We start from the raw sequence: 204,665 nt of genomic DNA, 5'->3' as shown, positions 1-204,665 counted from the left end.
GCCGCAGGCTCGCGGCAGCAAGCCGCAGGCCAGCACCACTCCGGCGCCGACCTCCAACGCCGCCCCCACCAAGACCGCTCCGGCCGAACCGGCCGCCGACGAGTCGAAGGTGCTGCGCGGTCCGGCCGCGGCGATCGTCAAGAACATGTCGTCGTCGCTGACCATCCCGACCGCGACCAGCGTGCGCGCCATTCCGGCGAAGCTGATGATCGACAACCGTCTGGTCATCAACAACCATCTGGCCCGTACCCGCGGTGGCAAGATCTCGTTCACCCATCTGCTCGGCTACGCGATCGTCCAGGCGGTCAAGGCGTTCCCGAATATGAACCGCCACTTCGCCGAGGTCGACGGCAAGCCGAATTCGGTGACCCCCGCGCACACCAACCTCGGCCTGGCGATCGACCTGCCGGGCAAGGACGGTAGCCGCACCCTGGTCGTCGCGGCGATCAAGAACACCGAGACGATGTCGTTCGCGCAGTTCCACAGCGCCTACGAGGACATCGTGCGCCGGGCGCGCGACGGCAAGCTCACCACCGAGGACTTCACCGGCGTCACCATCTCGCTGACCAACCCGGGCACCATCGGCACCAACCACTCGGTGCCGCGGCTGATGCCCGGCCAGGGCGCGATCATCGGCGCGGGTGCCATGGAGTACCCGGCCGAATTCCAGGGTATGAGCGATCAGCAGCTCGCCGAGATCGGTATCGGCAAGCTGATGACGCTGACCTCCACCTACGACCACCGCATCATCCAGGGCGCGGAGTCGGGTGATTTCCTGCGCACCATCCACAACCTGCTGATCTCCGACGAATTCTTCGACGAGATCTTCCACGGCATGGGTGTGCCCTACGAGCCGGTCCGCTGGCGCAAGGACATCAAAGAGCGCGGTGTCGACAAGAGCGTGCGCGTCCAGGAGCTGATCGCCGCGTATCGCAGTCGCGGCCACCTGATGGCCGACACCGATCCGCTGCGGCTGGTGAAGGACAAGTTCCGCAGCCATCCCGACCTCGACGTCACCCAGCACGGACTGACCCTGTGGGACCTCGACCGCGAATTCAACGTCGCGGGCTTCCACGGCCAGGAGCGGATGAAGCTGCGCGACGTGCTCTCGGTGCTGCGCGACGCGTACTGCCGCCACGTCGGTGTGGAGTACACCCACATCCTGGAAACCGAACAGCTGCAATGGATTCAGGACCGGGTCGAGCAGAAGCACGAGAAGCCGACCGTCGCCCAGCAGAAGTACATTCTGTCGCGGCTGAACGCGGCCGAGGCGTTCGAGACCTTCCTGCAGACCAAGTACGTCGGCCAGAAGCGCTTCTCGCTGGAGGGCGCCGAGTCGACCATCCCGATGATGGACGCCGTCATCGACCAGTGCGCCGAGCACGGGCTCGACGAGGTCGTCATCGGCATGCCGCACCGCGGCCGCCTGAACGTGCTGGCCAATATCGTCGGCAAGCCGTACTCGCAGATCTTCACCGAGTTCGAGGGCAACATGAACCCGGCCGCCACCCACGGCTCGGGCGATGTGAAGTACCACCTCGGCGCGCACGGCACCTACATCCAGATGTTCGGCGACAACGACATCGAGGTGTCGCTGACGGCCAACCCGTCGCACCTCGAGGCCGTCGACCCGGTGCTGGAGGGCCTGGTCCGCGCGAAGCAGGATCTGCTCACCAAGGAAGACCTGGTCACCAAGGGCGAGGAGGCGCGCACCTTCTCGGTCGTGCCGCTGATGCTGCACGGTGACGCGGCCTTCGCCGGCCAGGGTGTGGTCGCCGAGACGCTGAACATGTCGGGCCTGCGTGGCTACCGCGTCGGCGGCACGGTGCACATCGTGGTGAACAACCAGATCGGCTTCACCACCGCACCGGAGAACAGCCGCTCCACCGAGTACTCGACCGATATCGCCAAGTCGATCGGCGCGCCGATCTTCCACGTCAACGGCGACGATCCCGAGGCCTGCACCTGGGTGGCGCGCCTGGCGACCGACTTCCGCGAGAAGTTCCACAAGGATGTGGTCATCGACCTCATCTGCTACCGCCGTCGCGGCCACAACGAGGGCGACGACCCGTCGATGACCCAGCCGTACATGTACGACGTCATCGACACCAAGCGCAGCGTCCGCAAGTCCTACACCGAGGCTCTGATCGGCCGCGGCGACATCTCGATGAAAGAGGCCGAGGACGCCCTGCGCGACTACCAGGGCCAGCTGGAGCGGGTGTTCAACGAGGTCCGCGAGCTGGAGAAGTATCCGCCGGAGCCGAGCGAATCGGTCGAGGAGGAGCAGACCGTGCCGGGCACCGTCGTCACCGCGGTCGACAAGTCGGTACTGCAGCGCATCGGCGACGCCTTCCTGGGTGTGCCGGACGGCTTCAGCGTGCATCCGCGCGTGAAACCGGTGCTGGAGCGCCGTCGCGAGATGGCCTACGAGGGCAAGATCGACTGGGCCTTCGCCGAGCTGCTGGCCTTCGGCACCCTGATCGACGAGGGCCGCGCGGTGCGCTTGACCGGTCAGGACTCCCGGCGCGGCACGTTCACCCAGCGGCATTCGGTGATCATCGACCGCAAGTCCGGTGCCGAGTACACCCCGCTGCACAACATCGGCAGCGAGAATCCGGGCTGGTTCGCGGTGCACGACTCGGCGCTGAGCGAGTTCGCGGCCGTCGGTTTCGAATACGGCTACTCGCTGGGCAACCCGGACGCGCTGGTCCTGTGGGAGGCGCAGTTCGGTGACTTCGTCAACGGCGCGCAGTCGATCATCGACGAGTTCATCTCCTCCGGTGAGGCCAAGTGGGGTCAGCTCTCGGAGGTCGTGCTGCTGCTGCCGCACGGTCACGAGGGTCAGGGTCCCGACCACACCTCCGGCCGTATCGAGCGGTTCCTGCAGCTGTGCGCCGAGGGTTCGATGACGGTGGCGGTGCCCTCCACTCCGTCGAACTACTTCCACCTGCTGCGCCGGCACGCACTCGACGGCATCCGCCGTCCGCTGATCGTTTTCACGCCGAAGTCGATGCTGCGCAACAAGGCCGTCGTCTCCAACGTCGAGGACTTCACCGACGCGAAGTTCCGCTCGGTGCTCGAGGAGCCGACCTACGAGAGTGGCGACGGCGACCGGTCGAAGGTCAAGCGGATCCTGCTGACCAGCGGCAAGCTCTACTACGAGCTGGTCGCCGAGAAGGCCAAGAAGAACCGTGACGACGTCGCGATCGTGCGCATCGAACAGCTGTACCCGATCCCGTCCTACCGGCTCAACGAGAAGCTCGCGACCTACCCCAACGCCACGGATCTGGCGTGGGTCCAGGAGGAGCCGGCCAACCAGGGCGCCTGGCCGTTCTTCGGGTTGAACCTGCCGGAGATCCTGCCGGACCGGTTCAACAAGCTGCGCCGCATCTCCCGCCGTGCCATGTCGGCCCCGTCCTCGGGTTCGTCCAAGGTGCACGCGGTGGAGCAGCAGGAGATCGTCGACGAGGCCTTCGCCCCCACCGAATAGGTCGCACCGAATAGGTCGTATCGCCCGGACGCCGGGCCGGATCGCTCTGCGGAGCGGTGCGGTCCGGCGTTCGCCGTTTCCGGCGCCCGGATTCGTGTCACATTCGGGCACGCTCGATCGTCGTCATGAGTGGAACCACCTTGTGCCGGCACACTTCCGCGTCGTATATTCGGCGTGGAATATTTGAGCCGGAGCATGTCGGGCCGTCCGCGTAGTGTGCGGCGGCAGTGACGAAGGGAGTCGAGACCGATGTCCAAGCAGCCGGGTGCCACGTTGACGCCATTGGCGATCTCGGTACTGGCGCTGCTGGAAGAAGACCGCATGCATCCGTACGAGATGTATCAACTGCTGCTCAAGCGCCGGAAGGACAATCTGCTCAAGATTCGCCCCGGCTCGCTCTATCACACGGTGACCCGGCTGGCCGAACAAGGCATGGTCCAGGCGGAGGGTACCGAGCGTTCGGGCAACCGGCCGGAACGCACCACCTACCGCATCACCGAAGCCGGTACCGCGGCGCTGCGCACCCGCATCGCCGATATCGTCCGTCAGCCGATTCGTGAGTATCCGATCTTCCCCATCGGCTTGGCGGAGGCCCACAACCTTCCGGTCGACGAGGTGATCGCCCTGATCACCGAGCGTATCGGCTGGCTGGACAACGACATCACCGAACTCGACGCCATCCGGGAATGGGCGCGCTCCCGCGAGGTACCCCGGCGGTACTGGATGGTCATCGACTATCTGGTGGGGCTCGCGCGGCACGAAGTCACGTGGCTGCGCGGTCTCATCGAGGAGTTGCGCGACGGTTCGCTGCCGTGGCTGGAATTCGACGAGGGCGGAACCCGTTGCCCCGAGAAGACCGGTGACCTCGGCCATGACTGGGGTGCGGCCCTGACCGACGACGTACTCGCCGAGCTGCGGAAAGGCGGTGCGACCACTGCCGAGCACTGATCGGGCGCAGGTACGTGGCGCGCCCCGAGACCTTCATACGAACCACCCATCGGTCGTCGTCGTCGATCGATGCCGGGAACAGGAACGAAATCTATGACATCGCAAAGAAATCCGTGGCTGGCGCTCACCGCGCTGGTCGTCGGGTTCTTCATGATCCTGCTGGATATGACCATCGTCGCGGTGGCCAATCCGGCGATCATGCAGGACCTGCATACCGACATCAACAAAGTCATCTGGGTGACCAGTGCCTATCTGCTCACCTACGCGGTCCCGCTGCTGGTCACCGGCCGCCTCGGTGACCGTTTCGGCCCGAAGAACATCTACCTGGCCGGTCTCGCGGTCTTCACCCTGGCCTCGCTGTGGTGCGCGGTATCGGCCAATGTGGAGATGCTGATCGCGGCTCGCGCGGTGCAGGGCCTGGGCGCGGCGTTGATGACGCCGCAGACCATGGCCGTCATCACCCGCACCTTCCCGCCGGACAAGCGCGGCGCGGCGATGGGGCTGTGGGGCGGCGTCGCCGGCCTCGCGACACTGGTCGGCCCGATCCTCGGCGGCGTGCTGGTCGACTGGCAGGGCTGGAACTGGATCTTCTACATCAACGTGCCGATCGGCGTGATCGCGTTCGCGCTGGCGATGTGGCTGGTGCCGAATCTGGAGACCCACCAGCACAAGTTCGACTTCGTGGGCGTGGTGCTCAGCGGTGTCGGCATGTTCCTGCTGGTCTTCGGCATTCAGGAGGGCAACACCCGGGACTGGGACGCCTGGATCTGGACGATGATCATCGCCGGACTGGTGGTGCTGGGTCTGTTCGTGGTGAACCAGGCGCGCAACAAGGACGAGCCGCTGGTTCCGCTGAGCCTGTTCCGCGACCGCAACTTCTCGATGTCGAGCGTCGCGATCGCCGCGATGGGCGCCGCGGTCACCTCGCTGATGGTGCCGGCGTACTTCTACCTGGAGGCCGTGCGCGAATACACCCCGACCCGCGCCGCGCTGGTCTTCGCGCCGATGGCCATCGTCACCGGTCTGACCGCGCCGTTCATCGGCAAGATCTCCGACCGGATGCCGCCGCGCATTCTGCCCACCCTCGGATTCGGGGTGTTCGCCCTGACCGTCTTCGGCTTCGCGGCACTGATGAAGCCGGACAGCTCGATCGTGCTGTTCCTGGTGGTCGCGGGCATCGCCGGTCTGTCGAACTCCTGCATCTGGGCGCCGCTGGCGTCGACCGCCACCCGCAACCTTCCGATCCACCAGGCCGGCGCCGGCGCGGGTGTCTACAACACCACCCGGCAGGTCGGTTCGGTACTCGGTAGCGCCGCGATCAGCGCGCTGGTCTCGGCCCGCATGTCCGCGCAGGGTCTGGGCAGCGGACAATTCGGCGAGGGCGGCGGCACCGGAATGGGCCATATTCCCGAGCAGATCCTCGACAAGTTCAGCACGGCCCTCGGGCAGGCGATGATCCTGCCCGGCGCGATCCTGCTGATCGGTGTGGTGGCTTCGGCCCTGTTCGTCGGCAGCTCGGCGAAAAAGCAGCAGGAGGCCGAGGCCGGTTCCGAACCGGAGAAGGCCGGCATCCCCGGCTGAGGCCTGAGGCCGGTCGGCGCGCCGAACAGGGTGCGCGCAGCGCGATACGAGGTCCGCGTGGCAGTACGCCACGCGGACCTCGCCGTCTTCGCCGCGGTGCGCGTCACCGATCGGCGCCGGGCCGCATATCCCCGCTCGGCCGCGTCGGCGGAGGTCGCGCGGCTACCCGACTCGGATCGTCCGCGAGGGGTAGCCGCTCGCTCCGTCCGGAATGACGTCGGCGACCTCCGCGGTCTGAACCGTGCCGGTGCCGTCGGTGGCGCGGGCGCGGACCGTATGGGTTCCCGCGGCGGCATCCCAGTCGTAACTCCATTGCCGCCACGTGTCGACGGACGGTTCGGCGGCCAGGCGGGCGGGTTGCCATGGGCCGTTGTCGATCTGGACCTCGACGGCGTCGATGCCGCGGTGTTGTGCCCAGGCCACACCGGCGATCGTCACCCTCCCGGCCCGGACGGCGCCGCGCGGGGTGTCGATGCGGGTGCCGGTTTTGATCGGCCCGCGTTCGGACCAGCCGCGCCGCGTCCAATAGGCCTGAGCGCGATCGAATCTCGTGATCTCGAGTTCGGTGACCCATTTGGTGGCCGAGACGTAACCGTAGAGACCGGGCACGACCAGCCGGGCCGGATATCCGTGCTCGACGGGCAGCGGCTCACCGTTCATGCCGACCGCCAGCAGCGCGTCGCGCCCGTCGGTGAGCGCGGCGAGCGGACTTCCGGCGGTGAAGCCGTCGGCACTGCGGGACAAGACCATATCGGCGTCGGGATGCGGGCCCGCCTCGGCGATCAATTCGTCGAGCCGATAGCCCAGCCAGCTCGCATTGCCGATCAGATCGCCGCCGACCGGATTCGATACGCAGGTCAGCGTCACCAAGCGTTCCACCGACGGCCTGCGCGCCAGATCCGCGTAGTCGAGCAGGATTTCGCGATCCACCATGCCGTGGATCCGCAGTGACCACGTGTCCTTGCTGACCTGCGGAACGGTCAGCGCGGTGTCGATCCGGTAGAAGTCGGAATCAGGGGTGAGATACGACGCCAGTCCCGGTACTCGCAGATCCGCGGCCGGATCCACCGGGGGCACCGGCACATTCGGCGGCGGCAGCCGCACCGCCGCCCGTTCCCCCGCCACACTGCGCGCGCTCGCCCCGAGTACGCGCCCGGCGATTCCGGCCGCCACCGCCAGTACTCCCACCCCGACGATCCCCCGCATCACGTGCCGTCGATCGACCTGCGCCACATCGGGTTTCACCACGCGTGGCCAGGCGGCTCCGCGCGCACTCAGGCGAGCGTCGTCTCCCTCGACGAGCGCCGGCATCGCATCGGGGCCCTCGCTACCGGCAGGGTCTTGCGCACCCGTTTCCGCACCGGCCCCAGCTCCCCTGCCCGCACCGGCACCGCCACCCGAGCCCGGCGCCGCGGGCCCGCCGTCGCCACCACCCCGCGCCATCGCCGGCGCACCGAACGCCTCGTATCGCCGAATCAGCCACCGCAGCGAGACGATTGCCAGCACCACCCCCACGACCGACGGCAGCGCCCAGGTCCAGTCGGCGGCCGGGCGTTCGAGCGCAGCCCACGCCGCCCCGATGCCGAAGACGCCGAGCACCACCGAGCCGATCGGCCGCGCGGTTCGCTCGACCACCCCGACGAGCGCCGCGACGATCAGCGCCACCACGCCCATCAGCAGATACAGCATCATTTTGTCGTTCGTGCCGAAGGTGTCGATCGCCCATTCCCGCACCCCGTCGGGCGTGTGGTCGACCACCGTCGCCCCGATCGCCGCCAATGGCGCGCTCCCCGCCCCCACCGGGACCGACACCAATTCCGCGGCGCCCAGCGCCAGCCCCGCGGAGACGATTCCGCAGGCCGCGCGCAGTCCCGATCCGGCCATAACGGCGAGCGTACTGCGGATTGCCCCGGGCGAACCCTCCCGAACGAGCGCAACGGCCGCAGCGTCACGGATTCGTCAGAACTCGAAGCCGGACGTGATCCAGCCCATGTCGGCGGTTCCACGGCAAGCACCCAGCCGCTTCTCAGGAATCGCGCGCTTAATTGATAGAGGATCCAGATGCGTCGGGGCCGGGTCCGAGCCGACACACAGGATGTGACCGAACAGGACGTGATGAGCGTGTATCCGAACGAGGGCAATCGGCCGCACCAGCCTGGACCGTACGAACAGCGGCCGGGGGCATACGGCCCGCACGGCTATCCGGGTCAGCCGCCGTACCAGGGGCAGTATCCGGGTCAGCCTCACCCGCAGTACTCCCCGCGCGGACGCACGCCTCGGCACGGCCTGACCTTCGGCGCGGTGGCGGCCCTGGTCGCGGTGGTGGCGCTCGCGATCGCCCTGGTCGGATCCCGCATCGATGCGCACGGCCCCAACCAGGCGGCCCCGTTCGGCCACGGCCAGGGTTCGGTGGTGCAGCCGGTCGATTCGCAACCGCAGTCCACGGCGCTGGAGCAGGCGGCCAACGCGGTGGTGCCGGGCATCGTCGTGATCAATACCGAACTCGGCATGCAGAACGGCGCGGGCGCCGGAACCGGCATCGTGCTGGGCTCCGACGGCACGATCCTCACCAACAACCATGTAGTGGAAGGCGCGACCGACATCTCGGTCACCGACCTCGGCAACGGCCGCAGTTACAGCGGCAGCGTCGCCGGATTCGACCGGCAGGACGATCTGGCCGTGGTGAAGTTGCAGGGCGCCTCCGGGTTGCGGACGGCGCCGCTCGGCGATTCGGACCAGGTGAAGGTCGGCGATGCCATCGTGGGTGTCGGCAACGCGGGCGGCACCGGCTCCCCGACCGCCGCCGCCGGACGCGTCACCGCACTGGACCGTTCCATCACCGCCAGTGACGAATCGGCCGGCGCCGCCGAGCAGTTGACCGGTCTCATCCAGGTTGCCGCGAATATCCAGCCGGGCGATTCGGGTGGCCCGTTGATCAACACCTCCGGCCAGGTGGTCGGCGTGAACACCGCCGCGTCCCAGGGTTTCCAGCTCGGCGCGAGCGGTGGTCAGGGCTTCGCGATTCCGATCGACAAGGCGAAGACGATCGCCGCGCAGATCCAGGCGGGCAAGAGTTCGGACCGCGTGCACATCGGCGATTCCGCGTTCCTCGGTATCACGATGAGCGATGCCAACGGTTCCGGCGCGCTGGTCCGCAATATCGTGAGTGGCGGTCCGGCACAGGCCGCGGGCTTGGCCCCGGGCGATGTGATCACCGGGCTGGACGGCCACGGCATCGATTCGGCGACCACCATGACGAACACGATGGATCAGCATCACCCGGGCGATACCGTCACGCTCACCTGGGTGGACCGCTCGGGACAGAGCGAGTCCGGTCAGGCGTCGCTCGCCCAGGGGCCCGTGGGCTGACCCGGCACCGACGAGTTCAGTCGAATCTCGAGCTCGTCGGCCTTCTTGTCCGGTCCCTGCTCAGGCGTGACGCGTACCCCCACCACCGCTCCGGATTCCCGGTCGACGAACGACAGCGGCGGCTTCCCGTCCTGCAGATATTTGTCGCCCCACTGCATCAGTGACAGGAATACCGGCAGCAGGTCCTCACCGGCCGCGGTCAGGCGGTATTCCGCGCGTTCGCGCCGGCCGGGTTCCCGATACGGCACCCGTTCCACGATGCCCGCCGACTCGAGCTGTTTGAGCGCTCGCGACACCGCCGGCGCCGAGGTGCCGATCCGTGTCGTGAAGTCCTCGAATCGTGTTGTGCCGTAGAAGCATTCGCGGACGACGAGGAAAACCGTCCGGGTGCTGAGCAACTCGAGCACCCGTCCGGCCGAACATCGGTCACCGATCGACCAGGCATCCCGGTCGCTCAGCCGCGGCTCGAACATCATCGACACGACCCCATGTTACCTAACGCTTGCGTTACCCAGCCGGGCTGTGCTGTCATCTAACTAACGAGATCGTTACCCAGAGGGTGAGCAGTCGCCCCGAACGATCCGAAAGGACGAGAGATGGCCGGAATCGAAGGAGCGGTCGCACTGGTGACGGGCGGGCAGCGGGGGCTCGGCAGAGCCTTCACCGACGAGCTGCTCAGGCGCCGCGCCGCCAAGGTCTACACCACCGCCCGCACCCCGAAGGCCGCCGACGACCCCCGCGTCGAGCCGCTCGCGCTGGACGTCACCGACGCCGATTCGGTCGCCGCCGCGGCATTGCGGGCCCGCGACGTCGAAATCGTGGTGAACAATGCCGGCGTTCTCCTCCCCGCACCGCTGCTGACCGCCGATATGGCCGATATCGTCACCACGTTCGACACCAACGTCTTCGGCCCGCTGCGGGTGGCCCAGGCATTCGCGCCGATTCTGGCGGACAACGGCGGCGGCGTCCTCATCGACATCCATTCGGTGCTGTCGTGGGCCGCGGGCGCGGCGGCCTACGGTGCGTCGAAGGCGGCGCTGTGGTCGCTGACCAATTCGCTGCGGCTGGAGCTGGCCGCACAGCGCACGCAGGTGGTCGGCGTCCATCTGGGATTCGCCGATACCGAGATGGTACGGCGCCTCCCGGGCGACAAGCTCGCACCGAACGTGGTGGCCGAGGCCGTCTTCGACGGCGTACTGCGCGGCGATACCGAAGTGCTGGTCGACGACGTCACGCGCGGCGTGAAGGCGGCACTGTCCGGCCCCGTCGAAGGCCTCGCACTGACCATCTCCCGCTGAACCCGTTACCGCACATCATCTTTCGAAGGGATCACCGATGCCACTGTGGCATGTCCACCACCCCGCCGGCACCTATTCCGACGCCGACAAACAGGATTTCGCCCGAGACATCACCGCGCTGTACGCCTCCTTCGGCTTGCCGGAGTTCTACGTCGTCGTGCTGTTCCGGGAGATCGAGGAGACGTCCTTCTTCGTCGGCGGGAAGCCGTCGAACAACACGGTGCGAATCGTCGTGGAACATCTCGCGCGCCATCTGGACGACCCGCAGATGCGCAAGCGGTCGACGCAGCGGCTCAACTCGATCATGGAGCCCTACACCGGCGCGCGTGGATTGCACTGGGAATTCCACACCTACGAATCCCCGCGCGATCTGTGGATGATCGACGGACTGTTCCCACCGGACGCCGGCAGCGAGGCCGAACAGGCGTGGGTGCGCGCCAACGAACCCATTCCCTACAGCTAGCTCCCACAACCGACGCCGCCCGGCGGGCCACGGCGTGCGGTCGAAATCTATTCGCCGCCGTACAGATTGATCATCCACGGCACCGAGAATTTGTCGGTGACCATGCCGAACTGCTTCGCCCACTCGGTTTTGCCCAGCGGCATGGTGACCTGTCCGCCCGCGGACAACCCGGTGAAGATCCGTCCGGCCTCAGCCTCGTCGTCCACATCCAGGCAAACGCTGAACGGCACGTTGTCGTGGTTGATCTGCTGATCGGGCGGACAGTCCGACCCCATCAGCAGCTGATCCTCCCGCCAGGTCAACGCGGCGTTGGCGATTCGCTTGCCCACCTCTTCGGGCAGGTTCCCGCCACCGCCGTCACCCATGTCTCGATAGCGGACCATCTGCAGTTCCCCGCCCAGGATCGACTGATAGAAGGTGAATGCCTCCTCGGCATCCCCGTCGAACATCAGATATGCGGTAGCCGACTTCACGATTGCCTCCTCCGGAAGGGATACGGGCCTGCGGCCGGCGGCCACTGCCCCACAGATGAGACGGCGCCAGCCGGGAAAAATCATCGGGGTCGATCGCGCATATCGTCGCACGGCACGAACGCGAACGGCCCGCCTTCCGGATGAAGACGGGCCGTTCGGGCGTACGAGCGGGCTCAGCCGTAGATCGCCTCGACCTCGGTCGCGTAGTTCTTCATCACCACATTGCGCTTGAGCGACATCTTCGGCGTCAGCTCACCGCTCTCCTCGGTCCAGTCGACCGGCAGGATGCGGGTCTTCTTGATCGCCTCGGCATGGGAGACCAGCTTGTTGGTGTCCTTCACCGCCTTGTCGATCTCGGCGGTCAGTTCCGGCAGCTCGATCAGCTTCTCGATCGGGGTGTCCTCGGGCACGTTGTTGCGGGTCTTCCAGCCCGGCAGCGCCTCCGGGTCGAGGGTGATCAGCGCGCCGACGAACGGCTTGCCGTCACCGACCACCATCACCTGGCTGATCAGCGGATGCGAGCGCAGGGAGTCCTCGAGCATCGCCGGGGAGACGTTCTTGCCGCCGGCGGTGACGATGATTTCCTTCTTGCGACCGGTGATCGTGATGAAGCCCTGCTCGTCGATGGCGCCGAGGTCGCCGGTCTTGAACCAGCCGTCGTCGAAGGCGTCCTCGGTGGCGGTCGGGTTGTTCCAGTAGCCGGCGAACACGACCGGGCCGCGCAGCAGCAGCTCGCCGTCCTCGGCCACCTTCGCGGCGTGACCGCCGAGCGGGCGGCCCACCGAGCCGACCTTCAGATGTTCGGGGGTGTTCACCGAAACAGCGGCGGTGCTCTCGGTCAGGCCGTAGCCCTCGTAGATCGTGACGCCGATACCGCGGAAGAAATGACCCAGCCGCGCGCCGAGGGGGCCGCCGCCGGAGACGGCGGACTTGCAGCGCCCACCCATGGCCTCGCGCAGCTTGCCGTAGACCAGCTTGTCGAACACCGTGTGCTTGACCTTGAGCACGAGACCCGGGCCGCCGTTGTCGAGCGCCTGGCTGTACTCCACGGCGGTGTCGGCGGCCAGATCGAAGATCTTGCCCTTGCCGCCGTCGTGCGCCTTCTGCTTCGCGCCGTTGAACACCTTCTCGAATACGCGCGGCACCGAGAGGATGAAGTCCGGCTTGTACTCGCCGAACTGCTCGACGAGCGTCGACCAGTCGGCCGTGTGCGCGACGGTGACCCCGGCGTCGAAGGCCGCCAGCGCGACCGCGCGGGCGAAGACGTGGGCCAGCGGCAGGAACAGCAGCGAGCGATGACCGGGCTTGAGGAACTGCGGCATCGCGGCACGGTCGGCGGCCGATTCGGCGTAGAGGTTGGCATGCGAGAGCATGACGCCCTTGGGCCGGCCGGTGGTGCCGGAGGTGTAGATCAGCGAGGCCGGCGAGGCCGCCTTGACCTGCTTGCGCCGCTCGTGCACGGCCTCGTCGCCGAGATCCTTGCCCCGGGCGAGCAGGGTGTCGATCGCACCGTCGTCGATCACCAGCGGCTCGCGCAGTTCGGGCAGGCCGTCCTCGATCTCGGCGATGGTGGCCCGGTGCCGGGCGTTCTCGACCACGATCAGCTTGGTGCCCGAATCCGACAGGATCCAGCGCGCCTGCTCGGCGGAGGAGCTGTCGAAGATCGCGACGGTGCAGCCGCCGGCCGCCCAGATCGCGAAGTCCAGCACGACCCACTCGTACCGGGTGGAGGCCAGGATGGCGACCCGGTCGCCGAGTTCGATGCCGGAGGCGATCAGTCCCTTGGCCACCGCGGTGACATGTTTCGCGAACTCCGCGGCGGTGACATCTGTCCAACCGCCCTTGCCGTCCGGCCTGTTGAACACCACCAGGCCGGGCGTACGCTCGGCGTGCCGGAAGGCGCCATCGGACATATTGGCGTCTTCGGGGATGGTGTAGGTAGCCGGGACTTCGAACTCTCGCATCGGTGCCCTTCCACGTGGTCTACTCGCCAGTAATTTACGCCAGCCGCAACGGCAGGCTCCGCCCGGCCGCCCGGTCGAGAATTTCGACACGGATGCGGCCGGACGGAACCTGTCCTACGGCTTCTATCCTATGGATCCGGTTTGCGCTGGTTGCAGCGATTGACCGAGGAATCCCGCCAGTTCCCGCGCGGCGAGCGCGGCCGGCGCCACCAGCGACGCCTGCAGCTGCGAGACGTGCCAGAGCCCGCGCGTCACCGAGAACTGCACCGGCACCTGGGCTGCCCGCAGTGCGGCCGCCAGGCGCACGCACTGCGAATGCAGCAACTCGCCCTCGTCGACCTGGACGTAGGTCGCGGGTAGCCCGCCCAGCGATCCGAGCAGCGGCGCGTAGCCCGGATCGAGCGGATCGCCGTCGCCCAGATAGGCGGCGGCGCACAACCGCGACCACGCCTTGTTGACCACCAGGTCGCGCTCGCGGGCCGGCAGTTCGTTCGGGTCGGCCCACGGGGCGATCAAACCCAGTGCGGCGGGCCGCATTCCGTGCCGGTCACGCAGGCGCAACGCCAGCGCGAGTGATAGTCCGCCGCCGGCGGAGTCGCCCGCGACCGCGATCTGCTGCGGCGCCAGGCCGGTGGACACCAGCTCCAGGAAGGCCGCCTCGGCGTCGTCGAGCGCGGCCGGATACGGATGTTCCGGCGCCAGCCGGTAGTCCGGAACGTAGACGGGACAACCGATGTCGCGCGACAGATGCGCCGCCAGCGACCGATGGGTGGCCGGGGACCCGATGGTGTATCCACCACCGTGCAGGTACAGCACCGCACCCGGGCCGTCGGCTACGCCGGCGGTCACCCGCTCGGCGGGACGGCCGCCGAGCCGCATCCGATGCACCCGTGTACCGGCGGGCAGCGTCTGCAGCACCGAACCCGCGTCGAGCAGGTGGCGCTGCGCCGCCCACGGCAGCCGGCTGTGCATGGCGAACCGGAACATCGGCCCGAGGACGGCCCGCGCGACGGGCAGCGGCAGGGCCACGGATTTCGAAAAACCAGGCATCACAGTGAATTCCCGCGGCGAATCAGGGCAGGAACCGGCTGTTGACGACGTTCGCGATGCGCTGGTAGTAGGACGCGGTGGTGCGCACGAACAGATCGAGCGCCTTGGCCTCCCAGCCGATCAGCACGCGGCCGTGACCCTTGCGCACGGCCTCGGTGATGGTCTGCGCGGCCATCTCCGGGGTGTGCAGGGCGAGCTGCTTGTCGAAGAACGAGGAGAACTTCTGAGCGTCGATCCCCTCGGCGTAGGTGGCGTTGCGCGCCACGGCGGTCTTGATACCGCCGGGATGGACGCAGGTGACCTTGACCGGATGCTTGCGCGCCAGCATCTCCTGGCGCAGCGATTCGGTGAAGCCGCGCACCGCGAATTTGGCGGCGTTGTAAGCACTCTGGCCCGGCACCGCGATCAGGCCGAACAGACTGGACACGTTGATCACGTGGCCGTCACCGGATTCGATGATGGCGGGCAGGAACGCCTTGGTGCCGTTGACGACTCCCCAGAAATCGACATCCATGATGCGCTCGATGTCCTTGAACTGGGAGTCGACCACCTCGCCGTGGAAGGCGATACCGGCGTTGTTGTAGATCTGGTGCACCACGCCGAAATGCTTCTTCACCTCGTCGGCGTAGAGCAGCACCGCTTCGCGCTCGGCCACGTTGAGCCGATCGGACTTCACCTGCGCACCCAGCGCCTCGACGCGGCGGACGGTTTCGGCCAGTCCTTCGGTATCGATGTCGGAGAGGGCGAGTTTCGCGCCCCGGCGGGCCAGGTTCTCGGCCAGCGCGCGGCCGATACCCGAGCCGGCGCCCGTGATCACACATACCTTGCCGGTGAAATAAGCGTCATTGCTCACTGTGCTGCTACCACTTTCAGATCGGGCCGCGCGGCCCCGTCGGTCGATCGGGTCGTGTCGTATGCCGCGACGTCGAACTTCTCCGTCAGCTTGCGGAAGCGGAAGGTGAAATCGGGCCACAGCGTGGTGTTGTTGCCGTGCTTGTCCAGATACCAGCTGGCACAACCACCGTTGAGCCAGACGCTGTTGGACATGCGGTCCTGCAGGTCGCGGTTGTAGGTGTCCTGCACGTCTTTTCGCACCTCGACCGTACGCAGGCCGCGCTGGTCGAAGGTGGCGATCGCGTCGGCGATGTAGTTGATCTGCGATTCGATCATGTACACCATCGAGGTGTGGCCGAGGCCGACGTTCGGGCCGAGCAGGAAGAACATGTTCGGGAAGTTGTTGATCGCCGCGCCCTTGTAGCCCTGCTGCCCGATCTCGTCGAACAGCTCGGTGAGCGTGCGCCCGTCGCGGCCGGCGATCGTCTCGTACACCGGCGAATCGGTGACGTGGAATCCGGTCGCCACGATGAGGGCGTCGATCTCGCGTTCGGTGCCGTCGGCGGTGACGATCGAATTCGCGCGGATCTCGCGGATGCCGTCGGTGACCACGTCGACATTGTCGCGCCTGAGCGCCGGGTAGTACTCGTTGGAGATCAGCATGCGCTTGCAGCCGATGCGGAAGTTCGGCGTGACCTTCTCGCGCAACTGCGCGTCCGGCACCTCGAGCCGCAGCTTCAGCCGGGCGAGGCCTTCCAGCGCGAGCATGGCCGGCGGGAACTTCGCCAGGCCGACGACCTGCGTTTCGCGGGCTGCGTAGATGGCGGCACGCGACAACTTCTGCACGCCGGGAACGTATTTGAAGGCCAGCCGCTCGGGCAGGGTGTACGGACGGTCGATCCGCGGCAGCAGCCACGGGGCGGTGCGCTGGTAGACGTCGAGATGGGCCACCTTCGGCGCGATCGAGGGCACGATCTGGATGGCCGAGGCGCCGGTGCCGATCACCGCGACCCGCTTGCCGGTCAGATCCGCGTCGTGATCCCAGCGCGCGGAGTGGAAGATGCGGCCCTGGAAACCGTTGATGCCCTTGATATCCGGAAGGTTCGGTTCGCACAGCGCGCCGACGGCGGAGACCAGGATGTCGGCGGTGAACGCGCCCTGGCTGGTCTGCACCTCCCAGCGGGCCTGCTCCTCGTTCCACCGGGCGCCGGTCATCTCGCAGTCGAAGATGTGCTTGTCTCGCACGCCGTGCCGATCGGCCACGCCCTGGATGTAGGACTGGATCTCCGGCTGCTTGGAGAACGAGCGCGACCAGTTCGGATTGAGCGCGAACGAGTAGGAGTACAGCTGCGACGGCACATCGCAGGCGGCGCCGGGGTAGGTGTTGTCGCGCCAGGTACCGCCGACATCGTTGCCGCGCTCGAGCACCAGGTAGTCGTCGCGACGCTGCTGGCTCAAACGGATGGCCAGGCCCAGGCCCGAGAATCCACTGCCGACGATCAACGTATGCACATGACGCGCCCCCGCTACACTGCGGCTCCGCTCATCACGGCCTTCGCGGCGCTCTCCGTGGTCACGCAAGCTACCGCCTCCGAGCGCGTCGCTACGGCCGTTGTCTGTAACCCTACGACTCATGTATCCAACCCTACGATCCTATTGAGCAGGAGTCAACAGTATTGACTACCGTTCAGTAGGATGGCAACCGTGAGTGACAACGGTCCCGGCACCAAACGGGTGCGGCTGAGCCCGGGCGAACGGCGCGAACAGCTGGTGTCGCTGGGCGTGAAAATGCTGCGCGACCGCACGCTGGAGGACATCTCCATCGGGGAGATCGCCCGGCAGGCGGGCATCTCCCGCGGCCTGCTCTTCCACTACTTCGCGTCGAAGCAGGATTTCCAGCGCGCCATCGTGCGCCGCGCCAACGAGGAACTACTCGCTCGCACCATGCCCGACCGCAGCCTCGATCTGTTCAGCATGCTGCGCGACGCGGTCGAACGCTACGTCGAGTACGTCAGCGAGAACCGGATCTCCTACCAGGGCCTGCTCCGCGGCCCCGCCAGCGGCAGCCCCGAACTGATGGCGCTGGCCGACGCCACCCGCGATGCCATGGTCGATCGCATCCTCGCCGAGACACCGCTGGCCGCCGACGATCCCGAACTCCCGCGACTTCGCCTGGTGTTCCGCGGCTGGATCGCGTTCGTCGAGGAGACGACCCTGATCTGGTTGCGCGAGGAGCAGATCGGCCGCACCGAGTTGATCGACACCCTGGTCGGCGCACTGCCCGCGCTCGCCATGCATCCCGTGCTCACCGAATGGCTGGCCGGTTCGGCCGGCGGCACCGCGCTGCCCGCGTGACCACGGCAGCGGAGCTGCCCGCGTGACCTCAGTCCTCGTGCACGTATCCGGCGCGATCGCCGCGCCGCGGTAACCAGAGCGCGGTGACCACGGCGGCGATCAGAATCATGATCGCCGACACCAGCAGCGCTACCTCGAGTCCACGATGGAAGGCCTCGTAGGTGGCGTGGATGACCCGGTTCACGATCGGCCCGTAGGCGGCCGAGGCCGCCGCGTCACCCCCGGCCGGGACATTGCCGGTCTCGATGGCGTCGATGACGATGGCCTGGAAATTCGCCGGCACGCCGATCTGCCGCAACCGATCCCGCAGGTCCGAATTCAGGAAGGAATTGACCAGCGAACCCAGTACGGCCACCCCCACCACCGCCCCGACCTGACGCATGGTGTTGGTGGCGGCGGCCGCCATACCGGAATGTTCGGCCGGAACGCCGGACAGCACGGCCGAGGTCAGCGGCACCACCGCGATACCGAAACCGAGGCCGGCCAGCATCAGGGCCAGCGCCAGCGGCGTGAATTCGACTGTGACGCCGAGGAACTGACGCGTGAGCAGAATGCCCGCCGCACCGAGCACACACCCGGCGATCATCGGCGTGCGGGAGCCGCGCAGCGCCACCCAGAATCCGGAGATCAGCGAGCCGGCGATGATCGCCACGGCCATCGGGCCGAATACCGCGGCGGTTCGCCACCCCGAATAGTCCAGCACCTCTTGCAGATACAGCGCGGTGAAGAAGAAGATCGAGAAGATGCCGAAGTAGACCGCGAACGCCACCACCAGCGCACTGCGCACCAGCGGGCGCTCCAGGTAGCGGAAGTCGAACATCGGATTGCGCGCGCGCGACTCGACCACCAGGAAGGCGACGAAGGCGATCCCGCCGATCACGAACAGCGTGATCACCGAGGCGGCCGAATAGCCCACCTGCTCACCGGAGATGGCCGCGTAGATCACGCAGCCGAGAAACGTTGCGCCCAGGACGAATCCGGCCCAATCGACCGGGCCCGGCTGCGGATCGGCGCTTTCCGGCACGAATTTCAGCGCCGCCGCCAGCACGATCACGCCGACGATCAGGTTGAACCAGAAGATCGAGCGCCAGCCGAACGCCCCGACCAGCAGCCCGCCGATCACCGGCCCCAGCGCCAGCGCCAATCCGGAGACCGCCGCCCACGCACCCAGTGCCTTCGCGCGGGCGCCGCGATCGGGGAAGATGTGCCGGATCACCGACAGGGTGCCCGGTTCGGAGGCCGCCGCACCCACGCCCATGACCGCCCGCCCGGCGATCAGGATCGACACACTTCCGGCCACCGCGGACAACACCGAGCCGACGGCGAACACCACCAGCCCGCCGACCATGACGCGTTTGCGACCCCACCGGTCGCCGAGGGTGCCGGCGGTGAGCATCAGACTCGCGAACACCAGCGTGTAGGCGTTCACCACCCACTGCAGCGACACCACACCGGCATGGACGTCGGACTGGATATCGCCGAGGACGACGCTGACGATCGTGGTGTCGAGGAAGGTGACGAACAGGACGGCGGTAACCACCGCGAGCGCCACATAAGGACGCTCGGCACCGGGCGACACAGGTTGCGCCGCAACGGAACCCATCGAAGCCGCACCGCCCGCCGCCCCGGTCTCGGCCCCCGCGTTCGGGGCGGAGCCGGTACCGGGCACAGCGGATTCGGAGCCCGCCCCGGCAGCCGAGGCGGCCGATGCGTCGCGGTGCAGCGGACGACCAGATCCGGCGCCGCGGCGGTCCGACGGATCCGACGACGTCATCGCGATCTCAACTGGTCGGCGCGGGAAGGACGGTGGGGTTCCCAGGTGTCGCGCCGGGGGCCGGCGTCGCACCCGGACTCGGCGTCCCCGAGGCCGCGCCGCAGACCGGCGGGGCCGCGCCTTCCAGGGTGAGCAGTGCGCAGAAGGTCGCGGCCGTGACCTTCCAGGTGCCCTCGATCTGCACCGCGCCGCCCTGCTGACCGGACAGCGCGGGTGTGCCGTTGAACAGCACGTCGAAGGTGACGTCGGCGTGGTCGGTGCTGGTGCTGGCGACATTGGTGACCTTGGCCGAGGCGGATTTCGCCATCGGCGAATCGGCCTGTGCCTTGATCGCGGCGGCGAACGCGGGCCCGTTCTCCAGCAGCGCGACCTTCTGGTCGGCGGAGGTGGATCCGTCGAAGAAGCGCTCGAAGTTCCGGGTCACCGCCTGGGTCACCGTCGGCGTGCCGGTACTGGACGATTCGGTGGATTTGCCGCCGGAGTCATCGCTGCCGCAGGCGGCAGCGGCGGTCACCAGCGCGGTAAGTGCGCATGCCGCAAGTATTTTCGCCACTGACCCGCGATCGAACATGAGGCGGCCTCCCTCGGTGACGGTAGGCTCGGTGATCAACTCGCTCGAAGACTACTCGCCGGAACCGGGCCACGGACGCTTATCGGACACGAACGTGGTGTCGGCGAGTTCGGCCAGGACATCGGGCAACTCGGCGGCGACCGCCGGCGCGTCGAGCAGCGCCGGATCCACCGAGAGCCCGATCCCCAACGCGCCGTTCCAGCTCAGCACCCCGGCGACCAGCGGAACTCCCGGGGCCGACGGCAGGATCGGAAACACCCGGGTGATCGGCATATTCGCGAAGGTCATCGCCAGTTCGGGACCGGCCATGTTGGAGACGATGGCGTGGAAGAACCGTCCGCCGTACACCGACCGCGCGAAGGCCCCGACGGCCGGTTCCGGAAACAGCCTGAGCACTCGATCCATCACGAAATGCGAGGCGAGCGCGCGGGTTCCGGAATGCAGCCGGTCGCTGCGGGTGCGGATCTCGGCAAGACGCTGCGCCGGGGTCGCCGCCGTCAGCGGAATGTCGATCATCACGGCGGCGGTCGAATTGCCCTCCGCCCCCGACGTCGGGTCGCGCACCATCAACGGCACCGCCACCCGGATCTGCCCGCCCAAGCGCTCCCCCAGATCGGGGCGAAGACGCTGCAGCGCCGTGACGGTGACGCTCAGCAGTACGTCGGTCACCCGGACGCGATGCGAACGAGCCACGGCCCGAACGGTTTCCAGGTCCAGCGAACAGACGGTGAATACGCGTCGCACACAGTCGTCGGGCAGCGTTCCCTTCGGCTGGGCATCGGCGGCCAACTGCGCCAGACCGGCCGCGGTACCGGCGACGGTGGTCCCCCAGCTCGGCGGCTTTCGCTCGGCCACCGGCAGATCGATGGTCGGGCGCAGCAGGCGCAGAGCCTGCACCACCGTGCCGATACCGTCGGCGACCACGTGATGCAGCAGCAGGACCACGCCGATCGCGCCCGCCTCCGGGTCGCGCACCAGGACGAGTCGCCACAACGGCCGATCCTTGGGCAGCACCTCGGCGGCGAGATCCGTGACCACCCGGCTGATTCCGTCCACCCGACGCGCCACCACGCCCGGTGCCATGGTCGCTTCGGCCGACACCGCACCACGTGATTCCACCGCGGACTCCCCGTTGCCGGCTGCCGGGCCGACGGCGACACTGGTGGTGAGGACTGTGCTGAAGGCCGCCCCGGACCCCGCCGCTCGGCCATCCGGTTCGCCGAGGGCGTCCGGATCGGTGCCGGGAATCGTGCGCTCGGTGACGTGCCAGTCCCAGTCGACCGGACTGTCCACCCAGCGTGCCCGGCGCCACCGTCCCGGCTGGTCCAGACGCTGCCGGAAGCGCGGCAGATGTGCCAGCTCGCCCTGGACCAGTTTCCGGACCGCGGCGAGATCGGTCCCGCCGTCGACCCGCGGCCGGAACACGACCATGCCGCCCACCTGCTGCGGAATGCCGGTCTTCTCGATGTGCAGGAAGAACGCGTCGGCGGGCGGCACCACCGGTGGTCGCGCGTACCAGCGGTCGACCAGCTGAATACTCACCGCGACGAAGGCCACCGCGATCACCGCGTCGAGGACGAAGTGGTTGGCGGTCGCGACGATCACATAGGTGGTCAGCCCGACGTGCAGCGCGCTGAGCACCTGCACGATCCACCCGCCGGAGACCCGGGCCAGCACCACACTCACCCACAGCGCCCAGCCGACGTGCAGCGAGGGGACCGCCGCGAGCTGATTCGCCCCCGACACCAGTGACGAACCCCAGGAGCCCCAGGTATGGCCGGCGACGACGGTGTCGGTGAAGCCCAGTTCGGGCAGTAGTCGCGGCGGGGTGACCGGGAAGAGCGCGAAGCACGCGATGGCCAGGATGTTCAGCAGCAGGAACGAGTCGCGGGCGCGGGCGTATTCGGCGCGGCGGCGAAAATACAGCCAGAACAGCAGCGCGAACGCGCTGACGATGTAGGTGAAGGCGTATTCGTAGTTGGCCAGTGTCGCGAGCAGCGCCTGTGACTCCAGCCAGCGGTTGAGCGGGCGCTCGAAGTCGATCGCGAGCCACTGTTCGAGATCGAAGATGCGGTGGGCGTTGCGGTCGGCCAGTTCGCGGCGGGCCGGGGTGTGCAGGGCATCGACCGCCAGGTACAGCCCGAATACCGCGAGCCCGGCCACACAGTCCCGCCACAGCACCTGACGCGACGGATTGCCCACACAACCGTCATAACACAGGCGTCGCAAGCTTTTACGACATCAAGCTGGGCGATTCGTCGGTTATCTCCTCGTTACCGGCATAGAAGGCGCGGGCCAGCGGCGAATGCGCGAGTCCGCCGATCCCGGCCGCGATCAGCGCCCCGGCGATCGCGACTCCGGCCAGTGCCCCGGGGGTGTGCGGCAGCTCGACCTTGAACGCCAGCACGCCGACCACGTAGCTGACGATCGGATTCGTCACGCTCATGGCCGCGATCGCCCAGGGCAGCGGCCCGGCGGCGAAGGCGGTCTGTTCCAGCACCAGCCCGCTGAGCGTGGAGACGGCGAGCAGATAGCCGGGCCAGTCGGTGGCGGTGGCGGGGATGCCGCGATAGACCAGATCCTCGGTGGTCAACTTCATGAAGACGGCGCTCATCGCGAAACAGACGCCGGCGGCCACCGCCACGAGGTTCGCGGCCACCCAGATCGGGCAGCGGATGCTGATCAGGGCCAGCAGTGCCACCAGACCCGCGGCGGAGAAGGTGGCCAGCAGCACCCGGCCGCGATCCGGATCTCCCGCCAGCGGCGCCACACCGCCGACGCCGAACAGCACGCCCAGGCCGGCGCAGACCAGCAGCGCGAACCAGATGTCGCGGCCACGCGGGCGACGCCGGCGTCCGAACGCCTCGAGCGGGACCGCGAACAGCAGCTGAGTCGACATCAGCGGCTGCACGGCGGCCACCGAGCCCAGATGCAGCGCGACCGCCTGGGTGAAGAAACCCGCGAGATTGGTGATCCAGCCGCGCAGCCAGGTGCCACTGCGCAGCAGGCGCTGCATGAGTGTGGTCATACCGAAGACCCGGGCCGCCCGGGGTTGTTCGGCGACCACGGTGCGCGCCGCGCGCTGTTGCAGATAACCGGCCGCGGCGAACAAGAATGCGGCCAGCACTCCCAACGCGATGACCAGGACCATGCGGACCCCCGCTCAGGTGATCTATTCGCACTGTACGCCCGAATCCGTACCGAACCTGATCATGGTCGATGGGCGGAAACGGCGGACGAACGGGGTGCTCAGAGGGCGTGTTCGTCGAGCCAGATCCGGGCGAGGCCGGCCGCCGAGGCGTGTTCGTCACGGACGCGACGGACCATGGTCGCGAGGTCGGCCGTGGTGAGTTCCCCGGCTACGTAGTTGAGTTTCTTGATCTGCCGCTGGTCCAACGCACCCTGACGCAGCAGCGGGACGATGTTCTGAGCGCGGAAGGCGTACGCCGGATCGGTGACGACGGCCGGATCGGTGCCGACGGCCGTGTCACCGGGGCCGCCCGGCAGTAGTGCGACGGCCGAGGTGAACACGCCCGCGTCGACGGCTCCGTCGCGCAATGCCTTTCGCAGTTCGGCGTCACCGGGAAATTCGACGTGGTGGGTGATATCGCAGCCGTAGACCGTGCGCAGGGGCGTCAGCACATCGCGCTGCGGGTCCGGCGGCGTCCGCAGCGGGTCGAGTTCGCGCCCGCCGGCGATGCCCACGGTCAGTTCACCGCAATGCTTGGCGAGGTCGGCCGCATTCGCCGGATAGCGCGCGGCCGCGGCGGCACCGAGTGCGAGTTGCGGCCGCAGATCGGTGGCGTCGGCGAGATCGGACACCGCCAGACCCTCCGGAACCGCCCGGCTCAGATCGTCGGCGACCGAGCCGATATAGCGCGCCTCGAACGGCATCGGCGTCCCCGCGGTCATGTCGATCGGCGGGCCGGGCTCGTGGTGCTCTGCGACGCTCGCCGCTGTCGCCCGATCCGGCGCGGTCGCCGACGACGAGGAGTCGAAGGCGGTCAGGAGATCACCACTGGTATCGCCGACCAGCGTGATCGTGCCCGCGTCCAGCGCCGCCAGATAGTCCGCACGCTGTCCGAGATGCTTTTTCACCGTCGTCCGCGTGCCGGTGCGCGCGAGCGCTTGGGCATAGATTTCGGCGACGACCTCCGACTGCGCCGAATCACCGGCGCCGACGACGATCGTCGACTCGCTGTCATCGTTGGCACATGCCACCGCCAGCGTGGCGGCGGTGACGGCGACCAGCACCCGGGCCGTCACTCGCACCGATCCGGCCAATCCCATCCGGCGACACCCACTCCCGATAGTCAGCGACAACCACTTCCGGCGGCCGAGGATCGCCCCGGCACAGGAATCGTAGGTGGATCGCATCCGGGCATCCGATCCACACCCGCCCTGCGACGACCATGGCCAACCGCAGCGGCGGTTATTCAGCGAGATCTCAGCCTGTGCGACGAATAATGTGCGAGTGCAGCCGGGACGCATTCTCCTGATCGAAGACGCCGACGCCATTCGCACGGCGGTCGCGGCGGCCGTGCACGCCGCCGGACACGAGGTCCTCGCCCGCGAGCACGGCGATCGGCTGGAGTCCGATCTGGAACGGTTTCGTCCCGATGTCGTCGTCCTCGACGTGATGCTGCCGGGTCGCGACGGTTTCGGCCTGCTCGAGGTGGTGCGCGCCCGCAGCGGCGCCGGTGTGGTGATGCTGACCGCGCGCGACGGTGTGGAGGACCGGGTGCGCGGACTGCGTTCCGGATCCGACGACTACGTGGTGAAACCGTTCGACCTGGCCGAACTGATGGCACGGATCGAGGCGCTGCTGCGACGGATGGGACGTATGCACAGCCGCATCACCATCGCCGATCTGGTGCTGGAAACCGATTCCGGCGTGGTGCTGCGCGGCAGCGAACCGATCAGCCTCACCGCCACCGAATTCAAACTCCTCGCCTACCTCGCCGCCCACCGCGACCGAGTCGTCACGAAAACCCAAATCCTCACCGCGGTCTGGGGTTACGAGGACTACGACCCGAATCTGGTCGAGGTCTACGTCAGCGCGGTACGCCGCAAACTGGAGGAACACGGCCCACGCCTGCTGCACACGGTGCGCGGCATGGGCTACGCGTTACGGGCGAATCCGCGATGAGCGGCGACACGGACCGGACCGCGCCGCCTGCACTGCCGACGATTTCGCTGCGGCGCCGGGTAACCCTCACCGCCGCGGTCATTTCCGGGCTCGCCCTGATCGTGGTGGCGCTGGCTGTGCACGGTCTGTTCGGGATCGTGGTGGCGCGCAGCGCGAATACGGTACTCACCGACCGGGTCCAGCTGGCCCGGCAACTCGCGCAGCAGAACACCCCGCCCGCGGAGTTGATCGCCCGCGTCGACAATCGCTCGGTACGAGCCCGGCTGGTCCTGGCAGACGGCAGTGTCTACGGCAGCCTCTCGCCCCGGCACGCCGGAGACGGCGGCCCCCGGACCAGAACCGTCACCCTCGGCGGTGGCGGCGCGGTGGACCGCGCCCGGCTCACGCTGCAGGTCGACACCCCACTGTTGACCGCGCTGCGGTCACGACTCGGCCTCGTCCTGATCGGGGTGACCGCCACCGCCATCGTCGCGATCACGGCCGCGCTGTGGGTGGGATTGCGCCACGCGCTGGCGCCCCTGGATTCGATGACCCGGCTGGCCCGCGAGATCGCGCGCGGTGGCCGCGGCCGCCGCCTCTCCCCCACCCGCACGGATACCGAATTGGGCCGCACGGCAAGCGCTTTCGACGAGATGCTGGACGCCCTGGAGGGCGCCGAAGCCCGCGCCCGGGCCTCCGAACAGCAGATGCGCGCCTTCGTCGGCGATGCCGCGCACGAACTGCGCACGCCCATCGCCGGAATCAAGGCCATGGCCGAAGCGGTCCTGCATCAACCCGCCGACACCGGACCCGAAGATCGCGAGCGCATGTATCTGCTGCTGGTCCGCGAAGCCCAGCGCGCCGGGCGCCTGGTCGAGGATCTGCTCGACATGGCCCGCATCGACGCCGGGCTCACCCTGTATCGGCAAACGGTCGACCTGTACGACCTCGCGCACGCCCAGGTCGATCGCATGCGAATCCTGCACCCCGACATCGACTTCCGGCTCACCGGCCACACCGCGCTCGTCGTCGCCGATCCCGAACGCGTGGGCCAGATCCTGGTGAACCTGCTCGCCAATGCCTGTCAGGCCACTCCTCCCGGCGGCGCGGTCTCCCTCACCGTGGGAGCGATCGGCGACACCGCCGGCTCGATGCCCACCGAGCCGATGCCGATCCCGGCGACACCCGCCGACCAGGCGGGTCCCGCCCCCGGCACGGGCACCACCTCATCGGACGTGGCCACCCCGAACGCCCTACCGGGCGCCGGAACCGGCGAAGTCCGGGCCGAGATCCGCGTCGCCGACACCGGTCCCGGTGTACCCGCCGCCCAGCGTGAACACATCTTCGGCCGCCTGGTCCGGCTGGATACGAGTCGGGACCGCCGCCGCGACGGGGCCGGGATGGGGCTGGCCATCGCCCGCGGTATCGCTCGCGCCCACGGCGGCGACCTGCGCTGCGTGGAGCCTCCACCGGGGACCTCGGGGGCGGTGTTCGTGTTGACGCTGCCCGCCCGGGACGCCGGTCCCTGGTCCCCGGAAAGCCCGTCCCCCGCCTGAAGATCGGCTGAAGATCACCTATGCCCACTCGGTGTTTTCAGGGTCCTTTCAGATTCGGCGCGCAGATTCGGATCCGACATCATCCCGTCACGAATGGAGTTACCGGTATGAAGCGCACTGTCGCCGCCCTGCTGGCCGGCACCGCCGGAATCGCCGCCCTGGCCGTCGCCGTGCCCGGCGTCGCCTCGGCCGACGCCCCGCAGTGCAGCCCGCAGGCTCGCGCCCAGGTTCAGGCCCAGACCGCTCCGCAGGTCGCCGCATTCCTGGCGAGCCACCCGGATCTGGCCGCCGAACTGGCCAAGGTGAAGGGGCTGCCGAAGGAGCAGCGCAAGGCCGAGATGCAGGCCTACCGCCAGGGCCACCAGCAGGAGCTGAAGGATTTCCGCGGGGTGCGGCAGCCGCTGATCGACTACCGCAAGTCCTGCCACAAGAAGTAGCGGCCGCGCATCGGCATCCGAATACGGCGAGGGCGCCCCGGGAGTTCCCGGGGCGCCCTCGCTGTGTGTTCGAATCCGGTGTTACGCAACACCTTCCGCGCGCGCGGCGGCGGCCACGGCCTCGGCGACCGCCGGCGCGACCCGAGGGTCGAGCGGGCTGGGGATGATCTTGTCGACCGAGAGCTCGTCGGCCACGACACCGAAGATGGCGTTGGCGGCCGCGACCTTCATACCCTCGGTGATCCGGCGCGCACCGGCATCCAGCGCACCCTTGAACACGCCCGGGAAGGCGAGCACGTTGTTGATCTGGTTCGGGAAGTCGCTGCGGCCGGTCGCCACGATGGCGGCGTAGCGGTGCGCGACCTCCGGGTGGATCTCCGGGTCCGGGTTCGACATGGCGAACACGATCGACTCCGGCGCCATCGAGGCGATCAATTCCTCGGCGATGGTCCCGGCCGACAGGCCCAGGAACACATCCGCACCGGCCAGCGCCTCGGCCGCACCGCCGGTGATGCCACGCGGGTTGGTGCGCGCGGCCAGGTCGGCCTTCACCTCGTTGAGGTCCGCGCGGTCCCGGCTGACGATGCCCTTCGAGTCGAGCACGACCACATCCGACACGCCCGCGGCCAGCAGGATGTTCGAGCAGGCCACACCCGCGGCGCCGGCGCCGGAGACGACCACCTTCAGGTCGGCGATATCGCGGCCGTGCACCTTGGCGGCACCGTTGAGCGCGGCCAGCACCACGATGGCGGTGCCGTGCTGGTCGTCGTGCATGACCGGGCAGTCCAGCGCCTCGACGACGCGCTTCTCGATCTCGAAGCAGCGCGGGGCGGAGATGTCCTCCAGGTTCACCGCACCGAAGCTCGGCCGCAGGCGCACCAGGGTCTCCACGATCTCGTCGACATCCTTGGTGTCGAGCACGATCGGAATCGAGTCCAGTCCGGCGAACTTCTTGAACAGCGCGGCCTTGCCTTCCATGACCGGCAGCGACGCCCGCGGGCCGATATCACCCAGGCCGAGCACCGCGGTGCCGTCGCTCACCACGACCACCAGCCGGTCGGTCCACGTGTAGCGCTTGGCCAGCGCCTCGTCCTTGTGGATGGCGCGACTCACCTGCGCGACGCCCGGCGTGTACGCGATGGACAGATCCCGCTGGGTCTCCAGCGGTGAGGACAATTCCACCGAAAGCTTGCCACCGAGATGGCCGGCGAAAATTTCCTCGTGCGTGATAGCGGACAGATCGGTCGTATCGGTTTCACGGCTCGCTGTAGTGGCATTCGGTGCGTCAGTCACAGATGACACGATTTCACTCCTGCTCGGTCCGGGCTGAACCGGCTCACGGTTACCGCCGGGTTTTCGTATAAAAGGTCTTCGGAATTCGAACGATGTGCGCCGACCGGGCGTTCACGCGGTCGCGCAAAACCGTTCGGTGATTACATCGCATCGCGTGTTTGCGATCTGGGCTTCTTTGCGATCTGGCCGCGCACGATCCGTCGAGCGAGAACCGGACGGGTAGTCCGGGCAAGGCTATGGGGTGATCCGCGGATCGGAGCCGTGCGTCACGAACCGAAGGTCACCAACCGTCCCGGACCGGGCGGTGGCGTCGGCCGGGAATCCGCAACATTCTGCCAGTAGGAACAGGGAGTTGCAAAATCGCTCCTCGACCGGGACGCGATCCGCTCGGATGCGGGGCCGGCCCGAGGCCGGGTGTCTACTGCCATCTTCCGAGGGTAGGGCCGCCGAATTACCTGCGCGTAAGGGGAAACTCGCCCGTGCTGGGAAGCAGCGGTGAACAGTCCCACCGAAACCCGGAACGCCGGTGTGAGCTCATGGCGCGCCCACCCGGCACGTCATGCCGGGCGCACCCAGATCTCGTTCACGCCGCCGGTGAGCAGGCGGCGCCGCCAGTCGCGGGCCGGGCCGGGATGATCGGTGCGCCGATGCAGGCCCCGGGTTTCGGTGCGGGCCAGGGCGCTGTATTTCGTCCAGCGGGCCACCGCCAGCAGCGCCGCGGCCTGCCGGGCCAGAACCTGGTCGGCGCCGGTGCCGCCGAGTCCGTATTCGGTGACCGGCCACATCGCGTCGAGTTCGGCGATGCTGTCGCGCAAGCTGCCCGCACTGCGCCAGTAGCTGCGCCGCAGCGGCAGCGTATGTTCCTGCACCAGCCCGATCACCGCACGAGGATCGATGTCGGTGCGCGCATCGGCCCCGAGGTGCAGATTCAGCCCGGCCCCCGGAACCGGCCGTGCGTCCCCGATCCGGCCGCGACGGCGCGCGAACCGCGCCGCGCCCGATCCGGCCCACATCCCGGACGAGATCGCCCACCCGCCTCCGTGCCCGTCGAAGCCGCCGACGGCGCCGGTGATCGGTTCCCGCGAGGCCACGTCGCCTGCGGCATACAGCCCGGGAACCGTTGTGGCGCAATCGAATCCGATCAGCCGCACCCCGCCCGAACCACGCACGGTACCTTGCAGGACCGGACGCAACCGCACCCGGCCGGACCGAGGATCGATCGACGTCCCGACGGAACCGGCACCGGTCGCGGACACCGCCGTGGTTCCCGCGGGCGCCGCCGACGCCGGGCCGTACCGGACCGCGGGCGCCGGCGGGATGTCGGCGTAGACCGCCTGTCCCTGAGCGAGCGCGGCGAGGGCCGCGGACCGGGCGGTGAAGTCGTCACCGTCGATGCGAGCCCCCGATTCGTCGTACAGGTTCGCGAACCGGGGCTCGCGCAGATCGCTCATCGTGGCGAGTCCGTACGCGCCGGAGAACTCCATCCCCGACAGTTCGGTGCCCGCCTCCACCGCCATCAGCAGACCCTCACCGGTGTCGACATCGGTTCCGGCGCCGCCGGCCAGGAATGCGCAGCCACCCGTCGCGAGCACCACCGCACCCGCGCGGATCGTCCAGCCGCGGTAGTGGTCGTCGCCGGCCGGCCCACCGGCCCCGCACACCACACCGTCGCCGTCGACCAGCAGATACAGCGCCGGATGGTGGTCGACGACCTGCACACCCAACCGGAACAGGGTGCGCCGCAGCGCCGCCAGATACCGCCGGCCATCGAGATGGACGCGCGTCGCGAGCCCGTCTCCGGTCTGCCGGTATCCCCAGCGCAGCAGATGGGCGATGCGGTGATGCGTTTCGCCGAGCACCCGGTCCATCCACTCGGGGTCACCGAGGTCGCCGCCGTGCGACAGACTGCGCACCAGTGCCCGCTCCCGATCCGGCCCCGGCGGGATATCCCACAGTGCGACAACACCTTTCGACGTCGGGCCGCATTCCCCGGAACGGCCCTTGTCGACGAGGATCACCCGCGCTCCGGCCGTCGCCGCCGTCAACGCCGCCCAGGCGCCCGCCGGACCGCCGCCCACCACCAGTACATCGGCGGACGCCTCCGCCGCGATCTCGGATTCCGCGCGAATAGTGGACCGGCTACGCACGCTCACAAAGGAAAATATTCGGCCACAATTCATCCGGCCGCAACTGTTACGCGAAGGCTAATTCCACCATTGCGTAACCAATAGGTAACCCGCCGCCACAAAGACGACCAGCGATCCGAAAAACGCCGGAATTCCCCGACGTCGGTCGGAAAAAATTTGCGCGCCGAGTGCCAGCACCGCCATTCCGATATGCCAGCCGACACTGCTCGCACCCGGGCCGGGAAATCCGCGCCGCACCCCGAGGACCGCCGCGCCGACGACGACCGCCGCCAGCACCACCAGTCCGGCGGCCACGGTTCCGCTGAGCGCCCGCACCACTCTCACGAGGCGATCACCGCGACGCCGCTCGCCTTCTCCGCCAGACGCTCGAATTGCTCTGCGTCCGTGGTGCATTCGCCCAGACCCACCGGCTTGTCGGCGCCGTGATAGTCCGAGGATCCGGTACCGATGAGGTCCAGCTCGCGCGCCAGCTCGCGCAGCACCGCCCGGTCGGCGGGATTGTGATCGGGGTGATCGATCTCGAGTCCGCCCAGCCCGTGCCCGGCCAGATCGCGGATGTCGTCGATCGCCAGTAGCCGCCCGCGGGTGCGGGCACGCGCGTGCGCGACCACGGTCACGCCACCGGCCGCCGCGACCATCTCCACCGCCTGCCGCAACGGGGTGTCGGCCTTCTCGACGTAGTAGCGGCCGCGCGGCGCGAGCAGATCGTCGAAGGCCGCGCCGACCGTCGGGACCACACCGGCCTCGACCAGCGCTCGCGCCAGATGGGGTCGTCCCGCCGCCGGGCCCGCGGCCGCGAGGACCGCGTCCGGATCGATCGGCAGGCCGTCGGCCACCATGAGATCGGCCATCGCGCGCACCCGCGACACCCGTTCGGTGCGCAACCGTTCGCGTTCGGCGGCGAAGGCGGCATCGGCCGGGTCGAACAGGTAGGCCAGCAGATGCACCGGCACCGGCCAGCCGTCCTCCCCCATGCCGACGCAGGACATCTCCATTCCGCGCACCAACCGCAGCCCCGCCGGCAGCGCGGCGACCGCCTCGTCCCATCCGGAGGTGGTGTCGTGATCGGTGATCGCCACCACGTCCAGCCCCGCGGCGGCGGCCGCACGCATCAGCTCGCCGGGAGTGTCGGTGCCGTCGGATGCGGTCGAATGGGTGTGGAGGTCGATGCGCACGCGTTCCATCTTGCCCAACTAGCATCCGGGACGTGCCCTCGATACCGCCGTTTCCCCCGTTCCGTGGCTCCGGGAGGTCGCGGCGCGGGCCGCAGCTGCCCCGGATCCCGGTTCCCACCGCCCGCGCGATCGTCGACTGCGGCGTCTACGTCGACGGCCACCGGCAGTCCGGGCATGTGACCCCGGCGGACGCGCTGGCGCAGGTACGTGAGCGCGGCGACGGCTTCGTCTGGGTGGGTATGCACGCTCCGGACGCGGATCAGATGGCCGAGGTCGCCGAGATTTTCGGCCTGCACGAACTCGCGGTCGAAGATGCCGTGCACGCGCATCAGCGCCCCAAACTGGAACGCTACGACGACACGCTGTTCCTGGTGCTGCGCACGGTGAAATATCTCGAGCACGACCCCAATTCGGTCAGCGAGATCGTTCAGACCGGCGAGATCATGATCTTCGTGGGCGCGAATTTCGTGGTCACCGTCCGTCACGGCGAACACACCGCGCTGAAGGTGGTCCGCGAGGAGATGGAGAAGCATCCCGAACGCCTGGCGCTGGGGCCCGGGGCGGTCCTGCACGCCGTCGCCGACCACGTGGTGGATACGTATCTGCTGGTGACCCAGTCGGTCGAAGACGATGTGGAGGGGATGGAAGAAGAGGTCTTCACCCCGCGCAGCCGGCTCACCATCGAGGCCATCTATCAGCTCAAGCGCGAGGTGGTGGAATTGCGCCGGGCGGTCAACCCGCTGGCGCTGCCGCTACAGGTGCTCAGCCGCAGTTCGGAGCTGCCGATGCCGAAGGAGATCCGCCGCTATCTGCGTGACGTCGCCGACCACCACACCGCGGTCGCCGAACGGATCAGCGATTTCGACGAGGCGCTCAGCGCGCTGATCAACGCGGCGCTGGCGAAGGTCAGCGTCCAGCAGAACACCGATATGCGCAAGATCTCGGCCTGGGCCGCGATGGCCGCGGTGCCCACCATGATCGCCGGGATCTACGGCATGAATTTCACCCATATGCCGGAGCTGTCGTGGACCTACGGCTACGGGATGGTGTGGGTGGTGATCCTGGTCATCTGCGGTGCGCTGTTCGTCGCGCTGCGGCGCAACAAGTGGCTGTGAGGACTACAGATTCGCCGCGGCCCGGTGCGGATCCCGGATGTCGATCCCCGCTTCGGTCCACGCGTCCCGCAGCGCCGCGGCCCCGCGCACTCGCACCCACGCCGCCTCGGTGGCGGTGATCGGCGCGACCGACAGGAATCGCACCGGATCGGCGGGCTCCGGCAGGGGGACCTCATCGATATCCGCCTCGCCCAGCAGCACCGCGGTGAAGGGAGCGTTGTGCCACAGCGGCTCTCCCAGGTCGAGCAGCGCATCCGGTTGCAGCACAACGCCTTCCACCGACGGAGCGGCGCTCAGCACACCGAGTCCGCGCGGCAGCCCCGCCTGGGCACCGGCGCCGCCGCGCAGCGTCAGCACCAATTCGGCGCGCGGGCCGCGCACGGGATCGGCCAGGGCCGCCGCGGAATCGGTCATCGGATGCCGGGAGCCACCGAGGGTGACGTAGTGCACGAACTCGCCGTCGGGGATACGCAGGATGTCGATCGGTTCCAGGCCGAGGAAGGTCACCGACGCGGAGTCGAAGCGCGTGTCGTCGAATCCCGGCCCCGTCCGGGGAATGCCGAAATGCGTCAGTACCGCGGACCGCACCTGATCGAGTTCCATAGCCCTAGAGCGTGCCAGAGCCCTACAGCGCCAGGCGCGCCAGCATATCCCGCGCCTGCTCGGCGACCTTCGGATCGCACAGCACGTCGTAGCGTCCGGCGACCAACTGCATGGTGGAGGCGAAGTCGCGGGTGCCGCGGGTGGCGGCGTACGGGATCACCGCCGAGATGAGCCCGAAGATGACGCCGCCGACCAGGCCGACCACCAGCGGCCCGATCACGCCACCGGTGGTGAACAGGCTCAGCAGCAACCCCAGGAACAGGCCCAGCCAGGCGCCCGAAACCATGCCGCCGCCAATGACTTTGCCCCAGGTGAGCCGGCCCAGCACGCGTTCGACCTGCATCAGATCGACACCCACGATGGTCATGTTCTCCACCGGGAACTGGTTGTCGGCCAGATAGTCGACCGCCCGCTGTGCCTCGGCGTAGGTCGGATAGGAGGCGACCGGCCACCCCGACGGCGGCGTCGGCAAGCCGGGCCGATTGCGATTCGGACTACCCAACGGATTGGTCATAACTCCACGATCCTAGGTCGATATCGCCGCTGTGGCTGGATGCGGCGACCCGGCGGCCGCCCCGCGTGTCCGATTTTACCGCCGAAGAGCAGCAAATCGGACATCACACTGCCAGGATCACAGCAGGTGGGCAGCACTCGTCGTCTCGACCGAGCCGAGCGACCCCGCGTCACGCCAAGCGGACCTCGGCGGTCGCCAGTCCGAATATCTTGCGGCCCGCCGACTTCGCGACGACCACCACGACGGCGGTGCGCGTGCGCGGATCGAGGGATTTGATCCGGCCGGTGAATTCGACGACGCCGGCGGACCGGGCATCCACGATCGTGTAGTTCGACAACCGCACCGCGTACCTGATCAGCGCTCCGGGGTCGCCGAGCCATCCGGTGACGAAGCCCGCACCGAGCCCCATGGTGAGCATGCCGTGCGCGATGACGTCGGGCAGGCCCGCGAGCGTGGCGACGCCGTCGTGCCAGTGGATGGGGTTGGCGTCACCCGAGACGCCCGCGTAGTTCACCAGATCGCCGCGTGTGATTCGCGCGGTGCGAGACGGGAGTTCGTCGCCGACGGCGACGTCGTCGAACCGGACAGCGGTGTGCGGCACTCGTGTTCGCGACACCTCCGAGAAGCGGTGGTCGCGGTGCGGGGCGACGGCGGCGTCCAGCAACTCCGCCTCGGACAGCCCCGGCGCGGCCGACGGCGCACCGACGCCGTGCATGATCACCCGTTCGATCGCGCCCGCGATACCCGAGTCGATGTCCTCCCCGGTGACACCGACCGCGGTCGTGTGCATCACATGGACGACCTCGTCGAACTGATCGGTGAAGGTGTTGGTGACGGTGATCAGATCCTTCCCGGCGATGGTGCGCACCGCGCTGACCTCGACATCGCTCACCAGGCGGTCGCCGGAGACCACCGGCCGATGGAACTCGAAGACCTGATCGGTCTGCACGTACACGTCGTAGCCGGTGATGACGCGTTCGAACAACCGGCGATTGGCCAGCATCGCGGGAATCGACAGGAAGGTGGGCGGCGCGACCACGGCGCCGTAGCCGTACTCCGCCGCGTCGGCCTCCCGCCAGTGCACCGCGCCGTAATCCTGCACGGCGCGGGCGTACTCGCGGATCTTCTCCCGCCCGACCTCGTAATAGTCCTCGGCACGGTAGGCATATCCCACCAGCGACCGCGTGTATGCCGACGCATCCGCGCTCGCCTCGCCTGTGGTCGCCTGGTCCACGGTTGCCTGGTCCACGGTTGCCTCGGACAAGCCACACTCCTCAACGCTCGGCTGCGCAGAGCCTAAGCGCGCCGGAGCCGGCGCTCACCGGATTCGCCCGCCGTTCAAGAGGTTTCACGAGTAACGCGGCGGTCGATTGTGAGTTGTCGTTACGCCTGCGGCGGTACGAAACTCGTGGTGCGCGTCATGGGGGCGGCCCGCCCCTTCTCCGCGACGACCTGGGCCATCTTCGCGCTGGCCTCGTCGATCATCTCGTCGCCGAGCATCACCGCGCCGCGGGCTCCGCCGGCGGTCGAGGTGTGGTAGGCGTAGGCGTCCAGGATCTCCTCGGCGCGGTCGTAGTCGGCCTGGCGAGGGCTGAAGATCTCGTTGCACGCCTCGACCTGCGTGGGGTGCAGCACCCATTTGCCGTCGAATCCGAGGGCCGCGGTGCGGGATGCGGCGCGGCGGAAGCCGTCGAGGTCGCGGATCTGCAGATAGGGACCGTCGATGGCCTGCAGGCCGTGCGCCCGGGCGGCGAGCAGGATGGTCATCAGAATGTGGTGGTAGGCGTCGCCGGGTTCGTAGCCCTCGGGCTGTTCCCCGACCACCAGGGTGCGCATATTGATACTGGCCATGAAGTCGGCGGGGCCGAAGACCAGGGTCTGCACGCGCGGACTGGCGGTGGCGATCTCGTCGATATTGCGCAGCCCCTGCGCGTTCTCGATCTGCGGTTCGATGCCGATGCGCCCGACCTCGAGGCCGTTGGCCTTCTCCAGCTGGGTCAGCAGCAGATCGAGCGCGCGCACCTGGGCGCCGTCGAGGACCTTCGGCAGCAGAATCGCGTCCAGATCCCGACCGGCGCCCTCGACCACCGAGATGACGTCGGCGTAGGTCCACTCCGTCGTCCAGTCGTTGACCCGCACGACCTTGATCTGCTTGCCCCAGCCGGGCGAGTTCAGCGCGGCGACGATATTGGCGCGTGCGGCGGCCTTGGCGGGCGGGGCGACCGCGTCCTCGAGGTCGAGAAAGATCTCGTCGGCGGGCAAACCCTTGGCCTTGTCGATCATCCGAAGATTACTGCCGGGTACGGCGAGCACCGAACGACGCGTTGACATGGGCGGCTCCTGAATCGTCTCGCGGGGCTGCACCACATAGCCTTGCACTTATGGCAGCAACGAAAGTTTTCGCCGCCAGGCTGGCGGGCCTGGTGGTACTGGGTCCGGACGGCGAGTCTATCGGCCGTCTGCGGGACGTGGTGATCTCCATCCGCTACGACCGCCAGCAACCCCGGGTGCTGGGACTATTGGTCGAATTACCCACGCGCAAACGTATTTTCGTCCCGATGCTCCGGGTCAACGCGATCGAGCCGAACTCGGTCAACCTCAACACCGGCACCGTGAGCCTGCGCCGCTTCGAACAGCGGCCCGGCGAAATGCTGGCGTTGGCGCAGGTACTCGACTCCAAGGTGCGCGTGGTCGATCCCGAACTCCCCGACCTCGAAGGGGTGGACGTCTTCGTCGTCGACCTGGGCATCGAACAGAGCCGCACCCGCGACTGGGTGCTCTCGCGGGTGGCGGTGCGCGGGCATCGGCGCCTGGGCCGGCGCCGCGAGGTGCACGTGGTCGAGTGGTCGGATGTGCGCGGGCTGACCCAGCACGAATTGAACCTGCCCGGTCAGGACGTCACCCAGTTGCTCGGCCAGTTCGAGGGCCTGCGCCCGGCCGATGTGGCGCATCTGCTGCGCGAACTGCCCGAGAAGCGCCGGATCGAATTGGCCCGGGCCCTCGATGACGAACGTCTCGCCGACGTGGTGCAGGAACTTCCGGAGAACGACCAGGTCGACGTGCTGCAGAATCTGGGCGTCGAACGCGCGGCCGATCTGCTCGAGGCGATGGACCCCGACGACGCCGCCGACCTGCTCGGCGAACTGCCGACGGGTGAGGCCGAGGCGCTGCTGGCACTGATGGATCCCGAGGAATCCGAGCCGGTGCGGCGCCTGCTCGAATATTCGCCCTACACCGCGGGCGGCATGATGACGCCCCGCCCGGTAGTGCTCACCCCCGCGGCGACCGTCGCGGAAGCGCTGGCCCGCATCCGCGATCCCGATCTGACACCGGCGCTGGCCTCGATGGTGTTCGTCGTGCGCCCGCCGACGGCCACGCCGACCGGGCGCTACCTGGGCTGCGTGCACACTCAGGCGCTGCTACGGGAGCCGCCCGCGACGCTGGTGGGCGGCCTGGTCGACAGCGATCTGACCCAGTTGCATCCCGATGCCGCGCTCACCGCGGTCACCCGCTATTTCGCGACCTACAACCTGGTCTGCGGGCCGGTGGTGGACGAGGAGAATCACCTACTCGGCGCGGTGAGCGTCGACGACGTGCTGGATCATCTGCTGCCCGAGGACTGGCGCGAACAGGATGAGGACGCCTCCGAGCCGGCGAGCACCATTCATTCGATCGCGGCGGCGGGCCGCGCGGCGGAGGCAGGGCAAGCGGCGGCCGGAAAGGCGAAAGCATGAGTGAGCGCAGCGAACGCGCTGCCCGTCCGGACAAGCCGATCGCGCGACAGCGCCTGGAGACCCCGGTCGAATCGCGGTTCCGGTTCGAGATCGACGCCGAAGCGGTGGCGCGGGGCAGTGAGACGGTGGCCCGGTTCCTGGGAACCGGCCGATATCTGCTGTTGCAGTCCGTCGTGGTCGTGGTCTGGATCGGGCTCAATGTCTTCGCGGTGAGCCTGCAGTGGGATCCGTATCCGTTCATCCTGCTGAACCTGGCTTTCTCCACGCAGGCCGCCTATGCCGCACCCCTGATCCTGCTGGCCCAGAACCGGCAGGACAACCGCGACAAGGTATCTCTCGAGGAGGATCGCCGCCGCGCGGCACAGACCAAGGCCGACACCGAATTCCTGGCCCGCGAGCTGGCGGCGCTGCGGATCGCGGTGGGCGAGGTCGCCACTCGCGACTATCTGCGCCGCGAACTCGAAGACATCAAAGACGCTCTGGCGCGGCTCCAACTACACGCGCCGCTGGACGACGAAGATGCTGTCGAGACCGCGAAGTCCAAGAAAAGTACCGATAGGAAGAGGGGTCGAGTACCGATTTCGCCTCAAATAGATGGCGGCTGACCGCAATTATCGATAGCAACGTGCTGACTGGCAGGTAACCTGGATCACGTTGTCCGTGGCGGCCCCGCGCGTACCAGGTCGCTCAACGACTACGAGGGGATTGGTTGTGCCGATGCGAATATCTGGACCGATTACCGTATCGGCGCTGGTGGTTGCGGGTTTGATGGCTACGGGTTCGGCGGCGCACACGACCGCGCGGACCAGTGCGCCGAAGACGACCGAGGCGCGCCTGGCGGCAGCGAGCTCCCCCACCGACGCCGGCAACTCCGACGCCGAGGCGGTGGGGCTGGTACCCGCCGCCCCCGAACCTCCTCGCAAACTCAGAGCTATGACGGCGCCCGCGGATGGGGCGCCGTTGTTCGGCGGTACCGTTCCGCTGCAGGACATCGCGTTGCCGGGCGGTAGCGGAGCCTTCGGTATTCCGGAGATCGTGCTCGCCGCATATCGCAATGCCGAACTGACACTGCAGTCCTCGGAGCCGAACTGCGGGCTGAGCTGGAGCCTGCTCGCCGGGATCGGGCGCATCGAGTCCAATCACGCCGGGCACGGCCGCACCGACGCCGCGGGCACGACCATCGGCACCATCTACGGACCGTCGCTGGACGGCACACTGCCGGGTAACGAGGTCATCAAGGCCGCAGACGGCAATTTCGTGCGGGCGGTCGGCCCGATGCAATTCCTGCCCGGCACCTGGTCGCTGTACGCGTCCGACGGTAACGGCGACGGTGTCGCGGACCCGAACAACGTCTTCGACGCGTCGCTGGCCGCCGGCAAGTACCTGTGCTCGGGTGGGCTGAATCTGCGTGACCCGCAGCAGGAACTGCGCGCGGTCCTGCGCTACAACAACTCGACGGCCTATGCGGCCAACGTGCTGAGCTGGGCCAACGCCTACAAGACCGGTGGCGCCCCGACCCAGGTGCAGATCTCGCCCGATCTGATTCCGCCGGGCACGATGCAGGCCCCGCCCGCGGGTCCGGACATCCTCGCCGCGAACGGCAGCATCCCGACCACCACCGAGCCGCCGTCGCAGGCCACCACCACTGTGCCCACGCCGCAGCAGCCGACGCAGGTGATGATCAATATCCCCGGCCTGCCGCCGATTCCGTGCGGCATCTTCTGCCCGCCGCCGAAGCCGAATCCGTGCGATCCGGCCGCGGTGCCGGCTCCGATGCCGCAACCCGGGCAACCCGCCCGACCGGCCGCACCCGCCCAGACCCAGCGCTGGGCGGCGGGTGACCCGGTGCGTCCGGTCGATCCGCAGGCCGCCGAGGGCAAGCCCGCCGATCCGAACGCGCCCGCGAATCCGAATGCGGCCCCGGCCGATCCGAACGCACCGAAGCCGGCCGCCCCGGCGTGCACGCAGCCGCAGGGACAGCCGGCGCCCGGCACCCAGCCCGGCGCACCCGCACAGCCGAACGGCGCACCGGCGCCGGCCGCACCCGAGCAGCAGTCGCAAACGCCGTCCAAGACACCGGAACCCGGCCCGGAGGCGGCCGCGCCCGCACCCGCCGCGCCGCCCAGCCCGACACAGCAGCCGGGGATCACGCTGCCGTTCGGAATCGTCGTCCCGCTGCCGGTCCTGCCGGGTCCGCCGGCGCCGCCGCAGTAGTCGCCCGACACCCTCGTTCGACCCGAAACCCCGCTGAGGCGGGGGTTTCGGCGTAAACGGGACAGGCGGTCACGAAGCAGTAACGAAAAGGTCTCGGATGCGGTAATCTGATCTCGTTGTGTCACGAAAAGCTCACAGCGAGCATTGGAGGGTCACCACATCGTGGGACGTCACCGTAAGCAGCCGGCCACCCCTGTCCGGCGCGGATCCGTTATCGCTCTGACCGGCCTCGTCCCCGCGGGACTCGTGGCTGTCGGCGCCTCCGCCGCCGAGGTCAACACCGGCGAATTCACCGCTGTGGCGCTGCCGCAACACACTCCGGATGCTCAGCAAGCCGTGGACCAGCAGGCCGCGCCGGACGAAATGATGCGCGCCGCAAAGCATCCCGGCCCGCCGATCGTGAAAACCGTTGCGCAGCCGGAAGGCCGGGTCGCCGCGGATCTGCCGCCGGGGCCCAACGGTCTGCCGGGCATCGCCTACGCGGCCTACCAGAACGCGGAACGCGTTCTGGCCCAGGAGCAGCCGGATTGCCATATGCCGTGGTCGGTGCTGGCCGGTATCGGACAGGTCGAATCGCATCACGCCTACGGCAAGGCCGATTCCAAGGGCGTCGCGCTCGATCCGATCTACGGCCCCGTCCTCGACGGCAGCCTGGCGGGCAACAACGTCGTGCACGCGACCGGTGACGATCTCGACGGCGGTATGCACGGTTTCACCCGCGCGGTCGGCCCGATGCAGTTCCTGCCCGAGACGTGGCGCAAATACGCCGGGGACGGCGACGGCGACGGCATCGCCGATCCGCAGAACCTGTTCGACGCCGCCCTGACCGCCGGCAACTACCTCTGCTCGGGCGGACTGGATATGTCGGATCTGTCGCAGCAGTCCAAGGCGATCATGCGCTACAACAACTCGATGGCCTACGTCGCCAACGTGATGGCGTGGGAGGTCGCGTACCGGACGGGTGTGGCGCCCAAGCCCAGCCAGCTGCCGCGAATCTGAGCCGGACGGTAGCCGGCCAGGCTGCCCCGAACGGCCCCGTCGCCACGGTCGCTAGACTCACCGCTATGCCAGTGGTTACGGAAACGGATGTGCGGGGCGCGCTCGCGAAGGTGGACGACCCGGAGATCCGCAAGCCGATCACCGAACTCGGCATGGTCAAGAGCGTCTCGGTCCGCGACGACAGCAGTGTCCACGTCGAGATCTACCTGACGACCGCGGCCTGCCCGCTGCGCACCAAGCTCACCGAGATGGTCACCAAGGCGGTGGCCGATGTGGCCGGCGTCGGTGCCGTGACCGTCGACCTCGATGTGATGAGCGACGAGCAGCGCACCGAACTGCGCAAGCAGCTGCGCGGCGACTCCGCCGACCCGGTGATACCGTTCGCCCAGCCGGGGTCGCTGACCCGCGTGTACGCGGTCGCCTCCGGTAAGGGCGGCGTCGGAAAGTCGAGCGTCACCGTCAATCTCGCGGCCGCGCTCGCCGCGCGCGGTCTGTCGGTCGGCGTGCTGGACGCCGACATCTACGGCCATTCCGTACCGCGAATGCTCGGCACCGACCAGCGGCCCACCCAGGTGGAGCGGATGATCATGCCGCCGGTGGCGCACGACGTGAAGGTCATCTCGATCGCCATGTTCACCCAGGGCAACACCCCGGTGGTGTGGCGCGGCCCGATGCTGCACCGCGCGCTGCAGCAGTTCCTGGCGGACGTGTTCTGGGGTGACCTGGACGTGCTGCTGCTGGACCTGCCGCCCGGCACCGGTGACGTCGCGATCTCCATCGCGCAGCTCATTCCGAACGCGGAGATCCTGGTCGTGACCACGCCGCAGCCGGCCGCCGCCGAGGTCGCCGAACGCGCCGGTGCCATCGCCCTGCAGACCCGGCAGCGCATCGCCGGTGTCGTGGAGAACATGTCGTGGCTGGATCTGCCCGACGGTTCCCGCATGGAGCTCTACGGTTCGGGCGGCGGCCAAGCCGTTGCCGACCGGCTCACCCGCGCGGTCGGCGCCGAGGTGCCGATGCTCGGCCAGATCCCGATCACCCAGGAACTGCGCGAGGCCGGCGACGAAGGCACCCCGATCGTCCTGAGCGACCCGGAAAACCCTGCGGCACAAGCGCTTCAGGGCATCGCCGACAAGTTGGCGGTGCGCCGCCGCGGGCTGGCGGGCATGTCGCTGGGCATCGACACCACCCGGCACCTGTAGGCGAGCCCCCACCGCGCTCGCTCAGCGGGTTCCGGACACCACCGATGCCGCGCCCCGCGCTGACCCAGCACGGGTGAGGACCGTCATCACCGCCATCGGCCGGGCGGTGTCCTCACCCAATGCACGTGCTCACCACCCCGGGCACCACGGTGACCGAATCGGCCCGCCGACTGCGTATGCGGCACAGCAATGTGAGCGCGGCGGTGCGAGATCTGGTGGCCCGCGGGCTCGTGATCCGCGAACCGAGTACCGAGTACCGAGGATCGGCGGGTGAGCCTGCTGATGCTGGCCGCGCTCGATCACGTGCTGCGCGACGAACAGCGATCCGGTCCTCGAAGTTGATCACACCGACTCGCCACAGCTGCCGGGCTCGCTGTCGGTGTCGCCACCTAAGCTCGACCTATGCTCACGCTGCTGTTGTACGTGCTCATCGTCGGCTTGGTGGCCGCGTTGCTGTTCCTGGTGGCCAGTGCGGTGTTCGGGCGCGGGGAGGAATTGGGTCCGCTGCCGGAGGGCACGACGGTGACGGTGCTGCCCACCGCGGGGATTCGCGGCTCGGATGTGCGTGCGTTGCGATTCCAGCAGGTCTTCCGGGGGTACAAGGCGGGCGAGGTCGACTGGGCGCTGAGCCGATTGGCCGCACGGATCGACGAGCTGGAACTCCAGCTCGAGCGCAACCGCGTCGCCACTCCGTCCGCCGCCGGAGAACCGGAAACCTCAGCGGCGCAACCGAATACGGGAAGCACGCTGCCGCCCACGGACACTCCCCCGGCCGCCACCAACGGCACGACCACCAACTTCAGCACCGGAACCTTCTTCGGCGGCGCCCCCTTTGCCGGTCCCGGCAGCGCGACTCCCAACGGCATAGTCGGGCCGACTTCGGCCGGTCCGGGCACCCCGGCTGTCGGCGCCCCCTTCGGCGGTCCCGGCGGCATGAGTCCCACCAGCCTCGGTGGGCCGGCTTGGGCTGGACCGAGCACCCCGACTGTCGGCGGCGCTCCCTTGGGCGGTCCCACCGGCGCGACTCTCAACGGCCTGGGCGGGCCGGCGTCGGCCGATCCGGGTAGCCCCGCGTTCGGCGCTCCGGCGGGTCCGGACAACACCGCTCTCGGCGGTCTGGCCGATCCAGGTAACCCGGCCCTCGGTGGACCGACCGGTCCGACGTCCATCGGTCCGGTCGATGGCTTCGGCACCGGTTTCGGTCCCGGGCCGGGCTTCGCTTCCGGGGCGAGCCTCACTCCCGAAGCGGGCCTCACCGCCGGGCCCGGCGTCGCCATCAGCGGAGGTTTCGGCAACCTCCCCATCGGGCCGGGGACGCCGACCGGCACCACCTTCCCGGTGGCCGGCTATTCGGCGAGCGGATACGCACCGGCCACCGGCACCACCCCGACCGTCCCGGGCCCCGGCACTGCCACGCCCACCGGGTCCACCGTCGGTGAGCCGGGCAGGATCGGTCAGGCCCACAACACTCTCGGCAGTGTCGTTTCACCGCCCGGTGGCGTCACTTCACCGACCGATGCCACCGCGCAGGCCGCGGTACCGGCTCCGGGATCGGTCCAGCACGGGACCACCCCGCAGACTGCTGCAGGGGGTGACGCCGTGGCGCCGACCGGTTCGGCGCCCGAACACCGGCCCGGCTCGGAGCCCACGACCGAACCGAAAGCGGCCGGAACCACCGGTTACATCGCCGCCCCGGGACCGGAACAGAACACCGGATTCGTCCCGGCGACGGAGGCATCCGCGACGGGGTGGGCGCCACCGCCGTTGCCGGGCGATCCCCCCACATCCGCCGGAGGACTTCGATGAGCGTCGCGGCGGTAGTGGACGACGGGAAGGTGCGGTGCGGCTGGTCGCAGTCGTCGCAGCTCTACCGGGATTATCACGACACCGAGTGGGGCCGGCCACTGCACGGGGACGACGCGCTGTTCGAGCGGATGTGCCTCGAGGCATTCCAGTCGGGGCTGTCGTGGATCACGATCCTGCGCAAGCGGCCGGCGTTCCGGGCGGCGTTCGCCGGATTCGCCATCGACCGGGTGGCCGAATTCGGGGACGACGACGTGGAACGGCTGCTGGCCGATCCAGGCATCGTGCGCAATCGCGCCAAAATCCTCGCGTGTGTCGCCAATGCCCGGGTTGCGCGGGACCTGAGCCCGGGGCTGGACGAGCTGCTCTGGTCGTTCGCGCCGCCGGTTCGCCCGCGTCCGCGCGCGCTGTCCGACGTGCCCGCCGTCACACCCGAATCCGTAGCTCTCGCAAGAGAACTCAAGAAGCGCGGGTTCCGGTTCGTGGGGCCGACCACGGCCTACGCATTGATGCAGGCGACCGGAATGGTCGATGACCATCTGGCCGATTGCTGGGTCGATCTGCGGCGTTGATCGCGCGCCACGCCGGTCGGTTTTCGAACTCAGGTACCCGGCCGGTTCGCTGATAAGGAAGAATAGGCGTGGTGCAGCCCACCGGACATGCCTGTCGTGTCCGGCGGCTGCCTGTTGGTGACAACACATTAGTTCCGAGAAGTGCGCAGCAGACCGCGCGGATCTGGAGGGAGCAGAGGATGGCGGCCATGAAGCCCCGCACCGGGGACGGTCCCCTCGAGGCAACCAAGGAAGGGCGTGGAATCGTCATGCGGGTTCCACTCGAGGGTGGCGGGCGTTTGGTCGTCGAGCTCACGCCGGAGGAAGCGGCAGCTCTCGGTAAAGAGCTCACCGCGGTGACCAGCTAGCCGCTCGACCCAACGAAATACACCGGTGATGAAATTGCCGGCGCGAACCCGCGCGCGCAGATCCGGCCGGGTCACCGGCCGGATCTGCGCCCGTCGCGGCGGCTACCCCGACCGGGCGGCCGTATCCGCCCGCTGGATCACATGAACGGTCCGGACCACGAGGCGCGCGAAGCGATCCCCGGCCGCACGCCGAGGACGCCCACAGTCCACGCCACGCCCCTGGCGGCGATCGCATCCGCGGTGGCCTGCCCCGAATGCCGGGCGGGCGTCGTGCTCCGGGATCGGCGCCTGGTGTGCGAGTCCGGCCACAGCTTCGATCTCGCCAAACAGGGCTACGTCAGCCTGCTGACCGGCGCCGCGACCAAAATGACCGGCGATACCGCGGACATGCTGGACGCCCGGGCCCGGTTCCAGAGCGCGGGCCATTTCGACCCGATCGCGCGCGCGACGGCCGAGGCCGTGGCGGACGGCGCGCCGACCGGCACGATTCTCGAAATCGGCGCCGGCACCGGTTTCTTCCTGGCGGCCGGGCTGACGGCCGCCCCCGCCGCGCACGGCATCGCACTCGACGTCTCGAAACCGGCGGCGCGCCGGGCCGCTCGCGCCCACCCGCGTGCGGCATCGATACTCGCCGACGTCTGGCGGGGGCTGCCGATCCGGGACCGTGCGCTCGACCGGGTGCTGTGCGTATTCGCGCCGCGCAATCCGGCCGAGGTCGCGCGGGTGCTGCGCCCCGGCGGCACTTTCGTCGTGGTCACCCCCACCTCACGCCACCTGGGTGAACTCATCGCCCCGCTCGGTATGGTGGGCGTGCAGACGGACAAGGACGCGCGCCTGACCGACGCCCTGTCCGCCGATTTCCGTCGCACCGGAAGCGTCACGGTGGAGTACGACATGCCCCTGGACCACGCGTCGATCGCGAATGTGGCCGGTATGGGCCCGTCCGCGCACCACGCCGCCGAATCCCGCAGCGACCTGATCGCCGCCCTCCCGGAGACGATGTCGGTCACCGCCTCGGTCACGGTCACGGTCTACCAGCGCTGATCGTTCTCGCCGACGAGATCCACCGGATGTCCGGCCAGTCGGCCGACAGCGTGATCGACCACCCGCTCGCGACGGTGGTCAGCGGCTGCCCGCCCGCTCGGCACGATAGGCCGCCGCCCGCTCGGCAGGATGGTCGGCGTCCGCCCACCCTGGCCGCGATGGTCAGCGCCCCGGTGTGAACGCGGGACGAGCTGAGTTCCGGACACAGCGGCCCATCGGCGACCCACATGCCCTCACCGGAAGAAAGCCGCCACCCGCTCCCGGTCGGCATAGACGTAGATCTCCGCGATACGACCGCCGGTCACCGTGAAGGCGATCAGCACCCCAGGCTTTCCGTCGAACCTGATCACCGCGCCGGCGGCGCCGTTCACCAGCACCGGCCGTACGTCCGAGGAGGGCCGCGCGAACAGCAGTGCACGACCGGCCGTCTCGTGCGGGCCGTGGATCTCCCAGCCGCCTCCCGCACCGGCGTCGGCGCGCAGCACGATCTCCGGGGCCAACTGCGCCACCAGAGCCTCGAAGTCGCCACCACGAGCGGCCGCGAAGAACGCGTCCACCACCGCGCGCTGGTCCCCGAGGCCCCCTTCGGGTATCGGCGCGGCGCGCAGCCGACGCCGCGCGCGGCTCGCCGATTGCCGTGCGGCGGCGGGGGTTCGGTCCAACAGGGCGGCGATGGGATCGAACGGCACCGCGAAGATGTCGTGCAGGACGAAGGCGACACGTTCGGCCGGGTCCAGCTGTGACAGCACCCTCTGCATCGCCAGGCTCACCGAATCCGTCAGCAGCGCTTGCTCTTCCGGTCCCGAGCGGTGATCGGCGACGAGCAGCGGATCCGGCAGCCGGGCACCGCTCGGATACTCCGGCCGAGACCGCCTGGCGCGCAACAGATCCAGGCAGGTGTGCGCCACGGCCGTGGTGAGCCAGGCATCGATATTGCCGACCGCGCGGGGCGGGCTGCGATGCACGCGCAGCCAGGTCTCCTGAACGGCGTCCTCCGCATCGACCGCCGAGCCGAGGATGTGGTGTGCGAGCGCCCGCAGTCGCGGCCGCTGGTCGTGCAGCCGTTGCAGGGCCTGTTCGCGCTCGCTCACGCCGGTCACATCCTCGCCACGCGCTACGCCATATCAAGTGCGGCCATATCAAGTGCGACAACTCACCATAATCAGCCAGGAGGCAGCCATGCGCAGTCTTTCCCGCTCTCAGCCGGTCCGTACGGCCACGTCGACCCGCCCCACGGGACGCTTCTTCCGCCGCGAACCGGCGCCCGTCGGCCGTTACCGCACCGTCGGCTATCGGGTCGCGACCGTCGCCATCGTCGCCGAGGCCGGGGTGGGTGGCGTCTGGGATCTCGCCCGCATCCCGTTCGTGACCGATGTGGTCACTCATCTCGGATATCCGCGCTATTTCCTGGTGTTGCTCGGCGCGTGGAAGCTCCCGGCCGCGATCGTGCTGGCCGCTCCCCGGCTCCCGCTGTGCAAGGAATGGGCTTATGCCGGAACGTTTTTCGTCTACACGGGTGCCATCGCGTCGCATCTGATCACCGGCTACGCCCGCGCGGAAGTCGCGGTGCTGAGCGCCATGACCCTGCTGACCGTCACGTCGTGGGCACTGCGGCCCGCCGACCGGTGCCTGCCCGGCCGTCAGCCCTTGCGGATGCGGTCGTAGAGATCGGTGGTGCGGGCGGCGACCTTCGCCCAGCTGAATTCGGCCGTCGCGCGCGCCCGCCCGGCCGCCCCGAATCGCGCCGCGGTCTCGGCGTCACCGGCGAGGTCGTTGACCAGGTCGGCGAGGTCTCGTTCGAAGTCGCGGGGCGCCTGCGGGTCGTAATGGGCCAGCCGCCCGGTCTGCCCGTCGGCGACCACCTCCGGAATTCCGCCGACATCCGAGGCGACCACCGCGGTGCCGCAGGCCATCGCCTCCAGATTCACGATCCCGAGCGGCTCGTACACGGAGGGGCAGATGAAAACGCTTGCGGCCGAAAGGATCTGGCGCACCTGTTCGGTCGGCAACATATCGCGGACCCAGAACACCCCGCCGCGCGTCGCGGCGAGTTCGCGCACCGCCCTGGCCGCCTCGGCCTCCAACTGCGGGGTATCCGGGGCGCCGGCGCAGAGCACCAGCTGAATCCCGGGATCGATGTCGCGGGCCGCGGCGAGCAGGTGAGCGACTCCCTTCTGCCGGGTGATGCGGCCGACGAACGCCGCGATCGGCGCATCGTCGCGCACTCCCAGTTCCGCGAGCACATCGCGGGCCTCGGGCACCGGACCGCCCGGAAACCAGGCCCGGGTGTCGATCCCGTTGTGCACGACGTGTACTCGCGCGGGGTCGACGGTCGGGTAGGCGTCGAGGACGTCGCGGCGCATACCCTCGCTGACCGCGATCACCGCATCGGCATTCTCCATCGCCGTCCGTTCCGACCACGACGACAACCGGTAGCCGCCGCCCAGCTGTTCGGCCTTCCACGGCCGGCGTGGCTCCAGCGAATGCGCGGTCAGCACATGTGGGATGCCGTACAGGCTCGCCGCCAGATGCCCGCCCAGCCCGGTGTACCAGGTGTGGGAGTGGACCACGTCGACGGCGCCGACGGCATCGGCCATCCGCAGCTGTGCCGACATCATCTGCAGGGCGGAATTGGCCGCATACAGCATCGGGTCGGGCTGGTGCACCACCGCGTCGGCGCGGTCGGCGCCCATACAGTGCACGGTCACCTCGCACAGCCGGCGCAACTGCGGGACCAGTTCGGTCACGTGCACGCCTGCCCCGCCGTACACCTCGGGGGGATATTCGCGGGTCAACATCGCGACCCGGAGCAGGTCGGGGCCGGCAATCGATATCGGCTCGCGGTCGCCATCCGCGAAACTCACCGGTCCAACCTAATCGGTGCGCCCTCGCCTCACCACACCTGCCCGGCCACGCCGGAGTGAACCGGCATCGGACACGCCGTGGCCTGGGACGGTAGGTTGAATTCCGTGAGGAGCCAGCCGCACGTACTCGGAGTAGTGCTAGCCGGTGGTGAGGGCAAACGACTCTTTCCCCTCACCAAGGACCGCGCCAAGCCGGCGGTCCCGTTCGGGGGCGCCTACCGCCTGATCGATTTCGTCCTCTCCAATCTCGTCAACGCCGGTTATCTGCGCATCTGTGTGCTGACCCAGTACAAATCGCATTCTCTGGACCGGCACATCTCCCAGACCTGGCGGTTGTCCGGGTTCGGCGGCGAATACATCACTCCGGTCCCGGCCCAGCAGCGGCTGGGACCGCGCTGGTACACCGGCAGTGCCGACGCGATCATGCAATCGCTGAATCTGATCTACGACGAGGACCCCGACTACATCGTGGTGTTCGGCGCCGACCACGTCTATCGGATGGATCCCGAACAGATGGTGGCCCACCACATCGATTCCGGTGCGGGGGTGACCGTGGCCGGAATCCGGGTGCCACGCAGTGAGGCGGGCGCTTTCGGCTGTATCGATTCCGACGAATCGGGCCGCATCACGCAATTTCTGGAGAAGCCGGTCCATCCGCCCGGCACCCCCGATGATCCGAATGTGACCTTCGCCTCGATGGGCAATTACGTCTTCACCACCAAGGTGCTGGTCGACGCGATTCGCGCCGATGCCGACGATGTCGATTCCGATCACGACATGGGTGGCGACATCATTCCGGCGCTGGTCTCCCAGGGGCAGGCCGGTGTCTACGACTTCGCGCGCAACGACGTTCCCGGCTCAACCGACCGCGACCGCGGCTACTGGCGCGACGTCGGCACCATCGACGCCTTCTACGCGGCGCATATGGACCTGGTCTCGGTGCACCCGATCTTCAATCTCTACAACAAGCACTGGCCCATCCGCGGCACGGCGGAGAATCTGGCGCCGGCGAAATTCGCGCAGGGCGGGCTGGCCCAGGAGTCGATCGTGGGGGCGGGCAGCATCCTGTCCGCGGCGACGGTGCGCAATTCGGTGCTGAGCTCGAACGTGTTCATCGAGGACGGGGCGACCGTGGAGGGCAGTGTGCTGATGCCCGGAGTCCGGATCGGCCGCGGCGCGGTCGTGCGGCGCGCGATCCTCGACAAGAACGTGATGGTCGGCGAGGGCGAGATCATCGGCGTCGATCTGGACCGCGACCGCGAGCGGTTCGCGGTGAGCAACGGCGGCGTGGTCACCGTCGGCAAGGGCGTCTGGGTCTGACCCGCGAACTTCGACGCTGCGGAGCCTCAGCGGCCCGGCATCGGATACTGCGGCGGCGGAGCCGGTTCGGTGACACCCGGACTCTCCGGCGTGTAGCAGAACGGCGCACAGGTGCCGTGCGGCACTCTGGGATATCTCGCCGGATCGTCGAATTTGTCGTCACTGACCAGCAACATCACCAGCAGGGCCACGAAGACCGCCGCGCCGAGGCTGACGAGAGCCAGGACCAGCCACCCGCGCGGCGCGACCTCGATCAGGATTCCGCGCTCGTACACTCCCCGCCTCCCGGTACCGCCGAATTACCCACTGTGCCAATGGTATCGGCTGGCGGGTGATCCCGGCCACGGGAAAGGCCGCCCGGCGCTCCGGAACGGGAGCGACCGGGCGGCGAAATAGCCTGCGGATCAGCGCAAATCGCGTCGGCGCCAGCCCACGAGACCGACCGCGGTGATCACCGCCGCGAGCACCAGCAGCACGATCACCGGCACCGCGCGGAAACCCTCCGCCGGCAGTTTCGGCAGATGACCGTAGGGGTTGAGGTCCAGAACCCATTGCGGCATACCGGAGATCGAGCCGAGCAGATAGATCGCCACGCCCGCGGTGAACACTCCCCACGCCACCGGCGTCCAGCGCGGCAGCAGTCCGAACAGCAGCACCGTGATCGCGGTGAAGACCCACACCGCGGGAATCTGGATCATCGCCGCGCCGAGCGCCTCCGGGAACTTGGCGCCCATATCCGATGCGGCGATCCCGTAGGCCAGGCCACCGATGACTCCGGAGACGAACAGCGCCACCACCGGGCCGCCGAAGGCGAAGATCAGATGACTTGCGGCCCAGCGGATTCGGCCGACCGCGCCGGTGAGCACGGTTTCGGCGCGATCGTCGCTCTCCTCCGCGTACATGCGCAGCGCGGCCGAGATCGAGAAGGCCGCCGCGCCCAGTCCGACCATCGAGAAGGCGGTGTTCAGGAAGGCCTGCTCCACTGCCTGCGAACCGCCGAGCCTGGCGATGATGTCGCGAACGGTCTGGCTGGAGCCGATCTCGTCACCGATGCCGTGGACCACGCTGCCGATGATCAGACCGTAGAGCGCGAGCCCGACCGTCCACGCCACCAGGGTGCCGCGCTGCAACCGCCAGGCCAGCCCGAACGGCCCGCTCAACAGGGCCGATCCCGCCGGAGGACCGGGCCGGTCGGCGATCAGTCCGGCCCCCAGGTCGCGCCGCCGCAGCAGCGTATAGGCGACCGCGATCAACACCACGGTGGTCACCACGTGCAGCAGCAGCACCCACCAGCGATCTCCCGCGAAGGGACGGACCTGCAGCGACCAGCCCTGCGGGGACAACCAGGTCAGGATGTCGGCAGGACCGTCTCCGGCGCGCGCGTCACCGATGGCGCGCAGGGTGAAGGTCACCGCGAGTACCGCCAGGGCGATGCCGCGGGCCAGTCGCGCGCTCGCGCTCAGCTGCGCGGCGACCGCGGCCACCGCCGCGAAGACGATGCCCGAAGCGGCCAGCGCCGCGCCGAAGGCCAGCGAGCCGTCGAACGGCACTCCCGACGAGGCGATGCTCAACGTCGCGACGATTCCGACCGCCACGCAGGCGGCACAGGTCAGCAGGAGGGTGGCGGTCAGGGCGGCGAAGCGGCCCATCCGGGTCGAGGCGAGCAGCTCCTCGCGTCCGGTCTCCTCCTCGGCACGGGTGTGCCGGATGACGGTGAGGATGGTGGCGATGCCGATCAGGGTGTAGAACGCTCCCGGTTTCCACGCTCCGGCCGCACCGAGACTGGTGTTGTAGATCGGGCCGTACAGCGCCAGCTGCGCCGGGCTGGACAGGATGGTGTGCGCGAAATTCTGCAGATCCGCCGGTGACGAGTACAGATTCTTCACGCTGGAGAAGTAGACGCTGCCCAGTGGCGCCGAGAACAACAGCACCCACAGCGGCAGGACGATCCGGTCCCGCCGCAGGTACAGCCGCAGCAGCCGGCCGGTGCCGGTGAAATCCGCAGCGCGAGCGAAGGATTCGGTGAAACCGCCGTGCGGGCGGTCGAGGGTGGCGGTGGTCATTTCGTCGCCTCGCTCAATGCCTGCCCGCCCCGCGCGGCAGTGTGTGCCGACCGGCGGGCTTCGTCCGGCCCGTCGCCGTCGAGCGAATAGTGGCGCAGGAACAGCTCTTCCAGCGTCGGCGGCTGACTGACCAGGCTGCGCACGCCGGCGTCGCCGAGCACGCGGATCAGTTCCCCGAGATGTTCGCTGTCGACCTGGCAGCGCAGCGTGTGGTCCTCGATCGTGACGTCCTCGACGCCCGCGATGGCGCCGATATCGCCCGGGTCGCCGACGAGTTCGGCCGTGATCGCCGTGCGGCTGAGATGACGCATCTCGGCCAGGGTGCCGCTCTCCACGGTCTTGCCGGCACGGATGATCGTGACCCGATCACACAGCGCCTCCACCTCGGAGAGGATGTGGCTCGACAGCAGCACGGTGGCGCCACGCTCGGCCGCCTCCCGCGCGCAGTCGCGAAAAACCTGTTCCATCAACGGATCCAGGCCCGAGGTCGGTTCGTCGAGCAGCAGCAGGCGCGCGTTCGAGGAGAAGGCGGACACGAGGGCGACCTTCTGCCGGTTGCCCTTGGAGTAGGCGCGCGCCTTCTTGCGCGGATCGAGTTCGAAGCGCTCGATCATCTCGGCGCGGCGCCCGGTATCGATTCCGCCGCGCATCCGCCCCAGCAGATCGATCGTTTCCCCGCCCGACAGCGACGGCCAGAGCGTGACATCGCCGGGGACGTAGGCGATATCGCGGTGCAGGTCGACCGCATCGGTCCACGGGTCGCGCCCGAGCACCCGCGCCTGCCCCGAGGTGCGTGCCAGGATGCCGAGCAGAATGCGGATGGTGGTCGACTTGCCGGCCCCGTTGGGCCCGAGGAAGCCGTGCACCTCCCCCTCGGCGACCTCGAGGTCGAGGCCGTCCAGGGCGCGTACCGATCCGAAATGCTTGTGCAGCTTCCGGACCTCGATTGCCGATGACATCGAATCTCCTTGTGAGATATGGGTTCACATTTCGGCGAGCAACGAGTCGAGCACCGAGGAATCGGTGAACAGGCCGTGGGTGTTGGCCTCGATGGCCGGCAGCACCATCTGGTCGGCGTACTCGCGCAACGCTTGTCGAAAGTCGAGCTTTCCTTCGTGGCGGGCGGCGTAGAGCTGCAGGTAGAAGAAGAATCCCCCGCCGTTCTGCACCGCCAGATAATTCGCCGTCGCCGATACGTCCCTGGGCCGGCGCAACGTGCCGGCCGCGATGCCGACCTCGAGATAGGACTCCACATCCGCGCGCATCTGATCGAACAGCGAGGTCATCAGCGTTCCGCCGGCCTGGAAGCTGCGCATCAGATATGCGGTGTAGGGCGCGAACTCCTCGATCTCGGCGAGGGCCTTCAGGGTCGAAGTCGGCGAGGGCTGCTGGACGTATTCCGTCTTCGCGGCCCGAATGACGGCACGTACGTGCTCGTCACACGCCTCGCGCAGGCCGTCCTTGGAACCGAAGTGGTGATTGACGAGTCCGGGCGAAACCCCCGCCGCCTTGGCGATGGCCCGCACCCCGACCCCGAATCCCTCTTCTCCGAAGACGACGATCGCCGCGTCCCGGATCCGGGCGGGCGTGCTCAGATCCGAGGCGGATCCTTCCGGTACGGCTGCTCCCTTAAACACATGTTCAATATACTAAACACTCGTTCAATCCGCACGCAAGACTCGGCACACACTGAATTTCGGCGATCGAATGCGCAGGTCGGCAGCGTCCCGCGAGTTAATTTCGGGGCCGGCGGGATCGAGCCGCCGGGTGATCGCGAGCGGTGATCAGCCGCGCGAGGCGCAGAGCAGGCCGTCGCCGACCGGGATCAGCACGCTGGTCAGGTCCGGATCCTCGGCCACGGCCCGCGTCGCCGCCCGCACCGCCTGGGTCGCGGCGTCGCGCTGCGCCGGATCTGGCACCCGCCCACCCAGCAGCGCGTTGTACATCAGCACCGCCCCACCCTCGCGCAGCAAACGTACGGCCTGCTCGACGTACTGCGGATGTTCGAGCGGCGCCGCATCGATGAACACCAGGTCGTAGGCGCCGTCGGCGAGCCGGGGCAGCACGTCCAGAGCACGGCCGTTGATCAGCCGGGTGCGCGCGGGGGCGATATCGGCCGCGCGGAAGGCGTCCTTGGCCGCGCGCTGATGTTCCGGCTCGGAGTCGATCGTGGTCAGCGTGCCGTCCTCGCGCATGCCGTCGAGCAGCCACAGGCCGCTGATGCCGGCGCCGGTGCCGACCTCGACCACCGCCCGCGCGCCGAGCAACTGGGCGTACATGCTGAGCAGCGCTCCCACCGACGGCGGCACCGGCGCGGCGCCCAGTTCGGTGGCCCGCTCCCGCGCCGCGATGAGGATCTCGTCCTCGACCACGGATTCCTCCACGTAGGCGAGGTTGCGCTGCAGGGCCGATGCCGCTGGGATGTGGCTCACGAATATGAGGCTAACGGCGGGGCAGTCCGGGGGCGCGACGACGGCCGGTGTTTTTCTCAGGTGTCCCTCAGCCTCCCCATACCACCGGCACATCGGGAACCGCCAGAGTAATGACCAAGCAAGGGCCGGCCGACCGTCGGACGGCGCCCGGGAACACCGGACTCAGGTTCGCGGTTGTACCCGGTACGCGACGACCACCAGTCGTCGTGCGCCTGCCACGGTCCCGAGTAGGAGGTCACCCCATCCACAAGGTCGATGCGGCGCGCGAGTACGCCACCCTGCCCGAGTCGAGTCTGCCGATCGGCGTCTCGGCCGACTACGAGTTGCCCGGTGCCGCTCGTAGCGATGCCCGTACCGAAGCCGGGGCCGACGTCCTGAACGGCGCCGACTTCGACGATACCGAAGCCGTCGCGGTCGATGCCGCGGACGACGATGCGCTGAGTGGCACCGCCGCCTTCGACGCCACCGGCGACCGCACCATGATGCCGTCCTGGGACGAACTGGTCCGCGAGCACGCCGACCGGGTGTACCGGCTGGCCTACCGCCTGACGGGTGACCCGCAGGACGCGGAGGACCTCACCCAGGAGACGTTCATCCGGGTCTTCCGCTCGTTGCAGAACTACCAGCCCGGCACGTTCGAGGGCTGGCTGCACCGGATCACCACGAATCTGTTCCTGGACATGGTTCGCCGGCGCAACCGCATCCGGATGGAGGCGCTGCCCGAGGACTACGACCGGGTGCCGTCCGAAGGTCCCGGCCCCGAGCAGGTCTATCACGATGCCCGGCTGGATCCGGACCTGCAGCGGGCGCTCGACGCGCTGGCGCCGGAGTTTCGCGCGGCCGTCGTGCTGTGCGATATCGAGGGTCTGTCCTACGAGGAGATCGGCGCTACCCTCGGGGTGAAGTTGGGTACCGTGCGCAGCCGTATCCACCGCGGCCGTCAGGCGTTGCGGGAATACCTTGCGCATAATGGTTCTCAGCAGCGGTTCGCCGCTGAGGAGAAAGTCGGGTAAACAGCGGTGCAGCGCCGCGGCCGTGCCCGGCGAAGCTGCAGTCCGTCGGAAGGGTGTGCATCCGTATGACCGGCGAGGGTCGATTCGCCCCCACCGAACACCTGGCCAATGAGGCCGTCGTCGCGTATGTCGACGGCGAGCTGAGAATGAACGCCTATCTGCGCGCGGCCGAACATCTGTCCCGCTGCCCCGAATGCGCCGCCGAGGTCGAGGCGCAGCAGCAGGCCCGGGTGGCATTGCGCCGGGCGGCACAGATGCAGATTTCCGCGCCGACGGACCTGCAGGACACGCTGAGCCGAATTCCGTTGGCCGACCTCACCGGTAGTAGCACCGACGATATGTCGCGTGGCGCGAGTTTCCTCGGCCTGCGGGCGGATTCGTTCCGTTTCGCCTCCTCCTCGAATCGAGAAATGGGATTCGAGAGCAGGCGGTGGACGGGATGGTGGCGCAAGTAGAGTTTGCGAACGTGACCACCGAATCGACGCCGTCCGCTTCATCGGATTCGGCGGCCAGGGGGAACCTGAGGCCGTCGGACGCGCCCGTGCTGGGGCCGCGCCCGGTGTACCGCCCGGATATCGATAAACACACCGCCCGCGCTTTCCGCCGCCCCGAGGGGCAGGCCGGATCTTTCGCTTCGCATACCCAGGCCGCGCCCGCGCCGCGCCACGACGCTCCCGAATTGGTCAATCGCCCGCCGGACGCGGTGCTCGCCGAGGCCTTCGGACGGCCGGCGGGTTCCGACGAGCTCCTCCAGCGCGATCCCGAGGCCGGGGCCGACACGCCCGATCCGAGCGCCCCGGTCGATCCGTGGCGCGATCCCGCGGCCGCGGCCCGGCTCGGCGATCCCGCCATCCACACCCCCGCCCCACAGCCGCTGCCGCCGGGCGTCAAACTCGGCGCCCGCGAGGTGCTGTTCGGCGGCAAGGTCGCGCCCAAGGCCCTGGCGATCCTGGGTGTGGCCGCATTGATCATCGGCGTGCTCGGCGGCCTCGTCGGCCGGTTCACCGCCGAGAACACCGGAGCGCTGACTTCGCGCAAGATCGCGCTGCAGCAGGAGAGCAATACCGACAAACCGCACAGCCAGGTCGCCAAGGTGGCCGACGCGGTGCTGCCGTCGGTCGTCTCGATCCGCGAGACCGTCGGCGACAACGGCGCCCTCGGTTCCGGCGTGGTCATCGACGGCAACGGCTACATCGTCACCAACAATCACGTCATCTCGATGGCGGCGCAGGACAAATCCGGGCGCGCCAAGATCCAGGCCACCTTCTCCGACGGCACCAGGGCCCCGGCCCAGCTGGTCGGCCGCGACCCCAAGACCGACCTCGCGGTGCTGAAGGTCGACGTCAAGAACCTCACCGTCGCCCGGCTCGGGAAGTCGGGCGATGTGCAGGTCGGTGACGATGTGCTGGCCATCGGATCGCCGCTGGGCCTGAGCAAGACCGTCACCTCCGGCATCGTCAGCGCGCTGCACCGCGCGATCCAGGAGAGCCCCGAGGCCGGCGACGACACCGCGGGCGCCTTCGACGCCGTGCAGACCGACGCCGCGATCAACCACGGCAACTCCGGCGGCGCCCTGGTCGACGGCGAGGGCCGGTTGATCGGCATCAACACCGCCATCCGCAGCGAGAGCGGCGGATCGGTCGGCCTCGGCTTCGCGATTCCGGTGGATCTCGTGCAGCGGGTGTCGCAGACCCTGATTCGCGACGGTGTGATGTATCACCCGTGGCTCGGGGTCAGCGCGAAGACCAAGCAGGTCGAGAACGACGTCATGAGCGGCGCCGCGGTGGCGGATGTGGTCGGCAACAGCCCGGCGGCCAAGGCGGGTATCGCCGAGGGCGACGTGATCGTCAAGGTGGGCGATCGGCAGGTCACCGAACCGGCCGAACTCACCGTCGCCGTGCAGTCCCATCAGATCGGCGAGACGGTGAATTTCCAATTGATCCGCGACGGCCGCCAGGTCGATGTGCCGGTGACGCTGGAATCCGATAAGAACGCCCCGCAAGCACCCCAGTAGCCTGGTCTTATGTTCAATATCGGCTGGCCCGAGATGGTGATCCTGGTGGTCGCCGCGCTGGTGATTCTCGGCCCGGAGCGGCTTCCGGGGGCGATTCGCTGGACCGCGCAGAGTCTGCGTCAGGTCCGCGACTACGCCTCCGGCGCCACCAGCCAGCTGCGCAACGATCTCGGACCCGAGCTCGACGAACTGCGCAAACCTCTGGAAGAGCTCAACGAACTGCGCAAACCACTCGAAGGTCTGCGCGGGATGACGCCGCGGTCGATGGTCACCAAACATCTCTTCGACGGTGACGATTCGCTGTTCACCGGCACCTTCGGCGGCGCGAATCCGGGTAACGGTTCGTCCGGCAATTCCGCGACCTCACAGACCGGCACGCCGAATTCTGTGACCCCACCCAATTATTCGGTGCCCGAACCGCCGAAACCGCTCGACCGCAACGAGAAACCGCCGATCGATTTCGACGCCACCTGATCGAAAAGCACTGATAGTCCCCGTACGGACCGCCCGGTCCGGCCCAAATGCCCGGTGTGCTCGATTGATTCGCCGCAGACGGCGGATTCGTCAACCGGACTAGACACATCCGGCTGTCGAGCTATCTAGACTTCGCACATGTCAGCCGACGAGGTGGCACGGGTGTTCGCGATCGAAGACAAGGTCGAACGTCTCAAGGCTGCCACCGAAGGGGTCGCGGCGGCCCAGCAGACCATCAACGAGCTCACCCGCATCCGCCGAGCGGTGATCAGAGAGCTGCATGCCGAGGGCTGGACCTTCGCCAGGATCGGTGCGGCAGCGGGACTTTCACGCGCCCGGATTCACCAGGTCAGTACCCAGGGGCCGGTACCGGAAGGGTTGTTCTTCGGGCACGGACCGCTCACCGTGCTGACGCCTGATCTGCGCGCGGTCACCCGTGCCACGCCGTTGATCGGCGCGCCGGATGCCGCCGCGCCGCACCGGTTGGCGGAACTGTTGCGACAGCTGGGATTCACCGTCACGGTCGAACGGTTCCTCCCCGGGCGCCCGGTGGATCTCGACCGTGAGGGCCTGATCGTGCTCGGCGGGCCCGAATTGTCGCCCAGTCTGCGCTATCTGGTCTCGGCCGACCCGCGACTGCGCCGGACCCTCGCGCGGGCCGGGCGAGTGCGCCGCGCGATCGAGGACCGGGCCGCCCGGCGGATCTACCGGCCGGGCGGCACCGAACCCTTCGACATCGCCTATCTGGCGCGCCTGCCCCGCCCGGACGGGCGCGGGACCATTCTCGTCATCGACGGCCTCCATCCGCCCGGATCACTCGGCGCGATACGGCTTCTCGGCACCCGGCTGGCGACCCTGCACGAGCGCGCCGACACCCGGGCCTTCTCGGCGGTGATCGGCGTCCGCTACGACCGCCACACCGGCGAACCGATCGAGGTGGATCTCCTCACGCCGATCTACCGCCACGAACGGTGATCAGGCCGCGACTTCGGTGGGACGCAGGGTGTTCATCGGCGGCCGATCCGCCAGGTGCACATCCGTGCTCAGCGCGGTGAATTCCTCACCGATGAGCGGGAATTGCGTCAATGCCGCACCGGAGTCGCGAATTCCGCTGCGCCCCAGCACGGTTCCGAGAATCTGCCGGCTCATCACGCCAAGGTCCGACAGCGGACGATTGCGGTGCGTGCGCACGCCCAGATTCACCTGGCCGATCGCCGAGAGGCCGAGCATGTCGAAAGTGTCCAGCAGCAGGCCGATCTCCACACCGTAGCCCGGCGCGAACGGCACCGCGGTCAGCAGTTCCCGCGTCCCCGCGTACTCACCGCCCAAGGGCTGCAACACCTTCGACAGATCCGGCCGCAGCGCGGCGAGCAGCGGTCGCGCCACCAGTTCGGTCACCCGGCCGCCACCGTGCTGCTCCACCGCCGCACCCTGGCGCAGCGGACGCCGGTAGTAGGCCTTCACCAGATGCATACCGTCCACGGTCAGCAGCGGACCCAGCAGTTTCGGCACGAACATCGGATCGGGATCGATCAGATCCGAATCGACGAAGGCCACCAGATCGCCGGAGGTCGCGGCCAGTGAGCGCCACAGCACCTCCCCCTTACCGGGAACCGGCTCCAGTTCGGGCACGGCCTGCTCACGGGTGACCACCTGCGCCCCGGCCGCCCGTGCCCGCTCGGCCGTCGCGTCCACGGAGCCGGAATCCAGCACCACCAATTCGTCGACCAGCGTGCCGAGCAGCGGCCGGATACTGGCCACCACATCGGCGACCGTGCGTTCCTCGTTCAATGCCGGCAGCACCACCGAGACGGTGCGCCCGTCCTTCGCGTCGACCAACTCGTCGATCGCCCACTGTGGTCGATCCCACGTATGCGTGGCAGTCCAATCGAACGTCATACCAGACCTCGCAAGGTTCGTGCGGGGGGCCGGATGCCCTGAATCGCCGCGATCATGTCCACTACTCGCCGGGTTGCGGCGACCTCGTGAACTCGGAAGACCCGGGCGCCGGCCGCGGCCGACCACGCGGTTGCCGCCAATGTCCCCTCCAATCGCTCGGAAAGTCCGACACCAAGAGTCTCTCCGATGAAATCCTTATTGCTCAGCGCCATCAAGACAGGCCATCCGGTATTTACAAGAATGTCCACGGCCCGCAACAGTTCGAGCCCGTGGTAGGTGTTTTTCCCGAAATCGTGGGTCGGATCGATGAGGATCGCGTCCGCGGCGACCCCCGCCGCGCGCGCCGCCTCGGCGGCCCGGACCAGGGTATCGGTGACCTCGGACACCACATCGGCGTACCGGACCCGATGCGGCCGGGTGCGCGGTTGAGCGCCGCCGGTGTGGCTGCACACGATCCCCACCCCCAGTTCGGCGGCCACGCCCGCGAGCTGCGGATCCGCGCCGGCCCAGGTGTCGTTGATCAGATCCGCGCCCTCGGCCACCGCCGCTCGCGCGACCTCGCTGCGCCAGGTGTCCACACTGATCAACAGGCCGGGATAACGCGCGCGGATGGCCGCCACGAACGGCACCACCCGCCGCGCTTCCTCCGTGGCGTCGACCTCGTCCCCCGGACCGGCCTTCACCCCGCCGATGTCGACCAGATCCGCCCCCTCGGAGACCGCGCGGGCCACCGCGGCCATCGCGGCGTCGTCGGAGAAGGTGGCTCCCCGGTCGTAGAAGGAATCGGGGGTTCGGTTGACGATCGCCATCACCAGCGCCCGATCCGTCGCCACCGGCTTACCGCACAGGGTGGACAGCGGTGACGCAGAACTCATGGTGGTGAGTCTAATTGCCGGGGTCTCGGCGCCCTCCGGCACGACCTAGCCCCGGGGCGCGGTACCGGCGGCCACCTCGTCCGGATAGCTCGGGTAGAACGGCACATATCCCTGGTCGCGGCCCTTCAGCACATAGACCGCGGTGGAGTCGTCGGACGCGAAGCCCTGTTTGCGCAGATCCACCTTGCGGCTCTTGAAGGTCGAGGTGGTCTCCAGTTCGGGCACCACGCGGACGAACAGCGGCACCGCGTACCCGGGCAGGCGGTCGTAGAGCCGGGCGGCCAGCGCGGAGCCGTCGAAGGCGGCATCGGCGTCGAGGGTTACCGCGGCCATCCCCGCCTTACCGTCGGCTCCGGGCACGTCCACGCCGTACACCACCGCCTCGGTGATACCGGGCGCGCCGTCGAGGGCGCCCTCGACCTCGGTGGTCGCGACGTTCTCACCCTTCCAGCGGAAGGTGTCGCCGAGACGGTCGACGAAGGCGATGTGGCGCCAATGCTGGTCGCGCACAAGATCTCCGGTGTCGAACCAGCAGTCGCCGTCGTCGAATGCGTTGCGCACCAACTTCGATTCGGTCGCGGATTTGTCGGTGTAGCCGTCGAACGGGGAACGGTCGGTGACCTTCGCCAGCAGCAGGCCCACACCGCCGGAGGCGACCTTGCGCAGTCGCCCGTCGGGGTATCGCCGCGCCTTGCCGGTCTCCTCGTCGAATTCCACCACCGCGTACGGCAACGGTCCGAATCCGGCGGTGCGATCCACGCCGAAGGCGTTGATGAAGGCGATATTTCCCTCACTGGCGCCGTAGAACTCCACCACCCGGCCGATGCCGAAGCGCCGCCGGAATTCGTCCCACAGCTCCGGGCGCAGGCCGTTGCCGACCGCCAGCCGCACCGAATGTTCGTGTTCGCGAGGCGATTCCGGCTGATTGAGCAGGTACCGGCACAGCTCGCCGATGTAGATGAACGCCGTCGACCTGGTCGCGACGACCTCGTTCCAGAAATTCGACACCGAGAATTTGCGGCCCAGCGCCAGCGTCGCCCGCGAGCCGAGCACCGCGCCGAGCGCGACCGTCAGCGCGTTGTTGTGATACAGCGGCAGACAGCAGTACATGGTGTCACCGCCGCGCAGGCGGATACCCAGACCACCCAGCCCGGCCATACTTTTCGTCCAGCGCAGATGGGTCATCACGCTGGCCTTGGGGAGGCCGGTCGTGCCGGAGGTGAAGATCAGGAAGGCGCGCTCCCGGGCGCGGACGTCCGCGCACACCGCCGGATCCGCCGGATCGGCCGCGCGAGCCAGCTCCTGCAATTCCTGCGTATACAGCAGATTCGGCGGCGGCTCGGGCAGTGAGCGCAGTGCCTCCTCACATTCCTCGCCGATCACGTTGACCGTGCTGTTCAGCAGCCCGAAGCTGTGGGCGAGTACCTGTTCGCGCTGATTGTGATTGAGCAGCCCGACCGTCGCACCCAGCTTCACCGTCGCCAGCACCACGAACAGCGTCTCGGGGCGGTTGGTCATCAGCACGCCCACCACATCGCCGCGGCGCACACCGCGCTGTGCCAGCACCTCGGCGAAGCAGTTCACCTCGGTATTGGCCTCGCCGTAGGTGTATTCGCGGCCCTCGAAGCGCAGGAACGGCCGATTCGGATACCGCCGTGCCGCCTTCTGGAAGTACAGCCCCACCGAGGATTTGTCGTCCGCGCGCACCAGCATGCCGGTGGCGCCGCGCAGCATGCCCGGTGTCTCCATCGCCATGGCGGGCAGTCTGCGTGTCAGATCCCAGAGACTGATCGTGTTGCGGGCCTCGGCGGTCACATTCTCCTCCAACGATTTCCGGTCGGGCGGTGTCGATGCGCTCAGGCGGTGTCGATGCGCGGCGCCGTCAGGGCTCGGAATGCGGATGCCACATCCGCGGTCACGGTAATCCGATCCAGTGCGGGACGCCCGATGAACCCGGCCGCGCTCAGTTCGTCCAGCCATGCGAACAGTCCGCGGTAGTGGCCGTTCGGATCGAGCACCACCAGCGGTTTGCCGTGCAGTCCCAGATATCCGCCGGTCCACGCCTCGAAGAATTCCTCCAGCGTGCCGATTCCGCCCGGCAGCGTCAGGAAGGCGTCGGCGCGATCCTCCATGATCTGTTTGCGTTCGCGCATGGTGTCGGTGACGATCAGCTCGTCGCTGTCCACATCGGCGACTTCCTGATGCACCAGGCGTTTCGGGATCACACCCGTGGTGCGGGCGCCTCCCGCGCGCGCGGCCACCGCCACCGCCCCCATCATCGACACATGCCCGCCGCCGGACACCAGTTGCCAACCGCGCCGGGCGATTTCACTGCCCACCTCGGCGGCCAGGCGCAGCGCGTCCGGATCCACGGCACTGGCCGAACAGTAGACACACACCGCGAACTGCCCGCTCACCACCGATCCTCCGTCCCGGTGGATTCCTCGCCGCGACGCGCGGCGGCCTGCAGCACGATGTCCACCAGTTCCTCCACACTGTCGGTCACGTGCAGCAGTTCCAGATCACCGGGCGAGATCTTGCCCGAGCCGCTCGGCGAATCGCGCAGCCAGTCGACCAGCCCTGCCCAGTACCGGCTGCCGAACAGGATGACCGGAAAGCGGGTGATCTTGTGAGTCTGGACCAGTGTGAGAGCCTCGAACAGCTCGTCCAGGGTGCCGAAGCCGCCGGGCAGGCAGATGAACGCCTGGGAGTACTTGACGAACATCGTCTTGCGGGCGAAGAAGTAGCGGAAGTTGATGCCGAGGTCGACCCACTCGTTGAGTCCCTGTTCCATCGGCAGTTCGATGCCGAGGCCCACGGAGTAGCCGCCCGCCTCACAGGCGCCGCGGTTGGCCGCCTCCATCACTCCGGGACCACCACCGGTGATCACCGCGAAACCGGCCTCGGCCAGGGCGGCGCCGATGGCCCGCGCCGCCTCGTATTCGGGCGTGTCCACCAGCGTGCGCGCGGAGCCGAAAACCGCGACGGCCCTGGGGATTTCGGCGAGTGCGCCGAATCCCTCCACGAATTCGCTCTGAATCCGGAGCACCCGCCAGGGGTCGGTGTGCACCCAGTCGGTGGGTCCGCGGCCGTCGAGCAGATGCTGGTCGGTGGTTCCGGTGCCCTGTTTGCGCGCCCGGCGCAACATGATCGGGCCGCGGAACTTGGGAGTGGACTTCGGTGATCTGGTCGATGCGGGCTCGGGCGCGGTGGACATGGGACCGAACCTACCGGTTCAGCCCTGGTGACCGGTCAGGTAGTTGCGCAGGATCTCGGTGACGACGGTGATCTGGCGGGTGGGTACGCGCTCGTCCACCTTGTGCGCCAGATTGGGGTCGCCGGGCCCGAAATTGACCGCCGGAACGCCGCGCGCGGCGAATCGCGACACATCGGTCCAGCCGTATTTCGCGCGCACCCCGCCCCCGCCGTGGGAATGAACGCGCTCCACCAGGTTCTTCGCGGCCGGAGACGACAGGCCCGGCAGCGCGCCTGGCGCACCGTCGGTCCGCTCGAAGCTCACATCCAGTCCGTCGAACACCTCGCGCACATGCTCGGTCGCCTCGTCGAGGGTGCGATCGGGGGCGAACCGGAAGTTCACCAGCACCTCGGCCTCGTCTGGCACCACATTGCCGGCCACGCCGCCGTCGACCTTCACCGCGGAAAGCCCCTCGCGATACACGCAGCCGTCGATGTCCACCTCGCGCGGCACATAGTCGCGCAGCCGCTGCAGGACGGGCGCGAGTTTGTGAATGGCGTTGTCGCCCAGCCACGCTCGCGCGGTGTGGGCGCGGGTGCCGCCGAGACCGAGGCGGACCCGCAGCGTGCCCTGACAGCCCGCCTCGATCCACGCGCCCGACGGTTCGCCGAGGATGGCCAGATCACCGTCGAGCCATTCCGGCAGTTCGCGTTCGATGCGGCCGAGACCGTTGTATTCGGCGGCGATCTCCTCGCAGTCGTAGAAGATCAGGGTCAGATCGCAGACCGGATCGGCGACGGTCGCGGCCAGATGCAGGAACACCGCGTCGCCGGACTTCATGTCGACGCTGCCGCAGCCGAACAGCACCTCCTCACCGTCGATCGTCTCGAACCGGCCCGGCACATTGTCGGCGATCGGCACGGTGTCCAGGTGACCGGCCATGATCACCCGGTGCGGCAGCCCGCGATTGGTGCGAGCCAGCACGGTGTTGCCGTGCCGCAGCACCTCGAAACCCTCGGTCTGCTCGCGCAGCGCCCAGGCGACGGTGTCGGTGATCGCCGCCTCGTCGCGGGAGACGCTCGGAATGTCGACGAGGGTCGCGGTGATCGAGATCGGGTCGGCGCGCAGATCGATGGTCACCGGACCAGCCTAAGTCTTCGCCCGTCTCACGACCGGGCCGAGCGGCTCGGTCGGGGCGGGCGGCACAGGTAGCCCACCACCTCGCGATCCGCACCCAGTAGGCTGAAGTGCCGTGAGCACACAGGGAGCATCCGCAGTCGGCTTGGCGACGGTGACCGCGAACGGGACGGTCCTCGACACCTGGTACCCGTATCCGGAACTGGGCACGTTCGAGACGTCGGAGACCACGCGGCTGAGCCCGGCCGACGCCGAGTACGCACGCTTCGCCGATCTGGTCGGCCCCGACGAGGCCCGCCGGGTCGAGGTCGTCGCGGTGCGCACCACGATCGCGGACCTGTCGGCGCCGCCGATCGACACCCACGACGAATATCTGCGCCTGCACCTGCTCTCCCACCGTCTGGTCCGGCCGCACGGGCTCAGCCTGGAGGGGCAGTTCGGGCTACTGGCCAACGTCGTGTGGACCAATCACGGCCCGTGCGCGGTCGAGGACTTCGAGCTGGTGCGCGCGAAGTTGCGCGCCCGCGGTCCGGTCACCGTCTACGGCGTCGACAAATTCCCCCGCATGGTCGACTACGTGCTGCCCGCCGGCGTCCGCATCGCCGACGCGGACCGGGTGCGGCTGGGCGCGCATCTGGCCGAGGGCACCACGGTCATGCACGAAGGTTTCGTGAACTTCAACGCCGGTACCCTCGGCGCGTCCATGGTCGAGGGCCGCATCTCGGCCGGTGTGGTGGTCGGCGACGGCTCCGATGTCGGCGGTGGCGCGTCCATCATGGGCACCCTCTCCGGTGGCGGTAAGCAGGTCATCTCGATCGGCGAGCGCTGCCTGCTCGGCGCCAACGCCGGCCTGGGCATCTCGCTGGGCGACGATTGCGTCGTCGAGGCCGGCCTCTACGTCACGGCGGGCACCAAGGTCGCCCTCCCGGACGGCCGCACGATCAAGGCTGCCGAACTGTCCGGGCAGTCGAACCTGCTGTTCCGCCGCAACTCGCTCACCGGCAGCGTCGAGGTCGTCGCCCGCAAGGGCACCGGCATCGAACTCAACGCCGCCCTGCACGCCAACTGAGGCATCGCGAAACACCCCTGGCCGCTCGGGTTGAGTAGGTGATGTACCGGCGCCGTCCGTCGGCACGTCACCGTCCCGGGACTCCGGCACCAGCGGACAGACTGCTTCGTGAGCCCGGTCGGGCGACGGCCACGCGGCTCAATCCCGGTTCACGGCGCGGGCGATGGTGGCACGTGCTCGGTCGCCGTAGACCGCCTGGGTTTGCAGGGCCGTCCAAGCCTTCTCGTAGTAGGCGAGTTCTCGTGGCTGCGTGATGGTGAGCTCCGCGGCAATCGTTTCCACCAACACCGTCCGGCGGTCGTGAATCACGAAGTTTGTTGTCGTATATACGAACTCGGCATCGGTGGGAACGATACCCACGACGAGCCTGGACAGCTCCATCAGCTCCAGAAGATGCCGTAACTGACCGAGTCGGACCGCGTCGTCTCCGACTCCGGTGTACAGCGCGGCCTCACCGATCAGATAGTGGAATTGATGTGCGCCCTCGGTCAGAATCTTCTGCCGCTGCATGCGAGCCTCGAGCGCCTCGCTCAAATCATCGGGACTGCCGACGAAGTCGATGCAGCGTCGCAGAATGATCTCCGCGTACGCTCGGGTCTGCAGCAGACCGGAGGGGATCAGCGGACCGTATCCACGGATGAGCCTGGTGCCGGATTCGTGTTCGATACTCGCTCGCTGTCGGCGAGCGTGGCCGGTATCGGTGATTCGCTTCCACTCGAGGTAGGCGGCGTGAATATTGGCGGCCGTCGCGATGAGATCCGGAAGCGCTAGGTCGGCACCAGTAATCCGGCACCAGGTGCGCAGGTCGGAGTCGGACGGAAGCTGACGGCCGTTCTCGATCTTGGGAACCTTCGATTGTGCCCATCCTGCCTCGTGAGCCAGAGCTGTACCGGTAAGGCCCGCCTGCTTGCGAAGTTCGCGCAGGCGGGCCCCCAGTGCTCGACGGGCATCATCACTCATAGTCACGTCCGGAAATGCTCGTGGGATACAGATTTGTGCCACACACGATCCCACAGAGCACAGGCGTAACCCACAATCTGGGCATCGCTCGTTGCGGCGACACCGGACCACCAGCCGTCCGCGTCGAACACGCTGTAGGCCACAGTGTGGTCGTCGATCAGCCAAAAGTCGTCGGCTGCGGCGTCGGCCCGATCTGCATGGTCTCGGGCGAGCCACCGCACATCCTCACCCGCCTCGAGGTTGTGCGGAGTCAGCGCAATCAAGTAGCGGGTGTAGTCGGTGAGCGGCACGGACACGATGCGCGCACGTTGCACGGCGACACCTCGGCCGACCAGATCGGCGACCGTGCGGGCCCATGGATCGAACCAGGCGCCGCCGGGATCGTCGATCTCCCCGTCCAGAAACTGCAGCATGGCCGAATGCTCAGAGTCCGAGCGGTATTCGTCTCGCGTCTCGAGGTGACACGCACGACTTGTCGCAAGCCCAAGCAGTTGTGGAAGCTCGGTACGGCTGTACAGACGCATCTACCGAACCCCCTGGACGAGCGCAATCTCGACGGCGGCCTCATGATCCGGAATATTCATGATCTCCAACGCTTCCGCGTCATCGACAAGATCACCTCGGACGAGGTAAGTGCCGTGACCTGTGTCTTCGAAGACCGGAAACCGGGTGCCCGGAACGGCGAGGCCTAACAGTTCGTGCGGAATCTCGACACACGCGTCCTCTCCAGTTCGGTACCCCTGGATCACGATGCGCTGCTGATCGTCGGGCTGCCACAACCGGGGTGACCCGCCATCGCCGCTACCGCCGCCAATGAACGTTACTCGCATGTGAGGTCCAATCATTCTTGAAGGATCGGTATGCATGCGAGGTTAGTGCATGTCAACGCGACGTTCCAGAAATTGAATAAGAATATTCTAGAATATTCCTTGCGGTTGGGTGCTCCTGATTCTTACGGTCGGTTCACCCCGGCGCCGGGTGGTCGCCGATCCGGCGCATCGGTGCTCGAACGGCCGACACCGATGGTCTCAGCCCCGGCGCCGGGTGATGGCAATCGACTATTCCCGGAGGGATGCCACCGTGAGAACCGAGGAATCGAGTGCACACCGAAACTCGATCGGACAAACACACCAACCCATCGCTGTCACCTGGGCCCCTACTGGCGTATGGGAGCGATGCTCGTGATCTGGCTCCTGGTCGGCAGCATTCTTCTTTCGATCGCGATCTACACAGCGATCGTCTGCTGGCCGCAGCGAATCCCGAAAGTTCGTAATCCGCAGGGGGTTCGATGCGCATCAGAGGTCCAGTGCGATGACGTGTAGGCGAACTTGCGCTGCAGACGACGAGACTGAGCCGCGCGCGATGGCTTACGTCTGCGTCGACCTGATCGCGACCATGTCCGATGTCGATCGGGCCGCACGGCAAGTCGCGGCACGGCTCGGATATGTCTACCTCGGGATGACGAAAAGCAGCAGCCTGATCGATCCCGGAGTATTGCCCGAACACATCAGGGCGCACGAGGTCGAGTTGCTGATCGTGCCCGACATGGCGCACCTGCGCGACAAAGTCCCGCCCGAGCTTGCCGAGGTCACCGACATCCACGATCTGGCAACCGGCCACACCTACGAGCGGGAGGGTGCATACGCACCCGACGAGGGGCATCGGCCGAACCCGTTGGCGGCACCGTCATGAAACCTGCACTGCCACAACGTCGCCCGCCGGATGAAACCCAGACGAGCTGGTCAGCGAGCATCGCACTGCTGGACAGCTTGCTCGCTGCCCTGCAGGCATGGCAGCCCTCCCAGCTGCCGCCCGCTGCCCCCACCGAGCAGGACATTGCCGTGCTGGCAGCTCTCGGAACGAAGGTGCCGAACCACAACTCCAGTCCGCTCTGCGGGCATGACAACAGACCGATAGACAAGACAGGGGGAACGATGCGCATCGGAGCAATCACCATCATCAGTGCTGCTGTGGCGGCATTGGCGGGGACCGTGATCACGGCCTCGCCTGTGCACGCCGCGGCGAAGTCGTGCAATCTCGGGTTCATGCCCACGAAGCCGACCGTCGGGGTCGGCTCGATCATCGGGAACGCCTGGGCGGCCTGCGATGTCCCGCCTGAACGTCATGAATTGCGGCTCGCCCTGCAGCTTCGGACTCGCGACGGCCGGCAAGGACAAGCACTGATCAGGTTCGACTTCGTCGACTCCAGCATCGAGCGGATCGTCACCGCCGAGGAATGCGCGAGAGGGAACTGACATGCCGATGACCCAGGGACGATACGGCGACAGCACCGAACACCACCGCTTGTTCTGGTTACGCCATAACGCCGGCCAAGTGCTGCGGTCGCTGCGGCGCGACCCCCGTGACGAAGGCGGCGGATACACGATGCACCGGGAATTCGGTGCGTGGGTGTTGCGGCCGGTGTCGGGGTGGCGGTCGCTGCGATGGATCACTCCTCCAGTCGACAAGGTGCGCTCGGTGCGTGATCGCGATGCCGCGGCGGACCACTACGCGGCAAAGTTCGGGGTATAGCCGACTTTGTACCAACGCCCCACCCGGCCCGGGTGGGGCGTTTCGCATCAGCGCTCCTATTCGATTCCGAAGCCGAGCACGCGCTGCGGGGTGATGCGGATCAACTCGCGCGAGCCGCCGTCGAGGTAGGTGTCCACATCTCGCAAAGCCTGTGCCACGCCGCGGATTTCGAGGCAGCGCACCTGCCACGGATTCACCGAGGCGATATCGTCCACGACGAAGGCGACCCGCTCCTCCTTGCCGAGGTTGCGGAACTTCTGCGAGGCGCCCATGTTGTGGCCCGCGATGTCGATGGTGCCGAGGGCTTCGTTGTAGCGGAAACCCACCGGGTTGTTCTGCGGCGATCCGTCCGGGCGGATGGTGGCCAGCCGACCCAGGCGTTGGCCCGCCAGATACTCGATCTGGGCTGCAGACAGCGTTGCGATCATGCGCCGACCTTAGAACCTCGAGTGCGGTACAGGTCAACCCGGCACGTTCCCGGCACCGGATCGATACGTCAGCGCAGCAGCTTCTTCTGGACCTTGCCCATCGCGTTGCGCGGCAATTCGGTCACCATCAGCACCTCACGCGGGCGTTTGTGCGCCGAGAGCTGCTGGGCGACGAAGTCGACGAGTTCGCGCTCGGAGATCGCGGTGTCGGGTCGCGGCACGACGTAGGCCCGGATGCGCTGCCCCAGATCCGCGTCCTCGATCCCGACCACGGCGACCTCGGCCACACTCGGGTGGCCGAGCAGACAGGTTTCGACCTCGCCGGCCCCGACGCGATACCCGCCGGATTTGATCAGATCCACCGATTCGCGCCCGACGATGCGATGGAATCCCTCGGCGTCGATCGCCGCCACGTCGCCGGTGACGAACCAGCCGTCCTCGGTCCAGCTCTCGGCGGTGGCCTCCGGCCGGCCGAGATAGCCGTCGAACAGCATGGGCCCGCGCACCTGCAGTCCGCCGATACTCTCGCCGTCGTGCGGAACCGGCGCCCCCGCCTCGTCGCGCAACCGGGTCTGCACACCCGTCACCGGCAGGCCGACCCAGCCCGGCCGGCGCTCGCCGTCGGCCCGGGTGGACAGGGTGATCATGGTTTCGCTCATACCGTAACGCTCCACCGGCGCCTGCCCGGTCAGTTCGCGCAGCCGTTCGAAGACCGGAACCGGCAGCGGCGCACTACCGGAGACCAGGAGCCGGGCATTCGCCAATCCCTTTGCGGCGTCGTGATCTTCGGCGATGCGCGACCAGACCGTCGGCACACCGAAGTACATGGTTCCGCCTGCCGCGGCATAGGCGGCCGGAGTCGATTTACCGGTGTGCACGAGCGGGCTGCCGATCCGCAGCGGCCCCAGCACACCGAGGATCAAACCGTGCACGTGGAACAGCGGAAGCCCATGTACCAGAACATCTTTCGAGGTCCACGACCACGCCTCGAACAGGGCGTCGAGACCGGCCGCGATGGCGCCGCGACTGAGCACCACCCCCTTGGGCGCCCCCGTGGTCCCCGAGGTGTAGAGAATGAAAGCCGTTGTGTTAGCGGCGGGTTCGGGATGGCTGTGCCACGAACGGGCGTGCTTGCGCACCGGGATCACCGGCAGCGTGGAGTTTTCCGGCGCCGCACCGAGCCAGGCCCGCGCCCCGGAATCGGCGAGGATGTGGTCCAGTTCGGCCGATCCGGCGTCCGGCGGCACCGGCACGGCGGCGACCCCGGCGATCAGGCAGCCGAGGATGCCCAGCACGGTGGTGGCGGTCGGACGGGCGAGGATCGCGACCCGGCCGGCCCCGGCGATCCGTTCGGCCACCGAGGTCGCGGCGCCGACCAGATCGCTGCGCGAGAGCGTCTCACCGTCGATGGTGACCGCATCGGGAATGTCGTAGCCGGCGGCCACGGCGGCCGGATTCAGCGAGGGCAACAGCGGCAGCGAACCGTAGGACATCGGGCCAACCTATCAATCGGGCCCATCGCATCGGCACCGTCGGCACTCTTCCCTGCCGGGCGGCCTGTTGCGAATTCGTCTCGTCGTCGCGCGGCCGTTGACAGCGCAGTGAGGTGGTGAGACTGTCGAAGTGCAGTCTTCTCACGCGGAGATGGGGGTCGACGATGACCACGTCCATTCGCACGTCGCCCGGGCAACCGGTCGCCGAATACGATGTCGCGGCGCACCTGGACGGTTCGGCCGCCTTCTTCGGTGCCGCGGTCAACGTCATCATGCAGCTGTCACTCCCGCCCGTCGGCTACGGCGTGGTGGAGAGCACCGTCGACAGCGGCAAGGTGATGCTCCATCCGGTCAAACGCACCCGCACCACGCTGACCTACCTCGCCGTGGCCATGCTGGGCAGCGACGACGAGCGCGCCGTCTACCGCGCGGCGGTGAACTGGCAGCATCGCCAGGTCCGCTCGACCGCGCAGAGCCCGGTCAAGTACAACGCCTTCGATCCGAAGCTGCAGCTGTGGGTGGCAGCCTGCCTGTATTGGGGTTCACGCGACCTCTACGAGCGGATGCACGGCCCGATGCCGGAGCAGGAGGCCGAGGCCTTCTACCGCCATGCCGCCCGGTTCGGGACCACACTGCAGATGCCGCAGGCGATGTGGCCGGCCGATCGCGCCCCCTTCGACGCCTACTGGAACCGGCAGCTCGCCGAGGTCCGCATCGATCCGGTGATCCGCGCGTACTTCGACGATCTGGTGGATCTGAAGATGTTCCCGCCCCCGATTCGCTTGGCATTCGGGCGATTTCACCGCTGGGTGGTCGCCGGATTGCTGCCGCCGAATCTGCGCGCGCAGATGGAGATGCCGTGGACGGCGTCCGACGACCGCCGCCTGGCCCAGCTCCTGCACGCGGTCGGCGTGGTGGAGGATCGAGTCCCCAAGCAGCTCAAGATGTTTCCGGTCAACGCGTATATGTTCGACATGCGAGTCCGGCGCCGCCTGGGGCTGCGACTTGTGTGAGTGCCCCGGCTCGTGGGCGCGATCCGGAAGGCGTGGCGGCGCCCCGGGCGACTGGAGAACCGGTAGGACTAGGGGATCCGGAAACCGGGAACCACGTGGTCGCGGGCGAACCGCCGGCAGGCGGCCTCGTCGTCGACCGGGATCAGCGTCTGCGGAGTCAGCGCGAGCGAGAGCGCGTTGCGGGCGACCAATTCGGCCAGCGGCAGCGGATCGTACTGCGGCAGTTTGCCTTCCGTCTGCAGGCGGGTGATGAATTCGGCGACGTAGTCGCGCCCCAGCTCGATCACCGGCGCGCCCTGCACGGTGAGATAGGGCAAGACGACCTCCGGTTCGGTGGTCAGCAGCCGGTCCAGCAGTTTGTTGCCACGCAACCCGTCCAGGAAGGCGACGAACAGTTCGACGATCTGATCCTCGGCGCTGGCGTCTCGATCGATCTGGCGCTGCACCGCGGCGTCGACCTGTTCCACGAACTGGCGCGCCTGCCACAGCCCGACGGCCTGGATCAGATCGGACTTACCCGCGAAGCGCCGGTACAACGTCGCCAGCGACAGCCGCCCACGCCGCGCGACCTCGACCATGCTGGTGCGTTTGATGCCGAAATCCAGGAAAGCCAGCAGCGCCGCGTCGAGTACCGTGGTCTGATTGCGGTCCTCCGGACCCGCGCCACGCACCAGTGGCAGGAGCCGAGTCGACAGTTTGGTCGAGCCGGTCATGGTCGTTCCTCTCCTTCACCCGGGTCGCGGACACGGTGACGCTCTCATCATCCCACATGGTCAGCGGCCCTGATTGACATGATGCCACACCGATGAGAAGGTTTACACGAAAGCTTCTCATATTCTCTCGCCGATCCGGCGGGGAGGAACAGGAGACGAGTCGACGATGACCGCCCCCCTGCGCGCGACCGACTACGAGCCCGAGGTTCCGGGCGACGAACTCACCCGGGAGACGGTGCGCGAACACATCGACGGCGTGGCCGCCTTCCTCGGCGGCGCCGCGAACGTGATCATGCAGCTCAGCCACCCGCCGGTCGGCTACGGCGTCCTGGAGAGCACGGTCGACAGCGGCAAGGTGACCCTGCATCCGATCAAGCGCCTGCGGACCACGCTGACCTATCTGGCCGTGGCGTGGCTGGGCAACGACGAGGACGTGCGGAGCTACCGGGAGGCGGTCAACGCCTCGCACCGTCCCGTGCATTCGGGTCCGAACAGCCCGGTCAAGTACAACGCCTTCGATCCGAAGTTGCAGTTGTGGGTGGCGGCCTGCCTGTACTGGGGCGTCGACGATCTGTACCAGCGCATGCGCGGACCGATGGATCCCGAACTCGCCGAACGTTTCTACCGCTACAGCGTCCGGCTCGGTACCGGTCTGCAGATGCGTCCGGAGATGTGGCCGGCCGACCGGGACGCGTTCTACGCGTTCTGGGAGGAGAACCTCGCGACGAAGACCATCGACGAGCCGGTGCGCCGCTACTTCAACGATCTGATCGATCTGAAGATGCAGCCGCGCCCGATTCAGTTGCTGGCCGGGCGTTTCCACCGATTCACCGTCACCGCCCTGCTTCCGCAGCACCTGCGCGACGAGATGGGGATGCGCTGGACCGCACGCGACGAACGCCGGTTCCGGTTCGTCCTGCGCTCGATCTCGGCGGTGTGGACGCGGATGCCCACGGTGATCCGCGTCTTCCCGTTCAACTTCTATCTCGCGGATATGCGGCTGCGCCGGCGCTTCGGCCGGCCGCTGGTCTGATTCAGCGCTCGGCGAGGGCGCGGAGGAAGAAGCCGAGGTTGGCCGGGCGTTCGGCCAACCGCCGCATCAGATAGCCGTACCACTGGTTGCCGTAGGGCACGTAGACCCGCACGGCGTGACCGGCCTCGGCGAGGCGCTGCTGTTCGATGGAGCGAATGCCGTAGAGCATCTGGAATTCGAAATCGCCCGGCGCGCGACCGTTCCGAGCGGCCATGTCGTGCGCCGCGGCGATCATGACCGGGTCGTGGGTGGCGACCATCGGATATCCCGACCCGGCCATGAGAAATTCCAGGCAGCGCAGGTACGACTCGTCCACATCGGCGGTGCGCTGGTAGGCGACGGACTCCGGCTCGCGATACGCGCCCTTGCACAACCGGATTCGCGCGCCCTCGGCCGCGGCGGCGCGACAGCGATCCTCGGCACGGCGCAGATAGGTCTGGGTGGCGACCGCCAGCCAGGGATAGTCGGCTCGCACCATGCGCACGGTCGACTCGGCGGTTTCGGTGGTGGTGTGGTCCTCCGCGTCGACGGTGATCCAGACCCCCGCCTGCTGCGCCCGCTCGCACAGCGTATGCAGATTCGCGGTGGCGATCTCGGGGCCGTCGAGCCCCAGCGACTGCCCCAGCGCGGACAGTTTCACCGAAACCTCCACCGGTGCAACGGATTGCACCGACCACGATCGGTTCCACCGGGCCTGGAGATTCCATCGGGCCAGGTCGTCGATCAATGCCAGATATTCGGCGACCGCGTCGTCGGCCATCGACCGCTCGGTCGTGTACTCACCGAGAAAGTCGACGCTCACCATCCGGCCGCTGTCGAGTAGCGCGGCGACGACCGGAGCGAGGTCGGTGCGCTTCTCACCGGCCACGAATCGATGCACGACCTCGGCGGTGACCGGAAACCCGGTGATCGCCCGCTTCATCCGCACCGAACCGGCGGCGGCGAGGATGGCGGGGCGCAGCGGGTTCATCGTCGCCTGCCGGGTAGGGCCACCGGTTCGCCGTTCATTCCGACTCCATGTGCGGATACCGGTAATCGGTCGGTGGCACGAAGGTTTCCTTCAGTGTGCGGGGCGCGACCCAGCGCAGCAGATTCAGATACGACCCGGCCTTGTCGTCGGTGCCGGATGCGCGCGCGCCGCCGAACGGCTGCTGACCGACCACCGCGCCGGTCGGCTTGTCGTTGACGTAGAAATTGCCCGCGGTGAAGCGCAGCGCGGTGGCGGCCCGGTCGATCGCGGCTCGATCGCGGGCGAAGACCGCGCCGGTCAGCGCATAGGGCGCCGCCGAATCCACTTCCGCGAGCATCGCATCGAATGCCTCGGGGTGATCGTCGTCGTAGACGTACACCGCCAGGATCGGGCCGAAGTATTCGGTGGTGAACGCCTCGTCACGCGGGGTATCGGCGAGGAGCACGGTCGGCTGGACGAAGAAGCCCTCGCTGTCGTCGTAGGTGCCGCCGGCGGGTAGGCCCAGACCGGCCGCGCGGGCCCGCTCGATCGCGGCGACGTTCTTGTCGTAGGCGCGCCGATCAATCACGGCCCCACCGAAATTCGTCAGATCGGCCACGTCGCCGTAGCTCAGTTCGTCGACCTGGGTGAGGAAATCGTCGCCCATCTCCCGCCACAGCGAGCGCGGAATATAGGCGCGGGAGGCAGCAGAACATTTCTGTCCCTGATATTCGTAGGCACCGCGAATCAGCGCGGTACGCAAGGCATCCGGATCGGCCGAGCGGTGCGCGAGCACGAAATCCTTCCCGCCCGTCTCCCCCACCAGCCGCGGATATCCGTGGTAGTGACCGATATTCGAGCTCACCCGCTGCCACAGGTGCTGGAAGGTGCGGGTCGAGCCGGTGAAGTGGATACCGGCCAGGCGCGGATCGGTCAGCGCGGCCTCCGACAGTTCGATGCCGTCACCGGTGACCAGATTGATCACACCCGGCGGCAGCCCGGCCTCCTCGAGCACTCGCATCGTGTAATAGGCCGCCAGCGTCTGGGTGGGCGAGGGCTTCCACACCACGGTATTGCCCATCAGGGCCGGCGCGGTCGGCAGATTCCCGGCGATCGCGCTGAAGTTGAACGGGGTGATCGCGTAGACGAACCCCTCGAGCGGACGGTAATCCATCCGATTCCACACGCCCGCAGACGATTCCGGCTGCTGTGCCAGGATGTGGCTCGCGAAGGCGACGTTGAACCGCCAGAAGTCCACCAGCTCGCAGGGCGCGTCGATTTCGGCCTGATACACCGATTTCGACTGGCCCAGCATGGTCGCGGCGGCCACCGTCTCCCGCCACGGGCCGGCCAGCAGATCGGCGGCCCGCAGCAGCACCGCGGCGCGTTCGGTGAACGGCAGCGCCCGCCACTGCGGCGCCGCGGCCGTCGCGGCCTCGATCGCGGCCCGGCCTTCCTCCTGAGTCACATCGGCGTAGGTGCCCAACGCGTGCGCGTGCCGATGCGGCATCACGATCTCGGAGCGGGGCCCGGTCCCCGGCCGATGCTTGCCGCCGATCACCAGCGGCACATCGACCGTTTGCCCGGAAATTTCGGCAAGTTTGCCGATCAGTAGTTCTCGTTCCCGGCTCCCCGGCGCATACGAGTGAACCGGCTCGTTCGCCGGAGTCGGGACAACCGTGACAGCGTCCATAACGCCAGGCTAGTCCGGTCATGCCCCGATGCAGCGATAAACCGGCGAGTACGACGCGCGTCGCGTCGCCGGTCGATAGCTGACCGAGCCTGGGCGCGGCCCGGCCGCCGTCTCAGGCGGACAGCCGGACCGCCGCGGCCGCGATGCGCTCGTCGGTCGCGGTCAGGGCGATGCGCACGTGCTCGGTGCCGGTCGGGCCGTAGAAGTCACCGGGTGCGGCGAGGATGCCGCGTTCGGCGAGCCAGTCCAGGGTGGTGCGGCAGTTCTCGCCGCGCGTGGACCACAGGTACAGGCCGGCCTCGGAGTGGTCGATGCGGAAACCCGCCTCCACCAATTCCTTTCGCAGCACCTCGCGGCGGGCGCGGTAACGTTCGCGCTGCTGCGCCTCGTGCCGGTCGTCGGCCAGTGCCGCGGTCATCGCGGCCTGGATCGGATACGGGACCATCATGCCGGAATGCTTGCGCACCTCCAGCAGCTCCCGGATCAGCTCGATGTCGCCGGTCACGAAACCGGCCCGGTAGCTGGCCAGATTCGACGTCTTCGACAGCGAGTGGATGGCCAGCAGACCGGTGTGGTCGCCGTCGCTGACGCGCGGGTCGAGGATGGACACCGCCTCGGCGTCCCAGGTCAGGCCCAGGTAGCACTCGTCGGAGGCGACGATCGCTCCGCGTTCGCGCGCGAAGGCCACCATCTTGCGCAGATGATCGATGCCGAGCACCCGGCCGGTGGGGTTGGACGGCGAGTTCAGGTAGATCAGCGCCGGTGATTCCGGGCCCAGCCGGGTCATGCCGTCGGCGCGCAGAATTCGCGAACCCGACAGCAGCGCACCCACCTCGTAGGTCGGATACGCCACCTCCGGAATCACCACCAGATCCGCGGGGCCGAGGCCGAGCAGTCGCGGCAATCCGGCGATCAGTTCCTTGGTGCCGATAACCGGCAGCACCGCATCGGAGCCGATACCGGACATGCCGAAGCGGCGCGCCACCGCCGCCACGGCGGCCTCCCGCAGTTCGGGGGTGCCGTAGGTGGCGGGATATCCGGGTACGTCCGCGGCCGAGTCCAGCGCCGCGCGGATCAGCGGGTCGACCGGGTCGACCGGCGTACCCACCGACAGGTCGACGATGCCGTCGGGATGCGCCGCGGCGCGAGCCTTGGCCCCGGCGATGGTGTCCCAGGGAAAATCGGGCAGCAGACTGCTGACCCGCACACGATCGCGGATCACCGAAACGCTACCTACTCGTTCGCCATCGGCGGCAGCGCGGCGATGAACGGCACGTCGTAGTCGGTCTTGCCGACCTTGGTCGCGCCGCCGGGCGAGCCGAGGTCGTCGAAGAAGTCGACGTTGGCGTTGATGTACCCGCTCCACTGATCCGGGGTGTCGTCCTCGTAGAAGATCGCTTCCACCGGGCACACCGGCTCACATGCACCACAGTCCACGCACTCGTCGGGTTGGATGTACAGCATGCGATTGCCCTCGTAGATGCAGTCCACGGGGCATTCCTCGATGCACGCCTTGTCCTTCACGTCAACGCACGGTTCAGCGATGATGTACGGCACTGCCGTTCTCCTAGTCTGTCCTTGCCTGCGGGACACTTCCGCCCGCGCAACAGTATCCCGGCGACTCACATTACAACTGGTCAGCCTTGCCTAACTTGTCGATCCCGGCGGGATGCGACACACCGTGTCCGACGGTGTTCTCCAGACCGGTTCGCCGGGGCGGCCGGTGTGCGCGACGCCGCCTCCGGAGTTCCGCGACTCCGGTGCCGGAAGCGGCGCCGCGCCGCGATCAGCCGACCGTCAGCGGCAGGGCCGACACCTGGTGTTCCGGTATTCCGTAAGTGGTGGTGCGCTCCCGCACCGGGCGACCGATCCCGGCGCCGATCTCGACCAGTTCGGCCACCGACTTCGCCGAGCCGTGCTCCGATCCGGCCATCCGGGAAATAGTCTCCTCCATCAACGTACCGCCCAGATCGTTGGCGCCGCCGTTGAGCATCACCTGGGTGCCGGTGATACCCAGTTTCACCCAGCTGGTCTGGATATTGGCGATACGCCCGTGCAGCATGATGCGCGCCAGTGCGTGCGCCGCGCGGTTGTCCCGGATCGTCGGCCCCGGCCGCGACGCGCCCGCCAGATACAGCGGCGCGCTCTGGTGCACGAACGGCAACAACACGAATTCGGTGAACCCACCGGTCTCGTCCTGAATGCCGCGCAGCACCCGCAGGTGGCCGACCCAGTGCTTCGGATTGTCGACGTGGCCGTACATCATCGTCGAACTCGACCGAATGCCGAGTTTGTGCGCGGTGGTGATGACGTCGATCCACGCCGAGGTGGGCAGCTTGCCCTTGGTGAGCACCCAGCGCACCTCGTCGTCGAGGATTTCCGCGGCGGTGCCCGGAATCGTATCCAGCCCGGCCTCTTTCAGCGCCGAGAGCCAATCGTGCACGCTCTGCCCGCCGCGCGAGGCGCCGTTGACGATCTCCATCGGACTGAACGCGTGCACATGCATCGACGGCACCCGCTTCTTGACCGCCCGCACCAGATCGGCATACCCGGTGACCGGCAGGTCGGGGTCGATGCCGCCCTGCATACACACCTCGGTGGCGCCCTCCACATACGCTTCCCAGGCGCGTTCGGCCACCTCGTCGGCGGACAGGGTGAACGCGTCGGCATCGCCCTTGCGCTGCGCGAACGCGCAGAATCGGCAGCCGGTGTAGCAGATGTTGGTGAAGTTGATATTCCGGTTCACCACGTAGGTGACGTCGTCGCCGACGGTGTCGCGGCGCAGTTGATCGGCCAGGGCGGCGATGGCGTCGAGTTCCGCGCCGTCGGCGGTGGCCAGCGCCAGGTATTGGTCGTCGGTGAGCCCGGCCGGATCCTTCTCCGCGGCACGCAGCGCGCTCAGCACGTCGGTATCGAGCTTCACCGGTGCGCTGAGCGAAAGTACTTGTTCCCGAACGGTTTCCCAGTCGCCGAAGGCGCCGAAGCCGTCGCTGTCCAGCCCGGAATCGCTGCGGGACTCGGTGTTGCGGCCCTCGGTGTCGATGGCGGTGTTGAGATCCACCCGGCCCAGCGACTCCCAGGACTGGTCGGGTTCCTGCCACGGGTGCCCGGACGGATTCACATCGCGAGCCAGCCCGGTGCGCGGATCGGCCAGTGCGGCAACATGTCCCAGCACGCGCGGGTCGATCCAGGGATTGCCGGCGAGCACATATTTCGGATGCGCCGTCAATCGCTCGGTCAGCGTGTAACCGGCCTGTGCGGTCACCTCGGCGAGCACCTCGAGATTCGGCCACGGCCGCTCCGGATTCACATGATCCGGAGTCAGTGGCGACACCCCGCCCCAGTCGTCGATACCGGCGTCGATCAGGGCCCGGCACTCGTCGAGCGACACCAGATTCGGCGGGGCCTGAATCCGCATCTTGGGCCCGAGCAGCAGCCGGGTCACCGCGATCGTGGCGCGGAACTCCGCCAGATCGGCGTCGGGGGTGTCGCGCATGGCGGTATCGGACTTGGCCAGGAAGTTCTGCACGATCACCTCCTGCACATGTCCGAACGCCTTGTGCGACTTGCGGATCGCGAGGATCGAGTCGACGCGCTCGGCGTAGGTCTCACCGATGCCGACGAGGATGCCGGTGGTGAACGGAATGCTCAGCCGCCCCGCATCGGTGAGGGCACGCAGCCGCACCTGCGGATCCTTGTCCGGGCTGCCGTAATGCGCCTGACCACGCTCGGTGAACAGGCGCTCGGAGGTGGTTTCCAGCATCATGCCCATCGACGGGGCGACCGGCTTGAGCCGCGACATCTCCGCCCAGCTCATCACCCCCGGGTTCAGATGCGGCAGCAGACCGGTTTCCTCGAGCACCCGGATCGACATGGCGCGCACATAGTCGAGCGTGGAATCGTAGCCACGCTCGTCCAGCCACTGCCGCGCCTCCGGCCAGCGATCCTCCGGGCGGTCACCCAGCGTGAAAAGCGCTTCCTTACAACCCAATTCGGCACCCTTGCGGGCGATCTCGAGCACCTCGTCGGGTTCCAGATACATGCCGTGACCTTCGGCGCGCAGCTTGCCGGGCACCGTCACGAACGTGCAGTAATGACATTTGTCGCGACACAGGCGGGTGAGCGGAATGAACACCTTGCGCGAATAGGTGATGGGCAGGGTGTCCCCGGAATACGTCTCCCGCAATCCCGCGTCCCGCACCCGCACCGCGGACGCGGACAGATCCTCGAGATCCGCACCGCGTGCGTGCAGGAGCACCACGGCCTCGTCGAGATTGAGCGTCGCCCCGTCACGCGCACGCCGCAAGGCTCTGCGCATGGCCGAAGAACTCGGCGGAACGGGCGGTACACCAGGAGTCGGTAGCCCAGTGTGCGGTTGTTCGTTCACGCCGTCGATCATGCGCCAACCATCCGAGTGTTCTCCCTTCGGTGCCCTGTGACGTGAGACAACCCGGGGGCCTTCGCGGGTTATTCCTGCTTCCGGCGACCAGTTTGCCTCCGGGAATACAGCGTCCACGACTGTGCTGGTGAGAGCGCTACCGGCTAAAATTCCGGTCCCACCGGAAACAGACGAGGCGGCGATGCCATGCGATTCGGGTTGCACGGTCTGGGAATCGGCTCCGGATCCCGGCCGGAGATCATCGACGCGACCGCGCGGCAGGCCGAACGCCGCGGCTTCGGCACGCTGTGGTGCGGCGAGCACGTCGTGATGGTCGACGATTCGTCGTCCACCTACCCCTATTCCGACGACGGCCGCATCGCCGTCCCGGCCACCGCCGACTGGCTCGATCCGTTCACCTGCCTGACCTACGCCGCCGCGGTCACCTCGACCATCCACCTGGCCACCGGCGTCGTCCTCCTTCCCGAGCACAACCCGGTGATCACGGCGAAACAGGCCGCGTCCCTGGACCGGCTCAGCGCGGGCCGATTCCGCCTCGGCATCGGAATCGGCTGGTCCGAGGACGAGTTCGACGCGCTGGGCATCCCCTTCGCGGGGCGAGCCGCACGCACCGCCGACTACGTCCACGCCATCCGAACCCTGTGGCGCGACGACCCGGCGACCTACACCTCCGAACACGTCTCCTTCCGCACCATCCGCGTCAACCCGAAACCCACGCAAACCCACCTGCCGATCCTCGTCGGCGGAAACAGCGACCGCGCACTGCGGCGAGTGGCCGCCTGGGGAGACGGCTGGTACGGCTTCAATCTCGACACCGTGTCGACAGTCCGCGACCGCCTCCGCCTCCTGACCCGGTTCTGCGTCGACGTCGGCCGCGACATCGCCGAACTGCACCTGGCCGTGGCACTACGCGACCCGACCCGCGCGGACGTCGCCGAACTGGGCGACCTCGGCGTCACCGAACTCGTTCTGGTGGATACCCCGCCGGAGAGCCCGGACGAGTGCATCGATTGGGTAGACGGGCTCGCGGACCGCTGGATCACCTGATCGCGCCGGATCACCGAACCCGGCAAACGGCTTCACCGGCCGCGCCCGGATCCATGTCACGATGGCTGGTATGACCCGGTCGCCGGAAGATTCGCCCGCGCGCACGATCTTGGCGGCGCCGGCGTGGCGGCCCAGTCGGCGGGCTCCGCTGTTGTGGGCGGCCGGGCCGGCGATTTTCTGGGCGTTCGTGCTGGTGGGCGGGCTCGTGTGGGTGGCGCTGGACGGTTCGCATCGAGGGTGGGCGCTGGCTCTGGTGGCGGCGACGGTGGTTTCGGCGGGCTTCAGCGTGGTGGTCGTGCCGATGTGGCGGTATGCCGTGCATCGGTGGGAGGTGACCGAGAGCGCGGTGTATACGCGGACGGGCTGGTTCAACCAGGAGAGCCGGGTCGCGCCGATTACGCGGGTGCAGACGGTGGATACGCATCGCGGGCCGTTGGAGCGGATGTTCGGGTTGGCGACGGTCACGGTGACCACGGCGTCGTCGGCGGGCGCGGTGCGGATCGCGGCGCTGGATCTGGAGGTGGCAGAGCGGACGGTGAATCGGCTGACCGATATCGCGGCGATTCATCGGGAGGATGCGACGTGAGCGATTCGCCGGTGGGCGTGGCGGCCGACGATTGGCGACGGCTGGATATGCGGATGCTGCTCGTGCATCCGGTGCGGGAATTGTTCAAATACATTCCGGTGCTGCTGGGCGCGGTGATCGTGGGAACCCAGAGCGGCGGGCCGGCGTGGAGTCCGGTGGCGGTGGCGACGGTGATCGTGGCGTTCGCGTTGACGCGGTGGTTCACCACCAGTTACCGGGTCGGCGCCGATACCGTGGAGCTGCGCCGGGGCCTGCTGCAGCGGCGGACCTTGACGGTGCCGCGGTCGCGGATTCGGTCGGTGGACGTGCATGCGGACCTGATGCATCGGCTGCTCGGGTTGGTGGTGCTGGTCATCGGTACCGGACAGCATGCCGATCGGGAGAAGCGTTTTCATCTCGACGGGGTGGATGCGCGGCAGGTGCCCGAGCTGCGGGCATTGCTGTTGCGGCCGGCCGAGAACACGCAGCCCGACCCAGGCCGTCCGACGCGAACCGACCAGGTCCACAACGGGATCGGTGCCGGACGGGCCGCACTGCAGCGAGCCTTGAACGGCGGCGAATCCGGCGCGCTCGCGGACGACGCGATCGAGATCGGCCATTGGCGGCCGCGCTGGGTCCGCTACGCTCCGCTGTCGCTGACCGGCCTGGCCATCGTCGGACCCGTGATCGGCCTGGCCGCGAAGGTCGGCGTCGCCGATGTGCTGGTGCATTCCGAAGCCGTGCGGGACCTCACCGAGCACAGTGCGGTGTTCATCGCCCTCGCCGTGACGGGTGCGGTCGTGGTGCTGCTGGTGATCGCGGCCATTGCCGCGTGCATCCGATATCTCACAACGTATTTCGGTCTGCGGGTGCTCGACGACGGCACAGCGCTGCATATCCGCAGCGGCCTGTTCACCACCCGCCAGACCACGCTCGATCTCTCGCGACTGCGCGGTGCGACCGTCAAGGAACCTCTGCTCCTCCGGCTGGCCGGCGGCGCCGAACTCGAAGCGATCATGACCGGCACCAGCCCGCGCCAGAAGTTGCTCCCCCAGGCCCCGCGCGCCGCCGTCGACCGCACCCTGGCCCAGCTTCTCACCAGCCGTTCTCGCCGCAGAACCGCTGCGATCAACCACGCTGCGCCACAACAACTCTGGGACGACCCCGCAACCGCCGCTGCTCCCGCGTCGGTAACACTCGAACAGCACGGCCCGCGGGCGCGACGACGGCGATACACCCGCGCCTTCATTCCAGTGTGGATTCTTCTCGCCGCCTTGGCCGCGATACTCCTTGCCGGACTGGATGTTCCACCGTGGGCATGGATCGTTCCGGCGATCGCCGCGCTCACGGCGGCAGCCCTCGCACACGATCGATATCGCGGATTGGGGCATGCGGTGATCCCGTCGGACGGTGAGCGTCCGGTCTGGCTGATCACGCGGCGCGGGGCGCTCGACCGCGACCGTGACTGCCTGGAGGCGCCGGGCGTGATCGGGTGGACCGTCCGGCAGACCTTTTTCCAGCGGCGGGCGGGGCTGGCGACGGTGATCGCGGCCAGTGCGGCGGGGAAGAAGAAATACAGCATCGTGGATCTGCCCATCGAACGGGCATGGGCGCTGATCGACCAGGTGACGCCCGGGATCCTGCATGTAACCGACAGTTCTCCTACGCAAACGCTGATCTGACCCCGGAATCGGGCCCATATCTGCGAGTATGTTTCGCATAAGTGAGCACAGATTCGCTCACCGTGATACAACTCACCCAGTGGTGTGAAAGGTGAGCTTTTATGGATCCGACAGTGAAGCAGCGCGCAGCTTTGGGCCTGATCTGCGATACGTTCACTCCGGGCGACGGGCTGAGTCTGCCGTCGGCGACAGAGCTCGGCTCCGTGGCGACGGTCTTCGACATCCTGAGCCGCAACCCTCGCCCCGCCGAGAGCAAACAGCTCGCCACCCTGCTCGATCTGTGGGATTCCCGATTGGCGGGGTTGCTGCTCGGCAACCGTGGCCGGCGCTTCTCGTCGCTGACCGCCGACGAGCGCGAGCGCACCCTCCTGCGCCTCGGCGATTCCCGAATCGCGGTGAAGCGCACCGTGTTCCAGGCGCTCAAGCAGGCCGCTCTGCTGTCCTACAACGTCACACCCGGCCCCACCGGCAGCCACCCGCTGTGGAAGGCCATCGACTATCCGGGCCCGCCCGGCATCCTCGCCTCGGCTCCGGCCCCCGCCTTGTCCGTGCTGCGTCCGACCGAACCGACCGCGTTGACCTGCGATGTGGTCATCGTCGGCTCCGGGGCAGGCGGTGGCACCGCAGCCGCCGTACTCGCCGAGGCGGGTCTCGACGTGATCGTGCTCGAACGCGGAAACTATTACGACGACCGGGATTTCGGCGCCGGCGAACTCGACGCCCTGCTCAACCTCTACGCCCCCGGCCCGCCCGCCACCAGTGAAGGTCAGATCACCCTCGTCGCGGGCACCTGCCTGGGCGGCGGCACGGTGGTCAACTGGAGCACATCGCTGCCCACCCCGGACGAGGTGCGCGCCGAATGGGCCGGACTCGGTGCGACCCAGTTCGCGCAGGACGAATACACCGCCGCCCTCGACGCGGTGACCGGGCGTCTCGGCGTCAACGATCGCCACTCCCCGCTCTCGGCGCGCGACAGCGTGCTAGAACGCGGCGCCACCGCTCTGGGCTGGCATATCGACACCCTGCCCCGCAATGTCGGCGACGCCTGCGATGCCGGCGTCGAATGCGGCCGCTGCCCCTACGGCTGCCGCGTCGGCGCCAAACAGTCGGTCACCAAGACCTGGCTCGCCGATGCCGCGGCACACGGCGCGCGGTTCGTGGTCGACGCGAACGTGCGGCGCATCCTCGTGAACAACGGTCGCGCCGAAGGCGTTTCGGCCGTCGGCTCGAACGGCGCCCCGATCGAGGTGCGGGCCCGCGCGGTGGTCGTGGCCGCGGGCGCGGTGCAGACCCCGGCGCTGCTGAAGCGATCGGGCCTGCGCAACAAGAACATCGGCAACTATCTGCGACTGCATCCCGCGGCGGCGGTCTTCGGCGTCTTCGACGAGCCGATCCGGCCGTGGGAGGGCGGTATGCAGGCGCGGATCAGCCGTCAGCACCGCGATCTGGACGGCAACGGTTACGGCGTCATCTACGAGACCGGTCCCATCCATCCCGGTATGGGCGTCGGCTTCATGAACTGGCGCGGCGCCGCGGCCTACCGGGCGAATCTGCTGGAGTTGAACAGGTCGGTGGCGCTGGGAGTGATCACCCGCGACCGCGACCACGGCAGTGTCGGCGTCGACAAGAACGGCGAACCGGTGGTTTCCTACCGGCTCTCGGAGCACGATCGCGGCCATCTGCACACCGGAATCACCGGCGCCGCGCAGATTCTCGAGGCCGCCGGGGCACGCCGCATCTATTCCGGACAGCAGGCCGGCCCCGCCTACGAGCCCGGCCGCACCGGATCGCACGCCGAATTCGCCGCCGCCTGCGCCGCCGCCGGTTACGAGCCCGGACAGTGCGCGATGGGCGCGCTGCACATCATGGGTTCGGCGCGGATGGGCGGTGCACCGGACATGTCGGCGGTCGACCCCGACGGCGCCACCTGGGATGTGAAGAACATCGTCGTCGCCGACGCGTCCTGCTTCCCCACCGCCTCCGGAGTGAATCCGATGGTCTCGATCGAGGCGATCGCCTACATGAACGCGAAACGCCTTGCGGCGCGGCTGCACTGAGCGTGGTCAGAGCCCTCGAATGCCGTCCAGCAGCGCCTGCAGCAGCCCGACGTCGGATGCCTCGTCCTGACGGGGCTGGCGGTATTCGAGGCGGCCGTCGTCGATCAGATCGCCGACGAGCACCTTCGTCATGGTCAGCGGAAGTTCCAGCCGCGCGGCGACTTCCGCGACCGACTGCGGTGTGCGGCACAGCTCAACGATGGCGGCGTATTCGGGTTCGTGGCGGCGCAGCGCCGCGCCCCGGCCGATATCGACGATCAGGGTCAGCATATCCAGTTCCGGCCGGTTGCTGCGGCCACGCCCCTGCGTGACCGCGTACAACCGGACCAGTGGTCCGGCCTCGTCGTCGAACCAGGCGTCACCGTCGTTCACGGTGACTCATCGTCGGTCGACGGCGAGATGTGAACCGACCCGCTGCACGGTCTGGTTCATCGCGTACGCGACCATGCCCAGGTCGGCGTTGTCCGCGGCCAGCAGGCCCAAGCACGCGTTGTCACCCGCGGCGGTGATGAACAGCACCGCCCGGTCTAGTTCCACCATGGTCTGGCAGACACCGCCGGCGTCGAAATGATGTCCGGCGCTGCGGGCCAGGCTGTGCAGCGCGGAAGCCATCGCGCAGAACCGCTCGGCATCGGAGTTCTCCAGCTCCGAGGAGTTGCCCAGCAGCAGTCCGTCGGTGGACAGCAATACCGCGTAGCGGACCCCGGTGAGACCCTTCACCAGATCGTCGAGCAGCCAGCCGACGTCACTTCGGTTGGGATTAGCCATCTTCACCCTCGTCTGTGTCGAAATGGGATGCCGTGGAGCCGGTTTCGGCAGCGGGTCGGCGGCCCTGCCGGGTGCCCTGCTCGACGGCGCTGATCAGGTTGCGAGCTTGGTCGGCGGTGCGTCGCCGAACGGTATTCGTACCGGCCGCGGGCGTCTCGTCGCGATCGGCCGAGCGCACCCGGCGCGGCAGCGGCGGGCGGCCCTCCCCGGCCCGGACCACGCCCGGGCTGGTCACCGGCGCGCCGAACACTCCGGTCGCGGGGGCGGACTCGATACGCTCCGAGGCCGAGGTGAACCAGGCCGAGCGGCGTGAGCCGAGGTCCGGATCCGCGGCGGGCGGCGTCGCGACGTCGGTCGCCGGCGGAACATCCTCGGCGACAATCACTTCCGCACGGGCGGCGGACGCATCGGTCACCGGCCCCAGCACGGCGAACTCCCCGGTGGCGGGTCCCGGATCCTCGAAGTCCGTACCGTTCACCTCACCGGCTTCCAGCACCGGCGTGCCGATGAGCACCACCGCGCGCACGCCGCCGTACACCGATTCGCGCAACTTCACCGAAATACCGTGCCGGTTGGCCAGTTTCGCGACCACGAACAGGCCGAGCCGGGTGTCGGTGGACAGTGCCGCCACACTGAATTCCGGTGGGTGCGACAGCATTTCGTTGCGCCGGTCGAGTTCGTCGGCGGTCATACCCAGACCCTGGTCGACGATCTCCACCGCGACACCGCGTCCCACTACGGCGGCGTGCACCTCCACCCGCGCCTGCGGCGGCGAATACGAGGTGGCGTTGTCCATCAGCTCGGCCAGCAGGTGGATCAGGTCGGCGACCGCGGTGCCCATCACCCGGGTGCGCGGAATACGGCCGATGCGAATCCTGGTGTAGTCCAGACTTTCCGCGACCGCACCGCGAATCACCTCGATCAGCGGAACCGGATTGCGCCAGCGCCGGCCCGGCTGTTTGCCGCCGAGGATGATCAGGTTCTCGGCGTTGCGGCGGGCGCGGGTCGCCAAATGGTCGAGCTGGAACAGCAATTCGAGCTGGTCGGCGTTCTCCTCACGCCGCTCGGCCTGGTCCAGCAGAGCCAGCTGGCGATGTACCAGCGCCTGGCTGCGATGGGCGATATCCAGGAAGATCGTGTTGATACCGGCGCGGGTATTCGATTCCGCGACCGCGGCCGACACCGCCGCCACCTGCGCCCGGTTGAACGCCTGCGCGACCTGGCCGAGTTCGTCGGAACCGAAGTCCAGCCGCGACACCTCCGTCGGGGCATCCACCGTCTCACCGGCCGATACCCGGCGCATGATGTCGGGCAGCCGCTCATCGGCCAATTCCAGTGTGTCGCGGCGCAATCGGCGCATCCGGCCGATGAACCGGTTCGCCAGCACCAGCGAGGCGAGGAAGGCCAGGATCGACACCAGCAACACCGCACCACCGCCGGCCAGCGATCCGATGGCGGTGCGGTCACCCTGATCCCGCGCCTCGGCGTGCGCGTCCCGGCTCTTGTCCTGCCACAGCGTCAGCAGTCCGGAGCCGAGCTGGTCCGAGCTGTCCTGCCAGGCCTGCACGGTCATCGGCAGCGGTTTCGCGGATTGCCGGCTCGAGCGCGACCGCGTGGTATCGCCGGTCCGCGTGGTCGGCTCGGAATCGTCGGTGGCCGCCATCGGACCGCGCGCGGCTACCGCGTCGGCCATCTCGTTCATCTGGGCCCACGCCGGGCTGTCCACGATCGCCTGGAGCTGATCCGCGCGTTCTCCCTTCAGCACCGACCGCGAATAGGCGATCTGGCCGCGGAATTCACCCAGGAAGTTGGTGTACTGGGTCCACTGCGCGGGCGTCGAAGTACCTGTCACCAGGAATAATTCACCGAGTGCGGTGGCTTCGGACAGCGCCTCCGCGGCGCGCATCACCTCGACGGCGTAGCCGAGCTGGACGGCGATGCCGGCATCCGGCGCGACCCGGGCAGCCAGCATCGAGGCATCGATGATCGCCGCGGTGAAACGGCTGAACAGCCCGAAGACCTGATCGGCCGGCGCCTGGCCGGAATCGATGCCGCGCCGCACCAGCGGCAACTGCGCGAGCAGCTGACCGTAGGCGGCGATATCGGCTGCGGAGTTGTCCGGATTCATCTTCTGCGCCTCGTCGCCCTTGGCGGTGAGGGCGGCCAGCGCCGCATCCGAGCGCTGCCGCGCGGCCGCCAATTGTGCTGCGGCGCCGGGATCGCCCGCCAGTTGCAGCATCGAGAGCCGGCGCTCCTCACCGAAGGTCTCCATGATGGCGACCGCGGGAGCGGCGGTGCTGCTGGCCAATTCGGCCCACTGCCGGGCATCGCGGCCCGACCGCACCAGATACGACGCCGCGCCCACACCGATGGCGAGCAGCGTCACGCTGGAGATCAGCACGATGGCGAGCAGGCGCACACGCACGCTGACCCGCCCGCGCACACCCCGGCTCATCAGGCCGAGCCAGCGCGAATCCTTCGTGTTCACAGGCAATCCAGGAAGCTTCGACCACTCAACCACGGGTGATCTTCCTGTTGTCGGGCGACGTCCGCGCGCATTCGGATCTCGGCGCACCCGAGCCAACCGGCCAGCTGAGCAACCGGCCCCCACTTCCTAACCACACCACCCGCCGGGCGGCAGAACCACAGATAACGCCTGAGAGACTAACCGACCCTCCGGCCCGCTACAGCCGTTCGCCGATATCTCTTTCCGGCAAGACCTTCCGGACGACCGGCACCGGTTCAGAGTGTGGCGGGGGTGACTTTCGGACGCAGGAACGCCCGCCGGAACAGATACAAACCCACCGGCACGATGCCGCAGGCCAGCAGCAGCGGCGAGGTCCAGGAGTCGGTCAGCAGCACATCGCCGCCGGGCCCGGTGGTGGAGCAGATCAGGAATCCGAACAGCCACGCGATCACCGGCAGGCCCATCGCGGCCGGGCGCGACACGACCACACCCATCCCGCGCACCAGCAGCACGTTCACCACCGCGGCGACGAGGGCTGCGATCGGGAAAGGCGTGGCGCCGATGTAGAGCGGCAGATACAGCACCTCGAGCACCACCGAGAGCAACCCGTCGAACACCAGGACCGCGGCCAGCACGCCGCCGAGCACCGGCCAGGCATACTTCGACCCGCCGGGCACATAGGCGGTCCGGCTGGTCGTCGCGGCCGTCACGGTACCGGCGGGAAGCCGAGCAGGGTCAACAGATGACTCTGCATATCGACGAATCCGTAGAGCACCGACAGGTACAGATCGTGCTGCGCCTGCCAGTTCGGCTTCTGGCTCTCGACGAACGCGACGATGGCGTCCTGCAGGCTCCAGTTGTACATGCCCAGCAGTCTAAGCCGACCCACCCATGATTCGACCAGCCCGAGGGCCGGCTGCCGCGGTCAATCCAGTCCGGCGAACAGATCGTCCTCGTGTCCGTCCGGGCCGACCGGCCCGGTACGCCCACGCACCAGCACGTAATGCTCCTCCGGCAGTACCGGCTGGGCGATGTTGTTCGACAGCGCGAATTCGCGGCCCGACGGCGCGACGGTGACCTGGGTGGCATGTGCGCGCAGGGCGGCGCGTTTGGCCGCCAGCACGGCCGAGACGTCGATCGTGGTGGTCACCGTCTCACTCGCCACACACGCCAGCTCGCCGACCGCCGGCAGCCGCCAACCGCTCGGCAGCGCCCCGGGCAGGCGGTCGACGGTGCGGCGGGCCAAGGCCTCGGTATGCCGGCGCAGTACGTCGGCATCGGTCACCGTCCAGTACACCTTCGGTGTGTCCCAACCCTTTTCAGCCGCCGCGGCCACCGCGTCCATGGTGACCCGATGGGCGCGCACATGGTCCGGATGGCCGTAGCCGCCGCGCGGGTCGTAGCCGACCACCACGCGCGGGCGCAGCCGCAGCAGCACCTCGCTCAACTCCGCCACCGCGGCGGGGCCGGAATCGACGAAGGCACGCGGATGCGTCGGCACCATGGGCTGGGGATCCGCGGTCGTCCCGCTCATCCCGGAATCGCGCCAGCGGCCCGCCCCGCCGAGAAAATGCGGCGCGTCGACACCGAGGGCGGCCAGTGCGGCGGTCAGCTCGTGGATGCGAAACCCGCCCAGCTGATCGGCGTGGGCGCTGGTCAGCTGCTGCCACTGCTCCCCGATGACCTCGCCCTCCTCACCGAGCGTGCAGGTCACCACGGTCACCGGAACCCCGCGGGCCCGGTAGTGCGCGATGGTGCCGCCGGTGGTGATCGACTCGTCGTCGGGATGGGCGTGTACCAGAACCAGACCGCCGGTTCCGGTCACGACAGCCGCCGCCAGGTACTCGCACCGCCGAAGATCCCGACCTGGATCGAACCGCTCAGCGAGACCCCGTCCATCCGCGAACTCGCCGCGGCGACACCGGTGTCCTGCACGATCGGCAACACCGTGGCCAGATCCCACAGCCTCGGCTCCGCGTCACCGATCGCCTTGGGCACATCCACACCGCGCAGCGCCGCATCGATCTGCGGTTGCAGCGACGGATCGCAGATCCCCGACACATTGCTCGGCGCCTTGCGGATGGCATCGATCTGCGACGTGTCCTGCTGACCGGGCGCGGCCACCGGTGGGCAGCCGTAGCGCGAGGACAGGATCGTCGCCGGATCCTCTCCGGCCCGCTCCCAGCCGACCACCGCGTCGACGGTCCCGTCCGCCAGATCCTTGCCGTAGAGCTCGTCGGCGGGCAGGCTGCGCACCGACGCATCGATTCCGGCGCTGCGCAGCTGGTCGGCGGCGGTATTCGCGACCGCCAGCGTGGTCGGATCCTTGTCCACCGCGCCGATCCGGATCGTCAGGGTCCGGCCGTTCTTGGCGACCGGGCGCGGCTGCGGCGCCGGCGACGTCGTCGGATTGCCCGATGCGGGAGTCTCGGGCGCACGGCCGAATCCGGCCTCGGCCAGCAGCCCGAACGCCTGATCGGGAGACGGCCGCGGCGGCGCCGTCGGCGCATACCCCGGATCCGAGGGGGCCAGGATCTGCGCCCGCACCGGATCCACCCACGCACCCGTCTCGGCGCCGACCGAGGCCAGCAACGCCGGATCGAGCAGACCCAGCACCGCGTGGCGCACGCGCGGATCGGACAGATCCCCGTTCCGCCCGTTCAGCACCAGCTGCATTTCCCGCGCCTGCGGCATGATCGCGGTCCGTACCTGCGGGATCGCCGCCAGCTGCGCCTGCGTCGCGACACCGCCGTGCACCAGCGCCATCTGCGCGTCACCCGCGCGCAGCGATTCGGCCAGCTGCGCCGGAGTGCCGCCACGCCGCAACAGAATCTGATCCGGCACCGCCGGAGTACCCCAGTAGCGGTCGTTGCGTTCGAGCAGGATCTCCTCGCGGCCCGCATCGGCCTGCTTCACCCGGAACTGCCCGCCGGAAATCGGATTCTGATCGATCAGGCCACGCTCCACGGCGAGCGCCCGCTGAAATCCACCGGGCGCGTCCTTCAGCAGATGCGACGGCAGCAGATCCGAAAACAGTTGCCGCCAAGCCGGATACGGCTGACTCATCGTCACCGTGACCGTCTTGCCGCCCTCCGAGGACTTCACATCGTTGATCAACCGGTAACCCGCCGGATCCACCACCCCGGGCTGGCTGATCATCTGCTGCCACAGATACCGGAAATCCTCGGCCGCGATCGGCGCACCGTCCGACCACGACGCCTGATTCTGAATCTTGTAGGTCAGCGTGAACAGATCCGGCTGCGACGGATCGGACGGCGTCACATCCGCCGACACCATCAACGCCGCATCCGGAACCCAATCCGTACCCCCCGGCACCGTCGGCGACGGGACCGGACGAAACGGACTCGGAAACACCAGCGAGGCAACGGCATTCGTCGCCGGCGACTGATTCGACCGCAGATGCGGATTGAATCCGATCCCGATATCGTCCACGGCCACCACCACCGTGGACTTCGTCGGCGTCGCCGGGGTCGTCTTCGGACTGTCGGTGCTCTCGATCGGCGGCGGCGGATTGGCGGTGCACGCGGTGAGCACCCCGAGCGCCAGCATCAGCACCAAGACCACGCGCCGCCCTGCACGCATTCGAACTCCCGACATCACGGCTCGTACTCTAATGTTCTTGGCCTCCGCTTCGCTTCGGCGGGGTTTCGGCCCCTTGGGCCTCGATTTTTCCCTCCTCCGCTCCTCCGCTTCGCTCCCCCGCTCCGTCAGTCCACAATCGAGGCGGGCCGAGACCCACCATGGTGTACGGCTCGTAGATGTATGCCTGGTCGGTCTACTGGTGATCGCGGGCCTGCGCATTTCACAGAGGTGCGCATCTCGGAAGAGCTCCCCCGCGGAACGACAGAGGCTCACGTCTTCCGGACGTGAGCCTCCGAGTTTCTCAGCGGTGTGTGCCCTACGCGTTCTGGGCGGCGCGGTCGCGGGCCTTGCGGCGGGACGCCTCGCGGCCGCGCTCGGTGGCACCGAGAATCACCTTGCGCACGCGCACGATCTCGGGGGTCACCTCGACGCACTCGTCGGCGGCACAGAACTCCATCGCGCCTTCGAGATCCAGCTGCAGCGGCTTGGCCAGCGTTTCGAGCACGTCGCCGGTGGCCGAACGCATATTGGTCAGCTTCTTCTCGCGGGTGACGTTGATGTCGAGGTCCTCGGCGCGCGGATTGATGCCCACCACGTGGCCCTCGTAGGTGTCGGCGCCCGGCTCCACGAAGAACTGGCCCCGGTCGGCGAGCTGAATCATCGCGAACGGGGTCACCGTGCCGGCACGGTCGGACACCAGCGAACCGGTGTGGCGGGCGCGAATCTCACCGGCCCAGGGCGCGTAACCGTCGAAGACCGCGTTGGCGATACCCGTGCCGCGCGTCTCGGTGAGGAAGTCGGTGCGGAAACCGATCAGACCGCGCGAGGGGACGATGAACTCCATGCGCACCCACCCGGCGGAGTGGTTGCTCATCTGAACCATCTTGCCCTTGCGGGCGGCCAGCAGCTGCGTCACCGCACCCAGGTACTCGTCCGGGCAGTCGATGGTCAGCTCTTCGAACGGCTCGTGCACCTTGCCGTCGACCTGCTTGGTGACCACCTGCGGCTTGCCGACGGTCAGCTCGAAACCTTCGCGTCGCATCTGCTCGACCAGGATCGCCAGCGCCAGCTCACCACGGCCCTGAACCTCCCAGGCATCCGGGCGGCCGATGTCGAGCACCCGCAGCGACACGTTGCCGACCAGTTCCTGATCCAGGCGCGACTTCACCATGCGGGCGGTCAGCTTGTGGCCCTGCACCCGGCCGACCAGCGGCGAGGTGTTGGTGCCGATCGTCACCGAGATGGCCGGCTCGTCGACGGTGATCCGCGGCAGCGCCACCGGGTTGTCCACATCGGCGAGCGTGTCGCCGATCATGATCTCCGGAATGCCGGCGACGGCGACGATATCGCCGGCCACGGCCTCCTCACCCGGCTTGCGCTCGACGCCGATCGTCTGCAGCAGCTCGGTGATCTTCACGGTCTTGACGCCGTCGCCGTGCATCCACGCGACGTTCTGGCCCTTGTGCAGGGTGCCGTTGTGAATGCGGACCAAGCCGATCCGGCCGAGGAACGGGGAGGCGTCCAGGTTGGTGACGTGCGCCTGCAGCGGCGCGGACGGGTCACCCTTCGGCGCGGGCACGTACTTCAGCAGCACCTCGAAGAGCTCGTCGAGGTTCTCCGCGTCGGGCGCGCTGCCGTTCTCGGGACGCTGGGTGGACGCCTTGCCCTCGCGGCCGGAGGCGTAGAGCACCGGCAGGTCCAGCGCCAGCTCGGCCGCCTCGGACGCTTCGTCGTCGAGGTCGGAGGCCAGATCCAGCAGCAGGTCGTGGCTCTCCTCGACGACCTCCTCGATCCGGGCGTCGGGGCGGTCGGTCTTGTTCACGACCAGGATCACCGGCAGCGACGCGGCCAGCGCCTTGCGCAGCACGAACCGGGTCTGCGGCAGCGGGCCCTCGGAGGCGTCGACCAGCAGCACGACACCGTCGACCATGGACAGACCGCGCTCGACCTCACCACCGAAATCGGCGTGGCCGGGGGTGTCGATGACGTTGATCACAGTGACGCTGCCGTCGCCGTGATGACGATGCACCGCGGTGTTCTTGGCGAGAATGGTGATGCCCTTCTCGCGCTCCAGATCACCGGAGTCCATCACCCGATCGACCGGCTCGGCACGCTCGGCGAAGGCACCGGACTGCCGCAACATGGCATCGACCAGCGTCGTCTTGCCGTGGTCGACATGAGCCACAATGGCGACATTGCGGAACTCGACAGACGACACGTTGAATCCTCCTGCTGAATGAATGGGTTGCGGCCGACCCGCGCCGTAGCGGGTCCGAACAAGGCAGGCGCCTGAAGGCTCACCGGACATGCGGCCAGGTACACAGTACCGAAACACGCCTCGGCCGCCGTTTCCGGCATCATGGTTGGTTACCCTGGGCCGCATGGGCAAGGTGAAGGCCAAGGAGGTCGCACACCTCAAAGCGAAGAAGAAGTGCTGCCGTAAGAAGAAGCGCTGTCTGAAATGCCCTGTCGTGGTCTCGAAAATGAAGAAGTGTCAGGCCGCGGGGGTCAAGGGCAAAGATCTCAAAAAGGCTCTCAAACTCGCGCGTGCGGCCTGAGCCGCGACCGCTGGGGTAGAACCGAGAGTATGAGTACCCCATTGCTCTCCGACAGCGAGATCGCCACTGGGTTGCGCGAACTACCCGCCTGGACCCACACCGGCAGCAGCATCTCCCGAACCGTCGAGGCTCCGTCGTTCCTGGCCGGCATCGAACTGGTGCGACGTGTGGCCGACTCCGCCGAAAAGGTCAACCACCACCCCGACATCGATATCCGGTGGCGGCGAGTCACCTTCACCCTCTCCACCCATTCCGAGGGCGGCATCACCCGCAAGGACCTCGCGCTGGCCGGCCAGATCGACCGTCTCGCCGACCAGAGCTGAACGGCTAACCCGCCCGCACCGAACCAGCCGTGACCGCGGGCACCGATACCGGCGTGCCCGGCCGGCCGCGCTGCGCGCCCGCCCAGACGATCCACAGGTAGGTCGCCACCACGCCGAAGACGTAGATCGCCCCCAGCCAGGCGAGAACGGCAGGGCGGGAGATCTCCCAGATCGTCGGCTGGAAGAAGGTCAGGATCCACGGAATGCCGGCCAGCGTGGTCGCCAGCCAGAACCCGGCCACCACCCGCGCCCCCGCGATCGAACGCAGCGGACCGTGCACCAGCCACATCATCAGCGGCAGCAGCCACACCCAGTGGTGTGACCACGAGATCGGCGACACCATCAAACCGAACAGCTGCACCACCAGTAGCACGCCGAGCCGGTCGTCGAAAGCGACCGCGCGCCAAGCGAACCAGGCCAGTACGGCGGTCAGCAGCACCGCGCCCAACCACCACGGCCCGAACGGGACGCGATGCCCCGCCAGATACCAGGGCGCCCCCGCGTCGTGGCCGAGAATGCGGCTCAACGCCCCGCGCAGCGACTGGTTGACCACCGAACCCACGGGGCCGATGCGATTCGCGTCACCGATCAGCGGCCCGAAATAGGTACGGGTCTCCGACGACGAAATCAGAAAACTCAGTCCGATCGTCGCCGCGAACACCACCGCCGACCACACCGCGGCCGCCCACCGCCGCTGCGCCAGGAAATACAGGCCGGTCACCCCCGGGGTCAGTTTGACCCCCGCCCCCACACCCACCAGCAGCCCCGACAGCCACCAACGCGTGGAATACGCCGCCGCCAGCCCCGCCAGCAGCAGGAATACATTCACCTGCCCGTAATCGAGCGTCGTCCGCGTCGGCTCCAACCACAGGCCCAGCGCGGTCCACAGCATCGCCGGCGCCCGCCGATTCGGCTCCGCCACCGCACCGGGCAACAGCGCGAAGGCAATCCGCACGGAGGCGTAGAGCGCGACCACGATCAACCCGAACCACAGCAGCGTCACCAGCCCGAACGGCAGGAAATGCAGCGGATAGAACACCACCGCGGCAAACGGCGGATAGGTGAACGGCAGTGGGAAATCGGGAGTCTTGTCGGCATAGACGAAGTCGTAGAGATGCCCACTGCCCAAATTGGCCGCACCCTCGACGTATACGCGCAGATCGACCACATCGAGGCCGTGCGGGAGCACGAACATCAGCACCAGACGGGCCACGACCGAAACGGCCAGAACAGCCCCGGCCACGCGGATGTCGGCCAAACGGAGGTGTCGGGTCACGGGCTGTAATTCTGCCTTCGCTTCGCTCCGGCGGGGTTTCGGCCCCCCTGGGCCTCGATTTTTCCCTCTCCGCTCAGTCCAAAATCGAGGCGGGCCGAAACCGACCGTACGCCCCGCCCGTGTACGCGTCCTCTTTGCCGACTCGCCTTAGGTAACAAGGGCATCACTGTTCACTTGCGTAACACTGCATTGGGATTATGGTCTGATAACGCGCCGGGGCGGGTGATCGGAATTGCCGAGCGGTGCAGGCAAGATCACACCCATGGCTGTACAACACGGCGGCACTGTCTTTAGAGTGTCGCGAAGCGATGCCCCCATCGCGCGATGTTCTCGCATCGCATGACGAGGTAACCCCGAGGTTAAGGACGGCAACACCAGTGCTTCGCACCAGAGGAACGCGGTTCGCATTGTCCGTGCTGGCCCTGACAGCCGGCGCGACACTCGCCGCGTCGACGATCGCGGTTGCCGAACCGGCACCCAAGCCCCAGGCCGCCGATGTTCCGCTGGTCCCGGAGGGCGTTCCGGTCGATGCGATCGCGTCGCTGGCTCCGGCCATCGTCGGCGCCGCCGCCCAGGCGGGCAACATCGCCTCGCCGGGCGCTCAGACCATCCTCGATCAGGCGATCCAGCTGCTCGATAGGGCCGGTCTGCCGCCGCAGGTCAAGCAGACGCTGGAGGCCATCGTCGCCTTCCTCGACGGCAGCGGTGGCGGCGGCCCGGACATCCCGAAGAACGGTCCGGCCATCGCGCAGTTCCTGTATCCGACCATCGGTAAGAACTGCATCGGCCCCGGTTCCGACTCCGTCGGCACCGCGCTCGCTGTTCCGGGGCCGGCCGAACTGCCCCCGCCCGGACCGGCTGCCGGCCAGGCCGGCTTCGTCTTCACCGCGCTGGGCACCAAAGGCCTGACGCCGCAGCAGAATCCGCCGATGACCGTCCAGTGGTACAACCTGGACAACCACCGCGGCGGCACCGTGGCGCTGACCGACGAGGCGCATATCAATCCGGACGGTCCGGCCACCCTGTCGGCCATCGTGGACACCGGCCCGGGTCGCGTGATCTCCGTGGTCGCGGGTTCCCTGACCACCCAGCCGGCTGCCGATCAGGCGCCGATCACCTGCTCGTTCCTGCCCACGCTGGGTCTGTTCACCGTCGCCTCGGGCCCCTCCCAGGCCGCGGCTCCGGTGAATCCGGCCGGCACCGTGCCCGCCGCACACGTGGTGCAGCAGCCCGACGCGGTACGCCCGCAGCACTGAATTTCAGGCTCTCGACGGCCCGGAGATGTCGCTGAGACGACACTCCGGGCCGTTTGCTGTCAATGCGCCATGGGATGCCGCGGACTGTGGTAGACCGCTAGATATGTCGACTGTCGATCAGCTCGAACGGTCTGCACCCACCACCTCGGACACCGGCGCGGCGCCCCGCGTCCGGCGCGGTAAAGCCGGGCATTCGGTGATGTCGCGACGGTCCTACCGATCGGTGTTGTCCACCCGATCGCATCGCTCGATCCTGTCGTTCCGGTCCGAACGGTCGATCCTCTCGATCGGCTCTGCCTACTCCGTCCTCTCGATCGGCAGCGTCGGATCGGTGCTGTCGGTCGGTTCCGTCGGCTCGTTCTTCAGCCTCGGCTCGGCGTTCTCGGGCCTGTCGCGTTGGTCGCTGCTGTCGTGGATGGGCGTGCGCGACGCACCCGAGGCGCGGCCGACGCTCACGGTCGTCGCGGACGAACCCGATCTCGTCGCCGACCCCACCTGCCACTGCCAGACGTAGGTAACTGCGGAGTCACCACTGCCCGTACCGAGCGGTGAGGATGTTGTTCACATCCACCCCCACGCCGTCGACCGTGCGATCGTCGATTTCGATCTGGTGCAGGTTCGCCGCCGGATGCACGAAGCCCTTCGGCGTGCCCCAATTGTGTTGCCAGTACCAGGAACCGAGGCCGGCGACCTTGGCCAGTTCGATGGTCGGCGCATTGGCGTAGACGCCGACGTTCTCGTTGCCGAGCACCGATTCCCAGCCCGCGAGGTAGGGCGCGATGAGGGTCGCGAAATCGACCGGCGTCGGATTGTCGTCGATGGAGGCGTAGATCGGCACCCCGTCCGGCCCACCCGCCTCGCGGTGCAGTTGCAGACCGCGGTCGGCGTGGCGTTTGCCGGCCTCGAGCCCGCCCTTCCAATCCGCGGTGGCGCCCTTGCCGAATTGGTAGCACGACACGACGGTGAGCCCCGCCGCGTGCAGCGCGTCGACCTCGCTCGCGCGCAACGGCTTTCCGGTCATCCACTCCGCGCCCGGGCGCCGGTCGGAGACATAGCGAATCGCACCGGCATGCCCGGCGGCGCGGATGGCCGCCGCGTCGGGCACGCCACCGGCATAGTCGAGCAGGGTGCCGAGGACGTTGCCGGCGGCGGCGGGCGGCGCGAGAACAGCGGGTGTGAGCGCGGCCAGACCGGCGGCGGTCGCGGCGGCACCGGCATATCCGAAGAGGGTGCGGCGGGTCATCGGAACGGAACGCATCGAAAACTCCTTCGCGCTGCAGCGATATAGAGATCTCACCAGATGCCGGCCACCCCGCGGACCGGTGGAATGCAAGCGTGTCCGGCGCGCCTTCCCCGACGACAACAGTGCTGTCATCCACGCGCCGGAAGCCTCGAACGTGGACTCATTTCACCACATGCACATATGAACCGCTAGGCCAATCCGGTCACATCAACACCACAAGTAACAGGTGTCAGGAGGTGGCCGCATCGATGCGGCCGGCGACGTCGATGGTGCGACCCCGGGGGTCGGCCAGTTCGGCGCGAATGACCTGCGCGACCTGCGCGGCGATCTGGCGGCGGATCTTGCCGACCGAGCCCAGCACCTTCGCCCGCCATCCTTCGGCCTGCAGTTCGACGGCGACGTCGGCGCTGTGCGGCGGCGTCACATCTATCACGATGAGCAGCGGTTCGGCGGCCCGCCCGACCAGCAGCAACCCGACCTCCACATCCGCGCGATAGCGATTCGCCTTGAGCACGTCGACGGTGATGTCGAGCCCGACCGGAATGGTCAGATCGAACGACACCGGATCGTCGCCCTCCCGCCGAGTCAGCCGGGGCATCCGCACGGCCCCCCGCACCTCGACCGTCGCCGCGTCACCGGGCCCGGTACGCAGCGGGCCCACCTCGACCGCGCGGCCGGCCAGCCCCTCCACCACGTCGCGCACCCGATCCGGGGTGACGATCAGCGGGAAGAAACGTCGCCCGAACTCCGCGTATTCGATCCATTCGAAGTCCGTACGCAGCACATGCTCCGAACGGGTGCCGTTCATGATCGCCTCGATATCGAACACCCGCCCGCGCCGGGCCGCCGGATCGGCGAGCATGGCGTTGAGCCGGCTCGCGACCTCACGCTGGACCAGGGTCGCGATCGGATCGAGCAGGACGTCGACGGCGGCGCCGACCGCCTCCGCCCGGACGGCGAAACTCACATCGCGCGCACGCACCCGCGGAATGTCGATGACGATCAGCAGCGGAGCGGCGGTCCGCGCGTGCAGGGTGAGGTCGATCTCGACGGTGGCCTCGATCCGGAACTGCTGCCCGCCGAGGGTGACCGTGAGGTGCATCGACACCGGCACCCGGACCTCGAAGGTGACGTGCGGTTCACTGCGGGCGATGACCGGCTTGCCGACCTTGCCCTCCGCCACCAGCCCGGCCAGTCCCGCGGGGCCGATCGAGAACGGCCCGATACTCATTCCCCTTCCCGCCATCCCGGACACCGCGGCCTCGATCCGGTCCCGATTGACCGCGTGGACGACGAAACGCTCGCCGAACTCGGCGTAGTCCAGCCATTCGGCCTCGTCGTGCGCGCCCGGCTCTGCCATCTGCTCCCACTCCTCCACCGATCACCTACACACAGATCCCCACCGATCGAGATCGCACGCCACTGGACGAAAACGTTTCACATATGGCCGAACCCGACGATACCGGCAATTCCCGCCGGGTCGTAACGGTGAATGCGCACCGAGCCACGCTCGTTACCGCCGATCGTGGTCATGGTGTGATCACCGGCGGCCAGCACGATATTCGTGTGCTGCCCGAACGGACTGCCGGGGGCATAGATCACGACGTCGCCCGGGCGCGGCGAATATCCGGAACCCACCGCCGAAAACCGGCCGTTCGCTTCGAAATACTCCTGCAGGGTCGCCACACCGGGAATCCGCCACGATCCGGAATTCGGATTGGACAGCGGCTGCCCGGCCTGACGCATGGTCCAGCTGACGAAATCGGCACACCATGGCTCATCCACGCCCTGTGCGTATTTGGGCCCGTCCCCAGGATGCGAGTATTCCGTGCGCAGCACCGTGACGATGCTGCTCCGATTCGAATCCAGCGCGGTCACATCGACATCCGGGAAATCGTCCAGCCGCTGCCCCACGATGGCGGCCGTGCGATCGTGCCACCAGGGCAGAGCCACCACGACACCCGCTGCCAGCACGCCGATCACCACCAGCGCCGACAGCACTGTCCAGCGCGTGCGCCCGAACCCCCGGGCCTGCGTGGTGCTCATGAATCCCTCCGTCCCCGACCGGAAATCGGCCTCCTGAGATGTAGGACGTGCGAGGGACCGCCATGGTTCCGCCGATGCGCACTCGCCGGTTCCGCTCGTTGCCTGCGCCCGCGCCGCGAGATCGATAGACTGCTCGAACGCCGCCGAGCTCTGGGAGGACATCGCCCTGGATACTCTGTGGACCTTTCTGGTGGACCATCGCAGACAACTGCTCACCGATTCCTATCTGCACGTCTCGGCCGTCGCGCAGTCCGTGCTGATCGCGACCGCGGTGGCGGTGTGCCTGGGCATTGTCGTGTATCGCAGCCCGTGGGGTTCGGCGGCGGCCACCGCGGCGGCGAGCATCATCCTCACCGTGCCGTCGTTCGCGCTGCTGGGACTGCTCATCCCCGTGCTGGGCCTCGGCGTGCGGCCGACGGTCACCGCGCTGGTGCTGTACGCGCTGCTGCCGATTCTGCGCAACACCATCCTCGGGCTGGCATCGGTCGATCCGGCCGTCTCGGATGCCGCGCGCGGGGTCGGCATGAACCGCGCCCGCATCCTGGCCCGGATCGAAATGCCGCTGGCCTGGCCGTCGATTCTGGCCGGAATGCGGATCAGTACCCAGATGAGTATGGGCATTCTGGCGATGGCGGCCTATGCGAAGGGTCCGGGGCTGGGCAATCTGATCTTCACCGGCCTGGCCCGGCTGGGCAGTCCGACCGCCGTCCCGCAGGCGCTGTCCGGCACGGTGCTGATCATCGTGCTGGCGTTGCTGCTCGATGCCGTTCTCGTGGGCGTCGGCCGGCTCACCACCCCGAGGGGAATCCGTGACTGATACCGCGACCGCCGACCGCACCGACCACGAGCCCGCGGAGATCGTGCTCGACGCGGTGACCAAACACTATCCGGGCCAACGTGATCCGGCGGTGGACCGGATTTCGCTGACGATTCCGGCGGGTGAGATCGTGGTGTTCGTCGGCCCCTCGGGCTGCGGTAAGACGACCACGATGCGGATGATCAACCGCCTGATCGAGCCGACCTCGGGCACCATCACCATCGCCGGACGTGACGTGACCGCGGTGAACCCGGACCGGCTGCGGCGGCAGATCGGTTATTCGATTCAGCAGGCGGGCCTGTTTCCGCATATGACGGTGGCCCGCAACATCGCCACGGTGCCGGGTCTGCTCGGCTGGGACCGCGCCCGGGTGCGCGCCCGCGTCGACGAGATGCTGAATCTCGTGGGCCTCGACCCCGAGACCTTCCGCGGCCGGTATCCGCGCCAGCTCTCCGGCGGGCAGCAGCAGCGGGTCGGTGTCGCCCGCGCGCTGGCAGCCGATCCGCCGGTGCTGCTGATGGACGAGCCGTTCGGCGCGGTCGACCCCATCACCCGCGGGCTGCTGCAGGACGAACTGCTGCGGCTGCAGACCGAACTGCACAAGACGATCGTGTTCGTCACCCACGATTTCAACGAGGCCGTCAAGCTCGGGGACCGAATCGCGGTGCTCGGCAACAGTTCCCGCGTCCTCCAGTACGACACCCCCGCCGCGATCCTCGCCGGCCCCGCCGACGAGACGGTAGCCGGATTCGTCGGCGCCGACGCCGCCCTCAAACAGCTGACGCTGGTACGGGTCGCCGATGTGGAACTGGGCAGCTGCGCCACCGCCGCGCAGGACGATCCGGTCGACACACTGCGCGCGGCGCTGGCCTCGCAGGACTGGAAATGGGGTCTGGTCCTGGACTCCGACCGCCGGCCACTGCGGTGGGTATCCGAACATCAACTGGCGCAGGCACAGTCGTTACACGACGCCGGCGTCCCGGTGACCGGCACGGTGACGGCGGATTCGACGCTGCAGGCGGCGCTCGAGACACTGCTCGCCGAAAGTACCGCCAACGCCGTCGTGACCGGGCCACGGGGCGAATACACCGGGCTGGTCGCGATCGACACCCTGGTCGCACACCTGTCCCGCACCCGCGCCGAACATCGTTCGGCCACAGCCGATTCGGGTGACCGGCCATGAGCCCGGCCGGCCGATACGAGCGGCGCGCCGACCGGATCCGGTTGTTCATCCAGCCGGTGCTGGCCGTGGCCCTGGCGGCCGGCGTACTGGTGTGGGCCTTCGACCGCACCCTCACCGCGACGCAGCGGGCCAGTATCAATCCCACCACCATCGGCACCGTGGTCCGCCAGCACGTGGCGATCACCGCGACCGTGGTGCTGATCGTCGTCGCGGTCTCGGTTCCGTTGGGCACCTTGCTGACTCGGCCGCGCTACCGGCGTCTCACTCCGCTGTTCGTCGGTGTCGCCAATATCGGTGCGGCGGCACCGGCGATCGGTCTGATCGTGCTCACCTATCTGTGGACCGAGAAGACCGGCTTCTGGGTGGGGGTCGCTCCGATCGCGTTCTATGCGCTACTCCCCGTGCTGCGCAATACGATTCTGGGATATCAGCAGGTCGATCCCGCTCTCGTCGATGCCGGCCGAGGGCAGGGCATGTCGGCGATGACGGTGCTGCGCCGCATCGAATTCCCGCTCGCGGTGCCCTATATCCTGGCCGGCCTGCGCACCTCCCTGGTGCTGGCGGTCGGCACGGCCACGCTGTCGTTCCTGGTCAGCGCCGGCGGTCTGGGGATTCTGATCGACACCGGCTACAAACTGCGCGACAACGTAACCCTCTGGGTGGGAGCAATTCTCGCGGTCGCACTCGCCCTGCTCGTCGACTGGCTGGGCGCGCTGGCCGAGCAATTTCTCGGACCGCGGGGGCTGCGATGACGCGGCGGCCGGGCGGCGCGGCGCGACGTGCGGCCACCGCGGCGGCGACCCTGCTGGTCGCCGTGGTCGCCGCCTGCGGTCTCGAAGCCGGCGGCGCCGTTCCGCTGCCGGTCGGGCCGGGCAGTATCGAGCCGATTCCCGCGCTCGACGGCGTGCAGATCACCGTGGGCTCCAAGGATTTCACCGAACAGAACATCCTCGGCTATCTCATCGAATTCGCGCTCACCGCCGCCGGGGCTCAGGTCCGTGATCTCACCAATATCACCGGATCGAACAGCCTGCGCGATGCGCAACTGCACGGACAGGTCGATATCGCGTACGACTACACCGGAACCGGATGGATCAACTATCTGGGTAACGAGACACCGATTCCCGACTCCACGCGGCAATTCGAGGCGGTGCGCGATGCGGATCTCGCACAACACGGCACGGTCTGGGCCGATCCGGCGCCGATGAACAACACCTACACGATGGTGACCAATGCGGCCGCCGCCGCACGCACCGGCACCACGACGATTTCCGACTATGCCCGTCTGGTGAACACCGACCCGAGTACGGGTCCGACCTGCCTCGGTACCGAATTCAGCGTCCGCCAGGACGGATTTCCGGGCCTGGCTCGCAAATACGGTATCGACCTCGGCAAGGTGCACAAGCAGATCATGCAGGATTCGCTGGTGTATTCGGCCACCGCGAACGGCACCTGTCAATTCGGCGATGTCACCGCGACCGACGGCCGCACCAAGGCGCTGAATCTGGTGCAGCTCACCGACGATCTGAACTTCTTCCCCAAATACAATGCGGCACTGGTGATGCGGAAATCCTTCGCCGACGCGCATCCACAGGTGGCGCAGGTCATGGCGCCGATCTCCGCACTGCTCACCAACGAGACGATCACCGAGTTGAACCGGAAGGTCGACGTCGACGGCGCCGAGCCGGCGACCGTCGCGCGCGATTGGCTGATCCGGCAGGGGTTCGTGACCGCCGGCTGAGGATCAGGCGAGCGCCGTCCGCACCGCGAGCCAGCGACCGCCCGGGTCGGCATAACCGTGATACATCAGCGGAATCCGTTGGTCCACACCGAAATAGCGGAAGACGGCCAGCATCGCCTGCCGCACCGAGTAGTCGGCGAAGTCGTCGATGCGGCGCGGGCCGATCGCATGTTCGGGCAGCACGGCCAGCCGCGCCATCTCCTCCGGATCACAGACGTCGAGGCCCATCGGCCCGTCGGCGATGTAGTGATCGTGGAAGATGTGACGCAGCTCCGACGCATCGGCATGCCGAGAGACGCAGGGCAGCAACCGAATTGCCGCGCCCGGCAGGGTCGGTGCTTCCAGTGCGGCGGTCAGCTCGGGATCCGGCGCCGGCGCATCCCGAACCGGCACCTGTTCGAGCAGATGCAGCATGGACGCGCCCCGGACCCGCGGCTCGGGCACCAGGAACAGACTCACCATCGGTCCGGTATGGGCGGCATCGGTCAGGCATACCCGCGTATGTGATCGATCGGGCGAACGCGGCGCGGCGGGCGTGGACGGGGGCGTGGTGATCGGGTCGGACATGCGGTCTCCTGGAGGGGAGGGCGATCGACCCTCCTGCGAACGCGCTGGTACGAGGTCCGAAGCTGCGCCGGCCGCCGAGTTACCCGACTCGGACCGATCTCCTCGACGTCCGACCGTTGTGCCATGAATTATAGGAGCCGGGGACACGACGCGACATCCGGAATCCGCTATCCGGTTGCTTCGGGGGGTGCGATCACGCGTTCAGCAGCCGCGGGAGTCCGCCCAGCTCCGTGTCGATGCGGCGGCGCACCGCCGGCCATTCCTCGTCCAGGATGGAATAGAACGCGGTGCTGCGCACGGTACCGTCCAAGCCGCGCGAATGTGCCCGGCGGACGCCGTCGCTGGTCGCGCCCAGACGCTCGATCGCCGTGCGCGAGCGGACGTTTCGCACATCGACGCGCAGCGCGATCCGGCGGACCCGCCACACGTCGAAGGCGTGCTCGAGCAGCAACAGTTTCGACTCCAGATTGATACCGGCGCCGCGCGCTCGTGGGCAGAGCCAGGTATTGCCGATTTCGGCGGCGTCGGGCACCGCGAGCAGCGGATCTCCGGTCGGCATACCGTGCACGACCGGCCACACCATGGGCCCCTGCCAATAGTCGAAACGGCAGAAGCGCGTCGAGCCCAGTACCCCGTTGTCGGCCGTGGCGACGACCGCGAAGGCCAGTGCCGAACCGACCGCGTGCGCCGCCGCGGCCTGGGCGACATAGTCCGCGGCCTCGGCTCGGCCGTGCGGTACGGGGGTGAACGCGAACGCATCGCGATCCGCGGCGCCCGCCTCGGCGAGCCCCGGAACATGGTGCGGTGCCAAAGGTTCCAGCCGCACGTGGCGGCCGGTCAGGATGACGGGTGCAGGCACGTTCCCTCGATCTTTCGGGACGGACTCCGGTAACGCCCAACGATCGTCACACCGGCCTACAACGCTCCGGATCGACGACCAGTCCTGGCGCGCCGGCAGCAGCATCGGACAGTGAGATGAACGATAACCGAACGTGTGCCGTCGTCAATGCAGGTGTGGCTTAAATTTTACGGGATTGCTCGCGTGTCGCTCGGCGCGTCGCAGGGCGGTTTTCGGCGTCCTTTTCGGTGCGTTCGCCCCGGTTATCGGGTCGACACGAAACCGTTGCCGGAGTGCCGGACTCCTCCGGATGTGCCGTCGTAGCCTGGTAAGAGCGAACGGGGGGCGTCATGACCGAAACATCACGCGCGGCGATCCTGCTCGACGTCGACGGCCCCCTCAATCCCTACCCCCGGCCCACGCACCCGCCCCCGCACGGGTATCTGCCTTATGTGTTGCAGCACAGCATCATTCCCGCGATACCGCCCATCGACCAGCAGGTGCTACTCGATGCCGCGGTCGGGTCGCGACTGCGGGAACTGGCCGAAATCACCGATGCCGAACTCGTGTGGGCGACCGCGTGGGAGTACGAGGCCAATACGGTCCTCGGTCCCGTCCTCGGATTGCCGCCGCTGGAGGTGATCATCTTCGAGGACACCGGAATTCGGCATCGCGAGGGCCACCACGGAAAGCTTCCGACCATCGACCGCTGGGCCGGACGCCGGCCGCTGTGCTGGTTCGACGACGAATTCCAGCCCGCCGACCAGGGCTGGGCCGAACGCCGTACCGACACCGTCGCACCCACCCTGCTCGTCCCGGTCGACCGCCACACCGGTTTGACCCCCGACCACCTCGAGGTCGCCAGGGCGTTCCTGGAGCCGCTTCGCGGGCCGCGAACTCGCTAGAGCGGCGGCAGTCGCAGCAGCGCCGCCACTGCCTTCGAGGCGCTCTGAACAGCGCTTTCCATCGTGGCAGACCAGTCGGTGCGGGTCCAGTCCCCCGCCAGCATCAGGGTCGGCACCGAGGTGCGCTGATCGGGCCGCAGCCCGTCGGTGCCCAGGGCCTGGGAGAAGGTCGCCTTCGGCATCTTGACCACATGACCGTGCACCACCCGCGCATCGGCCGCATCGGGGTAGTAGCGGCGCAGCAGCGCCATCTGCTCGTCGAGGATGTCGTCGCTGCTCTTGTGGATCTGCTCGTAGGCGCCGCTGGTGGTCAGGCAGTACAGCCAGGTGCCGTCCGGTTCGCGGCCGTGCATGCGCTGGCGGTCGAACACCTCGTCGATCACCCCGGTCCCGCCGATGATCGCCTCCATCGCACTGCGGGTGCCGAGCGGGCGGTCCAGATACAGATTGGTGCTGACGATCGGGGTGGCGCCCAATTTGTCTGCGGCGGCGTAGATCTCGGCGTGTTCGGGTAGCTCGTCGAGCAGGCCGTGGATCCGGGAATTGGGTACGGCGCAGATCACGGCATCGGCCGGGACCGTGCTGCCGTCCACCAGATCGACACCGGTCACCGCCCCGTCCTCGATCCGGATTCGGTCCGCCACCGCGCGATAGCGAACCTCGACGCCGTGGCGGCCGAACACCTCCTCCGCACCGGTGATGTAGAGCGTATCGAGGTCGACGGTCGGATAGCCGATGGTGACCGCGCGCCGATCCCGCACACCCAGCCGGATGCCGGTGGCCAGCACATCGGCGAAGACCTTCGCGCATTCACGCTGCACCGGTTCGGCGGCGATGCCCAGCGCGAGCCAATCCCACAGCGCCTCACGGGCTTTCGCGGGCATACCGATGCGCTCGAACCACTGTTCGGTGGTGATGTCGGCCAGATCCGCGGGCTGGAACAGACATTGCAGCCCCAGCCGCATCGTCGCCCGCGCGGCGGCCAGTCGCTCCACCAGCCCGGCGTCCGGATGGGCGCCCAGCAGTGTGCCGAACGCCCGGATGCCTCTGGTGTGCAACGCCGTTGCGCGTCCGCCCGGCCAGCGCAGCGTGCCTCCGGTGGGGAATTCCACGTATTTCTCGGTGCCGACGCTCGCGAGGTACCGGAAGAGGTGGTGGTATCCGCTGGCGATCACATGCTGGCCGTTGTCGGGAGTATCGCCGACCTCGGCGACCGTCATCGCCTGGGTGCGACCACCGAGCCGGGCCCGGCGTTCCAGCAGTGTCACCCGCTTCCCGGCCTCGGCCAGCCAGACGGCCGCGGCGAGCCCGGCCAGACCACCACCGATCACCACGAACCGACGAGCGTCGTTCATTCGAACCTCCGTGCGCGACAGCGGGTTTCGACCCGCGGCGACCTCGATCCGAAGGCCGAGCCGCACCGAGCCGGTTCCGATCACTGTAGGCAGGTCACCACCCACGGTCAACGGTGAGTGAAAATGCGTCGCATTCTCTCACCTCCGGTGGGGGCTCCGCCGAACATCGACGCGGGAGAATGGTCGCCTCAACTCGACAAGATCCGGAGTCGCAATGCAATTCATGGTTCTCTCCCGTCGCCGCACCGAGACGTTCACCGATGCGGACTTCGAGGAGGTACTCCCGGCCGAAACCGACCATGTTCGCAAGCTCTACCTCGACGGCGTCGTCCGCCAGATCTGGCTGCGCGGCGATATCGCCGGCGCCTGCTTCACCATCGAGGCGGCCGATGCCGAACAGGCGAACGCCATCGTCGCGCGACTGCCGATGGCCGCGGCCGGAGTCTCCGAATTCACCGTGATCCCACTGAGCCCCTACCGCGGTTTCGGCGGGGCCTAGCGGAGTTCATGGCGGATCGGACGCCTACTTGAGCATGCTGCCCGCGTCGACGGTCACCGGCAGGCCGGTGATGTAGCGCGATTCGTCCGAGGCCAGGAACAGCACGGCGTTGCTGATATCCACCGGCTCGACCCAGCCGACCGGCAGCACGTGCATGAACTTCGCCACCGGTTCGAAATCCTCGACGCCCGGATTCTCCAGATCCGGGCGGAACATCTTCATCGTGCCCTCGTTCATGAACATCGGGGTGTTGACGTTGGTCGGGTGGACGGAATTGACCCGGATCGAATTCGCGCCCAGTTCGACCGCGAAGGTCCGCATCAGGCCGACCACGCCGTGCTTGGCGGCGACGTAATGCCCGGTGTTCGGATATGCCTTGAGTCCGCCGACCGAACTGGTCAGAATGATCGAGCCACCGTTGCCACCGGAAATCAGATGCGGCACACCGGCTTTCACGGTCTTCCAGACGCCCTCCAGGTTGATGCCGATCATCGTGTTCCAGTCCTGCTCGCTGGTTTCGGCCAGGGTCGCACCCCCGTTGCCGATCCCGGCGTTCGCCACGATGATGTCGAGCCGGCCCAGCTGCTCGACCCCGTTGTCCACGGCAGCCTTCAACGCGTCGAAATCGCGGACGTCTACCTCGGCGGTCACGATGCGGCGCCCGAGGCCCTTGACCAGCTCCACCGTCTCCGCCAGATCCGCCGGGGTCGAGGACGGAATCAGATCGGTGCCGCTCACCGGTTTGCAGACGTCGACGGCGATGATGTCGGCGCCCTCCTCCGCGAGTCGCACCGCATGACTTCGCCCTTGGCCGCGTGCCGCACCAGTGATGAAGGCGACCTTGCCCTCTACCCGCCCAGCCATAACGCACCTCGTTCATTGCCACTCGAGCACACCGATGCCCGATGTCGGATTGCCGACCACCCGCGCCGAGCGATCGCTCACTTGCTAATGAGATTCTCCAACATCGAGAATGAAATTTCCATACCTGGCCCGGGTGCGTTCAGTGGCCGGCGCTCGCCTGCTGCCGGATCCACCGCAGCAGGGTGGGATTGCCGGAATCGGTGGTGATCACCCCGGCCGCGGCGCGGACGAAGCGCCCCTCGGTGACGGCGGCCAGCATGCTCGCGGCCAGATCGCTGCGGGCGGTGAATATCCCGTCGGCATGCCCCTCGACCATCGTGTAATCGGTGACGTCGGGGCGGTCGTAGAGGCCACTCGGGCGCACCACGGTCCAGTCCCGATCACTGTCGCGCAGCAGCGATTCCATCCGCCGCATATCGTCGTACAGCGTTTTGCCCGCCACCCGCGTCACATACGGCACCAGCAGCCGGTTGAAGAGGAAGCCACCCTCGCTGTAGGGGCGCGGATCGACCCCGGCCGAACTCACCACCACGACCCGGCCCACGCCGTGGCGCCGCATCGCCGTCACGATGTTCGACACACCGTCGGAATAGGTGGTGATCGGCTCCTTGCTCGGCGGCACACCGAGCGCGGACAGCACCGCGTCCCGCCCCTTCACCGCGGTGTCGACCGCCCCCGGATCGAGGACATCGGCGCCGATCACCTCGAGCCGATCATGGCGCAGCGGGAATTCGCCCGGCCGCCGCGTCACCGCCGCGACCTGATGCCCGGCGGCCAGAGCCTGAGCGGTGAGCTGGCGACCGGTGGGACCGTTGGCCCCGAAGATGGTGATACGCATGGTCTTTCCTTCGGACAGAGGAGACGGACCGGCGGCGAGCTGAGCCGCCGCAGTCGCCGAACCCTCGTTGCGTGGACGCACACAAGACGCCCGCCGGGCCCGTCGCATGACAACCCGCGGCGGTGATCTACATCACCGGCGGTCGTCACCGCCCGGGATGCAGGACTGAATCGCGTGCTATCCGGAGGTCAGGGCTTCGATCGCCCGGCCGATCAGCATCGTTCCCACGAGGAACAGCAGCACCATCATCACGGTTCGGTCGTTGGCGACCAACCAGGTCTTGGTGGCGGCGAGGGGCTGGTCGAGCCGATCGCCCGCGACCAGGTAGGCGGCGACCGGCGCGATGCAGGTGGCCAGCGCGATCACGAGGAAGATCGCACCGGCGCCCAGCGCTCTGGGCGCCGAAAACCGCGCCTCCGCGATGTCGAGCCCACCCATGACGGCGGGCACGAGCGTGCTGACATCGATGATCACGAACGCCACGCCGAGTCCGAAGGCGCCCACCGGAGTCACGCGGTCGACTCGGTCCCACAGCTTCCGCGGCTTCTCCACGCCACGTGTGCGCTGGTACCCGAACCACACCGCGACACCGAGCAGCCCGATCCCGCCGCAGAGCCGGATGATCGAGGTCGCGGTCGAGGCGTGATGGGGATGCAGATGCTCGGCGGTGGACGCGCCGATCAGCAGCGCCACCGCGGCGACGAGCACCGCGAATCCGCAGATCCGCCCGAGCAGATATCCGCTGCTCTTCGCTCGCGCCTGCCCCGACACCAGCATCAGCACCGCGACGATCAGCGGCAGCGGACTTACCGCGATCGCGGCGGCCAATGGCAGGGTCCTGCCGATCACGATGCCCATCCGCCGTTCCTTCCGCCCGCCCGAGCGAATATTTGCCAAGGACTCGCTGGCATGTGGCCACAGGTTCGGAACTCCGACCATTTCCCGCAATCTAGCTGGGACTATAAGCCATATTCGAGGCGCTCAGCACGAATTGCCAGCGATCCCCAGTCAGTGTCGGTCACCGTCGCGCGACCGCAGCGTCGCGGTGACGCGGCCGGCGTACCGCTCACAACCACACGGTGGACAACCACGCGGCGACGAGGGCCAGCACCAGCAGGACGACATTCAGGCCGATCAGCTTCACCTCGCCGCGGCGCAGATGCAGCACGAGCGCACCGATCTGCACCAGCGCCAATCCGACGGCGGCCAGAAGCGCGAGAACCACGGCGATGCCGGTCAGCGGCGGCAGGATCAGCCCGGCCGCGCCGAGCACCTCGCTCACACCGATGCCCCGCACCAGCCCCAGCGGCACGGTATCGATCCACCCCATCATCGGCCGGAGCTGATCCTTCGAGCGCAGAATCTTGATTCCGCCCGAGTAGAGGTAGAACACCGCCAGCAGCGCCCCGACGATCCAGTACGCGATTTCCACCGCAGCCTCCAAAGTTACGAACAGTAAGCAGCAGCATCATCGTCGCTCATTTCGCATGCCGTCGCGCTCGCCAACTGGGCCGCACAGTGCGGCGATCGATGCCCACCGCCACGATCACGACTCACGGCGGGACTGAGTCCTACTTTTGGCAGAGGACCTTGCCAAAATAGAATTTCTGGTAGAGGATCTTGCCAGATCTTCGATGAGGAGGACCTCGTGACGCCTACCGTTCCGCTCCGGCACCCGAACTCACCGCGCCCCGTTCCGGGCCCCGGCCTCGGCACCCTCGCCCGGATGCTCGGGCTCGGCACCCCGGGTCCGGAGGAATTTCGCGAGCTGGGCGAGGCGCTGACCGTCGGCGACCGGCCGATGGACGAGCTCGTCGAGTGGATGTATCGCGAGGGGATGGCCACCACCCGGCCGCTGTTCGAACGCGCCCTGCGCGACGGCATCGCCGCGGTACCGGAAGCCCCCGGGCCGCTGCGCGAATTCTTCGAATACGTCGAAGCGGTGCCCGAGTGGGTCGATCGGCGAAAGATCCGCCATGCCGAACGTGTCTCCTGCCTCGGCGGTCGCGACGGGATCTACGTCGCCCGCGACATGTCGTTCCTCGGCGGATACCTGGCCTCCGGTTTCAACAAGACCCTGCTGCGCACCGGCGCCCTGGAGAAGGGCCCGGCCAAACGATTCGCCGAGACCACGCAGTGGGCGATGGACGTCACCGCGCCGGGCGGAATGGCACTGCGGGGCAGTGGTTTTCGCTCGACCGTGCACGTCCGGTTGATTCATTCGCTGGTGCGCCGGCACGTGGCCGCGATGCCGGACTGGCGAGCCGAGGAGTGGGGGCTGCCGATCAACCAGACCGATATGGCCGCCACACTGGTCGGCGCGCTGATCGCTCCGATGATCGGAGCCATCGGCATGGGAGTCGTGATCACGCCCCGCGACGCGGATGCCATGGCCCATCTCGCCCGCTACGTCGGCTGGGTGATGGGTGTCGAGGAACGCTTCCTGCCCACCGACTTTCGCGACAGCGTCCGCATTCTCTACCACACGATGACCGCCATCACGAACCCCGACCACACCTCCCGCCAGCTCGCGATCCCGATGCGCGACGAACCGCTCGGCTGGCACTACGACCATCTGCAGGGGCTGCGGCGGCGGATCGCCCGATCCCAGCATCTGTCGATCGCGATGATGTATCTGGGCCCGTCCGCGATGAAACGACTCGGACTGCCCAGTCGCACCCTGCCCTGGTATCCCGTGCTGCGCATACCGGTCAACCTCGCGCGGTCGGCGCGGGCCCGGCTCATTCCCGGACAGTTCGAGCGTGTCGTAGCCGAAGGCCGGGCCGCGCAACTGTCGTTCATCCGCACCCTCGCCGGCCCCGACGCCGCGGTGATCGGCGGGTCGGCCGAGCACATCACCCCGGCCGCCTGAACCGCTCCCCCGACTACTCCGCGACATCCGTCCACGTGACCGGAAGTGCATGCACCCCATAGATATTCATATCGGTCCGCAACGCCACCGCATCGGCCGGGACGGCCAGGGCCAGGGTCGGGAAGCGGCGTAGCAGGCCGGCGAATCCGGCGCGCATCTCGATCCGCGCCAGTTGCTGACCGAGGCACAGGTGCATGCCGTGACCGAAGGACAGGTGGCCGCGGGCCGTGCGGTGCACATCGAGGGTGTCGGGCTCGTCGAAGCGGCGTGGGTCGCGGTTGGCGGCCAGCAGCGAGACGACGACGGTCGAACCCTTGCCGATGGTTTCGCCGCCGAGCTCGATGTCCTCGGTGGCGTAGCGGTAGAAGATGTCGGCGACCGAGAGGTAGCGCATGAGTTCCTCGACCGCATCGGGAACCAGAGCCGGGTCGGCACGCAGTTCGGCCGCCTGTTCCGGATGCTCGAGCAGCGCGAAGGTGCCGAGCCCGAGCATGTTCGCGGTGGTCTCGTGTCCCGCCAGCAGGAGCAGGAAGGCGATGCCCGTCAGTTCCTCGACGGTGAGATCGTCGTGGCGGGCCAGGTCGGACAGGATGTCCTCGCCCGGTTCGGCGCGCTTGCCGACGACCAGTTCGGCCAGATAGGACGTCAGCGCGCCGTAGGCCGCCATCTTCTCCTCGAGTGCCTGGTCCTTGACGAGGAACTTCGCCGAGTTGACCTGGAAGGTCGCGCGATCCTCATAGGGAACGCCGAGCAGTTCACAGATCACCAGCGAGGGCACCGGCAGTGCGAACTCCGCGACCAGGTCGATCGGCGGGGTCAGCCGCGCCATCGCCTCCAGTTGCCGCTCGACGATTTCCACGATGTGGTCCTCGAGCTGCTTCATCCGTCGGACGGTGAACGCGCCGACGAGCTTGCGCCGCAACCGGGTGTGATCCGGCGCGTCCATCGCGATGAAGACGCCGGGGATCTGCTGCGACGGCTCGGTGGCCACGGGCATGCCCGGAATCTCGTAGGGCACATGCAGAACGCCGATGTCCTGACGTGAGCTGAACCGGGAGTCGGCCAGGAGGCTGCGCACCTCGTCGTAGCCGGTGACCAGCCAGCCCTCGTGGCCGTCGGGAAAGATCATCGGACTGACAGGTCGAGCCTGGCGCAGCCGGGTGATCTCGCGGGGCGGATCGAAGGGCCCCGCATCGCGCTCCATGGGCAGGCCGTGCGGGACGGAAACCGTTCGGGTCATGGTGTTTTCCTCTCGAAAGAGACGACGGGAGTCAGGCGGCGGACGCGTGCCGGATGATGACGTTGCCGAACGCGTTGCGCGCGTAAACCCGCACGGTGTGGTCCTCGTCCTGCGCACCGTCGACCGGTCCCAGCTGGTTGTGCACGGCGCCGCTCGCGACGGTGGTTTCCAGCCGCGCCGCGCTGCCCGGACGGATGCCGACCTCGAGCTCGCCCGTCGAGGTCTCCAGCCGGAGCACACCGCGCGTGGCCTCCGCGATCCGGATATTGCCCTGGGCGGTCTTCGCGGTCACCGAACCGAGCGGGCGTTCGACGACGATGTCACCGGCCGACACCTCCAGCACGCATTCGCCGAGTTCGCCGGCGCCGAGGATTCGGCCCACACCGGCGGTGCCATGGAAACGGGAGCCGGTCGGCACCTCGATGGTCACCTCGATCGACGGATTGCCGCCGAAGGGGCTGTAGGTCCGCCAGTCCTTCGGCGTCGTGACGGTCAGGGTGCCGTCGGCGAAGTCGACCCGCGTCTGCTCGGCGGCGCGCACATCGGCCTTCTTGGCCGCATCGGCGGGGCGGACCGCGACGACCGTGTCGGTGCGATCGGAGGCGGTGACAGTGACGTTGCCGGACAGCACCTCGACGGCGACGGCGATCGGTTCCGGGGTCTGGAAAGCGGGCATGGCGTTCTCCTGGGTTCTGCTGGGAATCGGGCGGCGGGATCGGGGGATCCGGCCGGTGAACCGGTCCGCGGTGCGGATCGCTGTGCTGTTCACGAGAACTACTGTCGCCACGGGCCCTGATATCGGGCTGACGCCGGGCTGACATCTCCGCTGACATGGTGTTTCCGCTGGTGGGACGGGTGATCTCACACCGGTCGGCCCGCCACGGCAGAATGTTGCGGGTGCGAATCGGAATGCTTGGAACGCTCGACATCCGAGCAGATGACGGTGAAGTGATCGAGGTACCGGGCGCCCGGCTGCGGGCGCTGTTGATCGCCCTCGCACTCGAACCCGGCCGCGCGGTCCCCAGAACGACCCTGGTCGACTGGATCTGGGGTGAGCAACCGCCCGCGGACGCGGCGAATGCGTTGCAGGCGTTGGTTTCCCGGCTGCGGCGGGTGCTGCCGGACGGATCGCTCGACGGGCAGGCGGGCGGCTATCGGCTGGCGGTGGATCCCGGCGCGGTCGACGCGTTGCGGTTCGAACGGCTCCTCGACCAGGCTCGTGGCGGCGACGTCGTCCGGCAGACGCATCTGCTACGTGAGGCGCTGGGGTTGTGGCGCGGGGCGCCGATGCAGGACATCGATGTGCGCGACAGCGAGGCGGTCGCGGCGGTGGTCACCCGCTTCGAGGGGTTGCATCTGGCCGCGCTGGAGGATCTGTACGAAGCGGAGATCCGCCTCGGCCGCGGAGCGGAGCTGGTCGCCGAACTCACCGAACTGGTCGCCCGGCATCCCGTCCGGGAACGACTGATCGCCGCCTTGATGCGGGCCCTGGCCGCCGCGGGCCGCGGCGCCGAAGCACTGCTCGTCTACCAGAGGGCCCGCGAAGCGCTCGCCGACACCCTGGGCGTGGATCCCTCGCCGGAACTATCCGACCTGCACGTGGCCCTGCTGCGCGGCGAAGCGGGACCGCGAGACAACGAACGCAAGACCAACCTGCGGACCGAATTGACCAGGTACGTGGGCAAATACACCGATATCGCCGCGGTGCGCGAACTCCTCGCGAACCATCGGCTCACCACCTTGACCGGGCCGGGCGGCTCCGGGAAGACCAGGCTGGCGCTGGAAACCGCACGCACCCTGCTCGACGATCTGCCGGATGGGGCGTGGCTGGTGGAACTGGCAGCCCTCGGCGCCGACGGTGACGTCGCGCAATCGGCCCTCGCCGCCTTCGGGCTACGGGACGCGCTGCTCGGCGGCACACCGGACGCGGAACCGGTGGACCGGCTCGTCGCGGCGATCCGCGACCGCGAGACGCTGCTGATCCTGGACAACTGCGAGCACGTGATCGACTCCGCGGCGGCCTTCGCCCACCGGGTGCTCGGCGAATGCCGGGGCCTGCGAATCCTCGCCACCAGCCGGGAACCACTCGGTATCACGGGCGAGGCGCTGTGGCAGGTGGCACCGCTGGCGTTACCGGCCGCGGACGCGAGCCCGGCCGAGATCGAATCCTCCCCCGCCGTGCAATTGTTGCGCGACCGGGCCGGCGCGGTCCGTGCCGATCTGGAGACGACCGAACCCGCCACTCTGTCGACCATCGCGCGCGTCTGCCGTGCGCTCGACGGCATACCGCTGGCCATCGAACTGGCCGCGGCGCGGTTGCGCACCATGTCCCTCGATCAGCTCGCCGACCGCCTCGACGATCGGTTCCGGCTGCTCACCGGCGGCAGCCGCACCGCCATCGCGCAGCATCGGACGCTGCGCGCGGTGGTGGATTGGAGCTGGGAACTGCTCACCGATGCGGAGCGCACGGTGCTGCGCAGGCTGGCGGTCTTCGCCGGTGGAGCGAGCCTCGCGGCGGCCGAGCGGATCTGTGCGGGCGCATCCGACGCGACGGGTGACGTCGAGCAGTGGGAGGTGCTCGAACTGCTGACGGCGCTGACCGAGAAGTCGCTGCTGCTCACCTCGCCGGACACCGAACCGCGCTACCGGATGCTCGAGACGATCAGGCGATACGCCTACGATCGCCTGGTCGAGGCGGGTGAATCAGAACATGTACGCCGACAACACCTCTCGTACTTCACGACCCTCGCCGAGACCGCCGAGCCGCATCTGCGCCGCGCCGAGCAGTTGGAGTGGCTCGCGAAACTCGAGGCCGAACACGACAACATCGCGGTCGCGCTGCGCGGCGCGCTCGCCGACGACGACGCGGCGGGAGCGTTGCGGCTCGCGGCGGCCGCGGGCTGGTACTGGTGGCTCGGCGGGCACAAAGCCGAAGGTATGGAACTGATCACCGCCGCGGCGCGAATCGGCGGGCACGGAGGCGGCAGCGAAGCATCACCACGCAGTGCCCTCGCGAGTGCCGCCGACAACCCAGCGCGAATCGGCGGGCACGGAGGCGGCAGCGAGAGTGCCTGCACCGCAGACGATTCGGGTGACGACGAGTTCCGGGCCAGGGTCTACGGCTTGATCGTGCATTTCATGAGTTCCGGGCCGAACGACGAGCACCAGGTGGCGGAATGGGTCCACAAGGCCTACCAGCTGGGCCGAAACAGCGAATCCGACTATCCGCTACTGGCTTTCATCGGCGCTCTGCAACGCATGTTGCGCGGCGGGGACGAATTCCTGACCGCCTTCGAACCACTGCTCACCCACGACGACCCCTGGGTGCGAGCGCTGGCCCGGCTGCAGGTGGGCAAGGCGCGCATCGCCCTCGGCTTCCCCGGCCGGGAGGCCGACGACCATCTCGAGGCGGCACTGGCGGAATTCCGGGCGCTCGGCGAGCGCTGGGGCATGTCGTTCGCACTGACCGAGCTGGCCAACAGGATCGCCATGCGCGGCGAATTCGCCACGGCCTGTGCGTATCTGGACGAGGCGATCGCGGTGGTGACCGAGGTCGGCGCCATCGAGGACGTTTTCCTGATCCGGGCGCGCCAGGCTCAACTGTATTGGCTGCAGGGCGATGCGGAGGCGAGCGCCGACGCCATGTCCGAGGCGCAGCGCTACGCGGACCGGTCCGCCTGGCCGAACGCACTGGCCGAATTCGCCTTCACGAAGGCGGAGCTGGCGCGGTGGCAGGGCGATACGGAACAGGCCCGCCGGCAGATCGAGATCGCGTCTTCCGTGCAGGGCGGCGACGCCGGCCAGAGCTACGTCGAAGCATTGCGTAACCACCAGATGGGTTGCCTCACAACGGATCTGGATGCCGCTCGGGCACTGCACGCCGCGGCGTTGCGCGCCGCGACCGGCGCCGGTTACGCACCTCTCACCGCCCTGATACTGGTGGGGATCGCGGATCTGGCGTCACGGACCCAACAAGACGAACAGGCGGTCCGGTTGCTGGCGGCCAGTGCCGCGATCCGCGGACTGGTCGACCGGTCCCAGCCGGATGTGGCGCGGATCGAGCAGACAGCACGACGCCGCCTCGGTGACCAGCGGTTCACCGAGGCGACGAAGGAAGGGGCGGAGGGGAAGTGGGAGGAATTGGTGGCGACTACGCTCGCTTGGTGAACGTGGCCCGCGACCAGAGGAATCCGACCACGGCGAATCCGGCACACCAGGCCAGCGCGGCGGCCGTATAACCGCCGGACGGGTGGCCTTCGAGAAATCCGCGCAGCGATTCGATGATCGGCGTGAACGGCTGGTACTGCGCGAACTGCCGGATACCCTGGCCCATCTTGTCGGCCGGCACGATCGCACTGCTGACGAAGGGCAGCATGATCAGCGGCACCACGCTCATACCGGCGGATTCCGGTGTCTTCGCGGCCATTCCGAGTGCGACGGTGAGCCAGGATGCCGCGAACGAGGTCGCGACCATGATGCCGACGGCGGCGAGCCAGTCCGTCGCGCTCGCCGGCGGACGGAACCCGAGGGCGAAGGCCACACCGATGACGGCCGCGATGGCGACCAGGTTGGTCAGCATGGTCGCCGCCACGTGGCCGATCAGAATGGCGCTGCGGGAGACATCCATGACCTTGAACCGGTTGATGATGCCCTTCGCCATATCGGAGCTCACCGACACCGCGGTGCCGGACAGGCCGTAACTGATGGCCAGCAGGATCAAACCCGGTGTGGCGTAATCGATGTAGTGGCCGCCGACATCGAAGGCGTTGCCGAAGACGTAGACGAAGATGAGCATCATCACGACCGGCATCAGTGCCGCGTTGAAGATGGTGACGGGGCTGCGGGCGATGTGGGTGAAGTTGCGGCCCAACATCATCGACGCATCGGACAGGGGTGCGGGCATGGTGATCGTGCTCATCGCGGGGAAACCTCCGTGGTCGCGTGACCGGTCAGGGAAAGGAAAACGTCGTCGAGATCGGGGGTGTGGACGGTGACCTCCTCGGCCTCGACCGAGGACTCGGCGAGCCGATCCAGCAGGTGACGCAGCGATGTCGTGCCGCCGTTGCCGGGGACGCGCAGGGTCAGCGCGCTGTCGTCACGGGTGGCGCCGGGCAGGCTGCGCGCGGCGGCGTCCAGTTCCTCGGGTTGGGTGAAACGAAGCTGGATGTGGCTGCCGGGCACCAGGCGCTTGAGGTCGTCGGGTGTGCCTTCGGCGACGATGCGCCCCTGGTCGAGTACCGCGATCCGGTCGGCCAGCTGATCGGCTTCCTCGAGGTACTGGGTGGTGAGGAAGATCGTCACGCCCTCGGATGTCAACTCCCGCACGATGTCCCACATGGTGCGCCGGCTGCGCGGGTCCAGTCCGGTGGTCGGCTCGTCCAGAAAAACGATCTGCGGTTTGGTGACCAGCGTCATCGCCAGATCCAGCTTCCTGCGCATCCCGCCGGAGTAGGTCGCCGCCCGCTTACCCGCGGATTCCACCAGATCGAACCGCTCCAGCAGGTCGGCCACCACCCGCTTGCCCGCAGCTCCGCGCAGGCGATGCAGCCCCGCCATCAGGCGCAGGTTCTCCTCCCCCGTCAGCAGATCGTCCACCGCCGCGAACTGCCCGGTCACCCCGATCGCCGCGCGCACGGCCTTGGCCTCGGTGGCGAGATCGTGCCCCGCGATCCGAGCCGTCCCGCCGTCGGCCTTCGCCAACGTGGTCAACACGTTCACGGTCGTCGTCTTCCCGGCTCCGTTCGGGCCGAGGAGCGAGAAGATGGTCCCGGCCTCGATAGTCAGATCGATCCCGTCGAGGATCGTCTTGTCCCCGTACGCCTTCCGTAACCCGGAGGCGGCGATTGCTGTGCTGTTCATGGGGACAACTGTGCGGCGGACGGCTGATACGCCCCTGATGCCGGCCTGACACGACCGCTGATACGCCAGTTTTCCCCGGTCAGCCGATTTCCTCGGCCAAGCCGACGATGATCCCCTCCGGACCACGGACGTAGCAGAGCCGGAAGATCTGTTCGTACTGCTCCACCGTGCCGACGAGTTCGGCACCGTGCGCACGCAGGCGGGAGATGACGTCATCGATATCGTCGACGGCGAACATGATGCGGCGAATGCCGAGCGTGTTGGCGGGCGCGTGCTGCGGCTCGGACCGGATCGGTTGCGGCTCATGGAACATCGCGAGTTCCACCCGGCCGTGACCGTCGGGAGTTCGCAGCATCGCGACCTCCTGCCGCACACCGTCGACTCCGATGATGCGTTCCACCCACCGCCCCTCGACCGGCCCCTTGTTCTCCAGCTCCATACCGAGTTCGACGAAGAACGCGATCACCGCGTCGATGTCCTCGACCACGATGAGCACGTTGTCCATCCGCTTGATCGCCACAGTCTCTCCTCCGATCGCAGGCCCACGGGCTCTTCGTGAGTCCAGAGTTTCCTGTGAAAAGGATAAGCCCCGCGACATGCGCGTTCGAAGGGTTTGATTGTGAATTGATCTGGGTAAAGGAAGCCGCTCATCGAGAGACTCGAGCCGGCTCGCCGGATACGGTTCCGTGCGCGCTTGAGTCGTATTTCACATCCCGATGAAATGCTTTTTTGACCTGCGACAATGCACTGTCTAAAAATCTTTGCAGCGCCGACTTCGGCGACAGGCCTCGAATTCTGGACATATGACCGAATAACTCGAACAGTGGGTCGCGCAGGCCGCTGTATGTGATCCGAACCATTTTCACGAAACGTTGCTAACGGGGCGGAGAACCGGGTCGATAAACGCCATACAACTGAAAATCGTGACGGAAAGAAATCATGTATCGACAACGACAGGAGAAGTCCCATGGACCTGTCCACCGCGTTCAACCTCTTTCTCAGCTTGCTCGGCATCAACCTCGGCGCAGGCGGCCAGCTCGGCGCCGGCACCGGGTCGTCCTGAGCGCCCATAATCGCGCCGGGCCGGGCAGGGAGCTCCTGCCCGGCCCGGTCTTCACGGCCGAACGGTTCGGGTTGTCGCGTGCTGTGATCATCCACCTGCCGCCCGGGTGAATCGGCCCGCGAGGGCCCGCAGATGTTCCACCAGTTCCGGCGGCGATTCGACCTCGAATTCCACATCGAGCATGCCGACCACCAGCGCCACCAAAGCGTAGGAATCCGAACCCATTTCGACGCGGCAGGTGTGCTCGTCGATCGGGGTGACCAGACCCTCGATACGCCCGGCCAGTTGTTCGGCGGGGACGTGGACGCGCATGACCGAGCGGTACGGCCACATCGCGAAACCCATCGTGCGACGCAGATAGGCGACGACGTCGCCGTCGGGGGACGGACGGTGTGCGAAACGCGGCCCGTTGGGGGTCCGCAGCGACATGCGGTCGACGCGGAAGGTGCGCCAGTCGGCCCGGTCGCTGTCCCAGCCGACGAGATACCACCGATGGCTCCAATGCGCGATGCGATGCGGCTCCACGGTGCGCCGGCTGTCCTCGCCCGCATGACTGCGATAGTCGAAGCGCAGCGTTTCGGCGGCGCGAATGGCGGCGGAGATGGCGGTGAGCTGATCGGCGTCGACAGCGGGACCCGGATCGTAGCGGGGCGGCATGGCGACCACGGCACCGCGCAGCGCGTCGACGCGGTGGCGCAGCCGGGCCGGAAGTACCTGCTCCATCTTGGTCAGCGCGCGCAGCGACGTTTCCTCGATGCCGGCGACATTGCCGGTGGTGTTGGTCTGCAGTCCGATCGTGACGGCCACCGCTTCGTCGTCGTCCAGCAGCAGCGGCGGGAGTGACGCACCCGCGCCGAGACGGTAGCCGCCCTCCGGTCCCATCACGCCGTGCACGGGATATCCCAATTCGCGCAGGCGTTCCACATCGCGCCGGACGGTGCGAGTGGTGACGTCGAGTCGTCCGGCCAGCTCCGTTCCGGTCCAGTCGCGATGCGTCTGCAACAGCGACAGCAATCGCAACAGCCGCGCCGGCGTGGTTTCGGGCATGGATCGATCATGCCGCACGAGTAGGACCGTTTCCGTCCTACACGCGGTGGATGCTCCTCTCATGACCGATACGACGATCACCCCGTTCCGCATCGACATTCCGCAGGAAGACCTGGACGAACTGAACTTTCGGCTCGCGCGCACCCGATGGACCGATGCCCTGCCGGGCGTCGGCTGGTCGTACGGGGTCGATCGCGACTACCTGATCGATCTGGCCGAGTACTGGCGCACCGGCTACGACTGGCGCGACCATGAGTCGAGATTGAACAAGGTCCCGCAGTTTCTCACCGAAATCGACGGGCAGACAGTGCATTTCATGCATGCCCGCTCTCCCGAACCCGATGCGACGCCACTGATCCTCACCCACGGCTGGCCCAGCACGCCCGCCGACTTCCTCGACATCCTCGGACCGCTGACCGATCCGCGCGCGTACGGCGGTGATCCGTCCGACGCGTTCCACGTGGTGGCACCGTCGGTACCGGGCTTCGGATTCTCCGGACCGACCCGCGAAACCGGTTGGGACGTACCGCGAATCGCGCGCACCTGGGCGACGCTGATGGAACGGCTCGGCTACGAACGCTACGGCGCCCAAGGGGGCGACTACGGCAGTCTCATCTCCCCCGCCCTGGGCCGGGTCGCACCGGACAAGGTGATCGGTGTCCACGTCAACGCGCTGGCCGATGCCGCGACCGCGACCGGGTCCGGCCGGGAACTCGACGAACTCTCGGAAGCGGACCGCGCGAAGGCCGTCGCGAACCAGCTGTGGTGGTACGGCCACAACGGCTACGCGACCCAGATGGCGTTGCGGCCGCAGACCATCGCCTACGCCCTCAACGACTCACCGGTCGGCCAACTCGCCTGGAATCTCGAATGGTTCGTCGACTGGGATCCGACGGCCACCGACCGAGCGCCGGTCGATCGCGACATCATCCTGACCGACGTCACGACCTATTGGCTCACCGGCACCGCCGGCTCCGCGGCCCGGATCTACCGCGAGTCCGGGGCGTCGTGGGGCAGCAAACCCGCGCCGTCGGGCGTGCCCACCGCGGTCGCGAACTTCCGGGGCGACCGGGCCGTTCGCGGCTTGGCGGAGTCGGCCCACACCATCGTGCGCTGGAACGAGTACCCCGTGGGCGGCCACTTCGCCTCCCTCCAGGCGCCTGCGGAACTCGTCACCGACATTCGCGCGTTCTTCCGCTCGGTCGCCGACTGACCGACCGGGATCGATTCCGGTGCGGGCGGTAAATCGCTTATCCCGCAGCGGAATCGGTCCTCGGCGCGACCGCCCACGCGCCCTCGATCATCGCGAAGACCTCATCCACCGCGGCATCCGGATCGGCCGACTCGCGAGCCAGTGAGTAGGCGTCGATCACGAATCTCGCGATCGTCCGGCAGGCCGTCGGAGTGCGAGACAGTTCGGGGTCCGCCGCGATGGCTTTCGCCAGCGACTCGGCGTGGCGCAGTCGCATCGACTCCTCGTACTGCCGCAGAGCGGGCGAGTCGTCGATCATGCGCCAGATCGGATCGGCGCCTTCCGCAGTGCAATGCCGGACCAGCGCGAGAATCTCGCGCCGCAGCGCGGGCATGAGCGGCTCCCCCGCGACCCGGTCGATGACCGCCCGGGTGAGGCGCTGTTCGAAGTCGTCGTCCCGCTCGAAAACCAGCGCTTCCTTCGAGGCGAAGTGGGAGAACAGCGTGGTCACCGCCACGTCGGCTTCGGCGGCCACATCCCGGATACCGACCGCGTCGTAGCCGCGCTCGAGGAAGAGCCGCAGTGCGGTATCGGCGATCTTCTGGCGGGTCGCGGCCTTCTTCCGCTCACGACGTCCGGTCGGCGCAGTCACCTCTGGATGCTATCAAGTATGAAAAGCTAACAACTACAAAACACTAACCGTTAGTGTTATTGTCGTTCGTATGAAGAAGGTGAGTTTCGCCGAGTTCGGCGGCCCGGAAGTCCTGCAACTCGTAGACGCCGAGGAGCCGCACGCGGGCCCCGGGCAGATCCGCATCGCCGTGCGTGCGGCAGGCGTGAACCCCGTCGACTGGCGGATTCGCGAAGGGCAGTTCCAGCAGGCCCATCCGCTCGAGTTACCCGCCGGAGTCGGACAGGACGCGGCCGGCGTGGTGGACGAAATCGGGTAGGGCGTAACGGGTTTCGCGATCGGCGACTCCGTATTCGGCGAAGGTTCGAGCACCTGCGCCGAGTTCGCGGTGCTGTCGGTGTGGGCCCACATGCCCGACGGGCTCGCGTTCGAGGAAGCGGCCGGCTACCCGTCCGTGGTGGAGACGGCATTGCGCATCATCGACCAGGTGGGTGCGCGGCCCGGCCACACCCTGCTGGTCAGCGGCGCGTCCGGCGGAGTCGGATCGGCCGTGCTCCAGATCGCCCGTGAGCGCGGTATCACGGTGATCGGCACGGCCGGGGCGGCGAATCAGGACTACCTGCGCAGCCTCGGCGCCATCGCCACCACCTACGGCGAGGGCTGGGTCGAGCGAGTACGCCGACTCGGCCGCATCGACGCGGCCCTCGACCTGGCCGGTTCTGGAATCATCCGCGAACTCGTCGAACTGACCGGAGATCCGCAGCGAGTGATCACCATCGCCGACCTCGGCGCACCGGAGTTCGGCGTCCGTTTCTCCGGCGTAGCAGGAAGCATGCCGGACGCACTCGGCGCGGCCGCCGACCTCATCGCGCAGGGAAAACTGCATATCCCGGTCGAGAAGTCGTACCCCCTCGCCGACGCCGCCGCGGCGCACATCGACAGCCAGGCCGGGCATGCCCGCGGGCGACGAGTCATCGTCGTGTGAGCATTCGAGAGCCGCAGCCGCTCGCACGGTGGCGGGGGATAGTGACCCATCCGCGGGAACCGTTCCCCGACAAAGCAATAGCCCTCGCGATACGGTTGAAGCCATGACTTCCAGGCACGACGGCGACACCTGGGATCCCGCGACCAGCGTCGGCTCGACCGCCACCATGGCCGCGGCAGCGCGGGCGATCGCGACCCGCGCGGATCCGGAACTCATCGATGACCCGTTCGCCGAACCACTCGTCCGGGCGGTCGGGATCGATCTCCTCACCCGGCTCGCGACCGGCGAGACGCCTCCCGGCGACCTGGTCGAACAGGTCTGGATCGATATCGCCAAGGTACGCACCAAGTTCTACGACGAGTTCTTCCTCGAGGCGACGAGCGCGGGCATCGCGCAGGCCGTGATTCTGGCTTCGGGGTTGGACTCTCGTGGGTATCGCCTGCCGTGGCCGAGCGGGACCGTCGTCTACGAGGTCGACCAGCCGCAGGTCGTCGACTTCAAGACCCGCACTCTGGCCGGGCTGGGCGCCGCACCGACCGCCGACCGGCGCGCGGTCGGGGTCGATCTGCGCGACGATTGGCCCGCCGCCCTGCGCACCGCCGGATTCGACCCGGCCCGGCCGACCGCGTGGAGCGCCGAAGGACTGCTGGGTTACCTGCCGCCAGAAGCACAGGATCAGCTGCTCGACACCATCACCGACCTCAGCGCACCCGGAAGCCGGATCGCCACCGAGAGCAGGCCCAACCCGCAACCGGGCGACGACGAAACGACGAAACGAGGCCTGCACCGCATCTCGGACCGCTGGCGCGCCCACGATTTCGACACCGACATGACGAAGCTGCGCTATTTCGGAGAACGCAACGAGGCAGCCCCCTATCTGACCGACCACGGCTGGACACTCTCCGGAGCCGCCATCCGAAACCTGTTGGAAATCAACAACCTTCGTCCTCTGCACGGCGACGATATGCACATGGGCGACACCCTCTACGTCAGCGGCACACTCCACCGGAACAGCAACTAGCACCGGCCGGGCCCGCAACGAGGCGAGATCGAAGCGCGAGAGCTGCTGGACCCTGATGCCTGACCGATCGAACGGTTCTGCGGGCGGCGAACAAGCTGATCACCGCAGTCCTCGCCGACCCTTTCCGAGGCATCGGAAAACCCGAGCCACTCGAACATCAGCTCGCCGGAAACTGGTCGAGACGAATAACCCGGGAACATCGCTTGATCTACTACTACGTGACCGAGACCGAGATCGTCATCATCGGTGTAGGCGGGGGCATTACGACGATTGACACCCGAGCGTGACGACGAATTCTCGCCAGCGCGGGAAGGCGAGGACCACCAGGATCGGGGGCATGTCAGCGGATGTGATGACCACGTTGCGAGCGTTCTATGCGGCCGAAGCGGCCTATCTCACGGAGGGCGCCGAGTTCGGGGGGATGGCTCGGCACCTGGCACCGGATGTGGTCATGTACCAAGCAGCGAGCCTGCCTTACGGCGGTGAATGGCACGGACACGACGGCTTCCGGAAGTTCATCGCCGCGATGGGCGACAGCTGGGACGGTTTGTGGTTCGACGATCAGCGGTTCCTCAGCGACGGCGACCGGGTGGTCGTTCACAGCCGAGGTCGGTTGCGGGCGCGCCGCACCGGTCGCGAACTGAAAACCTCACTGCTGCAATGGATCAGCTTCCGAGACGGGCTGATCACCGAGTTCCGGCCCTACTATCACGACACCTCGGCCGTTCTGGCCGTGCTGGACGAGCAGGGATAGGCACGGTTACCACGATTCGATCAGCGGGACATCGTGGTCCTGCCGCTGCCATTCCTCGGTGAGGCGGCCGAGCCGGTGCCGGGCGGCGATGCCGCGCACGCCCGCGATCTTGTCGTCGCGGACCTCCAGGATCAGCACACCCACGACGCGATCGTCGAGCGTGGCGAGCATGGCCGGGCAGCCGTTGACCACGGCGGCATGGATGGCCGGCGAGCCACCGGCGAGTTTGCGCTTGGCCGGAGAGGGTTTGAAGCCGGCCCGCACCGCGCCGGCGACCCGCTCCGGCGTCGTGTACCGGATGAGTTTCGCGGCCCATCCCAGGCCGGCGCCGTCGGAGACGCCGGTGGCGTCGGCGGTCAGCAACGCCACCAGCCGTTCGGTCCGGCCCGAGGAGGCAGCGGCGACGAACGCCTCGACGATCCGGCGCGCGGATGCGCGGTCGGTCTCGGTCGTCGCGCCGGCGGTGGCGATTCGGCGCCGCGCCCGATGGAGATATTGCTGACTCGCCGATTCGGTGATGTCGAGGATGCCGGCCGTCTCAGCGTGGCTGTACGAAAACGCTTCGCGCAGTACGTAAACGGCGCGTTCGATCGGCGACAGGCGCTCCATGAGCGTGAGCACCGCCAAGGTCACCGATTCGCGCTGCTCGACGGTCTCGGCCGGGCCCAGCATCGGATCGCCGTCGAGGAGCGGTTCGGGCATCCAGGCGCCGACCGCGCGTTCGCGCCGCACCGTTGCCGACCGCAGGCGGTCGAGCGCCAGGTTGGTGACGACCTTGGTCAACCACGCCTCGGGCACCTCGACGAACTCCCGGTCGGCGGCCTGCCACCGCAGGAACGCCTCCTGCACCGTGTCCTCGGCGTCGGCGGCCGAGCCGAGTAGACGGTAGGCGAGCGAGGCCAGCCGACTCCGGCTGGCCTCGAAACGCGCCACGGTGGCGGTATCCATGAGCACGACCCTATGCGGCGACCACGCGCGGAGAATGCTCGAGGGCGGCGGCCGCGCGGTACTTGTGACTCGGCTTTCCGAAGGTCGGATGGCTCAAGGTCCAGGCGGCGGTGTCGAGAATCGTCGACTTGACGCGTGCGGCCGTCCGCCCGCACAGGGCCCACGACTTCGCGTGCGCGTCGCCGTCGACCAACTGGAAGATCCCGTCCTTGCGGCCGAGGCTGATGTGGTTGCCGACATACGACAGCGAGGTCGTCGATATCTTGCGCCCGGTCCGGTCTCCGATGATCGCCGCGGTCGCCTGCATAGCGGTGAATCCGGCCGACGCACAGGACATCGGCAACGGCCGGCCGTTCTCGCCGATGACGAAGACACTGTCACCGGCGACGTAGACATCCGGATGCGAGACCGACCGCATCTGACGGTCGACGGTGATCTGACCGTTGGCGATCACCTCGAGGCCGCTCGCGGCGGCAATCGGGTGCACGGCGAACCCCGCGGCCCACACGGTCGCGTCGGAGGCGAAAACGGCGCCGTCGGTGGCGACCGCGGCGTCCTCCTGGACGGACCCGATCGTGGTGTGTTCGTGCACCGAGATATCGAATCGCTCGAACGCGCGCAGCAGATGCCGTCGAGCTTTCACGCCCAGCCAGCCGCCCAGCTCACCGCTGGTGACGAGACCGACGCGAAGCCCCGGGCGAGATTCGGCGAATTCCGTGGCAGCCTCGATCGCGGTCAGGTTTCCGCCGACGACCAGCACCTTCCCGTCTCCGCCCAACTCGTCGAGGCGGGTGCGCAGGCGCAGCGCGGACGGTCGCGCGGCCACGTGGAAGGCATGCTCGTGGACGCCGGGAACACCCTGATCGGCGGCGGTGCTGCCGAGCGCGTAGACGAGGGTGTCGTATCCGAGTCGGTCGATGCCGTCACCGTCGGCAACCGCCACCGTCCGGTCCTCGACGTCGACCGCGGTGACCCGTGCCACTCGCAATCGGACGCCCATACCCGCGAACACCTCGGCCAGCGGCCGATGGCGCAACTTCTGCCCGGCGGCGAGCTGATGCAGCCGCAACCGCTCGACGAAATCGGGTTCGGCATTGACGATTGTGATCTCGAAGTCGTCCGGATGCAGTTGGCGGGCCAGGTATCCGGCGGAGAAGGCTCCGGCATATCCGGCCCCGAGAACGACGATGCGGTGCTTCATGGTTCGCTCCTGTCTGGTTCACGTGCTCCCTGAACGAGACAGGGCGCGAATTCCTGACAGGAACGAATGGTGATGTGGGTCACCGTCGAGGATCGATCAGCCCTTGTTCGCCGGTTCCGCGAGCTCGGCGGGTCGTCCGGCACGCTGCGCCTTGATGCTCGCCTGCCACTTCTCGAAGTCCGCGCGCATCACCGATATCTGACGTTCGATCGCTTCCTGGGTGTCCGACCACCAACTCTGCGCGGCATCCCGAAGTTCCGCCGCGGTCTTCTCGAACTCGTGCCCCTCATGTTCGAGAGTCGCGGTCAGCTTTTCCCGCCGAGCCTGCAATGCGGCACGGCTCTTGTCCCGAGCCCCGGCGGAGGAGTCTTCGAACTGCTTCACCCGGACCGCGAGATCCATCAGTGATTCCGACAACGGTTTCATATTCATGCCCTCTCGAAGCGGTGCGATCCTCGGCAGGATCCCGGTTGTCGCTGTCCAGCGTTGCCGCTTCGCTGGGCCGGACCAAGGGCAGAACGTCCTCTGATGTCCCGCTATGGAGATGGCCTTCGGCCCGGTCGGGTCCTCACGGACGCGCAGATGGGGCATGCTCTGGCCGGCACCGGGTACGCGCGAGACAAGAACAGTCGTCCGATGAGGAGTAGTCCGATGTCAGGAATCGCGACCCAACTGGGGCATCGAATATCGGCCGCGGCACATTCGGCCTGGGCGATGGTCCACCATCCCCGCCGCGAACCGAACACCGATCTCGCCGCCGAACACCACTCGACCACGAGCGACCCGACCGGCGGTAAGCAACCCGGCGAACCCGAATCCTCGCCCCGCGGGCTCGGTGGCATGGACTTCTAACCACTTGGTGCCTGAACTAATCGTGCAAACCTCGTCGCTTCATGCGGTTTTCGCGCAATTTCGCGGAGGTTTGCACGGAAAGTTCAGGGGCTCTGCCCTCAGCGACGCCAGAACAGATGGTGCGTCACACCACTCGGACTCGGCACCCGCTCCAAGTGAAAGCGGTCCGTGAGTTCGTCCGGACTGGTCCACAATTTCTCGCCGCCGCCCAGTTCGACCGGCGCGACGGCGATGTGCATCTGATCGATGAGATCCGCGTCGAGGAAATCGCGGATGGTGGAGACGCCACCGCCGATACGCACGTCCGAGCCGTCGGCGGCTTCGAAAGCCATCCCCAGAGCCTCTTTCGGAGACGCATCGACGAAATGAAACGTGGTGTCCCCCAGCACGATAGAGGGCCGCGGATAGTGGGTGAGAACGAATACCGGCGTACGAAACGGCGGTTCGTCACCCCACCACCCCTGCCACTCGTAGTTCTCCCACGGCCCGCGCTGCGGACCGAATTTGTTGCGCCCCATGATCTCCGCGCCGATGTTGTTGCGATAGTCACGAGTGAAGTAATCGTCGAGGCCGTAGGTTCCACCCGGCTCGGTACGGGTGGGCCAGTGCGCCGTGGGGCCACACCAGGCGAACAGCGCGCTCGGATCGGCCTGCCCGAAAGGCCGTTCCAGACTCTGCCCTTCCCCGGCCCCGTAGCCGTCGCTGGAGAGGTTGAAGTTCTGCACACGAACCAACTGTGACATCGACGCCCTTTCCGATTGCAATGCGCAACCAGTTAAAGGTACCGATACTGCTCTTGTTTTGCAATCAGTTGCGAGGTCATTTCGCCGCGTAAATCCGTGCGATCAGGCGAAACGCCGTATCAGTGGCCATGTCAGGGCGATGTCAGCGCCGTGACAGCCGACCCGGCGAAAGTAACCGAACAACAGCGCAGAAACGCGGGGGACCAGCCTTCCCTTGCGCATCACCGAAAAGGAAAACAATGTCCGGCAACTTCACTTCGCACTCGGCAGACTCGACCTGGACCGGCATGGTGCCCGTCGACGACACCGCGCTGGCCGTGAGCGACACCGGCGGCTCCGGCCGGCCGATCGTCTATCTGAACGGCTCCTATGCCAGTCAGCGGCACTGGCAGCGGGTCATCGCCGACCTCGGTCCCGGCTACCGGCACATCACCTTCGACGAACGCGCCCGCGGTAAGTCGAAGCGATCCGAGGACTATTCCTTCGAGGCGTGTCTGCGCGATATCGACGCGGTCCTCGACGCACGGGGAGTGCATCAGCCGCTGCTGGTGGGCTGGTCCTACGGCGCGTTGCTGGGGGTGCACTGGGCCGACCGCCACCCGGACCGGGCCCTGGGAGTGGTCGGGGTGGACGGGCCGTACCCGTCCGGCTGGACCGACGAAGCCGGCCGGGAACGACTCCGCAAGACGTTTCGCCGCATGCGATTGCTGCTACCGCTGGTCGCCCCGATGGGCCTGGCCGCGCGTATGAGCGCCGACCAGCATGCCGAGATCCAGATCGAGGCCCATGAGCTCCATGCCGCCCTCGGCCCCATCCTCGACAGCATGAGCCGCCCGGTCCGGTACGTGGCCGCCTCGGCCGAGACCGTCTACGACAAGGGCGGTGAGCTGGAGCAGATGCGCCGCACCCTCGACCCGTACCTGGAGCGGAACCCGAACCTGAAGGTCAGCGCGAGAGTCGCCAGTGACCACGGCAAGATCCTGCGCAAGGATTCCCCCGCGGTCGCCGACGCGGTCCGGGAGATCGTCGGCCTCCTCGAGTACAAGGAGAGCTGAGCGGTACCGAACTCTCTTGCACGCAACGGCATCCCGCGCGCCGGCGCCGCACTCGGCGGTCCTGCCTCAGATGACGCCCTCCCGCACCGGATAGTCGATGACGACCACACCGCCGGTGGCGTAGTTGACGACATCGGCGGCCGCCCGACGGCCGTACGACGACGCCCGCATCGCGGCCAGGGCGGCGGCGTCAGCGAAGTCGGCTTCGAAGACCGCGAAATACGGCGCTTCTCCGTTGGTCGCCGCCACATCGAAGCTGTAGCGCCACCCGAGCAGGCCGGGCCACTTCGTGACCAGCGGAAGGTGATTGGACACGTAGTAGTCGCGGAAGTGGTCAGGGTCGGCGGGCTCGGGATACAGGACTACCAACTTATGCATGACTGCCTCCTGCATCTACCGCGGTCGATCGAATCGTCATATGCGCAGGTTAGGGCTTGAACTGGGGGCGAGGGAAAGACCGGGACGCGATAGACTCAGAACAGATCGTTATCAATCGGCAGGGAGGGCACGTGGCGCCGGATACGGTGAGCCTGCGGTATTTTCTGGTGCTGGCGCAGGAATTGAACTTCACCCGCGCGGCCGCACGGATCGGTATCGCGCAGCCCGCACTCAGTGCCCGGATGCGCCGATTGGAGGCGGAACTGGGTACGAGCCTGCTGGTCCGCACCACGCGCAGTGTCGTATTGACCACGGCCGGTGTGGCTTTGGCGGAGTCCGCGCCGCCCGCGCTGGCGGCGCTGGACCGGGCGTGGGACACCGCCCGGAAAGCAGGGGCTGGTGAACTGGGCACGCTGCGCATCGGTTACAGCCTCAGCACGGGGGCCGAGACGGCACCGGCCTTGGTGGACGAGCTCATTCGCAGCAGCCCGGGACTCGAGGTCGGCGCGGTCCCGATGGCGACACCGGAGATCTCCCCCGCGGTCGCCGACGGCCGCATCGATGCGGGGATCACCCGCGGTGAACAGCCGGGTCGTGGCGTGCGCCGATTCCTGTTTCGGCGTGAGCGCGTCGGGGTCCAACTGGCACAGCATCATCCGCTGGCCGCACACCCCGAGATCGAGATCGCCGATGCGGCCGCGTATCCGCTGCGACTCCCCGACCGTGCCGCCAACCCCGTGATCCACGATCAGCTGTCCGCAATTTTCCGCGACACCCGGCCGAGCCCCCGATTCCACACGCCCACAGTCTCTTTCGACATGGCGCAGCGCGACCTACGCGACGGGCTCACCCTCGCTCCGGCCGGTGAAGTCGCGGTCACGACACAACCGGCCGGTCTCACGTGGCGACCGCTGCGGGGCGCACGCACCTTGACCATCCACCTCGTCCTTCCGCGCGTGCAGTCACCACTACACCGGCGCATCCGTACCGTCGCCAAAACCCTTGCACACGAGCTGCACTGGCTGCCGGACTGAACGCGCGGCAGGTCCGGCGGTTTGCCTACGGTCGATGGCGCTTACCTCCGGTATCGAGCAGAATCGTGCAGTGACCAGGAGACCGACCGCGCTGCGCGCAGCCTTGACCAAGGAATCGCGCGCGGCGTTCAGCCGCCGGGCGGGACGAATACAGCTGTTCCCCGCGGTCACCGCGGCGCTGCTCGCCGGACTGGCTGTCGCCTTCGCGGCCTACGGATTCCTACGCTGGATCACCCCCGTCGATGCGACCAAGCAAGCCGCCGAAATCGATATCACTCGTGTCGCATTGACCGTCGTCGCCGGTGTCGGCGGCGTGGTCGCCCTCGTCATCGCCTACCGGCGTCAACGCGATCTGGAACAGAGCCGGTTCGTCGAACGCTTCGGCGCCGCAGCCGCCCAACTCGGCGCGACAGATGTCGCGGTCCGAATCGCCGGGGTCTACGCGATGGCCGGTGTCGCCGATGGATCCGACGGCCCGCGCCGCCAGCAATGTATCGATGTGCTGTGCGGATACCTCCGCTTGCCCTACAGCCCGGAGCTCGGTGCCAACCACCAGAGCAAACTGGTCGTCAAACAGCACCGCGCGACGGCGGACAACACCCGCGCCGACGACCGGGAACACCACCACGAATATCGACACAATGACCGAGAAGTCCGGGCGACCATCGTCCGTGTCATTACCGACCACCTTCGGCCCAACGCCGCATACAGCTGGTCAACAGCCGATTTCGACTTCCGCACGGCCTATCTGGAGAACGTCGATTTCAGCCGTGCGCAGTTCTCGGGTGCGGCTCGGTTCGGCGGCGCGATCTTTTCGGGCGACGCCTGGCTCGGTAGCGCGACCTTCGCCGGCAATGCCGAATTCGACGGCGTAACGTTCTCCGGCAACGCATGGTTCGACGACGTAACCTTCTCTGGCAACGGCCATTTCGACGGTGCGACATTCTCCGGCAGCGCCCATTTCGAAGGCGCGACTCTCTCCGGAAACTCCCGGTTCGACAAGGCAACCTTCGCCGAGAACGCCTCGTTCGCCGGTGCGAACTTCTCCGCCGACTCCCGGTTCGGCGGCGCGACCTTCGCCGGCGACGCCCATTTCGGTGGGACGACCTTCGCCGGCAACGCCCGGTTCGATGGCGTAACCTTCTCCGGCAACAGCCATTTCGACGGCGCAACATTTTCCGGCAACGCGCGGTTCGGCAACGCCACCTTCGCCCGCGACGCCCGGTTCGACGGTGCGACCCTGTCCGGCAATGCCCGGTTCGGCGACGCGTCCTTCGCCGGCGACGCAGCATTCGGCGGCGCCACCTTCGCCGGCAACACCGGATTCGACAACGTGACCTTCTCCGGTGACGCGGAGTTCGGCGAGGCGAGCTTCTCCGGCAATGCCGAGTTCGGTGACGCGACCTTCGCCGGCGACGCAGGATTTCGCGGCACCACCTTCGCCGGCGACACGGGATTCGGCGGCGCCACCTTCGCCGGCGACGCCCGATTCGACCGTGCGACCTTCGCCGGCAATACATGGTTCGGCAGCGCGACCTTCGCCGGCAAGGCGCGGTTCGACCGTGTGACCTTCGCCGCCAACACCCGATTCGACGAGACCGACTTCGGTAGCGACACCATCTCGTTCGATGAACCGAGGCAGTGGGGACCTCCGACACCTGCATTCGACTGGAGCCAGGACCACAGTCGAAAGCCCACCAATATCGAACCGCAGGATTGGCCGCCTGTTGTCGCGGCACATTAGCCGGCCGCAATCCTCTCGAGAATCGCTTTGGTTCCGCCTCCACGCCCGACCTGTTCGCGCTCACCCACGCCGCCAGATTGCCACCGAACTGAAACGATAAGAGGACTCGCCCGTGCACGGCACAGGCTCGCCCCTCGGGCGGAGGCACACCGACCGCCGCGAAACAACAACTGTCAGCATGCGATTCGGAGGGTCGCGGGGTAGGCGGCCCGATCCGGTGACGTCCGCCCCGCGACCGGCGATGGGACAGCCCGACCAACCCGACCGGACCGTCCCCGTAACGCACAACGCGGCTACCGGCGGCTGGGTGCCGCCGGTAGCCGGGCGTTATGCGTGGGTCATCGCTTGATCAACGCGCGCAGGGCGGTGATCGAGGCCCGGCGTTCGTAGGCGATCCAGGCGAAGATCGCGGTGAGCACCAGCGGGAAGGGAGCCAATTCCGGGGTGCCGGCCAGGAAAGCGTTGAAGCCCGCGGCGAGGAAGGTGACGATCGCCAGGCCGATCGCGGCGGCCGCGGCCAGTCGGGGCACCATGAGTCCGATCCCGCCCGCGACCTCGGCGAGACCGATGAAGACCAGCAGCGCCAACGGGATCGAGAAGGCGGTGGCGTTGTTTTCCATCAGGGTCTGCGGGATGACGAGCTTCGGGCCGCCGGAGGCGATGATGAAGAACAGACCGAGCACGATCTGCAGGGTCCACAGGACGCGGTTGCGGATCTTGCCGGGGCGGGCGGCGGCGGTGGTCTGGGTGGCGGTGATGGCGGTCATCTCTTGTTCCTTCTGGGTCGGTCGCGCCGGGTTGGTGGCGCGTTCAGCAGTAGGGACGGGGGCGGTCCGGAAAACTCATCGCCGCGGTCGAAAGAATCTTCACCGCCGTCGAGGTCGGCCATCGCACCGCGCCGGCGAAACGACCGAGCCCCCACCCGAATACCGGATGGGGTCCTCAGTAGAGGCGCTACCAGCAGCGATGCAAGCGCTGCCCTACTTCTTCCACAGCCGATTACGAAGCCGCTGCCATTCAGCCCGGCCGACGGCTCGTGTCACCCTGGCGAGAGCACGGTTCAGACGTCACAAGACGGCCCCGCGGGCGTACGAGCCTCGAGGTCGACGATCCGGTTGCGCGGAATCTGTAGCCGCTCGCTGGGCTCGATGCGGAGGGACCGCCGACAAACGGGAAGGCGTACAAGTCATTTCCTGACTTTGAACCGCAGATGCAGCACGCGCTCGCCCTGGATGACCACATGGGGGTCTTCCAGCAGATGCCGGCCGACGATGTCGCCGAAGAAGCGTTTACCGGATCCGAAGACCACGGGGACCACGTCCATGGCGACTTCGTCGACCAGGCCCGCGGCGAGGATCTCGCCGCCGACCCGTCCGGCGTTGACGGCGACGGTGCGGTCACCGGCGAGCTCGCGCGCGGTGGCGATCGCGGAAGCGACGTTGTCGGCGAAGTGGTACGAGGCCTCCGGATGCCAGCCCTGCGGTTTGGGGCGGTGCGAGACGACGACCACGTGCTCTCCGGCGGGTGGCTGCCCTTCCCAGCCGTTCACCAGGTCGAACAGTGTGCGGCCCATGACGATCGTCCCGATGGACGCCCACATGTCGCGGACATAGTCCGCGGAGGCGCGCGAGACCTTGAATCCGGCTCCGGTGCCGGAATGGTCGAAACCCTGATCGCCGGCAGGTTCGGTGATCAAGGTGTCACCGCTGAAATACCACTCGTGCAGCGGGCCGACGTCATCGTTTTTATCGGCGATGAAGCCGTCCACCGACATCACATTGTGCATGATCACCGCGCTCACGGTGTCTCCTCGGGTCGCTCGGGTAATGGTTTCCGATTCTGCTGCACCCCGTGAGCGCACGCTTGTAAAAAATCACTCGGCCGGCATGGGTCCGGCATCCGGTGGGAATCGGTCCTGGGCGGGAAATCTGCGCCGCAGCGCCAGGTAGTCGGTGGGGGTGTGGCCGGTGAAGGCCTTGAACTCCTTGCTCGCATGCGCCTGATCGAAATAGCCTGCAGCGTGCGCGAATTCGGTCCAGCCGATTGGGCCCCGCGTATTGACGGACAGGATCAGCCGGGCGAATCTGTAGATGCGCGCCACTCGCTTCGGTGTGACGCCGACATGAGATTTGAACTGCGCGGCCAGGTGATTGCCGCTCACCCCGGCAGCGTCGCTGAGCGCGGTGACCGGCACCGAACCGTAGGACCGCTCCAGCCGCGCCCCCGCCTGCGCGACCAAGTCGAGGGTGCGCGTCGGTTTCTCCGCGAGGCGCGATCGCAGCTCCTGCTCGACGAGGTCGAGCGCCTCGCCAGGAGAGGCGGTCTCGCCGAGCCGATTGCGGATGCGGTCCAGTGCGCGCTGCCACACCGCGTCGACGGGCACATAGCGATCCCGCAGCTCGATCGCCGGAACATCAGTGAAGGCCGAGAGCCCCCAGGGCTTGAAATGTACTCCGACCAGTCGCACATGGGCCGGATACTCCAACAGGACGCGCTCGGTCCACAAGCCCATGAACCATCCGTCGACCAAGGTCGCGGGCGGCACCGCAGGGTCGCACACCGACAGCCGGACCGGATCGCCGAGGTTGATGAACAAATGCGCCGAAGGCATCGGGGGAACGAGCACGCGGCGATGGCGCGGCACTCCGGACAGACAGTAGATGTCGTCGATGAACCGGCTCAGCGGTGGGGTGAGGACCCGCCCTACGTAGCGCATACCTTCAGTGTTGTGCATCCACGGCGCCCGGATCGGTTCGACTGGTGTGCCCCGAGAGGTTCGGGCACTGGTGGAAACGGTGGGACCGCGCATCGGGCGGCAGCCGCGACCGGCGCGATTTCGTCGTCGGTTCGGGTATCCGGCCCGGTCGGGGGATGTAATCTGACTGCCCTCAGGGGGATTCGCCGGAGTCGGCTCCCTCCAGGGGAGGGAAGTTCGAATGACGGGCAGTGTCGTATCAGCCTGTGGCGCAGCGTGTTCAGTGGTCAAGCGCGGTCAGCTGCGCTCGGTTCTGATCGCGGTTTCGGCCGTGTTGTGCATTACCGGTACTTCCGTGGCGGTCGGTAGTGCGGATCCGATCCCGATTCCGCAGAACGACCCGTTCTACACCCCGCCGTCGGGCTGGGAATCGCAGGCGCCGGGCACCGTGCTGAATTCGCGGCCCGTCGAGGTGGCCTCGATGGGTCCGCAGGCGCAGGACGCCGATGCCTGGCAGTTGCTGTATCGAACGACCGATAACACCGGTCAGCCCATCACGACCGTGACAACGGTGCTGCGGCCACGAACGGGGCAGGTCAAAGGCTTGATCAGCTATCAGGCTGCCGAAGACGCCTCGGCCCCGGAGTGCGCTCCCTCGTTCGCGCTCCGGCAAGGAGCGGTCCCGATGGACCACAAGTACGACGCCTCGCTCGATTTCATTCAGATCGGCCAGATGTTGTCGTCCGGTCATGCGATTTCCGTACCCGATTGGGAGGGAGCGAACGGGGCGCTGCTCACCCCGAACCAGCCGGGCTATACCGCGCTCGACGGAGTGCGCGCAGCCGAGGCTTTCGCGCCACTCGGCCTGTCCGGCACCGATACTCCGGTTGCCGCGGTCGGCTACTCCGGCGGCTCGTACGGCAGCGCTTGGATCGCGCAGGTTCAACCGACCTACGCTCCCGAACTACGACTGGTCGGTGTTGCCCGGGGCGGCGGGGCGGGCGGCGCGGCAGAGCCCATGAGCATGTACCTGCAGTCGCTCGACGGCGGTCCGTTCTCCGGTTTCCTGCTGTCGCTCCTGCCGGGCATGATGCGCGCCGACCCGCGGATCGCGGCGGTTTTCGACATGTATCTGACGCCCGCCGGGAAAGCGTTGATGGCTGCGGGTGGCGACGAATGCTCGGTGCCGGACGTGGAACAGCATGCGTTCCTGCACATGGACGACTACCTGACGATCCCGTATTCGCAAGTGCTCGAGCAACTCCAGGCATCGTTCGACGAGATCGACGGCATCACGGCACCGACCGTGCCGCTGTTCCTCTATCACGCCGTGCACGACGAGATCGTCAACATCGCACCGGTCGACCATACGGTGGCGAATTGGTGCGCGACGGGGGCGCCGATCACCTACACACGGGACGAAATGAGCGAACACGCCAGTCTCGAGGTCGCTGCGATCCCCGCGGCCATGCGTTGGATCGATGACCGTCTGGCGGGGCAGCCTGCGCCGGATGGTTGTTCGATCCGCACGGTGCCGTCCATGTCGCTCGGTGGTGCTTAGCGCGCGGTCGGGACTACGCGGGGCGATGCCCACACAGTTCGACCGAACAACCGAGCTCCCTCCCGGTCTCCGAAGGGAGCTCGGTCAGAGTCTCCGACCAGCAAGGTCACTGACTCGATGCCTACTTCTTCTCAGACGCTGATCCGCTATACGTTGAATCTGAACTCGACTACATCCCCGTCGTGCATGACGTAGTCCTTGCCTTCCATCCGCACCTTGCCCGCGGATTTGGCGGCGGCCATGGAACCGGCCTCGACCAGATCGTCGTAGGCCACGATTTCGGCCTTGATGAAGCCGCGTTCGAAGTCGGTGTGGATGACGCCTGCCGCCTTGGGCGCGGTGTCGCCCTGGTGGATGGTCCACGCGCGGGCTTCTTTCGGGCCGGCGGTGAGGTAGGTCTGCAGGCCGAGGGTGTGGAAGCCGGCTCGGGCCAGGGCGTGGAGGCCCGGTTCGGTTTGGCCGATGGATTCCAGGAGCTCCAGCGCGGATTCGGCGTCCAGCTCCAGGAGTTCGGCTTCCACCTTGGCATCGAGGAAGACCGCATCGGCCGGGGCGACAGCGGCTTTCAGTTCGGCGACGCGGGCCTCGTCGGTCAGGACCGACTCGTCGGCGTTGAAGACGTAGAGGAACGGCTTGGTGGTGAGCAGCGACAGTTCGCGCAGCAGGTCGGCGTCGATCTTGTCGCGGACCGCGTAGAGGGTCTTGCCCTCGTTGAGGAATTCCTGGGCCTGCTTGGCGGCGTCGGCTACCGGCTTGCGGTCCTTCTTGACCTTGGCTTCCTTGTCGAGGCGGACGACCGCCTTCTCCAGGGTCTGCAGATCGGCGAGGATGAGCTCGGTTTCGATGACCTCGATATCGCTGAGGGGGTCGACCTTGCCGTCGACGTGGACCACGTCGTCGTCGGCGAAGACGCGGACCACCTGGCAGATGGCGTCGGCTTCGCGGATGTTGGCGAGGAACTTGTTGCCCAGGCCCGCACCCTCGGAGGCGCCCTTGACGATGCCGGCGATGTCGACGAAGGAGACCGTCGCGGGGACGATGCGCTCGGAGCCGAAGATCTCGGCGAGCTTGTCCAGCCTCGGGTCGGGCAGCGGCACCACGCCGACGTTCGGCTCGATGGTGGCGAAGGGGTAGTTCGCCGCGAGCACGTCGTTGCGGGTCAGCGCGTTGAACAGCGTCGACTTTCCGACGTTGGGCAGGCCGACGATACCGAGGGTGAGACTCACGAGTGCAAGAGTCTACGCGGCGCACCTTCGGCGACCGAATCTGCCCAGGTCGCGACCAGTGCTTGGAGTACCCGAACCCGCGGACCCGAGCGCCTCGCAGATGGCGAAGCCGCGGCCACCACGCCCGTGCGCACCCGTCCATACCCGGACGTTCTGCCACCTGTGCGCGGGTGGCGGGCAACGCGACCGCGCTGTCGATCGCCGCATCCAGAAACGCGAGAGTGTCACGGCGGCGTGCGAGCGGATCGCGGTAGGAGCGCGCCTCTCGGCACCGTTCGTGCGGAGGTGAAGTCTCCCGACCACGGCAACGTCTCGGCCTGCTACGGAAGGCGGGACGGCTCCGCGACGCGGGGCACAAACATACACTGCCGCAAAGGATTAGGCGTCCCACACCGCCGCCCGCATACCGCGACGACACCCGGCTAAGGTCGACCCATGGCGCAGATCCCTCGACTTCCCGGATTGGGCTTGGCCGATGCCGATTGGCTGGTGACCGCGGCCCTGACGGTCGCCTCCGAACACCGATTTCCGCCGCTGGCGGTGGCGGTGACCGATGTGAGCGGCGCGGTGATCGCGCTGCGGCGGGCAGACGGCGGGATGCCGATGACGAGTCGCCTCGCAGTGGCCAAGGCGCGCACCGCACTCCTGACGCTGCATCCCTCGGGACAACTCCCGTTGCCGGGCGAGATCGTCGACAGCATTCAGCATCTCTACGACGGCGACTACATCCCCTTCGCGGGTGGGGTGCTCGTCACCGAGAACGGTGTGATTCTCGGGGCCGCCGGGGCCTCGGGTGCGCACGCGACACAGGACGAGGAGGCCGTGCAGGCCGCCGTGCAGCGGTGGCACGAAAACCGTTCGCACGCAGCCTGATCGGGCACACGGACATGATCTCGTAGCCACGGAAGCGTGGAGATCGGACGATGCGACCGAAAGACGGCGCTCGGCTATACCGGGCCGGGCGCCGGTCGAGTCGGTACACCCAGCCCGAACTCGGCGCATTCGTCGTCCTGTTCGGGCCGCCCGCCACTGACCGCGACCGCGCCGAGTACGACACCGTCGCGACGAATCAGCCGCGAGCCCGCGCCCGCCACGATCGGTGCCGGCGCCAGCTGATCGATGCGGTCGAAGAGGGCGGGCCAGGCCTTCTGGAGCTGCTGCAGTTCACCGCCGTCGCGATGGAACAGGGCGACGGCGGCCGCCTTCGCGGGAGCGATCCGGGCCGAGAGCGGTGGTGCACCGTCCATCCGATCCAGCACTCGCACGTGCCCACCCTCGTCCACGACGGCCACGGTCACCCTGACATCCAATTCCGCAGCGCGAGAGCGTATCCGAGCACTGATGGCGTGCGCTTCATCCAGCGTGAGCCACATCTTCTCCACCTCCGATAATCGTTGGGCGATCCAACGGTTCACTCAGGCGACGCTACGCCACATTCGTTGGCCCGTCCAACGAATCCACTAGACTTCACGCATGGACGACACACCCGCACGCCTGCGCGGCAAACCGAGCTGGCTGGTCAGCAAGACCGCGGCACTCGCCCAGCGGCATATCGGAGAAGCCCTGTCGGCGTTCGGCGCCCGCGGCTACCACTTCGCGATTCTGGCCGCGCTCGACGAGTTCGGGGCCGCCAGCCAGGTGGCGATCGGCCAGCGGTGCCGCATCGACCGCAGCGATATGCACGCTATGCTGACCGAGCTCGAGGCGCAGAAATACGTTGCGCGAAAACCGGATCCGGACGACCGCCGCCGCAACCTGATCACCCTCACCGCAGCCGGCGAACGACGACTGCACGATCTGGACGCCGCATTGACTACCGCCCAGGACGAGATATTCGACGGACTGACAACCGCAGAGCGCGACCGCCTGGTCCGCCTACTGACCCGCGTGCTGGACCGGCACGGGAACGGCTAGCAGAACCGGCCGAGCAGGCAAGGCGACCAAGGGCAGTCCCTCCCGTCTGCGAGTTACCATTGCGCCATGGTCCTGCCCGGAATCGACCGCCCCGACCTCCCCGAATACATGACGTGGGAGGAACTGGAACGGCTTCCGGCGGACGTGGCGGATCAGATCGAACTCTGGGAAGGGCCGGACGGTGTGACGCCGTTACGACCGGCCAACTATCTGCTGGTCGGCGAATGGACCCACGACGACGAGGCGGGAATTGCCTTCGGACACCCCTTCGATACCACGATGCCCTGGTCTGCCCTCGCCTTCTGAATCCGCCTTCCGCATCCCTTACAGAGTGCCCGAACGGGGCGTGCCGGCCATCGCGTGTCGGCACGAAACCCGTTCTCGCGGAGGACAACCAGCAGACTCAGGGGCGCGGGTTGCGGCCGAGGTAGCGCAGGAGGGTGTCGGCGGGGGTGTCGCCGGGCTCGGCATTCAGCACCGCCGCGTAGGCACCCCACTGGCGCAGCGGTTCGATCAGATCGGTTGCGGCAGTGAGGAGATGGGTGGCCAGGGTGTCGGTGAGCGGGGAGGGGCGGCCGGTGGCGATCGCGATGTCCCAGGCGTGGACGGCGGCGTCGAGGGCGGCCATGACGGCGGCGACGGGGGTCGGGAGGGCGCCGTGCGGGAGCGGGGTGGGGACGGTTTCGGCGTCGTCGGTGACGGTGGCCCAGGCGGTGGCGGTCTGGTCGAGGGCGGCGGAGATCAGCTCCACGCCGGTGCCGTCGAGCGAGCCGGAGGGGGCGAAGGGGTCGTAGGTGGGGCCGGCGCCCACGCCGAGGGCGGCGGCGAAGGCGAGCTGATCACCGGCGGCGTGCTGGACGACCTGGGTGACGGTCCACTGCGAGCACGGGGTGGGCAGGTCCCATTGAGCGGCGCCGATTCCGGCGACCACGTCGGCGAGGGCACGGTAGGAGTCGGCGACGACCTCACGCCAGACGGGGGCGAGGACGGCGGCAGGGGCAAGGGTGGTGGCGTTCATCGGAGGGCCTTTCGTTCTTCGTTTTCGGCGTTGAACTCAGACTATGTACCAATTAGGCTTGATTCCTTCCTAATAATCCGCCGCCGAAAAGGGCTTCGATGTGACGTCCACCACAACTCGGGTGCTGCGCCTGCTGTCGCTGTTGCAGGACCGCACATATACCGGGCGCGAGCTGGCGCAACGCCTCGATGTGAGCGACCGGACTCTGCGCCAGGACATCGCCCGGCTGCGGGAACTGGGCTATCCGGTCCATGCCGAGCGCGGAGCGGTCGGCGGCTATCGGATCGGCCAGGGCAAGACGATGCCGCCGCTGCTGCTCGACGATGACGAGGCGGTCGCGGTGGCCGTGGCGATCGGCCTCGCGGAGGACGGGTCCACCGGGATCGCGGATATCGACGAGAACGTGGCGCGGGCACTCGCCAAGTTGGAGCGGATTCTGCCGGTTCGATTGCAGCGCAAGGTGACAGCGTTGCGCACCGCCACCGAGATCGGTCCCGCGACGACCGGCTCACGCGAACCCGATGCGCCCGTGCCGGCACAGACTCTCGCCACCATCGCGTCAGCGATTCGCGGCACCAGGGTCCTGACCGTCGACGGCGGACTGCTCGAGCCGTATCGGCTGATCAACTGGCAACGCCGGTGGTATCTCGTCGCCTACGATCTCGAAACCCATTGCTGGCGTGCGCTTCCCGTGGCCTCCGTCGACCGCGTCGCGAGCGGATCCCGGCACTTCGCGGCCCGTACGCTGCCCGACGACGATCTCGTGGCGTTCGTGCTGCGGGAAATCGCCACGGCCGGTTGGCGTGTCCACGCCCGGATCACGGTACTGGCGCCCGCCGAAACGGTGATCGCCCGCATCAACCCGGCCGTCGGCGTGGTGGAACCCGTCGACGCACAGTCGTGTGTGTTGTACACCGGCGCGGACACTCTGGAGACGATCGCGATCTACCTGAGCATGCTCATGATGGACTTCCGCGTCGACGGACCGCCGGAACTCGTGGACCATATCCGGACCCTGGGCCGGCGCTATTCGTCGGCTGTTCCGCCCGAATGATGGCCGGGCCGCCCGACACGCGACCACCTGCGGTTCGACCCTCGAGGCCGGGATCCGGTCCGATGAACAGTTCCTGAACGGGGTGCGGATACCAGGGAGGGCTCGCCCGATTCGGCGGGATTCCGCTACCTTGAGTCAGTTCCACCTGATGTCCGGCCGGAAGCTCCTCTTCGATCGGACCTAGACCAGCACGGGAGAGTAGCTCGCATGGCGACCATCGAATACCTCCGAACCGAGCCGGAGCTGCCTCCCGTCGGGATCGTCGACCGCCGGCCGATCACGCCCGCCAAGAAGGCGATCTTCGCGGCCGTCGCCGTCTTCGGTGCGGTCGCCTGGGCGATCCTCGCCGTCGCCCGCGGCGAGAACGTCAACGCGGTATGGATCGTCATCGCGGCGGTGTGCACCTACATCATCGCCTACCAGTTCTACGCCCGGCTGATCGAATGGAAGATCACCAAGCCGCGCGACGACACCGCCACTCCGGCAGAGGAACTGGAGAACGGCACCGATTACATGCCGATGGACCGGCGGGTCCTGTTCGGCCATCATTTCGCCGCCATCGCCGGCGCCGGGCCCCTGGTCGGGCCGGTACTCGCGGCGCAGATGGGGTATCTGCCGGGCACGCTGTGGATCGTGATCGGTGTCGTGCTCGCGGGCGCCGTCCAGGACTATCTGGTGCTGTGGGCTTCGGTGAAGCGCCGCGGCCGCAGTCTCGGGCAGATGGCCCGCGACGAACTCGGCGTGGTGGGCGGTATCGCCGCGCTGATCGCGGTGCTGGTGATCATGGTGATTCTGCTGGCCGTACTGGGCATCGTGGTGGTCAACGCGCTCGCCGCGACCAAGGGCGCCGACGGGCAACTGCACGGCGGCAGTCCGTGGGGTGTGTTCTCGATTTCGATGACGATTCCGATCGCGCTGCTGATGGGTCTGTACCTGCGCTACGTGCGGCCGGGCAAGGTCGGCGAGATCTCCGTCGTCGGATTCGTACTGTTGCTGCTGGCCATCGTCTCCGGGCGCTGGGTGTCGGAATCCGGCTGGGGCCGTGATCTGTTCACCCTCTCGGGCACCACCATCGCGTGGATGCTGATCATCTACGGCTTCATCGCCTCGGTGCTGCCGGTCTGGCTGCTGCTGGCGCCGCGCGACTATCTGTCGACGTTCATGAAGGTCGGCACCATCGTGCTACTGGCGCTGGGCGTGGTGATCACCATGCCGGTGCTGCACGCACCCGCGGTCTCCCAGTTCGCCGGGAACTCCAAGGGTCCGGCTTTCGCGGGCAGCCTCTTCCCGTTCCTGTTCATCACCATCGCCTGCGGTGCGCTCTCCGGATTCCACGCCCTGGTGTCCTCGGGCACCACGCCGAAACTGCTCGAAAAGCAGTCGCAGGCACGGATGATCGGCTACGGCGGCATGCTGATGGAGTCGTTCGTCGCGGTGATGGCGATCATCGCGGCCAGCATTCTCGACCAGCATCTGTACTTCGCGATGAACACCGGTGGCCTCACCAGCGCGCAGGCCGCCGCGGACAAGGTGAACGCCCTCGGACTCGGCGGGACACCGATCACCGCGAACGAGTTGAACCAGGCCGCCCACGATGTGGGTGAACAGGCGATCTACTCGCGCACCGGCGGCGCGCCCACCCTGGCCGTCGGTATGGCCGAGGTGATGCACAACTTCATCGGCGGCGCCGCGATGAAGTCGTTCTGGTACCACTTCGCGATCATGTTCGAGGCGCTGTTCATTCTGACCACCATCGATGCCGGCACCCGCGTCGCACGCTTCATGCTGTCGGACACGCTCGGCAACCTCGGCGGACCGGCCCGCAAGTTCAAGGATCCGTCCTGGCGGCCCGGAGCCTGGCTGTGCACCTTCGTCGTGGTCGCCGCCTGGGGTTCGGTGCTGCTGATGGGCGTGACCGATCCGCTCGGCGGTATCTACACGCTGTATCCGCTGTTCGGCATCGCCAACCAACTGCTGGCCGCGGTCGCGCTGACGGTGGTGCTGGTGATCGTGATGAAGAAGGGGTTGTGGAAGTGGGCCTGGATTCCGGCGCTGCCGCTGATCTGGGATCTCATCGTCACCATGACGGCCTCGTGGCAGAAGATCTTCTCCGGCGACAAGAACATCGGCTACTGGACCCAGCACCGCATCTACAGCGACGCGCGGGACGCCGGGAAGGTGCTCGCGCCGGCCAAGAGCATGGCCGATATGGACAAGGTCGTACGCAACACGTTCATCCAGGGCTCGCTGTCGATCATCTTCGCGGTGCTGGTGTTGATCGTGGCCGTGGTCGGTGTGATCGTGTGCGTTCAGGCGGTGCGCCGCGGTGGTGGAGCCACCACCGAGACTCCGGAAGTGCCGTCGAAGATCTTCGGGCCGTCGGGCTTCCTCACCACCAAGGCCGAGAAGGAGGTGCAGCGCGAATGGGAGGAAATGGAACGCGCGGGAGCGGTGAAGGTCCCCGGAGCAGCCCACGCGTCGACTCCGGAACCGGCTTCCTAGCAAGCGAATTCGAGGGTTCCGGCGCGGCGGCAGGGGCCGCGTCGGCCCTGTCCGCCGCTACGGACGCGGCGAGAACACACCGGCGGACCGTCACGGTTCTCCGGGCGCTGCTGCGTACGGTCAGGGCGGGAGCCCGCTATCTGAACGCGGTGCTCGGCGGCCAGGACTATCGGCGATATGTGGAACATCTGCGCCGCCGGCACCCCGATCGGCCGATTCCGAGCGAGCGGGAGTACTGGCGAGAGCGGCATGCCGCAGCCGATCGCAATCCCGGAACCCGGTGTTGCTGAACTCGCCGCGGCACTGATCGGTGGCGGCCTGGCCGATCGATGTGGCAGCCGAGAGCGGTCCCGCGCATCCGGCTCGTCGGGCTGTCGAGCCCGATAGCGAAGCGGGCCGGTTCCGGTCCGTTCGCGCGAGTGCCCGCGGATTCGCCGGCCGCAACGTTCGCGTGTGATCTGCGACCAACTCCGCACAACTCATCCGGCGACTCCGGCCGACCCGAAATCCTTGCGACGCTGCGGAATAGGCCCTTTGCGGCGGTTATACGCAGCTGCTCTCAGTCGCCCGACTATTGATAGCACACAGCTATGTCGCTGAAACGTTGTCCCTCGGGGGTAGTTGTCTGATTCCCGCTAGCGCAGGCGGCCTCGGGCTGACAAGGTGGACTGCGTGAGTGTGAACGGTCTGGACTTCGAGCGCTGTTATCGAGCGGTGGCCACCCGCGATGCCCGTTTCGACGGGCAATTCGTCACGGCGGTGCGCACCACCGGAATCTACTGTCGGCCATCGTGTCCTGCTATCACTCCGAAGCGTACGAATGTCACGTTCCTCCCCACCGCGGCCGCCGCGCAGCAGAGCGGATTTCGCGCCTGCCGCCGGTGCCTGCCCGATGCCGCGCCCGGCTCACCGCTGTGGAACACCCGCGCCGATCTGGCCGCGCGGGCGATGCGGCTGATCGCCGACGGAGTGATCGAACGCAGCGGCGTCCCGGGCCTGGCCGACAAACTCGGCTATTCGCAGCGGCAACTGACCCGGGTACTCACCGCCGAACTCGGCGCCGGTCCGCTCGCCCTGGCTCGCGCCCATCGCGCTCACACCGCCCGGCTGCTCATTCAGACCACGCGAATGCCCATGTCCGACATCGCCTTCGCGGCCGGTTTCGCCAGCATCCGGCAGTTCAACGACACCGTGCGTGAGGTGTTCGTGGTGAGCCCGACCGTCTTGCGCGAGGAGGCGCGTCGGTTGCGCGGCGACACACTGCCCGCCACCAACGGCGCCCTCACCCTGCGCCTGCCCTATCGCGAACCGCTCGACACGAGCTGGCTCGAATGGTTCCTGTCCGCACATGCGGTCCCCGGCTTGGAGAGCTGGGAGGACGGCGTCTACACGCGCAGCCTGCGCACCCCGCACGGACATGCCACGGTGCGCGCGAGCATCCACCCCGGCCATGTACGCGCGAGCCTGGCGCTGCACGATATGCGCGATCTGGCGCCGACGGTCGCGCGGATCCGGCATCTGCTCGACCTGGACGCCGATCCGGTCGGAATCGACGCCGCACTCACCGAGGGCTTCGGGCCCGGCGCGCCGGCGATCGGCGCGGGCATCCGCGTGCCCGGCTGCCTGGACGGCTCGGAGTTGTTGCTGCGCACCATGATCGGACAGCAGATCTCGGTGTCGGCGGCGACCACGCACACCGCCCGCCTCGTCGACGCGCTGGGTGAGAACGTCAACGGGCCCATGCCGCGGCTCTTCCCCACCGCCGAGGCCATCGCCGAACGCGGCGCCGACGTGCTGACCGGACCGGCCCGGCGGACCGCCTCGATCGTGGGCGCCGCCCGTGCGCTCGCCTCGGGTGACCTGCGACTGCACGCCGGCCGTACCGCCGCCGACGTACGCCGCGATCTGCTCGCCATCGACGGGGTCGGCCCGTGGACGGCCGACTACGTGACAATGCGCCTGCTCGCCGACCCGGACATCCTGCTGCATACCGATCTCGTGGTCCGGCAGGGCGCGGCCCAGTACGGGATCGATCTCACCGACACGTCGCGATGGGCACCGTGGCGGTCGTATCTGTCGATGCATCTGTGGAAGCGCGCGCTCTCCGAACGCACCGCGGTGGCCGGGGCCGGGGCGGCGCGAGCGGCATCGGCACGCAACGGCGGATACCCCGCCGGGCGTGACGACGCCACCCGGCCCGCGCCCGCCCGAGCACCACTCGACCGTCGTGGCGACGTCGCCCGTCCCGGAGCCGATGCCGCCGATGCCGGCCGTCGCACGGCCTATCTGGGCGCGCGGCGATGACCACCGCGGATTACGCGACGGTCCCGACCCCGATCGGGCCGTTCACGGTGATCGCCGACGCCGACGGCGCGGTCCTCGCCTCCGGCTGGACCTCCGATGCCGAGGGGCTGCGCGGACTCGTCCATCCGCAACTGAGGCCGGCCGCATTGCGCCGCTACGACGCCCTCGACGAGCTCACCGACACCGTCGAGCGATACCACCAGGGCGAGCTGGACGCCATCGACGGAGTGGCCGTGCGGCAGGTGTCCGGTCCGTTCCTCGAACACGCCTGGTCGGTGCTGCGGGCGGTACCGGCCGGCGCGCCGATCACCTACACCGCGTTCGCGCTGCGGTCCGGCCGCCCGGAGGCCATTCGCGCCGCCGCCAACGCGTGCGCGCGCAATGCGGCCGCGCTGTTCGTTCCGTGCCACCGGATCCTGCGTACGGACGGATCGCTCGGCGGTTTCCGCTGGGGACTGGGCTGTAAACGCTGGCTGCTCGCCCACGAGCGGGCGGCGGAGGACAAGGCCCAGCTCACGCGCTGAGCTCGCGCCTAGCCCCGATCCGGCGCACCGAACCCGTGCCGAACAGTCGGTCCGGCGGGCAGAATGCGGAACGACGAAGGAGTTCTGCATGGAAACGATCGTGTCGGTCACAGGTGGCAAGGTCCGCGGCATCACCGAGAACGGGGTGAGCACATTCCTCGGCATCCCCTACGCGGCCGCGCCCGTCGGTCCGGCCCGATTCGATCTGCCGCGGCCGGTCCCGGAATGGGACGGCGTGCGCGATGCGCTGACCTACGGCGCGACCTGTGTGCAATCGCCCTATCCCGCGCCGATCCACGCGCTGATCGGCAGCGACGGATTGCCCGGTGACGAATACCTGAATCTGAACGTGTGGACGCCCGAGGCCGGCGGATCCGGTCTGCCGGTCATGGTGTGGATTCACGGCGGTGCCTTCACCCGCGGCTCCAACGCCCGCACCATGTACGACGGCAGCACCTTCGCCCGCGACGGGGTCGTGGTGGTGTCGATCAACTATCGGCTCGGGATCTCCGGCTTCGCCGCCGTACCCGGCGCACCGCTCAATCGCGGCCTGCACGATCAGATCTTCGCGTTGCGCTGGGTGCGCGACAATATCGCGGCGTTCGGCGGCGACCCCGACACAGTGACCGTCTTCGGCGAATCGGCCGGCGGGATGAGTGTGGTCGACCTGCTGACCGCCGCGCCGGCGCGCGGACTGTTCCACCGCGCGATCGTGCAGAGCGGCAACGGTTCCGCGGTGGCCCAGGCCGGCGACGCGGTGAAGGTCGCCGAAAACCTCGCTCGCACCTTGGGAATCGAGCCGACGGCCGCGGCCTTCGGCGAACTCGGGCCGGACCGGCTGCGGACCGCGCAGGACGCGGTGGCGCTGGAGTTGATCACCAATCCGGATCCGAACCGATGGGGCCGCACGATCATCGACAACGGTCTCGGACTTCTGAGTTTCTTCCCGGTGATCGACGGCGAACTCATCGAGGACCGGCCCGTCGACGTACTGGAAGCCACCACCAGCCACGCGGTTCCGTTGATCATCGGCTGGACGGCCGAGGAATTCCGATTCTTCACCTTTCCGACCGGCATCGCGGCCACGGTCACCGACGAGTCGCTGGGGCCGGTGCTGGCGCGCTACGGCGTCGACCCCGCCGTGGTGGAGGTGTATGCCGGGCAGCGGCCGCAGGCCACACCCGCCGACCTCTTCGCGGCCGTGATCACCGATATGGTCTTCCGCGACGATTCGATGCGCATCGCGGCCGCCAACACCGCCGCCGGTGCGCCGACGCACGTGTACGAATTCGGCTGGCGCAGTGGAGTTCCCGACCTCGGTGCCTGCCATGTGCTGGAGATTCCGTTCGTCTTCGACAAACTCACCGAGGCACATCCGCTGACCGGACCGAACCCGCCGCAGCCTCTGGCCGACGAAATCCACCGGGCCTGGGTCGATTTCGCGACGCACGGCGATCCGGGTTGGGCGCCGTTCGGAACGGACCGGCAGGTGCGGAGATTCGACTTCCCGAGCTCGACCACCGTGCCGGATCCGCACGCCGCGGAGCTGCGGGCACTGCGCGAATCGGGCAGCCGGTTGCGCCGCGAGTGATCAGGCGACGATCGTACGCATCCGGGAACCGGTCGGTTCCCGGATGACGTGGAGGCGGCTGGGGATACGCTGGCGCATCTCGTCGACGTGGCTGACCACCCCGACCACCCTTCCGCCCGAACGCAATTCGTCCAGCACACCCATCACGGCGTCGAGGGTGTCGGCGTCGAGGCTGCCGAATCCCTCGTCGATGAACAGGGTGTCCAGGACCAGGCCACCGGATTCCGCCGCGACCACGTCGGCGAGGCCGAGAGCCAGTGACAGCGAGGCCATGAAGGTTTCACCACCGGACAGTGTCTTCGCGGGACGGACGGCGCCGGTGTAGTCGTCGCGGATGTCCAGGCCGAGACCACCGCGGCGGCCGCGCGGGCCGGCCGCGTCGGAATGGACGAATTCGTAGCGACCGCCCGACATCCGCCGCAGGCGTGCCGAACCGGCGATCGCGACCTCCTCCAGCCGCGCGGCGAGCACATAGGAGCGCAGGGACATGCGGCGGTTGTTGGCGCCGCGTCCCGCGACCACATCGGCGAGCCCCTCGAGTTCGGTGTGCGCCTGCTGTAGCGGGGCGATGCGGTCGGCCGCGGCCCACAGCTGACTGCCGAGTTCCTCGAGTTGGGCCACGCGGCGGGTGCTTTCGGCGTGCGCGGCGACCGCGGCGTCCAGCGCGCGGCGCGCCTCGGCCACGGCCGCCTCGACCTCGGTGAGGTTCACCGCTTCGGCGTCGGCCGCGGCCCGGACCTCGGGTTCGGCGAGAACCGCTTCGGCATGGGCGCGGCGGCGGTCGGCGGCGACGAGCTCGGCCTCCATCTCGGTCTGCCGCTGCGGGGTCCGGGTCGCGGCCGCGACGACCTTCGCGTAGGCCGCGAGCACCGTGTGGTCGGGCGCGTCCGACGCCGAGCGTTCCGGCTGCGGCTCGATGGCGACCTGCAGGTCGGCGGCGCGGGCCGTGTGTTCGACGCGGCGGGCGAGGTCGGCGAACTGATCGCCGGCGACGGAGGCGTCGGTGCGGGCGGTGAGCAGATCCGTGGCGTCGGCGATGAGCGCTTCCAGGCGGGCGCGGCGGCGCTCCACCGTGCCGTCGGCGCCGGCGGCGACCCGGACTCGCTCGGTGAGTTCGGCCAGCCGCCGATCGGCGGACAGAATGCGTTCCTGGACGGCGCTGCCTCGGCTTTCGAGTTCCCGCAGGCGCGTGTGTAGTTCGGTTTCGGCGGTGCGCAGCCGCTCCACCTCCGCGGTGCGTTCGGCGGCGGCGCTCGCCTGCTGTTGCGCGGACCGGAACTGCTCGGTCGCCGCGTTCACGGCGGCGGCCAGTTCCGTGTGGTCGCCGTCGCCGCCGCGCTCCACGAGCAGTTCGATCCGCCGTTCCAGTTCCGTGCGGCGGGTGAGGGCGCGGTCGCGGAGCTGTTCGGCGTCGCGTTCCGCCTGTACCGCAGCGTCCTCGTCGGATTTCGCGACGGTGACGGCGGTGGGCCGGGCGGGGACCGGATGGTCGCCGGAACCGCAGACGCTGCACGGTTGGCCCTCGACGAGCGCACCCGCCAGCTCGGCCGCCATACCGGCGAGACGGCGCTCGCGAATATCGAGGGTGCGCTCGCGCGCATCGGCGTGCGCGGCGCGGGCCCGCTCGAATGCCTCGGTGGCCGTGGACAATTCCTTCCGTGCGCCCACCAGCTCGACCGCCGCCTCCGCCGCGGCACGCGTGCGCTCGCATTCGCGTTCCAAGCCCGGCAGGGCTGCCCGCGCATCCGCCGCCTCCCGCAGCGCCACCTCGGCCGAGCGAATGGCCTGCGGCAACTGCTCCCTGCGCCGCGCCAGCTGTTCCAGTTCGCGCGCGGCGGCGGCGTATTCCGTTCGTAGACCGGCCAATTCGGTGGTCAGGCGGACGGCGTTCTCCGCGTCGGCGCGGACCTCTTCCAGGGAGCCGATATGTGCCGACCACCGTTGGACGGCGGCGTCGATACCGCGCGGAGTCGTGGTGTGCACAGTGTCGTCCGCCGCGCGCGGGTTGTCGCCCGCTGAGCGCGGACCGTCGTCGGCCGTTGAGCGCAGGCCGTCGGCCGCCGCGCGCAAGCCGCCGCCCACCGAGCGCAGGTTGTTGTCCGTCGAGCGCGGGCCGTTGGCCGTCGAGCGCGGCCCATCTCCCACTGAGCCCGGGTTCGAGCTGGCAGCCGTCGCACCGGGCGTTCCGGTCTCCGCTGCGACAGCAGCGCCCGCCGCGTCGGTGCCCGAGTCGTCGCGCGCGCCGGCAATCTGCGGTTCGCCCGACGGGCCAGGCTCGTTCTGCGCGCCGGCACCGGAGCGAGCCCGGTCACCGCGTGACTCCGCCGCCGGTGCGGGGCGGACGAGGTCAATGGAGAACAGCTCCAATTCGACCGCCTCGTCCACCGAATCATGCTCCTCCGGCGGAGGAACAGAGAGTGCGAACAGCGTTGCACCGTCGGTTGTTTCGGCGTCGCCATCGTCGGTCGCCACTGTGGCCGGCGTAACCCGAGGCCTGTCCCCCGCAGACTCCCCGGCATGCGCTTCGCCGGAGGGGCTCCATTCGGCCGCCATTACGTCATCGGTCGGCACGGGGGCGACTTCTCCGGCAGCGTGTCCGTGGTCGGCGGCGGTGCCGGTCGGAACCGCTTCCGCAGCGGATCGGCTGCCCGCGCTCGAGCTCACCGAGTCCAGACCGTGGCGGCTCCCGCCTGCGGTGGCGGCCGCATTCTCTTCGTCGGCGGCGGCGCGGCCGATCTCCGGAATGGCCGACAGTTCCTCGGCCAACTCGGTATCCACCAATTCGGCGGCAGCGAGATCACTTGCGGCCCAGGTCGTTCCGGGAAGCTCGGCTGATTCCGGTTCGAGCAGACGGACGGCCAGGCGTTCGGCCAGGTCACGGGCTTCGTCGGTGCGGCGGCGCAGCGTCATGGCGGCGGTGCGGGCGTCGGCGAGCGCGGCCGCCACCGGTTCGACGCGGCGGGCGCGGTCCAGATCGGCCTGCAGCCGGTCGCGATGGGACGCGCCGGCGGTGTAGTCGTCGAGGTGGCGGCGGGCGATCGCGGCGCGTTCACGACGCTCCTGTACGCGGCGATGTTCCTCGGCCGCAGACAGCCGGCGCGCCGAATCCTGCTGGCAGCGAGCCAGATCCGCCGCCGAACGCTCCGCCTCGGCGCGGGCCTGCGTAAGGAGCTGCTGTGACCATTCCACGGCCTCGAACGGGCCGACGGCTTCAGTGGCGCCCAGGCCCGCGGTAATCGCGACCTGGGCGATCAAGCGGTCGACGCTCTGGCGGTGAATGTCCAGCTGCGCGCCGCTCTCGCGCCGCCGCTGCGCCAGCCACTGTTCGGCCGTGCCGAAGCGCTCGGTGTCGAACAGTCGCTCGAGCAGCTTTTCCCGATCCTCGTTGTCCGAGCGCAGAAAGCGCGCGAAATCGCCCTGCGGAAGCAACACCACCTGGAAGAACTGATCGGCACTCATCCCCAGCAGCCGGCTCACCTCGTCGCCGATATCGGGGATGCGCGACAGATGTTGTCCGCGCCCGTCCAGCCATTCCAGTGTCGCCGCGGCCTGTTCGGTCCGCATACCGGTGCCGCGCTTCTTCGGTCGCTCGAACTCCGGTGATCTGGTCAGGCGCAGCCGGCGGCCGCCGAGCGTCGCCTCCAGCACCACCCGTGGCGCGGTCTGCGCATCGGCGTGGTCGGAATGCAGGCGCTTACTCTCCCCCCGCGCCCCCGGCACCCGGCCGTACAGCGCGAACGCGATCGCGTCGAGCACCGTTGTCTTCCCCGCGCCGGTATGGCCGTGCAGCAGGAACAGACCGTCGGCGCCGAGCTCGTCGAAATCGACCCGAGCCGTCTCGGCGAACGGCCCGAAAGCCGTGAGCTCCAGCCGATGCAGCCTCATGCGGCCCCCGCCCGGGCGTCGGTCATGCCGACAACTCCGCCGAGGCTGCCACCACTTCGGCGACGGGTTCGCGCCGGGCCGCGGACAGTGCCTGCTCGATCAGCGCCATCTCCCCCGCCGTCGGTTCACCGCGCACATCGCTGAGAAAGCTGTGCGCGATCTCGCTGTCGCGGCGGCCGTGTACCCGTTCGCGGTAGCGCAGCTGCGCATTGCCCTCCGGGCGAGACCATTCCACGTGCACCGCGTGTGGAAACCGCTCCCGCAGCCGGCGCAGCGCATCGACAGGGCGGGCGTGATCGGTGAGCACCGCGGAGACGTAATCGTCCTCGGCGTCGGCATATTCGGCCGCGGACAGCAGCTCGTCCAGCACGCCGGTCAGCTGACGCAGTCCACGCACCACCGGGAGATCGTGGCGCTGCACCGATACCAGCCCGCCGGCGTCCAGATCGACGATCCACACCGCCTTGCGATGCGACCGCTCCGCGAACGAATACGGCAGCGGCGAGCCGGAATATCGCACCGACTCCGACAATGTCTGGGGCGAATGCAGATGGCCCAGCGCGACGTAATCGATGCCCTCGAACGCGCTCAGCGGAACGGTCTCCACCCCGCCCACCGCGATCGAACGTTCCGAACCGGTCGCCTCGGCACCGACCACGAAGGCGTGTGCCAGCACCACGGTGCGCGGAGCACCGCGGCGTTGCCGGTCCGCACGGATGCGGGCCAGCGCGGCATCCAGAATCTCGGCATGCGAGCGCGCCTGCGGCACATCCAGTTCCGCGCGGGTGATTTCCGGCTCCAGATACGGGATGCCGTAGCAGGCGACGGGTCCGTGCTCGTCGGTGAGCACGACCGGCCGGTCCACCTCCGCCACCGACGTCCGCAGATGCAGTCCGCCCGCCGCGGCGAAGCTGCCGAGGGCGCCCAGCCGAGTGGGTGAATCGTGGTTACCCGAGGTCGCGACGATCGTCGCCCCCGCGGCGCGGATCGCCTCGAAACCCTTGTTGCACACCGCTATCGCGTCCGCGCTCGGAATCGACCGGTCGTAGACGTCACCCGGTACCACCACCGCGTCGACCTGCTGCGCGGCCACGAGTTCCGCCACCGCCTCCAGCGCACGCGCCTGATCGGCCAGCAGGTCGACACCGTGAAAGGTGCGCCCGATGTGCCAGTCCGAGGTATGCAGCATCCGCATGTGGGAAGAGGCTAAGCCATCTCACCGACAAGGTTGAATCGCTTCGGCGTGTCGACGGGTGATGCTGGAGAATTGCCGGGATCCGCGAACTTGTCGGTGGGATAGGGCACCATCGGGCGCATGACCGCATCGATGCTGTTCGCGTTGTTGTTGGTGTTCTGCGCGGGGGCCGGCCTCGGGTGGCTGGGCCATGCCGCCCGGGCCGGACAGCGGGCGGCCACGGCCGAAGCTCGGCTCGCGGCGCTGCGGGACAACGAACAGCTGCTGCGGCAATCGCTCGGCGCCGCGAGTGCGGATGCGGCACGGCACAATTCGCAGGCCATCGGCACCCTGGTCGAACCGCTGCGCGAGGCCCTGGGCAGTTTGAACCAGCACATCCAGCAGGTCGAGCACCACCGCATCAACGCCTACTCCGGGCTGCGCGAACAGGTCGCGGGGATGCAGCGGATCTCCCAGCAGTTGTCCACACAGACCGGCGAGCTGGTGTCGGCATTGCGCGCACCACAGGTGCGCGGGCGCTGGGGTGAGATCCAGCTCGAGCGAGTCGTCGAACTGGCGGGGATGGCCAAGCACTGCGATTTCGACACGCAGGTCACCGCGAGCGGCCGCGACGGCCTGGTCCGGCCCGACCTGGTGGTTCGGCTGGCCGGTGACCGCCAACTGGTGGTCGACGCCAAGGTGCCGCTGACGGCCTATCTGGACGCCACCGGGGAGACGGATCCGCGCCGGCGCGCCGACCATCTGGCCCGGCACGCCAAACACCTGCGCGCGCATGTCGACCAGCTGGCCGGTAAGGCGTACTGGGAAGCCTTCGACCCCAGCCCGGAATTCGTGATCCTGTTCATCCCGGGCGATCCGTTCCTCGACGCCGCACTGACCGCCGATTCCGGCCTTCTCGAATACGCGTTCGGCCGCAACGTGATTCTCGCTACACCGACCACCTTGATCGCATTACTGCGCACCGTCGCATTCGGCTGGCGACAGGAGGCACTTTCGCGAGACATGGCAACTGTTCAGCAACTGGGCCGGGAGCTCTACACCCGGTTGTCCACAACGGGCAGCCATCTCGACAAGCTCGGCACCCAACTCGGCAAGGCCGTCGACGCTTTCAACCACACCGTGGCCTCGATCGAGTCGCGCGTGATGGTCACCGCGCGCCGTCTGCACGATCTCGACATCGGCGATCGCGCCGTACCGGCAATTGCTCCCGTCCAGTCGTGGCCGCGCGCGGTAGGCTTCTCGGACACCAACGAGTAACTCCGGCAGCAGCCCGGCCTCGACACACGTTCCGGCCGCGGCAGATAGTGTGCTTTACGTGGCAGCTACCCAACGCGAGCGATCCGATGTACCCGCCTCGCACCTCTCGATCGTCCCGTCGGTGCCCGGCATCCCCGCCGGCGCCGCGGTGTTGATCGCGGTGGCGTGCACTTTCATCGGATTTTTCATCGACTCCGGAAACAGCGGCAAGGAGCTGACCCATGTGTTCGCCGCGTTCTACATCGTCGGATGTGTGATCGCGGCATGCGTGGTGCGCTATCGCGGCCTGTTCACCACCATGGTGACCCCGCCGCTACTGCTGTTCATCGCCGTCCCGCTGGCCTATCAGCAGCTGACCGGGCACAGCTCGACCTCGGTGAAGGACATCCTGCTGAACCTGGCGATTCCGCTGGTGAACAGATTCCCGACCATGGCGCTGGCGACGGTCCTGGTGCTGGGTGTCGGCGCCCTGCGGGTGTGGCTGTACCGCAACGCCGACACCACCGCGCGTCCCACCCGGGAACGCAGCAGCGACAGCTGGAACCCGCGTTCGGCCGCCGGCCGTGCGCGTCGCGCCCGTAGCGACGCCGCCGGCGGCGAGACCCTGCGGCGTAGCTCCCGCGGTCAGAAGCGCGGCGCGGAGGCCACCAAATCCGCCAAGGCGCCCAAGCGTGGCGATTCGGCCGCTCGCGGATCCGGGACGGCCAAGCGGGCCGCGGAACCGGAACCCGCACGGGCGGCGCGCCGCACGGGCGGCAAGGTGGCCGAACGCCCGCCGCGTGTCGCCGCGGCCGCGTCCTACCCCCGCACCGGTGAGCGCACCCGGACCGCGGAACGCACTCGAGTCGCCGAACCGCAGCCCCGCCGCGGCCGGCCGCAGCCGCCGAGCGATGTGCCCCCGCATCCGCGGCCGAACGTGCGCTACCGCGACCGCTGAGCCGAACGTCGCGGGCACCGAACCGGTTACGGCTCGGCCCGCAGCGGTCATCCCCGAAATCCCCACGCCCACTCATCGTCTCGCCCCGGCGAGCCGTTACCGTTGCGCCCCAAGCGGTTCCGCGATCGGGCGGAAACGTGTAGATGCAGCGACGGAGATTCAGCGGCGGCCGGTGGTGCGCAGTTCGCGCGGGAGGGCGAAGACCAAGGTCTCGTTCGCGGTGGTGACGGGCTGGACCTCGCCGTAGCCGTGTTCGGCGAGGAGGTCGAGCACGCCGCGCACCAGGATCTCGGGAACCGAGGCGCCGGAGGTGACACCGACGGTGGTGACGCCCTCGAACCAGGCCGAGTCGACCTCGCGGGCGAAATCGACCAGATAGGAGGCGCGCGCGCCCGCGTTCAGGGCGACCTCCACCAGCCGCTTGGAGTTGGAGGAGTTGCGGGAGCCGACGACGATCACCAGATCGCATTCGGGCGCCATCGCCTTCACCGCGACCTGACGGTTCTGGGTGGCGTAGCAGATGTCGTCGCTCGGCGGATCCTGCAGATTCGGGAAGCGCGTGCGCAGCCGCTGCACCGTCTCCATCGTCTCGTCCACCGAGAGCGTGGTCTGCGAAAGCCAGATCACCTTGTTCTCGTCGCGGACCTCGACGCCGTCGACCGCGTCGGGGCCGTCGACCAGCTGCACGTGGTCGGGCGCCTCACCGGCGGTGCCTTCGACCTCCTCGTGGCCCTCGTGGCCGATGAGCAGGATGTCGAAGTCGTCGCGGGCGAAGCGCTTGGCCTCCTGGTGCACCTTCGTCACCAGCGGGCAGGTCGCATCGATGGTGTGCAGATTGCGGGCGGCGGCGGATTCGTGCACCGCCGGCGACACGCCGTGCGCGGAGAAGACCACCACCGCGCCCTCGGGCACCTCGTCGGTCTCGTCGACGAAGACCACGCCGCGCTCGCGCAGGGTCTCGACCACGTGGCGGTTGTGCACGATCTCCTTGCGCACGTAGACCGGCGCACCGTGCTTCTCGAGGGTGCGCTCCACGGTTTCCACCGCCCGGTCCACACCCGCGCAGTAGCCGCGTGGTTCGGCGAGCAGCACCCGCTTGCCCGCGCCGGCACCGGCCGCATCGGCCGACCGGGCGATTCCGACATTCAGGGGGATAGCCGAGGACATGTTCACAGCTTACGTGCGCCGGCCGACGGGGAAAGTCCAGCCCGCGAACCGCGGGTACGGCGGTGTGGCGGGACGCGCGACAATGGAACACGTGAACTCTGTTCTTTGCATCACCGGCCGTTTCGGGCAGGCTAGGGACATGTTCCGACCTCCCTACCTGGCCCGGGTCGCCGCTGGGGCCGCCGTCTACGCCCTCGAGGAAACTCGCCGGTTACCCACTGTGGCAATCCATCTGCCGATCACCGCGATCAGCCAGTTGCTGCAGACCTCGATGCATCTGCAGCAGTTCGTGACCAGCCTCGCCCTCAAGGGTGACGAGGTCTTCGACCGGCTGGCCAATCGCCCGGTGGAGCAGCCGGAATGGGCCACCTTCGACGAGGATCTCGACGACGAGCAACCGTTCGGCAGCGGCGATTTCGGCGCGCGGGGCGACCGCGATCTCGCCGCCCGGCTCAGCCGCTTCGATCTGTTCGCCGAATCCGACCCGGCCGCGGGCGTCCCGGAGCCCACCGCGTCGGTCACTCCCTCGGCGACCAACGGCTATGCCGCATCTCACACTGCGGAATCGGGCACTACGGAAGCGGCCACCGCCGAAACGGACACGGCGGCCACCACCGCCGCCGATGCCGACGAAACGGGGACGAACTCCGTCGAAACGACCGGCGAGGACACGGACAACCCCGGAACGGACAACCCCGGCACCGCGGCGCCGGCGGAACCGCGCGGAGTGGTCGAACCCGAGGTCGCCGCCCGGTACGGCTACGCGAATATGACGCTGGCTCAGCTGCGGGCCCGGCTGCGCATGCTCAGCGCCGAGGAGTTGGCCGAACTGCTGGCCTACGAGCAGCAGACCCTGGATCGGGCGCCGTTCGTGACCATGCTGACGAACCGGATCGCCACCGTGCAGGCCAAGTGACCGACTCACACGCCGACGCGCCGGCCGCCGGGGCCCGAGCCTCCGGGGAACCGGCGCGTTCTGCTGCCCGCCCCGCCAACTCGGCCGAACAGCCGTGGCCGGTGCGCACCATCGCGATGAAGGTCGCGCAGTGGATCGACCGGCTCGGCAGCGTGTGGGTGGAGGGCCAGATCACCCAGATCAATCTGCGCCCCGGCACCCGCACCGCGTTCCTGGTACTGCGTGATACCGCCGCCGACATGTCACTGTCGATCACTTGCGATCCGCAACTGCTGCGCGCCTCGGCCGTCCCGCTGCAGGAGGGCAGCCGGGTGGTGGTCTACGGAAAACTGTCGTACTTCACCGGCCGGGGCACGATCTCGTTGCGCGTCACCGAGATTCGCCCGGTCGGCATCGGCGAGCTGCTGGCCCGCATCGAACGTCTGAAGGCGCTGCTGGCCGCGGAGGGGTTGTTCGATCCGCGGCTGAAGCGGCCGATGCCGTTCCTGCCCAAGGTGATCGGCCTGATCACCGGTCGCGCCAGCGCCGCCGAACACGACGTGGTGACCGTGGCCCAGCAGCGGTGGCCCGCGGTGCGTTTCGAGATCCGCAATACCGCCGTGCAGGGTCCGACCGCGGTGCCGCAGATCCTCGACGCGCTGGCCGAGTTGAACGATCACCCGGAGGTCGAGGTGATCGTGCTGGCCCGCGGCGGTGGCAGTGTCGAGGATCTGCTGCCGTTCTCCGACGAAACCCTGTGCCGCGCCATCGTTTCCGCGACCACCCCGATCGTCAGCGCGATCGGGCACGAGCCGGACAATCCGCTCTCGGACTACGTCGCGGACCTGCGCGCGGCCACCCCCACCGATGCGGCCAAACGGCTGGTTCCCGACGCCGCCGCCGAACTCGCGGGCGTCCGGGAACTGCGCGCCCGTTCGGCCGCGGCCTTGCGCGGCTGGGTCGATCGCGAGGCGCGCGCCCTGCAGCAGCTGCGCTCGCGCCCGGTACTGGCCGATCCGCTGCGGATTCTGGACCAGCGCCACGACGAGATCGAACGGCTGCGCACGGCGGCCCACCGCGCCGTCGAACACTGCCTCACCAGCCAGGCCACCGCCGCGCGCCATCTGCGCGACAAGCTCACCGCGGTGGGCCCGGCCGCCACCCTGGCGCGCGGATACGCTGTCGTGCAACGGGTTACCGGTACGGAGCGCCATGTCGTCCGCGCCGTCGCCGACTCCCCGCCGGGCACGCAATTGCGTATCCGGGTCGCCGACGGCGCGATCAGCGCCGCCGCCCTGGGCAGTCAGACCCTCGCGAATCCCATACCGGCCCAGCGGGTTACGGACCGGCCGGCACCGGCATCCGAACAGGAGGAACGGTCATGACCGAGAGCGACGTCACCGAAATCGCGACCTTCGGCTACGAACGCGCCCGCGACGAACTGGTCAACGTCGTGAAGATGCTCGAACAGGGCGGAATGGACCTCGACGATTCGCTCGCCCTGTGGGAACGCGGCGAGGCACTGGCCAACCGGTGCGAGGAACATCTCGCCGGAGCCCGCCGGCGGGTCGAGGACGCCCTGTCCCGGCGCGGCGGAGACCAGGACTGAGCATGGATATCCGTCGCGTCGTCCCGGATCTGCGGGTCGCCGATCTGGAACGGGCCCGCGTCTTCTACCGGGCGCTGGGCCTCGACGAGGTGATGGATCTCGGCTGGGCGGTCGGGCTGGCCTCACCGAGCAATCCGACCGCGCAGATCCTGCTGATCGGCGCCGACGCCGAGGACCCGCAGCCGGCCATCAGCGTCGAGGTCGCCGATGTGGACGCCGCGCACGAGGCGATGGTCGCGGCCGGGGCCGAGGTGGTCTACGCGCTGCGGGACGAGCCGTGGGGTGTGCGGCGGTTCTTCGTCCGCGATCCGGACGGCACGGTGGTCAACGTCGTGAGCCACCGCTGAGCCCGGTAGCAGGGGCTCGAAGTTGTAGCAGCGCTCAGCGCTGGAGCGGGGCCGCGGCGTCCACGGCCTGCGCGAGCGTCAGATAGGCCGCCTCATCGGCCGCCCCCTTGAGCAGCACGCGGCTCTGTCCGAAGTCCGAGATCCAGGCCGACTCGCTGCCCTGCACGTGGTACACGGTCCACTTCTGATTGCCCACCATCCGGGACCCGGACGGGCTGCGGGTGTCGACGACGTGGGCGGCCAGCGCGCTCTCGCTCGCGTTGCTCTGGCTCAGCTGCAGGTAGGTGCCGTTGGAGGTGATGAAACCGACCGTGCTGACGGTGCCGCCGCCGGATCCGGTGACGGTGTCACGACTGCCGGAATTGGCCTTCCAGTCCGCCGGCACAGCGGGGTCGCGAATCGGGAAGGGCAGCGCCTTGGCGTCGTCGTGCAGGGCCGACTGGACGTCGAAGTTCGGCACCTGACCGGGCGTGGGTCCGTGCGCGGAGAAGCTGCACTGGCTGGCCACCGCGGCCAGCACCACGCAGATCAGTACCAGCGGGATCAGCGACCAGATCAGATCCCGGTAGTCGTTGAGGATGCGTGGTTTCTGCGACACGACCCAAGTATCCACGCGCCGCCGAACCCGCCGAGCCTCGCCCTCGGGCCGGGAGGCCGACATCACAGCGGTCCCCACCGGCGCGGACGCTCTTCCCGCGAAGTGGAACAGCAGTACCTGAATGGCGGATCCGACCGTTCTGCGACAATTCACGCAGCAATACACAACCCGAGGAGGCACCGTCATGACGGCACCCACACCCGCAACCAGTCGCCGCCGCGAGGCCCCGGACCGCAACCTCGCACTGGAGTTGGTCCGGGTGACCGAAGCCGGTGCGATGGCCGCGGGCCGCTGGGTCGGCCGCGGTGACAAGGAGGGCGGCGACGGGGCGGCCGTCGACGCGATGCGGCAGCTGGTGGCCACCGTCTCCATGCGCGGCACCGTCGTGATCGGCGAGGGCGAGAAGGACGAAGCCCCGATGCTCTACAACGGCGAGCCCGTGGGCGACGGGACCGGTCCCGAGGTCGACTTCGCCGTCGACCCGATCGACGGCACCACGCTGATGTCCAAGGGGTCCCCGGGTGCCATCTCGGTGCTGGCCGTTGCCGAACGCGGCGCCATGTTCGATCCGTCGGCGGTGTTCTACATGGAGAAGATCGCGGTCGGCCCGGAAGCGGCGGATGTGATCGACCTGTCCGCCCCCATCGCGGAAAACCTGCGCCGGGTGGCCAAGGCCAAGAATTCGCTGGTCTCCGACCTCACCGTCTGCGTGCTGGACCGGCCCCGCCACGCCCGCCACATCCAGGAGGTTCGCGACGCGGGTGCGCGCATCCGCCTGATCTCCGACGGCGACGTCGCCGGCGCCATCGCCTGCGCCCGCCCCGAATCGGGCACCGACATGCTGGTCGGCATCGGCGGCACCCCCGAGGGCATCATCGCCGCGGCCGCGCTGCGCTGTATGGGCGGTGCCCTGCAGGGCAAGCTGGCCCCCACCGACGACGCCGAGAAGCAGAAGGCGCTCGATGCCGGTCACGACCTCGACCGCATCCTGACCACCGAGGACCTGGTCTCCGGTGAGAACGTCTTCTTCTCCGCCACCGGCGTCACCGACGGCGACCTGCTGCGCGGCGTGCGCTACTACAGCGGCGGCGCCTCGACCCAGTCGATCGTGATGCGCTCCAAGTCTGGCACCGTGCGCATCATCGACGCCTACCACCGCCTCACCAAGCTGCACGAATACGCCTCGGTCGACTTCGTCGGCGACGAGGACGCGATTCCGCCGCTGCCGTAATATCGGCCTCCGTTTCGCTGCGGCGGGGTTTCGGCCCCTTGGCCTCGATTTTTCACTCCTCCGCTCAGTCGCTGCGCTCCCTCCCTCCGTCGCTCCAAAATCGATGCGGCCGAAACCCGTTGACAGGTAACAGCCTCGATGGGGAGCTCCGGGGAGGGAACGCGGCGGTGGGGCCGGCGGCTCACCGCGCCGATTCGATCATCAGATACTCGAGGTGGGCCGTGTCGTCGGAGTTGTCACCGATGTCGACGACGGCGACGAACTCGCGGTCTTCTGCTTGGCGCTGCAACAGACCCCACGAGTGGGCGAGATACCAACCGGCGCCGGTGGTTCCGCGCGGTCCCAAGCCGGCGCAGAAGATCCGGTATCGGCCGGGGTACAGATCCGGATCCGGTCGCACTCGCGCGATGACACCGACGCTGTGGCCGTCGCGCGAGCCGTACCGGCTGCCGTCGGCCAACGCCACCTGTTCGATGCGACGACCCCGGCCGTCGAGATCGAACAGCGGCCGCTCGACGTTGTCGAGATACCTTCGCGTGCACGCGTTGCCGGTGAGTCCGAAGCTGATGTAAGGACGCTCACCGTGTGCGACGACCTCGCGATCGCTGCGGACGTCGGCCGAGAAACCGGCATGGCGCTGGAGCATCGACAGCACGTACAGCAGCCCGCGAAACTCCTTCTCCGGCAAGGCCGCCAGCACATCCGAGCGGTGGTCGGCCGCGATCGCGCGAATCTTGCGCTCGAACGAATACCGATCGGACGCCGCGAGCGCCCGGCGTGCGCGCGCCGACCGCAGCGGCAGCTTGAATGCCGGGTACACGAGAGTGACACCGCTGGTGAGCATCTCGGCTCCGAGAAAGGCCGCGAGTTCGACGTCGTCGGGCGGGAGACTCGGCTCGTCCACGCCGATCGCGACCGGTGTGGGCTCGGTTGCCGTCCGGAACAAACTCTCGATCGCCCAGCCGGGGAACATCTCGGCCAGCACCCGGCAGTGGTAGTCGCGTGGAAGCCCGACCATTTTACCCGAAAGCCATTGATAGAACTGGGTTTTCGCGGGCCCATAACCGGGCGGGACGGGCGGGTCGAGTCGTGCGGCACAGGCGTCGTAAGCGGCCAGGAAATCCGAGTGACTCTTGAGATGCCGCTCCGCCAGCAGCGTTTTCAGCACGGTAGCCAAGGAAACCCCCTTACCCCAGCGACCACCGCCCCGCGGCGGCGACCCGAACAATCGGCCCTACCCGGTACAGCTATGGCAAAGGCGCGGGACGTTCCGCCCCACCCGATCGACGGCCCGCATATCCATTAAGCGCCCTGACACCGTTGCAGGGCAACGCATCTCCGATCCACTTTTGTCCGTTTTCCCACTGGTACGGCGGTTGCGGGCGACCGGCCGCTCGGCGCGGCGGAATCGATAACGGACAAAAACGAACTCGAGAGGCCGCCCCGCGGCGTGTTTCCGGGACGTTAATAGAAGTTGCGGGACCCCGGCGCGATTCGGGAAGCCCGCCGGGTTGTACACGATCTCAGCAGCAGTCAGGAGGCAGCGCCATGCCGACCATCACGTCCCTCTCCCCGTCGTCGGGCCCCACCACAGGAGGTACCAGCGTCACGATCACCGGTACCGGATTCACCGGTCCGACCACCGTCCGATTCGGCACGACCGCAACGACTTTCACGCTGAACTCATCGACGCAGATCACGGCGATCGCCCCGGCCGGCTCGGTCGGCGCCGTGCAGGTCACCGTCACCACCTCGGCAGGCACCAGCAACGGCGCGACGTACACCTACCTCGCGGTGCCGGCGTTGAGCGGCATCAACCCCGGCCAGGGGGCGACCACGGGCGGGACGACGGTCACGCTCACCGGGTCGGGCCTGACGGGAGCCACCGCGGTGAATTTCGGTACGACTCCGGCGACCTCCTTCACCGTCGATTCCGACACCCAGATCACCGCCGTCGCCCCCGCCGGCACCGGGATCGTGTCGGTGACCGTCACCGGGCCCGGCGGCACCAGCAACTCGGCCACCTACATCTACGTCGTCGTACCGAGCATCACCTCCATCTCCCCGGCCTCCGGGCCGACGACGGGAGGCAACAACGTGACGATCACCGGCACCGATTTCACCGGCCCGCTGACCGTCCGGTTCGGCACGACCGCCACGACGTTCACCGTGAACTCCAGCACCCAGATCACCGCCGTCGCGCCGGCCCATGCGGCGGGCACGGTGCAGATAACGGTCACCGGGTCGGGCGGAACCAGCAACGGTCTCGCCTACACCTTCGTCTGACGGCAGAAGCTGTCTCGGTCCGACGACAGTGCGTGCTGCCGCGCCCGCGGTCCGGCCGAACCGCCGGTATTCCGCCGATTCCTGTGCGAAAAGCCTCAGGCGTGGCAGCCCACTCCATCGTTCAACCGGCTTAGTGTCGACTTATGACCGACGACCAGACGCAGTACCGCATCGAACACGACACCATGGGCGAGGTCCGCGTTCCGGTGAACGCGTTGTGGCGGGCGCAGACGCAGCGGGCGGTGGAGAACTTCCCGATCAGCGGCCGCGGCCTCGAACGCGCTCAGATCCGCGCCCTCGGCCTGCTCAAGGCCGCGTGCGCGGCGGTGAACCGGGATCTGGGGCTGCTCGACGGTGTGAAGGCCGAGGCGATCATCGCCGCTGCGAACGAGATCGCCGAGGGCCGCCACGACGACCAGTTCCCCATCGACGTCTTCCAGACCGGCTCCGGCACGAGCTCGAATATGAACGCCAACGAGGTGATCGCGAGCCTGGCCGCCGCCCGGGGCGTCACCGTGCACCCGAACGACGACGTGAACATGTCCCAGTCGTCCAACGACACCTTCCCAACCGCGACGCATCTGGCCGCCACCGAGGCCGTGGTGAAGGAGCTGCTGCCGGCGCTGGATCATCTGCGGCTGCGGCTGCTGGACAAGGCCACCGAGTGGCGGACGGTGGTGAAGTCCGGCCGCACCCACCTGATGGACGCCGTCCCGGTGACCCTCGGCCAGGAGTTCAGCGGCTACACCCGGCAGGTCGAGGCCGGAACGGAACGCCTGGTCGCCGCCCTGCCGCGGCTGGGTGAGCTGCCCATCGGCGGCACCGCGGTCGGTACCGGACTCAACGCGCCCACCGGCTTCGGTGCGAAAGTCGTTGCGGAACTGCGCAAGACGACCGGACTGGACGAACTGGCCGAGGCTCGCAACCATTTCGAGGCCCAGGCCGCGCGCGACGGCCTGGTCGAGATCTCCGGTTCGCTGCGGACCATCGCCATCAGTCTCACCAAGATCGCCAACGATATTCGCTGGATGGGTTCCGGACCGCTCACCGGGCTCGCGGAGATCCAGCTGCCGGATCTGCAGCCGGGCTCCTCGATCATGCCCGGCAAGGTGAATCCCGTTCTGCCGGAAGCCGTGACGCAGGTCGCCGCCCAGGTGATCGGCAACGATGCCGCGGTGGCGTGGGGTGGCGGCAACGGCGCCTTCGAACTGAACGTCTACATCCCGATGATGGCCCGCAACGTCCTGGAGTCGATTCGATTGCTGGCCAACGTGTCTCGCCTCTTCGCCGACAAGTGCGTCGCCGGCCTCACCGCCGATACCGAACGGCTGCGCCGGCTCGCGGAGTCCTCGCCGTCGATCGTCACCCCGCTGAACTCGGCCATCGGCTACGAGGAAGCGGCCGCCGTGGCGAAACAGGCACTGCGCGAGAACAAGACGATTCGGGAGACGGTCGTCGACCGCGGTCTGATCGGCGAGAAGCTGTCGGAGGAAGAGCTGGATCGCCGGCTGGACGTGCTGTCGATGGCGAAGGTCGAGGACCAGGACTGATCGCACGATCTCCGGATCCGGCCGCCGCGACGCGCTCGCGCCGACAGGCCGGATCCGGACTTGCGGCTCAGGCCGCCACCAGCGCCGGATAGTCGCGCAGATCGATGTCGTTGGCGGCATTGTCGCTGTATTTCAGCATCAGGTCGAACATTCGCGAGCCGAGGAACCAGTTGCGCATCCGGATGCCACGGGCGGTGCGCGGCGCGAGGAAGCGGCCCGCGTTGCTGTTGCCCGCGATCTTGGCGTAGCGCTTCATCAGTTCGTTGTAGCGGGCGAAGGCGGCCGTATGGTCGCCGTCGGCCAGCGCCAGCTCACCCGCCAGCACGTAGGCGCCGACCACCGCCAGCCCGGTTCCGAAGCCGCCCAGGGTATTTCCGTAGGCGGAGTCACCGACCAGCGCGACCCGGCCCTTGGTGTAGCCCTCCTTCATCCCCACCTGGCCCAGCGAATCCAGGTAGAACGAGTCGAGTTCGGACAGTTCGGCCATCATGGCGGGCACCGGCCCCCCGGCACCGGCGAAGGCGTCCGCCAGGACGCGGCGTTGCGCCGCCTCGTCGTGCCGGTCGAAGGTGAGCGGTTGGGCGGCGAACATGTACATGTGCGCGGCCTTGTTCCCGCCCCGGACCGCCAGCCGTCCGGGTTCGTTGTAGGCCTCGGACCGGTTACGCCGCCGCGGCCCGTTCGGGTCGTGTCCCCAGCCGGCCGCACCCGCGGTGCAGTAGTAGTAGCCCAGATGTTTGACGTAGTCGGCCTCGGGGCCGAAGGCCAGGGCGCGCACCCGGGAGTGGATGCCGTCGCAACCGACCACCAAATCGAAGGTCCGCGCGGGGGCGTTCTCGAATTCGACCTCGACGCCGGCGGCGGTCTCACGCAGCGCGGTGACGGAGTCGCCGAACATGTATTCACAGCTGTGCGCGGTGCGCTCGTAGAAGATCTCGGCCAGGTCGCCGCGCAGGATCTCCACATCGCCGCCGGTGAAATCGCCTGATATGACGGCCAATTCGCCGCCCTCGGCGTCGGTGAGGATCATATCGGTCTTGCCGGTCTGTCGGCGGTGGATCTCCTCCCACACGCCCATCCGCTCGAGCACCGTGCGGTGGGTGGCGCCCTTGAAGTCGACGGCCTGACCACCGGCCCGCAATTCGGGCGCCCGCTCGACGACGGTGACGGCGAAGCCGTAGCGCTGCAGCCAGTAGGCCAGCGCCGGGCCGGCGACGCTCGCACCGGAGATGAGAACTGTCGTATTCCGCATGATGACCCCTCGATCAGTAACTGTGTCTGTCGGACGCTAATTAGCGTATGCTGGACGCAGTTTCCCGTCAAGCCGGAATTCGGAGAGGATGGCGTCATGACCGGACCGACTGCCCACGAACTGCTGTGGGGGAATTCGCAGCGCCCTCGGCGCGGCCCCAAGCCGTCGCTGTCGCTGGAACGCATCGTCACCGAGGCCATCGCCCTGGCCGATGCCGACGGGATGGCCGCCGTCTCGATGCAGCGGCTGGCCGAGCGGCTGGGCTGCGCCAAGATGGCGCTGTATCGCTATGTACCGGGAAAGGCCGAGCTCACAGCCTTGATGCTGGACTACGGGATGGGACAACCGCCGGAGGTCACGGTCGCCGACTCGGATACCGAACCCTGGCGCGAGGCGCTGCGGCAGTGGACAGAGACGATGTACGAGCGGTATCGGGCGCATCCGTGGACCATCGAACTCACCGCCGGTGCGCGACCGCTCGGCCCGAACGAACTGGGCTGGATGGAGGCCGCACTCGCGCCGCTGGCCGGCACCGGACTACGCGGCTCCGAACGCCTCGACACCGTGGTGCTGCTGAACGGCCACATCCGCAGCCTGGTGCAGCAGACCGCTTCGACCGGACCCGAGCAGGCCGAGAGCGAAATAGCCCGCCAGGTCGGCGAGGTCCTGGCCGCCCACGCCGACCGCTACCCCGAGGTCGTGGCGGCCTTCTCCGACACGTCCGAGGACGGTCGCAACGCGGCCCTGAGCTACGGCATCGAGCGCATTCTCGACGGTGTGGCCGCCCTGATCGCCCGGCGGCGGGACTGAAACGCGTCGAACACCCGACGACGAGCCGAAACGACCGCGATCATCCCCCGTCCGCGCCCCCGCACGCCTACAGTCGGACTATGGCCGAATTACCGGAGCTACAACAGAACGCCGTGACCACGGTGCGCGAGTTCTTCGCCGCGATGGAAATGAGCGCGGTGAACGAGGCGCTGGATCTGCTGGATCCCGACATCGTCTGGAAGAACACGTCGCTGCCCGATATCCGCGGCATCCATCGCGTCGGCGCGGTACTGCGCGGGCTGAGTCGCGACGCGTTCGGTTTCCGCGCCGATATGCACCACATCGCCGCGGAAACCGATGGCGCCCCCGCGGTCGAGGGCGAGACGGTCCTTACCGAACGCACCGATTACCTGCGCATGGGCCCGCTGGAAATCGGGTTCTGGGTCTGTGGCACGTTCGAACTCGTCGACGGCCGCATCACCCTGTGGCACGACCACTTCAGCTGGGAGAACTTCCTGCGCGGCACCGCGGCGGGGATCTGGAACCTGGTCCGCCGGCGCTGATCACGCGCAGCCGAGCGGCGCCCGGCGCTGCCGGTCGTGGTGCGCGCACCCGCACACCACGACCGTCGCGACATCAGCCGCGCAGGTGGCCGATCTCCGCTCGGGCCGCCTCACCTGCGGTGCCGAAGTCGGTGCGCGAGAAGATGTTCCAGCGTTCCAGCAGGGGTGTGAAGACCAGCTCTCCGGCGCGCTTGGGTTCGTAGATGCCGGCCTCGGCCAGGACCTCGGTGCTGTTGCGGCCGTCGCGCAGAGTGAGTTCCGGAACGCGGAACTCGGCGATCCGATCGGCGATCGCCCGCATGGCCTGATCCGGCACCAGCTCCAGCGCCGCGGCGACCAGATTGCCGAAGAACGCCGACTGCAACTCGTCGTCGAGCGCGATCCGGTCCGCGATGGCGGTCACCATCGAATTCTCCTGCAGCGCCGCGATATTGCGGTGCCGCACCGCCGAGGCGGACTCCTCGAAGGCGCACAGCGCCAGCACATCCAGCAGGTGCAGCGGCGGCCGGCGGAAGCCGGTGGTCATATGCTCCATCCGCGCGCGCTCGAGTTCCACCGGATCCACCGCCCGCGTCACCATCAGATAGTTGCGGATGAGGATCTCGTGGCGGTTCTCCTCGGCCGTCCAGCGGCCGACCCAGCGCCACCACGGGCCCGTGCGCAGGTGCTTGCCGAGCTCGCGATGGTACGACGGCAAATTGTCGGCGATCAGCACGCTCACGGTGAGCGCAACCGTGGCAACCTCACCCAGGGCGGCCTGTTCGGGATCCCAGTCGACGCCGCCGAGGAAGCCGAAATTGCGTCCGTCACTGAAAGGCACGTACTCGTGCGGCTGCCAGACCTGCGCCAGCTCGGTGTGGCGCCGGAGATTGTCTTCCACCGCATCCGCGAGCGATTCCAGCAGCTCACGATCGGTCAACTGAGTTTGCACCACGACAAGGTACCGACTGTTCGGGCGAAGCGGGGGAATTACGCGCGGACGCCGTGCGATACACAGCGGCGCGGGCGCGAGACCGTGAGGATGTCTCGGCGCCGCGCCGCGCGTCGTCCTACTTGGTGGTCACCGTGGTCTGCCGGTCGGCGGAGTTCCAGGTGATCGTGCCGCCGGTGAAGTCGCTCTCCTTACCGGTCGGGTTGTCCTTCTCGTCGCTGGTCGGATAGCCGAGCTTGCCGTTCACGCCGCCGTTGCCCTCCCAGGCGGTGCGGATATCGCCCCACACCACGTGGGCGTCGGTCTGCTGGCTCCAGCAGATCGCACCGCCGGTGAACTCCTGGCAGGAACCGCCGTTGGGGCCCTCGACCGCTGCGCCGGTGGGCTCACCGAGCGGGCTCTGCACAGCGCCCATCTCGGTGTACTTGGTGAGGATGTGGCCGGAGACCGCGATCTCCTGTCCGTTCTGGGTCGCGATCTTCGTCTCCGAGGCCGCGGCGCCCGGAGTCGTCGTGCCCGGAGTCGTCGTGCCCGGAGCCGTGGTGCCCGGAGCCGTGGTGCCCGTCGCCATCGCGCCGGTGGTTTCGGTCATGCCGGCATGGGTGGTGGTCCCCGAGCTGCTGTTGTCGTTGTTGTCGTTGCTGCAGGCGGCGGTGAACAGCAGCGCCGTCCCGGCGAAGGCCATCACGACGGCGGCGGAACGTCGAGCGATGTGGTGCATGTTCATCCTCTCGGAAGGTGAAGGCAGGCGGTGCCGCGCATGCGGTACCACCGACCCACAGGCCGGCGCTCGGCAATGGTCCGGCGAACCTATCTGAAACACCGACAACCACGTCGAGCAGGGTTCTTGCGGAAATATACCCGCGACCGTGTGAGCTGAACCATATTCCGAATGTTTGCTGGGACACACCTTTTGCCGCCGAGGCGGTAGCGGAACATGTCCGCTACCGCCTCGGGGTTTCGCTCGGCCGACCGTCTCAGGCGTTCGGCCCGTACTCCTCCAGCATCTCGGTGACCAGCGCGGCGATCGGCGAGCGCTCGCTGCGGGTCAGGGTGACGTGGGCGAAAAGCGGGTGGCCCTTGAGCTTTTCGATCACCGCCGCGACACCGTCGTGGCGGCCGACCCGCAGGTTGTCGCGCTGGGCGACGTCGTGGGTGAGCACCACCCGCGACCCGCTGCCCAACCGGCTGAGCACCGTGAGCAGCACATTGCGTTCCAGTGACTGCGCCTCGTCCACGATCACGAACGAATCGTGCAGCGACCGGCCGCGAATGTGGGTGAGCGGCAAGACCTCCAGCATGCCGCGGGCGAGCACCTCCTCCATCACCTCCGGGCTCGCCAGGCCGTCGAGGGTGTCGAAGACCGCCTGGGCCCACGGGCCCATCTTCTCGCTCTCACTGCCCGGTAGATAACCCAGCTCCTGACCGCCCACCGCGTACAGCGGCCGGAAGACCACCACCTTGCGCTGAGAACGCCGCTCCAGCACCGCTTCCAGGCCCGCGGTGAGCGCCAGCGCCGACTTTCCGGTGCCGGCCTTACCTCCCAGCGAGACGATGCCCACACTCTCGTCCAGCAGCAGATCGAGGGCGATGCGCTGTTCGGCCGAGCGGCCGTGCAGACCGAAAGCCTCCCGATCGCCGCGCACCAGCTGCACCCGCTTGTCCGCGGTCACCCGCGCCAGCGCGCTGCCGTTGGCGCCGAGCAGCCGAATCCCGGTGTGACAGGGCAGGTCCCGGGCTTCGTCCAGATCGATGACCGAATCGGCGTAGAGCCGGTCGACGCAGTCGGCGCCGACCTCGAGTTCGGCCATCCCGGTCCAGCCGGAGATCACCACGTCCTGGGCGTGGTATTCCTCGGCGGGCAGGCCCACCGCGCCCGCCTTCACCCGCAGCGGAATGTCCTTGGACACCAGCACTACTCGCTGCCCCTCGGCGGCGAGGTTGAGCGCGCAGGCGAGGATGCGGGAATCGTTGGTGTCGGTGCGGAACCCGACCGGAAGCACCTCCGGGTCGGTGTGATTCAACTCCACCTGCAGCGTGCCGCCCTCGGTCCCGATCGGGACCCGCAGGTCCAACCGGCCGAATTCCAAACGCAGATCGTCGAGATTGCGCAGGGCTTCGCGAGCGAACCAGCCGAGTTCGTGATGGTGCCGTTTGGCCTCCAGTTCGCTGATGACCACCAGCGGTAACACCACGTGATGTTCACCGAAACGCGTCATGGCCCAGGGGTCGGACAACAACACGGAGGTGTCGATCACGAAGGATTTGCGGGGCGAGGTGCCGGCTCCCTTTCCGGAGCCTCCGCTCTTGTCGGAGCGGGCTTTCGAGGGAGCGATGACGGAGCGTGCATCAGTCACGGTGGGCTCCTTTGTTGTCCGTGCCATACCCGCACGGACGTTCTCGCTGGGCCGGTCCGCCCTGGGGTCAAACGACCCGAGGGCCGGGTACCGGCCCTCTCGTACTGAGTTGCTCAGCCACGATCAGAACCTCCCGGACGAGCCACAACGACGCGGCTCGCACTTCGACGGTACTGCGATTTCGCGATTCCGGCTCCCGAGATGGCAGGCGTGTCGATGAATAGGTAGTGAACGCCGACCGGTAGCTATCGGTCAGCTACAGAGTTGCCCGGCTACTCGCCCGAACCCGCTAGAGTCGCTACATGAGCGATGTGGCAGAGCTGGAGAAGCTGTCGTCGAAGGAACTCCACGACCGCGCGGTCAAACACGCCGTCCGGCACGGCGACGTCAAGTTCCTGTGGCGGCTGCTGGAGCAGATTCCGGCGGCGGCGGCCGCCACCGGGAACATCGGCGAGAGCGAGGCGGACATCAAATACGTACTGCCGATGCTCGACGACTACGTGCACGCCGGCGAGGGCAAGATCGCCGAGGCGTTGCGGCCGTTGTACATCGAATACCTGAGCACCCGCGACTGACCGCTCCCGGGCCTTCCGGCCAAACCCGCGGGCACCCGCGCCGTACGGTCGCGAAGCGAAAAGCCCACGCGCACAAGGCGACTCACAGATCGACCCCGGCGGCCTGGCCGGCTACCGGGGTCGATCGCGCTGCGGTGCGGCCTCAGCCGAGCAGCTTCCAGTCCTCCAGGCCGTCGTAGAGCGGGAAGTCCTGGGCCAGCTTGGACACTCGCGCGCGCAGGGACGCGAGGTCGGCGTTGCCCGCCAGCGCGGTGGCGATGATGTCGGACACCTCGGCGAATTCGGTGTCGCCGAAGCCGCGGGTGGCCAGCGCGGCGGTGCCGATGCGCAGGCCGGAGGTGACCATCGGCGGACGCGGGTCGAACGGAACAGCGTTGCGGTTCACCGTGATTCCGACCTCGTGCAGCAGATCCTCGCCCTGCTGGCCGTCCATCTGCGAGTTGCGCAGATCCACGAGCACCAGGTGCACATCGGTGCCGCCGGTCAGCACGGTGACGCCGTTACCGGCGACATCGGCGGCGGTCAGGCGCTCGGCCAGGATCTTGGCGCCGGACAGGGTGCGCTCCTGGCGCTGCTTGAACTCCTCGGTGCCCGCGATCTTGAAGGCGGCGGCCTTCGCGGCGATCACGTGCATGAGCGGACCGCCCTGCTGGCCCGGGAACACGGCGCTGTTGAGCTTCTTCGCGTATTCCTGCTTGGCCAGGATCAGACCCGAACGCGGACCACCGAGGGTCTTGTGCACGGTCGAGGACACCACATCCGCGTGCGGCACCGGCGAGGGGTGCAGACCGGCGGCGACCAGACCCGCGAAATGCGCCATATCGACCCAGAGGTAGGCGCCCACCTCGTCGGCGATCTCGCGGAAGGCCGCGAAGTCCAGGTGACGCGGGTAGGCCGACCAGCCGGCCACGATCACCTTCGGCCGGACCTCGCGCGCCTGCTTGCGCAGCTCGTCCATGTCGACGCGGTGGTCTTCCTTGCTCACCCCGTAGGCGTGCACCTCGTAGAGCTTGCCGGAGAAGTTGAGCCGCATCCCGTGGGTGAGGTGACCGCCGTGCGCCAGATCCAGGCCGAGCAGTTTCTCGCCCGGATTCATCAGCGACATCAGCACCGCGGCGTTGGCCTGCGCGCCCGAATGCGGCTGCACGTTGGCGAATTCGGCGCCGAACAACTCCTTGACCCGCTCGCGCGCGAGGTTCTCCACCACGTCGACGTGCTCACAACCGCCGTAGTAGCGGCGACCGGGATAACCCTCGGCGTATTTGTTGGTCAGCACGCTGCCCTGCGCCTGCAGCACCGCGCGCGGCACGAAGTTCTCGGAGGCGATCATCTCGAGGGTGTCGCGCTCACGGGCGAGTTCGCCCGCCATCGCGGCGGCGAGCTCGGGATCGAGATCGGCGAGCGACTGGGTGTTGACAGAGGGGGCGGTCGTCTGGGTCACGCGCACAGTCTATGTGGTGGCCCCCGGGCGCTCCGTCGTGGCCCGCAACGGCACCGGGCGCGGCGACCGCGATACCCGCCGAGATGTAATAGCGACTGCACACCGGCCGTTGCGCCCCCATAATCCGGGGCTGCCCGCTTCGTAAAAAAGGCGTAACATTCGCCGCGCTGTCGACGACTGTGACAGCGTCATCGACTCATTCGATCACATCAGGGGTTCACATGCTGTTTTTCACCGCGGGTACCGGTAACTCGATTCAGGACATGCTTTTCGCGATCCTGAAGTCCGCCTGCACCATCTCCTCCGGCGGCAACGCCGGTTGTGCGGGCTGGGGCGCGTAGTAGCGCCGAGACCCTTCGGCCGGATTCGCGAGTCGGGGCGCGGATCCGGTCGGTATTCGGAATCGGAATTCCGACGAATAGATCGATAGCCCCGAATCGGATAGTGCGATACCGATCACGGTCACCATTGTTTGCGCAGCGCCGCCGGGGTCAGCGGCTCGTCGAGCAGCCGGCCGAAGCGTGCCACCCGATCGCCGGCGTCGACCGCGCGATCCAGCCACCCGCCCAGCAGGCGATACCCCTCCACATAGGTGCTGATGTAGGCCCGCCACAGCGGTGAGGACAGAAAGCGCAGGGACTGCCGCGCGCGTTCGGGGGTGGTCAGACTCCAGCGCTGCAGGAATTCGGCGACCTCGTCGGCGCCGCGACCGCGATCGTGCAGCAGCAGCGCCGCATCCTGGCGGACCGCGAGCAGTTTCGCCGAGGCATTCGAGAGTCGTTGTGCGCGTTCGCCGTCGAATCGCAGACCGAGGTCGGCATAGATTTCCTGCGCCCAGATTCCCCAGTCCGGCCCGACGATCGATTTCAGCGCCAGATCCGCCAGCCCCTCGGCCATCAGACATTGCGGCGTATTCACCACGAACAACGTCTGTTCGTCCTGTCCGGCCGCGACGAGCCCCGCCTCTTTGCGGCAGTGTTCGGTGTGGTGGCCCGGATACGCCTCGTGCGCGATCAGCGCCGGCAACTGCGCCATATGTTGTTTGAGATCGGAATTGATCGCGACCCGGGAGCGGAAATTACCGAGGTAGTAATTGAACCCCGACCACGGTTTGTCACCGACGATCTCGTATTCCACCTGCTCGTGATCCGGCAGCGGATAGCGTTCGCGCACCAACTCGCGCAGTGCGCCCGAGAATGCCTGCACACATTCGGTGAGGCGGTGCGGCGGAATCTCGTCGGCGCGCCGATGCGCGGTCATCCGGTCCAGCAGCGGGCCGTCACCGGCCAGCACCTCGTCGAGTTGCCGATGCGCGTCCCGATAGTCCTCGACGTCGCCGAGTGCGATGTCGACGTCGAAATAGGACCGCACCTCGTCGATGAAGGAGATGTCGTCGCCGGCGAACTTGCGTCCGGAGCACTCCAGCGCCCGCAGGTGCGCCTCCAGGAATTCGGTGCGCTGCTCGCTCAGCCCGGCCTCGGGCAGTTCCTTGCGCAGGGCCACCGCCCGGTCCGCCAGCTCACGTGGCTGCGGCGCGGGCGCCGACTCCACGGCTCGGCGCAGCGCGGGATCGCCGGTGTAGGCGTCGACGAAGCCTGGTTCCAAGCGATCGAATGCCAGTCCCAGGCGCAGATATTCGGTGACGAGCGGATGCGCGTGCATGACATCCGACGATAGCCGCTTCCCTCTTCCCGGCCTCGTCGGCGACCGAAACCCGGCGGTGGGGAGAGAAATGTCACCGGGGGTTACCGGCGAGTAATAACACCCCGCGTTCGGCACGGTGCCCACCCCGAGGAGAATTCGCCTATGCGAGGACTGTCGAGCGCATTTCGCCGCGCCGGGCACGGCACAGGTTCACCGGTGACGTCGTTACGGGTGGTGGCACGCCCGCCCGGCGCGGGGTCTCCGGACCGGGAGTGTGCGTAGGTGGGCCGGATGAGCGAGCCGAGTCCGTATGTCGAATTCGATCGCAAACAATGGCGCACCCTGCGTAAATCGACTCCACTGATCCTCACCGAGGAAGAACTGATCGGCCTGCGTGGTCTCGGCGAGCAGATCGATCTCGAAGAAGTCGCCGAGGTCTATCTGCCGCTGGCCCGGTTGATCCACCTCCAGGTCGCCGCCCGGCAGCGACTGTTCGCCGCGACCGCGACCTTCCTGGGTGAAACCCACCCCGACCATCAGGTGCCGTTCGTCATCGGCATCGCGGGCAGCGTGGCGGTCGGCAAATCGACCACCGCCCGCGTATTGCAGGCACTGCTCGCACGCTGGGATCACCACCCGCGCGTCGACCTGGTGACCACCGACGGATTCCTCTATCCCACGGTCGAGCTCACCCGGCGCGGCATCATGCACCGCAAGGGTTTTCCGGAGAGCTACAACCGCCGCAAGCTGCTGCGTTTCGTCACCGAGGTCAAATCCGGTGCGCCCGAGGTGTGCGCCCCGATGTATTCGCATATCGCCTACGACATCCTGCCGGACCAGTTCCACTGCGTGCGCCAGCCCGACATCCTCATCATGGAGGGGCTCAACGTCCTGCAGACCGGGCCGCGGCTCATGGTCTCGGACCTGTTCGATTTCTCGATCTACGTCGACGCGCGCATCGAGAACATCGAGCGGTGGTACGTGGATCGTTTTCTCTCCCTGCGGAAAACGGCGTTCGCGGACCCGCAGTCGCATTTCCACCACTACGCGAAATTCAGCGATTCCGAGGCGACCATCGCCGCCCAGGAGATCTGGAACGCCACCAACCGGCCGAATCTGGTGGAGAACATCCTGCCGACGCGGCCGCGCGCAACCCTGGTGCTGCGCAAGGACTCCGACCACAGCATCAACCGGATCCGCCTGCGCAAACTCTGATCCGGTTCCACGTCACGCCGGCCAGGCCGCGTCGAGCCGGGCGGCGACATCGATGTCGCGGACGGCAGCGATATGCGGTTTGCGGATCTCGTTGGCCACATAGCGGGCGACGAACCGGCGGATCTCGTGATCGACGCTGGCCAGCAGCCGCAGCAGTTGGCCGCGCCGGGTCGTGGTGGCCACATCGATGCGCACATCGCCGGGGTGCGGTTCGGCGATGTCGATGACGATCCGCAGCGGTGCCGCGGTGCGGACCGTCAGGTGGACGTGGACGAAGCCGGTGACGTCGAAGCGGTGACGATCGACGGCCAGATCCAGCAGCAGATCGATATCGAGCGGTATGGCGAGCTCGAAACCGACGACCTCGCCGACCGAGCGTTCCAGTACCGGATCACCGAGCTGCACCTGCGCGGAGGCCTTCGCCAGATGTACCGGCCCCACCCCGATCGGGCCGAAATCGAATGCGCTGCCTGCCAATTGGGCGAAAACAGCGGCAATCCGCTGTTCGGAGGCGGCATAGGCCACGAATCGCCGGCCGAATTCGGCATAGGTGACGTAGGGCACCGGCGTTCCGGCCACCTCCGTCGCACCGCCCGGCCCGGCCCGCATCTCGCTCATGTTCGCGACGGTACGCGAGCGCGGCGCCGGATCGGGGGATGATCTTGCAATGCAATACATCCTGCGCCGGGCCGTTATCTGCGGCCCGTCCGCTCACACCCCGTAACGGCGATGGCGTGCGGCGTAGTCGCGCAGTGCGCGCAGGAAGTCGACACGGCGGAACTCCGGCCAGTAGGCCTCGGTGAACCAGATCTCGGAGTAGGCGCTCTGCCACAGCAGGAAACCCGAGAGCCGCTGCTCCCCCGAGGTGCGGATGACCAGATCCGGATCGGGCTGGCCCGAGGTGTAGAGATGCTGGCCGATGGCGTTGACCGTGATCGACTGCACGAGGTCCTCACCGGTCTCCCCGGCCGCGATCTCCTGCCGGACCAGCGAGCGCACCGCGTCGGCGATCTCCTGGCGGCCGCCGTAGCCGATGGCCACGTTCACGTGCACACCACCGCGACCGTGCGTTTCGTCGGCCGCCTTCTCCATGCGGCGCGCGACGTCCTCGGGCAGGCCCTTCAGCGACCCGACGATGCGCACACCCCAGTTGTTCTCCGGTGCGGACAGTTCCTCGACCACATCGGTGATCACCTCGAACAGGGTTTCCAGTTCGTCGGCCGAGCGGCTGAGATTCTCGGTCGACAGCAGATACACCGTCACCATCTCGATGCCCTCGGCCTGACACCAGCCGACCAGTTCGGCGATCTTCAGCGCACCCACCCGGTGGCCGTGGGTGACGTCGGTGAAGCCGTTCTCCCGCGCCCAGCGGCGATTTCCGTCACAGACGACCGCGACGTGACGCGGATGCTGTTTGCCTGCCAGCTGTTTCGACAGCTGCGCCTCGTAGATGCGATAGGGCAGGCTGCGCACCTTACCGCTGAGCACCCGACTAGCAAGCTTCACGGCTGCCAACCTTATCCACCTCTCGCGTGCCGCCCGAGTTCTCCGCCAATTCTGCTGCGCAGTGAGGGCAGCGGACGCCACGATCAGTTCCCCGGTTCCGGTCGACCCTATCGCGGCGGCGTCCGGCACGCGGAGCCTACTGCCGGTACAGTGACTGGAGAACTAACCTACGCAACCGTAGGTTACTCAGGAGGTAACCAGTGTCCGAACGGGTGAGCTCGGCGAATCCGGTCCTCGGGAAGGTGTCCGCGCTCGAGCATCTGGCCGAGGAGGGTCTGCGCACCCTGGCCGTCAAGCCGCGGATGCGCGGCTGGATCCACACCTACGCGGTCGGCGTCGCGGCGGTCGCCGTGGCCGTGCTGGTCGCCGCCGCCGCGACCGTGTCCGCGACCGCGGGCTGGTCGACACTGGTCTACGGCGTGACCGTCTGCGGCATCTTCGGCATCAGCGCGATCTACCACCGGGTGACCTGGCAGTCCGCGCGCACCCGGACTCGCATGAAGCGCGCCGACCATTCGATGATCTTCCTGTTCATCGCCGGCAGCTACACCCCGTTCGCCCTGCTGGGACTGCCCGGCCGCACCGGGATCACCCTGCTGAGCGTGGTCTGGGCCGGCGCCGTGGCCGGGGTGGCGTTGAAAGTGCTGTGGCCGACCGCGCCGCGCTGGGTCGGGGTGCCGCTGTATCTGCTGCTGGGCTGGGCCATCGTGCCGGTCGCGGCGACACTGACCCACAACGTGGGTGTCACGCCGATGGTGCTGCTGTTGATCGGCGGCATCGCCTACAGCGTGGGGGCGATCCTGTACGCCGCCAAATGGCCGAATCCGTGGCCGGAGGTCTTCGGTCACCACGAATTCTTCCATGCGGCAACGGTTCTCGCGGCCCTGTGCCATTACGTCGCGATCTGGTTGGTCGTATTCTCGTAGGGCAAGATCACCGGTTACCTGCCACGGCCACACGCGCGGGTTCTATGCTCGTTCGTGCTGTCCGTCCGAAACCGGTAACACCGAACCACACCACTGCCAGGGGCTATGACCAGTCGACTCGTGCTCTGGGCCCTGCGTGCGCGCTGGGGCCTTTCGACGGTGGTGATGGTATGCAACCTCGGCGGCCTCGCGGTCATCGTAGTCGAATTGTGGCTGAGCGGATTTCTCGGCAACCTCGGCGAGGACTGGCTCGGCGCGGTCGCCCAGACCGCGATCTACCCGGTGATCGGCGCACTGGCCGGCATCGTGCTGGCGGTGCGCGACCGGGTGTACTACTTCAGCTGGATCGACCAGACCCGCCGGCCCACCCGGCCCGAAGCCGAGCGGCTGCTGAAGCTGCCCATCGCGATCACCGTCCGGGCGCTGGCCATCTGGATACCGGGCGTCGCCATCGCCACGGCACTGTTCGCCCAGGTGGTGCCCACCCGGGCCCTGTGGGCGATCGGCGCGATGTTCTTCCTGGGCGGGCTGGAGTCGGCGGGCTTCACCTTCCTGGTGGTGGACCGGCTCATCCGGCCGACGATTCCGGTGATCGCGCGGGTGCTCGGCGGTACCTCGCACTGGAGTGCCACCGTGCTCAACCGGCTGGTCATCTCCTGGGCGGTGGCCGGGGCGATGCCGCTGCTGATGCTGATCACCGTCCTCGGCGATCCGGTCGCCGACGCCACCGACCGGGTGCGGACCGCGCTGTACATGTCGCTGGTCGGCCTGCTGGTCGGGGCGCTGACCACCGCCACCCTGGCGCGATCGGTGGCGGCGCCGCTCGGGACGCTGCGGCGCGCGCTGGACCGGATCGCGCGCGGCGAACTGTCCGCGCGGGTGCCGATCACCAGCGCCAGTGAGATCGGGCGCCTGGAACTGTCGGTGAACGAGCTGGCCGAGAATCTGTCCGAACGCGAACGCATGCGCGATGTCTTCGGCCGCCACGTCGGCAACGAGGTGGCCGAACGCGCGCTGGCCGGTGGTCTCGACCTGACCGGCGACGTGCGGGTGGTGACCGCGCTGTTCGTCGATGTGACCGGGTCGGTGGAGATGTCCACCGAACTCGCGCCGCGGGAATTCGTCGACCAGCTGAACCGGTTGCTGGCCGTGGTGGTCTCGGCGACCGAGGACAACGGCGGGCTGGTCAACAAATTCGAGGGCGACGCGGCACTGTGCATCTTCGGCGCGCCGATCGCCTTGGGCGACAACGCGACTCCCGCTCTGCGCGCCGCCCGGCGCATTCGCGACGAGGTTGCCCTCGGCGGCGAATTCGATATCGGAATCGGCCTGGCGCGCGGCAGCGTCTTCGCCGGAGACGTCGGCACCGACACCCGGCTGGAATTCACCGTGATCGGGGACGCGGTCAACGAGGCCTCCCGGCTCACCACCGAGGCCAAGGAGGTCCCGCGCCGGATCCTGGCCAGCCAGGCCGTGATCGACGCGGCGACCGAATCCGAACGTTCGCGCTGGGTGCTCTACGACAAGATCCAGCTGCGGGGCCGGCGGGAGCCGACGGCGTGCTGGACCGATCGCAAACCGGTGGGGTTGGGCGCGACCGCTCCGATCGAGGAGTGAGGGCGGAGGCGCCGGGCCGGATGCCGCGCACCGCTCGTCACGCGGCCCTTTGGCGGCCTTCGATTCGACCACGCCGTGGACTCGCTCGTCCCGGCCGAGGAGGAGCGGGCCGCTCGGTCGGCCGGCTGCGGACCGCCGGTACTTCGCCGCTGATTTCGTCGCCGCCGAGCGGCTCTAGGGGCCGGGATCAGGAACCTACGAGCGCAGCGCGCACCTCTTGCGGTTCCGATACCGGTAGGTCGCACACGATGCCGCGGCAGACGTAGGCCGCGGGTGCGCCGCCCCGGGCGGGTCGATCCGTGAGCAGTGGGACCGAATCGGATTGCCCCGCAACGACCACCGCACCTCCGGGAGCGAAACGACGTGCGGTGCGCAGCAATTCGGCCGTCGCCGCGGTGTCGGACGATTGCGAGATCGCGATCTGGATCGGCCCGGCCAGCGCGGCTTCGGCGACGCTGAGCCACTGCCCGCCGGAGCGCGGCGCCCGGGCCAGGACGATGGCGCCGGCGTCGAGCGTGACATCGGCCAGCGTGCGGTAGCGTGCCGCGCGGTCCGGGGCGCTCAGGGCAGAGGCGGTGAGCAGGGTTTCGGCGAAGGTGGAGGCCCCGGCCGGGGTCGCCCCGTCGAGCGGATCACGCGGCCGGGCGACGAGTTGCTCCGCATCGGCGGCCGTGTCGAACCAGCTGCCGGGTTGCGCCGGATCCTCGAAAAGGGTTGCGGCGGTATCGATCAGCTGCTGCGCGACTTCGAGCCAGGACAGTTCCCCGGTGGCCTGGTGCAGGGCCAGCAGTCCGGTCGCCAGCCACGCGTAGTCCTCGAGCACACCGGGCGCGTTACCGGTCGCGCCGCCCAGTGAGGCCCGCACCAGACGGCCGTCGACGAGATGCCGGTCCAGCAGGTACCGCGCGCATCGGGCCGCGGCGTCGATCCATTCCGGCCGGTCGTGGGCGGCGCCGGCCTCGGCGAGGGCGGTGATCGCGATGCCGTTCCAGGCGGTGACCACCTTGTCGTCGCGCTCGGGTTGCGGCCGCCGGTCCCGCACCGCGCGCAGCCGCTGCCGGATGTCGTCGAAGCGGCGGGCGTCGGCGGGGTCCGCCCCCGGGCCGGTGCCCGGGTCGGTGTATCGGGTGAGCACGGAGGTGCCGTGTTCGAACGTGCCCTCGGCAGTCACACCGAATTTCGCTGCGGCCCAAGGGCCGTCCTCGGAACCGAGTGCATCCGTGAGCTGCTGCGGCGTCCACACATAGGTAGCGCCTTCGATACCGGGCGCACCCGGCTCCACGTGGGTGTCGGCGTCGAAGGCCGAGGCGAATCCACCCTCGGCGGTCAGCAGATCGGTGAGCAGGAAGGCAGCGGTCTCCTCGGTGATCCGTTGCGGCAGTGGGTCACCCGCATCCGGAGCGCCGCTCGCCTCCAGCCGCGCCAGATGCGCGTAGGCACGCAGCAGTTGCGCATTGTCGTAGAGCATCTTCTCGAAATGCGGGACCACCCACGCGGCATCGACCGAGTAACGGGCGAACCCGCCGCGCAGCTGATCGTAGATACCCCCGCGGGCCATGGCGGCGCAGGTCAGCGAAACCGCCTGTCGCGCAGCATCTTCCCCGGTGCGCTCGTAATGGCGCAGCAGCCCCTCCAACAGCGCCGACGGCGGGAACTTCGGCGCCCCGCCGAATCCGGCGTAGCGCTCGTCGACATCGCGCAGCACCGTCGCGACCGCATGCGCGAGCAGTTCCGACGTGACGGTCAGCTCACTCGCGGGCAGTCCGGCACCCTGGTCCCGCAGCGCCTGCGCCACCTGACCGGCGGCCTGGTCGACCTCGTCGCGGCGATTGGTCCAGGTGTCGGTGACCGCGGTCAGCAGCTGAGTGAACGACGGCATACCGCCGCGCGGCGACTTCGGATAGTAGGTGCCGCAGTAGAACGGCTCCCCGGCCGGCGTGAGGAAACACGTCATCGGCCAGCCACCCTGCCCGGTCATCGCGACCGTCGCGGACATGTACACCGCGTCTATATCGGGCCGCTCCTCACGATCGACCTTCACACAGACGAAATTCGCGTTCATCAACTCGGCGGTGGCCGGATCGGCGAACGATTCGTGGGCCATCACATGACACCAGTGACACGAGGCGTAACCGACCGACAACAGGATCGGCACGTCCCGCGCTCGCGCCTCCTCGAGCGCCTCGACACCCCATTCCCGCCAGTCGACCGGGTTGTCGGCATGCTGGCGCAGGTAGGGCGATGTCGCGTCGGCCAAGCGATTCATGGCTCCACCCTCCCACAGGACCGACACCCGGCGACACCCGTCGACTGGGCAGCCGAGCCGCACGGCCGCGCGCGATATTCCTCGACGCTCTACTCGGGCGGGGGCAGTAATGGTCCGAGGGGGCCGAGGTCGATGTTGAGGTCTTCCGGGGTGAGGCCGAAGTGTTCGCGGAGTTCCTCCATGCGTTGTTCGAGCAGCATCAGGGTGGTTCCGATGCGCTCGACCTGGGTGTCGGTGAGGTCGCCGGCGTCGACGCGGCGCAGTGCCTGGCGCTCCATCAGCTGGCGCAGCAGCTCCACCAGGGTGAGCACGAGGGTGACCAGGCCGCGCTCGACGGATTCCGGGTCGGTGTCGATACGCGGTGGGATACCGCCGAATTCAGTCATCGGCGTGCTTGTCGGGTGATGCGGACAAGGCCGGCGGAAACAGGGTGCTGATCGAGGAGATGAGGGCGCGCAGGGAGATCTGCACCAGATCCACATCGGCGATGGCGAGTCTGATATCGCCGGTGATGATCACACCGCCTGCCAGCACCCGGTCCAGGAGGTCCACCAGCGCGATACGCCGCTCGGTGTCGACGCCGCGATCGGGCGGTGACGTGCCGGCGCGCGTCATGTCGGCCCGAGTCATGTCGGCTCGCGTTGCACGCCCGCGAACGAATACGGCGGCCACGGACCGGTGAGTTCGAGCCGGATGCCGGGGAATTCGGCGCCGAGCGCGGTGACGGTCGCCGTGAAGTCCTCGGTCCGGTCGTCGTCGACGAGGTAGGTGCCGTTGAGCACCATCCAGTCGCGCCGGCCGCTCACCGCCGGATCGGTCAGCGGCTGACATCGTCCGGCCGCGGCCCGGCGCAGCAACCGCTCGTGCACCTGCGCCGCCCGCTCGGCCGCGTCGCGTTCGACGGTTTCCTGCGCGGACAATTGCGCGCGCCGCCGGGCCAGATAGGCCGCGCCCGGCGTCATCGCGCCGGCGTCGGCCTTCGCCTCGGCCACGGCGGCGGTGAGGGTGGCGCGGTCACCGTACGCGCGCACTCCCCACTCGGTGCGCCCGCTCACCAATTCCAGCGCAGCGGCGAAATCCGCTCGCCTTTCGTCGAGCAACTCCCGCACCCGGTCGTCGTCGCGGAAGACGGTGGCCAGCCGCAGCGGCACGGCCGGACCTCCGCGCACCACCGCCGAGACCACCGCGTCGTGGGCCCGCGCCGTCGCCTCCAGCCAGTCCAGATCCTCGAAGTTCCGGCGCAGCGGCTCCTCGCCGAACACGTCCAGCGGCACCGAGCCGACGATCGCGGTGAGATCGCCCGAAACAACCGCGCGCACCGACTCTCCCGCGACTCCGGCCGGCCCGTCGGGCTCGACGCCGTCGTCGCGAGACGCCGCCACGGCGTACAACCAGACCGCCCGATCACCGGTCACGGCCGGTCCTTCGCGGCTCGCGGGCACGTTCGATGGGCTCCGGGCGTTCGGCTGCCGCTTCCAATTGGGCGATCCGCTCGCGAAGTTTCCGATTCTCGAGTTCCAGGTCGTTGTCCTGCTTCTCCAGCGTGTGCGCCTTGCTGTTGAGCCAGGGATCGGTCTCCCACCAGTCGATGCCCACCGACTTGGCCGTCTCCAACGAGGCGATCACCAACCGCAGCTTGATGGTGAGCAGTTCGATGTCGAGAAGATTGACCTGGATATCGCCCGCGATCACCAGACCCTTGTCGAGGACTCGTTCCAGGATGTCGGCGAGGTTGGTCGAGTGCCCGCCGCCACCCCCACCGCCGAAGGGCTGCGGCGCGTACGACTCACCTCCGACTACCGTCATCACCGCCCCCTCGGGGCGATGTCGGTGCTACCGCGGTGGTAGCGCCCGGTTCTGCGATAGGCCAGCAGATTCTCGTCGAAATCGATCTCCACCTGATAGGTCGCCATGATGTCCGCCGACGAGGGGATACGGCGATCCTCGAGCACCTCGATCTCCACCAGCCAGCCGTCGTCGGTCGGCTCCACGCTCGTGACGCCCTGGAGCTGGTTCGATGTCAGTTCCGCGAGGCATTCGAGCGCGACCCCGGCGGCCTGCGCCGCGGTCAGGGGCGGTTGTTCGTCCGATGTCTGGGCATCGTCGGGGATGGTGTCGCGGGCCACGGGAGTCACTTCTTCCGGTCGGTCGGACCTACCTCGGACCGGTCATCCGATTCAGGATCTCTTGCTGCGCTTGCGCGGCCTCCTCCGCGGATATCTCACCGGCGGCCGCGGCACGGTCGATGTCCTCGAGCTCGCGCCGCAACCGCACGGGATCGTGCATTTGCTGTTCGACCTGCTCCTGGATCAATTCACTCAGCCAGATCACGCCACGAACCGGCGCGGCGGGGAGCAGGAGTATCGATGAGATCAGGCCCATGCCTCACCCCTCCGGTGCCCGCTTCGTCACGAAGTCGTAGGCCGCCATCGGTCCGAGCAGACTCAACTCGACCCGGCCGTCCCATTCCGACATGAGCCGGCGCAGCAACTCCTCCAGTTCGTCCTGCCGGGCCGTTTCGACCAATGCCGCTACGTGAACGGCATCCTCTTCGTGGGTGGGGTCGCGCAGATTGACCATCGCGTCGAGTTTCTCGAGTTCGGAAGCCACCTTGCGGGTGTCCTCGGCACGCTTCGTCTCGATGGCCTGATTGATCATCTCGCCCAGCATGATTCGCTCGTTGCGGGTCGCGTCCTCCGATTTCCCGCGGATCTCGTCTCGCAGGCGGGCGGCGTCGGCATTCTCGTCGAGCAGTTCGCGCAGAATCGCATCCTCGACATAACGCCCTCTGATGACGAACTGCACCCGTCCCTCGAGTTCCACCAGTGCCGCGTGGAATTCGTCCTCGTTCGCCTCGAGCAGTTCATTTTCCACCGCATCGGCATCGGTCATGACCGCGCCGAACCGCAGCGGCAGCACGGGAGCCACCGCCGCGGACCCGTCGAGAAGTTTCTCGTGGGCGGTGAGGTCCTGGGGTGTGCCCAGGGGGCGATCGGAGGCGAGCGGACTGACCAGCGCGGCGATGTCGCCGTGCCGCACGACCGTGACTTCACCCGGTGGATCGCCGACTCCGGTGGCGTGCGGCTGCGGCTCCACGTCGGCGGGCACGATGCCGTAGACGTATACGGCTGTTGTCTCGGCGGCCATCACCGCTCCTCCCGCTTGGAGGGCCGGTGCACCGTCTGCCGCTTCTCCTGCACATCGCCGAGGAAGTCCGCGACCTTCTTGCCCGCCGCGTCGAGTGCGCCCTTCGTCTTGTGCTCGGCCGCGCCTTCGGTGACCTCGCCGACGATGTCGGTGATCCCCTTCGGCTCACTGGTCGAGATCTCGAGCCGGTTCACCGCTTCGGCGAATCGCAGATATGTGTCGACACTGGCGACCACGACGCGCGCGTCGATGGTCACCAATTCGATGCCCACCAGCGACACCCGGGCGAACGCGTCGATCACCAGGCCTTTGTCGAGGATGGTGTCGATTACATCGGCCAGGCTGGACGAGTTCGGCCGGGCCATGGTGCCGGCTCCGCCTCCGCCTCCGCCGCCGCCTCCCGCGGGTTCGATCGTCATCTTCTTGCTCCTCCGCTCACACGTGGGCGGCGAGTGACCGAGCTCTTGCGGGCGGCCGTTCGGCGGCGAGGCGGCTCCGGTTCTTCCTCCTCGTCGGAATCGCGCTGATCCTCGTCCTGCTCGTCGTCCTCGTCTTCCTCGTCTTCTTCTGCCTCATCCGGTTCTTCGTCGTCGAACGCTTCCTCGTCGGCGTTGTCCTCGTCGTGCTCTTCCTCGTCGGTGTCTTCCTCGTCGTGGTCTTCCTCCGCGGCGTTCTCTTCCTCTTCGCGCTGTCGCGCCGTCTCGTCGTCCTCCACGACCTTGCCGTCGCGGATTTCGCCGTGCCAGCCGACGATGTCGTCACCGTGCAGGACCGCATCGGTCATGACATGGCGCTGAAAGTGCTTGAGCTCCAACCGGCATCGGCGACCGGCGGCACGCCATATATTGGCGGTCTTCTCGAACACGCCCTGCGGGTGATACTCGAGCACCACCAGAATCCGCGTGAGGTTCGGGGTGAGCTCGTAGAAGCCGACAGCTCCGTCGATATAGCCCTTGGCGCCCTTGGAACGCCACACGATTCGCTCGAACGGAATCTGCTCGATGATCGTCGACTCCCACGTTCGCCTCGACCAGAACACCTTGCCGGTCCAGCTGAGTTTCTCGTCGGAGACCTGCTCGACCTGCTCGAGCTTCTTGGTGAATTTCGGGAAGTCGGCGAATTGCGTCCACTGGTCGTAGGCCAGATCGATCGGCACACCGACATCGATCTCCTCGACGATATTGGTCAGCTTGAGCTTCTTTCCCCCGCCGCCTTTGCCACCACCCCCGGTCAGCGAATTCTTGATCGATTCGAACGTCTGCCCGGCCGAGTGCTTGAGTTTGCTCATACCTCCGCTCATGACGGCCTGCAGTGGGGAACCGCCGCCGGCCAGCTTGTCGACGCCGGTCACCGCCGCGATCAGATTTCCTTCGCCACCCGCGTAGTCGTTCAACCGGCCGGCGGTCTTCGAGACCCGGTTCGAGAGCCCTTGCACCGCGCGTTCGGCCAGCGTCCCCGCGAGGTTCTGCACCGACTGTTGGAGCGGGCCGGCCGCCTGAGCCGTTTTCGCCATCGCACTCACCTCCTCGTGCGGCGCACGGGCGGTTCGTCGGAATCGGAACCGCTACGGCGTCGGCTGACCGAAACAGGTTTGCGTTCCGCGGATTTGCGAGCCGTAGTCCCGGAGGTGGATTTGCGAGCCGTAGTCCCGGAGGTCGTCTTCCGCGCGCGTTTGGATGCGGGCTTGCGTGCCCGCGGGGCGGCCGGCTTCCGGTCTTCCTCCTCCTCTTCGCCGGAATCGACGTCCTCGAGATCGTCGTCGGAAGACGCCGCGCCCGCGCTCCGGACGTCCTCGTCCTCGTCCTCGTCCTCCGGCTCCGCGTCCGATGCTCGGTCGCTGTCCTTGCCCGCCAACAAGTCGCCGGTCAGTAGGGACGAGCCCTGCTGCAGCCTGGTGTTGAGCGAGTCGAGCTGGTTGCTCGCGGCAGTCACCGCGGCGGATCGTGCCGCGCCCAGCAATTCGTCGCGCACGGTATCGGTGAGTTGGGTCAGGTCCGCCGACGATTTGAGCAGCGAGGTCCCCCGCTCCAGCAACTCACCGGGAATATCCGACGAACGTTTCGCCATCATCGCCCCCGCCACCCCCAGCGCGAACCGCATCTTGCGTGTTCGGCCCAGCAAATAACCTATGCCCACCCCTACAGCAATGCTTGTGCCACCTTTCATGGCCTTCTCCTCGTTTGCTCGACACGCCTGCACGGCCGCACTGCCGCGGGATGGGTCGAGCGATGAGACCCCGATGTTTGGAGTAAGCCACGTCACAGATGGCCTTATATCAGCGTATACCCAGCTATCCCCGCTGTCGGCCATTAGCCGGAGGGACTTCCGGCATATCGATCAGTGCAGTCGACGGGTACGCCGACGTGGGCGCAGCACTCGCACCGCCCGCCGCCAACCGCGCGGTGTAACGACGAATCGCACCGGCCCGTCGAATCGGTCCGTCGGGTCGAACCCGGACGCAGGGGTACGGGCACGGCGGGCGGCCTCGTAGCGAGCCAGCCCCTCCTGGAACGCGACCGGGTCACCGCCGACGTCGGGGTGCTGGGTGCGCACGAACCGGCGGTAGGCCGCGCGGTCGGCGGCCGACCATCCGGCGCGCGCCGTCGGCGTCCGCGCCTCCCGGATCGGTTCGGGATCTCTGCTCGCCATCCCCTCCAGTATCACCACATCCATCGCGCCGAAACCGTGACCGTACGCACTGTCCGAAATGGGTACTCGGTGGCAATGGACGACAGCGCGCAGATTCGACCGGTACCGATGCGGCGGCGGCCCTGGTTCGCGGATCTGGAAGAAGCCGAACGACGTGGCGCCCACGGTAATGCCGGGCTCGGCTATTTCGACTGCGATTGCGAGATCTGCCACCGGCGGTTCCGGCCGGCTGCGGTCTGAAATCCATTGAGCGGGTTGCGGGTTCGAGTCCCACCCAGATGATCATCAGCCGGTAGCCCGCCGTTGACCGACCCGGGCGGGACCCCTGCGGTTCAGGCGCCTATCCCCCCGGCCAGCACGGGCCAGGAATCGTGGAGATCGGCCTCGAACAGTCCCCAGGTGTGGGAACCTTCGGGCCGGTCCACGTACACCGCCGGAACGCCGAGTTGTCCGAGCCGCCCGGCGAACGCACCGGTGCACGCACTCGCGACAGCCTCCACCGGTGGGAACGGCAACCCTCGGTCGATACCGCCCGGGATGCCGGACGCCGCCGACAGGTAGATGGCCTTCCCGGCCAGCGCACCGGCCCGCGCGAACGCGTCGTGCGCGGGCCATGCCTCGGTGCCCGGCAGGCCCCACATATTGCCCGGATTACCGCCGCCCCGCACCACCTGCGCACTCACCATCGCTACCCCGGCCGGATCGTTCGACCACGGACACCCGCTGTAGGAGGCCACCGCGCCGAAGCGCTCCGGCGCCTGGATGGCGAGGTCCACGGCCGACGCCGCGCTCATCGACACCCCGGCGATCGCATTGCGGCCGGTGGTACCCAGCTGCGCGTCGACGACGTCGGGCAGTTCCCGGGTGAGGTAGCTCTGCCAGCGGTTGCGTCCCATCACCGGATCGTCGGCGATCCAGTCGGTGTACATACTGTTGGGTCCGCCGACCGGCATCACGACATTGACGTGCTTGTCGGCGAAGAACGCCCGCACATCGGTGTCGTCCCACCAGGAGATGTTGTCGACACCGCCGCCGATGCCGGTGAGCAGATACAGCGTGGGCGCCGGTCCGCCGCCGGCCGCGCGGATCACCCGATTCGTGATCACCCGGTCCATCGATGGCGAATACACGTCCATCTCGACCGCCGCCGGACCCAGCGGATGTTCGTCCACCACATGCGCCGCCGGGGCCGCCGCGGCCGAACTCGCCGCGAGAGCACCCCCGGCGACGACCGCACACACCATTGCGAGAACTCGCGTGATTACCGTCACGACAAGGGACTACCCCATCATGATCATCGCTAATGCGGCCGAACCCGTGACCGGCCGTGTTCGGCCGGTCACGGGCAGGGAATCAGCCGAGACGCGCCTCGATCGCCTCGATGATGCGCGGCCGCAGCTCCCGGGCGCTGATCACCGCGTCCACCGAGCCGACCTCGACGGCGCGGTGGATGTTGTGCACCCGGTCGAACTCGGCGGCGACCTCACCCAGCTTCTCGGCGCGCACCTGCGAGCGGACCTCGTCGAGTTCGGCGGACAGCTCCGCACGCTCGGTACCCGACGCGTTCGCGACCCGCGACTCCAGTTCACGCACCCGCGAATCCGAGGCGGTGCGGGTGTTGACGTCCCCGGCGAACACCACGGCCGCCGCCGGAGCGCCACCGAGCACCGAGGCGAACGAACCCTCCAGCGCGAGCACGGTCATATTCGGGTTCAGCGCCTTCGAGAACACCACGAACGCACCGCCGTGGTAGCGCGAGATCACGCAGAACACGATGGGCCCGCGGAAGTTCACGATCGCGCGGCCGATTTCGGCACCGTATTCGAGCTGCAACTTGCGCATCGACTCCGGCGAGCCGTCGAAGCCGGACAGATTCGCCAGCACCACCAGCGGACGGTTGCCGCTGGCCGCGTTGATCGCGCGAGCCGCCTTCTTCGACGACCGCGGGAACAGGGTGCCCGCGGTGTAGGTGTCGGGTCCGTCGGTGGACGGGAAACCGCGCCGCGGCACACCCCGCGATTCGATACCCAGCAGGCAGACCGGAATTCCGCCCAGATGCGCGTCCTGGACGACGGCGGTCTCCGCGTCGGCCATACCCGCCCAGCGCTCCAGCACGGCGTGGTCCTGATCGGCCAGCGCCCGCATCACGGTGCGAATATCGAAGGGCTTCTTGCGATCCGGGTTCGCGGTCGCGGAGAAGATCTCGCCGACGGTCGTGAAATCGCTGTCGGGCACGGTGTGCGGGAAGGTGCACACATCGCGGTCGATCGGGTCGGTGGTCTGCGCGCGGCGCGGGCCCTGCTCCCCGGGGGCGATGTAGGTGTGGTCGTAGTGCGACATCAGCACATCGCGAGCCCCGGCCAGATTCGGCGCCCAGTACTGCGCCTGACCGTTCGGCCCCATCACGCGGTCGTAGCCGCCGATGCCGAAGTTGTCCTCGGCCGACACACCACCGGAGAAGTCCAGCGCCTGCTTACCGGTCAGCACCATCGCCGAATCCGGCGTCATCACCAGAATGCCCTTGGTGTGCATGAGCATCGTCGCCTCGGCGTTCCAGTACGGCTGCGCGCCGACGTTGATGCCGGAGACCACGATGTTGATCTCGCCGCCGTCCTGGGTGAATTCGACGATGCGCTTGAGCGCCGCCGCCACCCAGTCCATGTTCTCCGTACCGGACTTCATCGAGATCCGGGCGCCGGAGGACAGCGCGTACCACTCCAGCGGCACCTGCATCTGCTCGGCCAGATCCAGCGCCGCGATCACCCGGCGGCATTCCGGCTCCGACAGCGCGCCCAGCGACTTGGTCGGATCGCCGAGCAGCACCACGCGGGTGATGCCATCGGGATGCCGGTCGGTCGGCGTGGTCACCACACCGGCGACCATCGCGGCGGTGTTGCGGCCCTTGGGCCGGTCGACCGGGACGAGGGCGTGCTCGGCGTCGAGGTCGTATTCGGCGAAAGTGCCGAGCAGACTTGTCAATTCGTACGGGTACACGGTGCCGCGACTGGCCGCCCGCAGCACCTTCTGGCGGTACTCGTCGAGCGGTTCGACCGGATCGTCGGTGCGCTCGCCGACGGTGACCTCGGTGCCGCCGGTGGCATCGAACCGGATGCGCACGACGATCTTGACCAGCTCACCGGTCTGCGCGTCGGGCTGACGGGCGATGAGCAGGATCTCCTCCAGCCCGGCGCCCGCGGTGGCCGGTTCCACGCGACCGACGATGGTGTCCAGTTCGGCCCGGGACACATCCAGCGGCGGCCAGATGTAGAGCACGATCCGGTTGGTGTGGAAGCGCTTGGCCGAGGGCCGCCGCGACTGTGCCCGGCGGATCGAGTCGACGCAGGTCGCGACCGTGCTCTCGGCGGTCGGCAGCGACAGCAGCCGGCCCTCGTGATCGCGCAGCGCGGTCAGGTCGCGGACCTGCGCGAAAGCGACCAGCCGCTCGTCGGCGGGGTTCTCCTTCGCGACACCCCGGAACAGGTAGACCTCCTCGTCGGAGGACGGCAGCCGGGTGAGATCGAATTTGCGCAGGCGGCGCATCTGCATCCGCTCGGCGATATAGGGGTGCAGACCGCGGATGAGCCGCTCCTCGGCCAGACCGGTCGCCGACGGGCGGAAGGTGAAGTGGTGGTGCATCACCGCGCCGTTGCTGCCCGCGACGGTGGCCGTGATCCGATTCACCTGGTTGGGCAGCGACCGGGCGCCGAGCACTTCCTGCAGGGCGGCGGCCATCGCGTCGAAGTCCTCCGGCTGGTTCTCCCAGCCGAGGTAGATGTCGGCCTCGATGGACGCGGCGCCACCGGCCAGTTCGGTGAGCCCGCTCAGCACCGTGTCGAGCGCGTCGAAACTGACGGCCGCAGAGACCAGATTCACACCGCGGCGTTCGGCGACCACGAAGGTGCAGCCGTCCACGTTCTGGGTGCGAACGTCGGTCAGGCCCTTGTTGCCGTAGTACCGCCGGGTCAGCACCTCGAGCATGACGGTGTTGTCCGGGTTGCCCCGCACCAGCCGCTGGGCCAGCAATCGCACCAGCGGTTCGGTGCTGCGCACCATTTCGGCGATGCGATCGGCGCGGTCCGCGGCATCCGGATGCGCGTCCAGATGGCTCAGATGCTTACGGACCGTGGTGTAGACGCGGGCGCGGTTGCGGCGCAGCAGCGGCTGGCCGTACCAGGCGTAGACCACGCCACGGGTGATGTCGGCGATCACCGGGAAGCGCACCTGGGTGGCGGCCACCAGCCGCTCCAGCGCCAGGCCCACCGGCTCCCGCAGCACCCGATCCGGCACCGGCTCGCCCAGCCATTCGCGCAGCAGCGTGGTGACGACGGTGACCGTGTCGGACGGGCGCTGCTGGGCGAGGAAGATCCGGAAGACCGCGGCCTCGAGGTCCGGGGTGCGTTCCAGGTCGGCGACGCCGTAGTGCGCCAGCGCCTTCGACAGCTTGGCCCGGTAGGACTCCGGCAGTCCGGCACGCTCGACGTCGAGGCTCTGCAGATAGGTGTGGAAGTACTCGCGGGCGCTGTGGACGTGGCCGTGGCCGGCGTCCTCACCCCAGAACTGGCTCAGCTCGGCGAGATCGGTGAAGACCTCGATCAGGTCCAGTTCCTCGGCGAGCGGGCGGCGGTTGTCCGCGATCGCGGCGCGGCGCGCGGCCATGTAGTCCGCCAGGACACGTCCGCCGTCGTGCGGGTCGACGTCGAAACCGAGCAGCAGCCCGCGCAGATCCTCCTGGCCGCGAACCGTGCGCTCCTGCGCCAGCACCTCGGTGGGCGCGGCGGGCAGATCCAGCTCGACCGATTCGACCGCGGCGGACTCGTCGGCCTGCTCGTCGTCGGCGATCGGTTCCAGCCGCAGCAGCGGCGCACCGGCCTCGACCTGCGAGCCGACCGAGACGCTGCATTCCTTGAGGCGCGCCTTGAACGGCGAGCGCAGCACGGTCTCCATCTTCATGGACTCGAGGACCAGGACGGGCGCACCCGCCTCGACCTCGTCGCCGACCTCGAGCGGCTTGGCGACGACCAGCGCGGGCGCCGGCGAGCGCACCACACCGCCCTCGTCACGGCTCACCCGATGCGTCACGCCGTCGACATCCACCACGTGGGTGGGGCCGTGCGTGCCGGTGACCAGCCGATACCGGGTGCCGTTGACCACGATCTGACCGGTGTGCCGGTCGAAGCGCTCCAGATCGACATCCGCGGTGACGACCTCACCGGCCGCCTCGATGCCGATCCGGAATCGGTGCGCACCGACCCGCGCGACCCGCAGGCGGTAGCTCGCGCCACGCAGCTTCAGATCCAGCGGACGGCCGCTCTCGTGCTGCACCTGCGGGCGGCCACCGGCGGCGGTGGACAGCAGCCGATGCCGCTCGGCCCGCTCCTCTTCCTCGTAGGCGTCGATGGCCGCGGCGGCCAGCGCGACCGCGGTGTGCCGCTGGGCCACCAGCCGGCCCTCGCCGCGCACGCGATCGATCCAGCCGGTGTCGGCGCTGGCGTCGATGACCTCGGGCTGGTCGAGCAGGTCCAGGACGAAACTCTTGTTGGTCGCGCCGCCCTCGATGATCACGCGGGTCTCGCCGACCGCACGGCGCAGCCGGCCCAGGGCCTCCTCGCGATCGCGGCCGTAGGCGATGATCTTGGCGATCATCGAGTCGAAGTCGGCGGGGATGGTGTCGCCCTCGCTGACACCGGTGTCGACGCGGATACCCGGTCCGGCCGGCAGATCGAGCAGGGCGATGCGGCCCGGCGCCGGAGCGAAGTCGCGGTCGGGATCCTCGGCGTTGAGGCGGGCCTCGATGGCGTGCCCGCGTTCGGCCGGCGGCTCACCCTCGAGCCGTCCGCCGGAGGCGACGTGCAACTGGGCACGGACCAGGTCGAACCCGGTGGTGTACTCGGTGATCGGGTGCTCGACCTGCAGGCGGGTGTTGACCTCCAGGAAGGCGAACAGCTCGTCGCCGGGGTGGTAGAGGAATTCGACGGTCGCCGCGCCGCGGTAACCGACCGCCACCGCGAGCCGCTCGGCCGAGGCCTTCAGATCGGCGACCTGCTCGGGCCGCAGCACCGGCGAGGCGGACTCCTCGATGACCTTCTGATTGCGCCGCTGCACCGAGCAGTCGCGCACGCCCAGCGCCCACGCGGTGCCCTGCCCGTCGGCGATCACCTGAACCTCGACGTGGCGAGCGCCGGTGACCAGCCGCTCCAGGAAGACGACACCGCTACCGAAGGCGCGGGCCGCTTCCTGGCTGGTGCGCTCGTAGGCGTCGACGAGTTCGGCTTCGTTGGTGATGACGCGGATACCGCGACCGCCACCACCGGCGGTCGCCTTCAGCATGAGCGGATAACCGATGTCACCGGCGGCCGCGACGGCGGCGTCCAGCGTCTCGACCGCACCGCGGCTCCAGGGCGCCACCGGCACCCCGACCTCCTCGGCGATCAGCTTCGCGCCGATCTTGTCGCCGAGTTTGCGCATGGCATCCGGGCTCGGACCGATGAACGTGATACCGATCTGCTCGCACAGTTCCGCGAAGGCGGGATCCTCGGCGACGAAACCCCAGCCGACCCAGGCAGCGTCGGCCTTGGTCGTCACCAGCGCCTTTTCCAGCGCCTTCAGATCCAGGTAGGGGCGGGCGGAGGCCGGTCCGAGGTCGTAGGCGATATCGGCCTCGCGCACGAACGTCGCGTTCCGGTCGACATCGGTGTACAGAGCGACGGTTTCGATCTGTCGCGCGGTCGCCGCGGCCAAATCTCGGACGGCGTGGATGAGGCGCATTGCGGCCTCACCCCGGTTCACGATGGCGATGCGGCTGAACACTCGCCGACTCCTTTCCACAGCGTAGGCCCGGTGCATGGGCAGAATTCGAGGTATCGCGGCTCCGCGTAGTGTGCACCTTTATTCCACGAATGTGTACGCCGTGCAGGGTTACCCGCACGTATCGTGTGGGATCCCATAGGAGTGGTCCGGCCGATTCCCGCCGAAGCGCGGTAACGAGACATGCGCGACAGATGGCCGGATCGTATGACCCGGACAACATCGAAGCAGATCAGAGCATCAATCGCAGGCGCGGCCCGAAGCCGTCGCCGCGCCCGGATTGCGATTGGGCGGCGAATCGGCGACGGCGCGGCGAATCAGCGGATTCAGGAAGCCTTACCGGAAGCCGGCGGCGGGGTGGACGGTCCCGAATCGCCGCGGCCTGATCCGTCGGCGGCGCCGTCGCGCGACTGCCGCGGCGCATCGCCGTCGCCCGCATTCTCACCTTCTCCGGCGACACCGTGTTCGGTGCCCTCGTCGGCCTCCTGGTCCGGTTCCGGATGTTCGCGGGAGAAATCGGCGGGCAGCCGCTTGATGTGCTTGTTCATCGAGCGGATCAACAGCACCGTGCCGGCCAGCAGCACGAGGATGATCACCAGACCCAGCGGCGAGGCCTTGCCGAATTCCGGACCGGTCGGGTTCGTGGTGGTGTTCTGAGCCAGCAGCGCGGTCTGCGCGAACAACGTCGACATCATCGAACCGTGCCCTCGACCGCCCGACCGGCGGCCATATCGTCGGCGGCCACATCTTCCGCGTCCGCATCGTCGGCGTCCCGGATTCCGGCGAACAGGTCGGTCTCCGGGATCGCGGTGCGCACCCGGGTCCTCGCCAGTTCGAATTCCTCCGTCGGCCACAACCGCTGCTGCATCTCCAGCGGGATGGCGAAGAACATGCCGTTGGGGTCGATCTGCGTGGCGTGGGCGCGCAGGGCCTCGTCACGCTGCGGGAAGTATTTGCCGCAGTCGATCTGGGTGGTGACCCGCGACATCACATCGCCGTGCTCCTGAGCGGCCTTGCGGATGCGTTCCATCCAGTCACGCATCGGGAACGGCTCATCGATCCGGTCGTACTCGTCGGCGAAGGTTTCGAGGCGCTGCAGGCTGAAGCCGTGGTTGTAGTAGAGCTTCAGCGGCGTCCACGGTTCACCCGCGTCGGGAAAGCGCTCGGGGTCGCCGGCCGCTTCGAAGGCCGCCATCGACACCTTGTGGCACATGATGTGATCCGGATGCGGATAGCCACCGTTCTCGTCGTAGGTGGTCATCACATGCGGCCGGAATTCGCGCACCACCCGCACCAGGGCCTCGGTGGCCTCCTCGAGCGGCACCAGCGCGAAGCTGCCCTCGGGCACCGGCGGCAGCGGATCTCCTTCGGGCAGACCGGAATCCACGAATCCGAGCCAGCGGTGCTGCACGCCCAGCGCCTTCGCCGCGGCCGCCATCTCCTCGCGGCGGACGTCGTCGATGCGGTCGAGAATGCCCGGCACATCCATCGCCGGGTTGAGGATGGAGCCGCGCTCACCACCGGTCAGGCTCACGACCAGCACGTCGTCACCCTCCGCGGCGTATTTCGCGGTGGTGGCGGCGCCCTTGCTCGACTCGTCGTCGGGGTGGGCGTGCACCGCCATGAGGCGCAGCGGCCGATCGAAGCTGCCGCTCACTTCTCGTTCACCTCGTTGCTCACCGTTTCACCTCATAGCCGTCCGCCGTGCCCGAGCGGCACGCGGGTGTCCGAACTGCATTCCCTATAGTTCCATCCGACGGTCTTTTGTTCCGACCTACCCCCTGATCGACCACGGGAGCAACCACATCATGAGCGAGGCGGCACCGCAGTCCGACCGGACCGATCCGGACGGGCGCACCGCCGACGCCGCCACCGGGGCGACGGGAGCGGGCAGCGATCGGGTGTCGAATCGTTACGGAACCGGTCCCGCGCGCAACCGCCGCTGGGTTCCGATCGCACTCGGCATCGTGGTGGTGATACTCGGGCTGATCGTCGCCTATGTGGGTTATCGGCAGTACGGCCCCAAGGATATCGAGCCCGACCAACTCGGCTACGACGTCGTCGACGATTCCACACTCACCGTGCACTTCAAGCTGACCCGCAAGAACCCGGAGCAGCCGGTGGTGTGCCTGGTCCGGGGCATGGACACCGCGGGCAGTGAGATCGGCCGCCGCGAGGTGCTGATCCCGGGCTCGGACAGCGGAACCGTCGAACTCACCACCACGGTGCGGACCACCGCCCGGCCCGCCAACGGCAATATCTACGGGTGCAGCGATCAGGTACCGGCCTATCTGAAGGCCGGCTGACACCCCCACATTCAAGCCTTCTACCTGCACATATCCAATTCGTGCTAGAATGGCGCGAACACGGTTCCGAACGCTCGGAGCCGTGTTTGCTGCATTGACGGCCAGCGCTGCCGGGTCCCGGGCACACAATGCCCGCGACACCGTCGGGGTTCGAGGAACATCCCCCCGGATCGCTCTAGCCGTCGACTGTTGCTGTGCGCGGACACCTGCTCGCGCACGTGCGACGGGTATCACGGACCCCGGCACGCCGGGAACAACTACTAGGGAGTGATCGAGATGACTGAGACGCAAGTGACCTGGCTCACACCGGAGTCGCATGAGAGGCTCAAGAGCGAACTCGACGCGCTCATTGCCAACCGTCCGGTCATCGCGGCCGAGATCAACGAACGCCGCGAAGAAGGCGACCTCAAGGAGAACGGCGGCTACCACGCCGCGCGCGAGGAGCAGGGTCAGCAGGAGGCCCGCATCCGTCAGCTGCAGGAGCTGCTGAACAACGCCAAGGTCGGCGTCGCGCCGACCAAATCCGGTGTGGCGCTGCCCGGCTCGGTGGTCAAGGTCTACTACGACGGCGACGAGACCGATACCGAAACCTTCCTGATCGCGACCCGCGAAGAGGGCCTGGGCCGGTCGGACCTGGAGACCTACTCGCCGAGCTCCCCGCTCGGCGGCGCCCTGATCGACGCGAAGGTCGGCGAGACGCGCGAATACCGCCTGCCCAACGGCAACATGATGAAGGTGACCCTGGTCAGCGCGGAGCCGTACCACAGCTGACGCGGGAAGGTGTCGTCGATGGACGCGAGCAGCAGCGGTGAGACCGCCGCGGTTGCGCTGCGCGCGCTCCTCGGCAGATCGGGCCGGGTGGGCAGCAGCCCGGCCGAACACCTGACATAGCTCCACCGTCACGAACGGCCGCACCGAATTCGGTGCGGCCGTTCGTGTTTCAGCTGGTTCCGCCGGGTCAGCCCAGCGCCCGCTCCACGTCGGCGAGCAGATCGCCGATGTCCTCGATACCGACCGACAGCCGCACGAGATCCGCGGGCACCTCCAGTTCCGAGCCCTCGGTCGAGGCATGGGTCATCGCACCGGGATGTTCGATCAGCGATTCCACTCCACCGAGCGATTCGGCGAGCGTGAAGATCTTCGTCCGCGCGCAGAAATCGAGCGCGGCCTGCTTACCGCCGCGCAGCCGGACCGAGATCATGCCGCCGAAACGGCGCATCTGCTTCTGCGCCACGGGATTTCCGGGGTGTTCCGGCAGACCGGGATAGATCACCTGGGAAATGGCCGAGTGGTCGGCGAGGAATGCGGCGAGGGTCTCGGCGTTGTCGCAATGCCGATCCATCCGCAGCGCGAGGGTTTTGATGCCGCGCATGGTGAGGAAGGCGTCGGTGGGTCCGGGGACCGCGCCGGCGCCGTTCTGCAGGAAGGCGAAGGCCGCGTCGAGTTCGGCGTCGTCGGTGATCAGCGCGCCGCCGACCACGTCCGAGTGACCGCCCAGATATTTGGTGGTCGAATGCAGCACGATATCGGCGCCGAGCAGCAGCGGCTGCTGCAGGTACGGGGAGGCGAAGGTGTTGTCCACCACCAGTTTCGCGCCGCCGCCGTGCGCGACGTCGGCCAGCGCCGCGATATCGCCGACGTTCAGCAGCGGATTGGTCGGCGTCTCCAGCCACACCAGTTTGGTGTTGGGACGCAAGACGTTCGCGACCGCGTCCGGGTCCGACACCGGGGCCACCGAGTATTCGATTCCCCACTGCGTGAACACCTTGTCGATGAGCCGGAACGTCCCGCCGTAGGCGTCGTTCGGAATCACCAGGTGATCACCCGGGCGCAGCGTCGCCCGCAGCACACAGTCGGTGGCCGCCATCCCCGAGGAGAATGCCCGCCCGTAACTCCCGGATTCCAGCGCGGCCAGATTCGCTTCCAGCGCGGCGCGGGTCGGGTTACCGGTGCGGGCGTACTCGTAGCCGCCACGCATCCCGCCCACGCCGTCCTGGGCGAAGGTCGAACTCGCGTAGATCGGCACGTTCACCGCACCGGTCTGCGGGTCGGAATCGAACCCGGCGTGCACGGCTCGTGTGGAGAACCCCAGCTGATCGTCGGTCATGCGGACCAGCCTAGATCCGTGCCGTCGCGGCGCTCGAGCCGGGAACCCCCGGCCGTGGATCGATGTGAGCGGGGTCATGCCCGCGCGGAACGATCATCCCGGTTCAGTACGCGGAGTTGACGTTGTCCATCGAACCGTAGCGGTGCGCTGCGTAGTTGCAGGCGGCCACGATGTTGGCAACCGGATCCCAGATGTCCCATGAGGTGCCGTCGACGTGGTAGGCCGCGAAGGTCGGGTCGATGACCTGCAGCAGGCCCTTGGACGGGATGCCCATGGCGGCATTCGAGTCGTACAGGTTGATGGCCTGGGTGTTACCCGAGGACTCCCGCATGACGTTGCGGTAGATGCCGTCGTAGCTGCCCGGGATGCCGTGCGCGGCCATGATGTCGAGAGCGTTGTGGATCCACCCGTCCAGGTTGTCCGGGTAGACCGGCGCCGGCGGGGGCGGCGGGGGCAGCACCGGCGCGGGCGCCGGAGCGGGAGCCGGCATCGGTGCCGGGATG

General features: G+C 68.1%; 194 protein-coding genes and 4 pseudogenes. 86 read left to right on the top strand and 112 right to left on the bottom strand.

Going from position 1 to position 204,665, the window contains the following annotated elements; genetic code table 11:
* The 3 genes from AC5592_RS21550 to AC5592_RS21540 form a co-directional block, all read left to right on the top strand.
* Positions 1-3,490 (top strand): multifunctional oxoglutarate decarboxylase/oxoglutarate dehydrogenase thiamine pyrophosphate-binding subunit/dihydrolipoyllysine-residue succinyltransferase subunit (locus AC5592_RS21550; RefSeq protein WP_063065239.1); only part of this gene is annotated, 3,490 nt, incomplete at its 5' end.
* 249 nt (positions 3,491-3,739) lie between these two features.
* Entirely contained in the window at positions 3,740-4,438 is a 699-nt protein-coding gene (locus AC5592_RS21545; RefSeq protein WP_036504741.1) for a PadR family transcriptional regulator, read from the top strand.
* Positions 4,439-4,531: 93 nt separating this feature from the next.
* Positions 4,532-6,019, top strand: coding sequence for a DHA2 family efflux MFS transporter permease subunit (locus tag AC5592_RS21540; protein WP_036504738.1), 1,488 nt, complete (start codon positions 4,532-4,534; stop codon positions 6,017-6,019).
* A 162-nt stretch (positions 6,020-6,181) separates the two neighbouring features.
* Here the strand turns inward: AC5592_RS21540 and AC5592_RS21535 are convergent, their stop codons facing one another.
* Entirely contained in the window at positions 6,182-7,903 is a 1,722-nt protein-coding gene (locus AC5592_RS21535) for a molybdopterin-dependent oxidoreductase (protein WP_063065238.1), read from the bottom strand.
* A 213-nt stretch (positions 7,904-8,116) separates the two neighbouring features.
* Between AC5592_RS21535 and AC5592_RS21530 the strand changes: the two genes are divergently transcribed.
* Positions 8,117-9,388, top strand: coding sequence for a S1C family serine protease (locus tag AC5592_RS21530; protein WP_232329481.1), 1,272 nt, complete (start codon positions 8,117-8,119; stop codon positions 9,386-9,388).
* Here the strand turns inward: AC5592_RS21530 and AC5592_RS21525 are convergent.
* The gene (locus AC5592_RS21525; protein WP_063065262.1) at positions 9,355-9,864 is read right to left on the bottom strand and encodes a winged helix-turn-helix transcriptional regulator; all 510 of its coding nucleotides are present in this window, start codon (positions 9,862-9,864) and stop codon (positions 9,355-9,357) included. The genes AC5592_RS21530 and AC5592_RS21525 overlap by 34 nt on opposite strands.
* Positions 9,865-9,984: 120 nt before the next feature.
* On the opposite strand from AC5592_RS21525, the gene AC5592_RS21520 reads away from it, so the two are divergent.
* Both AC5592_RS21520 and AC5592_RS21515 read left to right on the top strand, forming a co-directional pair.
* On the top strand, positions 9,985-10,686 hold the full coding sequence (locus AC5592_RS21520; protein WP_063065237.1) for an SDR family oxidoreductase: 702 nt from the start codon (positions 9,985-9,987) through the stop codon (positions 10,684-10,686).
* 37 nt (positions 10,687-10,723) lie between these two features.
* On the top strand, positions 10,724-11,149 hold the full coding sequence (locus tag AC5592_RS21515) for a tautomerase family protein (protein WP_063065236.1): 426 nt from the start codon (positions 10,724-10,726) through the stop codon (positions 11,147-11,149).
* A 47-nt stretch (positions 11,150-11,196) separates the two neighbouring features.
* Here the strand turns inward: AC5592_RS21515 and AC5592_RS21510 are convergent, their stop codons facing one another.
* From AC5592_RS21510 to AC5592_RS21490, 5 genes are all read right to left on the bottom strand, one after another.
* A complete protein-coding gene (locus AC5592_RS21510) occupies positions 11,197-11,622 on the bottom strand; it encodes a VOC family protein (RefSeq protein WP_198163902.1) in 426 nt (141 codons plus the stop codon).
* Between the two features lie 173 nt (positions 11,623-11,795).
* The gene (locus AC5592_RS21505) at positions 11,796-13,586 is read right to left on the bottom strand and encodes an AMP-dependent synthetase/ligase (protein WP_063065234.1); all 1,791 of its coding nucleotides are present in this window, start codon (positions 13,584-13,586) and stop codon (positions 11,796-11,798) included.
* Between the two features lie 123 nt (positions 13,587-13,709).
* Positions 13,710-14,636, bottom strand: coding sequence for an alpha/beta hydrolase (locus AC5592_RS21500; RefSeq protein WP_036504724.1), 927 nt, complete (start codon positions 14,634-14,636; stop codon positions 13,710-13,712).
* Positions 14,637-14,658: 22 nt separating this feature from the next.
* Positions 14,659-15,489, bottom strand: a complete 831-nt coding sequence (locus tag AC5592_RS21495) for an SDR family NAD(P)-dependent oxidoreductase (RefSeq protein ID WP_036504721.1) — start codon at positions 15,487-15,489, stop codon at positions 14,659-14,661.
* The gene (locus AC5592_RS21490) at positions 15,486-17,105 is read right to left on the bottom strand and encodes a flavin-containing monooxygenase (protein ID WP_084506980.1); all 1,620 of its coding nucleotides are present in this window, start codon (positions 17,103-17,105) and stop codon (positions 15,486-15,488) included. Before AC5592_RS21490 ends, AC5592_RS21495 begins: the two co-directional genes overlap by 4 nt.
* A 60-nt stretch (positions 17,106-17,165) precedes the next feature.
* Between AC5592_RS21490 and AC5592_RS21485 the strand changes: the two genes are divergently transcribed.
* A complete protein-coding gene (locus tag AC5592_RS21485) occupies positions 17,166-17,825 on the top strand; it encodes a TetR/AcrR family transcriptional regulator (RefSeq protein WP_036504719.1) in 660 nt (219 codons plus the stop codon).
* A gap of 28 nt (positions 17,826-17,853) precedes the next feature.
* Here the strand turns inward: AC5592_RS21485 and AC5592_RS21480 are convergent, their stop codons facing one another.
* The 5 genes from AC5592_RS21480 to AC5592_RS21460 form a co-directional block, all read right to left on the bottom strand.
* Positions 17,854-19,428 carry an MFS transporter gene (locus tag AC5592_RS21480; RefSeq protein ID WP_084506988.1) on the bottom strand — a complete coding sequence of 525 codons (1,575 nt, stop codon included), beginning with the start codon at positions 19,426-19,428 and terminating at the stop codon, positions 17,854-17,856.
* A gap of 178 nt (positions 19,429-19,606) precedes the next feature.
* Positions 19,607-20,170: an MTB12 C-terminal domain-containing protein gene (locus AC5592_RS21475; RefSeq protein WP_157122100.1), complete on the bottom strand. Its 564-nt coding sequence runs from the start codon at positions 20,168-20,170 to the stop codon at positions 19,607-19,609.
* A gap of 51 nt (positions 20,171-20,221) precedes the next feature.
* Complete coding sequence (locus AC5592_RS21470) at positions 20,222-22,372, bottom strand: bifunctional phosphatase PAP2/O-acyltransferase family protein (protein WP_051024924.1); 2,151 nt, start codon at positions 22,370-22,372, stop codon at positions 20,222-20,224.
* A 31-nt stretch (positions 22,373-22,403) separates the two neighbouring features.
* Complete coding sequence (locus AC5592_RS21465) at positions 22,404-23,321, bottom strand: DMT family transporter (RefSeq protein WP_051024922.1); 918 nt, start codon at positions 23,319-23,321, stop codon at positions 22,404-22,406.
* 98 nt (positions 23,322-23,419) lie between these two features.
* Positions 23,420-24,460: a glycine betaine ABC transporter substrate-binding protein gene (locus AC5592_RS21460; protein WP_063065232.1), complete on the bottom strand. Its 1,041-nt coding sequence runs from the start codon at positions 24,458-24,460 to the stop codon at positions 23,420-23,422.
* A 184-nt stretch (positions 24,461-24,644) separates the two neighbouring features.
* Here AC5592_RS21460 and AC5592_RS21455 point away from each other — a divergent pair, with 184 nt between their 5' ends.
* The 3 genes from AC5592_RS21455 (at position 24,645) to AC5592_RS21445 (ending at position 27,291) form a co-directional block, all read left to right on the top strand.
* Positions 24,645-25,319 (top strand): response regulator transcription factor, encoded by a 675-nt coding sequence (locus AC5592_RS21455; protein WP_036504754.1) that lies wholly within the window; start codon positions 24,645-24,647, stop codon positions 25,317-25,319.
* Complete coding sequence (locus AC5592_RS21450) at positions 25,316-26,854, top strand: sensor histidine kinase (protein ID WP_063065231.1); 1,539 nt, start codon at positions 25,316-25,318, stop codon at positions 26,852-26,854. The genes AC5592_RS21455 and AC5592_RS21450 overlap by 4 nt, the downstream gene beginning before the upstream one ends.
* Before the next feature lie 107 nt (positions 26,855-26,961).
* On the top strand, positions 26,962-27,291 hold the full coding sequence (locus tag AC5592_RS21445) for a heme-binding protein (RefSeq protein ID WP_036504715.1): 330 nt from the start codon (positions 26,962-26,964) through the stop codon (positions 27,289-27,291).
* A gap of 81 nt (positions 27,292-27,372) precedes the next feature.
* Here AC5592_RS21445 and AC5592_RS21440 read toward each other — a convergent pair whose 3' ends face one another.
* From AC5592_RS21440 to AC5592_RS21425, 4 genes are all read right to left on the bottom strand, one after another.
* Complete coding sequence (locus AC5592_RS21440; RefSeq protein ID WP_371507378.1) at positions 27,373-28,593, bottom strand: NAD(P)-dependent malic enzyme; 1,221 nt, start codon at positions 28,591-28,593, stop codon at positions 27,373-27,375.
* 548 nt (positions 28,594-29,141) lie between these two features.
* Entirely contained in the window at positions 29,142-30,737 is a 1,596-nt protein-coding gene (locus AC5592_RS21435; protein ID WP_371507377.1) for an FAD-binding protein, read from the bottom strand.
* A gap of 51 nt (positions 30,738-30,788) precedes the next feature.
* A complete protein-coding gene (locus tag AC5592_RS21430) occupies positions 30,789-31,025 on the bottom strand; it encodes a hypothetical protein (RefSeq protein ID WP_233429784.1) in 237 nt (78 codons plus the stop codon).
* Between the two features lie 26 nt (positions 31,026-31,051).
* Positions 31,052-31,906: a PHP domain-containing protein gene (locus AC5592_RS21425; RefSeq protein ID WP_036504746.1), complete on the bottom strand. Its 855-nt coding sequence runs from the start codon at positions 31,904-31,906 to the stop codon at positions 31,052-31,054.
* A gap of 32 nt (positions 31,907-31,938) precedes the next feature.
* Between AC5592_RS21425 and AC5592_RS21420 the strand changes: the two genes are divergently transcribed.
* Positions 31,939-33,021, top strand: coding sequence for a magnesium and cobalt transport protein CorA (locus tag AC5592_RS21420; RefSeq protein ID WP_036504713.1), 1,083 nt, complete (start codon positions 31,939-31,941; stop codon positions 33,019-33,021).
* A gap of 3 nt (positions 33,022-33,024) precedes the next feature.
* Here AC5592_RS21420 and AC5592_RS21415 read toward each other — a convergent pair whose 3' ends face one another.
* From AC5592_RS21415 to AC5592_RS21400, 4 genes are all read right to left on the bottom strand, one after another.
* A complete protein-coding gene (locus AC5592_RS21415; protein WP_084506978.1) occupies positions 33,025-33,624 on the bottom strand; it encodes a suppressor of fused domain protein in 600 nt (199 codons plus the stop codon).
* A gap of 22 nt (positions 33,625-33,646) precedes the next feature.
* Positions 33,647-34,138 carry a YflT domain-containing protein gene (locus AC5592_RS21410; RefSeq protein WP_039780463.1) on the bottom strand — a complete coding sequence of 164 codons (492 nt, stop codon included), beginning with the start codon at positions 34,136-34,138 and terminating at the stop codon, positions 33,647-33,649.
* Positions 34,139-34,307: 169 nt separating this feature from the next.
* Positions 34,308-35,402: a fused (3R)-hydroxyacyl-ACP dehydratase subunits HadA/HadB gene (locus AC5592_RS21405; RefSeq protein ID WP_371507375.1), complete on the bottom strand. Its 1,095-nt coding sequence runs from the start codon at positions 35,400-35,402 to the stop codon at positions 34,308-34,310.
* A gap of 119 nt (positions 35,403-35,521) precedes the next feature.
* Positions 35,522-36,469 carry an HpcH/HpaI aldolase/citrate lyase family protein gene (locus tag AC5592_RS21400; protein ID WP_063065258.1) on the bottom strand — a complete coding sequence of 316 codons (948 nt, stop codon included), beginning with the start codon at positions 36,467-36,469 and terminating at the stop codon, positions 35,522-35,524.
* Between the two features lie 50 nt (positions 36,470-36,519).
* Here AC5592_RS21400 and AC5592_RS21395 point away from each other — a divergent pair, with 50 nt between their 5' ends.
* The 10 genes and pseudogenes from AC5592_RS21395 (at position 36,520) to AC5592_RS21350 (ending at position 46,053) form a co-directional block, all read left to right on the top strand.
* On the top strand, positions 36,520-37,872 hold the full coding sequence (locus AC5592_RS21395) for a magnesium transporter MgtE N-terminal domain-containing protein (protein WP_083871196.1): 1,353 nt from the start codon (positions 36,520-36,522) through the stop codon (positions 37,870-37,872).
* A complete protein-coding gene (locus tag AC5592_RS21390) occupies positions 37,869-38,477 on the top strand; it encodes a DUF1003 domain-containing protein (RefSeq protein WP_036504773.1) in 609 nt (202 codons plus the stop codon). The genes AC5592_RS21395 and AC5592_RS21390 overlap by 4 nt, the downstream gene beginning before the upstream one ends.
* Before the next feature lie 163 nt (positions 38,478-38,640).
* A complete protein-coding gene (locus AC5592_RS21385; protein ID WP_232329480.1) occupies positions 38,641-40,086 on the top strand; it encodes a lytic transglycosylase domain-containing protein in 1,446 nt (481 codons plus the stop codon).
* 162 nt (positions 40,087-40,248) lie between these two features.
* Complete coding sequence (locus AC5592_RS21380) at positions 40,249-41,085, top strand: lytic transglycosylase domain-containing protein (protein WP_036504813.1); 837 nt, start codon at positions 40,249-40,251, stop codon at positions 41,083-41,085.
* A 65-nt stretch (positions 41,086-41,150) separates the two neighbouring features.
* Positions 41,151-42,287 carry an Mrp/NBP35 family ATP-binding protein gene (locus AC5592_RS21375; protein ID WP_036504784.1) on the top strand — a complete coding sequence of 379 codons (1,137 nt, stop codon included), beginning with the start codon at positions 41,151-41,153 and terminating at the stop codon, positions 42,285-42,287.
* Positions 42,288-42,406: 119 nt separating this feature from the next.
* Positions 42,407-42,523 (top strand): annotated as a pseudogene (locus AC5592_RS21370) (MarR family transcriptional regulator); the annotation flags it as partial.
* Positions 42,524-42,689: 166 nt separating this feature from the next.
* A pseudogene (locus tag AC5592_RS21365) lies at positions 42,690-43,031 on the top strand (DivIVA domain-containing protein); the annotation flags it as partial.
* Positions 43,032-44,089: 1,058 nt separating this feature from the next.
* Positions 44,090-44,662 (top strand): DNA-3-methyladenine glycosylase I, encoded by a 573-nt coding sequence (locus tag AC5592_RS21360; RefSeq protein ID WP_083871198.1) that lies wholly within the window; start codon positions 44,090-44,092, stop codon positions 44,660-44,662.
* Between the two features lie 179 nt (positions 44,663-44,841).
* A complete protein-coding gene (locus tag AC5592_RS21355) occupies positions 44,842-45,009 on the top strand; it encodes a DUF3117 domain-containing protein (RefSeq protein ID WP_064902036.1) in 168 nt (55 codons plus the stop codon).
* Positions 45,010-45,150: 141 nt separating this feature from the next.
* Positions 45,151-46,053 (top strand): putative RNA methyltransferase, encoded by a 903-nt coding sequence (locus AC5592_RS21350; RefSeq protein ID WP_083871200.1) that lies wholly within the window; start codon positions 45,151-45,153, stop codon positions 46,051-46,053.
* 233 nt (positions 46,054-46,286) lie between these two features.
* On the opposite strand, the gene AC5592_RS21345 is transcribed toward AC5592_RS21350, so the two are convergent.
* A complete protein-coding gene (locus AC5592_RS21345; RefSeq protein WP_063065257.1) occupies positions 46,287-47,144 on the bottom strand; it encodes a sigma-70 family RNA polymerase sigma factor in 858 nt (285 codons plus the stop codon).
* 88 nt (positions 47,145-47,232) lie between these two features.
* Here AC5592_RS21345 and AC5592_RS21340 point away from each other — a divergent pair, with 88 nt between their 5' ends.
* Complete coding sequence (locus AC5592_RS21340; RefSeq protein ID WP_084506976.1) at positions 47,233-47,718, top strand: DoxX family protein; 486 nt, start codon at positions 47,233-47,235, stop codon at positions 47,716-47,718.
* Here AC5592_RS21340 and glgA read toward each other — a convergent pair.
* On the bottom strand, positions 47,694-48,851 hold the full coding sequence (glgA, locus tag AC5592_RS21335) for a glycogen synthase (RefSeq protein WP_063065255.1): 1,158 nt from the start codon (positions 48,849-48,851) through the stop codon (positions 47,694-47,696). The two genes, AC5592_RS21340 and glgA, sit on opposite strands and share 25 nt — an antisense overlap.
* 171 nt (positions 48,852-49,022) lie before the next feature.
* On the opposite strand from glgA, the gene glgC reads away from it, so the two are divergent.
* The gene (gene glgC / locus AC5592_RS21330; protein WP_036504821.1) at positions 49,023-50,237 is read left to right on the top strand and encodes a glucose-1-phosphate adenylyltransferase; all 1,215 of its coding nucleotides are present in this window, start codon (positions 49,023-49,025) and stop codon (positions 50,235-50,237) included.
* A 26-nt stretch (positions 50,238-50,263) separates the two neighbouring features.
* Here the strand turns inward: glgC and AC5592_RS21325 are convergent, their stop codons facing one another.
* The 5 genes from AC5592_RS21325 to AC5592_RS21305 all read right to left on the bottom strand — a co-directional run bounded on the left by AC5592_RS21325 (position 50,264) and on the right by AC5592_RS21305 (position 54,723).
* Positions 50,264-50,512: a hypothetical protein gene (locus AC5592_RS21325; RefSeq protein WP_036504790.1), complete on the bottom strand. Its 249-nt coding sequence runs from the start codon at positions 50,510-50,512 to the stop codon at positions 50,264-50,266.
* Positions 50,513-50,641: 129 nt separating this feature from the next.
* Positions 50,642-52,300, bottom strand: coding sequence for an ABC transporter permease (locus tag AC5592_RS21320; RefSeq protein ID WP_084506974.1), 1,659 nt, complete (start codon positions 52,298-52,300; stop codon positions 50,642-50,644).
* A complete protein-coding gene (locus tag AC5592_RS21315) occupies positions 52,297-53,259 on the bottom strand; it encodes an ABC transporter ATP-binding protein (protein ID WP_063065229.1) in 963 nt (320 codons plus the stop codon). Before AC5592_RS21315 ends, AC5592_RS21320 begins: the two co-directional genes overlap by 4 nt.
* Positions 53,260-53,283: 24 nt before the next feature.
* The gene (locus AC5592_RS21310) at positions 53,284-53,937 is read right to left on the bottom strand and encodes a TetR/AcrR family transcriptional regulator (RefSeq protein ID WP_036504791.1); all 654 of its coding nucleotides are present in this window, start codon (positions 53,935-53,937) and stop codon (positions 53,284-53,286) included.
* Positions 53,938-54,084: 147 nt separating this feature from the next.
* Complete coding sequence (locus AC5592_RS21305; RefSeq protein WP_086006960.1) at positions 54,085-54,723, bottom strand: O-methyltransferase; 639 nt, start codon at positions 54,721-54,723, stop codon at positions 54,085-54,087.
* A 383-nt stretch (positions 54,724-55,106) separates the two neighbouring features.
* On the opposite strand from AC5592_RS21305, the gene sigE reads away from it, so the two are divergent.
* The 5 genes from sigE to AC5592_RS21280 all read left to right on the top strand — a co-directional run bounded on the left by sigE (position 55,107) and on the right by AC5592_RS21280 (position 59,208).
* Positions 55,107-55,745: an RNA polymerase sigma factor SigE gene (gene sigE / locus AC5592_RS21300; protein ID WP_036504827.1), complete on the top strand. Its 639-nt coding sequence runs from the start codon at positions 55,107-55,109 to the stop codon at positions 55,743-55,745.
* A gap of 65 nt (positions 55,746-55,810) precedes the next feature.
* Positions 55,811-56,200 (top strand): anti-sigma factor, encoded by a 390-nt coding sequence (locus AC5592_RS21295; protein ID WP_036504793.1) that lies wholly within the window; start codon positions 55,811-55,813, stop codon positions 56,198-56,200.
* Positions 56,185-57,759 carry a S1C family serine protease gene (locus tag AC5592_RS21290; RefSeq protein ID WP_051024939.1) on the top strand — a complete coding sequence of 525 codons (1,575 nt, stop codon included), beginning with the start codon at positions 56,185-56,187 and terminating at the stop codon, positions 57,757-57,759. The genes AC5592_RS21295 and AC5592_RS21290 overlap by 16 nt, the downstream gene beginning before the upstream one ends.
* A 9-nt stretch (positions 57,760-57,768) precedes the next feature.
* Positions 57,769-58,233, top strand: a complete 465-nt coding sequence (tatB, locus tag AC5592_RS21285; RefSeq protein WP_036504795.1) for a Sec-independent protein translocase protein TatB — start codon at positions 57,769-57,771, stop codon at positions 58,231-58,233.
* Between the two features lie 138 nt (positions 58,234-58,371).
* Complete coding sequence (locus AC5592_RS21280) at positions 58,372-59,208, top strand: hypothetical protein (RefSeq protein WP_063065228.1); 837 nt, start codon at positions 58,372-58,374, stop codon at positions 59,206-59,208.
* Here AC5592_RS21280 and AC5592_RS21275 read toward each other — a convergent pair whose 3' ends face one another.
* Genes AC5592_RS21275 through dapE form a run of 6 tightly spaced genes read right to left on the bottom strand, consistent with a single transcriptional unit; the run spans position 59,209 to position 65,343 of the window.
* Positions 59,209-60,132 (bottom strand): glucosyl-3-phosphoglycerate synthase, encoded by a 924-nt coding sequence (locus AC5592_RS21275; RefSeq protein WP_083871204.1) that lies wholly within the window; start codon positions 60,130-60,132, stop codon positions 59,209-59,211. It lies immediately after the preceding gene.
* The gene (gene folP, locus AC5592_RS21270; protein WP_084506972.1) at positions 60,129-61,007 is read right to left on the bottom strand and encodes a dihydropteroate synthase; all 879 of its coding nucleotides are present in this window, start codon (positions 61,005-61,007) and stop codon (positions 60,129-60,131) included. The genes AC5592_RS21275 and folP overlap by 4 nt, the downstream gene beginning before the upstream one ends.
* Before the next feature lie 45 nt (positions 61,008-61,052).
* Positions 61,053-62,822, bottom strand: a complete 1,770-nt coding sequence (locus AC5592_RS21265; RefSeq protein ID WP_063065253.1) for a long-chain-acyl-CoA synthetase — start codon at positions 62,820-62,822, stop codon at positions 61,053-61,055.
* 41 nt (positions 62,823-62,863) lie between these two features.
* Positions 62,864-63,427 (bottom strand): LOG family protein, encoded by a 564-nt coding sequence (locus AC5592_RS21260; protein WP_063065226.1) that lies wholly within the window; start codon positions 63,425-63,427, stop codon positions 62,864-62,866.
* A complete protein-coding gene (locus AC5592_RS21255; RefSeq protein WP_036504805.1) occupies positions 63,421-64,224 on the bottom strand; it encodes an LOG family protein in 804 nt (267 codons plus the stop codon). The genes AC5592_RS21260 and AC5592_RS21255 overlap by 7 nt, the downstream gene beginning before the upstream one ends.
* An 18-nt stretch (positions 64,225-64,242) precedes the next feature.
* Positions 64,243-65,343 (bottom strand): succinyl-diaminopimelate desuccinylase, encoded by a 1,101-nt coding sequence (dapE, locus tag AC5592_RS21250; protein WP_036504807.1) that lies wholly within the window; start codon positions 65,341-65,343, stop codon positions 64,243-64,245.
* Positions 65,344-65,455: 112 nt separating this feature from the next.
* Between dapE and dapD the strand changes: the two genes are divergently transcribed.
* A complete protein-coding gene (gene dapD / locus AC5592_RS21245; protein ID WP_036504809.1) occupies positions 65,456-66,409 on the top strand; it encodes a 2,3,4,5-tetrahydropyridine-2,6-dicarboxylate N-succinyltransferase in 954 nt (317 codons plus the stop codon).
* 138 nt (positions 66,410-66,547) lie between these two features.
* On the opposite strand, the gene AC5592_RS21240 is transcribed toward dapD, so the two are convergent.
* The 3 genes from AC5592_RS21240 to AC5592_RS21230 are packed head-to-tail and all read right to left on the bottom strand — an operon-like array spanning position 66,548 to position 68,199.
* On the bottom strand, positions 66,548-67,369 hold the full coding sequence (locus AC5592_RS21240; RefSeq protein WP_036504811.1) for a helix-turn-helix domain-containing protein: 822 nt from the start codon (positions 67,367-67,369) through the stop codon (positions 66,548-66,550).
* 2 nt (positions 67,370-67,371) lie between these two features.
* A complete protein-coding gene (locus AC5592_RS21235) occupies positions 67,372-67,893 on the bottom strand; it encodes a DUF6879 family protein (RefSeq protein WP_063920359.1) in 522 nt (173 codons plus the stop codon).
* On the bottom strand, positions 67,894-68,199 hold the full coding sequence (locus AC5592_RS21230; protein WP_036504837.1) for a hypothetical protein: 306 nt from the start codon (positions 68,197-68,199) through the stop codon (positions 67,894-67,896). It lies immediately after the preceding gene.
* 532 nt (positions 68,200-68,731) lie between these two features.
* On the opposite strand from AC5592_RS21230, the gene AC5592_RS21225 reads away from it, so the two are divergent.
* The 3 genes from AC5592_RS21225 to AC5592_RS21215 are packed head-to-tail and all read left to right on the top strand — an operon-like array spanning position 68,732 to position 69,901.
* The gene (locus tag AC5592_RS21225; protein WP_063065224.1) at positions 68,732-69,061 is read left to right on the top strand and encodes a hypothetical protein; all 330 of its coding nucleotides are present in this window, start codon (positions 68,732-68,734) and stop codon (positions 69,059-69,061) included.
* Positions 69,058-69,624: a hypothetical protein gene (locus tag AC5592_RS21220; RefSeq protein WP_157122094.1), complete on the top strand. Its 567-nt coding sequence runs from the start codon at positions 69,058-69,060 to the stop codon at positions 69,622-69,624. The genes AC5592_RS21225 and AC5592_RS21220 overlap by 4 nt, the downstream gene beginning before the upstream one ends.
* 7 nt (positions 69,625-69,631) lie before the next feature.
* Positions 69,632-69,901 carry a hypothetical protein gene (locus AC5592_RS21215; RefSeq protein ID WP_157122091.1) on the top strand — a complete coding sequence of 90 codons (270 nt, stop codon included), beginning with the start codon at positions 69,632-69,634 and terminating at the stop codon, positions 69,899-69,901.
* Between the two features lie 56 nt (positions 69,902-69,957).
* On the opposite strand, the gene AC5592_RS21210 is transcribed toward AC5592_RS21215, so the two are convergent.
* Positions 69,958-70,329, bottom strand: a complete 372-nt coding sequence (locus tag AC5592_RS21210; protein ID WP_063065221.1) for a PPOX class F420-dependent oxidoreductase — start codon at positions 70,327-70,329, stop codon at positions 69,958-69,960.
* Positions 70,330-70,397: 68 nt separating this feature from the next.
* Complete coding sequence (locus tag AC5592_RS21205) at positions 70,398-71,822, bottom strand: acyl-CoA synthetase (RefSeq protein WP_063065220.1); 1,425 nt, start codon at positions 71,820-71,822, stop codon at positions 70,398-70,400.
* A gap of 164 nt (positions 71,823-71,986) precedes the next feature.
* Here AC5592_RS21205 and AC5592_RS21200 point away from each other — a divergent pair, with 164 nt between their 5' ends.
* Positions 71,987-72,835, top strand: a complete 849-nt coding sequence (locus tag AC5592_RS21200) for an oxygenase MpaB family protein (protein ID WP_063065219.1) — start codon at positions 71,987-71,989, stop codon at positions 72,833-72,835.
* Positions 72,836-72,903: 68 nt separating this feature from the next.
* On the opposite strand, the gene AC5592_RS21195 is transcribed toward AC5592_RS21200, so the two are convergent.
* The gene (locus AC5592_RS21195; RefSeq protein WP_036504850.1) at positions 72,904-73,548 is read right to left on the bottom strand and encodes a TetR/AcrR family transcriptional regulator; all 645 of its coding nucleotides are present in this window, start codon (positions 73,546-73,548) and stop codon (positions 72,904-72,906) included.
* Positions 73,549-73,714: 166 nt separating this feature from the next.
* Here AC5592_RS21195 and AC5592_RS21190 point away from each other — a divergent pair, with 166 nt between their 5' ends.
* The gene (locus AC5592_RS21190; RefSeq protein WP_063065218.1) at positions 73,715-74,581 is read left to right on the top strand and encodes an oxygenase MpaB family protein; all 867 of its coding nucleotides are present in this window, start codon (positions 73,715-73,717) and stop codon (positions 74,579-74,581) included.
* A 1-nt stretch (position 74,582) separates the two neighbouring features.
* Here the strand turns inward: AC5592_RS21190 and AC5592_RS21185 are convergent, their stop codons facing one another.
* The 5 genes from AC5592_RS21185 to AC5592_RS21165 form a co-directional block, all read right to left on the bottom strand.
* A complete protein-coding gene (locus AC5592_RS21185; protein ID WP_063065217.1) occupies positions 74,583-75,551 on the bottom strand; it encodes a proline dehydrogenase family protein in 969 nt (322 codons plus the stop codon).
* A gap of 34 nt (positions 75,552-75,585) precedes the next feature.
* A complete protein-coding gene (gene pruA, locus AC5592_RS21180) occupies positions 75,586-77,223 on the bottom strand; it encodes an L-glutamate gamma-semialdehyde dehydrogenase (RefSeq protein ID WP_063065216.1) in 1,638 nt (545 codons plus the stop codon).
* A gap of 112 nt (positions 77,224-77,335) precedes the next feature.
* Positions 77,336-78,442, bottom strand: coding sequence for a succinyldiaminopimelate transaminase (gene dapC, locus AC5592_RS21175; protein ID WP_063065252.1), 1,107 nt, complete (start codon positions 78,440-78,442; stop codon positions 77,336-77,338).
* Between the two features lie 14 nt (positions 78,443-78,456).
* Complete coding sequence (fdxA, locus tag AC5592_RS21170) at positions 78,457-78,780, bottom strand: ferredoxin (protein WP_030514872.1); 324 nt, start codon at positions 78,778-78,780, stop codon at positions 78,457-78,459.
* 229 nt (positions 78,781-79,009) lie between these two features.
* Positions 79,010-81,622, bottom strand: a complete 2,613-nt coding sequence (locus tag AC5592_RS21165) for a bifunctional FO biosynthesis protein CofGH (RefSeq protein WP_084506968.1) — start codon at positions 81,620-81,622, stop codon at positions 79,010-79,012.
* Positions 81,623-81,808: 186 nt separating this feature from the next.
* Here AC5592_RS21165 and AC5592_RS21160 point away from each other — a divergent pair, with 186 nt between their 5' ends.
* The 4 genes from AC5592_RS21160 to AC5592_RS21145 all read left to right on the top strand — a co-directional run bounded on the left by AC5592_RS21160 (position 81,809) and on the right by AC5592_RS21145 (position 86,973).
* Positions 81,809-82,669 carry an LLM class F420-dependent oxidoreductase gene (locus AC5592_RS21160; protein ID WP_063065215.1) on the top strand — a complete coding sequence of 287 codons (861 nt, stop codon included), beginning with the start codon at positions 81,809-81,811 and terminating at the stop codon, positions 82,667-82,669.
* A gap of 70 nt (positions 82,670-82,739) precedes the next feature.
* Positions 82,740-83,255, top strand: a complete 516-nt coding sequence (locus tag AC5592_RS21155) for a PH domain-containing protein (RefSeq protein WP_063065214.1) — start codon at positions 82,740-82,742, stop codon at positions 83,253-83,255.
* Between the two features lie 47 nt (positions 83,256-83,302).
* On the top strand, positions 83,303-84,916 hold the full coding sequence (locus AC5592_RS21150; RefSeq protein ID WP_063065250.1) for a PH domain-containing protein: 1,614 nt from the start codon (positions 83,303-83,305) through the stop codon (positions 84,914-84,916).
* Between the two features lie 101 nt (positions 84,917-85,017).
* The gene (locus tag AC5592_RS21145) at positions 85,018-86,973 is read left to right on the top strand and encodes a GMC family oxidoreductase (protein WP_063065213.1); all 1,956 of its coding nucleotides are present in this window, start codon (positions 85,018-85,020) and stop codon (positions 86,971-86,973) included.
* Between the two features lie 6 nt (positions 86,974-86,979).
* Here AC5592_RS21145 and AC5592_RS21140 read toward each other — a convergent pair whose 3' ends face one another.
* The 8 genes from AC5592_RS21140 to typA form a co-directional block, all read right to left on the bottom strand.
* Positions 86,980-87,345, bottom strand: coding sequence for a DUF742 domain-containing protein (locus AC5592_RS21140; protein WP_036504873.1), 366 nt, complete (start codon positions 87,343-87,345; stop codon positions 86,980-86,982).
* A 6-nt stretch (positions 87,346-87,351) separates the two neighbouring features.
* Positions 87,352-87,741 (bottom strand): roadblock/LC7 domain-containing protein, encoded by a 390-nt coding sequence (locus AC5592_RS21135; RefSeq protein ID WP_030514865.1) that lies wholly within the window; start codon positions 87,739-87,741, stop codon positions 87,352-87,354.
* The gene (locus AC5592_RS21130; RefSeq protein ID WP_232329479.1) at positions 87,734-90,229 is read right to left on the bottom strand and encodes a sensor histidine kinase; all 2,496 of its coding nucleotides are present in this window, start codon (positions 90,227-90,229) and stop codon (positions 87,734-87,736) included. Before AC5592_RS21130 ends, AC5592_RS21135 begins: the two co-directional genes overlap by 8 nt.
* Before the next feature lie 254 nt (positions 90,230-90,483).
* Positions 90,484-90,918 (bottom strand): hypothetical protein, encoded by a 435-nt coding sequence (locus AC5592_RS21125; RefSeq protein ID WP_083871212.1) that lies wholly within the window; start codon positions 90,916-90,918, stop codon positions 90,484-90,486.
* Positions 90,915-91,073 (bottom strand): hypothetical protein, encoded by a 159-nt coding sequence (locus tag AC5592_RS21120; RefSeq protein ID WP_167331885.1) that lies wholly within the window; start codon positions 91,071-91,073, stop codon positions 90,915-90,917. The genes AC5592_RS21125 and AC5592_RS21120 overlap by 4 nt, the downstream gene beginning before the upstream one ends.
* Positions 91,074-91,133: 60 nt before the next feature.
* On the bottom strand, positions 91,134-92,033 hold the full coding sequence (gene mshB / locus AC5592_RS21115; protein ID WP_232329478.1) for an N-acetyl-1-D-myo-inositol-2-amino-2-deoxy-alpha-D-glucopyranoside deacetylase: 900 nt from the start codon (positions 92,031-92,033) through the stop codon (positions 91,134-91,136).
* Positions 92,030-93,811, bottom strand: a complete 1,782-nt coding sequence (locus AC5592_RS21110; protein WP_232329477.1) for an ABC transporter family substrate-binding protein — start codon at positions 93,809-93,811, stop codon at positions 92,030-92,032. Before AC5592_RS21110 ends, mshB begins: the two co-directional genes overlap by 4 nt.
* Before the next feature lie 316 nt (positions 93,812-94,127).
* Entirely contained in the window at positions 94,128-96,029 is a 1,902-nt protein-coding gene (gene typA, locus AC5592_RS21105) for a translational GTPase TypA (protein ID WP_036504878.1), read from the bottom strand.
* 163 nt (positions 96,030-96,192) lie between these two features.
* Between typA and AC5592_RS21100 the strand changes: the two genes are divergently transcribed.
* Both AC5592_RS21100 and AC5592_RS21095 read left to right on the top strand, forming a co-directional pair.
* Positions 96,193-96,369, top strand: coding sequence for a hypothetical protein (locus AC5592_RS21100; protein WP_086007288.1), 177 nt, complete (start codon positions 96,193-96,195; stop codon positions 96,367-96,369).
* Positions 96,370-96,398: 29 nt separating this feature from the next.
* Positions 96,399-96,692, top strand: coding sequence for a 4a-hydroxytetrahydrobiopterin dehydratase (locus tag AC5592_RS21095; RefSeq protein WP_036504880.1), 294 nt, complete (start codon positions 96,399-96,401; stop codon positions 96,690-96,692).
* A 4-nt stretch (positions 96,693-96,696) separates the two neighbouring features.
* Here the strand turns inward: AC5592_RS21095 and AC5592_RS21090 are convergent.
* Positions 96,697-97,998, bottom strand: a pseudogene (locus tag AC5592_RS21090) (mannosyltransferase); the annotation flags it as partial.
* 347 nt (positions 97,999-98,345) lie between these two features.
* Here AC5592_RS21090 and AC5592_RS21085 point away from each other — a divergent pair.
* Together AC5592_RS21085 and AC5592_RS21080 are read left to right on the top strand one after the other, a co-directional pair.
* Entirely contained in the window at positions 98,346-99,224 is an 879-nt protein-coding gene (locus AC5592_RS21085; RefSeq protein WP_232329476.1) for an Rv1157c family protein, read from the top strand.
* Positions 99,225-99,423: 199 nt separating this feature from the next.
* Positions 99,424-99,738, top strand: a complete 315-nt coding sequence (locus tag AC5592_RS21080) for a hypothetical protein (RefSeq protein ID WP_036504900.1) — start codon at positions 99,424-99,426, stop codon at positions 99,736-99,738.
* 12 nt (positions 99,739-99,750) lie between these two features.
* Here the strand turns inward: AC5592_RS21080 and AC5592_RS21075 are convergent, their stop codons facing one another.
* The 3 genes from AC5592_RS21075 to AC5592_RS21065 all read right to left on the bottom strand — a co-directional run bounded on the left by AC5592_RS21075 (position 99,751) and on the right by AC5592_RS21065 (position 102,513).
* Positions 99,751-100,482: a DUF1906 domain-containing protein gene (locus tag AC5592_RS21075; protein WP_063065210.1), complete on the bottom strand. Its 732-nt coding sequence runs from the start codon at positions 100,480-100,482 to the stop codon at positions 99,751-99,753.
* Between the two features lie 214 nt (positions 100,483-100,696).
* Positions 100,697-101,827, bottom strand: a complete 1,131-nt coding sequence (locus AC5592_RS21070; RefSeq protein WP_063065209.1) for a hypothetical protein — start codon at positions 101,825-101,827, stop codon at positions 100,697-100,699.
* A gap of 77 nt (positions 101,828-101,904) precedes the next feature.
* On the bottom strand, positions 101,905-102,513 hold the full coding sequence (locus AC5592_RS21065) for a CHAP domain-containing protein (protein ID WP_051024946.1): 609 nt from the start codon (positions 102,511-102,513) through the stop codon (positions 101,905-101,907).
* Between the two features lie 166 nt (positions 102,514-102,679).
* Between AC5592_RS21065 and AC5592_RS21060 the strand changes: the two genes are divergently transcribed.
* The 4 genes from AC5592_RS21060 to AC5592_RS21045 are packed head-to-tail and all read left to right on the top strand — an operon-like array spanning position 102,680 to position 106,254.
* On the top strand, positions 102,680-103,330 hold the full coding sequence (locus AC5592_RS21060; RefSeq protein WP_084506966.1) for an ABC transporter permease: 651 nt from the start codon (positions 102,680-102,682) through the stop codon (positions 103,328-103,330).
* Positions 103,323-104,513, top strand: a complete 1,191-nt coding sequence (locus AC5592_RS21055; protein ID WP_063065207.1) for an ABC transporter ATP-binding protein — start codon at positions 103,323-103,325, stop codon at positions 104,511-104,513. The genes AC5592_RS21060 and AC5592_RS21055 overlap by 8 nt, the downstream gene beginning before the upstream one ends.
* Entirely contained in the window at positions 104,510-105,265 is a 756-nt protein-coding gene (locus tag AC5592_RS21050) for an ABC transporter permease (protein WP_063065206.1), read from the top strand. Before AC5592_RS21055 ends, AC5592_RS21050 begins: the two co-directional genes overlap by 4 nt.
* Positions 105,262-106,254 carry a glycine betaine ABC transporter substrate-binding protein gene (locus AC5592_RS21045; protein WP_063065205.1) on the top strand — a complete coding sequence of 331 codons (993 nt, stop codon included), beginning with the start codon at positions 105,262-105,264 and terminating at the stop codon, positions 106,252-106,254. Before AC5592_RS21050 ends, AC5592_RS21045 begins: the two co-directional genes overlap by 4 nt.
* 3 nt (positions 106,255-106,257) lie before the next feature.
* Here AC5592_RS21045 and AC5592_RS21040 read toward each other — a convergent pair whose 3' ends face one another.
* Complete coding sequence (locus AC5592_RS21040; protein ID WP_232329475.1) at positions 106,258-106,821, bottom strand: hypothetical protein; 564 nt, start codon at positions 106,819-106,821, stop codon at positions 106,258-106,260.
* A 193-nt stretch (positions 106,822-107,014) separates the two neighbouring features.
* Positions 107,015-107,680, bottom strand: coding sequence for a GNAT family N-acetyltransferase (locus AC5592_RS21035; RefSeq protein WP_063065204.1), 666 nt, complete (start codon positions 107,678-107,680; stop codon positions 107,015-107,017).
* 329 nt (positions 107,681-108,009) lie between these two features.
* Between AC5592_RS21035 and AC5592_RS21030 the strand changes: the two genes are divergently transcribed.
* Positions 108,010-108,564: an HAD domain-containing protein gene (locus AC5592_RS21030; protein WP_063065203.1), complete on the top strand. Its 555-nt coding sequence runs from the start codon at positions 108,010-108,012 to the stop codon at positions 108,562-108,564.
* Here the strand turns inward: AC5592_RS21030 and hpnE are convergent.
* Positions 108,561-109,919 (bottom strand): hydroxysqualene dehydroxylase HpnE, encoded by a 1,359-nt coding sequence (gene hpnE / locus AC5592_RS21025; RefSeq protein WP_036504974.1) that lies wholly within the window; start codon positions 109,917-109,919, stop codon positions 108,561-108,563. The genes AC5592_RS21030 and hpnE overlap by 4 nt on opposite strands.
* Positions 109,920-110,133: 214 nt before the next feature.
* Between hpnE and AC5592_RS21020 the strand changes: the two genes are divergently transcribed.
* Complete coding sequence (locus tag AC5592_RS21020) at positions 110,134-110,418, top strand: YciI family protein (protein ID WP_036504909.1); 285 nt, start codon at positions 110,134-110,136, stop codon at positions 110,416-110,418.
* A 24-nt stretch (positions 110,419-110,442) separates the two neighbouring features.
* On the opposite strand, the gene AC5592_RS21015 is transcribed toward AC5592_RS21020, so the two are convergent.
* The 4 genes from AC5592_RS21015 to AC5592_RS21000 form a co-directional block, all read right to left on the bottom strand.
* Positions 110,443-111,282, bottom strand: a complete 840-nt coding sequence (locus AC5592_RS21015; RefSeq protein WP_036504911.1) for a mycofactocin-coupled SDR family oxidoreductase — start codon at positions 111,280-111,282, stop codon at positions 110,443-110,445.
* Positions 111,283-111,421: 139 nt separating this feature from the next.
* Positions 111,422-112,120: an NAD(P)-dependent oxidoreductase gene (locus AC5592_RS21010; RefSeq protein ID WP_063065202.1), complete on the bottom strand. Its 699-nt coding sequence runs from the start codon at positions 112,118-112,120 to the stop codon at positions 111,422-111,424.
* A gap of 177 nt (positions 112,121-112,297) precedes the next feature.
* Positions 112,298-112,978 carry a GAP family protein gene (locus AC5592_RS21005; protein WP_063065201.1) on the bottom strand — a complete coding sequence of 227 codons (681 nt, stop codon included), beginning with the start codon at positions 112,976-112,978 and terminating at the stop codon, positions 112,298-112,300.
* 208 nt (positions 112,979-113,186) lie between these two features.
* Entirely contained in the window at positions 113,187-113,552 is a 366-nt protein-coding gene (locus AC5592_RS21000; protein WP_036504918.1) for a DoxX family protein, read from the bottom strand.
* 216 nt (positions 113,553-113,768) lie between these two features.
* Here AC5592_RS21000 and AC5592_RS20995 point away from each other — a divergent pair, with 216 nt between their 5' ends.
* Entirely contained in the window at positions 113,769-114,992 is a 1,224-nt protein-coding gene (locus tag AC5592_RS20995; protein WP_063065200.1) for an oxygenase MpaB family protein, read from the top strand.
* Between the two features lie 13 nt (positions 114,993-115,005).
* Here AC5592_RS20995 and AC5592_RS20990 read toward each other — a convergent pair whose 3' ends face one another.
* Both AC5592_RS20990 and AC5592_RS20985 read right to left on the bottom strand, forming a co-directional pair.
* Positions 115,006-116,232, bottom strand: coding sequence for a cytochrome P450 (locus AC5592_RS20990; RefSeq protein WP_036504921.1), 1,227 nt, complete (start codon positions 116,230-116,232; stop codon positions 115,006-115,008).
* Positions 116,233-116,263: 31 nt separating this feature from the next.
* The gene (locus AC5592_RS20985) at positions 116,264-117,001 is read right to left on the bottom strand and encodes a DUF4097 family beta strand repeat-containing protein (RefSeq protein WP_232329474.1); all 738 of its coding nucleotides are present in this window, start codon (positions 116,999-117,001) and stop codon (positions 116,264-116,266) included.
* Positions 117,002-117,180: 179 nt separating this feature from the next.
* Here AC5592_RS20985 and AC5592_RS20980 point away from each other — a divergent pair, with 179 nt between their 5' ends.
* Positions 117,181-120,399, top strand: coding sequence for a BTAD domain-containing putative transcriptional regulator (locus AC5592_RS20980; protein WP_232329473.1), 3,219 nt, complete (start codon positions 117,181-117,183; stop codon positions 120,397-120,399).
* On the opposite strand, the gene AC5592_RS20975 is transcribed toward AC5592_RS20980, so the two are convergent.
* The 4 genes from AC5592_RS20975 to AC5592_RS20960 all read right to left on the bottom strand — a co-directional run bounded on the left by AC5592_RS20975 (position 120,383) and on the right by AC5592_RS20960 (position 124,201).
* Positions 120,383-121,150: an ABC transporter permease gene (locus AC5592_RS20975; RefSeq protein WP_051024956.1), complete on the bottom strand. Its 768-nt coding sequence runs from the start codon at positions 121,148-121,150 to the stop codon at positions 120,383-120,385. The two genes, AC5592_RS20980 and AC5592_RS20975, sit on opposite strands and share 17 nt — an antisense overlap.
* Positions 121,147-122,091, bottom strand: coding sequence for a daunorubicin resistance protein DrrA family ABC transporter ATP-binding protein (locus AC5592_RS20970; protein ID WP_036504922.1), 945 nt, complete (start codon positions 122,089-122,091; stop codon positions 121,147-121,149). The genes AC5592_RS20975 and AC5592_RS20970 overlap by 4 nt, the downstream gene beginning before the upstream one ends.
* A gap of 79 nt (positions 122,092-122,170) precedes the next feature.
* Positions 122,171-122,611 carry a VOC family protein gene (locus tag AC5592_RS20965; RefSeq protein ID WP_036504923.1) on the bottom strand — a complete coding sequence of 147 codons (441 nt, stop codon included), beginning with the start codon at positions 122,609-122,611 and terminating at the stop codon, positions 122,171-122,173.
* A 630-nt stretch (positions 122,612-123,241) separates the two neighbouring features.
* A complete protein-coding gene (locus AC5592_RS20960; protein WP_063065199.1) occupies positions 123,242-124,201 on the bottom strand; it encodes a helix-turn-helix transcriptional regulator in 960 nt (319 codons plus the stop codon).
* A gap of 61 nt (positions 124,202-124,262) precedes the next feature.
* On the opposite strand from AC5592_RS20960, the gene AC5592_RS20955 reads away from it, so the two are divergent.
* Positions 124,263-125,414, top strand: coding sequence for an epoxide hydrolase family protein (locus tag AC5592_RS20955; RefSeq protein WP_157122089.1), 1,152 nt, complete (start codon positions 124,263-124,265; stop codon positions 125,412-125,414).
* Positions 125,415-125,451: 37 nt separating this feature from the next.
* Here AC5592_RS20955 and AC5592_RS20950 read toward each other — a convergent pair whose 3' ends face one another.
* Positions 125,452-126,045 (bottom strand): TetR/AcrR family transcriptional regulator, encoded by a 594-nt coding sequence (locus tag AC5592_RS20950; RefSeq protein WP_036504927.1) that lies wholly within the window; start codon positions 126,043-126,045, stop codon positions 125,452-125,454.
* Between the two features lie 70 nt (positions 126,046-126,115).
* On the opposite strand from AC5592_RS20950, the pseudogene AC5592_RS20945 reads away from it, so the two are divergent.
* The 4 genes and pseudogenes from AC5592_RS20945 (at position 126,116) to AC5592_RS20930 (ending at position 128,784) form a co-directional block, all read left to right on the top strand.
* A pseudogene (locus AC5592_RS20945) lies at positions 126,116-127,009 on the top strand (NADP-dependent oxidoreductase).
* Positions 127,010-127,112: 103 nt separating this feature from the next.
* Positions 127,113-128,030, top strand: coding sequence for a class I SAM-dependent methyltransferase (locus AC5592_RS20940; protein ID WP_063065198.1), 918 nt, complete (start codon positions 127,113-127,115; stop codon positions 128,028-128,030).
* A gap of 59 nt (positions 128,031-128,089) precedes the next feature.
* Positions 128,090-128,317, top strand: a complete 228-nt coding sequence (locus AC5592_RS20935) for a Txe/YoeB family addiction module toxin (RefSeq protein WP_084506956.1) — start codon at positions 128,090-128,092, stop codon at positions 128,315-128,317.
* Positions 128,318-128,367: 50 nt separating this feature from the next.
* Complete coding sequence (locus AC5592_RS20930; RefSeq protein WP_198163900.1) at positions 128,368-128,784, top strand: nuclear transport factor 2 family protein; 417 nt, start codon at positions 128,368-128,370, stop codon at positions 128,782-128,784.
* A gap of 6 nt (positions 128,785-128,790) precedes the next feature.
* Here AC5592_RS20930 and AC5592_RS20925 read toward each other — a convergent pair whose 3' ends face one another.
* The 3 genes from AC5592_RS20925 to AC5592_RS20915 all read right to left on the bottom strand — a co-directional run bounded on the left by AC5592_RS20925 (position 128,791) and on the right by AC5592_RS20915 (position 131,359).
* Positions 128,791-129,732 carry a sigma-70 family RNA polymerase sigma factor gene (locus tag AC5592_RS20925; RefSeq protein ID WP_063065246.1) on the bottom strand — a complete coding sequence of 314 codons (942 nt, stop codon included), beginning with the start codon at positions 129,730-129,732 and terminating at the stop codon, positions 128,791-128,793.
* A 10-nt stretch (positions 129,733-129,742) separates the two neighbouring features.
* Entirely contained in the window at positions 129,743-130,933 is a 1,191-nt protein-coding gene (locus AC5592_RS20920) for an NAD(P)/FAD-dependent oxidoreductase (RefSeq protein WP_063065196.1), read from the bottom strand.
* Positions 130,934-131,029: 96 nt separating this feature from the next.
* Entirely contained in the window at positions 131,030-131,359 is a 330-nt protein-coding gene (locus AC5592_RS20915; protein ID WP_157122086.1) for a hypothetical protein, read from the bottom strand.
* A 225-nt stretch (positions 131,360-131,584) separates the two neighbouring features.
* On the opposite strand from AC5592_RS20915, the gene AC5592_RS20910 reads away from it, so the two are divergent.
* Positions 131,585-131,785, top strand: a complete 201-nt coding sequence (locus tag AC5592_RS20910; protein WP_157122082.1) for a hypothetical protein — start codon at positions 131,585-131,587, stop codon at positions 131,783-131,785.
* Positions 131,786-131,883: 98 nt separating this feature from the next.
* On the opposite strand, the gene AC5592_RS20905 is transcribed toward AC5592_RS20910, so the two are convergent.
* Positions 131,884-132,528 carry a dihydrofolate reductase family protein gene (locus AC5592_RS20905; protein ID WP_063065195.1) on the bottom strand — a complete coding sequence of 215 codons (645 nt, stop codon included), beginning with the start codon at positions 132,526-132,528 and terminating at the stop codon, positions 131,884-131,886.
* Positions 132,529-132,767: 239 nt separating this feature from the next.
* On the opposite strand from AC5592_RS20905, the gene AC5592_RS20900 reads away from it, so the two are divergent.
* Positions 132,768-133,583 (top strand): alpha/beta fold hydrolase, encoded by an 816-nt coding sequence (locus AC5592_RS20900; protein ID WP_063065194.1) that lies wholly within the window; start codon positions 132,768-132,770, stop codon positions 133,581-133,583.
* 66 nt (positions 133,584-133,649) lie between these two features.
* Here AC5592_RS20900 and AC5592_RS20895 read toward each other — a convergent pair whose 3' ends face one another.
* The gene (locus AC5592_RS20895) at positions 133,650-133,961 is read right to left on the bottom strand and encodes an EthD family reductase (RefSeq protein WP_036504946.1); all 312 of its coding nucleotides are present in this window, start codon (positions 133,959-133,961) and stop codon (positions 133,650-133,652) included.
* Between the two features lie 131 nt (positions 133,962-134,092).
* Here AC5592_RS20895 and AC5592_RS20890 point away from each other — a divergent pair, with 131 nt between their 5' ends.
* Together AC5592_RS20890 and AC5592_RS20885 are read left to right on the top strand one after the other, a co-directional pair.
* Positions 134,093-134,995, top strand: a complete 903-nt coding sequence (locus AC5592_RS20890; RefSeq protein ID WP_063065193.1) for a LysR family transcriptional regulator — start codon at positions 134,093-134,095, stop codon at positions 134,993-134,995.
* Positions 134,996-135,065: 70 nt separating this feature from the next.
* Positions 135,066-136,739, top strand: coding sequence for a pentapeptide repeat-containing protein (locus tag AC5592_RS20885; RefSeq protein ID WP_198163899.1), 1,674 nt, complete (start codon positions 135,066-135,068; stop codon positions 136,737-136,739).
* A gap of 338 nt (positions 136,740-137,077) precedes the next feature.
* On the opposite strand, the gene AC5592_RS20880 is transcribed toward AC5592_RS20885, so the two are convergent.
* The 3 genes from AC5592_RS20880 to AC5592_RS20870 all read right to left on the bottom strand — a co-directional run bounded on the left by AC5592_RS20880 (position 137,078) and on the right by AC5592_RS20870 (position 139,455).
* The gene (locus AC5592_RS20880; RefSeq protein ID WP_063065191.1) at positions 137,078-137,506 is read right to left on the bottom strand and encodes a DoxX family protein; all 429 of its coding nucleotides are present in this window, start codon (positions 137,504-137,506) and stop codon (positions 137,078-137,080) included.
* Positions 137,507-137,925: 419 nt separating this feature from the next.
* Entirely contained in the window at positions 137,926-138,540 is a 615-nt protein-coding gene (locus tag AC5592_RS20875) for a dihydrofolate reductase family protein (RefSeq protein ID WP_157122079.1), read from the bottom strand.
* Between the two features lie 72 nt (positions 138,541-138,612).
* On the bottom strand, positions 138,613-139,455 hold the full coding sequence (locus tag AC5592_RS20870) for a helix-turn-helix domain-containing protein (protein WP_063065190.1): 843 nt from the start codon (positions 139,453-139,455) through the stop codon (positions 138,613-138,615).
* Positions 139,456-139,915: 460 nt separating this feature from the next.
* Between AC5592_RS20870 and AC5592_RS20865 the strand changes: the two genes are divergently transcribed.
* A complete protein-coding gene (locus AC5592_RS20865; RefSeq protein ID WP_232329470.1) occupies positions 139,916-140,995 on the top strand; it encodes a lipase family protein in 1,080 nt (359 codons plus the stop codon).
* A 146-nt stretch (positions 140,996-141,141) separates the two neighbouring features.
* Here the strand turns inward: AC5592_RS20865 and ychF are convergent, their stop codons facing one another.
* Complete coding sequence (gene ychF / locus AC5592_RS20860; protein ID WP_036504953.1) at positions 141,142-142,221, bottom strand: redox-regulated ATPase YchF; 1,080 nt, start codon at positions 142,219-142,221, stop codon at positions 141,142-141,144.
* Between the two features lie 435 nt (positions 142,222-142,656).
* Here ychF and AC5592_RS20855 point away from each other — a divergent pair, with 435 nt between their 5' ends.
* The gene (locus tag AC5592_RS20855; protein WP_174372329.1) at positions 142,657-143,094 is read left to right on the top strand and encodes a GlcG/HbpS family heme-binding protein; all 438 of its coding nucleotides are present in this window, start codon (positions 142,657-142,659) and stop codon (positions 143,092-143,094) included.
* Positions 143,095-143,168: 74 nt separating this feature from the next.
* On the opposite strand, the gene AC5592_RS20850 is transcribed toward AC5592_RS20855, so the two are convergent.
* On the bottom strand, positions 143,169-143,594 hold the full coding sequence (locus AC5592_RS20850; protein ID WP_232329485.1) for a GlcG/HbpS family heme-binding protein: 426 nt from the start codon (positions 143,592-143,594) through the stop codon (positions 143,169-143,171).
* Between the two features lie 100 nt (positions 143,595-143,694).
* Here AC5592_RS20850 and AC5592_RS20845 point away from each other — a divergent pair, with 100 nt between their 5' ends.
* Together AC5592_RS20845 and AC5592_RS20840 are read left to right on the top strand one after the other, a co-directional pair.
* Positions 143,695-144,135, top strand: a complete 441-nt coding sequence (locus tag AC5592_RS20845; RefSeq protein ID WP_036504955.1) for a MarR family winged helix-turn-helix transcriptional regulator — start codon at positions 143,695-143,697, stop codon at positions 144,133-144,135.
* Positions 144,136-144,201: 66 nt separating this feature from the next.
* Positions 144,202-144,441 (top strand): hypothetical protein, encoded by a 240-nt coding sequence (locus tag AC5592_RS20840; RefSeq protein ID WP_036504958.1) that lies wholly within the window; start codon positions 144,202-144,204, stop codon positions 144,439-144,441.
* A gap of 97 nt (positions 144,442-144,538) precedes the next feature.
* Here AC5592_RS20840 and AC5592_RS20835 read toward each other — a convergent pair whose 3' ends face one another.
* Positions 144,539-145,153, bottom strand: a complete 615-nt coding sequence (locus tag AC5592_RS20835; RefSeq protein WP_036504959.1) for a TIGR03086 family metal-binding protein — start codon at positions 145,151-145,153, stop codon at positions 144,539-144,541.
* A gap of 100 nt (positions 145,154-145,253) precedes the next feature.
* Between AC5592_RS20835 and AC5592_RS20830 the strand changes: the two genes are divergently transcribed.
* The 6 genes from AC5592_RS20830 (at position 145,254) to AC5592_RS20805 (ending at position 153,128) form a co-directional block, all read left to right on the top strand.
* A complete protein-coding gene (locus tag AC5592_RS20830; RefSeq protein WP_036504961.1) occupies positions 145,254-146,207 on the top strand; it encodes a helix-turn-helix transcriptional regulator in 954 nt (317 codons plus the stop codon).
* Positions 146,208-146,414: 207 nt separating this feature from the next.
* Entirely contained in the window at positions 146,415-148,709 is a 2,295-nt protein-coding gene (locus AC5592_RS20825) for a carbon starvation CstA family protein (RefSeq protein WP_036504964.1), read from the top strand.
* A 110-nt stretch (positions 148,710-148,819) separates the two neighbouring features.
* Positions 148,820-148,999: a YbdD/YjiX family protein gene (locus AC5592_RS20820; RefSeq protein WP_086007291.1), complete on the top strand. Its 180-nt coding sequence runs from the start codon at positions 148,820-148,822 to the stop codon at positions 148,997-148,999.
* 373 nt (positions 149,000-149,372) lie between these two features.
* Positions 149,373-151,013 carry an AlkA N-terminal domain-containing protein gene (locus AC5592_RS20815; RefSeq protein ID WP_084506950.1) on the top strand — a complete coding sequence of 547 codons (1,641 nt, stop codon included), beginning with the start codon at positions 149,373-149,375 and terminating at the stop codon, positions 151,011-151,013.
* A complete protein-coding gene (locus AC5592_RS20810) occupies positions 151,010-151,537 on the top strand; it encodes a methylated-DNA--[protein]-cysteine S-methyltransferase (RefSeq protein ID WP_036504967.1) in 528 nt (175 codons plus the stop codon). Before AC5592_RS20815 ends, AC5592_RS20810 begins: the two co-directional genes overlap by 4 nt.
* Positions 151,538-151,625: 88 nt before the next feature.
* The gene (locus tag AC5592_RS20805) at positions 151,626-153,128 is read left to right on the top strand and encodes a carboxylesterase/lipase family protein (RefSeq protein ID WP_063065188.1); all 1,503 of its coding nucleotides are present in this window, start codon (positions 151,626-151,628) and stop codon (positions 153,126-153,128) included.
* On the opposite strand, the gene AC5592_RS20800 is transcribed toward AC5592_RS20805, so the two are convergent.
* Positions 153,129-157,013 (bottom strand): AAA family ATPase, encoded by a 3,885-nt coding sequence (locus tag AC5592_RS20800; protein ID WP_063065187.1) that lies wholly within the window; start codon positions 157,011-157,013, stop codon positions 153,129-153,131.
* Between the two features lie 22 nt (positions 157,014-157,035).
* Positions 157,036-158,208, bottom strand: a complete 1,173-nt coding sequence (locus tag AC5592_RS20795) for an exonuclease SbcCD subunit D (protein WP_036504997.1) — start codon at positions 158,206-158,208, stop codon at positions 157,036-157,038.
* 120 nt (positions 158,209-158,328) lie between these two features.
* On the opposite strand from AC5592_RS20795, the gene AC5592_RS20790 reads away from it, so the two are divergent.
* Both AC5592_RS20790 and AC5592_RS20785 read left to right on the top strand, forming a co-directional pair.
* The gene (locus AC5592_RS20790; RefSeq protein WP_036505000.1) at positions 158,329-159,465 is read left to right on the top strand and encodes a DNA recombination protein RmuC; all 1,137 of its coding nucleotides are present in this window, start codon (positions 158,329-158,331) and stop codon (positions 159,463-159,465) included.
* A 58-nt stretch (positions 159,466-159,523) separates the two neighbouring features.
* Positions 159,524-160,402, top strand: coding sequence for a DUF6542 domain-containing protein (locus AC5592_RS20785; protein WP_063065186.1), 879 nt, complete (start codon positions 159,524-159,526; stop codon positions 160,400-160,402).
* A 159-nt stretch (positions 160,403-160,561) separates the two neighbouring features.
* Here the strand turns inward: AC5592_RS20785 and AC5592_RS20780 are convergent, their stop codons facing one another.
* Positions 160,562-161,569 carry a 4-hydroxy-3-methylbut-2-enyl diphosphate reductase gene (locus AC5592_RS20780; RefSeq protein WP_036505007.1) on the bottom strand — a complete coding sequence of 336 codons (1,008 nt, stop codon included), beginning with the start codon at positions 161,567-161,569 and terminating at the stop codon, positions 160,562-160,564.
* A 139-nt stretch (positions 161,570-161,708) separates the two neighbouring features.
* On the opposite strand from AC5592_RS20780, the gene AC5592_RS20775 reads away from it, so the two are divergent.
* The 4 genes from AC5592_RS20775 to AC5592_RS20760 all read left to right on the top strand — a co-directional run bounded on the left by AC5592_RS20775 (position 161,709) and on the right by AC5592_RS20760 (position 164,420).
* The gene (locus AC5592_RS20775; protein ID WP_063065185.1) at positions 161,709-162,485 is read left to right on the top strand and encodes a lipid droplet-associated protein; all 777 of its coding nucleotides are present in this window, start codon (positions 161,709-161,711) and stop codon (positions 162,483-162,485) included.
* A gap of 116 nt (positions 162,486-162,601) precedes the next feature.
* Positions 162,602-163,849, top strand: a complete 1,248-nt coding sequence (xseA, locus tag AC5592_RS20770) for an exodeoxyribonuclease VII large subunit (RefSeq protein WP_232329484.1) — start codon at positions 162,602-162,604, stop codon at positions 163,847-163,849.
* Entirely contained in the window at positions 163,846-164,073 is a 228-nt protein-coding gene (locus AC5592_RS20765) for an exodeoxyribonuclease VII small subunit (RefSeq protein WP_036505013.1), read from the top strand. Before xseA ends, AC5592_RS20765 begins: the two co-directional genes overlap by 4 nt.
* 2 nt (positions 164,074-164,075) lie before the next feature.
* Positions 164,076-164,420: a VOC family protein gene (locus AC5592_RS20760; RefSeq protein WP_036505016.1), complete on the top strand. Its 345-nt coding sequence runs from the start codon at positions 164,076-164,078 to the stop codon at positions 164,418-164,420.
* 34 nt (positions 164,421-164,454) lie between these two features.
* Here AC5592_RS20760 and AC5592_RS20755 read toward each other — a convergent pair whose 3' ends face one another.
* Entirely contained in the window at positions 164,455-165,018 is a 564-nt protein-coding gene (locus AC5592_RS20755) for a DUF4245 domain-containing protein (protein ID WP_232329469.1), read from the bottom strand.
* Positions 165,019-165,202: 184 nt separating this feature from the next.
* Here AC5592_RS20755 and glpX point away from each other — a divergent pair, with 184 nt between their 5' ends.
* A complete protein-coding gene (glpX, locus tag AC5592_RS20750; protein WP_036505036.1) occupies positions 165,203-166,249 on the top strand; it encodes a class II fructose-bisphosphatase in 1,047 nt (348 codons plus the stop codon).
* Between the two features lie 181 nt (positions 166,250-166,430).
* Here glpX and AC5592_RS20745 read toward each other — a convergent pair whose 3' ends face one another.
* Complete coding sequence (locus tag AC5592_RS20745) at positions 166,431-167,426, bottom strand: hypothetical protein (protein ID WP_157122075.1); 996 nt, start codon at positions 167,424-167,426, stop codon at positions 166,431-166,433.
* 371 nt (positions 167,427-167,797) lie between these two features.
* On the opposite strand from AC5592_RS20745, the gene AC5592_RS20740 reads away from it, so the two are divergent.
* Entirely contained in the window at positions 167,798-168,535 is a 738-nt protein-coding gene (locus tag AC5592_RS20740; RefSeq protein ID WP_063065182.1) for an IPT/TIG domain-containing protein, read from the top strand.
* A 143-nt stretch (positions 168,536-168,678) separates the two neighbouring features.
* Positions 168,679-170,085, top strand: coding sequence for a class II fumarate hydratase (locus AC5592_RS20735; protein ID WP_036505022.1), 1,407 nt, complete (start codon positions 168,679-168,681; stop codon positions 170,083-170,085).
* Between the two features lie 67 nt (positions 170,086-170,152).
* On the opposite strand, the gene AC5592_RS20730 is transcribed toward AC5592_RS20735, so the two are convergent.
* Positions 170,153-171,337: an FAD-dependent monooxygenase gene (locus tag AC5592_RS20730; RefSeq protein WP_063065181.1), complete on the bottom strand. Its 1,185-nt coding sequence runs from the start codon at positions 171,335-171,337 to the stop codon at positions 170,153-170,155.
* A 96-nt stretch (positions 171,338-171,433) separates the two neighbouring features.
* Here AC5592_RS20730 and AC5592_RS20725 point away from each other — a divergent pair, with 96 nt between their 5' ends.
* Both AC5592_RS20725 and AC5592_RS20720 read left to right on the top strand, forming a co-directional pair.
* The gene (locus AC5592_RS20725) at positions 171,434-172,147 is read left to right on the top strand and encodes a TetR/AcrR family transcriptional regulator (RefSeq protein ID WP_036505024.1); all 714 of its coding nucleotides are present in this window, start codon (positions 171,434-171,436) and stop codon (positions 172,145-172,147) included.
* An 80-nt stretch (positions 172,148-172,227) separates the two neighbouring features.
* A complete protein-coding gene (locus AC5592_RS20720; RefSeq protein WP_036505026.1) occupies positions 172,228-172,671 on the top strand; it encodes a limonene-1,2-epoxide hydrolase family protein in 444 nt (147 codons plus the stop codon).
* Between the two features lie 73 nt (positions 172,672-172,744).
* Here AC5592_RS20720 and AC5592_RS20715 read toward each other — a convergent pair whose 3' ends face one another.
* The 3 genes from AC5592_RS20715 to phoH2 all read right to left on the bottom strand — a co-directional run bounded on the left by AC5592_RS20715 (position 172,745) and on the right by phoH2 (position 175,959).
* Entirely contained in the window at positions 172,745-173,602 is an 858-nt protein-coding gene (locus AC5592_RS20715; protein ID WP_063065244.1) for an acyl-ACP desaturase, read from the bottom strand.
* 118 nt (positions 173,603-173,720) lie between these two features.
* A complete protein-coding gene (locus AC5592_RS20710; protein ID WP_063065243.1) occupies positions 173,721-174,323 on the bottom strand; it encodes an LGFP repeat-containing protein in 603 nt (200 codons plus the stop codon).
* A gap of 256 nt (positions 174,324-174,579) precedes the next feature.
* Positions 174,580-175,959, bottom strand: coding sequence for an RNA 5'-3' helicase PhoH2 (gene phoH2, locus AC5592_RS20705; RefSeq protein ID WP_174372330.1), 1,380 nt, complete (start codon positions 175,957-175,959; stop codon positions 174,580-174,582).
* 302 nt (positions 175,960-176,261) lie between these two features.
* On the opposite strand from phoH2, the gene AC5592_RS20700 reads away from it, so the two are divergent.
* Positions 176,262-176,534 (top strand): hypothetical protein, encoded by a 273-nt coding sequence (locus AC5592_RS20700; RefSeq protein WP_036505027.1) that lies wholly within the window; start codon positions 176,262-176,264, stop codon positions 176,532-176,534.
* A 142-nt stretch (positions 176,535-176,676) separates the two neighbouring features.
* Here AC5592_RS20700 and glyA read toward each other — a convergent pair whose 3' ends face one another.
* Both glyA and AC5592_RS20690 read right to left on the bottom strand, forming a co-directional pair.
* The gene (glyA, locus tag AC5592_RS20695; protein ID WP_063065180.1) at positions 176,677-177,975 is read right to left on the bottom strand and encodes a serine hydroxymethyltransferase; all 1,299 of its coding nucleotides are present in this window, start codon (positions 177,973-177,975) and stop codon (positions 176,677-176,679) included.
* Between the two features lie 462 nt (positions 177,976-178,437).
* On the bottom strand, positions 178,438-179,637 hold the full coding sequence (locus AC5592_RS20690) for a hypothetical protein (RefSeq protein WP_036505029.1): 1,200 nt from the start codon (positions 179,635-179,637) through the stop codon (positions 178,438-178,440).
* 264 nt (positions 179,638-179,901) lie between these two features.
* Here AC5592_RS20690 and coaA point away from each other — a divergent pair, with 264 nt between their 5' ends.
* Positions 179,902-180,834: a type I pantothenate kinase gene (coaA, locus tag AC5592_RS20685; protein WP_036505031.1), complete on the top strand. Its 933-nt coding sequence runs from the start codon at positions 179,902-179,904 to the stop codon at positions 180,832-180,834.
* Positions 180,835-180,846: 12 nt separating this feature from the next.
* Here coaA and AC5592_RS20680 read toward each other — a convergent pair whose 3' ends face one another.
* Entirely contained in the window at positions 180,847-181,452 is a 606-nt protein-coding gene (locus AC5592_RS20680; RefSeq protein WP_051024968.1) for a hypothetical protein, read from the bottom strand.
* A 93-nt stretch (positions 181,453-181,545) separates the two neighbouring features.
* Positions 181,546-182,340, bottom strand: a complete 795-nt coding sequence (locus AC5592_RS20675) for an isoprenyl transferase (RefSeq protein WP_063065179.1) — start codon at positions 182,338-182,340, stop codon at positions 181,546-181,548.
* A gap of 302 nt (positions 182,341-182,642) precedes the next feature.
* Between AC5592_RS20675 and trhA the strand changes: the two genes are divergently transcribed.
* Complete coding sequence (gene trhA, locus AC5592_RS20670; RefSeq protein ID WP_051024972.1) at positions 182,643-183,266, top strand: PAQR family membrane homeostasis protein TrhA; 624 nt, start codon at positions 182,643-182,645, stop codon at positions 183,264-183,266.
* 105 nt (positions 183,267-183,371) lie between these two features.
* Entirely contained in the window at positions 183,372-184,883 is a 1,512-nt protein-coding gene (locus tag AC5592_RS20665) for an adenylate/guanylate cyclase domain-containing protein (RefSeq protein WP_063065178.1), read from the top strand.
* 187 nt (positions 184,884-185,070) lie between these two features.
* Here AC5592_RS20665 and AC5592_RS20660 read toward each other — a convergent pair whose 3' ends face one another.
* From AC5592_RS20660 to mca, 16 genes are all read right to left on the bottom strand, one after another.
* Positions 185,071-187,149 carry a thioredoxin domain-containing protein gene (locus AC5592_RS20660; RefSeq protein WP_063065177.1) on the bottom strand — a complete coding sequence of 693 codons (2,079 nt, stop codon included), beginning with the start codon at positions 187,147-187,149 and terminating at the stop codon, positions 185,071-185,073.
* A gap of 89 nt (positions 187,150-187,238) precedes the next feature.
* A complete protein-coding gene (locus AC5592_RS20655; RefSeq protein ID WP_036505061.1) occupies positions 187,239-187,535 on the bottom strand; it encodes a gas vesicle protein K in 297 nt (98 codons plus the stop codon).
* On the bottom strand, positions 187,528-187,779 hold the full coding sequence (locus tag AC5592_RS20650; protein ID WP_371507357.1) for a gas vesicle protein: 252 nt from the start codon (positions 187,777-187,779) through the stop codon (positions 187,528-187,530). The genes AC5592_RS20655 and AC5592_RS20650 overlap by 8 nt, the downstream gene beginning before the upstream one ends.
* Complete coding sequence (locus tag AC5592_RS20645) at positions 187,776-188,564, bottom strand: GvpL/GvpF family gas vesicle protein (RefSeq protein ID WP_063065176.1); 789 nt, start codon at positions 188,562-188,564, stop codon at positions 187,776-187,778. Before AC5592_RS20645 ends, AC5592_RS20650 begins: the two co-directional genes overlap by 4 nt.
* Entirely contained in the window at positions 188,554-188,955 is a 402-nt protein-coding gene (locus AC5592_RS20640) for a gas vesicle protein (protein WP_063065175.1), read from the bottom strand. Before AC5592_RS20640 ends, AC5592_RS20645 begins: the two co-directional genes overlap by 11 nt.
* Complete coding sequence (locus tag AC5592_RS20635) at positions 188,955-189,275, bottom strand: gas vesicle protein GvpO (RefSeq protein WP_232329468.1); 321 nt, start codon at positions 189,273-189,275, stop codon at positions 188,955-188,957. The genes AC5592_RS20640 and AC5592_RS20635 overlap by 1 nt, the downstream gene beginning before the upstream one ends.
* Positions 189,276-189,303: 28 nt before the next feature.
* Positions 189,304-189,531: a gas vesicle protein GvpG gene (locus AC5592_RS20630; RefSeq protein WP_036505064.1), complete on the bottom strand. Its 228-nt coding sequence runs from the start codon at positions 189,529-189,531 to the stop codon at positions 189,304-189,306.
* A gap of 3 nt (positions 189,532-189,534) precedes the next feature.
* Positions 189,535-190,296 (bottom strand): GvpL/GvpF family gas vesicle protein, encoded by a 762-nt coding sequence (locus AC5592_RS20625; RefSeq protein WP_051024974.1) that lies wholly within the window; start codon positions 190,294-190,296, stop codon positions 189,535-189,537.
* A complete protein-coding gene (gene gvpJ, locus AC5592_RS20620) occupies positions 190,296-190,715 on the bottom strand; it encodes a gas vesicle protein GvpJ (RefSeq protein ID WP_036505066.1) in 420 nt (139 codons plus the stop codon). Before gvpJ ends, AC5592_RS20625 begins: the two co-directional genes overlap by 1 nt.
* Positions 190,712-191,809 (bottom strand): SRPBCC family protein, encoded by a 1,098-nt coding sequence (locus AC5592_RS20615; protein ID WP_063065241.1) that lies wholly within the window; start codon positions 191,807-191,809, stop codon positions 190,712-190,714. Before AC5592_RS20615 ends, gvpJ begins: the two co-directional genes overlap by 4 nt.
* 5 nt (positions 191,810-191,814) lie before the next feature.
* Positions 191,815-192,462: a hypothetical protein gene (locus AC5592_RS20610; protein WP_036505069.1), complete on the bottom strand. Its 648-nt coding sequence runs from the start codon at positions 192,460-192,462 to the stop codon at positions 191,815-191,817.
* A gap of 171 nt (positions 192,463-192,633) precedes the next feature.
* Positions 192,634-193,158, bottom strand: a complete 525-nt coding sequence (locus AC5592_RS20605; RefSeq protein ID WP_198163898.1) for a hypothetical protein — start codon at positions 193,156-193,158, stop codon at positions 192,634-192,636.
* A gap of 119 nt (positions 193,159-193,277) precedes the next feature.
* Positions 193,278-194,189, bottom strand: coding sequence for an alpha/beta hydrolase (locus AC5592_RS20600; protein ID WP_063820416.1), 912 nt, complete (start codon positions 194,187-194,189; stop codon positions 193,278-193,280).
* Between the two features lie 109 nt (positions 194,190-194,298).
* On the bottom strand, positions 194,299-199,752 hold the full coding sequence (locus AC5592_RS20595) for an ATP-binding protein (protein ID WP_063065173.1): 5,454 nt from the start codon (positions 199,750-199,752) through the stop codon (positions 194,299-194,301).
* Between the two features lie 323 nt (positions 199,753-200,075).
* On the bottom strand, positions 200,076-200,444 hold the full coding sequence (locus tag AC5592_RS20590) for a hypothetical protein (RefSeq protein ID WP_063065172.1): 369 nt from the start codon (positions 200,442-200,444) through the stop codon (positions 200,076-200,078).
* Positions 200,441-201,373, bottom strand: a complete 933-nt coding sequence (gene mca / locus AC5592_RS20585; RefSeq protein ID WP_063065240.1) for a mycothiol conjugate amidase Mca — start codon at positions 201,371-201,373, stop codon at positions 200,441-200,443. Before mca ends, AC5592_RS20590 begins: the two co-directional genes overlap by 4 nt.
* Before the next feature lie 184 nt (positions 201,374-201,557).
* Between mca and AC5592_RS20580 the strand changes: the two genes are divergently transcribed.
* Both AC5592_RS20580 and greA read left to right on the top strand, forming a co-directional pair.
* Positions 201,558-202,055 (top strand): DUF4307 domain-containing protein, encoded by a 498-nt coding sequence (locus AC5592_RS20580; RefSeq protein WP_036505077.1) that lies wholly within the window; start codon positions 201,558-201,560, stop codon positions 202,053-202,055.
* A 276-nt stretch (positions 202,056-202,331) separates the two neighbouring features.
* On the top strand, positions 202,332-202,826 hold the full coding sequence (gene greA / locus AC5592_RS20575) for a transcription elongation factor GreA (RefSeq protein ID WP_030518168.1): 495 nt from the start codon (positions 202,332-202,334) through the stop codon (positions 202,824-202,826).
* 187 nt (positions 202,827-203,013) lie between these two features.
* On the opposite strand, the gene AC5592_RS20570 is transcribed toward greA, so the two are convergent.
* Positions 203,014-204,162, bottom strand: a complete 1,149-nt coding sequence (locus AC5592_RS20570; RefSeq protein WP_063065171.1) for a cystathionine gamma-synthase — start codon at positions 204,160-204,162, stop codon at positions 203,014-203,016.
* Between the two features lie 103 nt (positions 204,163-204,265).
* Positions 204,266-204,665: transglycosylase SLT domain-containing protein (locus tag AC5592_RS20565; protein ID WP_157122073.1), on the bottom strand; the 400-nt coding region annotated here is incomplete at its 5' end.

Source organism: Nocardia violaceofusca NBRC 14427 (genome assembly GCF_963869435.1).
Classification (GTDB): Bacteria; Actinomycetota; Actinomycetes; order Mycobacteriales; family Mycobacteriaceae; genus Nocardia; species Nocardia aobensis.
This window is presented reverse-complemented; position numbering and strand designations above follow the sequence as displayed.

Bases quoted from the DNA above. Each gene is read 5' to 3' on its own strand.
- AC5592_RS21545 (WP_036504741.1), top strand. From the start codon at position 3,740: ATGTCCAAGCAGCCGGGTGCCACGTTGACGCCATTGGCGATCTCGGTA.
- AC5592_RS21540 (WP_036504738.1), top strand. From the start codon at position 4,532: ATGACATCGCAAAGAAATCCGTGGCTGGCGCTCACCGCGCTGGTCGTC.
- AC5592_RS21535 (WP_063065238.1), bottom strand. From the start codon at position 7,903: ATGGCCGGATCGGGACTGCGCGCGGCCTGCGGAATCGTCTCCGCGGGG.
- AC5592_RS21525 (WP_063065262.1), bottom strand. From the start codon at position 9,864: ATGATGTTCGAGCCGCGGCTGAGCGACCGGGATGCCTGGTCGATCGGT.
- AC5592_RS21520 (WP_063065237.1), top strand. From the start codon at position 9,985: ATGGCCGGAATCGAAGGAGCGGTCGCACTGGTGACGGGCGGGCAGCGG.
- AC5592_RS21515 (WP_063065236.1), top strand. From the start codon at position 10,724: ATGCCACTGTGGCATGTCCACCACCCCGCCGGCACCTATTCCGACGCC.
- AC5592_RS21505 (WP_063065234.1), bottom strand. From the start codon at position 13,586: ATGCGAGAGTTCGAAGTCCCGGCTACCTACACCATCCCCGAAGACGCC.
- AC5592_RS21500 (WP_036504724.1), bottom strand. From the start codon at position 14,636: ATGCCTGGTTTTTCGAAATCCGTGGCCCTGCCGCTGCCCGTCGCGCGG.
- AC5592_RS21490 (WP_084506980.1), bottom strand. From the start codon at position 17,105: ATGAGTCGTAGGGTTACAGACAACGGCCGTAGCGACGCGCTCGGAGGC.
- AC5592_RS21485 (WP_036504719.1), top strand. From the start codon at position 17,166: ATGGCAACCGTGAGTGACAACGGTCCCGGCACCAAACGGGTGCGGCTG.
- AC5592_RS21480 (WP_084506988.1), bottom strand. From the start codon at position 19,428: ATGGGTTCCGTTGCGGCGCAACCTGTGTCGCCCGGTGCCGAGCGTCCT.
- AC5592_RS21475 (WP_157122100.1), bottom strand. From the start codon at position 20,170: ATGTTCGATCGCGGGTCAGTGGCGAAAATACTTGCGGCATGCGCACTT.
- AC5592_RS21465 (WP_051024922.1), bottom strand. From the start codon at position 23,321: ATGGTCCTGGTCATCGCGTTGGGAGTGCTGGCCGCATTCTTGTTCGCC.
- AC5592_RS21460 (WP_063065232.1), bottom strand. From the start codon at position 24,460: ATGGGATTGGCCGGATCGGTGCGAGTGACGGCCCGGGTGCTGGTCGCC.
- AC5592_RS21450 (WP_063065231.1), top strand. From the start codon at position 25,316: ATGAGCGGCGACACGGACCGGACCGCGCCGCCTGCACTGCCGACGATT.
- AC5592_RS21445 (WP_036504715.1), top strand. From the start codon at position 26,962: ATGAAGCGCACTGTCGCCGCCCTGCTGGCCGGCACCGCCGGAATCGCC.
- AC5592_RS21415 (WP_084506978.1), bottom strand. From the start codon at position 33,624: ATGGAACTCGATCAGGTGCGGTCCGCGGTACTGACGCATTTCGGCATT.
- AC5592_RS21410 (WP_039780463.1), bottom strand. From the start codon at position 34,138: ATGACCAATCCGTTGGGTAGTCCGAATCGCAATCGGCCCGGCTTGCCG.
- AC5592_RS21400 (WP_063065258.1), bottom strand. From the start codon at position 36,469: ATGTCAACGCGTCGTTCGGTGCTCGCCGTACCCGGCAGTAATCTTCGG.
- AC5592_RS21395 (WP_083871196.1), top strand. From the start codon at position 36,520: ATGGCAGCAACGAAAGTTTTCGCCGCCAGGCTGGCGGGCCTGGTGGTA.
- AC5592_RS21390 (WP_036504773.1), top strand. From the start codon at position 37,869: ATGAGTGAGCGCAGCGAACGCGCTGCCCGTCCGGACAAGCCGATCGCG.
- AC5592_RS21385 (WP_232329480.1), top strand. From the start codon at position 38,641: ATGGCTACGGGTTCGGCGGCGCACACGACCGCGCGGACCAGTGCGCCG.
- AC5592_RS21375 (WP_036504784.1), top strand. From the start codon at position 41,151: ATGCCAGTGGTTACGGAAACGGATGTGCGGGGCGCGCTCGCGAAGGTG.
- AC5592_RS21360 (WP_083871198.1), top strand. From the start codon at position 44,090: ATGAGCGTCGCGGCGGTAGTGGACGACGGGAAGGTGCGGTGCGGCTGG.
- AC5592_RS21355 (WP_064902036.1), top strand. From the start codon at position 44,842: ATGGCGGCCATGAAGCCCCGCACCGGGGACGGTCCCCTCGAGGCAACC.
- AC5592_RS21350 (WP_083871200.1), top strand. From the start codon at position 45,151: ATGAACGGTCCGGACCACGAGGCGCGCGAAGCGATCCCCGGCCGCACG.
- AC5592_RS21340 (WP_084506976.1), top strand. From the start codon at position 47,233: ATGCGCAGTCTTTCCCGCTCTCAGCCGGTCCGTACGGCCACGTCGACC.
- glgA (WP_063065255.1), bottom strand. From the start codon at position 48,851: ATGTTGACCCGCGAATATCCCCCCGAGGTGTACGGCGGGGCAGGCGTG.
- AC5592_RS21320 (WP_084506974.1), bottom strand. From the start codon at position 52,300: ATGACCACCGCCACCCTCGACCGCCCGCACGGCGGTTTCACCGAATCC.
- AC5592_RS21315 (WP_063065229.1), bottom strand. From the start codon at position 53,259: ATGTCATCGGCAATCGAGGTCCGGAAGCTGCACAAGCATTTCGGATCG.
- AC5592_RS21295 (WP_036504793.1), top strand. From the start codon at position 55,811: ATGACCGGCGAGGGTCGATTCGCCCCCACCGAACACCTGGCCAATGAG.
- AC5592_RS21290 (WP_051024939.1), top strand. From the start codon at position 56,185: ATGGTGGCGCAAGTAGAGTTTGCGAACGTGACCACCGAATCGACGCCG.
- tatB (WP_036504795.1), top strand. From the start codon at position 57,769: ATGTTCAATATCGGCTGGCCCGAGATGGTGATCCTGGTGGTCGCCGCG.
- AC5592_RS21280 (WP_063065228.1), top strand. From the start codon at position 58,372: ATGTCAGCCGACGAGGTGGCACGGGTGTTCGCGATCGAAGACAAGGTC.
- AC5592_RS21275 (WP_083871204.1), bottom strand. From the start codon at position 60,132: ATGACGTTCGATTGGACTGCCACGCATACGTGGGATCGACCACAGTGG.
- folP (WP_084506972.1), bottom strand. From the start codon at position 61,007: ATGAGTTCTGCGTCACCGCTGTCCACCCTGTGCGGTAAGCCGGTGGCG.
- AC5592_RS21255 (WP_036504805.1), bottom strand. From the start codon at position 64,224: ATGTCCACCGCGCCCGAGCCCGCATCGACCAGATCACCGAAGTCCACT.
- AC5592_RS21240 (WP_036504811.1), bottom strand. From the start codon at position 67,369: ATGAGTGATGATGCCCGTCGAGCACTGGGGGCCCGCCTGCGCGAACTT.
- AC5592_RS21235 (WP_063920359.1), bottom strand. From the start codon at position 67,893: ATGCGTCTGTACAGCCGTACCGAGCTTCCACAACTGCTTGGGCTTGCG.
- AC5592_RS21230 (WP_036504837.1), bottom strand. From the start codon at position 68,199: ATGCGAGTAACGTTCATTGGCGGCGGTAGCGGCGATGGCGGGTCACCC.
- AC5592_RS21225 (WP_063065224.1), top strand. From the start codon at position 68,732: ATGGCTTACGTCTGCGTCGACCTGATCGCGACCATGTCCGATGTCGAT.
- AC5592_RS21220 (WP_157122094.1), top strand. From the start codon at position 69,058: ATGAAACCTGCACTGCCACAACGTCGCCCGCCGGATGAAACCCAGACG.
- AC5592_RS21215 (WP_157122091.1), top strand. From the start codon at position 69,632: ATGACCCAGGGACGATACGGCGACAGCACCGAACACCACCGCTTGTTC.
- AC5592_RS21210 (WP_063065221.1), bottom strand. From the start codon at position 70,329: ATGATCGCAACGCTGTCTGCAGCCCAGATCGAGTATCTGGCGGGCCAA.
- AC5592_RS21205 (WP_063065220.1), bottom strand. From the start codon at position 71,822: ATGTCCTACGGTTCGCTGCCGCTGTTGCCCTCGCTGAATCCGGCCGCC.
- AC5592_RS21200 (WP_063065219.1), top strand. From the start codon at position 71,987: ATGACCACGTCCATTCGCACGTCGCCCGGGCAACCGGTCGCCGAATAC.
- AC5592_RS21195 (WP_036504850.1), bottom strand. From the start codon at position 73,548: ATGACCGGCTCGACCAAACTGTCGACTCGGCTCCTGCCACTGGTGCGT.
- AC5592_RS21190 (WP_063065218.1), top strand. From the start codon at position 73,715: ATGACCGCCCCCCTGCGCGCGACCGACTACGAGCCCGAGGTTCCGGGC.
- AC5592_RS21185 (WP_063065217.1), bottom strand. From the start codon at position 75,551: ATGAACCCGCTGCGCCCCGCCATCCTCGCCGCCGCCGGTTCGGTGCGG.
- pruA (WP_063065216.1), bottom strand. From the start codon at position 77,223: ATGGACGCTGTCACGGTTGTCCCGACTCCGGCGAACGAGCCGGTTCAC.
- AC5592_RS21165 (WP_084506968.1), bottom strand. From the start codon at position 81,622: ATGATCGACGGCGTGAACGAACAACCGCACACTGGGCTACCGACTCCT.
- AC5592_RS21160 (WP_063065215.1), top strand. From the start codon at position 81,809: ATGCGATTCGGGTTGCACGGTCTGGGAATCGGCTCCGGATCCCGGCCG.
- AC5592_RS21155 (WP_063065214.1), top strand. From the start codon at position 82,740: ATGACCCGGTCGCCGGAAGATTCGCCCGCGCGCACGATCTTGGCGGCG.
- AC5592_RS21150 (WP_063065250.1), top strand. From the start codon at position 83,303: ATGCGGATGCTGCTCGTGCATCCGGTGCGGGAATTGTTCAAATACATT.
- AC5592_RS21145 (WP_063065213.1), top strand. From the start codon at position 85,018: ATGGATCCGACAGTGAAGCAGCGCGCAGCTTTGGGCCTGATCTGCGAT.
- AC5592_RS21135 (WP_030514865.1), bottom strand. From the start codon at position 87,741: ATGGCTAATCCCAACCGAAGTGACGTCGGCTGGCTGCTCGACGATCTG.
- AC5592_RS21120 (WP_167331885.1), bottom strand. From the start codon at position 91,073: ATGTACAACTGGAGCCTGCAGGACGCCATCGTCGCGTTCGTCGAGAGC.
- AC5592_RS21110 (WP_232329477.1), bottom strand. From the start codon at position 93,811: ATGCGTGCAGGGCGGCGCGTGGTCTTGGTGCTGATGCTGGCGCTCGGG.
- AC5592_RS21100 (WP_086007288.1), top strand. From the start codon at position 96,193: ATGGGCAAGGTGAAGGCCAAGGAGGTCGCACACCTCAAAGCGAAGAAG.
- AC5592_RS21095 (WP_036504880.1), top strand. From the start codon at position 96,399: ATGAGTACCCCATTGCTCTCCGACAGCGAGATCGCCACTGGGTTGCGC.
- AC5592_RS21080 (WP_036504900.1), top strand. From the start codon at position 99,424: ATGTCGCGACGGTCCTACCGATCGGTGTTGTCCACCCGATCGCATCGC.
- AC5592_RS21075 (WP_063065210.1), bottom strand. From the start codon at position 100,482: ATGCGTTCCGTTCCGATGACCCGCCGCACCCTCTTCGGATATGCCGGT.
- AC5592_RS21070 (WP_063065209.1), bottom strand. From the start codon at position 101,827: ATGGCAGAGCCGGGCGCGCACGACGAGGCCGAATGGCTGGACTACGCC.
- AC5592_RS21065 (WP_051024946.1), bottom strand. From the start codon at position 102,513: ATGAGCACCACGCAGGCCCGGGGGTTCGGGCGCACGCGCTGGACAGTG.
- AC5592_RS21050 (WP_063065206.1), top strand. From the start codon at position 104,510: ATGAGCCCGGCCGGCCGATACGAGCGGCGCGCCGACCGGATCCGGTTG.
- AC5592_RS21045 (WP_063065205.1), top strand. From the start codon at position 105,262: ATGACGCGGCGGCCGGGCGGCGCGGCGCGACGTGCGGCCACCGCGGCG.
- AC5592_RS21040 (WP_232329475.1), bottom strand. From the start codon at position 106,821: ATGTCCGACCCGATCACCACGCCCCCGTCCACGCCCGCCGCGCCGCGT.
- AC5592_RS21030 (WP_063065203.1), top strand. From the start codon at position 108,010: ATGACCGAAACATCACGCGCGGCGATCCTGCTCGACGTCGACGGCCCC.
- hpnE (WP_036504974.1), bottom strand. From the start codon at position 109,919: ATGAACGACGCTCGTCGGTTCGTGGTGATCGGTGGTGGTCTGGCCGGG.
- AC5592_RS21020 (WP_036504909.1), top strand. From the start codon at position 110,134: ATGCAATTCATGGTTCTCTCCCGTCGCCGCACCGAGACGTTCACCGAT.
- AC5592_RS21015 (WP_036504911.1), bottom strand. From the start codon at position 111,282: ATGGCTGGGCGGGTAGAGGGCAAGGTCGCCTTCATCACTGGTGCGGCA.
- AC5592_RS21010 (WP_063065202.1), bottom strand. From the start codon at position 112,120: ATGCGTATCACCATCTTCGGGGCCAACGGTCCCACCGGTCGCCAGCTC.
- AC5592_RS21005 (WP_063065201.1), bottom strand. From the start codon at position 112,978: ATGGGCATCGTGATCGGCAGGACCCTGCCATTGGCCGCCGCGATCGCG.
- AC5592_RS20990 (WP_036504921.1), bottom strand. From the start codon at position 116,232: ATGACCCGAACGGTTTCCGTCCCGCACGGCCTGCCCATGGAGCGCGAT.
- AC5592_RS20975 (WP_051024956.1), bottom strand. From the start codon at position 121,150: ATGAGCACGATCACCATGCCCGCACCCCTGTCCGATGCGTCGATGATG.
- AC5592_RS20970 (WP_036504922.1), bottom strand. From the start codon at position 122,091: ATGAACAGCACAGCAATCGCCGCCTCCGGGTTACGGAAGGCGTACGGG.
- AC5592_RS20960 (WP_063065199.1), bottom strand. From the start codon at position 124,201: ATGCCCGAAACCACGCCGGCGCGGCTGTTGCGATTGCTGTCGCTGTTG.
- AC5592_RS20955 (WP_157122089.1), top strand. From the start codon at position 124,263: ATGACCGATACGACGATCACCCCGTTCCGCATCGACATTCCGCAGGAA.
- AC5592_RS20940 (WP_063065198.1), top strand. From the start codon at position 127,113: ATGACTTCCAGGCACGACGGCGACACCTGGGATCCCGCGACCAGCGTC.
- AC5592_RS20930 (WP_198163900.1), top strand. From the start codon at position 128,368: ATGTCAGCGGATGTGATGACCACGTTGCGAGCGTTCTATGCGGCCGAA.
- AC5592_RS20925 (WP_063065246.1), bottom strand. From the start codon at position 129,732: ATGGATACCGCCACCGTGGCGCGTTTCGAGGCCAGCCGGAGTCGGCTG.
- AC5592_RS20920 (WP_063065196.1), bottom strand. From the start codon at position 130,933: ATGAAGCACCGCATCGTCGTTCTCGGGGCCGGATATGCCGGAGCCTTC.
- AC5592_RS20915 (WP_157122086.1), bottom strand. From the start codon at position 131,359: ATGAAACCGTTGTCGGAATCACTGATGGATCTCGCGGTCCGGGTGAAG.
- AC5592_RS20910 (WP_157122082.1), top strand. From the start codon at position 131,585: ATGTCAGGAATCGCGACCCAACTGGGGCATCGAATATCGGCCGCGGCA.
- AC5592_RS20905 (WP_063065195.1), bottom strand. From the start codon at position 132,528: ATGTCACAGTTGGTTCGTGTGCAGAACTTCAACCTCTCCAGCGACGGC.
- AC5592_RS20900 (WP_063065194.1), top strand. From the start codon at position 132,768: ATGTCCGGCAACTTCACTTCGCACTCGGCAGACTCGACCTGGACCGGC.
- AC5592_RS20895 (WP_036504946.1), bottom strand. From the start codon at position 133,961: ATGCATAAGTTGGTAGTCCTGTATCCCGAGCCCGCCGACCCTGACCAC.
- AC5592_RS20880 (WP_063065191.1), bottom strand. From the start codon at position 137,506: ATGACCGCCATCACCGCCACCCAGACCACCGCCGCCGCCCGCCCCGGC.
- AC5592_RS20870 (WP_063065190.1), bottom strand. From the start codon at position 139,455: ATGCGCTACGTAGGGCGGGTCCTCACCCCACCGCTGAGCCGGTTCATC.
- AC5592_RS20865 (WP_232329470.1), top strand. From the start codon at position 139,916: ATGGGTCCGCAGGCGCAGGACGCCGATGCCTGGCAGTTGCTGTATCGA.
- AC5592_RS20855 (WP_174372329.1), top strand. From the start codon at position 142,657: ATGGCGCAGATCCCTCGACTTCCCGGATTGGGCTTGGCCGATGCCGAT.
- AC5592_RS20850 (WP_232329485.1), bottom strand. From the start codon at position 143,594: ATGTGGCTCACGCTGGATGAAGCGCACGCCATCAGTGCTCGGATACGC.
- AC5592_RS20845 (WP_036504955.1), top strand. From the start codon at position 143,695: ATGGACGACACACCCGCACGCCTGCGCGGCAAACCGAGCTGGCTGGTC.
- AC5592_RS20840 (WP_036504958.1), top strand. From the start codon at position 144,202: ATGGTCCTGCCCGGAATCGACCGCCCCGACCTCCCCGAATACATGACG.
- AC5592_RS20835 (WP_036504959.1), bottom strand. From the start codon at position 145,153: ATGAACGCCACCACCCTTGCCCCTGCCGCCGTCCTCGCCCCCGTCTGG.
- AC5592_RS20825 (WP_036504964.1), top strand. From the start codon at position 146,415: ATGGCGACCATCGAATACCTCCGAACCGAGCCGGAGCTGCCTCCCGTC.
- AC5592_RS20810 (WP_036504967.1), top strand. From the start codon at position 151,010: ATGACCACCGCGGATTACGCGACGGTCCCGACCCCGATCGGGCCGTTC.
- AC5592_RS20805 (WP_063065188.1), top strand. From the start codon at position 151,626: ATGGAAACGATCGTGTCGGTCACAGGTGGCAAGGTCCGCGGCATCACC.
- AC5592_RS20800 (WP_063065187.1), bottom strand. From the start codon at position 157,013: ATGAGGCTGCATCGGCTGGAGCTCACGGCTTTCGGGCCGTTCGCCGAG.
- AC5592_RS20795 (WP_036504997.1), bottom strand. From the start codon at position 158,208: ATGCGGATGCTGCATACCTCGGACTGGCACATCGGGCGCACCTTTCAC.
- AC5592_RS20790 (WP_036505000.1), top strand. From the start codon at position 158,329: ATGACCGCATCGATGCTGTTCGCGTTGTTGTTGGTGTTCTGCGCGGGG.
- AC5592_RS20780 (WP_036505007.1), bottom strand. From the start codon at position 161,569: ATGTCCTCGGCTATCCCCCTGAATGTCGGAATCGCCCGGTCGGCCGAT.
- AC5592_RS20775 (WP_063065185.1), top strand. From the start codon at position 161,709: ATGTTCCGACCTCCCTACCTGGCCCGGGTCGCCGCTGGGGCCGCCGTC.
- xseA (WP_232329484.1), top strand. From the start codon at position 162,602: ATGAAGGTCGCGCAGTGGATCGACCGGCTCGGCAGCGTGTGGGTGGAG.
- AC5592_RS20765 (WP_036505013.1), top strand. From the start codon at position 163,846: ATGACCGAGAGCGACGTCACCGAAATCGCGACCTTCGGCTACGAACGC.
- AC5592_RS20760 (WP_036505016.1), top strand. From the start codon at position 164,076: ATGGATATCCGTCGCGTCGTCCCGGATCTGCGGGTCGCCGATCTGGAA.
- glpX (WP_036505036.1), top strand. From the start codon at position 165,203: ATGACGGCACCCACACCCGCAACCAGTCGCCGCCGCGAGGCCCCGGAC.
- AC5592_RS20740 (WP_063065182.1), top strand. From the start codon at position 167,798: ATGCCGACCATCACGTCCCTCTCCCCGTCGTCGGGCCCCACCACAGGA.
- AC5592_RS20735 (WP_036505022.1), top strand. From the start codon at position 168,679: ATGACCGACGACCAGACGCAGTACCGCATCGAACACGACACCATGGGC.
- AC5592_RS20730 (WP_063065181.1), bottom strand. From the start codon at position 171,337: ATGCGGAATACGACAGTTCTCATCTCCGGTGCGAGCGTCGCCGGCCCG.
- AC5592_RS20725 (WP_036505024.1), top strand. From the start codon at position 171,434: ATGACCGGACCGACTGCCCACGAACTGCTGTGGGGGAATTCGCAGCGC.
- AC5592_RS20720 (WP_036505026.1), top strand. From the start codon at position 172,228: ATGGCCGAATTACCGGAGCTACAACAGAACGCCGTGACCACGGTGCGC.
- AC5592_RS20710 (WP_063065243.1), bottom strand. From the start codon at position 174,323: ATGCACCACATCGCTCGACGTTCCGCCGCCGTCGTGATGGCCTTCGCC.
- AC5592_RS20700 (WP_036505027.1), top strand. From the start codon at position 176,262: ATGAGCGATGTGGCAGAGCTGGAGAAGCTGTCGTCGAAGGAACTCCAC.
- AC5592_RS20690 (WP_036505029.1), bottom strand. From the start codon at position 179,637: ATGCACGCGCATCCGCTCGTCACCGAATATCTGCGCCTGGGACTGGCA.
- AC5592_RS20680 (WP_051024968.1), bottom strand. From the start codon at position 181,452: ATGAGCGAGATGCGGGCCGGGCCGGGCGGTGCGACGGAGGTGGCCGGA.
- trhA (WP_051024972.1), top strand. From the start codon at position 182,643: ATGCGCGGCTGGATCCACACCTACGCGGTCGGCGTCGCGGCGGTCGCC.
- AC5592_RS20665 (WP_063065178.1), top strand. From the start codon at position 183,372: ATGACCAGTCGACTCGTGCTCTGGGCCCTGCGTGCGCGCTGGGGCCTT.
- AC5592_RS20660 (WP_063065177.1), bottom strand. From the start codon at position 187,149: ATGAATCGCTTGGCCGACGCGACATCGCCCTACCTGCGCCAGCATGCC.
- AC5592_RS20655 (WP_036505061.1), bottom strand. From the start codon at position 187,535: ATGACTGAATTCGGCGGTATCCCACCGCGTATCGACACCGACCCGGAA.
- AC5592_RS20650 (WP_371507357.1), bottom strand. From the start codon at position 187,779: ATGACTCGGGCCGACATGACGCGCGCCGGCACGTCACCGCCCGATCGC.
- AC5592_RS20640 (WP_063065175.1), bottom strand. From the start codon at position 188,955: ATGACGGTAGTCGGAGGTGAGTCGTACGCGCCGCAGCCCTTCGGCGGT.
- AC5592_RS20630 (WP_036505064.1), bottom strand. From the start codon at position 189,531: ATGGGCCTGATCTCATCGATACTCCTGCTCCCCGCCGCGCCGGTTCGT.
- AC5592_RS20625 (WP_051024974.1), bottom strand. From the start codon at position 190,296: ATGGCCGCCGAGACAACAGCCGTATACGTCTACGGCATCGTGCCCGCC.
- gvpJ (WP_036505066.1), bottom strand. From the start codon at position 190,715: ATGACGATCGAACCCGCGGGAGGCGGCGGCGGAGGCGGAGGCGGAGCC.
- AC5592_RS20615 (WP_063065241.1), bottom strand. From the start codon at position 191,809: ATGGCGAAAACGGCTCAGGCGGCCGGCCCGCTCCAACAGTCGGTGCAG.
- AC5592_RS20610 (WP_036505069.1), bottom strand. From the start codon at position 192,462: ATGAAAGGTGGCACAAGCATTGCTGTAGGGGTGGGCATAGGTTATTTG.
- AC5592_RS20600 (WP_063820416.1), bottom strand. From the start codon at position 194,189: ATGGTGTGTGCGGTCGTCGCCGGGGGTGCTCTCGCGGCGAGTTCGGCC.
- AC5592_RS20590 (WP_063065172.1), bottom strand. From the start codon at position 200,444: ATGATGTCGACGTTGTTCGCGCAGACCGCGCTGCTGGCTCAGAACACC.
- mca (WP_063065240.1), bottom strand. From the start codon at position 201,373: ATGGCGGTGCACGCCCACCCCGACGACGAGTCGAGCAAGGGCGCCGCC.
- AC5592_RS20580 (WP_036505077.1), top strand. From the start codon at position 201,558: ATGAGCGAGGCGGCACCGCAGTCCGACCGGACCGATCCGGACGGGCGC.
- greA (WP_030518168.1), top strand. From the start codon at position 202,332: ATGACTGAGACGCAAGTGACCTGGCTCACACCGGAGTCGCATGAGAGG.
- AC5592_RS20570 (WP_063065171.1), bottom strand. From the start codon at position 204,162: ATGACCGACGATCAGCTGGGGTTCTCCACACGAGCCGTGCACGCCGGG.